Annotated in this window: 225 protein-coding genes, 6 tRNA genes and 1 pseudogene (2 of these 232 running past the window's edge); 90 read left to right on the forward strand and 142 right to left on the reverse strand. The window is 66.6% G+C overall.

The window, feature by feature from the left end:
* Both tolB and pal read left to right on the forward strand, forming a co-directional pair.
* A protein-coding gene (gene tolB / locus OMW55_RS00565; protein ID WP_264880061.1) for a Tol-Pal system beta propeller repeat protein TolB crosses the window boundary here: on the forward strand, positions 1-641 show its 3' portion. It extends 667 nt beyond the left edge of the window; only the last 641 of its 1,308 coding nucleotides appear in the window; its start codon lies off the left edge, out of view; its stop codon occupies positions 639-641.
* Between the two features lie 11 nt (positions 642-652).
* Positions 653-1,171 carry a peptidoglycan-associated lipoprotein Pal gene (pal, locus tag OMW55_RS00570; RefSeq protein WP_264880062.1) on the forward strand — a complete coding sequence of 173 codons (519 nt, stop codon included), beginning with the start codon at positions 653-655 and terminating at the stop codon, positions 1,169-1,171.
* A gap of 101 nt (positions 1,172-1,272) precedes the next feature.
* On the opposite strand, the gene OMW55_RS00575 is transcribed toward pal, so the two are convergent.
* Together OMW55_RS00575 and panC are read right to left on the reverse strand one after the other, a co-directional pair.
* Entirely contained in the window at positions 1,273-1,584 is a 312-nt protein-coding gene (locus tag OMW55_RS00575) for a hypothetical protein (RefSeq protein ID WP_264880063.1), read from the reverse strand.
* Between the two features lie 68 nt (positions 1,585-1,652).
* Positions 1,653-2,504, reverse strand: coding sequence for a pantoate--beta-alanine ligase (gene panC, locus OMW55_RS00580; RefSeq protein ID WP_264880064.1), 852 nt, complete (start codon positions 2,502-2,504; stop codon positions 1,653-1,655).
* 72 nt (positions 2,505-2,576) lie between these two features.
* Here panC and OMW55_RS00585 point away from each other — a divergent pair, with 72 nt between their 5' ends.
* Both OMW55_RS00585 and pgmG read left to right on the forward strand, forming a co-directional pair.
* Positions 2,577-3,359: a division plane positioning ATPase MipZ gene (locus tag OMW55_RS00585; RefSeq protein WP_264880065.1), complete on the forward strand. Its 783-nt coding sequence runs from the start codon at positions 2,577-2,579 to the stop codon at positions 3,357-3,359.
* A gap of 57 nt (positions 3,360-3,416) precedes the next feature.
* A complete protein-coding gene (pgmG, locus tag OMW55_RS00590) occupies positions 3,417-4,796 on the forward strand; it encodes a phosphoglucomutase/phosphomannomutase PgmG (RefSeq protein WP_264880066.1) in 1,380 nt (459 codons plus the stop codon).
* 58 nt (positions 4,797-4,854) lie between these two features.
* On the opposite strand, the gene OMW55_RS00595 is transcribed toward pgmG, so the two are convergent.
* Entirely contained in the window at positions 4,855-5,115 is a 261-nt protein-coding gene (locus tag OMW55_RS00595) for a hypothetical protein (RefSeq protein ID WP_264880067.1), read from the reverse strand.
* Between the two features lie 76 nt (positions 5,116-5,191).
* Positions 5,192-5,659 carry a hypothetical protein gene (locus tag OMW55_RS00600; protein WP_264880068.1) on the reverse strand — a complete coding sequence of 156 codons (468 nt, stop codon included), beginning with the start codon at positions 5,657-5,659 and terminating at the stop codon, positions 5,192-5,194.
* A gap of 70 nt (positions 5,660-5,729) precedes the next feature.
* On the opposite strand from OMW55_RS00600, the gene msrA reads away from it, so the two are divergent.
* Positions 5,730-6,332 carry a peptide-methionine (S)-S-oxide reductase MsrA gene (gene msrA / locus OMW55_RS00605; protein WP_264880069.1) on the forward strand — a complete coding sequence of 201 codons (603 nt, stop codon included), beginning with the start codon at positions 5,730-5,732 and terminating at the stop codon, positions 6,330-6,332.
* Between the two features lie 133 nt (positions 6,333-6,465).
* On the opposite strand, the gene OMW55_RS00610 is transcribed toward msrA, so the two are convergent.
* A complete protein-coding gene (locus OMW55_RS00610; protein WP_264880070.1) occupies positions 6,466-7,059 on the reverse strand; it encodes a hypothetical protein in 594 nt (197 codons plus the stop codon).
* A gap of 192 nt (positions 7,060-7,251) precedes the next feature.
* Here OMW55_RS00610 and OMW55_RS00615 point away from each other — a divergent pair, with 192 nt between their 5' ends.
* The gene (locus OMW55_RS00615) at positions 7,252-7,509 is read left to right on the forward strand and encodes a DUF6894 family protein (protein ID WP_264880071.1); all 258 of its coding nucleotides are present in this window, start codon (positions 7,252-7,254) and stop codon (positions 7,507-7,509) included.
* A gap of 78 nt (positions 7,510-7,587) precedes the next feature.
* On the opposite strand, the gene OMW55_RS00620 is transcribed toward OMW55_RS00615, so the two are convergent.
* Together OMW55_RS00620 and OMW55_RS00625 are read right to left on the reverse strand one after the other, a co-directional pair.
* The gene (locus tag OMW55_RS00620; RefSeq protein ID WP_264880072.1) at positions 7,588-7,782 is read right to left on the reverse strand and encodes a hypothetical protein; all 195 of its coding nucleotides are present in this window, start codon (positions 7,780-7,782) and stop codon (positions 7,588-7,590) included.
* 311 nt (positions 7,783-8,093) lie between these two features.
* The gene (locus tag OMW55_RS00625; protein WP_264880073.1) at positions 8,094-9,002 is read right to left on the reverse strand and encodes an IS1595 family transposase; all 909 of its coding nucleotides are present in this window, start codon (positions 9,000-9,002) and stop codon (positions 8,094-8,096) included.
* Between the two features lie 105 nt (positions 9,003-9,107).
* Between OMW55_RS00625 and OMW55_RS00630 the strand changes: the two genes are divergently transcribed.
* A complete protein-coding gene (locus tag OMW55_RS00630) occupies positions 9,108-9,671 on the forward strand; it encodes a glycoside hydrolase family 108 protein (protein ID WP_264880074.1) in 564 nt (187 codons plus the stop codon).
* Positions 9,672-9,737: 66 nt separating this feature from the next.
* A complete protein-coding gene (locus OMW55_RS00635; protein WP_264880075.1) occupies positions 9,738-10,148 on the forward strand; it encodes a holin family protein in 411 nt (136 codons plus the stop codon).
* 4 nt (positions 10,149-10,152) lie between these two features.
* Here OMW55_RS00635 and OMW55_RS00640 read toward each other — a convergent pair whose 3' ends face one another.
* Complete coding sequence (locus OMW55_RS00640) at positions 10,153-11,241, reverse strand: SPL family radical SAM protein (RefSeq protein WP_264880076.1); 1,089 nt, start codon at positions 11,239-11,241, stop codon at positions 10,153-10,155.
* An 80-nt stretch (positions 11,242-11,321) separates the two neighbouring features.
* Here OMW55_RS00640 and OMW55_RS00645 point away from each other — a divergent pair.
* The 3 genes from OMW55_RS00645 (at position 11,322) to OMW55_RS00655 (ending at position 13,166) form a co-directional block, all read left to right on the forward strand.
* Positions 11,322-11,397 (forward strand) — tRNA-Thr (locus OMW55_RS00645).
* Between the two features lie 24 nt (positions 11,398-11,421).
* Positions 11,422-12,414 carry a GTP 3',8-cyclase MoaA gene (gene moaA, locus OMW55_RS00650; protein ID WP_264880077.1) on the forward strand — a complete coding sequence of 331 codons (993 nt, stop codon included), beginning with the start codon at positions 11,422-11,424 and terminating at the stop codon, positions 12,412-12,414.
* A 47-nt stretch (positions 12,415-12,461) separates the two neighbouring features.
* The gene (locus OMW55_RS00655) at positions 12,462-13,166 is read left to right on the forward strand and encodes a sulfite exporter TauE/SafE family protein (protein ID WP_264880078.1); all 705 of its coding nucleotides are present in this window, start codon (positions 12,462-12,464) and stop codon (positions 13,164-13,166) included.
* A gap of 20 nt (positions 13,167-13,186) precedes the next feature.
* Here the strand turns inward: OMW55_RS00655 and OMW55_RS00660 are convergent, their stop codons facing one another.
* The 13 genes from OMW55_RS00660 to OMW55_RS00720 all read right to left on the reverse strand — a co-directional run bounded on the left by OMW55_RS00660 (position 13,187) and on the right by OMW55_RS00720 (position 26,819).
* Positions 13,187-14,374, reverse strand: a complete 1,188-nt coding sequence (locus OMW55_RS00660) for a molybdopterin molybdotransferase MoeA (RefSeq protein ID WP_264880079.1) — start codon at positions 14,372-14,374, stop codon at positions 13,187-13,189.
* Positions 14,371-14,844: a cyclic pyranopterin monophosphate synthase MoaC gene (moaC, locus tag OMW55_RS00665; RefSeq protein ID WP_264880080.1), complete on the reverse strand. Its 474-nt coding sequence runs from the start codon at positions 14,842-14,844 to the stop codon at positions 14,371-14,373. Before moaC ends, OMW55_RS00660 begins: the two co-directional genes overlap by 4 nt.
* On the reverse strand, positions 14,841-15,380 hold the full coding sequence (gene moaB, locus OMW55_RS00670) for a molybdenum cofactor biosynthesis protein B (protein ID WP_264880081.1): 540 nt from the start codon (positions 15,378-15,380) through the stop codon (positions 14,841-14,843). The genes moaC and moaB overlap by 4 nt, the downstream gene beginning before the upstream one ends.
* 3 nt (positions 15,381-15,383) lie before the next feature.
* Entirely contained in the window at positions 15,384-15,842 is a 459-nt protein-coding gene (locus tag OMW55_RS00675; RefSeq protein WP_264880082.1) for a molybdenum cofactor biosynthesis protein MoaE, read from the reverse strand.
* A gap of 3 nt (positions 15,843-15,845) precedes the next feature.
* The gene (locus OMW55_RS00680; protein ID WP_264880083.1) at positions 15,846-16,127 is read right to left on the reverse strand and encodes a MoaD/ThiS family protein; all 282 of its coding nucleotides are present in this window, start codon (positions 16,125-16,127) and stop codon (positions 15,846-15,848) included.
* 71 nt (positions 16,128-16,198) lie between these two features.
* Positions 16,199-18,235, reverse strand: a complete 2,037-nt coding sequence (locus OMW55_RS00685; RefSeq protein WP_264880084.1) for a hybrid sensor histidine kinase/response regulator — start codon at positions 18,233-18,235, stop codon at positions 16,199-16,201.
* Positions 18,236-18,247: 12 nt separating this feature from the next.
* Positions 18,248-18,892, reverse strand: coding sequence for a chemotaxis protein CheX (locus OMW55_RS00690; protein WP_264880085.1), 645 nt, complete (start codon positions 18,890-18,892; stop codon positions 18,248-18,250).
* Positions 18,889-19,269, reverse strand: a complete 381-nt coding sequence (locus OMW55_RS00695; protein ID WP_264880086.1) for a response regulator transcription factor — start codon at positions 19,267-19,269, stop codon at positions 18,889-18,891. Before OMW55_RS00695 ends, OMW55_RS00690 begins: the two co-directional genes overlap by 4 nt.
* A gap of 341 nt (positions 19,270-19,610) precedes the next feature.
* Positions 19,611-21,551: a chemotaxis protein CheA gene (locus tag OMW55_RS00700; RefSeq protein ID WP_264880087.1), complete on the reverse strand. Its 1,941-nt coding sequence runs from the start codon at positions 21,549-21,551 to the stop codon at positions 19,611-19,613.
* Positions 21,551-22,384 carry a CheR family methyltransferase gene (locus tag OMW55_RS00705; protein WP_264880088.1) on the reverse strand — a complete coding sequence of 278 codons (834 nt, stop codon included), beginning with the start codon at positions 22,382-22,384 and terminating at the stop codon, positions 21,551-21,553. Before OMW55_RS00705 ends, OMW55_RS00700 begins: the two co-directional genes overlap by 1 nt.
* Complete coding sequence (gene cheB / locus OMW55_RS00710; protein WP_264880089.1) at positions 22,381-23,469, reverse strand: chemotaxis-specific protein-glutamate methyltransferase CheB; 1,089 nt, start codon at positions 23,467-23,469, stop codon at positions 22,381-22,383. The genes OMW55_RS00705 and cheB overlap by 4 nt, the downstream gene beginning before the upstream one ends.
* Positions 23,466-24,878 (reverse strand): chemotaxis protein CheW, encoded by a 1,413-nt coding sequence (locus OMW55_RS00715; RefSeq protein WP_264880090.1) that lies wholly within the window; start codon positions 24,876-24,878, stop codon positions 23,466-23,468. The genes cheB and OMW55_RS00715 overlap by 4 nt, the downstream gene beginning before the upstream one ends.
* A gap of 3 nt (positions 24,879-24,881) precedes the next feature.
* Positions 24,882-26,819 (reverse strand): methyl-accepting chemotaxis protein, encoded by a 1,938-nt coding sequence (locus OMW55_RS00720; protein ID WP_264880091.1) that lies wholly within the window; start codon positions 26,817-26,819, stop codon positions 24,882-24,884.
* 180 nt (positions 26,820-26,999) lie between these two features.
* Between OMW55_RS00720 and OMW55_RS00725 the strand changes: the two genes are divergently transcribed.
* Complete coding sequence (locus OMW55_RS00725; RefSeq protein ID WP_264880092.1) at positions 27,000-28,163, forward strand: alpha-hydroxy-acid oxidizing protein; 1,164 nt, start codon at positions 27,000-27,002, stop codon at positions 28,161-28,163.
* On the opposite strand, the gene OMW55_RS00730 is transcribed toward OMW55_RS00725, so the two are convergent.
* Positions 28,160-29,491, reverse strand: a complete 1,332-nt coding sequence (locus OMW55_RS00730; RefSeq protein ID WP_264880093.1) for an MFS transporter — start codon at positions 29,489-29,491, stop codon at positions 28,160-28,162. The genes OMW55_RS00725 and OMW55_RS00730 overlap by 4 nt on opposite strands.
* 105 nt (positions 29,492-29,596) lie before the next feature.
* On the opposite strand from OMW55_RS00730, the gene cyoA reads away from it, so the two are divergent.
* From cyoA to hslU, 12 genes are all read left to right on the forward strand, one after another.
* Positions 29,597-30,820: a ubiquinol oxidase subunit II gene (gene cyoA, locus OMW55_RS00735; RefSeq protein ID WP_264880094.1), complete on the forward strand. Its 1,224-nt coding sequence runs from the start codon at positions 29,597-29,599 to the stop codon at positions 30,818-30,820.
* 14 nt (positions 30,821-30,834) lie between these two features.
* A complete protein-coding gene (gene cyoB / locus OMW55_RS00740) occupies positions 30,835-32,871 on the forward strand; it encodes a cytochrome o ubiquinol oxidase subunit I (RefSeq protein ID WP_407822041.1) in 2,037 nt (678 codons plus the stop codon).
* Positions 32,871-33,515 carry a cytochrome o ubiquinol oxidase subunit III gene (gene cyoC / locus OMW55_RS00745; protein WP_264880095.1) on the forward strand — a complete coding sequence of 215 codons (645 nt, stop codon included), beginning with the start codon at positions 32,871-32,873 and terminating at the stop codon, positions 33,513-33,515. The genes cyoB and cyoC overlap by 1 nt, the downstream gene beginning before the upstream one ends.
* Positions 33,512-33,898, forward strand: a complete 387-nt coding sequence (cyoD, locus tag OMW55_RS00750; protein WP_264880096.1) for a cytochrome o ubiquinol oxidase subunit IV — start codon at positions 33,512-33,514, stop codon at positions 33,896-33,898. The genes cyoC and cyoD overlap by 4 nt, the downstream gene beginning before the upstream one ends.
* Positions 33,895-34,611: an SURF1 family protein gene (locus tag OMW55_RS00755; protein ID WP_264880097.1), complete on the forward strand. Its 717-nt coding sequence runs from the start codon at positions 33,895-33,897 to the stop codon at positions 34,609-34,611. The genes cyoD and OMW55_RS00755 overlap by 4 nt, the downstream gene beginning before the upstream one ends.
* Positions 34,611-35,927 (forward strand): ATP-binding protein, encoded by a 1,317-nt coding sequence (locus tag OMW55_RS00760; protein ID WP_264880098.1) that lies wholly within the window; start codon positions 34,611-34,613, stop codon positions 35,925-35,927. Before OMW55_RS00755 ends, OMW55_RS00760 begins: the two co-directional genes overlap by 1 nt.
* The gene (locus OMW55_RS00765) at positions 35,917-36,453 is read left to right on the forward strand and encodes a response regulator transcription factor (protein WP_264880099.1); all 537 of its coding nucleotides are present in this window, start codon (positions 35,917-35,919) and stop codon (positions 36,451-36,453) included. The genes OMW55_RS00760 and OMW55_RS00765 overlap by 11 nt, the downstream gene beginning before the upstream one ends.
* An 84-nt stretch (positions 36,454-36,537) precedes the next feature.
* Positions 36,538-36,861 carry a hypothetical protein gene (locus tag OMW55_RS00770; RefSeq protein ID WP_264880100.1) on the forward strand — a complete coding sequence of 108 codons (324 nt, stop codon included), beginning with the start codon at positions 36,538-36,540 and terminating at the stop codon, positions 36,859-36,861.
* Between the two features lie 102 nt (positions 36,862-36,963).
* Positions 36,964-38,406, forward strand: a complete 1,443-nt coding sequence (locus OMW55_RS00775) for a phospholipase D-like domain-containing protein (protein WP_264880101.1) — start codon at positions 36,964-36,966, stop codon at positions 38,404-38,406.
* Complete coding sequence (locus OMW55_RS00780; protein ID WP_264880102.1) at positions 38,406-39,329, forward strand: alpha/beta hydrolase; 924 nt, start codon at positions 38,406-38,408, stop codon at positions 39,327-39,329. The genes OMW55_RS00775 and OMW55_RS00780 overlap by 1 nt, the downstream gene beginning before the upstream one ends.
* Positions 39,330-39,347: 18 nt before the next feature.
* Complete coding sequence (hslV, locus tag OMW55_RS00785; protein WP_264880103.1) at positions 39,348-39,881, forward strand: ATP-dependent protease subunit HslV; 534 nt, start codon at positions 39,348-39,350, stop codon at positions 39,879-39,881.
* A 7-nt stretch (positions 39,882-39,888) separates the two neighbouring features.
* Positions 39,889-41,187, forward strand: coding sequence for an ATP-dependent protease ATPase subunit HslU (gene hslU / locus OMW55_RS00790; RefSeq protein WP_264880104.1), 1,299 nt, complete (start codon positions 39,889-39,891; stop codon positions 41,185-41,187).
* Here the strand turns inward: hslU and OMW55_RS00795 are convergent.
* Together OMW55_RS00795 and OMW55_RS00800 are read right to left on the reverse strand one after the other, a co-directional pair.
* Positions 41,184-41,876 carry a TIGR02117 family protein gene (locus OMW55_RS00795; RefSeq protein WP_264880105.1) on the reverse strand — a complete coding sequence of 231 codons (693 nt, stop codon included), beginning with the start codon at positions 41,874-41,876 and terminating at the stop codon, positions 41,184-41,186. The two genes, hslU and OMW55_RS00795, sit on opposite strands and share 4 nt — an antisense overlap.
* A gap of 46 nt (positions 41,877-41,922) precedes the next feature.
* Positions 41,923-42,735, reverse strand: a complete 813-nt coding sequence (locus OMW55_RS00800) for an alpha/beta fold hydrolase (protein WP_264880106.1) — start codon at positions 42,733-42,735, stop codon at positions 41,923-41,925.
* A 43-nt stretch (positions 42,736-42,778) separates the two neighbouring features.
* On the opposite strand from OMW55_RS00800, the gene OMW55_RS00805 reads away from it, so the two are divergent.
* The 6 genes from OMW55_RS00805 to recN all read left to right on the forward strand — a co-directional run bounded on the left by OMW55_RS00805 (position 42,779) and on the right by recN (position 48,415).
* Positions 42,779-42,855, forward strand: a tRNA-Pro gene (locus OMW55_RS00805).
* A gap of 83 nt (positions 42,856-42,938) precedes the next feature.
* On the forward strand, positions 42,939-43,298 hold the full coding sequence (gene yajC, locus OMW55_RS00810; protein ID WP_264880107.1) for a preprotein translocase subunit YajC: 360 nt from the start codon (positions 42,939-42,941) through the stop codon (positions 43,296-43,298).
* Position 43,299: 1 nt separating this feature from the next.
* The gene (secD, locus tag OMW55_RS00815) at positions 43,300-44,892 is read left to right on the forward strand and encodes a protein translocase subunit SecD (RefSeq protein ID WP_264880108.1); all 1,593 of its coding nucleotides are present in this window, start codon (positions 43,300-43,302) and stop codon (positions 44,890-44,892) included.
* Positions 44,893-44,903: 11 nt separating this feature from the next.
* Complete coding sequence (secF, locus tag OMW55_RS00820) at positions 44,904-45,866, forward strand: protein translocase subunit SecF (protein ID WP_264880109.1); 963 nt, start codon at positions 44,904-44,906, stop codon at positions 45,864-45,866.
* A gap of 80 nt (positions 45,867-45,946) precedes the next feature.
* Complete coding sequence (locus OMW55_RS00825) at positions 45,947-46,741, forward strand: outer membrane protein assembly factor BamD (protein ID WP_264880110.1); 795 nt, start codon at positions 45,947-45,949, stop codon at positions 46,739-46,741.
* Positions 46,742-46,762: 21 nt separating this feature from the next.
* Positions 46,763-48,415 carry a DNA repair protein RecN gene (recN, locus tag OMW55_RS00830; RefSeq protein WP_264880111.1) on the forward strand — a complete coding sequence of 551 codons (1,653 nt, stop codon included), beginning with the start codon at positions 46,763-46,765 and terminating at the stop codon, positions 48,413-48,415.
* On the opposite strand, the gene OMW55_RS00835 is transcribed toward recN, so the two are convergent.
* Genes OMW55_RS00835 through sdhC form a run of 4 tightly spaced genes read right to left on the reverse strand, consistent with a single transcriptional unit; the run spans position 48,412 to position 51,293 of the window.
* On the reverse strand, positions 48,412-48,669 hold the full coding sequence (locus OMW55_RS00835; RefSeq protein WP_264880112.1) for a hypothetical protein: 258 nt from the start codon (positions 48,667-48,669) through the stop codon (positions 48,412-48,414). The two genes, recN and OMW55_RS00835, sit on opposite strands and share 4 nt — an antisense overlap.
* Positions 48,669-50,468: a succinate dehydrogenase flavoprotein subunit gene (gene sdhA / locus OMW55_RS00840; RefSeq protein ID WP_264880113.1), complete on the reverse strand. Its 1,800-nt coding sequence runs from the start codon at positions 50,466-50,468 to the stop codon at positions 48,669-48,671. The genes OMW55_RS00835 and sdhA overlap by 1 nt, the downstream gene beginning before the upstream one ends.
* A 1-nt stretch (position 50,469) precedes the next feature.
* A complete protein-coding gene (gene sdhD, locus OMW55_RS00845) occupies positions 50,470-50,901 on the reverse strand; it encodes a succinate dehydrogenase, hydrophobic membrane anchor protein (protein WP_264880114.1) in 432 nt (143 codons plus the stop codon).
* Positions 50,898-51,293, reverse strand: coding sequence for a succinate dehydrogenase, cytochrome b556 subunit (gene sdhC, locus OMW55_RS00850; protein WP_264880115.1), 396 nt, complete (start codon positions 51,291-51,293; stop codon positions 50,898-50,900). Before sdhC ends, sdhD begins: the two co-directional genes overlap by 4 nt.
* Before the next feature lie 160 nt (positions 51,294-51,453).
* Here sdhC and OMW55_RS00855 point away from each other — a divergent pair, with 160 nt between their 5' ends.
* The 4 genes from OMW55_RS00855 to OMW55_RS00870 all read left to right on the forward strand — a co-directional run bounded on the left by OMW55_RS00855 (position 51,454) and on the right by OMW55_RS00870 (position 55,413).
* Positions 51,454-52,794: a methyl-accepting chemotaxis protein gene (locus tag OMW55_RS00855; RefSeq protein WP_264880116.1), complete on the forward strand. Its 1,341-nt coding sequence runs from the start codon at positions 51,454-51,456 to the stop codon at positions 52,792-52,794.
* Positions 52,795-52,926: 132 nt separating this feature from the next.
* On the forward strand, positions 52,927-53,628 hold the full coding sequence (locus OMW55_RS00860) for an SDR family NAD(P)-dependent oxidoreductase (protein ID WP_264880117.1): 702 nt from the start codon (positions 52,927-52,929) through the stop codon (positions 53,626-53,628).
* Positions 53,618-54,529, forward strand: a complete 912-nt coding sequence (bla, locus tag OMW55_RS00865) for a subclass B3 metallo-beta-lactamase (RefSeq protein ID WP_264880118.1) — start codon at positions 53,618-53,620, stop codon at positions 54,527-54,529. Before OMW55_RS00860 ends, bla begins: the two co-directional genes overlap by 11 nt.
* Positions 54,526-55,413 (forward strand): 50S ribosomal protein L11 methyltransferase, encoded by an 888-nt coding sequence (locus OMW55_RS00870; protein WP_264880119.1) that lies wholly within the window; start codon positions 54,526-54,528, stop codon positions 55,411-55,413. Before bla ends, OMW55_RS00870 begins: the two co-directional genes overlap by 4 nt.
* Here the strand turns inward: OMW55_RS00870 and OMW55_RS00875 are convergent.
* The 3 genes from OMW55_RS00875 to OMW55_RS00885 are packed head-to-tail and all read right to left on the reverse strand — an operon-like array spanning position 55,401 to position 58,460.
* A complete protein-coding gene (locus tag OMW55_RS00875) occupies positions 55,401-55,679 on the reverse strand; it encodes a hypothetical protein (RefSeq protein ID WP_264880120.1) in 279 nt (92 codons plus the stop codon). The two genes, OMW55_RS00870 and OMW55_RS00875, sit on opposite strands and share 13 nt — an antisense overlap.
* A gap of 25 nt (positions 55,680-55,704) precedes the next feature.
* Positions 55,705-57,750: an NAD-dependent DNA ligase LigA gene (ligA, locus tag OMW55_RS00880; RefSeq protein ID WP_264880121.1), complete on the reverse strand. Its 2,046-nt coding sequence runs from the start codon at positions 57,748-57,750 to the stop codon at positions 55,705-55,707.
* Positions 57,750-58,460 (reverse strand): dienelactone hydrolase family protein, encoded by a 711-nt coding sequence (locus OMW55_RS00885; protein ID WP_264880122.1) that lies wholly within the window; start codon positions 58,458-58,460, stop codon positions 57,750-57,752. The genes ligA and OMW55_RS00885 overlap by 1 nt, the downstream gene beginning before the upstream one ends.
* 279 nt (positions 58,461-58,739) lie before the next feature.
* Between OMW55_RS00885 and creD the strand changes: the two genes are divergently transcribed.
* Together creD and OMW55_RS00895 are read left to right on the forward strand one after the other, a co-directional pair.
* Positions 58,740-60,095, forward strand: a complete 1,356-nt coding sequence (creD, locus tag OMW55_RS00890) for a cell envelope integrity protein CreD (RefSeq protein WP_264880123.1) — start codon at positions 58,740-58,742, stop codon at positions 60,093-60,095.
* A 34-nt stretch (positions 60,096-60,129) separates the two neighbouring features.
* Complete coding sequence (locus tag OMW55_RS00895) at positions 60,130-61,011, forward strand: LOG family protein (protein ID WP_264880124.1); 882 nt, start codon at positions 60,130-60,132, stop codon at positions 61,009-61,011.
* A gap of 438 nt (positions 61,012-61,449) precedes the next feature.
* Here OMW55_RS00895 and OMW55_RS00900 read toward each other — a convergent pair whose 3' ends face one another.
* From OMW55_RS00900 to OMW55_RS00910, 3 genes are read right to left on the reverse strand one after another with little or no spacing between them, the layout of a single operon-like run.
* Complete coding sequence (locus OMW55_RS00900) at positions 61,450-62,187, reverse strand: c-type cytochrome (RefSeq protein ID WP_264880125.1); 738 nt, start codon at positions 62,185-62,187, stop codon at positions 61,450-61,452.
* Between the two features lie 39 nt (positions 62,188-62,226).
* Positions 62,227-63,105 carry an NAD(+) diphosphatase gene (gene nudC / locus OMW55_RS00905; RefSeq protein ID WP_264880126.1) on the reverse strand — a complete coding sequence of 293 codons (879 nt, stop codon included), beginning with the start codon at positions 63,103-63,105 and terminating at the stop codon, positions 62,227-62,229.
* Positions 63,074-64,069 carry an A/G-specific adenine glycosylase gene (locus tag OMW55_RS00910; RefSeq protein ID WP_264880127.1) on the reverse strand — a complete coding sequence of 332 codons (996 nt, stop codon included), beginning with the start codon at positions 64,067-64,069 and terminating at the stop codon, positions 63,074-63,076. Before OMW55_RS00910 ends, nudC begins: the two co-directional genes overlap by 32 nt.
* 27 nt (positions 64,070-64,096) lie before the next feature.
* On the opposite strand from OMW55_RS00910, the gene OMW55_RS00915 reads away from it, so the two are divergent.
* The 5 genes from OMW55_RS00915 to OMW55_RS00935 all read left to right on the forward strand — a co-directional run bounded on the left by OMW55_RS00915 (position 64,097) and on the right by OMW55_RS00935 (position 72,445).
* Positions 64,097-64,651: a DUF721 domain-containing protein gene (locus OMW55_RS00915; RefSeq protein ID WP_264880128.1), complete on the forward strand. Its 555-nt coding sequence runs from the start codon at positions 64,097-64,099 to the stop codon at positions 64,649-64,651.
* Positions 64,652-64,656: 5 nt separating this feature from the next.
* Positions 64,657-65,409 carry a DsbA family protein gene (locus OMW55_RS00920; protein ID WP_264880129.1) on the forward strand — a complete coding sequence of 251 codons (753 nt, stop codon included), beginning with the start codon at positions 64,657-64,659 and terminating at the stop codon, positions 65,407-65,409.
* Between the two features lie 24 nt (positions 65,410-65,433).
* Positions 65,434-68,844 (forward strand): chromosome segregation protein SMC, encoded by a 3,411-nt coding sequence (gene smc, locus OMW55_RS00925; RefSeq protein ID WP_264880130.1) that lies wholly within the window; start codon positions 65,434-65,436, stop codon positions 68,842-68,844.
* Positions 68,841-70,199, forward strand: coding sequence for a cytochrome P450 (locus OMW55_RS00930; RefSeq protein WP_264880131.1), 1,359 nt, complete (start codon positions 68,841-68,843; stop codon positions 70,197-70,199). Before smc ends, OMW55_RS00930 begins: the two co-directional genes overlap by 4 nt.
* A gap of 119 nt (positions 70,200-70,318) precedes the next feature.
* Positions 70,319-72,445, forward strand: coding sequence for a TonB-dependent receptor (locus OMW55_RS00935; RefSeq protein WP_264880132.1), 2,127 nt, complete (start codon positions 70,319-70,321; stop codon positions 72,443-72,445).
* Here the strand turns inward: OMW55_RS00935 and OMW55_RS00940 are convergent.
* Positions 72,442-73,935: a UdgX family uracil-DNA binding protein gene (locus OMW55_RS00940; protein WP_264880133.1), complete on the reverse strand. Its 1,494-nt coding sequence runs from the start codon at positions 73,933-73,935 to the stop codon at positions 72,442-72,444. The genes OMW55_RS00935 and OMW55_RS00940 overlap by 4 nt on opposite strands.
* Before the next feature lie 68 nt (positions 73,936-74,003).
* On the opposite strand from OMW55_RS00940, the gene OMW55_RS00945 reads away from it, so the two are divergent.
* The gene (locus tag OMW55_RS00945) at positions 74,004-75,461 is read left to right on the forward strand and encodes a glycoside hydrolase 5 family protein (protein ID WP_264880134.1); all 1,458 of its coding nucleotides are present in this window, start codon (positions 74,004-74,006) and stop codon (positions 75,459-75,461) included.
* Positions 75,462-75,473: 12 nt separating this feature from the next.
* Here the strand turns inward: OMW55_RS00945 and OMW55_RS00950 are convergent, their stop codons facing one another.
* The 4 genes from OMW55_RS00950 to OMW55_RS00965 all read right to left on the reverse strand — a co-directional run bounded on the left by OMW55_RS00950 (position 75,474) and on the right by OMW55_RS00965 (position 79,174).
* Positions 75,474-76,127: an OmpW/AlkL family protein gene (locus OMW55_RS00950; RefSeq protein ID WP_264880135.1), complete on the reverse strand. Its 654-nt coding sequence runs from the start codon at positions 76,125-76,127 to the stop codon at positions 75,474-75,476.
* Positions 76,128-76,204: 77 nt separating this feature from the next.
* On the reverse strand, positions 76,205-77,449 hold the full coding sequence (locus OMW55_RS00955) for a putative DNA modification/repair radical SAM protein (RefSeq protein WP_264880136.1): 1,245 nt from the start codon (positions 77,447-77,449) through the stop codon (positions 76,205-76,207).
* A gap of 64 nt (positions 77,450-77,513) precedes the next feature.
* A complete protein-coding gene (locus OMW55_RS00960; RefSeq protein ID WP_264880137.1) occupies positions 77,514-78,317 on the reverse strand; it encodes a DUF1206 domain-containing protein in 804 nt (267 codons plus the stop codon).
* Between the two features lie 41 nt (positions 78,318-78,358).
* The gene (locus tag OMW55_RS00965; protein WP_264880138.1) at positions 78,359-79,174 is read right to left on the reverse strand and encodes a COG4705 family protein; all 816 of its coding nucleotides are present in this window, start codon (positions 79,172-79,174) and stop codon (positions 78,359-78,361) included.
* A 73-nt stretch (positions 79,175-79,247) separates the two neighbouring features.
* On the opposite strand from OMW55_RS00965, the gene OMW55_RS00970 reads away from it, so the two are divergent.
* The gene (locus OMW55_RS00970) at positions 79,248-80,147 is read left to right on the forward strand and encodes an MBL fold metallo-hydrolase (protein ID WP_264880139.1); all 900 of its coding nucleotides are present in this window, start codon (positions 79,248-79,250) and stop codon (positions 80,145-80,147) included.
* A 6-nt stretch (positions 80,148-80,153) separates the two neighbouring features.
* On the opposite strand, the gene OMW55_RS00975 is transcribed toward OMW55_RS00970, so the two are convergent.
* The 8 genes from OMW55_RS00975 to OMW55_RS01010 are packed head-to-tail and all read right to left on the reverse strand — an operon-like array spanning position 80,154 to position 85,650.
* Positions 80,154-80,552, reverse strand: a complete 399-nt coding sequence (locus OMW55_RS00975) for a hypothetical protein (RefSeq protein ID WP_264880140.1) — start codon at positions 80,550-80,552, stop codon at positions 80,154-80,156.
* 53 nt (positions 80,553-80,605) lie between these two features.
* Positions 80,606-81,178 carry a demethoxyubiquinone hydroxylase family protein gene (locus OMW55_RS00980; RefSeq protein ID WP_264880141.1) on the reverse strand — a complete coding sequence of 191 codons (573 nt, stop codon included), beginning with the start codon at positions 81,176-81,178 and terminating at the stop codon, positions 80,606-80,608.
* Positions 81,154-81,645, reverse strand: coding sequence for a disulfide bond formation protein B (locus OMW55_RS00985; protein WP_264880142.1), 492 nt, complete (start codon positions 81,643-81,645; stop codon positions 81,154-81,156). Before OMW55_RS00985 ends, OMW55_RS00980 begins: the two co-directional genes overlap by 25 nt.
* 13 nt (positions 81,646-81,658) lie before the next feature.
* Positions 81,659-83,005, reverse strand: coding sequence for a S41 family peptidase (locus OMW55_RS00990; RefSeq protein WP_264880143.1), 1,347 nt, complete (start codon positions 83,003-83,005; stop codon positions 81,659-81,661).
* Positions 83,006-83,035: 30 nt separating this feature from the next.
* Positions 83,036-84,193 carry a murein hydrolase activator EnvC family protein gene (locus OMW55_RS00995; RefSeq protein ID WP_264880144.1) on the reverse strand — a complete coding sequence of 386 codons (1,158 nt, stop codon included), beginning with the start codon at positions 84,191-84,193 and terminating at the stop codon, positions 83,036-83,038.
* A gap of 4 nt (positions 84,194-84,197) precedes the next feature.
* Positions 84,198-84,620: a 23S rRNA (pseudouridine(1915)-N(3))-methyltransferase RlmH gene (locus OMW55_RS01000; RefSeq protein ID WP_264880145.1), complete on the reverse strand. Its 423-nt coding sequence runs from the start codon at positions 84,618-84,620 to the stop codon at positions 84,198-84,200.
* Positions 84,621-84,626: 6 nt separating this feature from the next.
* Positions 84,627-85,010: a ribosome silencing factor gene (gene rsfS / locus OMW55_RS01005; protein ID WP_264880146.1), complete on the reverse strand. Its 384-nt coding sequence runs from the start codon at positions 85,008-85,010 to the stop codon at positions 84,627-84,629.
* Complete coding sequence (locus tag OMW55_RS01010) at positions 84,997-85,650, reverse strand: nicotinate-nucleotide adenylyltransferase (RefSeq protein WP_264880147.1); 654 nt, start codon at positions 85,648-85,650, stop codon at positions 84,997-84,999. Before OMW55_RS01010 ends, rsfS begins: the two co-directional genes overlap by 14 nt.
* A 61-nt stretch (positions 85,651-85,711) precedes the next feature.
* Here OMW55_RS01010 and OMW55_RS01015 point away from each other — a divergent pair, with 61 nt between their 5' ends.
* On the forward strand, positions 85,712-86,680 hold the full coding sequence (locus OMW55_RS01015) for a DUF3667 domain-containing protein (protein WP_264880148.1): 969 nt from the start codon (positions 85,712-85,714) through the stop codon (positions 86,678-86,680).
* 1 nt (position 86,681) lies between these two features.
* On the opposite strand, the gene OMW55_RS01020 is transcribed toward OMW55_RS01015, so the two are convergent.
* From OMW55_RS01020 to ftsH, 3 genes are all read right to left on the reverse strand, one after another.
* On the reverse strand, positions 86,682-87,059 hold the full coding sequence (locus OMW55_RS01020; RefSeq protein WP_264880149.1) for a hypothetical protein: 378 nt from the start codon (positions 87,057-87,059) through the stop codon (positions 86,682-86,684).
* 16 nt (positions 87,060-87,075) lie between these two features.
* A complete protein-coding gene (locus tag OMW55_RS01025; RefSeq protein WP_264880150.1) occupies positions 87,076-87,456 on the reverse strand; it encodes a hypothetical protein in 381 nt (126 codons plus the stop codon).
* 73 nt (positions 87,457-87,529) lie between these two features.
* The gene (gene ftsH, locus OMW55_RS01030) at positions 87,530-89,485 is read right to left on the reverse strand and encodes an ATP-dependent zinc metalloprotease FtsH (RefSeq protein ID WP_264880151.1); all 1,956 of its coding nucleotides are present in this window, start codon (positions 89,483-89,485) and stop codon (positions 87,530-87,532) included.
* Positions 89,486-89,676: 191 nt separating this feature from the next.
* Here ftsH and OMW55_RS01035 point away from each other — a divergent pair, with 191 nt between their 5' ends.
* Positions 89,677-90,543 (forward strand): serine hydrolase, encoded by an 867-nt coding sequence (locus OMW55_RS01035; protein ID WP_264880152.1) that lies wholly within the window; start codon positions 89,677-89,679, stop codon positions 90,541-90,543.
* Positions 90,544-90,591: 48 nt separating this feature from the next.
* Entirely contained in the window at positions 90,592-91,260 is a 669-nt protein-coding gene (locus OMW55_RS01040; protein ID WP_264880153.1) for a protein-L-isoaspartate(D-aspartate) O-methyltransferase, read from the forward strand.
* On the opposite strand, the gene OMW55_RS01045 is transcribed toward OMW55_RS01040, so the two are convergent.
* Positions 91,257-91,871 carry a hypothetical protein gene (locus tag OMW55_RS01045; RefSeq protein WP_264880154.1) on the reverse strand — a complete coding sequence of 205 codons (615 nt, stop codon included), beginning with the start codon at positions 91,869-91,871 and terminating at the stop codon, positions 91,257-91,259. The two genes, OMW55_RS01040 and OMW55_RS01045, sit on opposite strands and share 4 nt — an antisense overlap.
* A gap of 201 nt (positions 91,872-92,072) precedes the next feature.
* On the opposite strand from OMW55_RS01045, the gene OMW55_RS01050 reads away from it, so the two are divergent.
* Entirely contained in the window at positions 92,073-93,650 is a 1,578-nt protein-coding gene (locus tag OMW55_RS01050; protein ID WP_264880155.1) for a globin-coupled sensor protein, read from the forward strand.
* Here the strand turns inward: OMW55_RS01050 and tilS are convergent.
* The 8 genes from tilS to OMW55_RS01090 all read right to left on the reverse strand — a co-directional run bounded on the left by tilS (position 93,592) and on the right by OMW55_RS01090 (position 102,180).
* A complete protein-coding gene (gene tilS / locus OMW55_RS01055) occupies positions 93,592-94,578 on the reverse strand; it encodes a tRNA lysidine(34) synthetase TilS (RefSeq protein ID WP_264880156.1) in 987 nt (328 codons plus the stop codon). The two genes, OMW55_RS01050 and tilS, sit on opposite strands and share 59 nt — an antisense overlap.
* The gene (locus OMW55_RS01060) at positions 94,569-95,447 is read right to left on the reverse strand and encodes a tetratricopeptide repeat protein (protein ID WP_264880157.1); all 879 of its coding nucleotides are present in this window, start codon (positions 95,445-95,447) and stop codon (positions 94,569-94,571) included. Before OMW55_RS01060 ends, tilS begins: the two co-directional genes overlap by 10 nt.
* 59 nt (positions 95,448-95,506) lie before the next feature.
* On the reverse strand, positions 95,507-96,304 hold the full coding sequence (locus tag OMW55_RS01065; protein ID WP_264880158.1) for a helix-turn-helix domain-containing protein: 798 nt from the start codon (positions 96,302-96,304) through the stop codon (positions 95,507-95,509).
* Between the two features lie 66 nt (positions 96,305-96,370).
* The gene (gene ptsP / locus OMW55_RS01070; RefSeq protein ID WP_264880159.1) at positions 96,371-98,635 is read right to left on the reverse strand and encodes a phosphoenolpyruvate--protein phosphotransferase; all 2,265 of its coding nucleotides are present in this window, start codon (positions 98,633-98,635) and stop codon (positions 96,371-96,373) included.
* Between the two features lie 44 nt (positions 98,636-98,679).
* A complete protein-coding gene (locus tag OMW55_RS01075) occupies positions 98,680-99,507 on the reverse strand; it encodes a J domain-containing protein (protein ID WP_264880160.1) in 828 nt (275 codons plus the stop codon).
* Positions 99,508-99,516: 9 nt separating this feature from the next.
* Positions 99,517-99,912 carry a VOC family protein gene (locus OMW55_RS01080; RefSeq protein ID WP_264880161.1) on the reverse strand — a complete coding sequence of 132 codons (396 nt, stop codon included), beginning with the start codon at positions 99,910-99,912 and terminating at the stop codon, positions 99,517-99,519.
* A gap of 16 nt (positions 99,913-99,928) precedes the next feature.
* Positions 99,929-100,939 (reverse strand): NAD(P)H-dependent flavin oxidoreductase, encoded by a 1,011-nt coding sequence (locus OMW55_RS01085; protein ID WP_264880162.1) that lies wholly within the window; start codon positions 100,937-100,939, stop codon positions 99,929-99,931.
* Positions 100,936-102,180, reverse strand: a complete 1,245-nt coding sequence (locus OMW55_RS01090; RefSeq protein ID WP_264880163.1) for an aspartate kinase — start codon at positions 102,178-102,180, stop codon at positions 100,936-100,938. The genes OMW55_RS01085 and OMW55_RS01090 overlap by 4 nt, the downstream gene beginning before the upstream one ends.
* 57 nt (positions 102,181-102,237) lie before the next feature.
* Here OMW55_RS01090 and ubiG point away from each other — a divergent pair, with 57 nt between their 5' ends.
* Complete coding sequence (gene ubiG, locus OMW55_RS01095) at positions 102,238-102,960, forward strand: bifunctional 2-polyprenyl-6-hydroxyphenol methylase/3-demethylubiquinol 3-O-methyltransferase UbiG (RefSeq protein WP_264880164.1); 723 nt, start codon at positions 102,238-102,240, stop codon at positions 102,958-102,960.
* Here the strand turns inward: ubiG and OMW55_RS01100 are convergent.
* The 5 genes from OMW55_RS01100 to OMW55_RS01120 form a co-directional block, all read right to left on the reverse strand.
* A complete protein-coding gene (locus OMW55_RS01100) occupies positions 102,908-103,705 on the reverse strand; it encodes a phosphatase PAP2 family protein (protein ID WP_264880165.1) in 798 nt (265 codons plus the stop codon). The two genes, ubiG and OMW55_RS01100, sit on opposite strands and share 53 nt — an antisense overlap.
* 140 nt (positions 103,706-103,845) lie before the next feature.
* Positions 103,846-104,517 carry a glutathione S-transferase family protein gene (locus OMW55_RS01105; RefSeq protein ID WP_264880166.1) on the reverse strand — a complete coding sequence of 224 codons (672 nt, stop codon included), beginning with the start codon at positions 104,515-104,517 and terminating at the stop codon, positions 103,846-103,848.
* A gap of 61 nt (positions 104,518-104,578) precedes the next feature.
* The gene (locus OMW55_RS01110; protein WP_264880167.1) at positions 104,579-104,995 is read right to left on the reverse strand and encodes a hypothetical protein; all 417 of its coding nucleotides are present in this window, start codon (positions 104,993-104,995) and stop codon (positions 104,579-104,581) included.
* Between the two features lie 70 nt (positions 104,996-105,065).
* The gene (locus OMW55_RS01115; protein ID WP_264880168.1) at positions 105,066-105,866 is read right to left on the reverse strand and encodes an undecaprenyl-diphosphate phosphatase; all 801 of its coding nucleotides are present in this window, start codon (positions 105,864-105,866) and stop codon (positions 105,066-105,068) included.
* 6 nt (positions 105,867-105,872) lie between these two features.
* A complete protein-coding gene (locus OMW55_RS01120; RefSeq protein ID WP_264880169.1) occupies positions 105,873-106,844 on the reverse strand; it encodes a complex I NDUFA9 subunit family protein in 972 nt (323 codons plus the stop codon).
* Positions 106,845-106,981: 137 nt separating this feature from the next.
* Between OMW55_RS01120 and OMW55_RS01125 the strand changes: the two genes are divergently transcribed.
* Positions 106,982-107,068 (forward strand) — tRNA-Leu (locus OMW55_RS01125).
* Between the two features lie 277 nt (positions 107,069-107,345).
* Here the strand turns inward: OMW55_RS01125 and ccoS are convergent.
* The 16 genes from ccoS to OMW55_RS01205 all read right to left on the reverse strand — a co-directional run bounded on the left by ccoS (position 107,346) and on the right by OMW55_RS01205 (position 122,044).
* On the reverse strand, positions 107,346-107,492 hold the full coding sequence (ccoS, locus tag OMW55_RS01130) for a cbb3-type cytochrome oxidase assembly protein CcoS (protein WP_264880170.1): 147 nt from the start codon (positions 107,490-107,492) through the stop codon (positions 107,346-107,348).
* The gene (locus OMW55_RS01135) at positions 107,489-109,612 is read right to left on the reverse strand and encodes a heavy metal translocating P-type ATPase (RefSeq protein ID WP_264880172.1); all 2,124 of its coding nucleotides are present in this window, start codon (positions 109,610-109,612) and stop codon (positions 107,489-107,491) included. The genes ccoS and OMW55_RS01135 overlap by 4 nt, the downstream gene beginning before the upstream one ends.
* The gene (locus OMW55_RS01140) at positions 109,609-110,019 is read right to left on the reverse strand and encodes a FixH family protein (RefSeq protein ID WP_264880173.1); all 411 of its coding nucleotides are present in this window, start codon (positions 110,017-110,019) and stop codon (positions 109,609-109,611) included. Before OMW55_RS01140 ends, OMW55_RS01135 begins: the two co-directional genes overlap by 4 nt.
* A gap of 26 nt (positions 110,020-110,045) precedes the next feature.
* Complete coding sequence (gene ccoG, locus OMW55_RS01145; protein ID WP_264880174.1) at positions 110,046-111,503, reverse strand: cytochrome c oxidase accessory protein CcoG; 1,458 nt, start codon at positions 111,501-111,503, stop codon at positions 110,046-110,048.
* A 70-nt stretch (positions 111,504-111,573) separates the two neighbouring features.
* Positions 111,574-112,476, reverse strand: coding sequence for a cytochrome-c oxidase, cbb3-type subunit III (gene ccoP / locus OMW55_RS01150; RefSeq protein WP_264880176.1), 903 nt, complete (start codon positions 112,474-112,476; stop codon positions 111,574-111,576).
* The gene (locus tag OMW55_RS01155; protein ID WP_264880177.1) at positions 112,469-112,627 is read right to left on the reverse strand and encodes a cbb3-type cytochrome c oxidase subunit 3; all 159 of its coding nucleotides are present in this window, start codon (positions 112,625-112,627) and stop codon (positions 112,469-112,471) included. The genes ccoP and OMW55_RS01155 overlap by 8 nt, the downstream gene beginning before the upstream one ends.
* A complete protein-coding gene (ccoO, locus tag OMW55_RS01160; RefSeq protein ID WP_264880178.1) occupies positions 112,624-113,358 on the reverse strand; it encodes a cytochrome-c oxidase, cbb3-type subunit II in 735 nt (244 codons plus the stop codon). The genes OMW55_RS01155 and ccoO overlap by 4 nt, the downstream gene beginning before the upstream one ends.
* A 9-nt stretch (positions 113,359-113,367) precedes the next feature.
* Positions 113,368-115,086 (reverse strand): cytochrome-c oxidase, cbb3-type subunit I, encoded by a 1,719-nt coding sequence (gene ccoN / locus OMW55_RS01165; RefSeq protein ID WP_264880179.1) that lies wholly within the window; start codon positions 115,084-115,086, stop codon positions 113,368-113,370.
* A 179-nt stretch (positions 115,087-115,265) separates the two neighbouring features.
* Positions 115,266-115,898: a bifunctional phosphoribosyl-AMP cyclohydrolase/phosphoribosyl-ATP diphosphatase HisIE gene (hisIE, locus tag OMW55_RS01170; protein WP_264880181.1), complete on the reverse strand. Its 633-nt coding sequence runs from the start codon at positions 115,896-115,898 to the stop codon at positions 115,266-115,268.
* Positions 115,874-116,641, reverse strand: coding sequence for an imidazole glycerol phosphate synthase subunit HisF (gene hisF / locus OMW55_RS01175; protein WP_264880183.1), 768 nt, complete (start codon positions 116,639-116,641; stop codon positions 115,874-115,876). The genes hisIE and hisF overlap by 25 nt, the downstream gene beginning before the upstream one ends.
* Positions 116,642-117,349: a 1-(5-phosphoribosyl)-5-[(5-phosphoribosylamino)methylideneamino]imidazole-4-carboxamide isomerase gene (locus OMW55_RS01180; protein WP_264880185.1), complete on the reverse strand. Its 708-nt coding sequence runs from the start codon at positions 117,347-117,349 to the stop codon at positions 116,642-116,644. It lies immediately after the preceding gene.
* Positions 117,346-117,927, reverse strand: a complete 582-nt coding sequence (hisH, locus tag OMW55_RS01185) for an imidazole glycerol phosphate synthase subunit HisH (RefSeq protein WP_264880186.1) — start codon at positions 117,925-117,927, stop codon at positions 117,346-117,348. Before hisH ends, OMW55_RS01180 begins: the two co-directional genes overlap by 4 nt.
* Positions 117,924-119,576: a histidinol-phosphate transaminase gene (gene hisC, locus OMW55_RS01190; RefSeq protein WP_264880187.1), complete on the reverse strand. Its 1,653-nt coding sequence runs from the start codon at positions 119,574-119,576 to the stop codon at positions 117,924-117,926. Before hisC ends, hisH begins: the two co-directional genes overlap by 4 nt.
* Positions 119,573-120,859, reverse strand: a complete 1,287-nt coding sequence (hisD, locus tag OMW55_RS01195) for a histidinol dehydrogenase (protein ID WP_264880189.1) — start codon at positions 120,857-120,859, stop codon at positions 119,573-119,575. The genes hisC and hisD overlap by 4 nt, the downstream gene beginning before the upstream one ends.
* Positions 120,856-121,746: an ATP phosphoribosyltransferase gene (gene hisG / locus OMW55_RS01200; RefSeq protein WP_264880191.1), complete on the reverse strand. Its 891-nt coding sequence runs from the start codon at positions 121,744-121,746 to the stop codon at positions 120,856-120,858. The genes hisD and hisG overlap by 4 nt, the downstream gene beginning before the upstream one ends.
* Complete coding sequence (locus OMW55_RS01205) at positions 121,736-122,044, reverse strand: YerC/YecD family TrpR-related protein (RefSeq protein ID WP_264880193.1); 309 nt, start codon at positions 122,042-122,044, stop codon at positions 121,736-121,738. Before OMW55_RS01205 ends, hisG begins: the two co-directional genes overlap by 11 nt.
* Positions 122,045-122,162: 118 nt before the next feature.
* Between OMW55_RS01205 and OMW55_RS01210 the strand changes: the two genes are divergently transcribed.
* The 3 genes from OMW55_RS01210 to OMW55_RS01220 all read left to right on the forward strand — a co-directional run bounded on the left by OMW55_RS01210 (position 122,163) and on the right by OMW55_RS01220 (position 124,819).
* Entirely contained in the window at positions 122,163-122,687 is a 525-nt protein-coding gene (locus OMW55_RS01210; RefSeq protein WP_264880194.1) for a gamma carbonic anhydrase family protein, read from the forward strand.
* 51 nt (positions 122,688-122,738) lie between these two features.
* Positions 122,739-123,431 carry a pirin family protein gene (locus OMW55_RS01215; RefSeq protein WP_264880197.1) on the forward strand — a complete coding sequence of 231 codons (693 nt, stop codon included), beginning with the start codon at positions 122,739-122,741 and terminating at the stop codon, positions 123,429-123,431.
* A gap of 119 nt (positions 123,432-123,550) precedes the next feature.
* A complete protein-coding gene (locus OMW55_RS01220; protein ID WP_264880199.1) occupies positions 123,551-124,819 on the forward strand; it encodes a hypothetical protein in 1,269 nt (422 codons plus the stop codon).
* Here OMW55_RS01220 and OMW55_RS01225 read toward each other — a convergent pair.
* From OMW55_RS01225 to hflK, 17 genes are all read right to left on the reverse strand, one after another.
* On the reverse strand, positions 124,816-125,433 hold the full coding sequence (locus OMW55_RS01225; RefSeq protein WP_264880201.1) for a DNA-3-methyladenine glycosylase family protein: 618 nt from the start codon (positions 125,431-125,433) through the stop codon (positions 124,816-124,818). The two genes, OMW55_RS01220 and OMW55_RS01225, sit on opposite strands and share 4 nt — an antisense overlap.
* Positions 125,433-126,176: a 23S rRNA (guanosine(2251)-2'-O)-methyltransferase RlmB gene (gene rlmB, locus OMW55_RS01230; protein ID WP_264880203.1), complete on the reverse strand. Its 744-nt coding sequence runs from the start codon at positions 126,174-126,176 to the stop codon at positions 125,433-125,435. The genes OMW55_RS01225 and rlmB overlap by 1 nt, the downstream gene beginning before the upstream one ends.
* A 12-nt stretch (positions 126,177-126,188) precedes the next feature.
* The gene (gene phoB / locus OMW55_RS01235; RefSeq protein WP_264880204.1) at positions 126,189-126,878 is read right to left on the reverse strand and encodes a phosphate regulon transcriptional regulator PhoB; all 690 of its coding nucleotides are present in this window, start codon (positions 126,876-126,878) and stop codon (positions 126,189-126,191) included.
* Positions 126,875-127,576: a phosphate signaling complex protein PhoU gene (gene phoU, locus OMW55_RS01240; protein WP_264881960.1), complete on the reverse strand. Its 702-nt coding sequence runs from the start codon at positions 127,574-127,576 to the stop codon at positions 126,875-126,877. Before phoU ends, phoB begins: the two co-directional genes overlap by 4 nt.
* A gap of 16 nt (positions 127,577-127,592) precedes the next feature.
* On the reverse strand, positions 127,593-128,339 hold the full coding sequence (gene pstB, locus OMW55_RS01245) for a phosphate ABC transporter ATP-binding protein PstB (RefSeq protein ID WP_264881961.1): 747 nt from the start codon (positions 128,337-128,339) through the stop codon (positions 127,593-127,595).
* Between the two features lie 218 nt (positions 128,340-128,557).
* Positions 128,558-129,469, reverse strand: a complete 912-nt coding sequence (pstA, locus tag OMW55_RS01250; protein WP_319950645.1) for a phosphate ABC transporter permease PstA — start codon at positions 129,467-129,469, stop codon at positions 128,558-128,560.
* Positions 129,462-130,847 carry a phosphate ABC transporter permease subunit PstC gene (gene pstC, locus OMW55_RS01255; RefSeq protein ID WP_264880206.1) on the reverse strand — a complete coding sequence of 462 codons (1,386 nt, stop codon included), beginning with the start codon at positions 130,845-130,847 and terminating at the stop codon, positions 129,462-129,464. The genes pstA and pstC overlap by 8 nt, the downstream gene beginning before the upstream one ends.
* 17 nt (positions 130,848-130,864) lie before the next feature.
* A complete protein-coding gene (locus OMW55_RS01260; protein WP_264880208.1) occupies positions 130,865-131,905 on the reverse strand; it encodes a substrate-binding domain-containing protein in 1,041 nt (346 codons plus the stop codon).
* 104 nt (positions 131,906-132,009) lie between these two features.
* The gene (locus tag OMW55_RS01265) at positions 132,010-133,011 is read right to left on the reverse strand and encodes a sensor histidine kinase (RefSeq protein WP_264880210.1); all 1,002 of its coding nucleotides are present in this window, start codon (positions 133,009-133,011) and stop codon (positions 132,010-132,012) included.
* A 31-nt stretch (positions 133,012-133,042) separates the two neighbouring features.
* Positions 133,043-133,462 (reverse strand): hypothetical protein, encoded by a 420-nt coding sequence (locus OMW55_RS01270; protein WP_264880211.1) that lies wholly within the window; start codon positions 133,460-133,462, stop codon positions 133,043-133,045.
* A gap of 73 nt (positions 133,463-133,535) precedes the next feature.
* Positions 133,536-133,877, reverse strand: a complete 342-nt coding sequence (locus OMW55_RS01275; RefSeq protein ID WP_264880212.1) for a hypothetical protein — start codon at positions 133,875-133,877, stop codon at positions 133,536-133,538.
* Between the two features lie 68 nt (positions 133,878-133,945).
* Positions 133,946-134,518 (reverse strand): helix-turn-helix domain-containing protein, encoded by a 573-nt coding sequence (locus tag OMW55_RS01280; protein WP_264880214.1) that lies wholly within the window; start codon positions 134,516-134,518, stop codon positions 133,946-133,948.
* Between the two features lie 150 nt (positions 134,519-134,668).
* A tRNA-Tyr gene (locus OMW55_RS01285) sits at positions 134,669-134,755 on the reverse strand.
* 57 nt (positions 134,756-134,812) lie between these two features.
* Positions 134,813-136,429, reverse strand: coding sequence for a DUF853 domain-containing protein (locus OMW55_RS01290; protein ID WP_264880216.1), 1,617 nt, complete (start codon positions 136,427-136,429; stop codon positions 134,813-134,815).
* Positions 136,430-136,480: 51 nt separating this feature from the next.
* Complete coding sequence (locus tag OMW55_RS01295) at positions 136,481-138,055, reverse strand: Do family serine endopeptidase (protein WP_264880218.1); 1,575 nt, start codon at positions 138,053-138,055, stop codon at positions 136,481-136,483.
* Positions 138,056-138,130: 75 nt separating this feature from the next.
* Complete coding sequence (gene hflC, locus OMW55_RS01300; RefSeq protein WP_407822044.1) at positions 138,131-138,970, reverse strand: protease modulator HflC; 840 nt, start codon at positions 138,968-138,970, stop codon at positions 138,131-138,133.
* Complete coding sequence (gene hflK / locus OMW55_RS01305; RefSeq protein WP_407822045.1) at positions 138,967-140,091, reverse strand: FtsH protease activity modulator HflK; 1,125 nt, start codon at positions 140,089-140,091, stop codon at positions 138,967-138,969. The genes hflC and hflK overlap by 4 nt, the downstream gene beginning before the upstream one ends.
* Before the next feature lie 97 nt (positions 140,092-140,188).
* Here hflK and OMW55_RS01310 point away from each other — a divergent pair, with 97 nt between their 5' ends.
* Positions 140,189-141,148: an Mrp/NBP35 family ATP-binding protein gene (locus OMW55_RS01310; protein WP_264880221.1), complete on the forward strand. Its 960-nt coding sequence runs from the start codon at positions 140,189-140,191 to the stop codon at positions 141,146-141,148.
* A gap of 14 nt (positions 141,149-141,162) precedes the next feature.
* Entirely contained in the window at positions 141,163-141,606 is a 444-nt protein-coding gene (locus OMW55_RS01315) for a CoA-binding protein (RefSeq protein ID WP_264880222.1), read from the forward strand.
* Here OMW55_RS01315 and OMW55_RS01320 read toward each other — a convergent pair.
* Complete coding sequence (locus OMW55_RS01320) at positions 141,575-142,921, reverse strand: TldD/PmbA family protein (RefSeq protein WP_264880224.1); 1,347 nt, start codon at positions 142,919-142,921, stop codon at positions 141,575-141,577. The two genes, OMW55_RS01315 and OMW55_RS01320, sit on opposite strands and share 32 nt — an antisense overlap.
* 16 nt (positions 142,922-142,937) lie before the next feature.
* Entirely contained in the window at positions 142,938-143,864 is a 927-nt protein-coding gene (ubiA, locus tag OMW55_RS01325; RefSeq protein WP_264880225.1) for a 4-hydroxybenzoate octaprenyltransferase, read from the reverse strand.
* A gap of 253 nt (positions 143,865-144,117) precedes the next feature.
* On the opposite strand from ubiA, the gene OMW55_RS01330 reads away from it, so the two are divergent.
* The 3 genes from OMW55_RS01330 (at position 144,118) to OMW55_RS01340 (ending at position 146,740) form a co-directional block, all read left to right on the forward strand.
* Entirely contained in the window at positions 144,118-144,435 is a 318-nt protein-coding gene (locus OMW55_RS01330) for a DUF6481 family protein (protein ID WP_264880226.1), read from the forward strand.
* A gap of 187 nt (positions 144,436-144,622) precedes the next feature.
* On the forward strand, positions 144,623-145,357 hold the full coding sequence (locus OMW55_RS01335) for a 16S rRNA (uracil(1498)-N(3))-methyltransferase (RefSeq protein WP_264881965.1): 735 nt from the start codon (positions 144,623-144,625) through the stop codon (positions 145,355-145,357).
* A gap of 12 nt (positions 145,358-145,369) precedes the next feature.
* Positions 145,370-146,740, forward strand: a complete 1,371-nt coding sequence (locus OMW55_RS01340) for a glutamate--cysteine ligase (protein ID WP_264880228.1) — start codon at positions 145,370-145,372, stop codon at positions 146,738-146,740.
* Positions 146,741-146,832: 92 nt separating this feature from the next.
* Here the strand turns inward: OMW55_RS01340 and OMW55_RS01345 are convergent, their stop codons facing one another.
* From OMW55_RS01345 to rpsM, 3 genes are all read right to left on the reverse strand, one after another.
* Positions 146,833-147,918: a DNA-directed RNA polymerase subunit alpha gene (locus OMW55_RS01345; RefSeq protein ID WP_264880230.1), complete on the reverse strand. Its 1,086-nt coding sequence runs from the start codon at positions 147,916-147,918 to the stop codon at positions 146,833-146,835.
* A gap of 94 nt (positions 147,919-148,012) precedes the next feature.
* Entirely contained in the window at positions 148,013-148,402 is a 390-nt protein-coding gene (gene rpsK, locus OMW55_RS01350) for a 30S ribosomal protein S11 (RefSeq protein WP_264880233.1), read from the reverse strand.
* Between the two features lie 124 nt (positions 148,403-148,526).
* Entirely contained in the window at positions 148,527-148,895 is a 369-nt protein-coding gene (rpsM, locus tag OMW55_RS01355; protein WP_264880235.1) for a 30S ribosomal protein S13, read from the reverse strand.
* A 217-nt stretch (positions 148,896-149,112) separates the two neighbouring features.
* Here rpsM and OMW55_RS01360 point away from each other — a divergent pair, with 217 nt between their 5' ends.
* From OMW55_RS01360 to OMW55_RS01385, 6 genes are all read left to right on the forward strand, one after another.
* Positions 149,113-150,036, forward strand: a complete 924-nt coding sequence (locus OMW55_RS01360; protein WP_264880236.1) for a bifunctional riboflavin kinase/FAD synthetase — start codon at positions 149,113-149,115, stop codon at positions 150,034-150,036.
* 40 nt (positions 150,037-150,076) lie between these two features.
* Positions 150,077-152,902 (forward strand): isoleucine--tRNA ligase, encoded by a 2,826-nt coding sequence (gene ileS / locus OMW55_RS01365; protein WP_264880238.1) that lies wholly within the window; start codon positions 150,077-150,079, stop codon positions 152,900-152,902.
* The gene (gene lspA / locus OMW55_RS01370; protein ID WP_264880239.1) at positions 152,895-153,398 is read left to right on the forward strand and encodes a signal peptidase II; all 504 of its coding nucleotides are present in this window, start codon (positions 152,895-152,897) and stop codon (positions 153,396-153,398) included. Before ileS ends, lspA begins: the two co-directional genes overlap by 8 nt.
* Positions 153,391-153,801 carry a DUF3035 domain-containing protein gene (locus tag OMW55_RS01375; RefSeq protein WP_264880240.1) on the forward strand — a complete coding sequence of 137 codons (411 nt, stop codon included), beginning with the start codon at positions 153,391-153,393 and terminating at the stop codon, positions 153,799-153,801. Before lspA ends, OMW55_RS01375 begins: the two co-directional genes overlap by 8 nt.
* A 31-nt stretch (positions 153,802-153,832) precedes the next feature.
* Positions 153,833-154,387 carry a winged helix-turn-helix domain-containing protein gene (locus tag OMW55_RS01380; protein WP_264880241.1) on the forward strand — a complete coding sequence of 185 codons (555 nt, stop codon included), beginning with the start codon at positions 153,833-153,835 and terminating at the stop codon, positions 154,385-154,387.
* 67 nt (positions 154,388-154,454) lie between these two features.
* Positions 154,455-154,799, forward strand: a complete 345-nt coding sequence (locus OMW55_RS01385) for a hypothetical protein (RefSeq protein WP_264880242.1) — start codon at positions 154,455-154,457, stop codon at positions 154,797-154,799.
* Here the strand turns inward: OMW55_RS01385 and sseA are convergent.
* From sseA to OMW55_RS01420, 7 genes are read right to left on the reverse strand one after another with little or no spacing between them, the layout of a single operon-like run.
* On the reverse strand, positions 154,796-155,632 hold the full coding sequence (gene sseA / locus OMW55_RS01390) for a 3-mercaptopyruvate sulfurtransferase (protein WP_264880244.1): 837 nt from the start codon (positions 155,630-155,632) through the stop codon (positions 154,796-154,798). The genes OMW55_RS01385 and sseA overlap by 4 nt on opposite strands.
* Positions 155,632-156,078 carry a preQ(1) synthase gene (queF, locus tag OMW55_RS01395; RefSeq protein WP_264880246.1) on the reverse strand — a complete coding sequence of 149 codons (447 nt, stop codon included), beginning with the start codon at positions 156,076-156,078 and terminating at the stop codon, positions 155,632-155,634. Before queF ends, sseA begins: the two co-directional genes overlap by 1 nt.
* Complete coding sequence (locus OMW55_RS01400; RefSeq protein ID WP_264880247.1) at positions 156,075-158,114, reverse strand: OPT family oligopeptide transporter; 2,040 nt, start codon at positions 158,112-158,114, stop codon at positions 156,075-156,077. The genes queF and OMW55_RS01400 overlap by 4 nt, the downstream gene beginning before the upstream one ends.
* A gap of 8 nt (positions 158,115-158,122) precedes the next feature.
* On the reverse strand, positions 158,123-159,328 hold the full coding sequence (locus OMW55_RS01405) for a M20 metallopeptidase family protein (RefSeq protein ID WP_264880248.1): 1,206 nt from the start codon (positions 159,326-159,328) through the stop codon (positions 158,123-158,125).
* Positions 159,325-159,954, reverse strand: coding sequence for a hypothetical protein (locus tag OMW55_RS01410; RefSeq protein ID WP_264880249.1), 630 nt, complete (start codon positions 159,952-159,954; stop codon positions 159,325-159,327). The genes OMW55_RS01405 and OMW55_RS01410 overlap by 4 nt, the downstream gene beginning before the upstream one ends.
* Positions 159,955-159,997: 43 nt before the next feature.
* Positions 159,998-161,236, reverse strand: a complete 1,239-nt coding sequence (gene spt, locus OMW55_RS01415) for a serine palmitoyltransferase (protein ID WP_264881966.1) — start codon at positions 161,234-161,236, stop codon at positions 159,998-160,000.
* A 17-nt stretch (positions 161,237-161,253) separates the two neighbouring features.
* Positions 161,254-161,508, reverse strand: a complete 255-nt coding sequence (locus OMW55_RS01420) for an acyl carrier protein (protein ID WP_264880251.1) — start codon at positions 161,506-161,508, stop codon at positions 161,254-161,256.
* 208 nt (positions 161,509-161,716) lie between these two features.
* Between OMW55_RS01420 and OMW55_RS01425 the strand changes: the two genes are divergently transcribed.
* Entirely contained in the window at positions 161,717-162,646 is a 930-nt protein-coding gene (locus OMW55_RS01425; protein WP_264880253.1) for a hypothetical protein, read from the forward strand.
* Between the two features lie 62 nt (positions 162,647-162,708).
* Entirely contained in the window at positions 162,709-163,095 is a 387-nt protein-coding gene (locus OMW55_RS01430) for a PaaI family thioesterase (RefSeq protein WP_264880255.1), read from the forward strand.
* Here OMW55_RS01430 and OMW55_RS01435 read toward each other — a convergent pair.
* Both OMW55_RS01435 and OMW55_RS01440 read right to left on the reverse strand, forming a co-directional pair.
* Complete coding sequence (locus OMW55_RS01435) at positions 163,089-164,219, reverse strand: acyl-CoA dehydrogenase family protein (RefSeq protein WP_264880256.1); 1,131 nt, start codon at positions 164,217-164,219, stop codon at positions 163,089-163,091. The two genes, OMW55_RS01430 and OMW55_RS01435, sit on opposite strands and share 7 nt — an antisense overlap.
* A gap of 4 nt (positions 164,220-164,223) precedes the next feature.
* Positions 164,224-165,378: an acyl-CoA dehydrogenase family protein gene (locus OMW55_RS01440; protein WP_264880257.1), complete on the reverse strand. Its 1,155-nt coding sequence runs from the start codon at positions 165,376-165,378 to the stop codon at positions 164,224-164,226.
* A gap of 64 nt (positions 165,379-165,442) precedes the next feature.
* Here OMW55_RS01440 and OMW55_RS01445 point away from each other — a divergent pair, with 64 nt between their 5' ends.
* From OMW55_RS01445 to OMW55_RS01460, 4 genes are all read left to right on the forward strand, one after another.
* Entirely contained in the window at positions 165,443-166,699 is a 1,257-nt protein-coding gene (locus tag OMW55_RS01445; RefSeq protein ID WP_264880258.1) for an acyl-CoA dehydrogenase family protein, read from the forward strand.
* Between the two features lie 114 nt (positions 166,700-166,813).
* Positions 166,814-167,590, forward strand: coding sequence for an SDR family NAD(P)-dependent oxidoreductase (locus OMW55_RS01450; RefSeq protein WP_264880259.1), 777 nt, complete (start codon positions 166,814-166,816; stop codon positions 167,588-167,590).
* Positions 167,591-167,592: 2 nt separating this feature from the next.
* Positions 167,593-168,372 carry an SDR family NAD(P)-dependent oxidoreductase gene (locus OMW55_RS01455; RefSeq protein ID WP_264880261.1) on the forward strand — a complete coding sequence of 260 codons (780 nt, stop codon included), beginning with the start codon at positions 167,593-167,595 and terminating at the stop codon, positions 168,370-168,372.
* 15 nt (positions 168,373-168,387) lie between these two features.
* On the forward strand, positions 168,388-170,445 hold the full coding sequence (locus OMW55_RS01460; protein ID WP_264880263.1) for a 3-hydroxyacyl-CoA dehydrogenase NAD-binding domain-containing protein: 2,058 nt from the start codon (positions 168,388-168,390) through the stop codon (positions 170,443-170,445).
* Here OMW55_RS01460 and OMW55_RS01465 read toward each other — a convergent pair.
* The 4 genes from OMW55_RS01465 to typA all read right to left on the reverse strand — a co-directional run bounded on the left by OMW55_RS01465 (position 170,432) and on the right by typA (position 175,171).
* A complete protein-coding gene (locus tag OMW55_RS01465) occupies positions 170,432-171,610 on the reverse strand; it encodes an MFS transporter (protein ID WP_264880265.1) in 1,179 nt (392 codons plus the stop codon). The genes OMW55_RS01460 and OMW55_RS01465 overlap by 14 nt on opposite strands.
* Before the next feature lie 39 nt (positions 171,611-171,649).
* A complete protein-coding gene (locus OMW55_RS01470; protein ID WP_264880266.1) occupies positions 171,650-172,162 on the reverse strand; it encodes a response regulator in 513 nt (170 codons plus the stop codon).
* 183 nt (positions 172,163-172,345) lie between these two features.
* Complete coding sequence (locus OMW55_RS01475; RefSeq protein WP_264880267.1) at positions 172,346-173,053, reverse strand: cell wall hydrolase; 708 nt, start codon at positions 173,051-173,053, stop codon at positions 172,346-172,348.
* A 300-nt stretch (positions 173,054-173,353) separates the two neighbouring features.
* A complete protein-coding gene (typA, locus tag OMW55_RS01480; protein ID WP_264880269.1) occupies positions 173,354-175,171 on the reverse strand; it encodes a translational GTPase TypA in 1,818 nt (605 codons plus the stop codon).
* A gap of 142 nt (positions 175,172-175,313) precedes the next feature.
* On the opposite strand from typA, the gene OMW55_RS01485 reads away from it, so the two are divergent.
* Together OMW55_RS01485 and OMW55_RS01490 are read left to right on the forward strand one after the other, a co-directional pair.
* Positions 175,314-176,585, forward strand: coding sequence for a L,D-transpeptidase family protein (locus OMW55_RS01485; protein ID WP_264880270.1), 1,272 nt, complete (start codon positions 175,314-175,316; stop codon positions 176,583-176,585).
* A 75-nt stretch (positions 176,586-176,660) separates the two neighbouring features.
* Positions 176,661-178,589 (forward strand): CocE/NonD family hydrolase, encoded by a 1,929-nt coding sequence (locus tag OMW55_RS01490; RefSeq protein ID WP_264880272.1) that lies wholly within the window; start codon positions 176,661-176,663, stop codon positions 178,587-178,589.
* Here OMW55_RS01490 and OMW55_RS01495 read toward each other — a convergent pair.
* The 10 genes from OMW55_RS01495 to OMW55_RS01540 all read right to left on the reverse strand — a co-directional run bounded on the left by OMW55_RS01495 (position 178,586) and on the right by OMW55_RS01540 (position 188,046).
* Positions 178,586-180,451, reverse strand: a complete 1,866-nt coding sequence (locus OMW55_RS01495; RefSeq protein WP_264880273.1) for an ABC-F family ATP-binding cassette domain-containing protein — start codon at positions 180,449-180,451, stop codon at positions 178,586-178,588. The two genes, OMW55_RS01490 and OMW55_RS01495, sit on opposite strands and share 4 nt — an antisense overlap.
* A gap of 49 nt (positions 180,452-180,500) precedes the next feature.
* Positions 180,501-180,610 (reverse strand) — tRNA-Gln (locus OMW55_RS01500).
* Complete coding sequence (locus tag OMW55_RS01505) at positions 180,609-181,718, reverse strand: tyrosine-type recombinase/integrase (RefSeq protein ID WP_264880274.1); 1,110 nt, start codon at positions 181,716-181,718, stop codon at positions 180,609-180,611. Before OMW55_RS01505 ends, OMW55_RS01500 begins: the two co-directional genes overlap by 2 nt.
* A gap of 2 nt (positions 181,719-181,720) precedes the next feature.
* Positions 181,721-182,356 (reverse strand): hypothetical protein, encoded by a 636-nt coding sequence (locus OMW55_RS01510; protein WP_264880276.1) that lies wholly within the window; start codon positions 182,354-182,356, stop codon positions 181,721-181,723.
* A gap of 1,740 nt (positions 182,357-184,096) precedes the next feature.
* On the reverse strand, positions 184,097-184,465 hold the full coding sequence (locus tag OMW55_RS01515) for a VOC family protein (protein WP_264880278.1): 369 nt from the start codon (positions 184,463-184,465) through the stop codon (positions 184,097-184,099).
* Positions 184,466-184,488: 23 nt separating this feature from the next.
* Positions 184,489-185,064: an NADPH-dependent F420 reductase gene (locus OMW55_RS01520; RefSeq protein ID WP_264880280.1), complete on the reverse strand. Its 576-nt coding sequence runs from the start codon at positions 185,062-185,064 to the stop codon at positions 184,489-184,491.
* Between the two features lie 29 nt (positions 185,065-185,093).
* Entirely contained in the window at positions 185,094-185,492 is a 399-nt protein-coding gene (locus tag OMW55_RS01525; protein WP_264880282.1) for a DoxX family protein, read from the reverse strand.
* A gap of 30 nt (positions 185,493-185,522) precedes the next feature.
* A complete protein-coding gene (locus tag OMW55_RS01530) occupies positions 185,523-186,347 on the reverse strand; it encodes a DODA-type extradiol aromatic ring-opening family dioxygenase (RefSeq protein WP_264880283.1) in 825 nt (274 codons plus the stop codon).
* Positions 186,344-186,688, reverse strand: coding sequence for a DUF2218 domain-containing protein (locus OMW55_RS01535; RefSeq protein WP_319950646.1), 345 nt, complete (start codon positions 186,686-186,688; stop codon positions 186,344-186,346). Before OMW55_RS01535 ends, OMW55_RS01530 begins: the two co-directional genes overlap by 4 nt.
* A 284-nt stretch (positions 186,689-186,972) precedes the next feature.
* Complete coding sequence (locus OMW55_RS01540; RefSeq protein WP_264880285.1) at positions 186,973-188,046, reverse strand: AI-2E family transporter; 1,074 nt, start codon at positions 188,044-188,046, stop codon at positions 186,973-186,975.
* Positions 188,047-188,311: 265 nt separating this feature from the next.
* Between OMW55_RS01540 and OMW55_RS01545 the strand changes: the two genes are divergently transcribed.
* From OMW55_RS01545 to OMW55_RS01560, 4 genes are read left to right on the forward strand one after another with little or no spacing between them, the layout of a single operon-like run.
* Complete coding sequence (locus OMW55_RS01545; protein ID WP_264880287.1) at positions 188,312-189,427, forward strand: HlyD family secretion protein; 1,116 nt, start codon at positions 188,312-188,314, stop codon at positions 189,425-189,427.
* On the forward strand, positions 189,427-190,986 hold the full coding sequence (locus tag OMW55_RS01550) for a DHA2 family efflux MFS transporter permease subunit (RefSeq protein WP_264880288.1): 1,560 nt from the start codon (positions 189,427-189,429) through the stop codon (positions 190,984-190,986). The genes OMW55_RS01545 and OMW55_RS01550 overlap by 1 nt, the downstream gene beginning before the upstream one ends.
* On the forward strand, positions 190,986-192,380 hold the full coding sequence (locus tag OMW55_RS01555) for an efflux transporter outer membrane subunit (protein ID WP_264881970.1): 1,395 nt from the start codon (positions 190,986-190,988) through the stop codon (positions 192,378-192,380). Before OMW55_RS01550 ends, OMW55_RS01555 begins: the two co-directional genes overlap by 1 nt.
* A complete protein-coding gene (locus OMW55_RS01560; protein ID WP_264880290.1) occupies positions 192,380-193,021 on the forward strand; it encodes a TetR/AcrR family transcriptional regulator in 642 nt (213 codons plus the stop codon). Before OMW55_RS01555 ends, OMW55_RS01560 begins: the two co-directional genes overlap by 1 nt.
* Before the next feature lie 114 nt (positions 193,022-193,135).
* On the opposite strand, the gene OMW55_RS01565 is transcribed toward OMW55_RS01560, so the two are convergent.
* Positions 193,136-193,840 (reverse strand): alpha/beta hydrolase, encoded by a 705-nt coding sequence (locus OMW55_RS01565; RefSeq protein WP_264880291.1) that lies wholly within the window; start codon positions 193,838-193,840, stop codon positions 193,136-193,138.
* Between the two features lie 317 nt (positions 193,841-194,157).
* Between OMW55_RS01565 and OMW55_RS01570 the strand changes: the two genes are divergently transcribed.
* The 7 genes from OMW55_RS01570 (at position 194,158) to OMW55_RS01600 (ending at position 200,395) form a co-directional block, all read left to right on the forward strand.
* Positions 194,158-195,057 (forward strand): LysR family transcriptional regulator, encoded by a 900-nt coding sequence (locus tag OMW55_RS01570; RefSeq protein WP_264880292.1) that lies wholly within the window; start codon positions 194,158-194,160, stop codon positions 195,055-195,057.
* Positions 195,058-195,286: 229 nt separating this feature from the next.
* The gene (locus OMW55_RS01575; protein ID WP_264880293.1) at positions 195,287-195,505 is read left to right on the forward strand and encodes a hypothetical protein; all 219 of its coding nucleotides are present in this window, start codon (positions 195,287-195,289) and stop codon (positions 195,503-195,505) included.
* A gap of 36 nt (positions 195,506-195,541) precedes the next feature.
* Entirely contained in the window at positions 195,542-196,048 is a 507-nt protein-coding gene (locus tag OMW55_RS01580; protein ID WP_264880294.1) for a serine hydrolase domain-containing protein, read from the forward strand.
* Positions 196,005-196,478 carry a hypothetical protein gene (locus OMW55_RS01585; RefSeq protein WP_264880296.1) on the forward strand — a complete coding sequence of 158 codons (474 nt, stop codon included), beginning with the start codon at positions 196,005-196,007 and terminating at the stop codon, positions 196,476-196,478. The genes OMW55_RS01580 and OMW55_RS01585 overlap by 44 nt, the downstream gene beginning before the upstream one ends.
* 564 nt (positions 196,479-197,042) lie before the next feature.
* Positions 197,043-197,840 (forward strand): phenylalanine 4-monooxygenase, encoded by a 798-nt coding sequence (locus OMW55_RS01590; RefSeq protein ID WP_264880297.1) that lies wholly within the window; start codon positions 197,043-197,045, stop codon positions 197,838-197,840.
* A gap of 120 nt (positions 197,841-197,960) precedes the next feature.
* Positions 197,961-198,563 carry an SOS response-associated peptidase gene (locus OMW55_RS01595; protein WP_264880298.1) on the forward strand — a complete coding sequence of 201 codons (603 nt, stop codon included), beginning with the start codon at positions 197,961-197,963 and terminating at the stop codon, positions 198,561-198,563.
* A gap of 68 nt (positions 198,564-198,631) precedes the next feature.
* Positions 198,632-200,395 (forward strand): recombinase family protein, encoded by a 1,764-nt coding sequence (locus OMW55_RS01600; RefSeq protein WP_264880299.1) that lies wholly within the window; start codon positions 198,632-198,634, stop codon positions 200,393-200,395.
* Between the two features lie 29 nt (positions 200,396-200,424).
* On the opposite strand, the gene OMW55_RS13865 is transcribed toward OMW55_RS01600, so the two are convergent.
* Positions 200,425-200,715: a YadA-like family protein gene (locus OMW55_RS13865; RefSeq protein WP_407822111.1), complete on the reverse strand. Its 291-nt coding sequence runs from the start codon at positions 200,713-200,715 to the stop codon at positions 200,425-200,427.
* A gap of 711 nt (positions 200,716-201,426) precedes the next feature.
* Here OMW55_RS13865 and OMW55_RS01605 point away from each other — a divergent pair.
* Positions 201,427-202,479, forward strand: a complete 1,053-nt coding sequence (locus tag OMW55_RS01605) for a GGDEF domain-containing protein (RefSeq protein ID WP_264880301.1) — start codon at positions 201,427-201,429, stop codon at positions 202,477-202,479.
* 269 nt (positions 202,480-202,748) lie between these two features.
* Positions 202,749-203,195, forward strand: a complete 447-nt coding sequence (locus OMW55_RS13870; RefSeq protein ID WP_407822112.1) for a PilZ domain-containing protein — start codon at positions 202,749-202,751, stop codon at positions 203,193-203,195.
* Between the two features lie 600 nt (positions 203,196-203,795).
* On the opposite strand, the gene OMW55_RS01610 is transcribed toward OMW55_RS13870, so the two are convergent.
* Positions 203,796-204,002: a hypothetical protein gene (locus tag OMW55_RS01610; protein WP_264880303.1), complete on the reverse strand. Its 207-nt coding sequence runs from the start codon at positions 204,000-204,002 to the stop codon at positions 203,796-203,798.
* A gap of 499 nt (positions 204,003-204,501) precedes the next feature.
* On the opposite strand from OMW55_RS01610, the gene OMW55_RS13875 reads away from it, so the two are divergent.
* Positions 204,502-204,741: a winged helix DNA-binding protein gene (locus OMW55_RS13875; RefSeq protein ID WP_407822113.1), complete on the forward strand. Its 240-nt coding sequence runs from the start codon at positions 204,502-204,504 to the stop codon at positions 204,739-204,741.
* A gap of 1,159 nt (positions 204,742-205,900) precedes the next feature.
* Here OMW55_RS13875 and OMW55_RS01615 read toward each other — a convergent pair.
* The 5 genes from OMW55_RS01615 to OMW55_RS01635 form a co-directional block, all read right to left on the reverse strand.
* Entirely contained in the window at positions 205,901-206,365 is a 465-nt protein-coding gene (locus tag OMW55_RS01615) for a JAB domain-containing protein (RefSeq protein WP_264880305.1), read from the reverse strand.
* Positions 206,296-206,796 carry a hypothetical protein gene (locus tag OMW55_RS01620; protein ID WP_264882047.1) on the reverse strand — a complete coding sequence of 167 codons (501 nt, stop codon included), beginning with the start codon at positions 206,794-206,796 and terminating at the stop codon, positions 206,296-206,298. Before OMW55_RS01620 ends, OMW55_RS01615 begins: the two co-directional genes overlap by 70 nt.
* A 39-nt stretch (positions 206,797-206,835) precedes the next feature.
* A complete protein-coding gene (locus OMW55_RS01625) occupies positions 206,836-207,174 on the reverse strand; it encodes a hypothetical protein (protein WP_264880306.1) in 339 nt (112 codons plus the stop codon).
* Between the two features lie 41 nt (positions 207,175-207,215).
* Positions 207,216-207,761, reverse strand: coding sequence for a helix-turn-helix transcriptional regulator (locus OMW55_RS01630; RefSeq protein WP_264880307.1), 546 nt, complete (start codon positions 207,759-207,761; stop codon positions 207,216-207,218).
* Positions 207,762-208,665: 904 nt separating this feature from the next.
* Positions 208,666-208,971 (reverse strand): hypothetical protein, encoded by a 306-nt coding sequence (locus tag OMW55_RS01635; RefSeq protein WP_264880308.1) that lies wholly within the window; start codon positions 208,969-208,971, stop codon positions 208,666-208,668.
* 920 nt (positions 208,972-209,891) lie between these two features.
* Here OMW55_RS01635 and OMW55_RS01640 point away from each other — a divergent pair.
* The gene (locus OMW55_RS01640) at positions 209,892-212,708 is read left to right on the forward strand and encodes a hybrid sensor histidine kinase/response regulator (RefSeq protein ID WP_264880309.1); all 2,817 of its coding nucleotides are present in this window, start codon (positions 209,892-209,894) and stop codon (positions 212,706-212,708) included.
* A 690-nt stretch (positions 212,709-213,398) separates the two neighbouring features.
* Here OMW55_RS01640 and OMW55_RS01645 read toward each other — a convergent pair.
* From OMW55_RS01645 to OMW55_RS01675, 8 genes and pseudogenes are all read right to left on the reverse strand, one after another.
* Positions 213,399-214,661 carry a metallophosphoesterase gene (locus OMW55_RS01645; protein WP_264880310.1) on the reverse strand — a complete coding sequence of 421 codons (1,263 nt, stop codon included), beginning with the start codon at positions 214,659-214,661 and terminating at the stop codon, positions 213,399-213,401.
* Entirely contained in the window at positions 214,658-216,004 is a 1,347-nt protein-coding gene (locus tag OMW55_RS01650; protein WP_264880312.1) for a protein kinase domain-containing protein, read from the reverse strand. The genes OMW55_RS01645 and OMW55_RS01650 overlap by 4 nt, the downstream gene beginning before the upstream one ends.
* A 29-nt stretch (positions 216,005-216,033) precedes the next feature.
* Complete coding sequence (locus OMW55_RS01655) at positions 216,034-216,966, reverse strand: vWA domain-containing protein (RefSeq protein WP_264880314.1); 933 nt, start codon at positions 216,964-216,966, stop codon at positions 216,034-216,036.
* Between the two features lie 417 nt (positions 216,967-217,383).
* Entirely contained in the window at positions 217,384-218,517 is a 1,134-nt protein-coding gene (locus tag OMW55_RS01660) for an ATP-binding protein (protein ID WP_264880316.1), read from the reverse strand.
* 231 nt (positions 218,518-218,748) lie between these two features.
* Positions 218,749-219,126, reverse strand: a pseudogene (locus OMW55_RS13880) (CHASE sensor domain-containing protein); the annotation flags it as partial.
* Positions 219,126-219,668 carry a YfiR family protein gene (locus OMW55_RS13885; RefSeq protein ID WP_407822049.1) on the reverse strand — a complete coding sequence of 181 codons (543 nt, stop codon included), beginning with the start codon at positions 219,666-219,668 and terminating at the stop codon, positions 219,126-219,128. The pseudogene OMW55_RS13880 and the gene OMW55_RS13885, both read right to left, overlap by 1 nt.
* Entirely contained in the window at positions 219,668-221,533 is a 1,866-nt protein-coding gene (locus OMW55_RS01670; RefSeq protein WP_264880319.1) for a TonB-dependent receptor plug domain-containing protein, read from the reverse strand. The genes OMW55_RS13885 and OMW55_RS01670 overlap by 1 nt, the downstream gene beginning before the upstream one ends.
* A gap of 370 nt (positions 221,534-221,903) precedes the next feature.
* Positions 221,904-222,182 carry a hypothetical protein gene (locus tag OMW55_RS01675; RefSeq protein WP_264880320.1) on the reverse strand — a complete coding sequence of 93 codons (279 nt, stop codon included), beginning with the start codon at positions 222,180-222,182 and terminating at the stop codon, positions 221,904-221,906.
* A gap of 634 nt (positions 222,183-222,816) precedes the next feature.
* On the opposite strand from OMW55_RS01675, the gene OMW55_RS01680 reads away from it, so the two are divergent.
* The gene (locus OMW55_RS01680; RefSeq protein ID WP_264880321.1) at positions 222,817-223,191 is read left to right on the forward strand and encodes a hypothetical protein; all 375 of its coding nucleotides are present in this window, start codon (positions 222,817-222,819) and stop codon (positions 223,189-223,191) included.
* A gap of 198 nt (positions 223,192-223,389) precedes the next feature.
* Positions 223,390-223,734, forward strand: coding sequence for a hypothetical protein (locus OMW55_RS01685; RefSeq protein WP_264880322.1), 345 nt, complete (start codon positions 223,390-223,392; stop codon positions 223,732-223,734).
* A 355-nt stretch (positions 223,735-224,089) separates the two neighbouring features.
* Here the strand turns inward: OMW55_RS01685 and OMW55_RS01690 are convergent.
* Positions 224,090-224,163: transfer RNA gene (locus OMW55_RS01690), tRNA-Gln, on the reverse strand.
* Between the two features lie 138 nt (positions 224,164-224,301).
* Between OMW55_RS01690 and OMW55_RS01695 the strand changes: the two genes are divergently transcribed.
* Both OMW55_RS01695 and OMW55_RS01700 read left to right on the forward strand, forming a co-directional pair.
* Positions 224,302-225,351, forward strand: a complete 1,050-nt coding sequence (locus OMW55_RS01695; protein ID WP_264880323.1) for a Ppx/GppA phosphatase family protein — start codon at positions 224,302-224,304, stop codon at positions 225,349-225,351.
* Positions 225,348-225,378 carry the start of an RlmE family RNA methyltransferase gene (locus OMW55_RS01700; RefSeq protein ID WP_264880324.1) on the forward strand. It continues 617 nt past the right edge of the window, so only the first 31 of its 648 coding nucleotides appear in the window; the start codon lies at positions 225,348-225,350; its stop codon lies off the right edge, out of view. Before OMW55_RS01695 ends, OMW55_RS01700 begins: the two co-directional genes overlap by 4 nt.

A 225,378-nucleotide genomic window follows, 5' to 3' on the forward strand; every position in this document is an offset into this window, starting at 1 on the left:
TGTCCTACGCCGGGAGGCGCGGGCGGGTGTGGGTCATGGACATCGGCACCGGCAACAAGCGCCTGCTGGTGCCCGGCCTGGTCCAGACCTCCGCACCGCGCTTCTCCCCAGACGGCCGCCGCATCGCCTTTGCCATGAGCCAAGGGGGCAACACCGACATCTACGTCACCGCCGCAGATGGTAGCGGGGCGCCTGTCCGCCTGACCACCGCGCCCGGGATCGACACCAGCCCGGACTTTTCGCCGGACGGCAGCCGCATCGTGTTCGAGAGCGACCGCTCGGGATCTCAGCAACTGTACGTCATGAACGTTGACGGCTCGGGCCAGCGGCGGATCAGCTTTGGCGGCCCGTCGGCCTCGCCGGCGTGGAGCCCGCGCGGCAATCGCATCGCCTTTGTCCGCACCGGCGCTTTCCGCATCGGGGTGATCAACCCCGACGGCTCGGGTGAGCGCATCCTGACCGATGGCTGGCAGGACGAAAGTCCCAGCTGGGCACCCAACGGCCAGTTCGTCATGTTCAACCGCTTCACCCCGTCCGGCCAGTCGACCCTGTTTGCGGTCCCGGTCGGTGGCGGCCAGGCCCGTCGCCTGCCCACCCCGCAGGACGGCTCCGACCCAAGCTGGTCGCCACTTCAGCGCTAAGGAGAACAGATATGCGCACCACCCTCATCATCGCCGCCTCGGTCCTGGCGCTCGGCGTCGCCGGCTGCGGCAAGAAGCCAGCGCCCGCCACGGTGGCACCCGCCGCGACGGACGGGCAGGGCACGGTCGCCAGCACGAACAACGACGACGTCGGCCTGGTCGAGCTGCCCGGCAGCCAGGCCGCGCTGGTCGCGGCGGCCGGCACCGACACCATCCTGTTCAACACCGACCAGTCCGACCTCGACGATCAGGACCGCGCAGTACTGACGGCGCAGGCCCGGTGGCTGGTTGCCAACCCGAATGTGCGCGCGAGCATCGAAGGCCATGCCGACGAACGCGGCACGCGCGAGTACAACCAGGCGCTCGGCGAGCGCCGGGCCAACGCAGCCAAGAATTTCCTGCTGACGCAAGGCGTGCCCGACAGCCGTCTCCTGGTGATCAGCTGGGGCAAGGAGCGCCCGGCCGCGACCGGCACCGGCGAGGCCGCCTGGGCCCAGAACCGCCGCGCCGTGACGGTGATCGTGCGTTAGTTTTCGGTCGTCCTGAGCGGAGCGCAGCGCAGTCGAAGGGCGTCAGGACAGCGCCCTTCGACTACAGCCCTGTGGGCTTCCGCTCAGGACGAACGGGTGTCTCAAGCCGCGTAACGCTGCCCCACGGCGGACCCGCTCACCGCCAGCCACGCCCGCGCCGCCCGCTGAGCCTCAGCGATCTCGCGCGCCGTCATCTCGACGCTGATCTCGGCCCGGCAGTGCTGGCCGCGCGTGCAACCGTTCAGCGCGGCCAGGTTGAACCACTTGTGCGCTTCGATGAGGTCGACGGCGACGCCCCCACGCCCCGTCGAATAGCTGACACCAAGTTCGAACAGCGCGTCGACATTGCCGCGCTCCGCATCGCTGAGCCGGCTGCGCAGCAGAAACTCGGCGCCCTTGTGACTGATTGCCATGATCCAAATCCTCTCCCTGTTGAGAGGCAAGCTCCACTCGTTACGCTACCGAATGGTTAACGACGCAATCACCGTGGCTCCTGTGGCATCGATGACACAGCCATGTTGTCGATCAGCCGTGTCGACCCGATGGTCGCCGCCGCGATCAGCCGCATGGCTCCGCCAGGCTGCTCCAGCGGTTCCAGCCTGTCCGCATCCACCAGCGCCAGATAGTCGACGCTCTCGAACCCGCTCGCGATCACCGCGGCCTTGGCCTCCGCCAGCACGCCATCTACCGGCTCTCCCGCCGCGATCCGACGCTCCGCCTCACCCAGCGCCCGGGGCAGGGCCAGCGCCCGCGTCCGCTCGTCCGCGCTAAGGTATGCATTGCGCGACGACAGCGCCAGGCCGTCCGCGTCCCGCACCGTCGGCACCCCGATGATCTGCACCGGCAGGCCCAGGTCCGTCGCCATTCGCCGGATCACCGCCAGCTGCTGGAAGTCCTTCTCACCGAACAAGGCCACGTCCGGCGCCGCCGCGAGCAGCAGCTTTGCCACCACCGTTGCCACCCCCGCGAAGTGCCCGGGCCGAGCCGCGCCCTCCCAGCGCTCGCTGACCCCGCTCACCGTCACCGTGGTCGCGAACCCGGCCGGGTACAGTTGCTCAGGCGTCGGCAGCCAGACGAGGTCGCAGCCTTCCCGCTCCAGCAAGGCCAGATCCTGCTCCTCCTGCCGCGGATAGCGCCCCAAGTCCTCGCCCGCACCGAATTGGAGCGGATTGACGAAGATCGTCGCCGCCACCTGGTCCGCTCGGGCGCGGCCTTCGCGAACCAGCGTCAGGTGCCCTTCGTGCAGCGCGCCCATCGTCGGCACCAGGCTCAGCGTGCCCGCCAGGCCACGGCGCGCCTTGCGCAGCTCCGCGATGGAACGGATGATTTGCACCGTTGATTCCCCTGCCTTAAACCGCTTGGCCAGAGGGCGCCCTCGCCAGCGCCGGGGAAAAGATCAAGAGCGATGACCAATCCGCATTTCGTCGTGTTCGCCAATGAAAAGGGTGGCACCGGCAAATCGACCACCGCCGTCCACACCGCTGTGGCGCTGGCCGCCTCCGGCCACCGTGTCGGCGTGCTCGACCTCGACCATCGCCAGCGCACCACCACCCGCTATCTTGAGAACCGAGCCGCCACCATGCGCCGCCTGGACACCGCGCTGCCGCAGCCCGCGTTCGAGGTGATCGACGACCTCTCCGAAGAAGCGCTTGCCCGCTCGCTGGAGCGACTTTCGCCGCAGGCCGACGTCATCGTCGTCGATACGCCCGGCCGCGACGATCCCGTCGCCCGCGCCGCCATCCTCAAGGCCGACACCCTGGTCACGCCGATGAACGACAGCTTCGTCGACCTCGACCTCATCGGCCAGGTCCATCCCGACAACTTCAAGATCACCAAGCCCAGCTTCTACGCCGAGCTGATCTGGAACAGCCGGACCCAGCGCGCCAAGGCGACGGGCAAGAGCGTGGACTGGGTCGTCCTCCGGAACCGCTTGCAGCATATACAGAGCCATAACCTGCAGCGCGTCGGCGCCGCGCTCGACGAACTCGCCCGCCGGGTGGGCTTCCGCGTCATTCCGGGTCTTGGTGAGCGCGTGATCTACCGCGAACTGTTTCCCAAGGGTCTCACCCTTCTCGACCTCCAGCAGATTGGCGAAGTCGGCCTCGGCCACATCGCCGCCCGCCAGGAACTGCGCGAGATGATCGCCGCGCTCGGCATCCCCGGCGCCGAGGCACGCGAAGCCGCCTGATCCCGCGCTTTTCGCGGATGGATGAACAAAGCAGCGCTTGCTACGTTCGGCCGCGTAATGACTCACACATTCGATAGCACCATCCTCCGCGAGTACGACATTCGCGGCATCGTCGGTTCCACGCTCCACGAAGCGGACGCCTACGCCCTCGGCCGTAGCTTCGCCGCCCACGCCCGCGACGAGGGCGTCACCCGCCTGGCCGTCGGACGCGATGGCCGCACCCATTCGCCAATGATGGAAGCGGCGCTGATCCGCGGCCTCACCGAAGGCGGCGTTGACGTGCTGCGCACCGGCCTCGGCCCCTCGCCGATGCTCTACTGGGCAGTGGCCGAACTGGACGTCGGCGGCGGCATCCAGATCACCGGCAGCCACAATCCGGCCGAGTATAACGGCTTCAAGATGCTGCTCTCCGGCCGGTCTGTGTTCGGCGCCGAGATCCAGGCACTTGGGGTTCGCTCCGCCGAAGGCCGCTGGAGCGAAGGCGAGGGCACGGTGTCGGACGTGGATATCCACGACGACTATGTCGACCGACTGGTCGAGGACTTCCAGGGCGGCGAGTTCCGCATCGGCTGGGACGCCGGCAACGGCGCCGCCGGTCCGACGGTCGAGAAATTGATCAAGCGCTTGGGCGGCGAACACCACACGCTGTTCACCGACGTCGACGGCAGTTTCCCCAACCACCATCCCGACCCGACGGTCGAGAAGAACCTGGAGCACCTCAAGGCGCTCGTCGCGGAGAAGAAGCTCGACTTCGGCATCGCATATGACGGGGACGGCGACCGCATCGGTGCGATCGACAGCCAGGGCCGGGTGATCTGGGGCGACCAGCTTGTCTCCATCCTCGCCGTGCCGGTGCTACAGGCGAACCCCGGCGCCCCGATCATTGCCGACGTCAAGGCCAGCCAGATGCTGTTCGATCGCATCGCGGAGCTCGGCGGGCAGCCGGTGATGTGGAAGACCGGCCACAGCCTGATCAAGTCTAAGATGAAGGAAACGGGCGCGCCGCTGGCAGGCGAGATGAGCGGCCACATCTTCTTCAAGCACCGCTGGTATGGCTTCGACGACGCGCTCTACGCCTCCGTCCGGCTGATCGAGGCGATCGACCAGTCGGGCAAGAGCCTGACCGAACTCAAGGACGCCATGCCAGAGACGCTGGTCACGCCCGAGCTGCGCTTCCCGGTCGACGAGGTGCGCAAGTTCGCGGTGATCGACGAGATCCTCGCCCGCCTGTCGCAGAACGGCGCCAGCGTTAACAAGACAGATGGCGCCCGCGTCATGAACGACGACGGCTGGTGGTTGCTGCGCGCATCAAACACTCAGGACGTGCTCGTTGCCCGTGCCGAAGCCCAGGACGGCGCCGGCCTGGAGCGGCTGATGGCCCAGATCGATGACCAGCTTGCCCAGAGCGGAGTCGAGCGGGTCGAGGCCGACCACTAGGCTTACCTTGCCTCTGCGTTCTTGCGCGGCGAGGGCGCAGTGGCGGCATGGGGACCGCTCAGTCGTGGCGCTTGGTTGCGTCGGTCACGTGTTGATCGTGCCCGCTCTTGTCGCTGAAGAAGGCGGCTGCGAACAGCCCGCAGCCGAGCAGCACCGACAGGAACACGCCCGCAACGACGGCGATCACCATTGACGGGTACAGCTCGCCCGACGAGCCGAGGTAGAGCAGCGCCAGCACCGTCGCGGCGATGCCGATCATGACGATCCACTTCATCACCCGCCGGAACTCGGCGGCGGCCTTGGTTTGGTCTGTTGCCATGGGCCGCTCCTAGATCATGCACTCACCAAGTGAATTGGACATTATGCCCACGCCCACCAATTGCGGGCCTGCGCCGCTAGGGTCGCCGCTCCGTACCCGCGCGCGCACTCGCGCCCACCGAAACGCTGACCTTCGGCCGCGCCTTCGCCTGGGCCGCGCGATACTGCTCATACTCATCCGGCTTGGTTCGGAACGGCTGCCGCCAGTCCTCGCCCCTGGCCGCCAGCACCATCGCTTCGACCGACTTGATGGCGGCGGGCAGGATCGGGATCACGCTGCCCCCTTGGCATTTAGACGGCTCGTCGTGGCAGCTGCCCGCAACCGCTTCGGCCTGCGCCGTGCGGGTGTCGGTCGGCAGTGCCTCACGCGCCCGGACGCCAGCCAGCACTCCCGGATCGATCCGGTAGTCGGGGATCCGCCGCGCGCAAACGGTGACGTCCGCCTCGGCGCTCCGCTCGGGGCAGGGCGGGGGCAGGAGGTTGATGACCACCGGCGCAGGCGGCTCCGCCACTGCCAAAGCATTTGCTGCAAGTATCGCCAGCATGGGTCGTCTCCCGTTCAGGTCGCCCGCCGAAGGTGTTAAGGTAGCACACCACATCACGCGAGGTTCTGCCATGCCCCATCGCTTCGCCATTGCCGTCCTCCCCCTGCTGGCGACAGCGGCCCCGGCCGCTGCCGCGCCCGCGCGGGAGACGGCGGTGCTTGCCGGGGGCTGCTTCTGGGGCATGGAAGCGGTGTTCGAGCATGTCCGCGGCGTCACAGACGTCGTCTCCGGTTACGCGGGCGGGTCGGCGCGGGACGCCACCTATGCCGCCGTCAGCACCGAGCGGACCGGCCATGCCGAGGCGGTGCGCATCACCTATGATCCGCGCCAAGTCAGCTACGGCCAACTGCTCGCCATCTTCGCCCGCGTCGCGCACGACCCAACGCAGCTAAACCGCCAGGGTCCTGACACCGGCCCCAGCTACCGCTCCGCGATCTTCCCGCAGAACCCCGCCCAGGCCGCTGCGGCTCGCGCCTTTCTCGCCAGTCTGCGGGCGTCCGGCCGCTTTCGCCAGCCGGTGGTGACCCGCATCGAGAACGGCAGCTTCACGCCCGCCGAAGCGGCGCACCAGGACTTCGCCCGTCGCTATCCGTCTCACCCGTACATCGTTGTCAACGACCGGCCCAAGGTCGCCGCCCTGAAGCGGCGCTATCCCGCTTTCTTCCGCGGATAGGAACAAACCGCTGTCCTACACGTAGGCAATTATATACTTGAGAAAGCAGACTCAGGTTTGTCTATTTGTGATCAGGACGGCGAGCTAACCGATTCGGTGATCACTCCAGAGATGGAGGACGCTGGCGCGATGACTATCCTCGACGCCGATATGGACTCAGTAAGCTTCCAACAGCTGGCGAGAGAGGTGTTCCTGGCAATGCTGTCGGCTTCGGCCAAGGCGGCAGATCAGAGAGAGCACGTTCTGTCTCTGCAGCCCGGTCCGCCATCGAACCAATCTCACGGCTGAACTCTAGGAAGCTTTCGTAATCGGCAAGCTTGCTGGCGCGTGCCTCGCTCGGGATTGCTGGGGTGACGCGGTGCTTCCAGCCGAACAGCCGCGCGTCATCCCGCCTCAGCCAAAGCCAGTGAACAATCTCGTTACGCCTGGCCTTGTTAGCCGCCACCCATTTTACGATTTCGCGAACCTCATCGAATTGCGCTTTATGGGCGTCGGTAAGATCGGGATGCACTTGCTCCCAAGTCCGCGTAAGTCGCCTTAGGGCCTTCAACCGGTTATCGGGCGAGAGATCTTCGGTCAGTGCTTGGGCCAGCATCTCGTCACTGTGCACGAGCTTCGCTAGGATGCCTTCCAGCGAAAGGTCCAACCAGCTCCACGTTGCCGCTACGGAGCCGATCGCAGCCAACTGGTTGATTGTTGGCCACGCGGTGCTGGGGATGCCCTTCATAGGCGACGGGTGAGAAGGGTCGAAAGGCATGTCAGAGACCGATCAGAAGCGAGAGGACGAGGTTTTAAAGCGGATGCTGGCGACCAAGCCGAAGCCGCACAAGCCTTCACAACAGGAACAACGGACCGGGACGCCTGAGAAACGGTAGGAACGCGATTTGACCGCACGCGCTTGCGAATGCAGGAGAGCGCCGTGCCACTCTATCATATCCAGCTTCGCACCGAGTCCCATGTCCAGACAGCGTTAGACGTTGAGCGAGACGATCTCACCGCCTTGCGGAAGGAATTGGCCCAGTTCGTCGGACGGCTACTGATGGATCATGCAGATCAAATCTGGGTCGATGAGGATTGGCGCGTCGATGTGACCGACGACACCGGGCTCATCCTCTTCGTCATGGAAATTCAGGCCACCGACTCGGCTGCAACGATGAGCTACCGCCCAAACCGATAAACCCGTGCTTTCGTCGGGCCTACTGGTCGCAATAAGTCAAAGGCCGCCGTAGCCCGAGAGCCACGGCGGCCAGAACCGTTAAAGAAGACTGAGCTGGTTGGAGTCACCACGCTTGCCGGTGTTGATCTCAGAGACCCGTCCCTGATTCCATCCTAGCTCAGCAGCGATGTCGTGCTGGTTCTCGCCGATGGCAAGCCTAGCACGAACCCAGCGGTAGTTCTCTTCGTTAAGTGGCGCACGGATGCGCTTCTTCTTCGGCTCGTCGAACAACATGGGAGTGTTCCTCCATGAAGGCAGCCGACGCTTGACGTGGAGTCCGTTCTGCGGGAAAGGTCCCGCGTCGGGAGTGTTCCAGACTGTGCGCGCCGACCAGGAATGCACAGTTTGCCCCGACACAGGGCTCGGTGGTTGCACACCGGGCCCTAGCCATTTTGGGACAATCGACTCCTCTTATTCGTAAGAGTCGCATCTGAGTCGAGTCCGAATGTTCTCCGTCCCCGCTATCCACGAACAAAGGCCGCTCAAATCAAGAACGCGTCCAGCGCTTGCGAGGGCTTCCTATACGGACAGGTTCCTCAAACAGCTTAGGCTGCGAGCGAACTAGTCCGCCGATAGGTGAGACGCTTGCCGGCGATCCCCTTGAGGGCGATGTCCGCACGCTCACGGTCGCTGATGTCCTTGGTGGAATAGCGGAAGTCGAACTCGGCAAGGTAGCGGTGCAGGTGAGCAGCGCTCCAGTGGTGGTAGGTGCCGATCACGCCACGCTTTAGGATGGAGAAGAAGTTTTCAGCGGTGTTGGCGTGGATGCCGCCCTTCTTGGCGAACTGGAGGCCAGCGTGCAGCACGCGGCCATGACCGGCGAACTCCTTGCCGATCGACCAGTAGAAACGAGCTTCGTCCGTCATGAGGGTGGAAGCGCGGTCAACGTTAGTGACCAGCGCCGCACGGACGTTGCCGTGGTGAATGTTGGCAACGTGGAAGGAGCGGGCGCGACCGTCGCGCTCAACAAGGGTGACAACCTTCTTCTTGGGAGCAACGTCACCCGAGAGGCGCTTGCGCTTCGCACCGCCGATGTAGGCTTCGTCTGACTCGACAACCTTGCCGGGTCCGCCGAGCGGGCCGGGGTTGTGGTCAGTCATGGCCTCACGGATGCGGTGCATCATGAACCATGCGGTCTTGTAGGTAACGCCGAGCATACGCTGAATTTGAGCAGCGCTCATGCCCTTCTTGCTGGCGCACAGCAGGTGGTTGGCGAGCAGCCACTTGTTCAACGGGATCTTGGAGCGCTCGAACACAGTACCAACCGTAACGGTGAACTGCTCACGGCACTTGTTGCACTGGAGCAGACCGTCGCGGTGCTTCTTGCCTTCAAGCCGCGTCACATCGGCCGAGCCACAATGCACGCACTCCGGCGTATCACCCCAGCGGAGAGCTTCTAGGTGCTTGCGAGCCGCAACCGGGTCGATGAAGCGAGGGGCAAGAATGTCGTCCATGAGAAGCATATGCTCGCTCATAGGCTGCTTTGTCAAGTATATAAGTGCCTACACGTAACCAAAAAGGTTAGCACTGCTGCGAATCGGAACCGCAGGAGTGTTTTCATGAACGACCTCGACGCCACCATCTGTGAGCTACTAGACACGCTGATCGAGCGCGAGGGCGGTTACGTGAACCATCCCGCCGATCGTGGGGGTCCCACCTGCTTCGGCATCACCGAAGCGGTGGCCCGCGCCCACGGCTATCGCGGCGCAATGGCCGCTCTGCCGCGCAGCGAGGCGGAGGACATCTACCTGCGGCTCTACTGGAACCGGCCGCGCTTCGACGAGGTCGCCAAGCGCAGCGTTCGCATCGCCGCCGAGTTGTTCGACACCGGCGCCAACATGGGCCCGGCCGTCGCCGCCACCTTTCTCCAGCGCGCGCTCACGGCGCTGAACCGCAACGGCAAGGACTTCTGCGATCTGGTGCCCGACGGCCGGATCGGTCCGCGCACGCTGGCGGCGCTCGACGGATATCTGCGAACCCGCGGGCAGGGGCGCGGCGAGACCGTGCTGCTGCGCGCATTGGAAGCGCTCCAGGGCGAGCGTTACCTGCGCCTCGCGGAGAAGCGCCCCGCCAACGAAGCGTTCCTGTACGGCTGGCTCGCGAACCGCATCGGTGAACACTGAGCACCCAGACTAACCCGTCTAGGTGTCGCCTTTGTCCCCTTCCAGCACTGACCCAAGGACCCGACCATGCTGATCGACGCCATCATCGCCCCCGTCTCCAAGCTTCTGGACAAGCTCATCCCCGATCCGCAGGCGCGCGACCGGGCCAAGCTCGAGCTGCTCAAGCTGGAAGGCGATCAGGAAGCCGCCGCCATTGCGCAGCAGATGCAGGCGATCGTCGCCGAGGCCAGTTCGGCCGATCCCTGGACCAGCCGCGCGCGGCCAAGCTTCCTCTACGTCATGTATGTGCTGGTGCTATGGGCCATTCCCATGGGCCTGATCAGCGCCGCGGACCCGGCCAAGGCTACCGCCATCGCCAACGGCATGACCGCCTACCTGCGCGGCCTGCCCAACGAACTCTATACTCTCTTCGGCACCGGCTACCTCGGCTACACCGCGGCCCGCACCTGGGGGAAGGTCAAGGGCGCCGAGAAGTAGGCGCTCACGTCCAGTAAAGGATGCGGGCGGCGGGCAGGCGCCGCTCCACCTCCGTGAAAAACCAGCCCTTGAGTTCGGCCATGACTTCGGGCGGATAGACGAACTTGGTGGACCCGAACTTGGTTCGCTTCTCCGCCCGCAGCTCGGGCTCCATCTCCAGGTCGGAGCCCGGATACCAGCTGCGCAGGACCTCGCGGCTGCCGGGTGTGAAGCGGTGGGTGATGAGTTCGGCGGTGAGGTCGAGGTTCGCCACTCCGCCCAGCGCCGCTGCGGCCTGGTCAAGTAGGTCGCCATAAGCCTCCTGCCAGCCGGCCGCCGCAATGATCGGCGCAACCGTCAGCCCCACCGGGTAGCCGGCATCGGCCATCCGCCGCAGCGCCGCCAAGCGTTCGGCGACCCGGTCGGTCCCGCCCTCGAAGCGGGCATAGGCCGGCGGGTTGACCGACGCCCGCATCCGGGTCCGCCCGCCATGCTCAAGGCCCAGCATAGGCTCGACCGCAGCGAATTTGCTGGTAAAGCGCAGCTGCACCGGTGCGTCCCACTGGCCGAAGTGCTCGATCAACGCAGACAGCGACCCGGTCAGATGCTCCAGCGCGAGCGGGTCGGTGTAGCAGCTCGCCTCGAACGTGGTGCCCTCATGGCTGCGCGCTTTGGACCGCGACGTGATCCGCCCCTGGCCAAGATAGCCGGGCAGCACGGCCAGGATCTCGGGCAGGTTGGCATAAGCGCGCGTGATCGGCGGCCCGCCGAGTGAGCCCGCCAGGTAGCAATAGCTGCAGTGCGCCGGGCAGCCCTCAGCCAAGTCCACCCGCCAGTCGGCGCTCGGCGCGATCGGCTGCAGCTTCAGCTTGGACGAGGGTGCGGTGACGATCGCCAGCGTCCGCTTGGCCTCCGCATAAGCCTTCCGCTCGTCTTCCTGCTTAGGCAGCCGCACCTGGTTGCCGGACAGCTCGGTCACCTCGATCCCCAGCCCCGCGCAGCGCTCAGCCATTGCCCGCCCATGCGCCCACTCCCGCGCCGCCGCGGTGATCAGCACCCGCTTGGGCCGCCACAAGCGGGCCGTGCGGGCCGGGGAGGGTGCGAGGCTAGCCACGAAGTCAGTGAGCGAACCCCACGGCCCCTTGTTCCGTCCGCCCACCCTTGGTAGGGCCTCGCCGCAGCCGATCGGCCCAAGCCGCTTTAGCTCAGTTGGTAGAGCACCTCATTCGTAATGAGGGGGTCACAGGTTCGAGTCCTGTAAGCGGCACCATTCTCCGTCTTGCGAAGGGGCGGCATGAGCGAGCCCGGCATGATCGACAGCTTCGGACGGCGGATCAGCTACGTCCGCCTGTCCGTCACCGATCGCTGCGACCTCCGGTGCCGCTATTGCATGGCCGAACGCATGACGTTCCTGCCGCGCCGGGACATCCTGCGCCTGGAGGAGATCGTCGACTTGGTCAGCATCTTCATCGCACGCGGGGTCAAGCGGGTGCGGCTCACCGGTGGCGAGCCGCTGGTCCGGCGCGGCATCATGGACCTGGTTCGCACCCTTGGCAGCCGCATCGGCCATGGTCTCGACGAGCTCACCCTCACCACCAACGGCACTCAGCTGGAGAAGGTCGCCGAGGGTCTGCGTGAGGCCGGCATCAAGCGGATCAATGTCAGCCTGGACAGCCGCAATCCGCAGCGCTTCGCCCACATCACCCGCCGCGGCGCGCTCGCGCCTGTGCTGCGCGGAATCGCCACGGCCCAAGCCGCGGGCCTTCACGTCAAGATCAACATGGTGGCGCTCAAAGGCCTCAATGACGATGAAATCGCCGACATGCTGTTGTGGTGCGGCGCGCAGGGCCACGACCTGACGCTGATCGAAACCATGCCGCTGGGTGCCGTTGAGGACGACCGCACCGAGCATTACCTGCCGCTCGACGAAGTGAAACGGCAGTTGGAGCGCAGCTTCAGCCTGCGACCGAGCTTCCAGCGCACGGGTGGCCCGGCCCGCTACTGGGACGTCGAGGGCGTGGACGCCAAGCTCGGCCTGATCACGCCCCTCAGCCAGAATTTCTGCGCCGGCTGCAATCGCATCAGGGTTGCCGCCACCGGCACCGTCTATGGCTGCCTCGGCCATGACCAGAAGGTGGAATTGCGCGAATTGCTGCGGGAAGGGGGTAGGGAGCGGGTCAACGCCGCGCTGGACGAGCTGCTGGCCGGCAAGCCCGCAGGTCATAATTTCCACATCTCCGCCGCCGCACCTGCTGTCGGCCGCCACATGAGCGTCACGGGCGGTTGAGCACAGCGACGGCGGCCTTCGACGGCCAATGGGCGCTGGCTCTTTGCATGTTGATCTGCGCGGCGCTGTACAGCAGCGTCGGCCACGGCGGCGCCTCGGCCTACCTCGCCCTGCTGGCCCTGTTCGGCCTGCCGCCCGCAATCATGAAGCCGACCGCGCTGGTCCTGAACCTGATCGCCGCCGGCCTTGGCTCCGTCCGGTATGTCCATGCCGGCCAGTTCCGGTGGCGAACCCTGTGGCCGTTCCTCATCGGCGCCATTCCTTTCGCCTTTCTCGGTGGCTGGCTGAAGCTTCCGGGCGACACCTACAAGCTGCTGGTGGGCCTAATGTTGCTGCTGTCAGCGCTGCGCCTGCTGTGGCCGCGCGAGATCCGTGCGCTGCGGGAAACCAGGGACCCGCCGGTGTGGCTCGGCATCCTGCTCGGCTGCGGTATCGGCCTGCTGAGCGGTCTCACCGGCACGGGCGGCGGCATCTTTCTCTCGCCACTGCTCCTGTTCTTCGCCTGGTCCGCGCCCAAGCCGACCAGCGGCGTCGCCGCCGTGTTCATCCTGTGCAATTCGGCCGCGGGCCTGCTCGGCAATCTCGCTTCGGTGGGGGCGCTGCCGCCAAACCTTGAACTTTATGCCGGCGCGGTGCTCGCGGGCGCGCTGATCGGCACGACCCTCGGCATTCGCCTGCGCGCCCCGGTCATCCTGAAGTCTCTAGGGCTGGTGCTGGTCGTCGCCGGAACCAAGCTGCTCGGGCTCTACTAGGCGCAGAGCGGCCTTCCGCTTCAGAAGTCCAACACGTCCACGCTCGCGCCCGCTGGTACGGGCGCAGTGCTAATCGGTCGCCGGACCAGCAGCCCGGCCTTCGCCAGCACCTTCTGCGCGCTTGAGTCCTGGTGCGCGAACAGGCGCACGGCCCTCGCTTCGACATAGCCACGAGAGAAGGTCTCGCGCTCGCCCGTTGGCTCCAGCCCTTCGCCCAGCGGCATGGCCCGCCACGCCGCCGCCTCGGCCGGATCGCGGCCGGTAAGGCCACACAGCAAGCCCGCCAGGAACAGCCGCGCGGTGACCAGCGCGGAGGTCGGGTTTCCCGGCAGGCCGATCACCAGCTTGCCCAGGGCGCGCCCCAGCCACACGGGCTTGCCGGGCTTCATCGCGACCTTTGAGAAAATGAGCTCCAGACCAGCGAACGCGAACATCGCTTTGGCGTAGTCCTTCTCGCCGACCGACGCACCCCCGGTGACCACCACCAGGTCGGCCGCGTTCAGCGCTTCCGCCGCCGCCCGCTCCATCGTCCGCCGCTCGTCGGGCAGCCGCACTGCCGTCTCCAGCTGCCCACCCCATTCCTCTGCGAGCGCCGCCACAGCAACGCTGACGCTCTCGGGAATCCGGTTGGTGCTCCGCCGTGCCTGGCCCGGCTCGACCAGCTCGTCACCCGTGCTCAGCACGCGCAACAATGGCCGCCGCGCCACTCGCACGCACTCGATGTCCGCCGCCGCCGCTGCGACCAGTGCACGCGGGGTAAGCACCGTTCCGGCAGCAAGCAGTTCGTCACCCAGCGCGAAGTCCGACCCGGCCGGCCGGATGTGGCGAGCGCCGAACGGCGGTTCCGCGAACCGTGCGACTTCGCCCTCGCGCTCCACCACCTCCTGCACGATCACCCGCTCAGTCCCCGCCGGCACCGCCGCCCCGGTGAAGACGCGCACGCAGCTGGCCGGCGGCACGGCGCCCGCGAACGGCCGCCCGGCAAAACTGTCGCCCGCTATCCGCAGCGCCGCCGGCAGCGCCGCCACGTCGGCGTCGCGCACCGCATAGCCGTCCATCGTCGATACGGCCGCGCGCGGAGACTGCACCTGCGCCACCACCGGCTCCGCCAGCACCCGCCGATGCGCGGCGCGCAGCAGGATCTCTTCCGTCCCGAGCAGCTTGCCGGCCGCGCCCGCCAGCGCGAATGCCTCGTCGAACCCGATCATCGCTGCCAGTTGTCCGACTTGCCGCCCGACTTGCCGGTGACCTCGATCCCGCCGATCACCATGGTCCGATCAACCGCCTTGAGCATGTCGAATAGTGTCAGGCAGGCGACCGACACGGCTGTCAGCGCCTCCAACTCCACGCCCGTCACACCGACCGTTTTGACCTCGGCGCTGATCCAGAATCCCGGTAGGGACTCGTCGGCCGTGATCTGCACCGCCGCCTTGCTCAGCGGGAGGGGGTGGCACAGCGGGACGAGGTCGGCAGTGCGCTTGGCGGCCATGATCCCGGCCAGTTCGGCGGTCTGCACCACCGCGCCTTTGGGCGTCGTACCGGCCAGCACGGCCGCGAGCGTCTCTGGCTGGCAGGTCAGCTGTCCGACGGCCGTTGCCACCCGCTCCGTCGGCGTCTTTCCCGACACATCAATCATCCGCGCACGGCCGGCCGCATCCAGGTGCGTCAGCCTGCTCATGCGCAGATGTCCCGCAGGCGGGGGATCTGCCCCGCCAGCGAGCAGGGCCGGTAACGGCTGTCGAGTTCCAAACCTAGCACCAGGTCCCAGGCGTCGCGGCAGGCGCCGGTGGAGCCCGGCAGGCAGAAGATGAACGTGTCCTCGATCTGACCGGCGAAAGCCCTCGACTGGAGGGTGGAGACACCCACCGTGCCAAGGCTCGCTTGATGGAAGACGATCTTAAAACCCTCCATCTCCCGCCGGAGCAGCGGCTTCACCGCCTCTGGCGTGACGTCGCGCGGGGCAAAGCCGGTTCCGCCGGTGGAGAGGATCAGGTCCACGCCCGCGTCCGCGACCCACGCCTTCACCTGTGCGCGAATGGCGTCCACGTCGTCGGCGACGATCGCCTTGCCGGCCAATTCGTGGCCGGCGGCGGTCAGCCGCTCAATCAGCGTCGCGCCCGACGTGTCCTGCGCCTCCGTGCGGGTGTCAGACACGGTCAGTACGGCGATCCGCAAGGGGTGGAGAGGCAGGCTTCCGTCGATTCGTCCGGGCAAAGCTCAACTCCAACGTGCGCGCTCGCGATGGTCGTCGTCGGTCGGCTCGACCCAAGTCGAGCCGTCCGCCCCATCTTCACGCTTCCAGAACAGGGCCTCGGTCTTAAGGCGATCCATCAGGTAATCGGCCGCTTCAAACGCAGCGCGGCGATGCGCGGCGGCTGCCGCCACCCACACGATTGCCTCGCCGGGAGCAATCGCGCCGGCCCGATGAATGAGGTCAATCCCTGCGACGTTGAACCGTTCGGCGCCGGCGGCGGCGATCTCATCCAGCGAGCGCTGGGTCAGCCGCGCGTGGTGCTGCAGGAACAACGTCTCCACCGCCAGTCCATTCCGGTTTGCGCCTCGGGCCAAGCCGGTGAACGTCACGACCGCTCCGGTGCCCGCGTCGATCTGCTTGGCGAAGGCGGCGAGCGCCGCAGCCGGGTCGAACGGCTCCAGGCAGAGGCGCGCCCGCCACATGGCTCAGCCGCCGGACACCGGCGGGAAGAACTCGACCGTCCCGCCCGCGCCCACCAGATGGTCTTCGCCGGCGATGACGTCGTGCACGCACGCGCGCACCCGCTGGCTCAGGATCTCCGCTCGCGCAAGTGGGTGGCGGTCGGCAATTGCGGCGCGCAGCTGACCGATCGAGCAGTCGGCCATGTCCAGCTTCATCTGCTCGCCCAGCAGATCAGCCAGTCTGCCATAGAAACGCACGTTCATCTGCAAGCCCTCGTATTCAAAGGCGCTGGTCACCCGTTCCACCGGCCGGTCAACAAGGGACTTAGCCGCACTGGGCTGCGAAGAGGTATGGTCCTGAAGCGTTCGCCCTGACTTCATCCGCCGTCACGCGCCAGCATCTCCTCGACCCGTGCGGCAAGGGCTTGCAAGGTGAAAGGCTTGGACAGCAGTGCGACGCCGTCCTCGATCCGGCCGCCGCTGGTGATGACCTCGCCAGGGTAGCCAGACATGTGGAGCACCTTGACTTCGGGATTGAGGCGGATCGCCTGCTGGACCAGTTCGCGGCCGGTCATGCCCGGCATGACCACGTCCGTCAGCAGCAAGTCGACCTGCCCGCCGCGCTCGCCGAGCACGGTCAGCGCCTCCGCGCCGCCGCTGGCCTGGAGCACTTCATAGCCAAGATCGCGCAGGCCTTCGGATGCGAACAGGCGAACGTCGTCATCGTCCTCGACCACGAGGATGGTGCCGGACCGGCGGCTCGCTGCAACGTCGCGGGCCAGCATGTTTGCCGCGCTCTGCACCGCGTGAAGCGAGCGCGGCAGCAGCAGCTCCATGCTGGTTCCCGCGCCCGGCAAGGAACTGATCCGCACGTCACCGCCCGACTGCCGAACGAAGCCGAACACCATGGACAGGCCGAGCCCGGTGCCCTTGCCGACCTCCTTGGTCGTGAAGAAGGGGTCGAACGCCCGCTCGATCACCTCCGCCGGCATCCCGCAGCCGGTATCGGACACGACCAGGCGAACATAATCACCGGATGCCAGCGACCCCGTCTCCTCGGCTTCCTGGAGGCTGACGTTCTCGGCCTGAATGAGCAACGTTCCCCGGTGATCCATCGCGTCGCGGGCGTTGACCGCCATGTTGAGGATGGCGCTTTCGAGCTGGTTCGCGTCCGCTTCGATGGTCCAGAGGTCCGCCTGGAAATCGGTCCTGAGTTCGATCTGCTCGCCGATGGAGCGGTTCAGCAGATCGAACATGCCTTGCACCAGGCGCGCCACGTCCAAGGCTGTCGGCTCCAGTGGCTGCCGCCGGGAAAAGGCCAGCAGGCGTTGCGTCAGCGAGGCGGCTCGCTCCGAGCTCTTGAGGGCATTGGCAAGCGCCCGCTCGACCCGCTCGTCGCTGGCGGCACCCAACCTGCGCCGAGCCATGTCGACGTTCCCAATGATCACGGTCAGGAGATTGTTGAAGTCGTGCGCGATGCCACCGGTCAGCTGGCCGATCGCTTCCATCTTCTGTGCCTGGCGGAGCCGTTCCTCGACGCGCTGGCGGCTCTGGATCTCTTCCTGCACCCGGCTTTCGAGGTTGCGGTTGAGTTCGTTCAGCTGCTGCTGCGTCTGCTTCAGGTCCGAGATGTCGAAGATCACGCCGATCTGCCGCGCAGCGCCTTCTGCTTCGGGCAGGAGCTCGCCCCGCCGCGCGATCCAGCGCAGTTCCCCCGTGTCCGCACGGCGGATGGCGTACTCGTGGCTTCCGAGGGTGCGCACCGGCCTGCTTTCGAGCAATGGCCGGCTGCCGTCGACCACCAAGGCATTGATCGTGGCGATCGGGACCACCGGCGAAGGATCCAGCCCCAGCAGCTGGCAGAACTGCTCGGACACGGTCGCGGTCGGAAAGCCCTGGACATATTCGAACGTTCCCACCCCACCCGCGGTCTGGGCGATGCGCAGCCGTTCCTCGACCCGCTGCCGGGCCGTGATGTCGACGAGAATGCCGGAAAATCGCTCGGGCTGTTCATGCTCCCCGAATGAACAGCGGCCATGCGCCTCGACCCAGCGCAGGCTGCCGTCCGGGGCAATCATCCGATAGCTTTTGAAGAAAACCTCGGCGCCATGCAGCATGCCCGACACCGCAACCCGGATGCGCGGTGCGTCATCGGGGTGGATTGCCGAGAAGAAGTCCTTCGCTGGCAGCCCCTTGGCCGCGTCCAGCGCTGTAATGCCCTGAAAGTTGGCCAGCCGCGCATCGAAGTAGACCCGGCGGTTGAGGATGTCCCAGTCCCAGCTGCCGACCGCTCCAGCCGCGGCCAGCGAGATACTGAGCCGCTCCTCCAGCTCCTTCAGCCGTTCGGCATTGGGCTCTCCCGGCGGAAGCGTTGATTGCAGGTTCATCGCGCCGCCCCGTTCGGCGAAGAACAAGCGCGGCTCACCTCAGAACTCTCCGTCCATGGTCTCGGCGATGAACCCGCCAAGCAACTCCTTAAGGGCAAGCAGCGACGACATGTTCATCATCATCGCGATATAGCCCCTGAGGTCGCGTTCGCGGACCGAAAAGGTGATGTACAGGAACAGGACGAGCCCGGCATCAGCGTCGTCGTCCTGCTGCTGGTTGAGCAGGTCCGTCCCGTCACCCCTGACTACCTGCGGGATCGACATGGTGAGCGGCCGCTTGAGCATGTTCGCCATGGTCGCGAGGCAGTTATTCAGGATGACATTGCCGGTCTCGGCCAATGCCTCATGTTCCATCTCCGCGACTTCCGAATCGGGCATTTCCGGCCCGATCACCGCCCGTACCAGTTCCAGGCTGCGGGCCTGGGGAAAGATCAGCAACGCGCCCCCTGAAAACGCTCCGGTGAAGTTCTGCTTCACGGCCACCAGCTTGTCGCCACTCTGCTGCACCAGCAGGGCGGCGGCCCGCTTGCGGCTGAGCACCTCGACGCTGGGCACGGACAGCAGCACATGTTCGCCAACCATCTTGCGTAAGGACAGGGCAGCCCTGCTCACGCCGATGTTGACGACCTCCGTCAGCGCGTCCTGCTCGAGTTCGGATAGCTCGATCTCATCCACACTGCTCATTCCGCCGCCCGCAATCGCAGCGCGGCCCCCGACAGAAAGCCTTGAAGACCTTCGGCCGTCAGTGGCTTGGCGACGAAGGAAGCGTTGATCGCGCGCGCCTGGGCGATGATCTCGTCCTGGATGTTGGCGGTGATAATCGCGATCGGCATGGCTGGGTGAGTGCCGCGAAGCTCGGTCGCAAGGGAGAGGCCGTCCCGCTCCGTCATGTTGAAGTCGATCAGCGCCACGTCGATCCGCTCGCGGCCCACGATCTCCATCGCTTCCGCGGCGCTGCCGGCTTCGACCTTGGTCCAGTCCGGCTGAAGCGCGCGCAGCGCCTTGCCCGCGTTGATCCGCGCAAGCTTGCTGTCATCCACCACAAGGACGTTTACGCTCACGATACCCCCACGAACAACAGGACTAACCCCAGCCGGGTAAGCACCCATACACCAGCATCAATGCGGCAACGCAACATTTCGCCTTTAAATGGCGGTTCTTGCAGGCGGACCTTCGCTTCTGTCGAGAAGCTGACACAACCAGTCCGGAAGCATCGGAGCACCGCCCGGCGCCAGGCTGGCACCCGAGCCCCATATGATCTGCACCAACGCCGTATGCAAATGCTCGCAGCGGGTGAGGTCAAGCGGCCGTGCTTGCTGAAGGAGGAGCTGCAACAGCGCCTCGGCGTCCTCCGCCCCGCACTGGCCAACGAGCCGAATGACGTCCGGTTCTGCGCGGATCGTCATCCGATCACCTCCGACAGGTTGAGGATGAACAGCACGCTGCCGTCGTTCATCAGGGTGGTGCCGGACACCAGCGGGACCGACGAGAGCAGTCCGGTCATCGGCCGGAGGATCACCTCAGACCGGCTGGAGAAGTCGTCCACGACGAGGCCGACGAGGCCGACCGGGCTGCCGACGACCAGCACCCGTCGGTCGCCTTCGCACCTGTCCGCCTGCAGCCCGAGCAAGTCGGCCAAGGCAAGCAACGGGATGGTGGTATCGCGCAGCACGAACGCCTGGCCGGTGCCGACCGGCCGGATCGCCGCGGCCGGAATGCGGGCAGTCTGGACCACCGCTTCGACCGGCACCGCGAAGCGTTCGCCGGCGACCGTGATGGTGAGGACCGAGGTGAGCGCCGCAGTCGCGGGCAGATGAATAGTCACGGTGGTGCCCTCACCCGGCCGGCTGGCGAGAACCGTGCGCCCACCGAGCCGCTCGACCGCTGCCTTGACCGCGTCCATTCCGACACCGCGCCCGGACAGGTCCGTCACTTCGGCGGCCGACGAGAAGCCGGGCGCGAACACCAATTGCACGGCCTCTTCATCGCTCAGCTCCGCGGCCCTTTCGGCGCCATGCAGCCCCCGCTGGACGGCAAGCCGGCGCATAACCGCCGGGTCGATGCCCTTGCCGTCGTCCGCCAGCTCGACGACCAGCTCGCTGCCGACCGACCCGGCCGACAGCCGGATCGTGCCGCGTGGCGACTTGCCTTGCGCCGCGCGGGTTTCCGGCGGCTCGATGCCATGATCCAGCGCATTTCGCGCTAGGTGCAGCAGCGGGTCGAACAGGGCATCGGCGATGGCCTTGTCGACCGTGGTGTCCAGGCCTTGCTGCTCCAGCTCGACCTCCCGGCCAAGCCTGGACGCGGTGTCGCGCACCAACCGCGCGACACGGCGGAACACCCGGTCGACCGGGACCAGCCGCATGGCCATCACGGTCCGGTGCATGTTTCGCAGCACCCGGTCCATGGCCGCACCGGACGTCCGCAACTCGCCGTCGAGCCCGCCGTCAAGCGACGCCCCAGCCACGGCGCCGAACTGGTTGCGCGCGACCAGCAGCTCGCCGATGAGGTCGAGCAGCCGATCGACCTGCCCGGCGTCGACCCGGATGGTCGGGTCGGCCGCGACCGCAGTGGGAGCGGCTTGCCCGCGTGAAGCGGCTGCGGGCTGCACCGCGGCCAACTCAACCTGGTCCGGGATGAGTCGAAACACCGGCGAGACGTCGCCCAGCTCAGCCGAGCTCAGCGCCTGGATCGACAACAGGCAGCGATAGGGGTCCAGCTGCTCGAGGGCGGGCCATGGCTCCCGCGCTTCGACCCGCACCGCCACCAGCTGCGGAATGGCGGCGACCAGCGCGAGCGGGTCGTCGCCTGCGAAGAAACAATCCTCGCGCGGCAGGTAGCGGATGGCGGTTAGGCGCCGGCCGGCCGCACCAGCCGTCGCGATTGCCGCGCGTTCCTCCTCGACCAACTCCGTCGCCCACCGGGAGTCGACAGGCGATGGGGCAGGCTCCTTCGCGGCATCGGATCTCGCACCCCGCAGCCGAGCGCCGATCTCCGCGCCGACCGCTGCGGCATCGCCGGGCAGCTCGCCGGCCGCGGCGACCTCGTCCATCCAGCGATCGCACTGATCGATGCACGCCACCAGCGCTCGCGCTCGCTCCGGATCGACCGCAGCGCCGGCTGATCTGGCCGTGCCCAGCAGGTCCTCAGCGGCATGAAGCATCGCTTCCATCGGCCGCAGCCCGACAATGGCGGCCGAACCCTTGAGCGTGTGAACCGCGCGGAACGCACTGTCGATCACCGGCCCGGTGCTGCCGTTCCTGACCAGGGCCGCGCAGTCGTCGCCGGCCTGTGCCACCAGGTCGCGCCCTTCAATCAAGAATTGCTCGAGCAGCTCATCCATCAGCAGCGCCGGTAGGTGATGGCGTCAGGGAAGCGGCACAGTTGGAACTGATCGGAAATCCGGCTCATGCTCTCCGTATGGCCGAGGCAGAGGTAGCCGCCGGGCGCAAGCGCCCCGTGCAGATGGTTGGCGGCCACCTTGCGGGATTCCTCGTCGAAATAGATCAGCAGGTTGCGGCAGAAGATGACGTCGAACTGGCCCAGGGCCGCCATCGACGCCCCATCCGCCAGGTTGCAGGGCACGAAGCGCACCGATTCCTTGAGGTCGGTAATGATCTCGCGCGTGCCGTCCCGCTCGGGCTCAAAATATCCGTCCAGCACCTCCGCGGGAAGCTTGGACAGCGCGCGCGGACCATACCGCCCGGCCTGGGCCGCGGCGATCGCGTCGGTGTCGATGTCGGAGCCCACGATCTCGACATGGTAGACGTCGACCATGGCCCAATTCTCCAGCAGCCACAGCGCGATCGAATAGGGTTCCTCCCCGGTCGAACAGGGCATGGACCAGATGCGCACCAGGTCACCTGGCCGACGGCCGCGCACCACATCGGGCAACAGCGAACGGCTGAGACACCGAAGCTGGTGCTCCTCGCGATAGAAGTAGGTTTCATTGACGGTGAAGCTGTTGATCAGGCGCTGCGCCTCCGCCGCGTCCAGCCGGAGCAAGCTTTGGTATTCGGCGAAGTCGCGGACGCCGGTCGCCGCCATCCGCTCCGCCACCCGTCGCTCGGCATAGTAGCGCTTCTTCTTTTCGAACCGCATACCCGTCCGGCGATAAACGAACTCGGTCAGCCGGCTGAGCTCGTCCTTGCTGAGGAGGTGCTCCTCCGAGATCATGCGAGCGCCTCGACCAGCAGGCCGGCGATCTGGTCGACCGGCGCCACCGTGCTGGCTCCACCAAGCTTCACCAGCTCGCCTGGCATGCCCCAGACGACGGCGCTTTTCTCGGACTCGGCGATGGTGCGGCCGCCGCCAGCCTTGATTTCAGCCATCGCCGCGGCACCGTCATTGCCCATGCCCGTCATCAGCACACCAACCAACTGCTCTGGCGGCACCACGCCCAGCGCACTGCGCACCAGCCGGTCGGCGCTCGGGTGCCACGGGTAATTCGGGTCGGCCGGCGCGGCGCTGGCGACCAGGGTTCCGCCCCGGCGGCGCAGCACCATGTCGGCCTCACCCCGCGCGATGTAGACGGTTCCGGCCTCCACCACCGTTGGCGCGGACAGCTCCGCGATGTGCAGCGCGCACAGCTTGTCGAGCCGCGTCGCCAAGGCCGAGGTGAAGAAGGCCGGCATGTGCTGGGCCACAAGAATGGGCCACGGAAACGAGGCGGGCAGGCCGGTCAGCAGCACCTCCAGGGCGCGGGGTCCACCGGTCGAGGTGCCGACGAGGACCAGCCCCGGCGCGTCGCTCGCCGCCACGGGCGCAAGCTTCGCCCCCGCGACGGACTCAGCACGCCGCCGGGTCGTCCGCCCGACGCCCCGGCTCCGCGCCCGGACCCGCTCGGCCAGCCGGCTGCTCGCCTTGACCCGCGCCTGGGCCGCGGTCCGCACCTTGTCGATCAGCAGCGGTCTCAGCGCGTCGATCTCGAGCGACACTGCGCCGTCCGGCTTGGGCATGAAGTCCACCGCGCCCAGTTCCAGCGCTGTCATCGTCTCCGCCGCGCCCTCGGCCGTGCGCCCAGACACCATGACCACCGGGCAGGGCCGCTCGATCATGATCCGGTTGAGGCACGCGATCCCGTCGAGCGCCGGCATGTGCACATCGAGCGTGATCACGTCCGGGTGAAAGCTGTGCAGCTTGGCCAGCGCCTCCACCCCGTCTCGCGCGACCTCCACCTCGAAGTCCGCTTCAGCGGTGAAGATGCCGCTCAGCAGGCGGCGCATGAGCGGGGAATCGTCAACGATCAGGAGGCGGGTCATGCCGGTGCCGACCGGTCCTCGCGCATCGCCGTCACCATGTCCCGCTCCGCCTTGTCGAGCAGCTCGTGCGGGTCGATCAGGAAGATCATGCCGCCTCCTTCCACCATGCCGATGCGGTGGATGGCGGCGCTGTCCTGCGCCACGAGTCCGGGGCTGTCCTGAAGGTCGCTGTCGGCCAGCCGGACGATGCCCGAGACCGCGTCGACTACAAAACCAGCGCTATCTTCGCCAATGCGGACCACGACGACCCGCCGCCGCGAAGACGGTGATTCCGCCAGGTCGAAACGCCTGGCTTGGTCGATCACCGGGATCACTCGCCCGCGCAGGTCCATGACGCCGTCGATGAACGGCGGCGCCTTGGGCAGGCGCGAAAGGCGCTCAGGGACGCGCGCGACTTCCTCCACGCTGGCTAGCGGCAGGCCGTAGCTGTTCTCGCCCAGCGTGAACACCAGCAGCTGTTCCGTCCCGGCCACCTCAGCCTCCTCTTCCTGGGTACCCTGCGCCATCGCTGCCTCGCGCAGCCGCTCGGCAAGGCCGTCGCGCAGCAGGTGGTCGGTCGACAGCACGGAGATCAGCCGCTGGCCGCCCTCCAGCCGGCAGACCGATTGAACCTGCGCTTCCTGGTTGCCGCGGGTGAGAACGAGGGGCACCGGATCGATCGCGGCCGCCGGTACGCGCACGATCCCGCGGACATGCTCGACCACCAGGCCGACCTCCGTCCCGCCGAGCTCAGCGACGATCGCCCGCTGCTCGCCCGCCGCATGGCTCTCCAGCCCGAGCAGCACGGCAAGGTTGACCAGCGGCAACAGCCGCCCGCGCAGCGCCATTACGCCGCGCATGGCACCGTCCGTCCGCGGAAGCTCGGCCACGTCCGGCGGCAGCGTCACCACCTCCGCCACACTGGTGAGCGGAAGGCCGAACTCCTGGCCGCCCACGTCAAAGGTGAGCAGCTTCTCCTCCGCCTCCAGGATCGCCGGAAGGGCTGGCGCGGCCTTGTGCACGGTCGCTTCCGCTCTGCCGACCGACGACAACTGCCCGAACCCGGACTCGAGCAGCGCTGGCAAGTCCACCATCCTACCCGGCTGCTCGGGACTTCCGATGCGCCCCTGCGGCACCATGGCCGACACCCGATCGACCAGCAGGCCGACCGGACCGTCATGCTCGACCACGATCACCCGCTGTTCGGAACTTCGGGCAGTTCCGTCCTGCGCCAGCAGCTGCGACAAGGCGACTACGGGGATCACCCGCCCGCGAAGGCCCACCACTCCGGCCAATGCCGACGGCGCGAGGGGAGGGCGCACCAGTCGGGGCTGGCGTAGCACTTCCGTGACCCGGTCAGCCGCGATCGCCAGCCGTTCCGTCCCGACGTCAAACGTCAGGGCCGAGCCAGAGCGCTCGTCACCCTCCACGGGTCAGGCCCCGGCCTTCTGCAGCTCGGCCGCGATGGTCGCGATTTCCTCGATCGCGGCGGCAAGGTCCTCGGCGCCCCGTGCCTGCTGGCCGGCAGCCGCCGCCGCCTGGGCTGCGGCACTCGAGGCCTGCTCGGCGACCGTAGCAATCTGCTCGGCGCCCTGCGCGACCTGGGCCGAGGCCGACAGGATGAGCTCGGTCCCGCTCACCACCCGGGCGCTGCCGCTGGCCAGTGCAGCAACCCGCCCACCGAGGCCCGCCAATTGCTCCACGATGCGGATGTTGCGTGCGCTCTCGACCTCGCTGACCCCGGCGATCTGGTCCAGGTCGCGGCGCAGGTCGGCGATCTGCTCGCGCATGCCGTCGATCACGTCACGGATCTCCTCGGTCCCGCCCGCTGACTCCCGCGCGAGCTTGCGGATGTCGTCGGAGACGAGTGCGAAACCGCGTCCCGCATCACCGGCCCGAGCCGCTTCTACCGATCCGCTGACCGCCAGCATGTTGGTCTGCACCGCGATCAGCGATACCCCGTCGACCAGCTTGCTCAGCCTGCGGCAGGCGCCTTCCAGCTCCTTGACGAGGGTTGCGACCGCGCGGGTCTCGTGCAGTGCGTCGTTCGTGCCGTCGACCAGCCCGCGCACCGTCATTTCGCTGTCGCCAAGGAGCGCGGCGATCGCCTCTGTCTGGGCCAGGGCGGCGGCCGCCCGCTCGCGGGTCTGTTCGGCGGAGCGGGAGATCTCGGTCAGTGCGCTCGTCGACTCCTGCGTGGCGGACGCCTGGATCTCCGTGCCGCGCCCGATCTGTTCGATGGCGGCCATGATCTGCGTCGCCGCGCCGGACAGTTCCTGCACGGTCGCCGACAGCTCCTCGGCCGAGGATGCAACCTCCTCGACGACGGCGCCGGCCGTGCCGCCGCCACTGTGGATTTGAGCGGCCAGTTCCGCCAGGACATGCGCTGCCTGCTGGCTCTGCTCCAGCGAAGAGGATTGCTGGTCGATGGCCTGCAGCGCCTGGCCGGCGCCCGCCGCCTGTTCCTCTGCCGCGCCCGCAATCTGCTCGGCCGCGCGCTGTGCTTCGCGGGAGGCAGCCTCGGCCTCGACCGCCGACAACAGGATGTCCCGAGCACCGTCAGCGATGTCGCCCATGTCCTCGCGCAGTTGCAGCAGCCGTTCGGTGATCGCGCCCGCCGTCGCAACCTGCTGCGTGGCCGTCTGCGCCGCCTGACGGATCCGGGCGGCGATGCCTTGCACGCTGTTCCGGATCGCTTCCGCTGACGAATCGATCTCTCCGGCGCTCCGTTCCGAGTTTTCGGCCAGTGCGCGCACCTCGTCCGCCACGACGGAGAAGCCGCGGCCGTCGTCACCCGCCCGTGCCGCCTCGATCGCCGCGTTCAAGGCGAGGAGGTTGGTTTCCTCCGACATGTCGCCGACCGTTCGGGCAATCTGGCGGATCGCGCCGACTTGCTGCTCCAGCCGCTCGGCGTAACTCACCGACACCAGCTGGCGGGCGGAATTGGCCTCGATGGCGGCGACCGAGGCTGCGATGGCGGCCGAGCTCTCCACCACGGCCGTCTGCAGCAATATGGCGTCCTTCTGTGCCGCCTCGGCTTCGGTGCGGGCGTCGCCAAATGCGTGGCCAAGCTGCTGGATGGCCGCCAGCGACTCCTGGGCTGCTCCAGCGGCTTCCTCGCTCCCGGCGGCGATCTGCTCCATCGCCTGCCGCAACTGGTTGGCCGACGCCGACGCCTCCGTCAGGCCGCTGGCAAGCTCCTCGGTTGCGGCGCCGATCTGCTCGACCGCGCGCTCCTCTCGGTTGGCGTCCGGCGCCAGCGGCTGGCGGGCGCGCAGAGAAGGGGAGGCGGTTGGTGCTGCGGGCACCTGCGCCACCGCCGGGGTGCGGCGCCCCTTGCGTCCAACATCCGAAGTCTTGACCAACGGCACACGTCTCTCCCCCGCAACTGTTGCGCCACCGTAGCTGTCGCAGTTGAACAATCCAATGGCAGGGACGAGCAGGGCGCCCGGGCACGGCTGCCGATCGGGCTCGAGCGGGCCACCGATCAACTGCCCTTGCCAGCTAACAGCGCAGCGGGAACAAGTCGTTGCCCCTCGAGGAGACGCTTCATGCACTTCGGCGACTACCAGAACAGCATCTACATGGGGGGCCTCGCCGGCGTCATGCCCAGGTGGCCCGTCGACTTCGCCAACCTGAAGGCGCGGGCGGAAGAAGCCATGTCTCCGTCCGTGCTGAGCTACGTCCAGGGTGGCTGCGGCGACGAGTGGACCCAGGACGTGAACGCTTCCGCCTTCCGCAACTGGGGCATGATCCCGCGCATGATGGTGGACTGCAGCGTCCGCGACCTGTCAATCGACCTGTTCGGGCTCAAGCTGCCGACGCCCGTCTTCATGGCGCCGATCGGCGTCAACGGCATCTGCACGGAGGACGGCCATGGCGATCTCGCCGCGGCGCAGGCTTCGGCCCGGACGGGCGTGCCGTTCTGTGCCTCCACCTTGTCCAACGATCCGATCGAGGAGGTCGCGGCGGCGCAGGGCGACACGCCTGGCTTTTTCCAGCTCTACACGCCCAACGACGAGGCGCTCGCCGCCAGCCTCGTCGGTCGCGCCGAGCGGGCCGGCTACAAGGCGCTGGTGGTCACGCTCGACACCTGGGTGACCGGCTGGCGGCCGCGCGACCTCAACACGGCCAACTTCCCGCAGCTACGCGGCGCCGTGCTCCAGAACTACTTCAGCGATCCGGTCTTCCGCGCCCGCCTGGCCGTGCCGCCGGAGGAGAACCCGCAGGCCGCCATCCTCGAGTGGGTAGGCGTGTTCGGCAAGGTGCTGAGCTGGGATGACCTGCCCTGGCTGCGCAGCCTGACAGCCATGCCGCTGGTCCTGAAGGGCATCTGTCACCCCGACGACGCCCGCCGCGCCGTCGATCTCGGCGTGGACGCCATCTACTGCTCCAACCATGGCGGGCGGCAGGCGAACGGCGGCATTGCTGCGATCGACCTCCTGGCGGAGGTGGTGGCGGCTGCGGGCAGCACACCGGTGCTGTTCGATTCCGGCGTCCGCTCGGGCAGCGACGTGATCAAGGCACTCGCGCTGGGCGCGGCGGCGGTCGGAATCGGCCGGCCCTATGCCTACGGCCTGGCGCTGGGTGGTGCGGACGGCGCCGAGCACGTCCTTCGCTCCATCCTAGCTGAGGCCGACCTGCTGATGGCCGTCAACGGTTATCCGAGCGTCAGTACCGTGCGCGAAGCCGGCGCCCTCCGACAGTCACTTTAGGCTGCGCGACCAGCCCATTCCCGGTTGATGCCCAGCGCTGCAAGGGTGCAGACCACGCCCGACAGCAGGTAAAGCCCGACCGCCCATAGCCCGACCTTGCTCGCCAGGAACAGCGCGACCAGCGGGGCGAAGCCGGCACCGATGAACCAGGCGGAATTCGAGACGATCGCCGCGCCCGTATAGCGATAGTGGGTCGGAAAATTGCTGTTCACCGCCCCGGACGATTGGCCGAAGGACAGGCCGAGCAGGATGAACCCGCTCACCATGTACACCGCTTCGCCGAGCTGCCCGGCGCCCAGCAACTGCGGGGCGAACCCGCTGTAGGCGCCGATCAGGACCGCCGACACGCCCAGCACTGCGCGCCGCCCGACCCGGTCGGCGATGAAGCCGGATGCCAGGATCGCGAGAACGCAGATGCCGGCGCCGAACGCCTCCAGGATCAGGAAGCGGACCGGGTCGGCTTCGGCATAGAGCTGGACCCAGGACAGGGGAAAGACTGCCACGAGGTGAAACAGGGCGAAGCTGGCCAGCGGAGCAAAGGCGCCGAGCAGGATCGTCCGCCACTGGCTGAACAGGGTCTCGAACGGCGGCGATGGCTGCAGGTCGCGGGTCTCGAACAGGCGCTCGAACTCGGGGGTGGCAACCAGCCGTAGCCGCGCAAACAAGGCCACCACGTTGATCGCCAGCGCCACAAAGAAGGGATAGCGCCAGCCCCAGCTGAGGAAGTCGGCCGGCGTCAGCAAGGCCGAGAAGTAAGCGAACAGGCCGCTGGCCACCATCAAGCCCAGCGGCGCGCCGAGCTGCGGGATCATGCCGTACCAGCCGCGATATTCCTTGGGCGCATTAAGCGCGAGCAGGGAGGGCAGGCCGTCCCACGATCCGCCGAGCGCGATACCCTGGCACAGGCGGAAGAAACCAAGCAGCCAGATGCTGATCGCGCCGACCTGCGCGTAGCTCGGCAACAGGGCGATCGCCATGGTCGATCCGCCCAGCAGGAAAAGGGCGATGGTCAGCTTCACGCCGCGCCCATGGTGCTGGTCGATCCAAGTGAACAGCAGCGTCCCGAGCGGCCGGCCGATGAACGCCAGGCTGAACAGCGCGAAGGAATATAGCGTGCCGGTCAGCGGGTCGGCGAAGGGGAAGATATAACTTGGGAACACCAGCACTGACGCGATGGCGTAGACGAAGAAGTCGAAGAACTCGCCGGTGCGGCCGATGATCACGCCGATGGCGATCTCACCCGGACGGATCTCACCATCCTTGGCGTGCACCACTCGGGCGTCGCGTTCGAGCGGCGTGGAACTGGAGGCGGGGGCAGAGGAGTTCATGGCTTCAACAGATCCTGCCTGGGGCTGGGATGCTCGCGAGTCCTGACGGACGCAAGGGAATGGGCGCCACATCGCATGTCCCGCTCAACGAGGGGATTGGACAAAATGTCCAATGTTGCACCGCACGCAAGCGCCTACATGGGCCGCATGCTGCAGCCACTGACCAAGGCGGCCACCCGGATGCGGGCGGGCCTGCTCTGCTCCCTTCCGCTGATCCTGTCGGCCTGCGACCGCGCGGTGCTGAACCCGGCCGGTCAGGTGGCGCGGCAGCAGCGCGACATCATCGCCATCTCCACCGGCCTTATGCTACTGATCATCGTTCCGGTCATGATCCTGACCGTGATCTTCGCGTGGCGCTACCGCAAGGGGAAGGGCGGCACCTACGATCCCAATTTTGACCACTCCACCGCTTTGGAGCTGGTGATCTGGTCGGCCCCGCTGCTGATCATCATCATCCTGGGTGCGCTGACCTGGTCAAGCACCCACCTGCTCGACCCGTTTCGCCCGCTCGACCGGCCGGCCGTGGCGCAGGACGCCGACGCCCCGCGTGAGAACATGCTGCGGGTGCAGGTCGTGTCGATGGACTGGAAGTGGCTGTTCATCTACCCCGACCAGGGTATCGCCACGGTCAATGAGCTGGTGCTTCCAGTCGGCCGCCAGGTGCGCTTCGACATCACCTCCACCAACATGATGAGCACCTTCTACGCGCCGACGATGGCCGGCATGATCTACGCCATGCCAGGCATGCAGAGCACACTGCACGCGGTGCTCGACAAGCCGGTGACCGCCGAGGGGCTGTCCGGCATGTACACCGGCGCCGGTTTCGCCGACCAGCGCTTCAAGCTCTACGGCGTGCCGACCGCCCGCTTCGACCAGTGGGTAGCCGAGGCCAAGGGCTCCGGTCGGGCACTCGACCTGCCGACCTACATGGCGCTGGTGAAGCCCAGCGAGAAGGTGCCGGTAATGCACTTTGCCGCCGTTCAGCCCGACCTCTTCCGCCGCGTCATGGAGCGCTGCGTCGAGCCGGGTAAGCCTTGCATGAGCGACGTCATGCGCCACGACATGGGCCGGGGCGGTGGAAACCCGCACGACGTCCGCCCAGGTGCCGGCATGACGCCGGGCCGTGGCTCGGCTCCGCTGCACGGCGACAAGCCGGAGGGTGCGATCTTCAAGTCGCCGGAAGAGAAGGGCTCGGGCGAGCACTTCACCAAGCCGACCCACCCCAACCAGGCGCGCGGCGTGACCAAGCCGGGCGACGCCACCAACCGCAACATGACTGAGCTCAGCCCCTGGCGCTCGCCGCTCGACGCGGCCGCGGCCCGGGCCTGATCGGAGCCGTTCCCGTGACCATCGAACACATTGCCAAGATCATCTTCGGCCGGCTCACCTTGGAGTCGTTCCCGATTCACGAGCCGATCCTGCTCGGCACCTTCGCTGTGGTGGCCCTGGGCGGCCTCGGCGTCGTGGGCGCCATTACCAAGTTCAAGCTATGGGGCTGGCTGTGGCGCGAGTGGTTCACCACCGTGGACCACAAGAAAATCGGCATCATGTACATCATCCTCGGCACGATCATGTTGCTGAGGGGCTTTGCCGACGCGTTGATGATGCGGGCGCAGCAGGCGATTGCGTTCGGCAACGAGGGCTATCTGCCCGCGCACCACTTCGACCAGGTGTTCACCGCCCACGGCACCATCATGATCTTCTTCGTGGCGATCCCGTTGGTGTCCGGCATCATCAACTTCGTCATGCCGCTGCAGATCGGCGCGCGCGACGTCGCCTTTCCTTATCTTAATTCGCTGAGCTTCTGGCTGACCGCGGCCGGCGCGGCGCTGGTGATGGCGTCCCTGTTCATCGGTGAGTTCTCGACCGCCGGCTGGCTCAACTACGTGCCGGTCTCCAACCTCCAGAACTCGCCCGGCGTCGGGCCCGACTATTACCTGTGGGCGCTGCAGATAGCGGGCGTCGGGACAAGTCTGTCCGCCATCAACATGGTGACCACCATCATCAAGATGCGGGCGCCCGGCATGACCATGATGAAGATGCCGGTGTTCTGCTGGACCGCGCTGTGCAGCCAGGTGCTGGCGGTCGCGATTTTCCCGATCCTCACCGCCGCCTTCGCCATGCTGATGCTGGACCGCTATCTCGGCTTCAACTTCTTCACCAATGACCTTGGTGGCAACCCGATGATGTACTGGAACCTGGTCTGGATCTGGGGTCACCCGGAGGTCTACGTCCTGATCCTGCCGGTGTTCGGCATCTATTCGGAGGTGACGTCGACCTTCACCGGCAAGCGGCTCTTCGGCTATTCGTCGATGGTCTACGCGACCGTGGTCATCACCATCCTCAGCTACCTCGTCTGGCTGCACCACTTCTTCACCATGGGGTCGGGCGCATCCGTCAACAGCTTCTTCGGCATCGCCACCATGGTGATCTCGATCCCGACCGGTGCGAAGATCTTCAACTGGCTGTTCACCATGTACCGGGGCTCCATCCGGTTCGACCTGCCGATGATGTGGGTGGTGGCTTTCATGCTGACCTTCGTGGTTGGCGGCATGACGGGCGTGCTCCTGGCCGTTCCGCCGGCCGACTTCGTGCTCCACAACTCGCTGTTCCTGGTCGCGCACTTCCATAACGTGATCATCGGCGGCGTCGTGTTCGGCCTGTTCGCCGGCATCGAATACTGGTTCCCCAAGGCCTTCGGCTTCAAGCTCAACGAGTTCTGGGGCAAGGTCCACTTCTGGGGCTGGGTGATCGGCTACTGGGTCGCCTGGACGCCGATCTACATCGTCGGCCTGATGGGCACCACGCGGCGCATGCGCTACCTGGAGGACCCCACGCTGCAGCCCTACTTCGTCATCGCGGCGATCGGTGCGGTCATCATCCTGATCGGTATCATTGGCTTCCTGATCGGCTTCGTGGTCAGCATTCGTGACCGTGAGAAGCTGAAGGTCGGCAACGATCCGTGGGACGGCCGCACGCTGGAATGGTCGACCACCTCGCCGCCCCCGGCCTACAACTTCGCGTTCACGCCCGTGGTCCATGACCTCGACGCCTGGTACGACATGAAGTGCCGCGGCTACGAGCGGCCTTCGGGCGGCTTCAAGCCGATCCACATGCCGCGCAACACCGGGGCAGGCGTGATCCTGTCCGGCCTGGCCGCGGTGCTCGGCTTTGCCATGATCTGGTACATGTGGTGGCTCGCCGCGCTGGCCTTCCTCGGCCTGCTGGTGGTCGCGATCGGCCACACCTTCAACTACGACCGCGATTACTACATCCCGGCCGAGGAGGTGGAGCGGATCGAAGCCGGGCACCGGCCGCCACCGCCGCCCGAGCCACGACCCGACCACGGCCCGGCCCTCGAGCCGGCAGGAGCGAAGTAATGGCCGACAAGCTCGACCAGCAATCGCGGAACGAGGCCGCGGCCAGCCCGACCTTCCACCTGATGGAGGACGAGCACGGCCACGGGCACGGCAGCCCGACCATGCTCGGCTTCTGGATTTACCTGATGAGCGACGCGCTCATCTTCGCCGGGCTGTTCGCGACCTTTGGCGTGCTGAGCACAAGCTACGCCGGTGGCCCGACCCCGCGGGAGATTTTCGAGCTGCCGCTGGTGGCGCTAAACACCGCCATCCTGCTGGTGTCGTCCATTACGTTCGGCTTCGCGATGCTGGCGATGGAAGGCGGCAAGGTCCGCACCGTGCAGCTGTGGATGCTGGTCACCGGCCTGCTCGGCGCCGCCTTCGTCGGCGTGGAGCTCTACGAGTTCGCCAACCTCATCGCGGAAGGCGCCACGCCGCAGCGCAGCGGCTTCCTGTCCGCCTTCTTCACCCTGGTGAGCACCCACGGGCTGCACGTCACGCTCGGCATCGTCTGGATCCTGGTCATGCTCGTCCAGCTCCAGCAACGCGGCCTCCACGTCGAGAACAAGCGCCGGCTGATGTGCCTGAGCATGTTCTGGCATTTTCTGGACGTGATCTGGATCGGCGTGTTCACCTTCGTCTACCTGCTGGGAACCATCCGATGAGCGCTTCCGACCACCCGGTCGACCACGACGTCCACAGCCATGGCGACACCCATGGCCACGGCACCATGCGCAGCTATGTGGTCGGCTTCCTGCTGTCGGCGGTCCTGACCGCCATCCCGTTCTGGCTGGTGATGACCGGCGCGCTGCAGCCCGGCGCCACGGCCGCGCTGGTAATCGGCCTCGCCATTGCGCAGATCCTGGTCCACACCGTCTGCTTCCTCCACGTCAACACGTCGTCGGAAGGCGGCTGGACGCTAGTTGCCTACGTGTTCACCGGCGTGATCGTGTTCATCACCATCGCCGGCTCCGTGTGGATCATGTACCACCTCAATACCAACATGATGCCCGGCATGCCGACCGGCCAGGTCAGCGGTACCCCGTGAGCGACGCGGGCACGGGGCGGGGCAAGCGCTGGCTGCTCCTTGCCCTGTGCCTGCTCGGGCTGGTGCTCTTCACCGGCCTTGGCACCTGGCAGGTTGAGCGGCGGGCGTGGAAGCTCGACCTGATCGCCCGGGTCAACCAGCGGGTGCATGCGCCGCCCGTGCCACTTGGACCGGCACCGACCTGGTCCGGCTGGAGCAATCCGCGGGAGGCGGAATACCGCCACGTCAGCGTCACCGGCACCTTCGCGCACGACCGAACGACGCTGGTCGACGCGCTGACGGAGCTCGGCGCGGGCTACTGGGTACTGACGCCGATGCGGACGGCAGACTCCACCGTCCTCATCAATCGCGGCTTCCTGCCGCGCGACCAGAAGGGGAGGGCGGATCGCCCGACCGGCCCGGTCACCGTGACCGGCCTCCTGCGCCTGTCCGAACCGAACGGCCGCTTCCTTCGTCCGAACAAGCCGGCGCAGGATCTGTGGTACTCCCGCGACGTTGCCGCGATCGCTCGCAGGCGTGGACTTGGACCGGTCCTCCCCTTCTTTGTCGACGCGGATGCTACGCGTAATCCGGGCGGCTGGCCGCGCGGCGGCCTCACCGTCATCCAGTTCCGCAACACGCATCTCCTCTACGCCCTGACCTGGTTCGGGCTGGCGGCACTGTCCTTGGTCGGGCTGGTCCTGCTGCTCCGTCCGGCGCACAAGCGAGGCTGATGGAGCGCCCTTTACTCGCCCTTACCCGCGGTCCGGCCGACGCGCCCGCGCCGGCCCGCGATGCCGCGGCCGAGAACATGCGCCAGCTGATCCAGTTGCGCTGGCTCGCGGTCGGCGGGCAGCTTGTCGCCATCCTGCTCGCCCACTTCGGCCTCGGCGTCGACCTGCCGCTCGCCCCCATGCTGGTGGTCGTCGCGGTGTTGGCGGCCGCCAACCTGCTGTTCACCGCCACCCTTCGCCGCGACTGGGTCGCACCCATTGAACTGCTGCTGGCGCTGCTGCTCGACATGGCCGCGCTGACCGTCCAGCTCTACTTGAGCGGCGGAGCCACCAACCCGTTTATCTCCCTCTACCTGTTGCAGGTGGTGCTCGGCGCCATCCTGCTGGCGCGAAGCTCGGCCTGGCTGCTCGCGGCCGCCGCTGCGGCCTGCTTCGTCTTCCTCAGCATTCGCCACCTGCCGCTGCGCTACCCGCCGCGGCTGTGGGACTTCGAGGCCAACCTCCAGCTGATCGGACAGGCGATCAGCTTCGCGCTGGTCGCCGTGCTGCTGATGCTGTTCATCACCCGCATCAGCCGCAACCTGCGCTCACGCGACCACTATGTCGCGCAGCTGCGCCAGCGCGCGGTCGAAGAGGACAGCATCGTGCGCATGGGCCTGTTCGCCAGCGGCGCGGCGCACGAGCTCGGCACGCCATTGTCCACCCTGTCCGTCCTCATTTCCGACTGGCAGCGCACTCCCGCGCTGGCCGGCGACCCCGACCTGCGCGAGGAACTGGCCGATGCGCAGGCGGAGGTGGCTCGCTGCAAGGAGATCGTGTCGAACATCCTCCACTCCGCCGGCACGGCACGGGGCGAGGCAATGGGCTCCGAGGCGGTGCATCACCTTCTCGACGGCATCGTCGAGGAATGGCGGGTGGTTCACCCGGATATTCCGCTTGGCTACTCGGCCAACGTCGGCGGCACCGCCCGGATCGCGGCTGAGCCGGCGCTCCGCCAGGCGGTGTGGAACCTGCTCGAAAACGCCGGCGAAGCCTCGCCGGGCGGCGTCGACCTCACCGCCGACGTCGAGGACAGTTCACTCGTGATCGCCGTCGGCGACCGTGGCCCCGGCTTTGCGCCCGGCCAGCTCGCCCGCATCGGCCAGCTCTACCAGTCGAGCAAGGGCGCCGGCCACGGCCTTGGCCTGTTCCTCGTCGCCAATGTCGCCCGGCGGCTCGGTGGAACCCTGGAAGCGGAGAACCGCTCCACCGGTGGCGCGGCGGTGCGCCTGCTGCTGCCGCTGACCTCGACCGCGGAGAACAAGCATGGAGCCTGAGCCAAGGCGGCTCGTGATCGTGGAGGATGACGAGGCGTTCGCCCGCACGCTCAGCCGCTCGTTTGAACGGCGCGGCTACACCGTACGCGTGGCCCGCTCCGCGGCTGAGCTCGACGGCCTGCTCGCTGAGGGCGCTCCCGACTATGCCGTAGTTGATCTCAAGCTGGACGGCGATTCCGGCCTGCCTTGCGTCGCCACCCTGCACGAGCGTGATCCGGCGATGCGGATCGTAGTCCTGACCGGCTATGCCAGCATCGCCACAGCCGTTGAGGCGATCAAGCTGGGCGCCTCCCACTACCTGCCCAAGCCGTCCAATACCGATGATATCGAGGCGGCCTTCGGCAAGGCGGCGGGCGACGCCGAGGTCCCGATCGGCGACCGCCAGAGCTCGATCAAGACCTGGGAATGGGAGCGGATTAATCAGACGCTCGCCGACACCGGCTTCAACATCTCCGAAACCGCGCGGCGGCTCGGCATGCACCGCCGCACCCTGGCACGGAAGCTCGACAAGCGTCCGCTGCGATGAACTACGGTCTTTGAGACAGGCCGTGCGTCCAACCGTCATTCCGGGCGTTGAGCGGGGTGGGAGGCGACCCCACATGGGCCAGGCATGAAGAAGGGTGACGAGCTGATGCCGCCGCGGCCCGGCCGGAGGAGCTGGACTCGGGCGGAGGATTATATCCCCCAGCGCCGCTCGCGCCGCGCGCCGGGACGACAACTCACCGCACGTCCGTCGCAACTCGATTCGGAAGATCATGGCCAGGGCCGGCCACTGCTCGGCATCGTGCCCTTCGCCCTGCTGATGCTCGGCCTCGCCGTTCTCGCCGTTGCCATCGCCATTACCGCCTGGCCAGGCCGCAACCCGGTTCAGGCCGCCCGCGCCACCGCAGCGGAGCCCGGCACCGCCGCACCGGGCTGGCTCGACCGCCGCTAGGTTTCACCCACGGAACGAACCGGACTTCCCGGCCTTTTTCCACGAAGGACGACAGGGGACTGGTGAATGGCGTTGTTTGAGCCTGGACGGAATTGCTGGGGAATGGCGCACGCGGACAATGCCGCGGTGATTATCGACGCGTGCGATTACTACCGCGTGATCCGCCAGGCCATGCTTCAGGCCAAGCACCGCATACTCATTATCGGCTGGGACTTCGACCCGCGCATCAAGCTCGACCGGACCGAGCACGCCAACGCCGACGAAAGCCTCGGCGACTTCCTGCTGCACCTCGCCGACACCAAGCCCGACGTGCCCATCCTGATCCTCAAGTGGGACGTGGGCGCGATGAAGATGCTGTTTCGCGGCCGGGCGCTGGGCTGGCTGGCGCGGTTGGCGGCGCAGAAGGCGATCCGGTTCCGGCTCGACCACGCCCATCCGACCGGCTGCAGCCACCACCAGAAGATCGTGGTGATCGACGATTGCTTCGCGATATGCGGCGGGATCGATATGACCGGCGACCGTTGGGACCGCCCGGCGCACGCCGACGACGACCCCAACCGGACCCGCCCGAATGGCAGCCGCTACGGTCCCTGGCATGACGCGACGATGGCGGTCGACGGCGACGCTGCCGTCGCGATCAGCGCCATTGCCCGCGACCGCTGGCGCCGTGCCACCGGCAAGCAGCTTGCGGCGATCGAGGACGCCGACTGCATCTGGCCGGAAGGGCTCAAGCCCACCTTCCAGCATGTCGACGTGGCGGTCGCCCGCAATGCCGCCGCCTACGCCGACTGGCCGGCCGTCAAGGAGGTGGAGGCGCTGTTCGTCGACATGATCGAGCGTTCCGAGCGCTTCATCTACGCCGAAAACCAGTATTTCACCTCGCCCGTCATCGCCGCCGCGATCATCCGCCGGCTGGAGGCGCCGAACCCACCCGAGATCGCGCTGGTCGGTCCCTTGAAGGCTGACGGCTGGCTGGAGCAGATGGCGATGGATGCGACGCGCGTGCGGCTCGCCCAGCTGATCGGCCGACGCGATCCCGGCAACCGCTTTCGTATCTTCACGCCCAAGACGCGCGGCGGACAGGACATCTACGTCCATGCCAAGCTGATGATCGTCGATGACCGCATCCTGCGCGTCGGGTCGTCCAACATGAACAACCGCAGCCTCGGCCTCGACAGCGAGTGCGACCTGGCGGTGCAGGCCGACCGCCCCGAGCAGGTCGCCGCCATCGCCGCTCTGCGCACGCGCCTGCTCGCCGAGCATCTCGGGGCCACGCAGGCGGAGGTCGCGGCCGAGTTCGAGCGCACCGGCTCCCTGCTCGCCACCATTGAGGCGCTGCGGCGGCCAGGCCGCACCCTGGCGCTGCTGCCGGTCGCCCGGCCCTCCGACGCCGCCGCCTTCATCGCCGATCGCGAACTGCTTGACCCCAAGAGCCCGCAGGCCATGTTCGAGGGCATGACCCGCCGCAGCCTGTTCGAGCCGATCCGCCGCCGCTGGCGCGACCGGCGCGGTCGCCGCGCCCTGCGCGGGGCCGTGCCCGCCTGATGGGCAAGCGTCCGGGCAAGTCCAAGCCCAAGAGCCTGCCGACCCGCCTGGCGGAGGTGCTGGAGACCCGCGGCTGGAGCCCGGTGACCATGCTCAACCGGGCCGACCGACTGCTCGGCGCCCGGGGCGGTGCGCGGCTTGTCGGCGGCGGCGTGCGCTACGGCTCGCACGACCGCCACCTGCTCGACATTTGGGCGCCGCCGTCCAAGCTGGCCGAGCCCGAAGGCGGTTGGCCGGTTGTCGTGTTCTTCTACGGTGGCGGCTGGCACTCCGGCCACCGCGCCGACTACGGCTTCGCCGCCGCCGCCTTTGCCGAGGCTGGGTTCCTGTCGATCGTTCCCGACTACCGGCTTGCGCCCGCCGTCCGCTATCCCGGCTTCCTGTGGGACGCCGCGCTAGCGCTGCGCTGGGTGGTAAAGAACATCGCGGGACATGGCGGCAACCCGGACCGGATCGCGCTGTCCGGCCACAGTGCCGGCGCCTACATCGGCGCCATGCTGGCGCTCGATACCCGGTGGCTCGACGGCGTCCACCTGCCGGCCGACACGATCAAGGGCGCTGCGCTGATCAGCGGCCCCTACGACTTCGCCCCGTTCCGCGAGTATCGCGGCCGTGCCGCCTTCGCCCATTGGCCCGACCCGGTCGAGACTCAGCCGATTACCCACGTCCGCGCCGACGCCCCGCCCATTCTGCTGCTGCACGGGCAGTCCGACCGGCTGGTCTATGCCAAGAACAGCCGCGTGCTCGCCGCCAGGCTGGAGGCGCTAGGCGCCCCAGTCGTGCTCAACATCTACCCGCAGGCCAACCACGTCGATCCGCTCATTGCCCTGTCACGCCCCTTCCGCTCGCGGCTGCCGGTGCTGGAGGATGCGGTGACTTTCTTGCGCTCGGCCACCGCGCTTCCCACCTCCGCCTCAGAATAAAGCGGAAGGGACACCCAATTGGAGCAGTGGCACGGGACGACGATCCTGGGCGTGAAGAAGGACGGCCGCACGGTGATCGCCGGCGACGGCCAGGTCAGCATGGGCAACACGGTGATGAAACCGAACGCCCGCAAGGTCCGCCGCATCGGCAAGGACGGCAAGGTCATCGGCGGGTTCGCCGGGGCCACTGCCGATGCGTTCACCCTGTTCGAGCGGCTGGAGAAGAAGCTCGAGACGCACCACGGCCAGCTGATGCGCGCGGCGGTGGAGCTCGCCAAAGACTGGCGCACCGACAAGTACCTCCGCAATCTGGAAGCGCTGATGATCGTCGCCGACGCTGAGGTCATGCTGATCCTCACCGGCAACGGGGACGTGCTGGAGCCCGAGGCGGGCATCGCCGCCATCGGCTCGGGCGGCAACTACGCGCTCGCCGCGGCCAAGGCGCTCGCCGACTACGAGCCCGATCCCGAGAAGCTCGCCCGCCGGGCCATGGCTATCGCCGCCGAGGTCTGCGTGTTCACCAATGACCGGCTGACGGTCGAGACCATCTAGGACTTTCATGAACGACAATCTGACCCCCAAGGCCATCGTCGCGGCCCTGGACGAGCACATCATCGGCCAGGCCGACGCCAAGCGCGCGGTCGCTGTCGCCCTGCGCAACCGCTGGCGCCGGCAGCAGCTCAGCCCCGAGCTGCGCGACGAGGTCACGCCCAAGAACATCCTGATGATCGGGCCGACCGGCTGCGGCAAGACGGAGATCAGCCGCCGGCTGGCCAAGCTCGCCGACGCGCCGTTCGTGAAGGTCGAGGCGACCAAGTTCACCGAGGTCGGCTACGTCGGCCGCGACGTCGAGCAGATCGCCCGCGACCTGGTCGAGGAAGCCGTGCGCCTGGAAAAGGAGCGCCGCCGCGAGCGAGTCCGCACCGCCGCGGAGGAGGCGGCGATGGACCGGCTGCTCGACGCCCTGACCGGCAAGGGCTCGTCGGAAGCCACCCGCGCCAGCTTTCGCCAGCGTTTCGCCGACGGCTCGCTGGATAGCGCCGAGGTCGAGATCGAAGTCGCCGAAGCGCCGAACATGCCGTTCGAGCTGCCCGGCGCCGGCGGCATGGGCATGATCAATCTCAGCGAAATGATGAGCAAGGCGATGGGCGGTGCGCCCAAGAAGCGCCGCAAGCTCAAGGTCCCGGCCGCGTTCGAGAAGTTGGTCGAAGAAGAGGCCGACAAGCGCCTCGACCAGGATGACGTGAACCGGGTGGCGTTGGCGGACGCGGAGGCGAACGGCATCGTCTTCCTAGACGAGATCGACAAGATCGCCGCCAGCGACGTGCGCGGCGGCTCCGTCAGTCGCGAGGGCGTCCAGCGCGACCTCCTGCCGCTGATCGAAGGCACCACGGTCGCCACTAAGTACGGCCCGCTCAAGACCGACCACATCCTGTTCATCGCGTCCGGCGCGTTTCACGTCGCCAAGCCGGCCGACCTGCTGCCCGAGTTGCAGGGCCGCCTGCCGATCCGCGTCGAGTTGAAGGCGCTGACCGAGGAGGATTTCGTCCGCATCCTGACGGACACCCGCGCCAGCCTGACCGAGCAATATCGCGCCCTACTCAAGACCGAGGAGGTGCAGGTCGACTTCGCCGATGACGGCATCCGTGCCCTCGCCCGGGTGGCCGCGGAAGTGAACGAGGCCGTCGAGAACATCGGCGCCCGCCGCCTGCAGACGGTAATGGAAAAGCTGCTGGAGACGGTCAGCTTCGAGGCCGAGGATCGCCGCGGCGAGTCCCTCAGCGTCGACGCCGCCTTTGTCGACCAACAGCTCAGCAGCATCGCCCGCGACACCGACCTGTCGCGCTACGTGCTCTAGCGCTCCACCTTCCGATACCGCCAGGTCAGCCCCTGCGCGAACGGCGACCAGGCGCTCACCTCCACCCCGGCCAGCCGCAGCTTGTCGGCCACCCAGTTGTTGCAGGTGTTGAGCGCGCTCGCCCGGCCTCGACTCAAGTAGAAGGCATCATCCGGACCATAGCCTGGATGATCAATCCGCAGTGGCCGGCCCTCCGGCGACAGCGCCAGCTGCGCCCGCACTGCCGCCCACAGCCGCCGGTACTCCTCCGGCCGCAGGCGGATGGCGAACAGGTCGGCACCCGGCTCCGCCGTTCGGTCGACGTGTATGATGCGCTCGCCTCCGGCCACTGCGCCCCAGGCCGCGCGTGGCGTCAGGTCGGCCCAACTCGCCGTCTCCAGGAACACCCGCCGCTCGCCCGCGCCAAAGCCGAACCACTTGGGGTTCGCCGGAGCATCGGCGAAGTCCCGGCGCGGGAAGTAGGATCGCCAGTCCAGCCCCTGCGCCACCGCCGGCATGACGATGTCGACATGCACCCCGTTGCTGCGCAGGTAGACGGTGGTACCCCGCGCCGGCTCCGTCCAAGCGCCATTCAGCGGGACCAGCGACCCGACCAGCGCAGCCAGCAGGTACAACGCCGGCACGGCTAGCATCGCCAGCAACAGCCGGCGCGGCCAGGTGACACGAGAACGACGGCGGCGACGAGCCATGGGGCAAGGCTAGCAGAGGTGGCGCGCCCGGCAACGGCGGCGAGCGTCAGTCCTCGCCCAGGATCACCCGCACGACCTTGTCCGGCTCGTCCCAGATCGGGAAGTGACCGCTATGCTCGAACCACACCATTCGCGCCGATGGGAACGCCGCCTGCGCCCGCGCCGCCTGGCCGGGCAGGCACAGGCGGTCGTGCCGGCCCCAGCCGATCACCACCTCGCCGGACTGTGCGGCCGCCGGCCCGGTCTGCATCGGCCCGGTCGACAGGTCCCGCACCAGCGCGTCGAACGTCGCGGTGCTCGCGTAGCTGGTCAGTTCCTCCGCCACCGTCCCGCCGTCGAGCGCCCACGGCCGCGCCGACAATTGCGCCAGCAGGGCGGTGCGACTGACCGCATTGCCGGCCAGTGCGGGAATCTGCGCCTTCAGCAGCCGCAAGAGCTGCACGGAGGCCGAGATTGTGGTGGCGAAGAAGGTCCGCTCCCAGCCTTCCCAGAACCCGCCCGGATCCAGCGCAACACAGCGGCCGCCATGCCCCTGCCGGGCCAGTTCAAGCACCAGCCGGCCGCCCAGCGACTCGCCGGCGACATCGACCTCGCCAAGGCCCTGCTCGTCGACGAACCGCCGCACGCTCCGCGCCAGCCCGGCGAAGGTGCCGCTGTCCTCCTCGGCCGGCGAGCGCCCGTGGCCCGGAAGATCGAACAGGATAAGCGTCCGCCTCTCCCGCAGCCGCTTCAGCACCGGCGTCCAGCTGCTGATCCTGCCGCCCAGCCCGTGGATCAGCAGCAGCGGCGGCCCGTCGCCGGTTCGTTCGTGATGGATGGCCATGCCCGCCTCAACGATCAGGCGCGGATTACGGCCCATAGCTTGCCTAAGCTCGCCGGCCCGCCTAGATGCCCCGCCGGGTCGGAGCGTAGCGCAGCCTGGTAGCGCATCACACTGGGGGTGTGGGGGTCGCAGGTTCGAATCCTGTCGCTCCGACCATCATCTCGGCTTCGAGCAAGCGTCCGGGGGACGCTTGTCGCCGTGATGATCCTACGTCGACCCAAGGACATCAGCTCATTTCTATGTCGAGCCTTCTCCTCACCACCGCCGCCGCGACGGGCGCCGACGCGGGCGCCAACAGCCCGGCCGCCTTCGCGATCGGCCTGCTGCCGTGGCTGCTCGTTTTCGTCATCTTCTACGTGCTGATGATCCGTCCTCAGCAAAAGAAGGTGAAGGAACACCAGGCCGCGGTTTCCGCCATCAAGAAGGGCGACGAGGTGATCACCGGCGGCGGCATTCGTGGTCGCGTCACCCGCGTCATCGACGAGCGCGAGGCCGAGGTGGAGATCGCGCAAGGGGTCAAGGTGCGGGTGGTCAAGGCGACCATCACCCAGGTGCTGACGGAGGCTGCCAAGCCCGCCAACGACCAGGGCCGCGCCTGACATGCTCGACTTCGCGCGCTGGAAGGTGTGGGCGATTTCGCTGACGATCCTCGTCGGCATCCTGTTCGCCGTGCCCAGCTTGCTGCCGCAAAAGGCGCTGGACCGTTATCCGGCCTTCCTGCCGCACAGCCGCATCAGCCTCGGGCTCGACCTGGCCGGCGGCAGCCAGCTGCTGCTGGAGGCCGATGTGGCCGACGCCGCCAAGCAGCGCGTCACCGCCATGGAGGACAATGTCCGCACCGAGCTGCGCCGCGACCCGCGGGTGGACATCGGCGACATCTCGACCAGCGGTGGCCGGATCAGCTTCATGGTCCGTGATCCCGCCCAGCTCGATACCGCCGTGGAGCGCATGCGCACCCTGGCTCAGCCGGTCGGTCTGACCGGCACCCGCGCCTGGGACGTTCAGGCGTTCGACGGCAACCGGGTTGTGATGACGCCGACCGCGCAGGGTTCGGCCGCCGCATTGAAGGACGCGCTCACCGTCGCTCGCGACGTGGTCCGCCGCCGCATCGACCCGTCGGGCACCAAGGAAGTGACGGTCATCAACCAGGGCGCCCAGCGTATCCTGGTGCAGGTCCCCGGCGTCCAGGACCCCGAGGCGCTCAAGAGCCTCATCGGCCAGACCGCCCGGCTGGAGTTCAAGCTGGTGGACCAGAGCGCCGACCAGGCCGCGTTGGCGCAGGGCCGCGCGCCGGCGGGAAGCCAGGTGCTGCCATATGCCGATGGTACCGGCTTCATCGCCGTGCAGCGCCGGGTGATGGTCTCGGGCGAACAGCTGGCCGAAGCGCACCAGGGCTTCGACCCGCAGAGCGGCGCTCCCAACGTGTCGATCAAGTTCAATTCGGCCGGCGCCCGCCGCTTCGCCCGGGTGACGCAGGAGAATACCGGCAAGCCGTTCGCCATCATCCTCGACGAGAAGGTCCTGTCCGCGCCACGGATTGACGAGCCGATCCTTGGTGGTCAGGCGTCGATTAGCGGCAGCTTCACCACCGAAAGCGCCAACGCGCTGGCGATCAGCCTCGCGTCGGGCAAGCTGCCGGTTAAGCTCAACGTGGTGGAGGAGCGTACCGTCGGTCCGGACCTCGGCCGTGACTCCATTCAGAAGGGCATTGTCGCCTCCATCCTGGCGGTTGTGGCGGTGGTGCTGTTCATGCTGATCACGTACGGCCGCTTTGGCGTATACGCGACCGCCGCGCTGATCGTGAACGCGCTGATGATCCTCGGCATCATGGCGATCTTCAACGCTTCGCTGACCTTGCCCGGGATCGCCGGTTTCGTGCTGACCATCGGTGCCGCGGTCGACGCCAACGTGCTGATCAACGAGCGCATCCGCGAGGAAATGCGGCGCGGCCGCAAGATCCTCGACGCGCTCGACACGGGCTACAAGGAGGCGTCCACCGCCATCTTCGACGCCAACATCACCAACACCATCGCCGCGGCGCTGATGTGGTACTTCGGCTCCGGCCCGATCCGCGGCTTCGCGGTGGTGCTCTTCATCGGTATCGTCACCTCCGTCTTCACCGCGGTCAACTTCACTCGCATGCTGGTGGCCCTGTGGGTCAAGCGCCGGCGGCCGCGCGAACTGCACATCTGAGGATTGGCCCCATGCGGCTGCTGAAGCTCGTTCCCGATAACACCAACATCGACTTCATGCGGTGGCGCAACCTCGCCCTCATTCTGTCGATCATCGCCACCGTGGCCAGTCTGGCGCTGGTCGGCGTGCGCGGCCTCAACCTCGGCGTGGATTTCGTCGGCGGCCAGATGGTCCGCGCCACCTTCCCGCAATCCGTTGAGGTCGACCAGCTGCGTGACCGCGTCGGCTCGCTCGGCCTGGGCGAAGCGAGCATCCAGGAATCGGGCGGCCCGACCAGCTACCAGATCCGCCTTCCCCGGCCCGAAGGCGGGGAGGCGGCCGCCAACGCGGCTGCCAGCAAGGTCCGGCAGATGCTGGCCCAGCAGTATCCCGGCAGCCGCGTCGATTCGGTCGAGACCGTGTCCGGCAAGGTGTCGGAGGAGCTCGCCACCGATGGCGCCCTGGCGATCGGCCTCGCCATGCTCGGCATCGCCCTGTTCATCTGGTTCCGCTTCGAATGGCAGTTCGGCATCGGCGCTCTGGTGACGCTGTTCCACGACGTCTCCATGACACTGGGCTTCTTCTCGTTGTTCCAGCTGCAGGTCGACCTCAACGTGGTGGCAGCCATCCTCACCATTGTCGGCTATTCGCTCAACGACACGGTGGTGATCTACGATCGCATCCGCGAGAACCTGCGCAAATACCGCAAGATGCAGACAGTGCCGCTGCTCAACCTGTCGTTGAACGAGACGCTCAGCCGGACCATCGTCACCTCCCTGTCCATCCTGCTGGCCCTGGGCGCGCTGATGATCTTCGGTCCCGAAGTGATCTTCGGCCTGACGGTCGCCATCTTCCTCGGCATCTTCGTCGGCACCTACTCGTCGATCTACATCTCCTCACCGATCTTGGTCTGGCTCGGCGTCCGTCCGGACAGCTTCCTCAAGGGCGAGGAAGGCGAACGGATCGAGCGGCGGGGCGACGGCGCGGCTGTCTGAACGCAAGACAGGACGGGTTCATCTGCCGTGCCGCTTAACGGCGCTTTCCCTTGCCTTTGGCCAGCGTTAGAAGGCTCTCCATGCTGAAGCTCTCCCGGGTCGCCACCGCGCTCGTCGCCTGCGCGATCATTCTCCCCGCCGCCGGCTGCTCGCGCAACCGCGCCAAGAGCGACGTCAACTATGTCGCCAGCGACGTGAACACGCTTTATGGCCTCGCCAAGGAACGGCTCGACACCAGCCAGTACGAGGAAGCAGCCAAGCTGTTCGACGAGGTCGAGCGGCAGCATCCCTATTCCGTATGGGCCCGCCGGGCGCAGCTGATGAGCTCATTCAGCTACTACATGGCGCGCAAGTATCCCGAAGCGGTCAGCTCGTCGCAGCGCTTCCTGACCATCCACCCGGGCAACAAGGATGCGCCCTACGCGAGCTATCTGATCGCGATGAGCTATTACAACCAGATCGCCGACGTCAGCCGCGACCAGAAGGTGACGCAACAGGCGCTCGACAGCTTCAACGAGCTGATCCGCCGCTATCCGGAAAGCCGCTATGCGTCCGACGCGCGACTGAAGCTCGACCTCATCAACGACCATCTCGCCGGCAAGGAGATGGAGGTTGGCCGCTTCTACCAGCGCTCGGGTCAATGGCTCGCGTCCGTGACTCGCTTCCGCGTGGTTGTCGACAAGTACCAGACCACCAGCCACACGCCCGAGGCGCTGATGCGCCTGACCGAGAGCTACCTCGCGCTCGGTGTGCCCGAAGAGGCGCAAAAGGCGGCCGCCACGCTCGGCCGCAACTACCCGGGCACGCAATGGTACCAGCACGCCTACGAGCTGATGCAGCGCAAGGCGCCGCAGCGCACCGCCTTCGCGAGCTAGGCAAAGGAGCGGGGGCGGGGAGTGCTGCGGCAACTCGTCATCCGCGACGTGGTGCTGATCGATCGGCTGGAGCTCGACTTCGGCGACGGTCTCGGCGTCCTCACCGGCGAGACCGGCGCGGGCAAGTCGATCCTGCTGGATGCGCTAGGACTTGCGCTGGGTGCCCGCGCCGATAGCGGGCTGGTGCGCTCCGGCCAGGATGCCGCGGCGGTCACCGCTGCCTTCGACCTACCCGCCGGCCATCCGGGCCTCGCCGTGCTCGACGACGGCGGCGTCGAGGCGGAGCCCGGCGAACCCCTCCTTCTCAGGCGCCAGGTCAAGGCCGACGGCGGCAGCCGCGCCTTTGCGGCCGGTGCCCCGGTGCCCGCCGCGCTGCTGCGCGAGGTTGGCGGAACCCTGGTCGAGATCCATGGCCAGCACGACGATCGTGGCCTGCTGAACCCGCGCGGCCACCGCGACTTGCTCGACGCCTTCGGCAAGCTCGACCCGCGCCCGGTTAGCGCAGCCTGGAGCGCCGTGCAGCGGATCGAAGCCGACCTCGCCGCCGCCCGCCAGACCGCTGACGAGGCCGAGCGCGACCGCGACTACCTGACCCACGCCGCCGAAGAGATTGCCCGGCTGGCGCCCGAGCCCGGCGAGGAGACCGCTCTCGCCGAGCAGCGCGCGGGCATGCAGTCCAGTGCCAAGGCCGGTGAAGCGCTGCAGGGGCTCGACGACCTGCTCGGCGGCTCCGACGGCGCACTGGCTTTGCTGCGCGCCGCCGCCCGCCGGATCGAGCGCGGCGCGGCCGACCATCCGCTGCTCGCCGAGGCGCTGGCCGGCATCGACCGCGCCGTGATCGAGACCGCCGAAGCCGAGGACCGCATCGGGCGCGCGGCCGAGGAACTCGCCTTCGATCCGCAGCGGCTGGAGCTGGTCGAGACCCGCCTGTTCGACATTCGCGCACTCGCCCGCAAGCACCGGGTCGAGCCCGACGCCTTGGCCGCGCTCGGTGCCAACATGGCGGCCAGGCTGGCGCTGATCGAGGCCGGCGGCGAACGGCTGGCGGAGCTTGGGCGCGACCTCGAGCAGGCCCGCGCCCGCTACGAGCAGCTGGCGGCCGAGTTGACGGAGCAGCGGCGCGCCGCCGCGACCCGACTCGATGCGGCCGTCAATGCCGAGCTTGCCCCGCTGAAGCTGGAAGCCGCGTCCTTCCGCACCGCCTTGTCGGACGGCGTTCCGGGACCGGGCGGCAGCGACCGGGTCGAGTTCACCGTCTCCACCAACCCCGGCGCGCCGTTCGGCGCGCTCACGCGCATCGCATCGGGCGGCGAGCTGTCGCGCTTCATCCTCGCGCTGAAGGTCGCGCTGGCCGAAGCGGGCGGCGCTTCCACCATGATCTTCGACGAGATCGACCGCGGGGTCGGCGGCGCCGTCGCCAGCGCCATCGGCGAGCGCCTGTCCCGCCTTGCCCAGCGCAGCCAGCTGCTGGTCGTCACCCACTCGCCCCAGGTGGCCGCCCGGGCCCGTCACCACTATCGCATCGAGAAGAGCCACGGTGCCGACGGCACCCGCACCACCGTGCGCAAGCTCGCTCCCGATGAACGGCGGGAGGAGATCGCCCGCATGCTGTCCGGTGCCGCCGTCACCGAAGAAGCGCGTGCCCAGGCCGCACGGCTGCTCGAAGCCGCCTAGCGCTCCCGCACCGCGGCGGCGAGCGCGGCGCCGCCGACCGCGGTGATCACCGACAGGAAGAACAAGTCGTCAAGGCCACCTTCGCGCCACTGCGCCATCGGCACGCCGTCGAGCGCCAGGCGAGCCGCCCATGTGCCGGTGGCAACCAGGGCGCCGACGATGGAAGCCAGCGAGAACCACAGCTTGCGGCGGCGGACCAGCAGAAATGCGACCCATGCGCTGAGACCCACTGGCAACCAGTAGGTCTCGGCCATCAATAAACGCGCGCCTTGGGCTTGATGTAGCTGATGTCCTCGGTGAGCGTGTACTCGTGCACCGGGCGGTAATCGATTGCCACGCCGCGCCCGAAGTCACCGGCCCAGCCGTCCATCCACGCGATCGTGTGCTTCATCCAGTTCGCGTCGTCGCGGTTGGGGAAGTCCTCGTGCATGTGCGCACCGCGGCTTTCCTTGCGGTTCGCGGCGCAATGCATGGTGACCACGGCCTGCGAGAGCATGTTGTCGAGCTCAAGCGTCTCCACGAGGTCGGTGTTCCAGATCAGGCTGCGGTCGGTGACCTTCACGTCGCCCATGCCGCGGAACACCGCGTCGATCTTCTCCTTGCCTTCGTCCAGCGTGCGCTCGGTCCGGAACACGGCGCAGTCCGCCTGCATGGTCCGCTGCATCTCGTTGCGCAGCTTCGCGGTCGGCGTGCCACCGTCGGCGTAGCGGAACTTGTCCAGACGGCCGAGCGACAGGTCGGCGCTGTCCTTGGGCAACAGCGCCTGCGCTGCCCCGCCCTTGAGCACCTCGCCCAATCGCAGGCCCGTCGCACGCCCGAACACCACCAGGTCGATCAGGCTGTTGGAGCCGAGGCGATTGGCACCGTGGACCGACACGCAGGCCGCTTCGCCGACCGCGAACAGGCCAGGCACGACCGCGTCCGGATTGCCGTCCTTCAGCGTGACGACCTCGCCATGATAGTTCGTCGGGATGCCGCCCATGTTGTAGTGGACGGTCGGCACCACCGGGATCGGTTCGCGTGTCAGGTCGACGCCGGCGAAGATCTTGGCGGTTTCCGTGATCCCCGGCAGGCGCTCGCCCAGGATCTTCGGGTCAATGTGGTCGAGGTGAAGGAAGATGTGGTCCTTCTCCTTGCCGACACCGCGCCCTTCGCGGATCTCCATCGCCATCGAGCGCGACACAACGTCGCGGCTGGCCAGGTCCTTGGCCGACGGAGCATAGCGCTCCATGAACCGCTCGCCTTCGGAGTTGGTGAGGTAGCCGCCTTCGCCGCGCGCGCCTTCGGTGATCAGCACGCCCGCGCCGTAGATGCCGGTCGGGTGAAACTGCACGAACTCCATGTCCTGCAACGGCAGGCCGGCGCGCAGCACCATGGCGTTGCCGTCGCCGGTGCAGGTATGGGCCGACGTGGCCGAGAAGTAGCAGCGGCCGTAGCCGCCTGTCGCCAGCACCACCGCCTGCGACCGGAAGCGGTGGATGCTGCCGTCCTCCATGCACAGCGCCACCAGGCCGCGGCACTCGCCATCGACCATGATCAGGTCGAGCGCGAAATATTCCACGAAGAAGTCGGCGTCATACTTCAGGCTCTGCTGGTAGAGCGTGTGGAGCATCGCATGGCCGGTGCGATCAGCGGCGGCGCAGGTGCGCTGCGCGGCCGGACCCTCGCCCATGTTCTGGGTCATCCCGCCGAAGGCGCGCTGGTAGATGCGGCCGTCGTCCGTGCGGCTGAACGGCAGGCCGGCATGCTCCAGCTCGTACACCGCCGCCGGCGCCTCGCGGCAGAGGTACTCGATCGCGTCCTGGTCACCGAGCCAGTCGGAGCCCTTCACCGTGTCGTACATGTGCCAGGTCCAGTGGTCCGGACCCATGTTGCCGAGGCTGGCCGCGATCCCGCCCTGCGCGGCCACCGTGTGGCTGCGGGTCGGGAACACCTTGGTGATGCAGGCGGTCTTCAGGCCCTTTTCGGCCGAGCCCATGGTGGCACGCAGGCCCGCGCCGCCGGCGCCCACAACCACGACATCGTAGACGTGATCGATGATCTGATATGACATGTTAAGCGGTAGCTCCGAAGGCGATCTTGGCCAGCGCGAACAGCGCCAGTGCCCCCACGCCTACATGTAGGAAGAGGCTGACGAGATGCCACATCATGCGGCCGCCTTCGTCCCCCTGATAATCGTCGACGATGACCTTGAGGCCCTCGAGGCTGTGCTCGAAGTTGAGGTAGACGAACAGCGCCATCGGCACGAAGCCCAAGGGGCTGCGCAGCCACTCGCGGATGGTGGCCTGGCTGTAGTCGGGCAGCAGCACCATGGACGCGATGAACCACAGGCCGAGCAGAACTAGCGCAACGGAGGTTACCCGCTCGCGAATCCACAGGTTCCCGCCATGGTGGGCGCTGCCGAGCCCGCGAACGCGGCCCAGCGCCGTCTTGCCTTCGGGAACCGCATTGCGGTCGTGACGTCCGATGTCCTTGGGTCCAGTCATGCGCGCACCAGGAGAATGTAGGCCCACAGGGCAATGGTGAGGACGGCCGAACCGATCCAGGTGGCGACCGCCATCGACTTGTTGCGCTTCAGCTCGAAGCCCGACCCGATGTCCATGACCAGGTGGCGCACGCCCGACAGAGTGTGCTGGAAGAAGCTCCAGCTCAGGCCCACCAGCACCAGGATGCCGAGCGGATGGCCGGCCGCCCTGCTGAACGTGGTGTAGCCGTTGCCGGCGCCGGCCAGTGCCAGCAGCCACCAGGTCAGCACCGCCAGTCCGCCGACCGACAGGGCTATCCCGGTCGCGCGGTGGAGAATGGAGGTCGCCATGTGCGGACCCCATTTCCAGATGGTCAGGTGGGGGGACAGGGGCCGGGCCGTATTGCGCGCCATGAAGCTCACTTCGCTGCAGCTTGAGTAGAAGTAGCCGCCGCTTAGAAGCCGAGCGCCTCAGAGGCAAGGCAGCCGAAGGTCCGTCCGCTCTAACCGGCTCTTAACCAATGGCCTGCCACAAGGCCGCCGATCAGGCAGCACCAGATGGGTGGACGAGTAGATGAGCGGACGGCGCACCAACGAACATGATTACGACCTCGCGCGCGGGCTGCGCTTCTATGACAGCACCGGCGACCTGCCGGCGCGCGCCGCCGAGCTCTGGGCCCGGATCAGCCACGCCGAGATGGACCTCGCGCGTGAGTTCTGGCGTCGCTACCGCAAGTCCGAAGAGCTCCGCCAGAGCATCCCGGACGATCAGCTGGAGCACCTTGCGACCCGCATCGTGCCGTACCTCCAGGCCAAGTTCGCGAACCTGGCGGAAGGCAGCTGGATCGGGACCGCCCGTGGCTATGTCGAAAAGGCGCTCGCCTCCGACCTCAGCCTGTCGACTCTGCTGGCCGGCCTGAACGCGGAAACGGAAGCCGCCTACGCCGCGATCCGCTCCAGCATCACCGATGAAGCGGAGCTTGTGGCCGCCTGCCGCACGTTGTCCGAAGTGGAAGCGCTCGAGATCGACGTCTTCGTCTACCACACCGTGTCGATCACCCGCGCGGGCCATCGCGCTCGCCGGGTCGAGGAAGCCGAGGAGTTCAAGCGCAAGGTTGTCAGCGTCGTGACGCGCTGCGTCGGTGAGAATGAGCAGCTGCGGGGTCAGGCGACCCTGACCGCCGGTGCCGCGCGCGGCATGCTCGGCAAGACCAGCGAAGTGGCCGCCGCTGCCGAGCAGTCGGCCGTCGCCATGCGCGAAGCGGCGCAGACCGCCGCCGGCCTGATCCGCGCCATCGAGGACGCTCGGACAGAGGTAGAGACCGCCGCTGGCATCGCTACCCGCGCCAGCGATCAGGCCAGCCAGGCGGTGGAAGTCAGCCGCATGCTGTCGAGTCACGTGGAGGCGATCGAATCGATCCTCGGCCTGATCCGCGACATTGCCGGCCAGACCAACCTGCTCGCCCTCAACGCCACCATCGAGGCGGCGCGCGCGGGCGACGCCGGCCGCGGCTTCGCGGTGGTCGCGCAGGAGGTGAAGAGCCTCGCCAGCCAGACCGCGCGGGCGACCGACGACATCACCGCCAAGATTACCGCCATCCAGCAGGCGACCCGCCAGACGGTGGACGCAAACGGCAACATCCAGAGCACGGTGGAGGAGGTGCAGACCAGCGCCGACCGCATCCGTCAGGCGATGGAGCTGCAGGCGCAGACGGTCACCATGATCACTGCCGCGGTCGACGAGACCGCGCTCGCCGCCGACTCGATGAGCTCGACCATCGCCGCCATCCGCTCCGACACGGAAAGCGTCGCCCGCGACATCGACCAGGTGGAGCAGGGCTTCGGACGCTTCGCCGACCAAGTCGTCGACGTCCGCAATGTCACCAGCGAATTCACCGCGAGATTCGCGGCTTGAGCATGAGCAACCACTCGTCCTGAGCGGAGCACGAAGTGCGTAGTGGAAGGGCGCCCCCCGACTGCGCTACGCTTCGCTCAGGACGAGTCACGAGGCTTTGCGCAGCCGCTCCACGGCGCTAACGCGCCCTTCATGAACATCCTTCTCACCGGCGCCAGCCGCGGCATCGGCAAGGCCGCCTTTGACGCCCTCACCGCCGGCGGCCATCGCGTCGCCGGCCATTCCACTCGCGGCGGCGACGGCCTGCTCGCCGGCGACCTCGCCGATCCGGCTGCGCCCCGCGCCCTGTGGCAGTCCGCGCTCGACGCGCTCGGCGGGCGCATCGACGTGCTGGTCAACAACGCCGGCGTCTACGAAGCGATTGCGGACGATGCGTCCGACGCCGACTGGCACGCGGCCTGGGACCGCACCATGCGGATCAACCTCCAGGCCTCGTCCGACCTCACCCGCCTGGCCATCACCCACTTTCGGCACAATGGTGGAGGCAGGATCGTAAACGTCGCCAGCCGTGCCGGTTATCGCGGGGACTCACCCCAGCACTGGCATTACGCCGCCTCCAAGGCGGCGATGATCGGCGTCACGAAGACCGTGGCGCGCGGCTATGCGGCGGACGGCATTCTCGCCTTCGCCGTCTGCCCGGGCTTCACCGTGACCGAGATGACCGAGGAATATCTGGCCAGCCGCGGCGGCGAGAAGATCCTGGCCGAAATTCCCCTGGGCCGCGTGGCGAGCGCGGCGGAAATCGGGGAGATCATCCGCTGGCTCGCGACGGACGCCCCGCCCAGCGCAACCGGCAGCGTGATCGATGCCAACGGCGCCAGCTATGTCCGCTAGCCTGGCGCTGCTGTTCGCCGCCCAGGCGATCACCATCCCGCTGGGCAAGCCGCCCGCCCGCATCGAACCGCCCAGGGCGCCGGTCGAGCGCTCCGGGCCAGCATGGTTGCGGGCATGCGGCGACTCCACTGATTGGAACCAGCCAGCGCCACCCGTCCGCATCCACGCCAACACTTATCTCGTCGGCACCTGTGGGATCTCGTCGATCCTGATCACCGGAACCCAGGGCCACATCCTGATCGATGGCGGAACGGAGCAGGGCGCCGACCTCATCGCCGACAACATCCGCCGGCTCGGCTTCAAGCTCACCGACATCCGCTTCCTGCTGAGCAGCCACGAGCATCTCGACCATGTCGGCGGCCTCGCCCGGCTGCAGCAGCTGACCGGCGCCACCGTGGTCAGCTCCGCCCTCGCAAAACCCGTGCTCGCCAGCGGCGTTGTTAGCTCCGACGATCCGCAGTCTGGCATGCACAAGCCGTTCGCCGGCGTGATCGTCGGCCGTACGATCGTAGACGGGCAGGCGCTGCCGCTCGGCAACCTCTTCCTCACCGCGCGTACCACTCCGGGCCACACGCCCGGCGCGCTGACCTGGACTTGGGAAACCTGCGAGGGCGCGGTCTGCCGCTCGATGGTCTATGCCGACAGCCTGTCGCCGGTCAGCAGCGACGCCTACCGCTTTTCCGACCATCCGGCGTACCTCGCCGCCTACCGCGCCTCGCTCGCAAAGGTCGCGGCCCTGCGCTGCGAAATCCTGCTCACCCCGCACCCCTCTGCCAGCAACATGCGTGATCGGATGGCTGGCCTGAAGCCTCTCTTCGATCCGGACGGCTGCAAGAACTACTCGGCGCGCCTGACCGAAGCCCTCGACCAGCGCCTGGCCAAGGAAGCGGCCGAAAAGTGAGCTGGCGCGTCACGCTCCCCTGCACCCGTGCGCAAGGTGAGGCGATCGGCTCGGCCGACGACCTCTTCCCCGATCACGACAACCCGCCCGTGGTGGTCGCCGACGAGCCCGACGAGCATCGCCCCGACGACTGGCTGATCCACGCCTACTTCGAGGACGAGCCGACCGCAGCCGACCTCGCCACCCTTCGCCAGCTCGCGAGCGGCGAGCCGCAGGTCGAACAGCTTGCGGACGAAAATTGGGTGGCCCGCAGCCAGCAGGGCCTCGAACCCATCCGCGCCGGCCGCTTCTTCGTCCACACGCCGGCCCACGCGCCGGACCCGAGTGCGACGAACTTCCTGATCGACGCCGGCCTCGCCTTCGGCACCGGCCAGCACGCCACCACCAAGGGCTGCATTGAAGCGCTCGACCGCCTTGAGCGTGCGGGCAAGCGCTTCGCCAACCTGGCCGACATCGGCACCGGCACCGGACTGCTCGCCTTCGCCGCCCTGGGGCTGTGGCCCGGCGCCCGGGCGGTCGCCACCGACATCGACCCCATCAGCATCGACGTCACGCGGGACAATGCCGCGGTCAACCGCGTGCCGCTGGGACAGGGCGGGGGCGAACTGCTGCTGGCCGTCGCGGACGGCATGAACTCGCCCGAACTAGCCGCTCGCGCGCCCTTGGACCTGCTCATCGCCAACATCCTTGCCGGCCCCCTGATCGAGCTCGCCCCCGCGTTCGTCGCCGCGCTCCAGCCGCATGCGACCGTCGTCCTCGCGGGCCTGCTCGACACCCAGGCCGAGGCAGTCACCGCTGCCTACACGGCGCTTGGCTGCCGACTCCTCGAAGGCGGCACCGGCGAGTGGCGGGTGCTGGTGCTCGAAGGCCCTCAGCTCGCCTGACGCCGCCGCCACAGCGCCACCGCGATCACGGCCACGCTCGGCGCCAGCCAGTCGAGCCACGGATCGGCCTTCGCCCACACCGCCAGGTCCAGCCCGCCCCACCAAGGCATGTTGGCGCGCAGGCCGCCGCCGAACCGTTCGATCCAGCGATATTCGGCCTGCGTCACCTCGCGGGCGATGGCCCACGCGATCGCCGCGCATGCGCCGGCCCACCGGCTCCGCGACAGCCGGTCGACCACCGCCTGCATGCCAAGCGCCAGCAGCACATGACCGATCAGCCCGAGCAGCAGGTCAGGCCTCCGCCACGATCCGCTGCCATTCCTCCTCGCCGATCACGCGCACGCCCAGCTCCTCGGCCTTCTTGAGCTTGGACCCGGCGCCCGGCCCCGCCACCACCAGGTCGGTCTTGGCGCTGACGGTACCGGCCGCCCGCGCGCCCAGCTTCTCCGCCTGTGCCTTGGCTTCGTCCCGGCTCATGGTCTGGAGCGATCCGGTGAACACCACCGTCTTGCCGCTCCACTCCGTCTCGCGGGCTTGGCTGACGTAGGCGGCCGGCCGGGCCAGCGCGAGCAGATCCGCCACCTCGCGCCGGTTATGCTCCTCGTGAAAGAAGTCGTGCACTGCCTCGGCCACGACCGGCCCGACACCCTCTACGCTCGACAATTCGGCGATGCCGTTCTCGCCCGCCGCCGCCGCCTGCAACGCGTCGATCGTCCCGAAGCACTTCAGCAGGTCCTTGGCGGTGACGATGCCGACGTGCCGGATGCCCAGCCCGAACAGCAGCCGCGCCGGGTCGAATCCGCGCCGCGCGTCGATCGCTCCCAGCAGCGCATCGACGCTCTTCTCCTTCCAGCCTTCGCGGCCCAGCAGCTCGCCCCGATGCTCGCCCAGCCGGAACACGTCGGCCGGCCCGTGCAGCCAGCCGAGCGCCGCAAACTCCTCGATGCTCTTCTCGCCCAGCCCGTCGATGTCCATCGCCCCGCGGCTGACGAAATGCTTCAACCGCTCGATCCGCTGCGCCGGGCAGATCAGCCCGCCGGTGCAGCGCACGTCCACCTCGCCCTCCTCGGCCACCGCCTCCGAACTGCACTGCGGGCAATGGTCGGGGAAGCGGAACGGCTCGCGCGGCTCATCCCGGGTCAGGTTCTCGACCACCTGCGGGATCACGTCGCCAGCCCGCTGGATGCGCACCCGGTCGCCTTCGCGCAGGCCCAGCCGCGCGATCTCGTCGCGGTTGTGCAGCGTCACGTTGGCGACGATCACCCCGCCGACCCCGACCGGGGTCAGCCGCCCGACCGGCGTCAGCTTGCCGGTCCGCCCGACCTGAATCTCGATCCGCTCCAGCGTGGTCTCAGCCTTTTCGGCCGGGAACTTATGCGCCAGCGCCCAGCGCGGCGCCCGCGCGACCGTGCCCAGCCGCTCCTGCCAGTCGATCCGGTCGACCTTGTAGACAACGCCGTCGATGTCGAACGGCAGGTCCGCCCGCGCATGCTCGATCGCGGCATAGTGGCCCAGCGCCTCGTCGACCGTCTCGCACCGCCGGAACAGCTCGGCGACCGGAAAGCCCAATCCGCGCAGCCGTTCCACGCACTCCGCCTGCGTGCTCCCGAGCGGCTCGGTCAGCTCGCCCCAGCCATGCACCAGGAACCGGAGCGGCCGGGCCGCGGTGATCGCCGGATCCTTCTGCCGCAGCGATCCGGCGGCGGCGTTGCGCGGGTTGGCGAAGATCTTGCCCCCGCTTGCTTCCTGCCGGACGTTGAGCCCGGCAAAGTCCTCCTTGGACATGTACACCTCGCCGCGCACCTCCAGCACGGCCGGCGCGCCGCCGAGTTGCTGCGGAATGTCCCCGATGGTGCGGGCGTTCGGCGTCACGTCCTCGCCGACCGTCCCATCTCCGCGCGTCGCCGCGAGCATCAGCTTGCCGCCTTCGTACCGCAGCGAACACGACAAGCCGTCGATCTTCGGCTCCGCGGTCAGCGCCACCGGCTCGTCCTCGGCCAGGCTTAGGAACCGCCGCACCCGGCGGACGAACTCGTGCACCTCGTCGGGCGAAAAGGCATTCTCCAGGCTGAGCATCGGTCGCGCGTGGGTGACCTTGGCCAGCGCCGAGGTCGGCGCGGCGCCGACCACCGCCGAGGGCGAGTCCTGCCGGACGAGGTGGGGAAAGCGCGCCTCCAGCGCCGCATTCTCGCGCACCAGCGCGTCATAGTCGGCGTCGCTGATCTCCGGCGCGTCCCGGTCATGGTACAGCTGGTTGTGCCGCGCGATCTCGCGCGCCAGCCGCATCAGCCGGTTGGCGGCCTCGGCCTCGGTCAGGTTGGCACCCGTCGCCGCCATCAGCCGAACAGCTCGTCCAGGAAGTCGTACAGCGCCGTCCAGCTGCGCCGCGCCGCCTTTCGGTCATACTCGACCCCCGGAATGCCCAATTCACTGGTGGCGTTCGGATTGGTGAAGCCGTGTCCGACATGGCCATAGGCATGGATCTGCCAATCCGCGCCAGCGTCCGTCAGCTCCTTCGCCAGCGCCACCACCGCGTCCGGCGGCACCATCGGATCGTCCCAACCGTGGTAGGCGACCACCTTCGCCTTGATCGGCTGCGGCGGCAGTCCCGGCGGGTCGAACAGGCCGTGGAAGCTCGCCACCCCGGCGATGTCCGCGCCCGTCCGCGCCAGGTCCAGCACGCACTGCCCGCCGAAGCAGAAGCCGATGGCGGCGATCCGGGCGGACTGAACGCCAGGCTGCTGCTTCGCAACCTCCAGGATGGCGAGCAGCCGGTCCTTCAGCGCCGCGCGGTCACTCCGCAGCCGCGTCAGCTCGCCGAACATCACGTCCCGTGCCGCGCCGCGGAACTCCTTGCCGAACGTGTCGGCGATGAAAGCATTGCAGCCATGCTCGTTCAGCTGGGCCGCGAACCCGCGCTCCAGGTCGGTCACGCCCATCACCGTCGGCACGATGATCACCGTCGCGCGCGCCTCGCCCGACGCGGGTAGCCAGGCATGCTCCAGCGCCTCGCCCGCAAACTCCTGCGCTACTGCCTGTTCCGCCATCCTTGTCGCTCTCCGCTGCCTGGTTGCTTCAGCGCCGGTTAGCAGCCCCGCGTTCCCTGCCCAAGCACCTCCGGCACGGCGGAATGCTGTCCTACGGGCACCCTCGCGTGCCATACCGATCGGCATGAACAACTTCGCGAAAACGCTCGGCCCGATGCGGCAGCCCGCAGGCTGCCAGGCGAAGTGGACAAAGTGGACACCCCTGTTTCTTGTCTCTCCTTGACGACGAACCGTGCATATCTGTAGACGAGCCGAATAGAAGCAGCGCGAGTGCAGCGAATGGATCAGCCGAGCCCGACCGCCAAACTGCTGCGTGCGCTCGGCGTGGCGGCGCTCCTGTCCATTGGAATCTTCATCACCTGGCTGCTCATTTCCGACCGCCACTCGCAGTCGCTCGAGGCGCGCGGCAGCATCGCGGAAGGGTGGGGCGGGCCGCAGGTGGTCGCCGGGCCGGAGCTCAGCATTCCGTTCAAGGTCACCACACCGGGCGCCACCGACGGCAACGGGCGGACCATCACTGGCCCGGTTGTGACCGAAAAGCGGCTGGTGCTCGCGCCGACCGGCGTCGACCTGACGACCCGCATCGCCCCCGAACGCCGCGCCCGCTCCATCTACGAAGTCGTAGTCTACCGCGCCGACACCCAGGGCCGCGCGACCTTCGCCCTTCCGGCCGACCTCTCCCGCCTGGGCGTCCCGGCCGGCGCGCTGGAGCTCAATCGGGCCGAACTGCGCTTCGGCGTCGCCGACCCGCGCGGCCTCAGCGCCAACCCGCAAGTTCGCGTGAATGGCCGCACGCTGCCGCTCGGACCCGGCGGCGGGACCAGCCTCGTCGCCACCGGCTTCTATGCGCCAATCGACCTCACCCAGGTCGATCCTGCTCGCTTCTCGGTCGATCTCCGCTTCGCCCTGCGCGGCAACGAGAGCTTCGCGCTCGCGCCCCGCGCCGGCGACACCGCATGGAAGCTGACCTCGCCCTGGGCTAACCCCAGCTTCACCGGCGGCTTCCTGCCCGAACAGCGCAGCGTCACGAAGGATGGCTTCACCGCCAGCTATCGCATCGGCAACCTCGCGCTCGGCCGCTCGCTGCTCTTCGTCGACGGCGCCGAGCCGAGCCGGCCGGAGCCGACACCTGGCGGCGCCAACGCCACCGCCGGGGTCAGCCTGATGCAGCCGGTCGACCTCTACAGCCAGGTCGATCGCGCGACCAAATACGGCTTCCTGTTCATCGGCTTCACCTTTCTCGCCTTTCTGCTGTTCGACATCATCGGCGGGGTTCGGGTCGCCGCCATCGAATATCTGCTGACCGGCGCGGCACTGGTCCTGTTCTTCGTCCTGCTGCTGGCCTTTGCCGAGGTGATCGGTTTCACCGCTGCCTACGTCGTTGCAGCCGGCGCCATCGCCGTGCTCAATACCGCTTACTCGGCGGCCGTGCTCAGGAGCTGGCGGCGCGGCCTGGTGATCGGCGGCATCCTCCTCGGCCTTTACGCCATGCTCTACATCCTCCTGAGCCTGGAAGCCTACTCGCTGCTGATCGGTTCGCTGCTCCTCTTCGTCGCGCTGGCCGGGACCATGTACGTGACCCGCCGGCTCGACTGGACCGGCGCGCGCCGCGAGGAAGCGGCGGCGACGCTTTGACCTCGGCGCCAAACGGGAATAGGCCGCGCCGCTTATGACTGATCCCGTACCCCCCAAGCGTATCTTTCCCGACGCCAAGGTCGACGCCGAAGCCGCGCAGCACATTCCGTCCTCGCCCCAAACCGAGGATCCCGCCTACCGGCTTGCGTTCCAGGACAATGAATTCCTGCTCCGTCCCGACCTACGTCCCGTTCGCTTCCAGCTTGAGCTGCTGAAGCCCGAACTGCTGCTCGACGAGCAGAAGATTGGGTCGACCTTCGTCTTCTACGGCTCGGCCCGTGTGCCGGAGCCGGCCAAGGCCGACGCCCTGCTCGCCGCCGCCCGCACCGACCAGCAGCGGGTTATCGCCGAGCGCCTGAAGGCCAAATCCCACTATTACGAGGTCGCCCGCCAACTCGCGCGCCTGTCCAGCCGCACCGATCCCGACGAGGACGGCAACCGCCACTTCGTCGTTTGCTCCGGCGGCGGTCCGAGCTTCATGGAAGCCGCTAATCGCGGCGCGGCCGACGAAGGCGCGGAATCGATCGGCCTCAACATCGTGCTCCCGCACGAGCAGCTGCCCAACCCTTACGTCACCCCGTCACTGAGCTTCCAGTTCCACTATTTCGCCCTGCGCAAGATGCACTTCCTCCTGCGCGCGCGCGCCGTGGCGGTGTTCCCGGGCGGCTTTGGCACCTTCGACGAGATGTTCGAACTGCTGACCCTGATCCAAACCGGCAAGGTCCGCCCACTGCCCATCCTGCTCTACGGCCGCGACTTCTGGAACCGCGTCGTCGATTTTGACGCACTGGTGGAGGAAGGCGTGATCTCCGAACGCGACCTCGACCTTATCACCTGGTGCGAGACGGCCGAGGAAGGCTGGGGCGCAGTGTGCGACCACTATGCCGCCGAGGAGCAGAAGGCCGCCGCCGAGTAATCAGCGCCGCGCCTGCATCGCCTCATGTTCGGCCCCGTAAGGCGGGACCGGCACCGCCGCGATCGCTTCCGCACCGCTTTGTCGTATAGGTCGGCGACGGTGCGGAAGCGGACGCTATTATTGCCCATGTCGAGTTCGAAGCCGGCGGCGGCGTAGGCTTCGCGAGAGCGGGCCGGCCGCTCCGGGTTCATCTACCGGCCGACTTGGTAGAGCGCTTGGTAGTTATTCTGCGCTGCCAAGCGGCCAGCCGCCACGGCTGCCCGTCGTAGGTCTGAAGTCTAGCGGGTCAGCGGATGGTCCAGGCGATTATCTTGCCCGGCCACAACGGCATGGCGCGCGCGACGCCCCGTTGACCAGTTCCAGGCATGGCCCAGTGCTCGGCTCGCAGCCTCGCGATAGAGGCGTCGGATGTCGGAGCGGGTGCGACCCCGCCCGCGCTTACCGCTCGCCGGCGCGCTGCGGCTGGTTGGCCTCGGGGCCGGTGACCTTGCTGGCACCTTCGCCGCGGACGTTCTTCATGCCGCCCTGCGCCGCAGTCTGCTCGTTCAGGATGGGCTCGTTCTCCGCCTTCTGCGCACCGGCGTCATCAGCCTCGGCCGCGGCCTTGTCCGCCGCCGCACCCGGCGTCGAGGCCGTTGCGGTATCTCCGGCGGCCGGAGCGGCCGGCATCGGCAGCGGCGCCGGGCTCTTGCTGTTGAGATAGGCGATCACGTTCGCCCGGTCCTGCGGATTGCTGAGCCCGGCGAAGGTCATCTTGGTGCCCGGTGCGAACTTCTTGGGACTGGTCAGCCACGCGCTGAGCGTCTCCCAATCCCAATTGCCACCCTTGCCGCTGAGCGCCGGCGACCAGGCGAAGCCGCGGCCCTGGCCGACCGGCTCACCCAGCACATGGTAGAGGTTGGGCCCGAGGCCGTTGGGCTGACCCGACTCCACCGTGTGGCAAGCCTGGCACTTCTTGAACACCTCGGCGCCCTTGCCCGCGTCGGCGCTGGCCAGGTAGAATGCGATCGGCTTTTCTGCTTCGGCGCCTGCCTCGGCAGCGACGCCCTCGATCGGATAGCCCATTTTCTCCGGCCGCTCGCCGCCGAAATACTCGCCCGCCACCAGTGAGCCGCCCAGGGCGACGATACCGGCGAACAGGACCCAGCCGGCGATGGTGTTGTTGCGGTCATTCATGACGGGTGCGTATCCGATAAAGAGTAGCGTGCCCGCCCTTTAGTCAGCGGAACCAGCCTCTTCAAGCCAGTGCGCCAGCAAGGTGTGGGCGATGGCGAAGGGCGGCGGAGGAAGGAAGGCCGCGCCTGGCGCGCCGGCGAGAGCAGCGGCAACCTCGTCCCGGGTGAACCAGCGGGCGTCGTCCAGTTCGGTCAAGTCCACGACCAGCTCGTCCGACAGCGCGGTGGCGGTGCAGCCGATCATCAGCGAGGACGGGAATGGCCACGGCTGGCTGGCGACATAGCGCACTTGCCTGACGGCGATGCCCGCCTCCTCGCCCAGCTCGCGGGTGACGGCCGCCTCGATCGTCTCGCCGACCTCGACAAAGCCGGCGAGCGCCGAATAGCGGCCCGGTGGATATTGCGGCTGGCGGCCGAGCAGCAGCCGGCCCTCGTACTCGGCCAGCATGATGACCACCGGATCGACCCGGGGGAAGTGCTCGGCGGCGCAGGCCGGGCAGCGCCGCGACCAGCCGCCGCGCACCAGCTCGCTTTCCTGCCCGCAGTTGGCGCAGAACCGATGGCGCCGGTGCCAGTTCGACAGCGACAGGGCGGCGGCGAACAGCGGCGCGTCGGTAGCGTCAAGGTAAGCGAGCGCGCCGAACCGTGCCCTGAGGTCGCCGTCCTCTTCGCTGAGCGCCGAGAAGCACGGCACCTCGCCCTCCACCCCCAGGAACAGGGCGGCGCTGCCCGGCTGCCAGGAAAGCTTGCCCGCCGGATCAAGCTCCGGCAGCCCGCCAGCCCAGGCGAGTTGCCGGGCACGTGTGTCTTCGGCCAAGCGGGCCAGCTCCTCCGGCCGCCCCCGCAACAGGTCGGAGCGGTCGATCCCCGGACCGGAGAAGAAAGCGTCAGGCGGCAAGTCGCCGCTCCCGTTCGGCATGAAGGGCGGCCTCGATCGCCCGGCGATAAAGGGTCGGCAGGCCGGCATCGGCCAGGTCCGCCAGCGGCTGCCACCAGCCGTCGCCAATCGGCTCGGCCACCCGCACGACCAGGAGGTCGAGGGTGAAGTGGGTGAAGCCGTGCCGGTGCACCGCGAGCGGATTGGCGGCGGGCCGCTCGTCGCTCCACTCCGGGCCCGGCAGCGCCGCCATGCCGCCGAGCAGTCCGGTCGCTGGGCGCCGCGTCAGCCAGACCTCGTCGTCGCGCCGTGCCCACCAGGCCAGCCCGAACCGGTGCGGCCGCACCTTCCTGGCCTTGGGCGCCGGGAACAGCTCGGGCGTACCCAGCGCCGCTGCCCGGCAATCCGCTCGCAACGGGCAGTAGGGGCAGGCCGGTGCCTTGGGCCGGCAGACCGTCGCGCCGAGGTCCATGCAGGCCTGCGCGAAGTCGCCGGCGTCGCCCACAGGCCACCAGGCGCCGGCCGCCGCGCGCACCTCCGTCCGGTCGGCCAGCCCGAACACCCGCGCGACCACGCGCTCCACATTCGTGTCGACCGGCACCGCATCCTCGCCGAACGCGATCGCGGCGATGGCCGCCGCCGTGTAGGCACCCAGCCCGGGCAACTTCCGCAGCTCCGCTTCGCTGCTCGGAAAGCCACCGCGCGCGACGATTGCACGAGCGCAGGCGATGAGGTTGCGGGCGCGAGCATAATAGCCGAGCCCCGCCCACTCGGCGAGAATCTGCTCGTCAGGCGCGGCGGCGAGCGTCTCGATCGTCGGCCAGCGCTCGATGAACCGGAGGAAGCGCGGGGTGACGGTCGCGACCGTCGTCTGCTGCAGCATCACTTCGCTCAGCCATACCCGGTACGGTTCCTGCCGCCCGCTACCTGGCGGTGCGCGCCACGGCAGCGCACGCGCGTGCTCTCGATAATGGTGGAGAAGTCGGCTCGCCGCCTTTGCGTGCATCCCGGCCCTATGGCATGACCCGCCGCAATGTCGAAGCGAAAGCCCAAGCCGAACGAGGAGGTCCGCCGCCAGAACCGCGCCCGCGCGGCCGGCGAGCTGGTCGGCGCCATCGGCGGGGTCGCGTTCAAGCGCTTCGGCTTCGTCCAGGGCGCCGTCGTCAGCCGCTGGCCCGAGATCGTTGGCGAGCGCTACGCCAAGGCGTCCGCGCCCGAATCCATCCGCTTCCCGGCCGGCAAGAAGGAAGGCGGTGCGCTGACCCTGGTGGTCGAGGGCGCCCATGCGCCGCTGATGCAGCACCTTGCGCCGACCATCATCGAGCGGGTCAACCGTTTCTTCGGCTATCAGGCGGTCGCCCGCATCCAGTTCCGTCAGGGCCGCCTGCCGCGCCCCGAGCCGCGTTCCAAACCGCAGGCCGCCCCGGCGCCCCGCGAACTCGGCCCTGGCCTGCGCGAGATCGCCGATCCGGAACTCAAGGCCGTACTGGAGTCGCTGGCCGGGCGGATCGCCGCCGCCGACGGCCCGCCGACCGTGGAACGGCCCACTCCCATTCCATCTCTCGTCAACCTTCCAAAGGTACGCTGACCACCATGAAGAGAATCGCACTCCTTGCTGCCGTGTCCCTGCTCGCCGCCTGCAACAACGGCGGCGGCAACAACAGCACCGCGGCGGACACCACGCCGATCACCCCGGTGGCGGCGCCGAACGGCGGCGACTGGACGCAGATGATCCGCCAGACGGCCGAGGGCGGCATGCTGATGGGCAATCCCGACGCCCCGGTGAAGGTGGTGGAGTTCAGCTCCATGACCTGCCCGCACTGCGCCCATTTCTCCGAGAACGGCGCGCCCAAGCTGGTCAACGACTATGTGAAGACGGGCAAGGTGTCGTTCGAGCTGCGCAACTTCGTCCGCGATCCGTTCGACATCACCATGGCGCTGATCGCCCGCTGCGCCGGCGCGACGCCGCAATATTTCACGATGACCGACGCGCTGTTCAAGAACCAGGGGGCGGCGTTCGAGAAGGTCCAGGCGATCCCAGCTGCGGAGCAGCAGCAGCTCGCCAACCTGCCGCCGGCGCAGCAGTTCGCGCGCTATGCGCAAGCCGCGGGATTGCAGGAGTTCGCGGCGCAGCGGGGGCTGCCGTCGGCGAAGACCAGCCAGTGCCTCGCCAACCAGCAGGAAACGGAGAAGCTGGTCCAGATGAACAGCGACGCCTCGTCCACCTACCAGCTGCAGGGCACGCCGACCTTCCTCATCAACAACAAGGTGGTCGACATGCCGGGCATCACCGAGGACCAGGTCTGGCCGACGCTGGAACAGAGGATCCGCGACGCGCTGTCCTGAGGAGGACGGCATGGGGGGTGAAGGGTGCGCTTTCGCCGGCTGAAACTCAGCGGCTTTAAGAGCTTCGTCGAACCGGCCGAGCTGCGCATCGAGCCGGGGCTGACCGGCATCGTCGGCCCCAACGGCTGCGGCAAGTCCAACCTCCTGGAAGCCATGCGCTGGGTGATGGGCGAGGGCAGTCCCAAGTCCCTGCGCGGCGGCGGCATGGAGGACGTGATCTTCGCCGGGACCGCCAGCCGGCCGGCGCGTGACTTCGCCGAAGTTTCGCTGCTGATCGAAGGTGACGGCGCCGAGGCTCGCGAGCGGGAGGTGACCCGCCGGATCGAGCGCGGGGCCGGCTCCGCCTACCGGCTGGACGGCCGCGACGTCCGCCAGAAGGACGTGGCGCTGCTGTTTGCCGACGCCGCCACCGGGGCGCACTCGCCGGCGCTGGTCAGCCAAGGGCGGATCGGCGCGATCATTGCCGCCAAGCCGGCCGAGCGCCGCCAGATGCTGGAGGAAGCGGCCGGCATCGCGGGCCTGCACGCACGGCGCAAGGATGCCGAGCAGAAGCTGCGCGCGACTGAGGCCAACCTGCAGCGGCTCGACGAATTGCTGAGCGACCAGGAAGCGCGGGTCGCCGCCTTGAAGCGCCAGGCGCGGGTAGCCGAGCGCTACCGCCAGCTGACCGATCGCATCCGGCTGGCCGAGGGGCGGCTGGTGTACCAGCGCTGGGCCGAGGCCGACCAGGCCGCCAAGGTGGCAGGCGAGGAGGCGCGAGCGGCGGGTGCCGACGTCGCGACGCTGCAGGCCAAGCTCACGGAGGCGCAGGAAGCGCAGGTCGCCGGCGCTGCCGAGGTCGCCCGGCGGCGCGGCGAGGCGGCCGACGCGCGCGAGCGGGCGCAGGGCTTGGCGCACCAGCTGGCAACCGCACGCGCACGGCTCGACACGGTCCGGCGCCGGCTGGCGGAGCTCGAGCGCTTGGGGATCCAGCTGGGCGCCGAGCAGGCCCGGGAGCAGGCGCTGCGCGAGGACGCAGCCAACGCCGAACGCTCACTCGGCGCCGAGCAGGACGCGATCGCCGCGCGGCTGGCGAACGGAGAGGCGGAGGCGGTGCGAGTCGCCGCGGCCCTGACCGAGGCGCAAGCGAAGGCGCGCGAGTCGGAGGCGGCGCTGGCCGGGCTGCTTGCGCGCGAGGCGGCGATGAAAGCGGAGCGGAACGTTGCGGAGGCCGCGCTGAACGCCGCCCGTTCGCATGCCGCGCGGATCGAGGCGGAAGCGCAGCGGCTGTCCGCCCAGCTCAGCGCACTTGGCGACGGTGCGGCCGAACGGCGCGCTCGCGATGCCGCGGGCGCGCAGCGCGCTGCCGCCGCAGCGGCGCAGCGGACAGCCGAGCAGGCGCTGGCCGATGCCGAGGCGCGCCGCAGCGAGGCGGCCGACCAGCGCGACGAGGCTGAGGCAGCCGTTGCCTCCGCGAGGGCGGCGCTCGCCGCAGCGCAGGCGGAGCAGGCGGCGCTGGCCCGCGCGCTGGCGAGCGGCGCCGGGCGCGGCGTGCTGGCGCAGGTGCGGGCGGCTCAGGGCTATGAGCGGGCGCTCGCCGCGGCCCTGGGCGACGACCTCGATGCGCCGGTGGCGCAGGAGGGCGGACGCTACTGGTCCGGGGCGCAGGTTGTCACGAGTGATCCGCCGTTGCCAAAGGGCGCCGAGTGCCTGGCCGACCATGTCGAGGCGCCGCCGGCGCTTGAGCGACGGTTGCGGCAGATCGCCGTTGTGGACGAGGACGGTGGTCAGTTGCTCGCCGTTGGGCAGCGGCTGGTCACCCGTGCCGGGCGGCTCCGGCGCTGGGACGGCTTTGTCGCCACCGGCAACGGCGCCGCCGCGGCGGAGCGGCTGGTCCGGCAGAATCGGCTGGCGGAGCTCGCGGGCCAGGTGGGTCCGCTGGGCGAACAGCTGACCAGCGCCGAGACCCGGCGGCAGGCGCTGGTGACCGCCATCGCCGACGCGCGCGCCGGGGCCGACAGGGCCCGAGAGGCAATCGCTGCGGCCGAGCGGCAGGCGCGGGAGGCGAGCCGGGCGGAAGACATGGCTGTCGCAGCCTTGGAGCGGCTGGCTGGCCAGCGCGCATTGCTGGAGGAGCGGATCGCCGAGACGGAGCCGGTGCGCGAGGCCGCCGGCGCCGCGGTGGCTCAGGCGGAGACGGCGCTCGCTGCCCTTCCTGACGCCAGCATGCTGGCCGGAAATATCGTCGGAGCGCGAGAGCAGGCCTCCGCCGACGGCGCCAGTGTGGCCGAACGCCGCGCGGAGCAGGCGACCCTGGCCCGGGCCGCCGCCGCCGATCGCGAGCGCCAGGCAGCGGCAGCGAAGGAGCAGCGCGCCTGGGCGGAACGGGCACTCGCCGCCGATGGGCGGATCGCCGACGCCGAGGACCGCGCGCGCGCCCTGGAGGAGGAACGCGCCGCACTCGCGAACCAGCCCGAGCTGCTGGAGGAGCAGCTGGGTACGCTCGAACAGGCCGGCCGCGACACGGAGGCCCTGGTCTCCGCTACCCTGGCCGCCGAGCGGGAAGCGGACGGCGCAATGGCCGCGCTGGGCCAGGCGTTCGCCCAGGCCAACGAAGCCATGGCCGCCGCGCGCGAGCGCCGGGCCGGAGCAGATGCACGGGCGGAGGCGCAGGTGGCGCGGCGGATCGAGTACGGCCGGGTCTGCGGCGAAAAGTTCGAATGCCCGCCGCCGCTGCTGCCCGGGCGGCTCGGCTTCGATCCGAGCCACCTCACGGACGCGGCCGAGGAGTCCGCCACGTTGGAGCGCCTGACCGCCGAACGCGAGCGGCTCGGCCCGGTCAATCTCGTAGCCGAGCAGGAACTGGCCGAGCTCGACGCCGCCCGCCTGCAGGGCGCAGCCGAGCGCGACGAATTGCGGGAGGCCATCAACCGCCTGCGCGGCTCGATCGGCAGCCTCAACCGCGAAGGTCGGGTCCGCCTGCTCGACGCCTACGAGCAGGTCGACCGCCATTTCCGCAGCCTGTTCACCACCCTGTTCGACGGCGGCCAGGCGCACCTGCAGCTCATTGACAGCGACGACCCGCTTGAGGCCGGCCTCGAGATCATGGCCCAGCCGCCGGGCAAACGCCTGACCGCCCTGACCCTGCTCAGCGGCGGCGAGCAGGCGCTCACCGCCGCCGCCCTGATCTTCGCGCTGTTCCTGACCAACCCGGCCCCGATCTGCGTGCTCGACGAAGTCGACGCGCCGCTCGACGACGCCAACGTGGAGCGCTTCTGCGACCTCCTCGTGCGGATGACGCAGGAAACCGACACCCGCTACTTGATCGTCACCCACAATGCGGTGACCATGAGCCGCATGCACCGCCTGTACGGCGTCACCATGGTCGAAAAAGGCGTCAGCCGGCTGGTCTCCGTCGACCTTGGCGGCGCCGAGACGTTGTTGGCGGCGGAATGACGAAACCGTTTGTCCCGACCCATCCACCGCGCGGCACCGGCCCGGTCGCCACCTGGCGCGGCTTCTTCGGCGAGCGTGCGCGGACCAGCGTCCACGGCTGGTCGGAGCGGATGTTCGAGCTGCCCTACTACCAGCGCGAGGTGCTCCGCTTCCGCATCCACGTGCTGCTCGACCCGCCGCTGATCGAGCATGTCGTCCTGACCAACCAGGCCAATTACCTCAAGCCGGGGTTGGCCAAGACCTTGTTGGGCCCGGTCATCGGCACCGGCCTGCTGACGGCGGACGGCACCCTGTGGCGCGAGCAGCGCAAGATCGTCGCGGCCAGTTTCTCGCCTGCTGCGGTGGAGAAGGTGCGACCCGTGTTCGGCGCGGCCTCGCGCACGGCAGTGGCCGAGTGGCGCAGTGGCGAGGTCCGCGACGTGGCGGTGGATGCGACCCGCGCCACCATGCTGATCATCGCCGAGACCTTGTTCAGCGCCGATCCCCGCCTGACCAGCGACGAAGCCCTGTGCCACATCGCGGCCGCGCTGGACGGCATTTCCGAACCGCGCCTGCAGGCGCTGCTTGGCCTCCCGATGGTGCCGCTGACTCCCAGGGCCCGGCGCGGCGCGGTTGGGCAGCGTTACCTGCGCGCCACGCTCAACCAGCTGGTCGACGAGCGGCTTGCTGCGGGCGCGGGCGGTGACGATTTCCTCGACACGCTGATCACTGCGTTGAGAGCCAAGTTCGCGCCCGAGGAGGCGCGCCGCCTGGCGATCGACAACGCCGCCACCTTCTACCTCGCCGGTCACGAGACCACGTCCAATGCGCTGGCCTGGACGCTCTACCTCCTGTCCGAGCAGCCGCACTGGCAGGACCGGCTGGCGGCGGAGGCGCAGGGCGCGCTCGGGTCGGCGGAGTGGGGCAGGGCGCCGGTGACCACCTTGCTGCCGCAGCTTCACACCGTGCTGCAGGAATCGCTTCGCCTGTATCCGCCCGCGCCCCGGTTCGACCGGCAGGCCGCCGGCGAAGACCTACTGCCCAACGGGGAGGCGGTCAGGCCGGGCGACATCGTCTCCATTTGGCCCTGGCTGCTGCATCGCAGCCGTCGCTTGTGGGACCAGCCGGACGTCTTCGACCCCGACCGGTTCGCCCCCGATCGCCCGAAGCCGGGCCGCTACCAATATCTTCCCTTCGGCGCCGGTCCACGCATCTGCGTCGGCGCCCAGTTCGCAACGGTGGAGGCCCTGACCATCCTCGCCCACTGGCTGGCCGAGTGGCGCTTTGTCGCGACCGGCCGCCGAGTCGAGGTCACCGGATTGGTGACCATGCGTCCCAAAGATGGGCTGCGCTTGCGGGTTGAACGACGCAGCTGATCATTCTCACTAGATTGATAATGATTCTCGATTACAGCAGCGCGACTGTTGCGAACGATTTGCATTAGCGGTAGCAAGTCCGCACAAGAAACGAGCAAATCGTTCAAGGGGAACTTGACTTGCGTACCTGCCTCCACGCGCTGCTTGGCGCCACGTCTCTCTGCACCCTGGCCGGTCCGGCCATGGCCGAGGAACTTGCCAATACGACGGCGGCGGCGGCGGCCGACACCGAGCAGCCGACGGTGACCGTCACCGGCCAGCGCGAAGAATATGGGGTTAAGTCGACCTCTACCGCGACCCGCACCAACACGCTGCTGCGAAACATCCCGCAGGCGATCTCCGTAGTGTCCGAGGCGCAGATCGAGGACCAGTCGCTGCGCTCGGTCGCCGACCTGCTGCTGTTCGTGCCGGGCGCCACGCCGGGCACGGGTGAGGCCAACCGCGATCAGCTGACCCTGCGCGGCAACAACACCACTGCCGACTTCTTCGTCGACGGCCTGCGCGACGACGCGCAATACTTCCGTGACTTTTACAACCTCGACCGGGTCGAGGTGCTCAAGGGCCCCAACGCCATGATCTTCGGCCGCGGCGGCGGTGGCGGCGTCATCAACCGGGTCACCAAGCGCCCCAGCTTCGGCAACCACCAGCAACTGATCATCAGCCGCGACAGCGAGGGCGGCACCCGCGGCACCGCCGACATCGACTTGCCCGTGGCGGGCGCGCTCGGCGTTCGGGTCAACAGCGTGTGGGAAAAGGCCGACAGCTTCCGCCAGCACAGCCAGATTAAGCGCTACGGCATCAACCCGACGGTCGGCTTCATGGCCGGTCCGGACACCCGGCTGGATCTGTCCTACGAGTACTTCCACGATCGCCGCACGGCCGATCGCGGCATCCCGTCCCGCTCGGACGGCAGCGCGCTGACCGTGGACAGCCCGCTGCGCGGCTACGACAGCACCTTCTTCGGCGACCCCGACCAGAGCTGGTCGGACGCCGACGTGCAGATCGCCAGCCTGGCCGCGGAGCACCGGTTCAGCGACGCGCTGACCATCCGGAACCGGACGCTGCTGGCCGACTATGACAAGTTCTACCAGAACGTGTTCCCAAGCACCGCGGTCACGCCGGCCGGCACCTTCACGCTGGGCGCGTACAATTCACGCAACGACCGCCGCAACCTGATCAGCCAGACCGACCTTGTCTGGACCGGCTCGATCGCCGGCATCGACCAAACATTGCTGGTGGGGTTCGAGGCCGCGCGCCAGAGCAGCCGCAACCAGCGGCTCACCGGCAGCATCGCGGGCGGCAACGTCGTGTCCGTCACCGATCCAACGGTGGAGCGGGTCGTCACCTACACCCGCTCTGCCAGCGACGCCGATAACCGGACCCGGGCCACGGTTGCGGCCGGCTATGTCCAGGCGCAGCTGCGGCCGTCCGACTTCATCGAGATCGTCGCCGGCCTCCGCTACGACCGGTTCAAGCTGACGGTCGACGACCAGCGCCCGACTGTCGCCACCCGCAGCCGGTCGGACAGCCTCCTGTCGCCGCGCCTCGGCCTGGTGTTAAAGCCGCGCGACAACCTGTCCTTCTACGGCAGCTATTCGCGCTCCTACCTGCCGCAATCGGGCGACCAGTTCAGCGGCCTGACCCAGGCCACCGAGGCGCTCAAGCCCGAGCGCTTCGACAACCTCGAAGTCGGCGGCAAGTGGGAGCCGGGCCGCGGCCTTCTCGCCACGGTGGCGCTGTACCGGCTCGATCGCAGCAACACGCAGGCGGCCAATCCCAATCCGCTGCTGCCGCCGCTCCTCACTGGTGGCACCCGCACCCGCGGCCTGGAGATCGGCCTGGAACGCAGCATTGGCGCGCGCTGGCAGGTCTCGGCCGGCTACGCTCTGCAGCATTCCGAGATCCGCCGCACCACCACCGCCGCGCCGGCCGGCCGCAAGGTCGCGCTGGTTCCGAGGCATGCGCTGTCGCTGTGGAGCAAGTACCAGGTCAGCAAGCCTTTCGCGGCCGGCTTGGGGCTGCTGGCCCGCTCCAAGAGCTATGCGTCGATCAGCAACACGGTTGAACTGCCGGGCTACACCCGCCTGGACGGTGCGCTCTACTACAAGCTGGCGCCCGGCATCGAAGCCCAGCTCAATGTCGAGAACCTGACCGGCAGGGACTATTTTCCGACGGCGCACAGCGACAACAACATCGCTCCGGGCGCACCGCGTACGGCGCGGCTGACGCTTCGGGCCGACTTCTAGCCGCCAAGTTCTTCCGAGCGGGCGCGGATGCGGCGGAGGTCCTCGACGAACCGCGCCCGCTCCTCGGCCCGGCGGTCCTCCTCGGGGATACGCAGCAGGAAGCTCGGGTGCACCGTTATCCAGCACTCGCTCCCGTCGGCCAACGTAAGCGGCGCCTCGCGCGCCCGGCTGATGGTCACCGTCTTGCCGGTCAGCGAGCGGGCGGCGGTGGCGCCCAGCGCCACGGTCAGCGGCGGGCGGATAAGCGCGCGTTCCTGCTCCTGCCACCAGCGGCAGGCCTCGATCTCGCCGGCGTCCGGTTTTGAGTGGATGCGCTTTTTGCCGCGCGCCACGAACTTGAAGTGCTTAACGGCATTCGTCACGTAGGTCTGGGTGCGGTCGATCCCGGCCTTCTCCAGCGCCGCGTCGAAGAGCTGGCCCGCCGGGCCGATGAACGGCCGTCCCGCCAGATCCTCCTGGTCGCCCGGCTGCTCGCCGACAAAAAAGATTCGCGGGTTCAGCGGGCCTTCGCCGAACACCGTCTGCGTGCCGCACTTGTACAGGTCGCAGCGGGTGCACTGCCGCGCCTCGGCCAGCAGCCCTTCCCAACTCGCGCGCAGGTTGCCACCCGGCTCCAGCTGCCGCTCGGCCGCGACCGCCGCCTCTCGCCCCTGGCTTGCCGCCGACCGTTCGATCATTTCCAGCTCCCGTGCCCGCGCGCCCGCGATCAGCGGCGCAACCAGCGCCGTTTCCGGCATGTTGCGCCAGTACTTCTTGGGCATCTCCTTGAGCATCGCCCCGATCTTGAGCCGCGCGGGGTTGAAGATGCTCGCGTAATAGGTCCGCCAGGTCTCCTCCAACGGGTCGCCGTCGGGCGCATCGGCGCGGGTGGCGCCCGGCCCCTCCGTCAGCGTCTCGCCGTCCCAGTGGATCGACAGCTCCGGGGTCAGGATCGACCAGCGCATGTTGGCGAAGCGCCGCACGAAGAAGCCGGCTTCGCGCCGCACGATATGATGCTCGGGTTCGAAGAAGGCGACGAAGCGCGTCAATTCGCCTTCTGGCACTTCGCGAAAGCGGACGAACGCATGCATCTTGTGAGCGTCGCGCCGCACCTCCTTGGCCAGCCGCTCCAGCCGGTCGACCAGCGAGTCGGCGCGATCCTCCAGCGCGTGGCGATCGCCCTTCAGTTTCCACAGCATCGCATAGAGCAGCGCGAACCGCTGCGGCTCCCTGTGGCAGACCACCGCCTTGGCGACATCGATGAACGGCTTGGGTACCGAGAACAGCGGCGAGCCGGGCGCACCGGCGGGCGGCGGCGTGCCGTGCGCCCCGAACAGCTCGCCGTCGTCGCCAGCGACCTGCCACACCACGCTCGTCGGCGAGACGCCGGCACCGATCAGGTCTCGCGCCGCATCACGCCACCCGTCAAGATCGTCCGGTTGATCAAGCACGATCTTGAGCGAATCCGGCAATACGGCGGCTCCGCCGTGACGCCCATTTGCATCGCTCATGCAAATAATTCGCGTTTGGTTTGAAGGGACTGGCACCGTTCATCTGCCACCCTTAAGTGCGCGCCGCCATGTACCTTCCTTCCGGCGCGTTCTCGCCTTTTCCGCTCTCCGCTGACACCCTGCCGCTGCCTTGGATCAAGGTCGCGCCGGGTGCCCCCTACTTCGTCGACGAGCATGGCGAGGCATGGACCCCGATCGGCCAGAATGACGCGATCAGCTGGCCGGAACTGGAAGGCCTGTTCCGCCGCCGCGACCTCGCAGGCGTCGAGCGCCACCTGCGCTGGCTCAAGGCGCATGGCGTCAACTGCCTCCGCCTGATGCTGGAATATGCGCAGGTCCGTCATCGCTACTTCGAACGGCCGGCGGGTCGTTTCGTGCCCGCCATGGTGCAGCTGTGGGATGACCTGTTCGCGATGTGCGAGCGGCTCGACATGCGCATCCTGCTGACCCCCGTCGACACCTTCTGGATGTGGCGGCACTGGAAGCACCTGCCTTGGAACCAGGCCAACGGCGGACCGCTTCGCCACATGAGCGAGGTGCTGACCTGCCCGGCGACCCGCCAGGCGATCAAGGACCGCTTCGAGTTCGTCATTCGCCGCTGGGGCGGCTCGGGCGTGCTGTTCGCCTGGGACCTGTGGAACGAGATCCACCCGGCGCAGGGTGGCGAGCAGGTCGATTGCTGGGAAGAGTTCGTCCATGACATCTCGACCCACGTTCGGGGTCTCGAGACCCAGCTCTACGGCCGCTCGCACCCGCAGACGATCTCGATCTTCGGGCCCGAATTGCTGCTGCAACCGCACCATGCGCCGGCCATGAAGGAAACGCTGTTCCGCCACCCGGACCTGGATTTCGCGTCCATCCACATCTACGCCACCGGCCCGATCGACAATCCCAAGGACACGGTGCTGCCGGCGCTCAAGATGGGCGAGATCGTCGCCGAGAGCCTGGCGGAGATCCGCGATCGCCGGCCGTTCCTCGATAGCGAGCACGGGCCGATCTACAACTTCATCAACAAGAAGAAGACCCTGCCGGAGCCGTTCGACGACGAGTATTTCCGGCACATGTCCTGGGCCCACCTGGCGTCCGGCGGCGCCGGCGGCGGCATGCGCTGGCCCAATCGCCACCCGCACACGCTGACCTCCGGCATGCGCCGAGCGCAGCGCGCGATGGCCGACTTCCTGCACGCGATCGACTGGACCAGCTTCGGGCGGCGCAACCTGTCAGGCCAGGTCAAGGCGCGCCACGTCCATGCCCTTGCCTGCGGCGATGAGCGCCAGGCGCTGGTCTGGCTGGTCCGGCGGGACTCCATCGGCAGCGACGGCCGCCTGCGCCGCGACGCCGTGCCGGTCGAGACCAGCTTCACCGTCCCCGGCCTGGCCGAAGGCCGCTACCGCGTGCGCGGCTGGGACACGGAGCGGGGCGAGGCGGTCGAGGACTTCACCGCGACGACGGACGGCAGCGGCAACTTGTTTGTCGCCACCGCCGCCTTCGTCACCGATCGGGCTTTCGCCATCACCCCAGCTTAACTGCGACCCGCGTCAGAAGCGGGTGCCGATCCCGACTCCCAGCACCAGCGGGTCGAGGTGCACCCGCACCCGCTGCACGCCGGCGGCCGTGGTCGACAGCCGGGCGGTCGTGTCCATGTCGATCCACTTGGCGTCGACGTTGAGGAACAGGTTGCGGCCGAGATCGAAATCCGCGCCGGCCTGCACCGACGGACCAAAGCTGTTCTTCAGGCGAACCCTTGTCTTGCCCACGGCGGCCTCGAGTCCGCCGCTCGCATCCTCGTTGTAAAAGATGGTGTAGTTGACGCCCACGCCGACATACGGCCGCACCTTGGCCGACGGCGCAAAATGATACTGCGCGGTGAGCGTCGGCGGCAGGACCCAGCTGGACGCCAGCTTGCCGATGCTGCCCGTGGTGCCGCTCTTGCCCGACACCTTGTGCTTGGTGGTCGCGGCGATCAGCTCCAAGCCGATGTTGTTCGTGACCATGTAGGTCGCGTCCACCTCCGGCGCCCAGTAATTGCTGACCTTCACTTCCTCGTTCGGGAAGGCGGGCGTGATGCCGCTGGACTTTTCCTGCGGCGCGACGACGATCGCGCGGGCCCGCAGGATCACGTCGCCCGCTTCGGCATGGGCAGGCTGGGCTGCCAGCGCCGCCACCGACAACAACAGATATTTGTTCATCATTTCCCCCGATCCGTTTGGTCGTGATCGGGGGCCGGATATTGGCACGGCTGCGCAACGGCTTTGATCCAGCGCAAAGCTCAGCCGGTGAACAATTCCAGTTGCTTCTGCTTGGGCGCCAGCATGGTCCGCAGATCCGCGCGGTCGGTCAGCATGGTCGGGCGCCAATCCGCGGTTACGATGAACGGCCGCACCTTGGCGATGCTCACCGTCAGCCGCGCCACGTCGTCGAGCGTAAAGCGGCGGAACCGGCGCGACCGGATGATCCGATCGACGGCCTTGGTGCCGAGACCAGGAATGCGCAGCAATTGCTCCTTGCCCGCGCGGTTGACGTCGACCGGAAAGTGCTCGCGAAACTTCAGCGCCCAGGCGAGCTTCGGGTCGATGTCGAGCGGCAGCATGCCGGTCGGATCGGCGGCCTGCTGCACCTCCGCCGGCTTGAATCCATAGAAGCGCATCAGCCAGTCCGACTGGTACAAACGGTGCTCGCGCATCAAAGGGGGGCGCTGCAGCGGCAGGACGGCGCTGGCGTCGGGAATGGGCGAGAAAGCCGAGTAATAGACGCGGCGCAGGCCGAAGCGGTCGTACAGGGTCGAAGCCTTGCCGACGATGTCGCTGTCCGTCGCCGCATCCGCTCCCACGATCATCTGCGTCGACTGACCGGCCGGAGCGAAGCTGGGCGCGGACTTGTACTTCCGCTTGGCATCACGCCCGTCCTCGATCGCGCCCTTCATGTCGCGCATCGCGCCCTCGATCTGCGGCGCGCTCTTTTCCGGCGCGAGCTGCTTCAGCCCTGGCTCGGTCGGCAGTTCCACATTGATCGACACGCGGTCGGCATGGAGGCCCGCCTGGCGCACCAGCTCCGGGTCGGCGTCGGGGATGGTCTTGAGGTGGATGTAGCCGCGAAAATCATGGTCCTCGCGCAGGCTCCGCGCCACCTCGACCAGCTGCTCCATCGTATAATTGGACGAGCGAATGATGCCCGAGGAGAGGAACAGTCCCTCGATGTAGTTACGCTTGTAGAAAGCGAGGGTGAGCTTCACCACCTCCTCGGCCGTGAACCGGGCCCGGCGCACGTTGGAGCTCTTGCGGTTGATGCAGTAGTGGCAATCGAAGATGCAGCTGTTGGTCAGCAGGATCTTCAGCAGCGAAATGCAGCGTCCATCCGGAGCATAGGCGTGGCAGATGCCCATGCCCTCGCTGGAGCCCATCCCCTTGCCGTCGCGGCTGTCGCGCTTGGTCGTGCCCGACGATGCGCAGCTCGCATCATATTTTGCCGCGTCCGCGAGGATCGCCAGCTTTTCGCGGGTGTCGAGCTGCGCCATTCGTTCGATATATGTTCACGTGGCGCTGCGGGCAAGCTTTTACCGGTGATTTCCGGCGCTTAGGTCACACCGGCAGCTTGGCTCGGGCCTGCCGCGCCATGCCTTCGACCGGTACGTCATGGATCACGCGATACCGGGCCTCGACCAGGCTGAAGATACCGAACAGGGCCAGGCCCAGCGCCACGATCGTGTCCCACGGCGACGTCAGCCAGGCCAGCGCCTCCTGCATGCCGCCAGCCCGCGATGCCTGTTCGGCAAAGCCTGCGCGAAGCAGGAAATAGCCCGTGATCAGGAACACCAGCCCGCGCGCCGCATAGCCGCCGCGACCGGTCCACTTCACCCACTCCTTGCGCGCGACCCGCCCGTCCAGCGACTGGCAGAACTTCAGGGTGTAGGTCTGCACGAGTTGCGCAATGCCGACTCCCAGCAGCACCAGTCCGCCGACAATCAGCAGCAGCTGGCCGCCCGGCAGGTGCAGCGCCGTTTCCGCGCCCTGCTCGGCTCCATTGCCGTTGCTCTGGGCGGCGCCGCGGAGCAGGCGGACGGCCTGCCACGCCAGGAACAGGTGGACGATCCCGCTCGCGCCCGCGCCGATGCGCTCGCCCAGTCCCTTCCGGCCCGCCTCGTGCCGCTCGATGTTGAACGCCGCGTCGCTCAGCCGCCAGACGCCGTAGGCGACGAAGCCGGCCGTGATCAGCACCAGCAGCCACCAGCCGGCGCCGCTCGCGAGATAGCCAAGCGCACCCGCGGGATCTTCCGTCCGGCCAGCGGTGAGCACCAGATAAGCGATGACCAGGTACAGCAACCCACGCGCGGCAAAGCCCAGGCGCGCCAGGGTCGTCAGTGTCGCGCTGGGATCGGTGGCCATCGAGTAATTCCTCCTGCTCGCTCGATAACCACGGCCAGCTTCTATTCGTTCCGACCGCGTTCCGGCCTGGCCGGATGCCCGCCCGGCCGCTGCGGCAGCAGCCACAGCAGCAGGACGATCAGCACCAGCAGGATGACGGACGCCAGCGGCCGGCTGACCTCCAGGCCACCGCTGGCGACCGGCTTGTCGAGGAAGTCGCCGATTGTGGCGCCGAGCGGGCGGGTGAGGATGAAGGCCGCCCAGAACAGGCCGGCGCGCGACAGCCGCGTCGTAAACCACAGCGCCGCCACCGCCACGATCGCCATGCCGAAGATCAGCGCGCCGCCGCCATAACCCGGACCACTGTCGGCCACCCAATCGCCCAGCGCCGTGCCGAGCGTCTGCGAGAGGGTGATCGTCACCCAGTAGAACAGTTCCTGACGCGGGCTCTCGATGTCGTCGCTTGCGATGCGACCGAGCGCCAACCGCCACGCGCCCAGGCTGGCCAGCACCAAACCGAGCAGCAGCAGCGAGCCGCCGGGATAGCCGATGCCGAGCGAGCGGGTGGCGAAATCGGCCAGCGTCGTCCCGAAGGTGGTCGAGGCGATGATCGCCGCCCAATAGAGCGCCGGGTGAAACCCCCGGGCACGGACCTGCGCCGCGACCAGCAGCAGCAGCGGCAAGCCGAAGATCAGCGTGCCGACCAAGTAACCGCTGACCGCTGCCTCGCTCGCTTCGGGCGTTGTTTCGCCCAGCCAAGTCATGGTCACCGTGTCGCCGGCCGTCTCGCCCAGCGTCGTCGCCAAAATCTTCACCAGCCAGAAGCCGAAGGTCAGCGCCGGAACCTTCGACAGGCGCTCCGGTGATTGGTGATCCATGAGCTGCCCCCCGCAACTTTGTGCCCGCGCAAACGCTTGCTTGCGCACCACCATGGCTGACGGGAGCGGATGCGTGAAGGTCCATCACCTCAATTGCGGAACCTGCTGCCCGTGGGGCGGCCGGCTGTTCGACGGCGAGAGCCACGGCCTGCTGCATGGCCACATCGTCTGCCACTGCCTGCTGCTCGAAACCGACCGCGGGCTGGTGCTGGTCGACACCGGCTACGGACACCGGCAGCTGGAGCGCCGGCGCCTGTCCAAGTTCTTCACCTTCCTCAACCAGCCGCAGTTGCTCGAGGGCGAAACCGCCGTCGCCCAGGTGCGTCGGCTAGGCTTCGACCCGGCCGACGTGCGCCACATCGTCATTACCCATCTCGACTTCGACCATGCCGGCGGCATCGAGGACTTCCCCAACGCCACCGTCCACCTCACCGCGCGCGAGAAGGAGGTGGCGGAGGCGGGCGCGGGCGGCGCGTTCGTCGGCACCCGGCGCTACCGGCCGCAGCAATGGGACGAGGTCGACAAGTGGGCGCTCTACCCGCTCGGCCGGGGTGAGCCGTGGCTCGGCTTCGACTGCGTCCGCGACCTCGAAGGCCTGCCGCCCGAGATCCTGCTGGTGCCGCTGGTCGGCCACACCTGGGGCCATTCGGGGGTGGCGATCGATACCGGCAACGGCTGGCTGTTCTACGCCGGCGACGCCTACTTCCACCATGGCGAGATCGGTCGGCGCGACCGCCGCTGCCCGCCCGGCATGCGCTTCTACCAGGACATGATGGAGGTCGATCGCGCGGCGCGCGTGACCAACCAGAAGAAGCTTCGGCAATTGTCGCTGGAGCGCGCCGGCGAGGTCGAGATCTTCTGCGCCCACGACCGGGCCGAGTTCGACCAGTTCGCCACCGCCGCGCCCGACGCCGACCGCCCGCTCATGCGCTGGCGCGAACGCCGCGCGCCGGAGCGGACGTTCGCCGGCTAGGCCCGCCTAGCGCGGAACGGTGTTCTCCGTCTCGCTTTCGCGGGTCTCGGCATAGGCCTGGTCGATGATTCGCTGCAGGCAGCCGCTCTGGCCCGACGGCCCAACCGCGTCACAGGTGTTGACGCCGCGACGGGTCGCGATCTCGAAGCTGCGGGCGCGGTTGGCCCAGGCCTGCCGGCTCTGCAGCGCGCCGCCGGTGCGCAGGCGCTCGGGGATGCGGAACCGCTCGCTGTCGGGCTTGCGAGCGCAGACCACCACTTCGCTGTCGGTCGAGCGCGGGCAGGGGTCGTTCCCGAACACCTCGATATAGGCCTGGCCTTCGCGGCTCTGCGCCTGTGCGGGCGACAGGCTGGCGACGGTCGCGGCTCCGGCCAGCGCGGCGGCGGCGAGGATCGGCTTCAACATGATACTTCCTTTCACTGCGCCACAACGGCCGAGCCGCCGCGGCGTATCCCGATTCAGATGCGCTTGGAGACCTGGATCGCCGCCCGGCAGATGCCGCGGATGGCGAAGGTCAGCAGCGGGTAGGCGGGCGCATTCATCGCCCCGGCCTCGCGCGCCGTGTCGCGATGCTCGAGCTCCTCGGCCTGGAACTGCCGGATGTCGGCCGCGAGTTCCGGATCATCCTCGCCCAGCGCCACCAGCTGTTCCTCGTAATGGCGGTCGATCTCGGTCTCCACCGCATCGGTGCAGGCCATCGCCGCTTCCTCGGAGATGAGCGCGGTCACCGCGCCCAGCGCGAACCCGCCGACATGCCACAGCGGTTGCAGCAGGGTCGGCCGAACGCGCCGCTCGGCCATCAGATGATTGAAGCGCGCAAGGTGTCGATCTTCCTGGCCCGCCATGTGAGTGACAAGGTGGGCGGCGGGCGACGACCCGCGCAGCACCGCCAGCTGACCCGCATAGATGCGCGTCGCGCCATATTCGCCGGCCTGGTCGACCCGCAGCATGGACTCGGTGTCCACCCGCCGGTCGCCCGGCCGCCAGCGCTTCACGGGCGCGTTGCTCAGCGGTGCTTCAGCGTCAGCCATGCGATCGCTCCTGCCGCTGAAGGGGAGATGATGGCGTTCCATGCGGCCATGGACAGGCCGAGGAAGCTCCACTGCACCTGGTCGCAGCGGATCAGCGGCGTGTTGAGGATGTCCTGCAGCGTCCGCGCGCCCGTTGCCGTGCAGGTGGTGAAGCCTTCCCACCAACCCGCCTCGACGCCCGCATGGAACAGCCCGATCGCGCCCGACGCTCCGATGCCGAGCGCGGCCAGCAGCACCATAGGCCGTCGCGCGCCAGTCAGGACCAGCGCCAGCGTGGCGAAGCTCAGCCCCGCCCAATGGGCATAGCGCTGCCAGTAGCACATCTCGCACGGATGCAGCCCACCAAGGTACTGCGAGCCGAGCGCTCCGGCCAGCAACGCGCCCGGCACCAGCAGCGCCAGCCACAGCGCACGGGTCAGCCGGCGATCCTGCCCGACCGTTCCAACACTGCCAGTCCTGGCGTCCACCTCGCGTTCGTCCCTAGCGCGAGCGGACCGGACCGCCGCCCGCGGCCACCTTGGCCGGCGCGGCGCCGGGCGCCAGTCGCTTCAGCGTCTGCAGCGCATAATAAAGCTGGAAGTCCTTGATCCCGCGCTTGTCGAGCTCGGCCGCCGTCTGGGTGAAGCGCGGATCGGGCGTGGTGTCCCGCTCCAGCAGCTTGTCGTCAACCGTGCTCTGCGCAATCAGGTGGCGGCGCAGGTCCGCCTCGCGGATCACGCGGCGGTCCTTGTAATCCGGGTCAGTCAGCTGCGGCACCGCCACGTCCGGGGTGATTCCGCCGGCCTGCACCGACCGGCCCGATGGCGTGTAGTAGCGCGCGGTGGTCAGCCGGAGCGCGCTGTCCTGCCCAAGCTGGATGACGCTCTGGACCGAGCCCTTGCCGAAGCTCTGCTCGCCCATCACCAGCGCCCGGCGCTGGTCCTGCAGTGCGCCCGCCACGATCTCCGCCGCGCTGGCCGAGCCGGCGTCCACCAGCACGATCACCGGCCGGCCGCCCGTCAGGTCGCCCGGCTTGGCGTAGAAGCGTTCGATGTCGTCCTTGGCGCGGCCGCGCTCGGACACGATCTCGCCCCGTTCCAGGAAGGCATCGGAGACCTGGATCGCCTGGTCGAGCAGCCCGCCCGGATTGGAGCGCAGGTCGACGATATAGCCCAGCGGCTTGCCGGCAGTCGCCTTGTTGATCGCGGTCAGCGCCGCCTCGGTCTCCTGGCCGACGTTGCCCGAGAAGGTGTTGATGTTGACGACGCCAATGCCGTCGCGGACCTCCCACTTGACCGGGCGCAGCACGATCCGCTCCCGGGTCAGGGTTACGTCGAACGGCTTGTCGCGGCCCGATCGTATGATGGTCAGCTTGACCTGGCTGCCCGGCGCGCCCCGCATCTTCTCGACCGCCTGGTCAAGGTCGAGGCCCATGATCAGCTCGCCGCCGATATGGCTGATGTAATCGCCCGCTTTGAGGCCCGCGCGGGCGGCCGGCGTGTCCTCGGTCGGGGTGATGATCTTGATCACCCCGTCTTCCATGGTGACCGACAGGCCGAGCCCGCCGTAGTTGCCGTCGGTGGTGGACTTCAGTTGCTGGAAGTCGCTGCCTTCCATGTAGCTGCTGTGCGGATCGAGCGCCGCCAGCATGCCGTCAATGGCGCCCTTGATCAGCGTATGGTCATCGACCTTGTCGACATAGTTCGCGCGCACCCGCTCGAACACGCCCATGAACGTCTCGAGCTCCTTGTAGGTGTCGACGTCGGCCGCCGCCACGGTCGAGGTGGTGACCGGGACCAGCGCAAGCGCGCCAACCAGGGCGAGAGGCGGGAGGAGCTTGCGGAACATGCGCGAATCCTTGTGAGCCATGGACGGCTTCTAACTGGGTTGCCGGTCATTTGACAGCAAGGCAGATGAACCCGCGATGAGGGCCGCGGGTTGCGGCCGCCCGTCGCGGCTCAGTTCCACGGCGACGGCAGTTCCGGTCGCCTGGCCCAGCGCCTCGCCCCGGCCGAGTTCGCTGCCGACCGCCAGGTCCGTGCGCACCCCGGTGAGCAGAGTCATCCAGCCGTGGCCATGGTCGAGGATGATGACGGACGCATGGCTGCGGAACGGGCCGGCAAAGGCGATCCGCCCGGCCGCTGGCACCGTTACCGGCGCTCCATAGCGGCTGCCAATCGTCAGGCCGCGGGAACGCACGCCGCTGGCGCTGATCTCGGCCAGTCCGGTGAGCACCGGCCCGCGAAGGGGCACCTGCCAGGCGAGCGGCGGTGGGGCAGCCGCGCCGGCGGGCGCGGCCGGCCTGGGCGGCGCCGGCTCCAACCGGGCCAGCTGCGCGGCCGTGCGCGCCGCCGTCCGGCGTTCGGCCGCCAGGCTCTCCGCCCGCTCCGCCTCGCTCTGCCGGGCGAGCACCACGTCGCCCGCGCCGAGCGCCGCGCTGCCCAGTTCGACCAGTCGCCGATTGGACTGTGCCTCCACCGCCGCGAAGCGCCGCTGCCGCTCGGCAAGCTGGGTCCGCGCAGCGACCTTCGCCGAACGGGCTTCGGCCGCGGCGCTCGCGAGTGCCTCGCCCCGGCGCAGCTCCGTACGCAACGCCGCCGTGCGGGCGGTGACCGCGGGCAGGGTGGCGTCCAGGACTGCCCGTAAGTGGACCAGGTCCTCGACCGAGCGTGCGTCGGCGAGCTGCAACAGCGGCGGACGCCGCCCGATCTGCGCCAGCCCCGCCAGCAGCAGCGCCGCGGGCCGCTGCTCGCGGGTCAGCCGCTCGCGCTGCCCGTCCAGCTGCCGCTGCAACTCTGCTGCGCGCACGTCCGCCTCGGCGACGGCGGCCTCCGCGGCTATGATCGCCTGGGCGGCGGCCGCCTGCTCGGCGCGCAGCTTTCCGGCGGCATCCTCCGCCCGCCGGACTAGCGCCTCAAGCCGGGCCTGCTCCCGCGCCGCGGCCGCCGCTTCGGCCCGCGCCGCGGTCAGCGGATCGGCCGCCGACAGCAGCGCCGGCGCAAGCAGCATCAGGGCAAGGGGAGCGAGCGCGCGCATCGCGCTAGCCTTCGCGGTGGTAGGGGTGGTTGACAAGGATCGACGTTGCCCGGAACAGCTGCTCGGCCAGCATGGCGCGTACCAGCAGGTGCGGCCAGGTTGCCGGCCCGAAGCTCAGCAGCAGGTCGGCACCGGCCCGCTCCGCGTCCCCGTGGCCGTCCGCCGCCCCGATCACGAATCGGGCTTCGCGCTTGCCCCCATCGCGCCACCGCTCCAGCTGCCGCGCGAACGCCATCGACGACAAGGCTTCGCCCCGCTCGTCCAGCAGCACGGTCGCTGAGTTGGCCGGAGCCGGCGGAACGGTGCCGCCGCGGTCCGGCAGCTCGGTCAGCTTTACCGGCCACGCGATGCGTTTCAGATAGCGCTCCACCAGCTCGGCTTCGGGCGATCGCCCGATCTTGCCGCGCGCGATGATGTGCAGCAGCAAGCGCCGTTACGCGCCCGCGGCGGCCTGCTTGGGCTGCTCGTCACCGAACGCCCACATGCGCTCCAGGTTGTAGAAGGTGCGGACCTCGGGCCGGAACAGGTGAACGATCACGTCGTCGGCATCGATCAGCACCCAGTCGGCTGCGGGCAACCCCTCGATCCGCGCCAGCTTGCCATATTGCTGCTTCAGCTTGTCGGCGAGCTTGGTCGCCATGGACGCGACCTGGCGGGTCGACCGCCCGGACGCGATCACCATGTGGTCGGCAATGCTCGACTTGCCGGCAAGGGGAATGGACACGACGTCAACCGCCTGATCGTCGTCCAGGGACTGGAGCACGCTGCGGTGGAGCTCTTCAACGGTCGGAACCGTCTTCACGCTATCGTCGGCCAAGGTTTCTCCTGATGCTGGTAGGGGGTTGAACGCACGAACGCCGGTTTATGTTGCCGGCGAAACGAAGGTGCCAGTCGGGGTTGCGCGCGCGGAGGGCGGTGGCGGAGGTCCTGTCGGGCGGAAGCCTCAGGAAGATGATCGCCGGTGCACCCCAACGCGTCCAGTGCTGTGCCAGGCTGCGGGGCCGGACGAAGCGCCGCAGCCAACCCATCGCGCGGTTCGCGCGGGCAGTGTCGTCATACCCCGGCCGGGACAGCACGGCAATCGGCAGGGTGGCACTAAGCCTGCGCCAATCCTTCCACTGGTGAAACTGGGCCACAGTATCCTCGCCCATCAACCACACGAACCGGTCCCGCGGGTAGCGCCGCAACAGCTTGGTCACCGTGTCCACCGTATAGCGCGTGCCGGTCTTTGCCTCGAAGTCGCTGACCCGGATCGCCGTGCCCCGCGCCGCCCGCCGCGCCGACGCGAGCCGCGCCTCGAACGGTGCCATGCCCGCCTTGGGCTTGAGCGGATTGCCCGGCGACACCAGCCACCACACCTCGTCCAGCCCCAGCGCCGCCGCCGCGGCCAGGCTCATCCGCCGGTGGCCGCGATGGGCCGGGTTGAAGCTGCCGCCGAGAAGGCCGATGCGCCGCATGCGTCCAGGGGGCTAGCAGGGGCGGGGCCGGTCTGCCAATCTGGCGGCAGGGGAAGCGCTGATGAACAGGGAAGGGTCGGTCACCACCGCGGCCTCGACGACGACGTGCCTCAACTGCGGCGCGGCGCTCGGCGGCTCCTATTGCGCCAGCTGCGGCCAGAAGGCGCTGATCCCGCGCTCGCTCGCCGGTTTCGCGGGTGACCTTGTCGCCGGGCTGTTCAACTTCGAGGGCAAATTCTGGGCGACCCTGCCGATGCTGGCGTGGCGCCCGGGCGAGCTCACCCGTCGCTACGTCGAGGGCCAGCGCAGCCGTTTCATCTCGCCGGTCGCGCTCTACCTGTTCAGCGTGTTCCTGATGTTCGCCGCCCTGAGCTTCTCGGGCACCCTGTCGAACGTCAAGATCACGGGTGACCTCGACTCGGCGGCCCGCGAAGAACTGGTAGCGCTCCAGCGACTCGAGCAGGACCGCGCCTCAACCGTGAGCCAGGGCAAGCCAACTGCCGAACTCGACCGGAAGATCGCCAGCCAGCGCGAAGAGCTGAAGCAGCTGCAGCAGCTCAAGGAGGGGCGGCTTCCGACGGGCCTCAGCGAAGACGGCAACAATCCGCCCTGGCTCCGCAACGCCCTGCGCAAGGTCGCCACCGAACCCAATGCGGTCATGGCCAACGTGCAGGAAGCCACGTCCAAGTACAGCTGGGCGCTGATCCCGCTGTCCGTGCCGTTCATGTGGCTGCTGTTCCCGTTCCGGCGCAACGTCCACCTGTTCGATCACGCCGTGTTCGTGACCTACTCGCTGTCCTTCATGATGCTGCTGATCCTCGCCGGCAGCCTGCTGGTGATGGCCGGTGCGGGCAGCTTCGCGGCCTTGTTGCTGCTGGTCCCGCCGGTGCACCTCTACCGCCAGCTGAAGGGCGCCTACCGCCTTCGCTGGTGGAGTGCGCTGATCCGCACCTTCGTGCTGCTCATCGTCGCCAGCGTGGTTCTGGCGCTGTTCGGGACGGCGATGCTGGCCCTTGGCGTGTTCAGCTAGGTCAGGCGGGGCAGGGGTATTTGGACGCGAGCACCCGCACCGTCGCTTCGGTCATGTCCATCCGCGCCCGCTCGGCCACGGGGATGGCCGCCATGCGCTGCATGAACTCGGTCGCGCCGATGCCGCCGCTGTTGCCGGGCGGGCAGTAGCGCGGCTTGCCGCCAGCCTTGATCGTCGCCAGCCGCTGCTCCCGCGCCTTCTGCGCCGACGCTTTCACCTCCCCCATCAGCGTGTTGATCTCGGTTCGCGAGAAGATCGCCAGCGGCCCCTTGGCCTGCAGCGCCGAGGCCCGCTTGTGAAAGGCTTCGGCATTCATGGACTGGGCCGCAACAGGCGCGGCGACAAGCAGGGCGGCTACGGCCGCAAGACGCATCGGCAAGGGTGATCTCTCCTGGTCAGTGGTGGGAGCATGGGTATTTCTTCTGCAGCACCATGAGCATGGCCTGCTTCAGGCTCATGCGCTGGCGCTGCGGCGCGGGAATGGCGCGCAGCCCGCGGATGAATTCCATGTTGCCGAGCTCGGCACGCGGCTTGGGCGAGCAGTAGAGGATCGGCCGATGCGTCCGCTCGGCCGTTTCGCGATCGCGGCGGATACTGTCACCGGCGGCGGTGCCTTCCCGCTGCAGCCGCTTGTAGTCGGGGTCGAACAAGGCGAACGGCCCCTTGCCCAGCAGGCGCTCGGCCCGCTCAAGGAAATCCTGCGCCGTTCCGGGCATTGCCGCCGTCGCCGGCACGGCGAAGGCGAGCAGCAGTCCGGCCATCAACGGCACGCGCATGTGAAGAACCCCTCCTCCGCGAAGATGAGCGGAGAAGGGGTCCAATGGTTGAACAGGAAATGAACGCTGCCCGTCAGGCGCCGGCGGGAGCGGGTCCGCCAAAGCCGGTGGCCGGCTTGCGGCTCTTGGGAACGGAACTGCCGACTGTCGGCACGACCGGCTTCTTGGCCCCGGCGCCGCGATCGATCGTCCCGCCGTCGAGGACCGACTTGATCTCCTCGCCGCTCAGCGTCTCATATTCGAGCAGCGCCTTGGCGAGCGAGTGCAATTGGTCCTCGTGGGTGGTCAGCAGTTCGCGCGCCCGATCGTAGCCGCTGTCGACGAGCGAGCGAATTTCCTTGTCGATCGCGCGTGCGGTCTCGTCGGACATCTGCCGCTGGCGGTTCATGGAGTAACCCAGGAACACTTCCTCGTCGGCCTCGGCATATTGCAGCGGACCAAGCGTGTCCGACATGCCCCAGCGGGTCACCATGTCGCGGGCGAGCCCGGTGACATACTGGATGTCCGACGACGCGCCCGAGCTGACCTTGTCGTAACCGAAGATGATCTCCTCGGCGACGCGCCCGCCCATGGCCACGGCCAGGTTGGCATGCATCTTGTCACGGTGATAGCTGTAGCTGTCCCGCTCCGGCAAGCGCATCACCATGCCCAGCGCGCGACCGCGCGGGATGATGGTCGCCTTGTGGATCGGGTCGGACGCCGGCTCGTGGAGGGCGACGATCGCGTGGCCCGCCTCATGATAGGCGGTCATGCGCTTCTCGTCGTCGGTCATGACCATGGACCGGCGCTCGGTCCCCATCATCACCTTGTCCTTGGCTTCCTCGAACTCCTGCATGGCGACCAGCCGCTTGCCCTTGCGGGCGGCGAGCAGGGCGGCCTCGTTGACGAGGTTGGCAAGGTCCGCGCCGGAGAAGCCGGGCGTGCCACGGGCAATCACGCGCGCGTCCACGTCGGGCGCCAACGGCACCTTCTTCATGTGCACGCCCAGGATCTGCTCGCGGCCGTCGATGTCGGGCCGCGGGACCACCACCTGGCGGTCGAACCGGCCGGGACGCAGCAACGCGGGGTCGAGCACGTCGGGCCGGTTGGTGGCGGCGACGATGATGATCCCGTCATTGGCCTCGAACCCGTCCATCTCGACCAGCAGCTGGTTCAGCGTCTGCTCGCGCTCGTCGTTGCCGTTGCCCAGGCCCGCACCGCGGTGCCGGCCGACGGCGTCGATCTCGTCGATGAAGACGATGCACGGCGCCGACTTCTTGGCCTGCTCGAACATGTCGCGGACGCGGCTGGCGCCGACGCCGACGAACATCTCGACGAAGTCGGAGCCGGAGATGGTGAAGAACGGCACGCCTGCCTCACCCGCGATGGCTCGGGCCAGCAGGGTCTTGCCGGTACCGGGCGAGCCGACCAGCAGCGCGCCCTTGGGGATCTTGCCGCCCAGCCGCGCAAACTTGCCCGGGTCCTTCAGATACTCGACGATCTCCTGCAGTTCCTCGCGCGCCTCGTCGATGCCGGCCACGTCGGCGAAGGTCACGCGCCCTTCCTTCTGGGTCAGCATGCGCGCCCGGCTCTTGCCGAAGCCCATGGCCCCGCCGCCGGCATTCTTCTGCATCTGGCGCATAATAAAGAAGCTGACGCCCAGGATCAGCAGGAACGGCAGCGATTGGTAAAGCAGGATCAGCCAGAAGCTCGACTGCTCAGCCTCCTTGGCCTGCACCGTCACGCCCTTGGTAATCAAACGGTCGGTGACCTGCGCGTCCGCCGGCGCCGTGGTGCGGAACGCCCGTCCGTCGCCCAACTTGCCGCTGATCACCTGCTGGCCGGTCGCGGCCGAGGCGGTCGTGACGGAACGGACGTTGCCCTCCTCGACCTGGCGGACGAAGTCGGAATAGGCCATCGGCTCGCCCTGCCCGCTGCGGCTGCCGCCGTCAATCATCTGGGCGAACAGCACCAGCCCGAACAGTACCGCGACCCAGATCAGCAGGCTCTTGGTCCAGGGGTTGCCGGGCTTCTTGTCCTTGTCGTTCATGCGAACGGTATCTTCCCTTGAGGTTCGCTCTGCAATGTAAGGTTGCGGCCCTTAATGGCAATGGAACGGGGGTCCCTCGCCCTGTCGCTCCCTAAACACGTCTTGTCCCACGTTTGGCCAAGGTGGGGGAGTCAAGGAACCATTCACCTTCTATCCGCATGATAGAAGATCGTTTCGGGGCTGGAGATAAGATGCGCGTACTGGCTGTGCTGATGTGCTGGCTTTCGGCGCTCGCCGCGGTGCCTGCCGCGGCGGCGACCTCGCCGTCGCCCGAGATGCGCGGACTGGAATCGCAGCTGGCCGCGCTGCTCGCCAACCGGCCGGGCGACATCGGCGTCGCCGCGCTTGACCTCGACAGCGGCAAGATGGTCAGCGTTCGCGGCGACAAGCCTTATCCGATGGCCAGCACGGTGAAGGTCGCCGTCGCCGCCGCCTACCTGTCGCAGGTCGATGCCGGTCGCCGCTCCCTGAACGACCGCATCGGCTCGCTCACCGCCCGGCAGCTGCTGGAAGCCATGCTGATCCACAGCAACAACGGCGCCACCGACATCCTGATCCGCAACCTCGGCGGCCCCGCCACCGTGCAGGGCTGGATCGACTTTCATCACCTGTCCGGCATTCGGGTGAACCGCACGATCGCCCAGTTGCTAGCCTCGCCTCGCGACCTGTTCGACATCCGCGATTCCGCCACGCCCGAGGCGATGGTCACCTTGCTGCGCCAGATCGACCGCGGCAACGTCATCTCGCCCGCTAGCCGCGTCTACCTCCTTAGCGTGATGCGTCGCTGCGCCACCGGCTCCAACCGCATCCGCGGCCTGCTGGGGCCCTCGGTCCCGGTGGAGCATAAGACCGGCACGCTCAACAACTACACCAGCGACGTCGGCTTTATCACCATGCCCGACGGCCGCCGCATCGCGCTTGCGCTGTTCGCCCGTGGCGGCACCGACCGCCCCAATTCCATCGCGCAGGCCGCCCGCGCCATCTACGACGGCTTCCTGCGCCTGCTGCCCGATCCGCTCGCCCCCATGCCGGTGTCGGCGTTTGGCGGCGGTCGCTAAGGGAACGCCCGCTTCCCGCACCCGTTCGGATGGCGGGAGGCCATCCGCATGAAGCCGCTGACCGAGCAGCACCTCGCCCTGTTCCGCCGGCACATGGTCGAGATCATCGACCTTCACTTCGACCTCGCCAGCGACGAGCTCGGCCGGGGCGAACTGTCGCCCGGGCTGCGCCGCGCGCTGCTGGACGTCCCGCGCCACCTGTTCGTGCCCGAACAGCTCGCCGCCGTCGCCTACCAGGACACGCCGCTTCCGATCGGCTTTGACAAGACCTTGTCCCAGCCCTTCATCGCCGCCGCCATGATCGAGCTGCTCGAACTCCAGCCCGGCCAGAAGGTGCTCGAGGTCGGCACCGGGCTTGGCTACCAGGCGACCGTCATGGCCGAGATGGGCGCCGACGTCTTCTCGGTCGATGTCGTGGAGGAATTCGTGGAGGCCGCCACGCTCCGCTTCGCCGCCCTCGGCTCACCGGTTCAGGCGCGGGTGGGAGACGGCTCCAGGGGCTGGCCGGAACACGCGCCATTCGCTGCCATTCTCGTCACCGCCGCGGCGAGCGAACCGCCCGCAGCCCTGCTCGACCAGCTTGCCCCGGGTGGCCGCATGGTCATCCCGCTGGGCGGCAGCGACGCGCAGCAGCTGACGGTGGTAACAGGGGCGAAATCGGACGCCGCTCAGCGCGCGGTCATGCCCGTCCGCTTCACACAGCTGGAGACCGGCTAGCGCATCATTGCTGCCTGGGCCGAAGCGCGGAGATCGGCCAGTCGCGCGCCGTCGATGGCGAGGCCCTCGTCGGCCCTGGCCAGCGCTTCCAGCAATTGCTGAACCACATCCAGGCTCTGCAGCTCACGGCCGTGGCTCGCTACCAGTGCCATGTCCGCCACAAGCGTGTCGCCAAGCTGCTCGAGCAGCTTGGCCGCGAGCCGCAGATCCATCGCAGCCGCCACCGACAGCTCCGCCAGCGAACGTGGGTGGTGGCTCGGCAGGTCGCCGCTGCGGATGGCGCGGACCAGCCCATCCACGCGCTGCTGCGCCGCACTGCCAGTCGCTCCCATCCACTCCCGCACGGAAACAATCTCGGCCAGCCTCAGCCCGGCCTTGTTGCCGCTGTTCCAGGCGACAGCGCCGCCGGCGCAAAGCTCGCCGCGGACCAGCTCGACCGCCGTGCTGGCCAACGGCAGCACCGCCGCCTCGATGAGGGCACCACGCGCGCTCAGGTTGCGAATGCGGACGGCCGTGGCGCCCCCCGGCCACCGCAGATTGGCCGCGAGGTACAGGTTCGTGCGGCCGTCGGCCCGCAATTCCTGCTCTTCGCTCGCTGCTACTACCGTCACCGTCCACTCCTCCGAAGCGCAGCGCCGCGCCCGTCGCCCTTCAGCTTAGACAACGAGCGCAAGACCGACCGGAACTCGTCAGCAACAAGCGAATGTGGCCGGTCGCCCCTGAAGACTGCCTTCCCACCTAAGATAGACGTCGGGCGGGGCAGGGTGCGCCTGCCGCGGCAAAAAAGACGGTTCAGCACACGGGGGGACTGGATGAGCAGGGAACTTGATAGCCGGCTTGATTTCATGCGGTTCGATGGCCAGCACCGCCAACTGCTCAAGGGTGTTCAGCCAGACGTGGAGCGCTGGATCGGACCGGCGCTCGATAGCTTCTACGCGCAGGTCCGCGGCACTGCGGAGGTCTCCTCTTTCTTCCGCGACGACAGCCACATGGCGTCAGCAAGAACGGCTCAGGCGCGGCACTGGAGCCGTATCTCGCAGGCGCGGTTCGACAACGACTTTCACGCCAGCGTGCGCGCGATCGGCAGCGTCCACGCGCGCATCGGGCTGCAGCCACGCTGGTACATGGGCGCCTACGGGCTGGTCCTCGACTACATGCTCCGGGCGATCGACAATGAATATAGCTGGTGGCGGCGGGCCCTGACGTTCTTCCGCAAGCCCAAGGGCATCGATGTCGCGGTAACGCTGGTGAAGGCGGCCTTGCTCGACATGGAGCTGTCGACCTCCATCTGGTACGAGGAATGCCAGACGTCGCGCGAAGCGGCGATCCAGGCGCTGGGCGCAACGCTGGCCAAGCTATCAGGCGGTGACCTGACGGAAAACCTGTCCGGCCTCCCCGCCAGCTTCGCGATGATCGAGACGCACTACAACAATTCGGTCGCCAAGCTGCGCGACTTGATCGGCTCCGTCGCAGTCAGCGCCGAGCAAATCCGCACCGGCTCGGCGGAGATCGCCCAAGCGAGCGAGGACCTCGCCCGCCGTACGGAAAGCAACGCCGCCTCGCTTGAGCAGACCGCTGCCGCAGTGTCGCAGATGGACGGTCGCCTCAAGGCCACGGCCAGCGCCGCGCAGGACACGGTGCAGCGCGCCGACCAGACCAAGGTCACGGTGGCCAGCGGCCGCTCGGTCGCGGACGAAGCGGTGCAGGCGATGGGCCGGGTCAGCGAAAGCGCCAAGGGCATCGACAGCGTGATCGAGGGCCTCGACAAGATTGCGTTCCAGACCCGCGTGCTGGCCATGAATGCCGCCGTCGAGGCTGGCCGTGCCGGTGAGGCGGGCCGCGGCTTCGCGGTGGTCGCCGACCTCGTCAGCGCGCTTGCCATGCGCGCCGAGGAAGAGGCCAAGCGGGCCCGCGACCAGCTGACCGTTACCCAGTCCGACGTGGTCACGGCGGTGCAGGCGGTGGAAAAGGTCGACGGCGCGCTGCAGAACATCTCGGGCGATGTCGAGCAGGTCCATGCGCTGCTGGCGACCATCGCCAGCGACAACCAGGCCCAGGCCAGCGCCGTGACCGAGATCAACTCGGCCATCGCCAGCATGGACCAGGCCACCCAGCAGAACGCCGCCATGGTCGAGGAAACCTCCGCCGCGTCGCGCAACCTGCTGAGCGAAGTAAGCACGCTGTCGGATCAGATCAGCCGGTTCGTGGTCAGGATGCGGCGGGCCAGCCAGGCCGGGAGTTCACGGGCGCAAGAGTCAAGCCGCTGCCCAGCACTGCGGCGGCGAAGCTGGTCCGCATGCCGGCGCCCGCGGGCGGGGACTGGCAGCAGTTCTAGGGTCGCCGCCGGGGTTCCCGTTCGAACCGCCATTCGCCTGCGCCCGGCCGGATGACCACGCCGCCGAGAGTGGCGACCTCATCCGCGACCAGTCGGAGGAGGGCGCGGGCGACCTCGTCCCCGCGCTGTGGCGTGCTGGCAGGCGCCAGGTCGGCAAGTATCCGCAGCAGCAGTCGTCGCCGCAGCTCCCGCGGCACGCCGCGCACGTCCAGCGTGCACCCGCCATCCGCGGCCTTCGCCCGGGTACGAAGCAACTCGCCCACCATCCACTCCAGCGCATCCCGGGCGTCTCTCAGATGGCACGCGGTGGCGGCAAGCCGGCGCCGGTCGGGCCAATCGGGGGATGCGTCGAGGAAGGCGCGCGCCCGGGTGCGGTCGTGCGCCGGATCAGCATTGCTCGGGTCGTTCACCGGGGTCAAAGAAGCTCGCTCGACCACCGCCTTGAGATCGCACTTGCGCCAACCAAGAAGCGGCCGGACGAGCGACACTTCTGCGTTGCTGGACATCGGCCGCGCCGCCTGGATCCCGGCCAACCCGTCTACCCCTGTCCCGCGATGAAGGCGCATCAGCACGGTCTCTGCCTGATCGTCGAGGTGATGGCCGGTCGCCAACCAGCGCACCGACCGCTCCTCGGCCCACTGTTCCAGCCGAGCGTAGCGCGCCTCCCGGGCGCTCGCCTGGCGGTTGGCGGACGGCACTTCCCATTCCAAGGCTAATATGTCGTGCGGCACTCCGAGGGTGGCGCACACATCCGCGACGAACCCTGCTTCCGCCGCGCTCTCAGGTCGTAGGCGGTGATCCACCGTCGCCGCCAGCACGCGTCGGGGCAGGGCGGCAGCGGCAAGCAGCAGAAGGGCCAGGCTATCCGGTCCGCCCGAAACCGCCACTCCGAGCGAAGCGCTTTCCAGCATTTCGTCACCGACCAGGCAGGCCAGCGCGGCGCGGAAGCGCCGGACGTCGTCCTTGTCGGTCGCTAGCGGCACCCCGCCCTGCTCTTGGCGCCCGGCAGCAGAGTCTTGAGGTCGGGTCGCATGCGGTCGCCATAGACCTCCTCGAGCTCGGCATAGGCCTTGCAGGCCTGGCTCGACTGCTTGAGCCCGACCAGCGCCTGGCCAAGATAATAGAGGCTATCGGGCGCCCGCTCGCCGCGCGGGTTGCCGCGGTAATTGGCGAGCAGCGCCTCGGCGGCCGGGCGATAATCGCCCTTGTCCAGCAGCGAGCGGCCGATGAGGTTGTTGGCCCAGCTGACGCGACGGTGATTGGGGAAGGACGATGTCATGGCGCGCAGGGCGGCAATGGCCTGGTCGTACTTCTTCTGCTGCCACAGCTGGTAGCCGACATCGTAGGCCGCCTCGGCATCGGCATTGGGATCGCCGGTCTTGACCGGCGCCGTGCTGGCCTGGGTGGCCGGGGCAGGGCGAGGGCGATCAGTGGCGGCCGGGGCAGTATCGCGACTACCCCCAGTGTCTGCTCCAGCGGCGGGCGCAGCCGGCGCGGCGGTCTCAAGCGTTCGCAGCCGCTGGTCACTGTCGGCGCGCAGCCGCGCCAGCTCTGCTTCCATCGTGGAGATGCGGTTGGCATTCTCCTCGTTGACCCGGGTGATCTGCGTCAGCGAGCGCTCGATGTTGTCGAGCCGGTTGCTGAGCGCGGTTACGACCACCTGACTGGCAGCGGGATCATCGGCCAGGCCCGCGGTGCTGGCCGGCTGTCCGTTCGGGAACACGCGTCCCTGGATTTGGCGGACCTGGCGCTCGAGCCGCTCGACGCGCTGTTCGGGGGTGGGCTGGCGCTGAGCGACGGCAGGGCCGGCGAGGAGCAGGGTGAAGGCGGCGGAAGCAAGCAGGGTGCGCATGTCGTTCTCGGTCGAAGGAAGGTGATGTGGTGGCTAGCGGAGCCTTGCGCTCCGATGAATCAACGGGTTGCGGGTGCGCTTGCCGGGGCGGGCGTGGCCGCGCCGCCACGCATCAGGTCGGCCGGCAGCAGCGACACGTCACGCGCGGTCGTCCCCGGCTGGCCGACCGACGGCGCATCGGCGGTCCCGACCGACACGCGTAGCGCCTCCGGTTTGCCGGTCTTCAGCAGGGGGGCAGTAGCGCTGGCCGGCACCTCGTAGCTCTGGCCTGCGGCGAGCTGGCCCTGATACAGGGTCTTGCCGCCTTTTTCGTAGACCTGCAGCCAGGCCGGCTCGTTGGCGGTGATTACCACCGGGCCATTCGACGCTGGAGCCGCGGCCGATGAAGCGGCGGCCGCCGGCCCCTGCGGCGCCTCGGCGGCGACTGGCGCGGCACCCTCGTCAGGGCCACTGATTTCCCGGTTTCGCATGACCAACAGGGCGGCGACGACCGCAATTACGCCGAGCACGGCCAGCAGCACGAGCCACTTGGGCATGACCCGGGCCGGGTCGGCCGGTTCGAACACCTCGGTCGTATGGGCCGGGCGCTGGCTGTAACCGCTCATCTCGGCCCGCAGCTGCTCGCCGATGGCGGTCCGGTCTAGCCCGACCGCGCTGGCGTAGGACTTGGCGAAGCCGATCGAATAAGTGGTGGCCGGGAGCTTGCTCCAGTCGCTCGCCTCCAGGCTTTCGAGGTGGCGCGTCGGAATGCGGGTCCGCGCGGCCAGCTCTTCCAGGCTGACGTCCTGCGCCGTGCGCGCAGCGCGCAGCTGCTCACCGACCGTCTTTCCTCCGCCCATGTCCGTTTCGTCGACCATGCCGCTCCCCGCCCCGGTCCGCTTTCGCCGCTGTTCTTGAAGGTGAACGTCGGCAAGTCAACGCCTTTAGCCCAGCACGACTCCTTGTCGCTTCGCCCAATCGGTCAACGCCTTGCGCATGTCGCGCGGCGGGCGCGCGAGCAGCTGTTCCATTCGGGTCCGGACCGCTCCGGCATCGAGCGAGCGGATCATCGCCTTGACCGGCCCGACTGCGGCCGGCGTGATGGAAAAGTTATCGATGCCGACGCCGATTAGGGCCATCGCCTCCAAGGGGCGGCCACCCATTTCTCCACACACTCGGACGGGCACACCGGCCGCCGTAGCCTCGCGCGCGACCCGCCGCAGGAAGCGCAGGATGGCCGGGCTCAGCCAGTCGTAGCGTTGAGCCAGCCGGGGATCGGCGCGATCGGCGGCGAACAGGAACTGGGTTAGATCGTTGGTCCCAATCGACAGGAAGTCGACCCGCGGCAGCAGCACGTCCAGCATCTCGGCCAAACCCGGCACCTCCAGCATGGCGCCGAACTCCACCCGGCTCGGCTGGATGCGCCGATTGTCCCGAGCCCAGGCCAGCTGTTCCTCGAATAGCGCGCGCGCCTCCTCATATTCCCACGGTTCGGAGATCATCGGGAACATGACTCGCAGCACGCGCCGGTCCGTCGCTTCGATCAACGCCCGCGCCTGCGCCTTCATCAAGGTCGAGCGGGACAGGGATAGGCGCAGGGCGCGCCAGCCCATCGCTGGGTTCTCCGCTTCGTCCTTTTCATCCGCAAGATAAGGGAGCGCCTTGTCGCCGCCGATGTCGACGGTTCGGAAGATCACCGGCTTGTCGCCCGCGGCATCGAGCACCTGGCGGTAGAGCCGCAGCTGGCTGTCGCGGCCGGGCAGGGTGGCGGACACCAGGAACTGGAACTCGGTGCGGAACAGGCCGATGCCGTCAGCGCCGACCGCTTCCAGCTGCGCAGAGTCCTCTGCCAGTCCGGCGTTCACCATCAGCGTGCAGCGGCGGCCGTCCTTGGTAGTGGCCGGCGCGCCCCTGATGGTGGCGAACTCGGCGCGGCGGCGCTGGCTCATCGCCATGCGCCCTTCGAAGCTGGCCGTGACCTGGCTCGTGGGGCGGACGACGAGGCTACCCTGGTCGCCGTCGACCAGGATGGTGTCGCCCTCGTTAGCCGTATGGCGAATGTCGGTGATGCGGCCGAGCACGGGTACCCCGATGGCCCGGGCGACGATCACCATGTGGCTGGTCAGCGAGCCTTCCTCCAGCACCACCGCCTTCAAACGCCGCCGGTCATACTCGAGCAGCTCCGCCGGACCCATGTTGCGCGCGATCAGCACTGCGTCGCGCTGCAGCCCGGTCTGCGCGGCGGTGCCCATCCGCCCCGACACGATCCGCAGTAGTCGGTTCGCGAGGTCCTCCAGGTCGTGCATCCGCTCCTTCAGCAGGGGATCGTCGATCTCCTGCATCCGGGCGCGGGTGCGCTGCTGGACCCGCTCGATCGCCGCCTCCGCGGTAAGGCCGCTGTCGATCGCCGCATTGATGCGCCGCGACCAGCCCTCGTCGTAAGCAAACATCTTGTAGGTCTCGAGGATCTCCTGATGCTCTCCGACCGTCCCGAACTCCGCCTCGCGGGTCATGTGCTCGATCTGCTCGCGCATTTTACGGAATGCCGCGTAGACGCGGGCCCGCTCAAGCTCGGTATCTTCGGCCACGGTATGCTCGACCACCACCCGCGGCTGGTGAAAGACGGCGGTGCCGCGGGCCATACCGGACACCAGCTTGAGCCCCGCGAGCCGCACCATTCCGTCGCGGGCACGACGGCGGTCGGAGCCGTCGACCAGCCGGGCGCCCGCGATCAGCTCGGCCAGCACCATGGCGACCGTCTGCAGAGCCTCGATCTCGACATCCTGGTAGCCGCGCGCGTCGGCGTGCTGCACGGCAAGCACACCGATCACGTTCTCGCGCCGGATGATCGGCACGCCGGCAAAGCTGTGGAAGCTCTCCTCACCCGTCTCGGGCCGGTAGGCAAAGGCCGGGTGGGAGGAGGCTTCCGCCAGATTAAGGACGCGGCCTTCTGCGGCGATGGTGCCGACCAGGCCCTGGCTCAGCTGCAGCCGGGTGACGTGCACCGCTTCCTTGCGCAGGCCGTGGGTGGCGAACAGTTCCAGCGCATTGTCGCGCAGCAGGTAGATGGAGCAGACCTCGCTTTTCATCGCCTCGGCGATGAGGTCGACGACATGGTCGAGCTTGCCCTGCGCCGAGCCGCGCCGCGCCATGACGTCGTGCAGGCCCGTCAGGATCTCGCGGGCGGCGTTGGCGGCGTTCAGCGGCATGGCGACCGGGCTAACAGACGGGGGCCGTGCTTCCAAGCGCACCGCTAGCCGCGCATGATGTCGGCGATCTCCCGATTGCGCGCGAGAAAGGCGTCGCGCTTGCAGCTAGCGGAGCTGCAGTGAGTCATGCGGACCTGAAACGTTGCCTGCGTTCTCACCAGGAGGGTTCGGGTCTCAGGATCGGCGTTCTGCAGTGACTGACCGGTCAGCAAGGCAAGGTGACGCTCCAGCGCCGCCAGGTCGATCGCCGGGCAACTCGCATCGACCTCGCACGGATCGATGCTCGGGTTTGTGGGCTGGGGAACAGGTAGCGGCTGCGTCCTGGGCGCGGGTATGACCGCAACTTTGCTAACCGGCGGCAACGCTCGCGGCAGCGGTAGGGCGACCACTTGCGGCGCGGGAGTGGTTGGCGGCTCGACGGGCTCTGGCGGCGCCGGAGTCGGCTCCACCTGGTGTTCAATCGATGCGAGCAAGGCCGGCGGCGGTGTGGTCGGCTCGGCACTGGTCGCAGGAGGCTGGGGTCGGCGCAAGGATGCGGCCGGCGGCTTCATCACGGCAAAGGCGACCAGGCCGGCGCTCAGCAGCACCAGCAGCATGCCGCCCGCGCGCCCGCGCGCCCGCGGCCGCCGCCGGGGCGGGAGCGCCGGAGACGAACGCGGCGCGACATGCAGGCGCTGCCGATCGAACTCGGCACGCCGGTCGGGATCGCTGAGCACGGCGTACGCTGTCGCCAGGTCCCGCGCGCGGCATTGAGCCTCCGCCGACCGGTTCTGGTCAGGATGGTAGCGCTTCATCAGCGCGCGATAGGCGTCCCGGATCGCGACGCCGTCGGCCGACGGCGGCACCCCGAGCACGCGATAGGGGTCAGGCACCGCCGCTGCTCAGCGCACCGTCTCCGTCAGCATCAGGACGTTGCCGTCGGGATCGGAAAACCAGGCCAGGCGGCTCTTGCCGTCGGGCGAGGTGCAGATGCCATGCTCGTCCTGGCCCATGCCGTCGTAGATGGTGAAGCGGACGCCCTTGTCGCCGAGCGCTCGCCCGACCGCCGCCATGTCCGGCACGTCCCAGCCGACGACGGGGTGCTCGGACGGGGTGAAGGAAGGCAGCGCGGTAACTCGGACCATCGCGCCCGGTGCACCAGACACCACCAGCTCCGCCCCATATTCGTCGCGGCTGCGCGCCTCCAGGGCCAGCACGTCGCCATACCATCGAATGCAGCGCTCGACGTCGGTGGTGTACAGGAACGCGATTACGGTGGAGCCACTCAGAACCGGCATGGCATTTCTCCCTGTTTCAGCGTCGCCGTTCTAACGCGGCCGCCGCCTCCTCCACCAGTTCGCCGATGATCTCGGCGGTCGGCTGCTCCTTCGTCACCATGCCCACCGACTGGCCAGCCATCACGCTACCCGTTTCCACGTCGCCGTCGATCACCGCCCGGCGCAGCGCACCGGCCCAATAGTGCTCGATCTGCAGCTGCGCTTCGGCCATCTCCAGTCGTTGGCCGTCGAGGTGCTCGGCAATCTCGCGTTGCTTGGCGGCGAAGCGCTCGGTTTCCTTGTTCTTGAGCGCGCGCACCGGGATTACCGGCAGGCGCGGGTCGATCTGCACGCTCGGCACCGCGTCGCGCGCCGAGGCGCGGATGAAGGCCTTCTTGAAGTTCGCGTGCGCGATGCTCTCGGTCGCGCAGACGAAGCGGGTCCCGAGCTGCACACCCGCCGCGCCCATCTCCAGGTAGGCGGCAATCGCCTCGCCGCGGCCGATCCCGCCGGCAACGAACACCGGGATCTGCTCGCAGATGTGCGGGAGGATTTCTTGCGCCAGGACAGAGGTGGAGACCGGCCCGATGTGCCCGCCCGCCTCCATTCCTTCAATCACGATCGCGTCCGCGCCCGAGCGCATCAGCTTCTTGGCCAAGCTGAGCGCCGGCGCGAAGGCGATCAGCTTGGCGCCTGTGCTCTTGATCTTGTCGAGCGCGCCGCTCGGCGGCAGGCCACCCGCCAGCACGATGTGGCCGACTCCATGCCGTCCACAGACCTCGATCAGCTCGGACAGCTGCGGGTGCATGGTGATGAGGTTGACCCCAAACGGCCGGTCAGTCCGCGCCTTGGTTTCCCTGATCTCCGTGTCGAGCAGCTCGGGGTTCATCGCCCCGCAGGCGATCACGCCGAAGCCGCCGGCGTTGCTGATCGCGGAAACCAGGTTGCGCTCCGACACCCAGCTCATCGCGCCGCCGAGGATCGCATGCTCGCAGCCGAGGAACTCCGTGCCCCGCGACCACAGTTCGGCTAGCCGCTGCGCGGTCACGCCGCCTGCTCCGGCCTGGCGTCGAGCCCGAAGGCGGTGTGCAGCACGCGCACGGCCAGCTCCGTATAGTCTTCGGGGATAAGCACGCTGACCTTGATCTCCGACGTGGTGATGGCGAGGATGTTGATGCCGCGCTCCGCCAGCGTGTCGAACATCTTGGCGGCGATGCCGGCATTGGAGCGCATACCGACGCCCACCGCGCTGACCTTGACCACGTCCGTGTCGGTCAGCAGGTCCGTGAAGCCGACAGCGCCACGTACCCTTTCCAGTTCCGCCACCGTGTGCGGCAGGCTGGCGGTCGGCACGGTGAAGGTCAGGTCGCTGGGCTCGCCCGCACGCGCGACCGACTGAACGATCATGTCGACGTTGATGTTGGCGGCGGCGAGCGGCGCGAACACGGCGGCGACAGCGCCCGGCCGGTCGGGCAGGCCGGCGAGCGTGACCCTCGCTTCGTTGAGGTCGTGGGCGATGCCAGTGACAACGTTGCGTTCCATCTGTTTCCCTTCGAGCGCGTCTTCGCTCACGATCATGGTGCCTGGCCGGTCCTCGAACGAGGACAGAACCTGCAGCGGCAGGTTGAAGCGCATGGCGAGGCCAACCGAACGGGTCTGCAGCACCTTGGCGCCGACGGACGCGAGTTCCAGCATCTCCTCGTAGGTGACGAGGTCCAGCTTGCGCGCCTTGGGCACGATCCGCGGGTCGGTGGTGTAGACGCCGTCCACGTCCGTGTAGATGTCGCAGCGGTCGGCCTTCATCGCCACGGCAAGAGCGACGGCCGACGTGTCCGACCCACCGCGGCCAAGCGTCGCCAGTGCGCCCTCGCCGGTCACGCCCTGGAAGCCGGGAATCACGGCGATGCCGTCCTCGGCGAACACCCGCTCCAGCACGTCCACGTCGATCTCCTCGATCAGCGCGCTGACATGGCCCGACGCGCGGATCGGCAGCTGCCAACCCATATAGGAACGGGCCTTAATGCCCATGCCCTGCAGCGTGATCGCCAACAGGCCGCTCGTGACCTGCTCGCCGCTCGCGACCACCACGTCATACTCGCGCGGGTCGTAAAGAGCGGCCGCCTCGCGGCACAGTTGCACCAGCCGGTCGGTCTCCCCGGCCATGGCGCTGACCACCACTGCCACTTGGTTGCCGGCCTCGGCTTCGCGCCGCACGCGGTCGGCGACATGCCGGATGCGCTCGATCCCCGCCATGGAGGTGCCGCCGAATTTCATGACGATGCGGGCCATGCTGGGTCGGCCAAGGTCCTGATGGTGGAAAGGGCGGCGCCCTGTTAGGGGGCGGGCATGGTGGAGACAAGCATCCGGCCCGAGGAAGCCGCCCACTTTGGCGCCATGGCCGGCGACTGGTGGGATCCCAAGGGCGCGTCGGCCATGCTGCACCGGCTGAACCCGGTGCGGCTCGGATACATCCGCGACCGCGTAGACCAGCACTGGCAGACGGACGAGCGCTCGTTGAAGCCCCTCGCGGGAAAGTCAGCCTTGGACGTCGGCTGCGGCGCTGGCCTGCTTTGCGAACCACTAGCCCGGTTGGGTGCGACCGTGACCGGTGTCGACGCCGCCCCCGAGCTCATCACCGCCGCCCGCGGCCATTGCAAAGGCCGTGGGCTGGCCATCGACTACCGAGCGTGCGGCGTGGAGGAGGTGCAAGGCCGGTACGACCTGATCACCGCTATGGAGGTGATCGAGCATGTCGCCGCGCCCGCCGACTTCCTGCGCAACCTCACCGAGCGGCTGGCGCCCGGCGGCTTGTTGATCTTGTCGACCCCCAATCGCACGGCCTGGGCGCGCCTGCTCACCATCACGCTAGCGGAAGGCTTCGGCCAGATCCCTCGCGGGACCCACGACTACGACCAATTCATCGCGCCCGAGCAGATGGCGGCGCTGCTTGACCAAGTGGGGCTCCAGCTGCGCGACACGGCCGGCATTGCTTTCAGCCCGTCCCGCGGGCTGCACCTCAGCGATGATCTTCGTCTGAACTATCTGCTGACGGCGACTGCTCGTTCTTGACCACGGCGGCGATCGGTGCCGCCGGCCGTTCCTTCAGAACACCGATATGCCGCAGCAGGCCGCCCGCCCCGTGTCGGACATCGTCGAACATCGTGCCCAATTGGAACAGCATGCCAACCAGGAACAGGCAGGTGAGCGTGGGGGCCGTGGCCAGCGCCCGCTCGGCGAGGCGGGCCTCGCGGCTTGTCACAAAAGAGCTTGAGATAACTATCGCTACCAACGCGCCGATCGCCGCACCGGCCAGCAGGTCGCTGGGGTAGTGAAAGGCGCTGATCAGCCGCGCCATGCTGACCAGCAATGCCCAGATCAACGCGAATAGGCCAAGCGGCCGAGACCGCCGCAGGGTCACCAGTGCCAAGGCCGTCGCTAACGCCGCCGTGTCACTGGGAAAGCTGCTCCAGTCTGATGGGATCATCCAGACAAAGGGCAGCGGCCCGTCGAAACCGGGCAGGAACGCCGGCCGGAACCGCGCCGGACCGAGGTTCTGAACCAAACGGGCGACCACCAGGGCCAGCAGGCCGGCAGCAATGCCATCGAACAGCACCCTTACCGCTTGGGGCCGGTCGCGTTGCTGGCTGGCAACGGCGCACAGCAGGGCGACGAGCGGGAAAATCTTAAACGTATCGAACTGCGCCAGATATCGGATCAGTGCGTCGAACACAGCACTATGACCGAGCAGTCGCGCCGCGGACTCGGTCGCGGCCAGGTCTAAGCGCTGCAACTGACTGGCGAACGCGCTACGCAACTTATCTCCCCGGCAAGCGAGCTGTCAGCCGCGTCTCACGCCAGGTCGGTGGACGCGGCTTGGAAGGCCGCTTGAGTGAGAACGTTACGCCTGTGATCGTGAAAAAGCTAGCGTTACCGCCATTAACACAGGCGAGCCGCTTAGAAGTCGACCTTGTCGTAGTGGGTTGGCGGGACGATCACGTCCATGCGCTCGCCCAAGAGCGGACGAAAGCTTGGCCGCGACTTCATCACCGCATACCAATCCTTGGTCTGGCGGTGCCCACGCCAGTCGAGCGCGCCGAGGTAATCGATGACGCTGAGGTGAGCGGCGGCTGTGAAGTCGGCCAGGCTGATGGCCGGCCCCGCTACCCAGCGCCGGTGATCGAGCAGATAATCGAGATAGTCGAGGTGGTTGTTGCCGATCCGCATGGCTTCGCGGAGCACCCGGGTGTCGGGGCTTTCCTTGTTGACCAGGCGTTTGCGCATTCGCTCCACCATCAGCGGCTCGACCACTTCGCGGAACAGCTTCTCGTCGAACCATTCGACCAGCCGGCGGATCTCCGCTCGCATGGCGGCATCCCCGATGATCAGCGGCGATCGCTCCACTGCCTCATCGAAATATTCGGCGATCGGCTGCGATCCGATCAGGGTCAGGCCGTGGTCCGGCTCGATCAGCACCGGTGTCTCGCCGGCCGGATTGACGTCGACGAACTCGTCCCGCCGTTCCCACGGATATTCGCGGATCAGCTCAACCGGCACCCCCTTCTCGGCCATGACCAGCCGCACCTTGCGGGAAAAGGGACATAGCGGAAATTGCAGGAGCTGCCACATGACCGGCAGGCTTTAGCGAGCGGTGCGCCCGCGTCTAGGCTTTGGCCGAGGCCGATGGGCCCTATCGGCGCGGGTAGGTGGGCGAGGGCAGGTTGTTGAGGGTACGTGCAATCTCGTCGGACGCCTGGTTCAGCGCCCGGCTGATAGCCGGCAGGCTGCGGGCAATTGCCTGGGTTCCGGCCTTCATGGTGTCGCTCCCTTCGGCGATCTCCCGGTCGAGCTGCCGCTCGTCCACCCCGGCAAGGTCGCGGACCCGGCGATTGCGTTCCTCGGGGCGCACCGCGCGGTTCTCGACTGCCACCTGGATCTCACCGACGGGCAGGTCGAGGAAGGCGTGAGCGACGGCGCGCAGCACAGGCTGCAGCTGATCCACGACCTGGCCGCTGGCAATCTCCGGCGGCAGTTGCGACGGCGGCAAGGGTTGTGCGACGGCGGGAGTAGCGGCACTCAGGGCGATAAGGAGCAAGGGGAGGCGCATGGCAAACAGTTCCGAATCGAGGACCTGCGCCACTGTAACCTCAATCGCTTAGCTGGGCCTGAACGGACGTTCAGCGCGCCGCCAGCCAGGCCAGCGCGGCTCCGCCGGCGATGATCCGGTACCAGGCGAATGGCGTGAAGCCGAACCGGCTGATGGTGGCCACGAAGACCTTCACCACCACCAGCGCGACGATGAAGCTGACGAACGCGCCCAACGCGATGTTGCCGTACATGCCCGGTGCGATGCGGTCGTGGTGCTTGAGTAGGAAATAGGCGGTCGCCCCGCTCAGCGTCGGCATTGCGAGGAAGAAGCTGAACTCGGCCGCCGTCTTGCGATCGACGCCGATCGACATGGCTCCGAGGATGGTCGCGCCCGACCGGCTGACACCCGGGATCATCGCCAAGCACTGGATCGCGCCAACGGTCAGCGATTGGCGCAGGGTGAGGTTCTGCACGCCGCCGCACTCGCGCGGGCGCACCAGCCGCTCCACGATGAAGATCGCGAGGCCGCCGACAACCAGCGCCCAGGCGACCACCAGCGCATTGCTCAGCAGGCTCTCGATATAGTCGCCGATGAGCAGCGCCAGGATGATGGCCGGCAGGCAGGCAACGATCAGGTTACGGACGAACCGCCAAGCGCCCGCGTCACGCCGGAACAGACCAATGAACACGTCCCGAAAGGTCCGCCAGTATAGGACCACGATCGCCAGGATGGCGCCGGGCTGAATCGCGACATTGAACGCCTCCCAATCGCTCGCCTTAAAGCCAAGCAGCTCGGTCGCCAGGATCAGGTGCCCGGTCGAGCTGACGGGCAGATATTCGGTAAGGCCCTCGACGACGCCGAGGAGGACCACGAGCAGCCAGATGGGCACTGATGATCAGCCGGCGCTGGCTTGGCTGCGGCGGTGATTGCGCTGGAAGCGGCCGCCGGGCTGGAACCGGTCCAGCCAGTCGGGCGCGACCACATCCAGCGGCGTCGGGGTGATCCCGAACGCTTCCAGTCCGGGCATGCCGTCGTGCACGACATTGTCATTGGCCAGCATCAGCCACTGGTCGCGGGTCAGCGGCGCGCCCGGAAGGAAGCCGAGCTTGCTCATTGCCGCGCCAACGAAATCCGGCAGGTCGACGATACCGGGCGAATGGCCGGCTGCCTCGGCGATCCGGGCGTTCAGCTCGTGCATGGTCATGACCTCTGGCCCGCCGATCTCGTAGGTCTCGCCGCCATGCTCCTCCGGGTCCTGCGCCGCTTCGGCGATCGCCTCCGCCAGGTCGCGGACGTAGACAGGCTGGAACCGCCGTGTGGGCGCCAGCACGGGCAGGATCGGCAACCGAGCCATGTTGGCGAAGCGGTTGGTCAGCTGGTCCTCCGGCCCGAACACCAGGCTCGGGCGGACGATGGTGGCATTTGGGAAGGCCGCGCGCACGGCCTGCTCACCGCGCCCCTTGGTCGACCCGTAGACGCTAGGCGAGTCCGGATCGGCATTGATCGCGGATACGTGGACGAAGCTTTCGGCACCCGTGCGCGCAGCCAGTTCGGCGGCGCGACCGGCGCTGTCGGCATGGACCTGCTGCAGGTTGCCGCTGAACGCGCCGACCAGATTGACCACGCCCCAGGCGCCGTCGATCGCCCGTTCCAGGCTGCCCGGCTTGTTCATGTCGATCGGCACGAGGTCGAGCTGCCCGACGGCGGCCAGCGGCTGCAGGAACCACGCCTTGCGCGGGTTGCGCTGCGCCACCCGCAGGCGGACGCCGGAATGGAACAGCTGCTCGCACACATAGCGGCCGATGAACCCGCCTCCGCCGAGGACGGTAATGATGCGGTTGCGCCAGTCGGAAGCCGGGTCGGTCATGCCGAGCGCCCTAGCGCCGCGCCTCAGGGCCGACAAGGCGGACAAACGTCGATCTGCGGCCCTGTTGCACTCGGCCGTTGACAGCCGCCGCCAGCCTCCCCTAAGCGCCGCCGCCTACCAGCTGACGAAGCTCCTGTGCCCAGGTGGCGGAATTGGTAGACGCACCAGCTTCAGGTGCTGGCGCTCGCAAGGGCGTGGAGGTTCGAGTCCTCTCCTGGGCACCACCCTTCCGGGCGACGTAGCGTCCGCTATGGGACAAGCGGCTCGCAGCTTACGCAGTCGACTTGCTGGTCCGCTACTTTCCCATCTTCAACCGCCGGTTGCCTGTGCAACCAAGCGCTGCGTGGCAGCCGCTGGGGTGATCGGGTGCGCTCGGCTGGCGGCCGGGCTGTCCGGCGCTCCCATGGCAAATGCCGCCGCTGCGAGCCGATTTGATGGGGCAACACATCGCCACCGACAGCGAGGCGCAGGCCAGGATCGCCAGGGGAGCGGCAAGCCAACTCACCCGTCATCCTCGTCGAGGAGGATGCGCATGCCGGCACCGTCGAGATCGTCGAATTGGCCGCTGCGCATCGACCAGAAAAACGCGGCCAGGCCGCAAAGGCCCAGCAGCAGGGCAAGCGGGATGAGCAGCGCAAGCCCGCTCACCGTGCCGCGCCCCTGAGCCGCAGCGCGTTGGCGACCACGATTATCGACGAGCAAGACATTGCAAGCGCCGCGACAAGCGGCGTGACCACCCCGGCAAAAGCCAGCGGCACCGCGATCACGTTGTAGCCGATTGCGATGGCGAAGTTCTGGCGCACGATCCGCAGGGTGCGGCGGGCGGCGGCGATTGCCTTCACCACGGGCAGCAGGCTGTCGCCAAGGAACACCATGTCCGCGGCATTCTGCCCGACGTCGCTGGCCGAGGCCGGCGCCATCGACACGTGCCCGGCAGCGAGTGCCGGACCGTCGTTCAGCCCGTCGCCGACCATTAGTACCCGGTGCCCGGCGGCCTGCAGGCGCGCGATCAGGTCCAGCTTGTCCTGAGGGCGCATGCTGGTCTGGGCGGTGAGGTTGAGTCCGTTCAGCGTGGCGGCCACGGCGCCTGCGCGATCACCGGTGGCGACGGACGGCTCGATCCCAATGTCGCGCAGCCGGCGGATGGTCTCGGCCGCGTCGGGCCGCAGCCGGTCCTCGAACCGCAGCAGGGTCGTGATGCCGTCCGCGTCGGTAAAGGCAGCGGCCATCCCATCGGATGACCCGGCGCTCCGGCCGAGGCTAACGGGCTTGCCACCGGCATAAGCGCGGACACCATAGCCGGGCTCTTCCGCCAATCCGTCCAGCGCGGCCGCGACCACGCCGTCGGCCGAGAGAACCCGCCGGACGGCCTGGGACAGCGGATGGCGGCTGGCCTGCGCCAGCGCAAGCAGCACCGGCTTGACATCAGGGGCGAGGTCGGCGGCGTTGACCAGCTCCGGCCGGCCCAGCGTCAGCGTGCCGGTCTTGTCGAACACGGCCCGGTCAGCCTCAGCCAGCCGCTCCAGCGCTGAGCCGTCTTTAACCAGCACGCCCGCCCGCATCAGCGAGCCGGCGGCGACGATCTGCGCGGCAGGGACGGCGAGGCCAAGCGCGCACGGGCAGGTGATGATCAGCACCGCCGCCGCAATCAGCAGCGACTGGTGCACGCCCGAGCCCATCAGCAGCCACAGCAGGAAGGAACAGGCCGCCAGCGTATGGACCGCCGGCGCATAAAGCCGGGCTGCCCGGTCCGCGATGCGGACGTAGCGCGACCGACCCTGGCCCGCTTCCTCCATCAGGCGCGAGATCTCGGCCAGGGTCGTGCCCTGCCCAGTGGCGGTGACCCGCACGGTGAGCGGCGCGAGCAAGTTCAGCGTGCCGGCGTGCACCGCCGTGCCGGGACCAGCCGCGACCGGCGTGGATTCGCCCGTCAGGAGCGAACAGTCGAGTCTGCTGGAGCCCACCTCGATCTCGCCGTCGGCAGCCAGCCGCTCGCCGGTGGCGACGAGCATGCGCATGCCAGGCTGGAGCTCGGCAGCGCGGATCCATTGGCTCGGACCTTCGGATTGCAGCACGAGTGCCCCAAGCGCGGTCTGCTTCAGCAACGCCGTCACGCCGTCGCGCGCGCGGTCGCGCATGACGCTGTCCAGCACTCGCCCGACCAGCAGGAAGAACAACAGCATCACCGCGCCATCGAAATAGGCGTTGGGGCCGCCCGTCAGCGCCTCGAACAGGCTGAGCGATGTCACCAGCAGGACGCCGATCGAGATCGGCACATCCATGTTGGTGCGCCCGTGGCGCAGCGCCGACCAGGCCGACCGGAAAAACGGCATGCCCGAGTAAGCGACCGTGGGAATGGCGATCAGGCCGGAGATGAGGTGGAACAGGTCGCGCGTCGCGCCCGCCGCACCAGACCAGACCGACACCGACAGCAGCATCACATTCATCGACGCGAAGCCGGCCACGGCGGTCGCTCGCAGCAGCTGGCGGGTCTCGCCCCCCGCAGCCTGCGCTGTGCCTAGGGTCAGCGGCTGCGACTGGAAGCCGACCCGCTCCACCGCGGCGACCAGGTCGGGCACCTGCAAGGATGCCGCATGCTCCACCGTCAGCTGCCTGGCGGTGACGTTAACGCGCGCGGAGACGAGGCCGGGGACGCCCGCCAGGCCCTTTTCGATCTTGGAGATGCAGCCCGCGCAATGGACACCGGGCACCGCCAGTACCGTGCGCTCGACCGGCTCGGCAGCGCGGACGGCGGCTTGCGCGGTCACGACAGCGTCTCGACGAGACGCGCCTCGTCGGCGCCCTTGCGAACGACCAGGTGCACGGCCCAGCGGCCCGCCGGTAACGGCCGGTCGGAGACGAAACCGCCGTCCTGCCGGGAAAAGCGCAGGGGCACGTCCGCCCGCCGGCCCAGCGGATGTTCGGCATAGCCGCTGACCTCGGCACCGCTGACGGACACGGTTATGGTGACGCGCCGCGCAGCGTCAACGCCGGGCTTGATCCGCCAGCCGAGCGCCTGCTGGCGCTTCGCTGCTGCCAACCACCGATTATATTCCTGGCTCGCGACATAGCTGTTCTCGACGACCACGCCGCCGAACGTGCGTACGGCCAGCGTGGCCATCAGCATATTCACCGAGATCACCACGCCGAAAAAAGCGACTAGAATGGCCGTCATGTGCCGCCCGTTAATTGATCGGGTCCTCATTGCGCCGGCCTGTCGAATTTGGCGTCGGTCATGTCGCGCTCATCCTGTCCGATCGCCCTGACCGTGAAGGTGAAGGGCTCGTCCGCTTCTCCGCCAGCAGGCGCGGTCACGAAAATAGGTAGTTTTGCGAGGGAATCGGCTGGCACGTTGGTGCGGAAGGCGGCACCCGCACGATCCCGGCTGCCGTCGGCGGTCCACATGGCGCCGCCGTCGAGCCCGTCCATCCGAACCTCGAACAGGCGCGGGCGAAGTTCCATGTTGCGCAACTTGAGCGTGAAGTTGTTGCGCACATGTCCGTCGGACAGCTGCACATAGGCCGGGTTGCGCCCGTGCAGCGCGCTGATGCTCAGCCGCTGGCGGTCGCCCAGTGCGAACAGCATGGCGACGCCAACGCCGCTCCATAGGCTGAAGTAGGCGAGGGTGCGGGGGCGCAGCACTGTCTTCCACAGGGGCTTGGGCGGTGCGCCGGCAGACTCTGCCGCGCAATCCTCCAGCGTGGCATAGTCGATCAAACCGCGCGGCTTGCCGATCTTGCCCATGACGCTGTCGCAGGCGTCGATGCATAAGGCGCAGGTGATGCAACCGATCTGCGGCCCTTCGCGGATGTCGATACCGGTCGGGCACACGGCCACGCACTGGTTGCAGTCGATGCAATCGCCGAGCCGTTCCGGCTGCCCGCCCAGGTCCGCCAGGGTCGCTGTCCGCCGTCCGCGCCCCCGCGGTTCCCCGCGCCAGTCTTTGTAGGTCACGATGAGGGTTTTCTCGTCCATCATCGCGGTCTGGATGCGGGGCCAGGGGCACATATAGATGCACACCTGCTCCCGCATGAAGCCGCCAAACACGAAGGTGGTGGCGGTCAGCAGGGCCACGGTTGCGTAGGCGACAGGTGCGGCCTGACCGTTGACGAACTCGTGCGCCAAGGTTGGCGCGTCGGCGAAGTAGAAGATCCACGCGCCGCCGGTCGCCACCGACACCAGCAGAAACAGCGCGTACTTGGTGCCACGGCGGGCGATCTTGCCCAGCGTCCAGGGCGCCTTCGCGAGCCTCGCCTGCGCATTGCGGTCGCCGTCGATGAAGCGTTCGAGGTGCTGGAACAGGTCCGTCCAGACCGTTTGCGGGCAGGCGTAGCCGCACCAGGCGCGGCCGACGGCGGAGGTGACCAGGAACAGGCCGACGCCGGCCATGATCAGCAGGCCCGCGACGTAGTAAAACTCGTGTGGCCAGATCTCGAGCGGACCGAAGTAGAAGCGGCGGTGGGCAAGGTCGACCAGCACTGCCTGGTCCGGCGCATACTGACCGCGGTGCCAGCGCAGCCAAGGCGTGACGTAGTAGATCAGCAGCGCCGCTGCCATGATCGACCATTTCAGGCGTCGGTAGAAGCCGTCGACCGCCTTGGGGTAGACCGCCTTGCGCTTCTCGTAGAGGCTGGCTGGATTATTCGACAGGTCGTTCATGGCGCTACCGAGTTTGCCGCAGGTCTCCCGCGCCGGTCTGGGTGCCGGCGCGGAAGAGCTGGTGAGCTGATTACCGGCTCGCCGTCTGCACCTTCTTCGCTTCGCCGCCACCAAGGGAGTATACGTAGGCGGCGAGCATCTTAACGGTAACGGGGTCGAGCTTCTCGCCCCAGCGCGGCATAACGCCAGCGCGGCTGTTGGTGATGGTCTCGGTGAGCGTCGCTTCATCGCCGCCGTACAGCCAGATGCCGTCCGTCAGGTTGGGCGCTCCGAACTGGCGGTTCCCTTTCCCGTCGGGGCCGTGGCAGGCGGCGCAGTTTGCGGCGAACAGGTCGCGGCCTTGAAGCGCCATGGCATCGGGTTTGCGCTGGTGACTGATAGTGCGGACATACGCGACCAGCGACTGGATCTGGTCGGGTTGCAGGATGCCGTCACGACCGAACGCAGGCATCAGCGACATGCGGGTGGCCTCGTGGTCCGGGTTACGGACGCCGTCGACCAGCGTGTGGTGGATGGCGCCCATGTCGCCGCCCCAAAGCCAATCATCGTCATTCAGGTTGGGATAGCCCTTGCTGCCGGTCGCGCCCGAGCCGTGGCATTGGACGCAATTGACGCGGAACGCCGCACGCCCGCCTTCCACCGCTGCCTGGAACAGCTGCGGATTGCCCGTCAGGTGCTCGGCGGGAGTTGCGGCGATGGCGCGGAGGACCGGCGCGCGCTGCGCCTCGGCCGCCTTCAGCTCTCCCTCCAACTGGCCCTGGCTCGACCAGCCGAGCGTCCCGGCCGTGGCCGAGCGGATCATCGGCCAGGCGGGATAGAAGATCGTGTAGGCCAGGCCCCAGGCGATGGTGATGTAGAAGGTCCACAGCCACCAGCGCGGCAGGGGCGTGTTGAGCTCCTCGATCCCGTCCCATTCATGGCCGACGGTTTCCGTCCCGGTCGGGTGATCGATGCGCTTCTTGTCGTCAGCCATGGTCGGCGTCCTTGAAGATCATGGTGGCAGCGTCGCGATTGCGGCTGCGGTTGCGAGGCAGAAAGGCCCAACCGACGAAGATCAGGTAGGTGAGGGCCATCACCACCAGGCCCCAGCTATCGGCAAAATGGCGGAAGGTCTCGTAGCTCACTTCATCTGCTCCTGCGCGGCGGCAGCTTTGAAGTCGACCTGGGTGCCGAGCATCTGGATATAGGCGACCAGCGCATCCATTTCGGTCACCTGGCTGGGATCGCCGTCGAAGTCGCGGATCTGCGCCTTGGGATAGCGCTTGGCGAGGTCGCCGGCATCGCGGCTCGGATCGGCCTGCGCCAGGAGGTCGTCATTGGCCTTAGCGATCGACGCTTCGCTATATGGCACGCCCGTGCGGCTGAGCGCCCGCAGGTCGCGGCTGACGTCGCCGACCTCCAGTTCGCGACTGGCCAGGAAGGAATAGCCCGGCATGATCGATTCCGGCACCACCGAGCGCGGGTTCTTGAGGTGCTGCACGTGCCATTCGTCAGAATAGCGTCCGCCGACCCGGGCCAAATCCGGCCCGGTCCGCTTGGAGCCCCATTGGAACGGGTGGTCGTACATACTCTCGGCCGCCAGGCTGTAGTGACCGTAGCGCTCTGTCTCATCCCGGAAGGGCCGGATCATCTGGCTGTGACAGCTGTAGCAGCCCTCACGGATGTAGATGTTGCGGCCTTCCAGCTCGAGCGGGGTGTAGGGGCGCACCCCGTCGACCTTCTCGATGGTGGAGTCGATCCAGAACAAGGGCGCGATCTCGACGATGCCGCCGATGGTGACCACCAGGAGGGAGAGCACCGCCAGGATGGTGACGTTGCGCTCGATGTGGCCGTGGGTGAAGGGCTTGCTGGCCATGGACAGGTCCTATTCGGCGGCGATCGGCTGGGCGACAGGCTCGTTGGCGGGCACCGGCAGGGGTGCCGGCTGCTCCGCCGCCTGAGCCGGCAGCGGCCGGTCGGCGTCGGGGTTGAAGGGGGCGTCGCTCAGCGGCTTTTCCTGCCGCAGGTTGCCGCGGATCGTCTGGGCGATGTTCCAGATCATGATCAGGAAGCCGGCCAGGTAGAGCAGGCCGCCCGCCGCGCGGATCAGGTACATCGGGTGCATCGCCTGGACGACTTCCGCGAAGGAGTAGACGAGGTAGCCGTCCGCTCCATATTCGCGCCACATCAGGCCCTGCATGATGCCGGCCGTCCACATGGCGGCGGCGTAGAGGACGATCCCCAGGGTCGCGAGCCAGAAGTGCCAGTTGACCATCCGCAGCGAGTAGAGCCGCTGGCGATTCCACAGGCGCGGGGCGAGATAATAGATGGCGGCGAAGGTGATCATGCCGTTCCAGCCAAGCGCGCCGGCATGGACGTGGCCGATGGTCCAGTCGGTGTAGTGCGACAGCGAGTTCACCGCCTTCACCGACAGCATCGGGCCTTCGAAGGTGGCCATGCCGTAGAAGGCCAGCGCCATCACCATCATGCGGATGATCGGGTCGGTGCGGACCTTGTCCCACGCCCCGTTGAGGGTCATCAGGCCGTTAATCATGCCGCCCCAGCTCGGCATCCACAGCATCACGGAGAACACCATGCCCAGCGTCTGCGCCCAGTCGGGCAGCGCCGTATAATGCAGGTGGTGCGGACCCGCCCAAATGTAGAGGAAGATCAGCGACCAAAAGTGGATGATCGACAGCCGGTAGCTGTAGACTGGGCGCTCGGCCTGCTTGGGCACGAAGTAGTACATCATGGCCAAGAAGCCGGCCGTCAGGAAGAAGCCGACCGCATTGTGGCCGTACCACCATTGGGTCAGCGCATCCTGCACGCCTGCGAATGCCGAGTAGCTTTTGGAGCCGAGCAGGCTGACCGGCATGCTGAGGTTGTTCACCAGGTGCAGCATGGCAATGGTCAGGATGAAGCTTAGGTAGAACCAGTTGGCAACGTAGATGTGCGGTTCGCGGCGCTTCACGATGGTGCCGACGAACACCGCTGCATAGGCGACCCACACGACGGTCAGCCACAGGTCGACGTACCACTCGGGCTCGGCATACTCGCGCCCTTCCGTGATCCCGAGCAGGTAGCCGGTGGCGGCGAGCACGATGAACAACTGGTAGCCCCAGAAGACGAAGCGGGCGAGGGTGGGAAAGGCGAGCCGCGCGCGGCAGGTGCGCTGCACCACGTAGAAGCTGGTGGCGATCAGGGCATTGCCGCCGAAGGCAAAGATCACCGCCGACGTGTGCAGCGGGCGGAGACGGCCGAAGCTGGTGTATTCGAGGCCTAGGTTCAGCGCCGGATAGGCCAGCTGAAGCGCGATATAGAGGCCCGCGAGGAAGCCCGCCGCACCCCAGAAGAGAGTGGCAATGACGCCCCACCGGACGGGGTCGTCATCGTAGCGCGAGTGGTCGGCCTTGCGCGGCGCTGCGGCGGTGGCGAACGCGAAGTAATTGGCCTTTTGCAGGCCAGCGGTCATCGCCAGCAGCGCCGCGATCGCGACGATGGCCATGTGGACCGAGAAGCCGAAGTCGGCAGAGGCGGCCACCGCGATCACGGCGATCACCGCGACCAGCAGCCACCCGCCGCTCTTGAGTACCAGCTGTTCCATGAGTTTCGCCCGTCAATTGCCCTTGCGCCAAGACTAGCGAAGAGCAGGCGGGCCGCGCCGTAAGCAAAGTTACTTAGCTTCAGGGCGCCCGCGCGGACCCCGCGCCGAGCCTCCCTGCCGCCTAGGGCCTCAAGGTGAATTGCGCTGGATCAAAACGGGCGCACGAGGCGCCCGGAGCGTCAGCTGCGGTGGCGGCGGCGCAGCACCTCGACCACCTCGTTCCACCCGAAGCCGCGCGCCTCCATCAGCACGGTGAGATGATAGAGCAGGTCGGCGATCTCCTCCGCGGTTCCGGCTGGGTCACGGGTGACGGCGGCGAGCGCGACCTCGACGCCCTCCTCGCCGATCTTTTGCGCGATCCGGGTCGGGCCTTCCTTCAAGAGCCAGCGGGTGTAGCTGGTGTCCGGACCGGAGCGCGCCCGTTCGGCCACTACCTGCGACAGCTCGGCCAGCCAGGCGGGGCCGTCGAGTTCGCCGCCGAAGCAGCTCGGCGTGCCTTCGTGGCAGGTCGGGCCTTCGGGGTCGGCCAGCACGACTAGCGCATCGGCGTCGCAATCCTCGTGGACGGCGCGCACCCGGAGGCGGTTGCCGCTCGTCTCGCCCTTCTGCCACAGCCGGTTCTTGGAGCGGCTGAAGAAGGTTGCGTAACCGGTCTCCAGCGTGGCGCCGAGCGCCGCCTCGTCCATGTAGCCGAGCATCAGCAGCCGGCCGCCGTGCGCATCCTGCACCGCCGCAGGCAGAAGCCCGCCCATCTTGTCCCAGGCAAGGGCGGGCAGGTCGGCGGGTGTCAGGGGCGAACGTCGATCCCGCATCGGGCGAGAAACTCCTTGAGCTCGGGAATGGCGATCAGTCGGTCGTGGAAGACGGTGGCGGCGAGCGCCCCGCTGGCGCCGGCCAGGAAGGCATCCCGGAAGTGTGCGGGCGCGCCGGCGCCCCCGCTGGCGATCACGGGCACGGTGACGGCGTCGGCGACGTCACGGGTATGGTCGAGGTCGTAGCCGGACCGCACACCGTCCCGGCTCATGCAGTTGAGCACGATCTCGCCGGCCCCGCGCTCGGCCGCTTCGCGAACCCAATCGAGCGTGCGCCGGCCGGCCGCGCGGCTGCGGGTCGGGTCGCCGGTATATTGTTTAACGTGATAGTTGCCGTCTTCATCGCGCAGGCTGTCCACCCCAACGACGACGCACTGGCTTCCAAAGTCGCGCGCGAGATCCTCGATCAGCGCCGGCCGTTCCAGTGCGGGCGAGTTGACCGACACCTTGTCGGCGCCCGCTTCCAGGCAGGCCGCCGCCTGGTCGCGCGTGCGGATGCCGCCGGCGACGGCGAATGGGATGTCGATCAGGCGCGCCACGCGGCGGATCCAGTCCAGGTCGAGCGTCCGTCCCGCCGGACTAGCCGAGATGTCGTAGAAGACAAGTTCGTCGGCGCTTTGCGCCACGTAGTAAGCGGTATGCTCCTCGATGCCGCCCACGTCGCGGTGGCCTTCGAAGCGGACGCCCTTGACCACGCGCCCATCGCGCACGTCGAGGCAGGGGATGATCCGGCGTGCCGGCACCTAGGTAAACAGTTCGGACAGGGGGATATGGCCTTCCCACAAGGCCTTGCCGACAATCGCGCCATCGGTCGGCAGGTGCGCGATGTCGGCGAGCGACGAAATACCGCCGCTGGCCTGTATGGCGAGGTGCGGGAGGCGCTCGGCGGCCTCCCCGTAAAGGGCGGCGTTGGGCCCCTCCAGCATGCCGTCCCGGCCGATATCGGTGAGCAGCAGGTGGCGCGCTTGCGGGAAGCGACCGGCAAGCTCCCACAAGCTGAGCCCGCTTGCCGCCTGCCAGCCGTGCATGGCGACCCTAGGCGTGCCCTGTTCCACGCGGACGTCCATTGCAAGGGTGATGCGGTCCGGACCGAAGCTGTCGAGCATCGACCCGACCAGGTCGGGCCGGGTTACGCACAGGCTGCCGACCACCGCGCGATCGACGCCCTGTTCGAATAGGCGGGCGACGTGGCCGGCGGTGCGAATGCCCCCGGCGACCTGCAGCTTTAGGCCGGACGAGCGGGCGAGAGTGCTAAGCAGGTCGTGCTGCACCGGTTCGCCCACGCGGGTGCCGTCGAGGTCGACGATGTGCGCCCAGGTCGCGCCCGCAGCGGCGAAGCGGGCGAGGGCGGCCGCCGGCGCTTCGTTGTAGAAGGTGCTGTCCTCGAACCGACCCTGGCGGAGGCGCACTGGCCGCCCACCGATCAGATCCATGGCGGGATAGACGATCATGCGGCCAGCCATGCTCCGAGGAAGCGGGCACCGGCCGCGCCGGAGCGCTCGGGGTGAAATTGTGCACCGGTCAGGCGGCCGGAGCGGACCACCGCTGGCACGGTACGGCCGTAGTCGGTGCTGGCGGCAGTCGCCGGGCCGTCGTCACAGGCATAGCTATGGGCGAAGTAGACGTAGTCGCCGCTGGCGAGGCCGAGCGATGGGTCGCGCACGTCCAGCTTGCTCCACCCCATATGCGGTACGGGGCGCTCCGGCGCGGGCTGCAGCTTGCGGACGCGGCCGGGCAGCAGGCCGAGGCCGCGCGTGTCCTCTTCTTCCGTATGCTCGAACAGCAACTGCATGCCGAGGCAGATGCCGAGCAGCGGCTGGGGGAGTTCGGCGACGAGCCGGTCCAGCCCGCGCGCACGGGCTTGCCGCATTGCATAGCCGGCGTGACCAACGCCGGGCAGGACCAGCTTGTCGGCGGCGCGAAGCACCTCCGGCTCACCGCTGATCTCCGGCACGACGCCCAGGCGCTCGAACGCGATCGCGACGGAGCCCAAGTTACCGTAGCCGAGGTCGATGCAGACTAGCCTCACAGCACGCCCTTGGTGCTGGGCAGGGCGTCGGCCGCGCCCTCCCGCGCCACGGCCTGGCGCAGCGCCCGGCCGAATGCCTTGAAGCAGGCCTCAACCTTGTGGTGGTCGTTCTGGCCGTCGACCCGAACGTGGATGGCGGCGCGCATGCTGTCGGCCAGGCTGCGGAAGACGTGCGGCGTCATCTCGGTCGGATAGGCGCCGATGTGGGTCGCGTCGAACGCTCCTTCGAAGCGGCAGAACGGGCGGCCGGACAGATCGATCAGCACCTGCGCCTCGGTTTCATCCATCGGCAGGGCGAAGCCAAACCGGCCAATTCCGCGCTTGTCGTCGAGCGCTCGTCCGAGCGCCTCGCCGAGCGCGATGGCGCAATCCTCGACGCTGTGATGGGCGTCGATGTCGAGGTCGCCATCGCAGCTCAGCAGCAGGCTGAAGTTGCCGTGGGCTGCGACCTGGTCGAGCATGTGGTCGAAGAAGGGCACGCCCGTGTCGATCCGGCGCGGCTCGGCCATGTCGAGGTCCACCGAGACCGCGATCCTGGTCTCCTTTGTGTCGCGGACCAGCTCGGCCCGGCGCTGCTTCGGCGCGGCGGTGGCGGGCACCTCGAAGGCGCGCAGTGCGGCGTCGTTCTCTTCTGGCGTGCCGATCGTGAGCCGCACCCCGCCCGGCGCCGCGTTGGGCCGGAAGCGAATGCGGATGCCCAGTGTGTCCAGGCGCCGGCTCAGCGCTTCCGCATCGTTCACTTCCAGGAACAGGAAGTTGCCCGCGCTTCCGTGCACGCAATGGACGATCGGCGAGGTGGCGAGCAGCGGGGCGAGCCTCTCGCGTTCCGCCTTGATCCGCTCGATCCGCTCCAGGTGAACGGCGCGCCGGGCGGGTGACAGCGCCTTCAGCGCCTCGTCGATGCACAGAGTGGGGAGCGGGTAGGGCGGCGCGGCGCGGGCAACCATGGCGATCGTCTCGGGCGCGGCGACGAGCCCGCCCACCCGCGCACCGGCGAGCCCGAATGCCTTCGACAAGGTCTTGAGCACGATCAGATTCGGCCGACGGGTCGCTTCATCGGCCAGGCTCGGCGTGTCGGAGAACTCCAGATAGGCCTCGTCCGACAACACCATGGTGTTGGGCAGCGCATCCGCTACCGCCAGCACGTCGGCGGACTCGACCGGCGTTCCGGTGGGGTTGTTGGGCGAGCATATGAAGACGAGCTTCAGGTTTGCCTCACCCGCGACGGCGTCCAGCAGCCGCTTCGGCTCGAAGGCGAAATCCGCGCCCAGCCGCGCCTCGATGACGCGGGCGCCCTGCAGGTTTGCGAAATGGGCGTAGGCGGAGAAGGTCGGCAGGCACACCGCCACCGCGTCCTCCTGCGGTCGGCAGAAGGTGCGCACGAGCAGGTCGATGGCATCGTCCCCGCCGCGGGTCACCAAAAAGCTGTCCGGGGCCACGCCATACAATGCGGCCATCGCCACGCGCAGCCGGATCGGCTGCGGTTCGGGGTAACGGTTCACCCCGGCGCTTCCGAGCGGCGGGAATGGGTTCTCGTTCGCGTCAAGTTTGATGGTCTCAGACCCGAATGGGTTCCCATCCCGCTTGCCTAGGTCGAAGGCGGGCAGGCGCAGGATCTCGGGCCGGGCGAGGTACTCGGCGAGGCTCATGCATTCACCCGGGCATCGGCTGCGCGGGCGTGCGCCTCCAGCCCTTCCAACCGGGCGAGCGCCGCGGCAACGGGCGCGATCGCCTGCGCGGCACCGTCGGCCAATTGCTGCACGGTCATCGCTTTCATGAACGTCAGGACCGACACACCGCTCCACGCCCGCGCCGCGCCGTCGGTCGGCAGGACGTGGCTCGAACCGGCGCAATAATCGCCGAAGGTCTCGGCCGATTGCCGACCGGCGAACACCGCGCCCGCATTGCAAATGCTCGGCAGCAGCGCCTCCGGGTCGGCGAGGTTTAGCGACAGGTGCTCGGGCGCATAGGCGTTCGCCACCTCCGCCGCCGTGTCGAGGTCCGGGCACAGCACTAGCCGCGCCTGCTCCAGCGAGGCCTCTGCGGTCGCCCGACGCGGCAGGTCGGCCACTTGCCGCTGCACTTCGCCCCGCACGGCTTCGAGCAAGCTCGCCGAGTCCGTGGCCAGCATGACCTGCGCCTGTGAGTCGTGCTCGGCCTGGCTCAGCAGGTCGGCAGCAACGACCGCAGGGTCGGCCTCGCCGTCGGCGATGACCAGCAACTCGGACGGGCCGGCCGGCATGTCGATCGCCGGTCCGCCGGGGAGGGATGCGACGAGCGTCTTGGCCTCGGCCACCCAGGCGTTGCCCGGACCGCAGATCTTGTCGCAGCGTGGGATCGCTCCGGCCCCGAACGCCAGCGCGGCGATCGCCTGCGCCCCGCCAATAGTCCATACCGCGTCGATACCGCACAGCTCCGCCGAGAGCGCGACCAGCGGATCGAGGCTGGCGTCGCACGGCGGCGTGACCACTACCAGCTCGCCCACGCCGGCCGCTTCCGCGGGCAGTGCGAGCATCAGCAGCGTAGAAAACAGAGGGGTCGCTCCGCCCGGCACATACAGGCCGACCCGGTCGATCGGCCGCCATAGCTTGCGCACCATGAGGCCGGGCTGGATCTCGACCGCCACGTCGGCTGGCCGACTTGCTTGATGGAACGTACGGATGTTGGCGACGGCCAGCTCGATCGCGGCCCGCTGCTCGCTGCTCAGCATTCGCCGAGCTTCCCTCGCGCCATCCGCGACCGGCACCAGCTCCGGCGCAGCGCGGTCGATTTGCTCGGCGTGGCGCACCACGGCTTCCCAGCCATCGGCCCGCACGTCCTCGACGATGGTCGCGACCGTCTGCTTCAGCGCTGGGTCCGCCCTACCACTTGGGCGCGACAGCACGGCCGCCTGCTCGACGGCGCCAAGCTCGTTCCAAACTACGCTCTTCACAGCATCATCTTCTCGATCGGCAAGACCAGGATCGCCGACGCGCCGGCCGCCTTGAGGTCGTGCAGCGTTTCCCAGAACACCGATTCCTGGCAAACGGCGTGCACGGCGAAGTGCCCCGGCCGCCCGTGCAGCGGAAGGATGGTCGGTGCCTCCGCGCCCGGAAGCAGCCGGGTGATCGCCGGCAGCGCGGTGCTCGGCGCATTGAGCATGATGTATTTGGCGTCGCGGGTGCCGATCACGCCCTGCAGCCGCTTCCACAGCCGCTCCGCCTGCTCCTGCTTGGGGCCAGTCACGGGCTTGCGGGTGCGGATCAGCACTGCCTCGCTGTCCAGGACGGTGTCCACCGCCCTAAGGCCGTTCGCTTCCAGCGTGGCGCCGGTCGACACTAGGTCGCAGATGAAGGGCGCTATGCCCAGACGCGGCGCCAGTTCCACCGCTCCGTTCATCTTGACTGCCTCAGCGTCGATGCCGCGCTCTGCCAGCCACGCGTCGACGATGTTGGGGTAGGAAGTGGCGATGCGCTGGCCGGCCAGGCTCTCTGCACCATGCCACTGCGCTCCCTCGGGCGCCGCTAGCTTCAGCGTGCAGTGACCGAAGCCCAGCGCCGCCACGACCTCGCAGCGCTCCTCGCCCTCGTCGAGCGCGAATTCGTACAACACGTTCTGCCCCACGATGCCGAACTCGCACGCCCCATCGGCGACGAAAGTCGGGATGTCGTCATCCCGCACAAACATCAGGTCGGCTGGGAAATTCTCGATTCGAGCCGCCAGCGCGTTCTTGCCGTTCGCGATGCGCAGGCCGGCATCGGTCAGCAGCCCGCGGCTAAGGTCGGAGAGCCGCCCCGACTTCTGAACTGCGATGTGCAGCCGCTCCGCGTCAACCAGCATTAGCCGCCTCCAGCGCGTCGATCGTCTGCCGGTATCCCATGTGCGGCTCCTGCCGCAGGAACCGGGCGACCCGCACGATGGTGGTAGTGCTGACCCCCGTCGCTTCGTGGATGTCGCGATAGCTCATGTCCGTCCGGTCCAGCAGGCGCGCGACATGCCAGCGCTCGGCCAGCGTCCTGACCTCCGCCGGCGTGCACAGATCGGTGAGCAGCCGCCGCATCTGCGCCGGATCGTCGGGCACGAGCAGAGCCGCGCACAATTGATCGGTGAGGGTATCGAGGTTCTTGGTCGGGCTCATCTTGTTACAACGTGGTAGAACGTTGCAACGCAGTTAGGAGCGGCTGACGGCGAACGCAACCCTGTCGGTCGGTCAAACGGGTGATGACGGGTCGAGGCTTCGCCACTAGACGGGGGTCATGCCGCTCTACGCCTTCGACAACCAGAGCCCGCAAGTCGCTCCGGGCGCCTGGGCAGCGCCGTCCGCTGATTTGATTGGCGACGTTCGCTTGGCACCTCGCGCCAGCGTCTGGTTCGGCGCGGTGATCCGGGCCGACAACACACCGATCATCGTCGGCGAGGAGAGCAATATCCAGGATGGGGCCGTGTGCCATTCCGATCCCGGCGCGCCGCTCCTTATCGGCGCGCGGGTCACGATCGGGCACCAGGCCATCCTGCACGGCTGCACGATCGGTGCAGGATCGCTGATCGGCATGGGCGCGCGGGTCCTCAACCACGCGGTGATCGCCGAGCGCTGCCTTGTCGGCGCCGGCGCGCTCGTAACTGAGGGCAAGGCGTTCGAGCCTGGCTATCTGATCGTCGGCTCGCCGGCGCGAGCGGTGCGGGCGCTGAGCGAGGCCGAACTTGCCGCACTTGAACTGTCCGCCGCCCATTATGCCGAGAAGGCAGCGCGATATGCGGCGGACCTAAAGGTGGTCGGGTAGGTCACAATCCTGACACTTGGCGCGGGATGGTCGGCCGCCCACCTTGCGTTCATGATCGACATCCGCCCGTTCGCTTCGCTGGGCCATGCCAACCACGGCTGGCTCGACGCCCACCACCATTTCTCGTTCGCAAACTATTACGATCCGGCGCGCATGGGTTGGGGCCGGATCCGCGTGTGGAACGACGACTGGATTGCCGGCAAGAGCGGGTTCCCGCCCCACCCGCATCGCGACATGGAGATCGTCACCTACGTGCGCACGGGCGCCATCACGCACCAGGACTCGCTGGGCAACAAGGGCCGCACCGGCGCCGGCGACGTTCAGGTGATGAGCGCCGGCACGGGCGTCACCCACGCCGAGTATAATCTGGAAGACGAGGCGACGACCCTGTTTCAGATCTGGATTGAAACTGACCGCCCGTCGGCTCCGCCGAGCTGGGGCGCGATGCCGTTCCCAAAGGAAGCACGGAGCGGCAGCTTCCAGCTGCTCGCCAGCGGAGATGAACATGACGGCGCGCTGACCATCAACGCCGATGCGCGCGTGCTGGGCGCGACCCTGCCCGCGGGGCAGTCGATCGCGCTGGACGCCGATCCGAACCGTCACCTCTACCTCGTACCATCCGCACCGGTGCGGGTGAACGGCACCCCGGCGCCCGCCCGCGCCGGCGTCGCGATTACGGGTGAGGAGCGGGTGGTGATCGAAGCGGAGGAAGAGGCCGAACTGGTGCTGGTCGACGCCCGCTGACGGCCGCGGCGCTTGTGTCCCGTGGCAATCGGGGGTTATAGGCGCCGCTGATCCGCCGGCCGGACGCGGGGGCGTCCTGGGGGTGCCGGCAAGCCGTTGAAGGTGTTGGTAAACTGCTCGTGTCCGGCCTGCGCCGACTGATCCTTTCCCTGTTGCTGGGGGCAGCCGCCAGCGCTGCCGCCGCGCAGAGCGTAGTGGCGCCGCCGCCGCCGTCTCGACCCGACACGGTCGGCCCCGAGCAGCTGCGCGACTTTTCGCTCGGCGGCAACCGCCAGCAACAGGCAGAGCAGCCGGCGGCAACTGCGCCGACGAGGCCTGCGCCTGCAACAACTGCCACCCTGCCGCCAGCCACGCGCGAGCAGGCCACAGCCCGCGGCTCCGTGCCGGTGGCGCGGCCAACGACGCAGCGGCCGCAGCCCCGTCCCGCGCCGGCGGAGACCCGCCCCGCCGATTCGGTGACTGTCGGCCTACCGCGGTCCACGCCGGACGACTCCGCCGGTGGGCCAACGCGGCGGGCGACGTCGGGGCTGCCTACCTTCGGCTTCCCGTCCGCCGCTCCGACGCCAGCGCCGGTGAGCACCTTGCCGGCTCCCCTGCCGAGCGCGTCGACGGTGACTCCGGTCGAAGCTGAGGAAAGCGGAGGCTTAATCGGCTCGCTGCTGCCGCTGCTAGCGCTGCTTGTGGCGCTAGGCGGTGGACTGCTGTGGTGGTTGCGCCGCAACCGCGACGGGGCTGACGAGGAGAGCTTCGGCCAGCTGGCCTTTGCCGGAGCCCCGTCGCCCGTGCCTGCACCCGGATCGAGACCCGCCCCGGCGCCGCCGGTCAGCGCACCGCAGCCGACAGGCCAGCCTGCTGCCAAGCCCGCCAGCGTGGGCGTGGTCTCGTCCCGGCTGCGCGCCTGGCTGGACATCGACATCGGCGTACGGGTGGCGGCAATGACCGAGGCCGAACTGCAGCTGGAGATCGACATCCTGCTCACCAACAGCGGCAGCGCTCCAGCACGCGAGATTGCGGTCGAGGCGCTGCTGCTCAACGCAGGGCCGGAGCAGGATGCCGACATCGCCCGCTTCTTCGCCCGGCCCGATCCGCCGGAGCAGTCGCCCGACGTGGTTCCGCCGTTGGGCCAGCTGGCGCTTAGCGCCACGCTCCGGATGCCGCGCACCTCGTTCGTCGAATATGCTGCGGGAAACGGCAAAGTGATGGTGCCAGTGGTCGCGCTCAGCGCCGGCTATCGCGCCGGGTCCTCGCGCGGCCGCACGTCTGCCGCCTTCCTGATCGGGCGTGGCGAGGCAGATGCCGAGCGCCTCGGCCCACTGCCGACCGACCAGGGCGCCAAGGGCTACACCAGGCTGGCCGCCCGGCGCCTGCCCGGCGGGGATCGCCGCTAGAGCACTTCCGTGTTGTAGTGGTGCCAGGCGAGGACCGCCGCCGCCCCACGGTACGGGCGCCATGGCTCCGCCAGTTCGCGTAGCCGCTTCTCCGACGGTCGCTCCTCATGGCCGAGCAGGCGACCGAGCCCGACCTGCACTGCCAGGTCGCCGGCCGGAAAGGCGTCTGCGCGCCCTTCGGCGAACAACAGATAGATTTCCGCCGACCAGCGGCCGATGCCCCTGATCTTGGTCAGCAGCGCGATCGCTTCCTCGTCGTCACGGGGCAGGGCGGCAAGGTCTAGCTCGCCCGACAGCACCAGTTCGGCCAGGCTGCGCGCGTAGCCGGCCTTTTGCCGGGAAAGACCGGCTAGGCGCAGTTCTTCGTCGCTCGCGCGGGCGATGGTGGTGAGATCGGGCGGGCTGCCGTGGAGTCCTTCGAGCTTGTTCCACATCGAGCGGGCGGCGGGTACGCTGACCTGCTGCCCGACGATAGTCCGCAGCAAGGTAGTCGCTCCCGGCTCCGAGTTGCGCGGTTCGGGCGGACCAAGACGGGTGATCAGCGCCGCGAAGGCGGGTTCGGCGGCGGACAGATGGTCGAGCGCGGCCGACAGGCTTTCGCGCGTGCGGACCACTAGGCAACGCTCGCGGCATAGAGCGCTACGGCGGCGGCATTGGATACGTTCAGACTCTCGATCGCTGCGCTGATCGGCAGCCGGGCGAGGGCGTCGCAATGCTCGCGCGTGTTGCTGCGCATGCCGGGTCCCTCAGCGCCCAGTACCAGGGCCACGCGCGGCGGCCCGAGCGCGTCCTTTAAGTCGGTGGTTGCCTCGCCCGCGAGACCGATGCGCCAGAAGCCGGCCTCGGCGATCTCCTCCAGCGCTCGCGCAAGATTGACGACGCGCGCCCACGGCACCCGCTCCAGCGCGCCGCTGGCTGCCTTGGCCAGCGCGCCGCTCTCGGGCGGAGAGTGGCGGTCCTGGGTGACGATCCCGACCGCGCCGAACGCCGCCGCGGAGCGGAGGATGGCGCCGACGTTATGCGGATCGGTCACCTGGTCGAGCACCAGCAGCACGGCCCGTTCGTCCGCAGTGGTCAGGATGTCGCCTAACCACATATCCTCCAGCGGCTCGACCTCGATCACCACGCCCTGGTGCGGCGCGTCCGATGGCACCAGTCGGCCGAGGTCCGGCGCCTCGGCCAAGGTAACCGCCACGTCGGACGGGAACTGCATGAACCCGGCCGCCTCGCGCGTCGCCCAGGCCTTGGTGACCCGCCGTTCGGGATTGTCGAGTGCGGCGGCGACGGCGTGCTTGCCCCAGAAGCGGGGCCGGTTGGCGGTGCCGTGGCTTTGGTGCGATTTCTTGCGGCGGGTCATACCGCCTCTTGCTTAGGCGAGACCTTCCGCGTCAAGCGCGTAACCGGCGCTGCGCACCGTTCGGATCAGATCCGGCTCGCCCAGCGCCAGCCGAAGGCGGCGGATGTGGACGTCGACGGTACGCAGCTCGATCTCCTCGCTGTGCGGCCACACGGTCTCCAGCAGTTGCTGGCGGGAGAACACCCGGCCGGGGTTCTCCAGGAAGTGGCGCAGCAGCCGGTATTCGGTCGGCCCGACCTGCACGCCCTTCCCGTCGCGGCGGACGCGGTGGGCGGTCAGGTCCATCTCCAATCCCGCATAGTCGAGCTGCTCGGCCGCCAGCGCCGGCCGCACCCGCCGCAGCACGGCTGACGCCCGGGCGACCAGCTCCTTGGGGCTGAACGGCTTGGTCAGGTAATCGTCCGCGCCGGTTTCCAGGCCGCGCACCCGGTCATCTTCCTCGCCGCGCGCGGTGAGCATGATGATCGGCAGATGGGCAGTGTTCTGCCGGCGGCGCAGGCGACGGCAAACCTCGATCCCGCTGATCCCCTCGATCATCCAGTCGAGAATGACGAGGTCGGGCTTGACCTCCTCGGCCAGGATCAGCGCTTCTTCGCCGTCGCCCGTACGGGTGATCGCAAAGCCGGTTCGCTCGAAATGGAAGCCGATCAGCTCGGCCAGGTTGCGGTCGTCCTCGACCAGCAGCAACCGCTTCGTGCTCATGCCTCCAGCGCCAGCCCTTCACCGCCTTTGGGCCGTTGCTCCATGTGCTGGCCCGTCGCGGCGTAGTAGACCATCTCGGCGATGTTGGTGGCGTGATCGCCCACCCGCTCCAGGTTCTTGGCGACGAACAGCAGGTGCGCCGCCTGGCCGATGGTGTGCGGATTCTCCATCATGTGGGTCAGCAAGGTGCGGAAAATGCTGTCGTAGAAATCGTCCACCGCCTTGTCGCGCTGGCACACCTTGAGCGCGGCCTCGGCATCACGGTTGACGAAGGCGTTCAGCACGTCGTGCACCATCTGAGTTGCGATCCGCGCCATCTCGGGCAGCAGCGACAGCGGCTCGATCTTGCCGGCATCCTCCAGCAGCGGCACGCGCTTGGCGACGTTCTTGGCATAGTCGCCGATCCGCTCGACGACGCCCGAAATCTTGAGCGCGGCGACCACATCACGCAAGTCGCCGGCCATCGGCGCGCGCAAGGCGATGAGGCGGATGACCCGCTTCTCGGTCTCGATCTCCAGCGCGTCGATCTTCTTGTCGTCCTCGATCACCCGGTGAGCACCATCCAGGTCGCGCGTCGCCAGGCAGCGCATCGCCTCGATGATCGCATGCTCGGCCAGCCCGCCCATCTCGCTAATGAGCGCGCGCAGCCGGTCGAGATCCTCGTCGAATGCTTTGAGCGTATGTCCCTGGGTCGCCATCATGTGCCCCTCCCACTCAGCCGTAGCGGCCGGTGATGTAATCCTGCGTGCGCTGCTCGCGCGGGTTGGTGAAGATGTCGGCCGTCTTGCCGTATTCGACCAACTCGCCGAGGTGGAAGAAGGCGGTGCGCTGCGACACGCGCGCGGCCTGCTGCATGTTGTGGGTGACGATCGCGATCGCGTAGCGCCCGCGCAGCTCGTGGATCAGCTCCTCGATCTTGGCGGTCGCGATCGGGTCGAGCGCCGAGCAGGGCTCGTCCATCAGGATGACTTCCGGATCGACGGCGATCGCCCGTGCGATGCACAGTCGCTGCTGCTGGCCGCCGGACAGGGCCGTGCCGCTCTCCGTCAACCGGTCTTTGACCTCGTCCCACAGGCCGGCTCGGCGGAGGCTCTTTTCGACGATGGTGTCGAGGTCGGCCTTGCTCGGCGCCAATCCATGGATGCGTGGGCCGTAAGCGACATTCTCGAAGATCGATTTCGGGAAGGGGTTGGGCTTCTGGAAGACCATACCGACGCGGGCGCGCAGCTGCACCACGTCCATGTCGGGCGAGTTGATGTCCTGCCCATCCAGTTCGATCCGGCCGGTGACTCGGGCGCCGGGGATGGTGTCGTTCATCCGGTTGAGGCAGCGCAGGAAGGTCGACTTGCCGCAGCCGGACGGCCCGATGAAGGCGGTGACCTTGTCCTCATGGACGTCGATCGACACGCCGCGGATGGCCTGCTTCTCGCCGTAGAACACCTTGATGTCCTGCGCCCGCATCTTGGGCGCGCCCTGGCCAAGCGGCTCCCCAGCGGTCGGATTGCTGTCCACCGCTTCGTCCAGGTGAGGCGTCGGCTCCGGCCTCTGTGTCCAGGCGGTGTCCTCTTTCGCGATGCCGGCATCGTCCTGCGCCGCGTCCGCCGCAATGGCGGTAGAGGGGAAGGGGACCGGCGTGGTCGGCGTCACGGGCTGCATTTCCTTGGTCATCTGCATGACACCTACCAGCGTCGTTCGAACTTGTTGCGGAGATAAATGGCAAGGCCGTTCATCATGAGCATGAAGACCAGCAGCACGATAATCGCTGCGCTGGTCTTCTCGACAAAGGCGCGGTCGACCTCGTCCGACCAGAGGAAGATCTGCACGGGCAGCACCGTCGCCGGCGAGGTCACGCCTGCCGGCGGGGCCGCGATGAAGGCGCGCATGCCGATCATCAGCAGCGGTGCGGTCTCGCCGAGCGCGCGGGCCATGCCGATGATGGTGCCGGTCAGGATGCCCGGCAGCGCCAGCGGCAGCACGTGGTGAAACACGACTTGCATCTTGCTTGCGCCCACGCCCAGCGCAGCGTCTCGGATGGACGGCGGCACCGCCTTGATAGCGTTGCGGCCGGCGATGACGATCACCGGCATGGTCATCAGCGCCAGCGTGAGGCCCCCGACCAGCGGCGCCGAGCGCGGCAGGTTCATGACCTTAAGGAAGACGGCCAGGCCGAGCAGGCCGAAGATGATCGACGGCACGGCGGCGAGGTTGTTGATGCTCACCTCGACCAGGTCGTTCCAGCGGTTCCGCCGCGCGAACTCCTCCAGGTAGACGGCGGCGAGCACGCCGATGGGGAAGGCCAGCGCCATGGTGACGAGGATAGTCAGCATGCTGCCCTTGAGCGCACCCCATACGCCGGCCATGGCGGGATCCGTCGCGTCGGACGCGGTCAGGAACGTGCTGCTGAACCCGCCCGCACCGCGGACGATCATGGTGACCAGCAGGAAGGCGAGAAACGCCAGGCTGAGCAGCACTGCGGCGAGGCCCAGCGCACGGAACCGGCGCTCGGCGGCGTAGCGGCGGGCGACCCGGCGCTTCATCTCGTCGCCCGACCAGCGGGTGGCGGGGCCGGCCTGGATGAGCGGCTTACTCATAAGCTTCCCGGTAGCGCCGCACTACGTGGAGCGCGATGAGGTTGAGGAGCAGGGTGACGACGAACAGCACCAGGCCGAGCGCGAATGCAGCCAGCGTCTTGGGGCTGTCGAACTCCTGGTCGCCGGTCAGCAACTGGACGATCTGCGTCGTGACGGTCGTCACGCTGTTGAACGGATTGGCGGTGAGGTTGGCGGACAGGCCCGCGGCCATCACCACGATCATGGTCTCACCAATGGCCCGGCTGACCGCCAGCAGCACGCCGCCGACCACGCCGGGCAGCGCGGCGGGCAGGATGACCTTGCGGATGGTCTCCGACCGGGTCGCGCCCATCGCCAGGCTGCCGTCCCGCATCGCCTGCGGCACGGCCGCGATGCTGTCGTCGGCCATGGAGCTGACGAACGGGATGATCATGATGCCCATGACCAGGCCGGCGGCCAGCGCGCTTTCGCTGCTGGCCGAGCTGATGCCGATTCCCAGGCCAAGATCGCGGACCAGCGGGGCGACGGTCAGCGCGGCGAAGTAGCCGTAGACCACCGTCGGCACGCCCGCGAGGATCTCCAGCATCGGCTTCAGCACCGAGCGGAGCCGGGCCGGCGCATATTGGGTGAGGAAGATGGCGCTCATCAGCCCGAGCGGGATGGCGACGATCATCGCGATGATCGCGCCGATGAACACGGTGCCCCAGAAGAGCGGGATGGAGCCGAACGCGCCTGACGATCCGGCCTGGTCCGCGCGCAGCGCCGTTTGCGGCGACCATTGGGTACCGAACAGGAAGTCGGTCGCCGGCACCATTGAGAAGAAGCGCAGCGATTCGAACAGCAAGGACAGAACGATGCCCAGCGTGGTCAGGATGGCGATCAGCGAGGCCGCGACCAGCAGGCCCATCAGCCACTTCTCGACGCCGGAGCGCGCCCGGAAGGTAGCCCGCACGCGGGTCAGCGCCCAGGCGGCCCCGGCGATCGCAAGCAGCAGGGCAAAGCCGCCACCGATCAGGCCATAGCGGCCGAGCGCCTCGCGGTAGACCGGCGCGATCCTGGCCGCGTCCGGGCTGATGGCGGCGGCGATCTGCCCGGTCGCGAGCTGGTAGGCCTCACCCAGGATATTGGCGCGGGCGAGGTCGAAGTCGGGTAGCTGCCGGCCGGCCGCGCTGGCCAGCACCGCTCCGTTGACAAGCTGCTCCTGGATTGGCGCCCACGCCGCAAGGAACAGAAGGGCGGGCACCGCCGCCCACAGGAAGGCGAAGGCGGCGTGGTAACCGGGCAAGCTGTTGAGGCGTCCGCCGCCGCTCGCCCGCAACCCCGCCGCACGGCTGCGTGCGAGGTATGCGGCGGCGGCGGCGACCAGCACCACCAGCACCAAGGCCAGGAACAGGGTCACGCCGCCGCCACTGTCGCTTACTTGAGGGTCGCCGGGTCGACCGGCTTCAGCGCGGTCGCCTGAGCGGCCGCGGCCTGCGCCTCGCCGCCGCCGAACGGCACGAGCCCGCGCTTCTCCAGCAGCCCGCCGGTCGACCAGTTCTTCGCATATTCGGCGATGAACTGCTTGATGCCCGGCTTGGCCGCCGCATGCTCGCCCTTGACGTAGACGTAGAGCTTGCGGGCGCCCGGATAGCTCAGGTTCTGGATGGTCTGCTCGGTCGGCAGGACTCCGCCCAGCTCTACCGGCCGCACCTTGTCGGCATTCTGCTCGAGAAAGCTGTAGCCGAGCACACCGACGGTACCCGGGTCGGCCGCAACCTTCTGCACCAGCAGATTGTCGTTCTCGCCTGCCTCGACGTACGCGCCGTCCTCGCGAATCTTCGTGCAGACGTCCTTGTGCTTTGCCTCATCGCTCTTCTTGAGCGCCACCATAGCCGGGTTGCTCTCGCAGCCCTTGGTGAGGATCAGGTCGGCCAGGCTGTCGCGGGTGCCGGAGGTCGGAGGCGGGCCGAGCACGCGGATCTTCACGGCGGGCAGCGCGGGGTTCACGTCCTTCCAGGTCTGGGCCTTGTTCGGACCCTGGCCGAACGGATTGGCGGCCAAGGCCTTGTAGATGTCCGCCACGGTCAGCTTGAGCGGGGCCGCGGCGTTGGCCTCGATCATGGTCAGCCCGTCGATGCCGATCGGCACCTCGATGACCTGGCGGGCGCCGGCCTTGGCACAGGAGTCATATTCGCTGCGTTTCATGGCGCGGGACGCGTTGACCATGTCGGGGAAGTTCTGGCCCACGCCGTCGCAGAAGAGCTTGATGCCGGCGCCCGTGCCGGTCGATTCAACGATCGCGCTGCTGCCCGGATTTGCCTTCTGGAACGCTTCGGCGATGGCGGTCGTGAACGGGTAGACCGTCGACGACCCGACGATCTTCAGCTGCGAGGCCGCGCCGGCATTGCCGCCGCCACCACCGCAGGCTGAGAGGAGTGCCGCCATCGGCAGCACAGCGAACGAAAACTTCTTCATTGTCCCGATACCCTCCCGAGGAGCGGCCGCACCGCTGGTTCGCCCTCTAGCGGCTGGTTCGGGATTCCTGTGCGACGGTTCGGTGACTCTTTCGTGACACCAAATCAGGCGAGCGGCAGTGCGACCACCACCTCCGTGCCGCGGCCCGGAGTGCTGCGGATGTCCAGCCGGCCGCGGTGGCGCTCCACGATATGCTTGACGATGGCGAGGCCTAAACCAGTGCCGCCGCTGTCACGGCTGCGCGCGGCATCAACCCGATAGAAGCGCTCGGTGAGGCGCGGCAGGTGCCGGGGGGCGATGCCGTCGCCCCGGTCACGAACGCTCAGCACGGCCTCGCCGCCGCCCGCGGAGACCGTCACCGTCACGAGCTGCGAACGCTCCGAGCAGCCATAGCGGAGCGCATTGCCAACTAGGTTGTCGGCTAATTGTACCAGCTGAGCGGCATCGCCGGTCACGACCGCCGGTTCCGCTGCTTCCAGCTCGACTGTGCAGCCGCGACTCCCGGCAAGCGGCGCCGCGTTATCGGCCGCCACCTGCGCTACCTCGGCCAGATCGACCCGCTGCGAGGGTGCCACGAAGCGCTCGGCTTCGATCCGGCTCAAGCTCATCAGGTCCGAGACGATCCGCAGCATCCGTAGCGCTTCCGAATGGATCGACTCGCCGAAGCGGCGCCGCAGTGGCTCTGGCAATTCGCCATCCTCGGCCAGCGTCTCGGCATAGCCAATGACGGTCGCCAGCGGAGTGCGCAGTTCGTGACTGGCGTTGGCGACAAAATCTACCCGCATCTTCTCGGCCGCGCGAGCCTCCGAGCGGTCTAACAACCGCACCAGCAGCAAGTCTTCGGTGGCCGGACGGACCTGCAGCGCCCAGCTTCGCTCCAATCCACCCAACCCCGCAACCTCCAGGTCGGCCGGAAGATTCGCGAGGATGGCGGCCAGCGCTTGGGGCTGGCGAATGGCAAGGCGCACGTCGCGGCCGACGATGTCGCGGCCGAGCAGTGCCAGTGCGGCGCCATTTGCGGCCGACGTGCGTCCGCGCTCGACCAGCAGGGCGGGCTCTTCGAGTGCGTCGAGCAGGGCGCGGGCGAGCGGCGGGAGCGGGGCCATGCGCCGTCCTAACCGGACCGCACCGGCGCCGCTAGGCGGCGGGTTCCGGAGCCCGCGAGCCGTAACGCTTGCTGCGCCAGGCGGCGGCGATGACGATGAGGAGGATGGGATAGCTCCAAAAGCGCATGGCCGCGGCGTAGGCGATATCCATCAGGCTGGGTTCCAACAGGCGCAACACGTGACCCAGCACGGTGGTCAGTTGGAGCCCCGCCACCCACAGAGGCCAGAAGCGCTCCGTCTTCAGCGACAGTGCAACGAAGCAAGCGAGCACCGCGACATCGACCACGGCGACATCCTGAGCGACCGGGTTCTTCAAGGTCAGCAGCGCAGACGAGACCAGCGACGCCAGGAGGCAGATGCAGGCGCCCCAGCGCGTCTCGCGGTCGCCGTAGCGGAAGGCGGCCGCAACGCCGGTCAGAACCAGCAGGTAGTAGATAGCGATCCGGATCATGCCGGTGCGTTACCGTTTGACGGCGCGTCTGGCCAAAGCAACTCGCCGGACGCGCCGCCAGTGGGCAAACGGCTCAGCCAACCGCGCGCAGCTGGGCGGTGGCGGTCTTTGGGCATTCGGCGCCATCGCCGAACGAAACGGTGCGCAGACCGGGCACCTGCTCCTTGGCGGTGACAAGGGCGGCGTGGGCCTGGCCCATGCGGCCGCGGGCGGCGACCAGCCCGGTCAAGGCCGCGGCAACTTCCTCCAGCGCCTGATGGCCGGTGGCGATACCGACGCCGGCCGTGTTGCGGGCGCGGATCATGCGGGACTGCAGCTCGGCCAGCTCCATCAGCGCGGCTTCGATGCTGTCCTCGACGGCGCGGACCTGGGTCGCGACTGCGTGGGCGGACTGTTCAACCATCTGTTTACGCATGACCTCTCCTTCGGGCGCAGGCGCTGCGTCCGGCTGAATGGGGTCCGCGGTGGGCGAGAAGAAGCGGCCTAGTGTCCGGCCATCCGGGCCAGGCTCTCGAGCCCCGCCAGGTACATGCCGGCCGAGAAGCTGGCTCCAACCGAGATCCCGATGATCCACAGGAGCCGCTGGCCGATGCTCATCTCGTTCCGCGGAGTGCTCCTGGTGGACCACGGCAAAACCAGGGGGGATCGGGGCGAAGGCGCCCTCTGCTCGGTATCGAGGTCTCCATCGACCCCGACCCCCTCTGCACGATCAGCGTGCCGAATCTGAAAACTGATCGCCCCGTCCTGTTCGGGCCGGATCGGTTCCGGGTCGAGGTACGGCGCTTGATGTATCAAGCGTTGATATGGCTGCGCCTGCGCCACCAGACGCGCGGCGTCCTGCCGCCGGGCGACCCCAAGGATACGGATGGCGGTGCGGATGCGCTGGTCGACGGTGTGCGGCGAGATGCCGAGCCGGGCGGCGATCTCCTTGCTGCTGAGGTGCTGGTCGACCAGGCGCAGCACTTCCAGCTGCCCGGCCGAGAGCTTGTCGATCAACGCCGTCGCGACCTCTTGGTTGTGGGCCGGACCGAGCTCGTCCGGGTTGAACTCAGGCACGAACGCACCCCTGAAAGACTGATACACGCTAACCCCTTCCCCAGCGCGGCGTAACTAACAGAAAACCGCTGCCATCGCGAATCGGGTGGAGAGAGTTAAGTGGGGATCGCGCTCTGACCAGCCCGGGGGAACTACTCACCCTCGGGGCGATGGTGGAGAGGGCTGGATTCGAACCAGCGTACGACAACGTCGGGCAGATTTACAGTCTGCTGCCTTTAACCACTCGGCCACCTCTCCACGAGGCGCGGGGCGCACATGGCGGGGGCGTGCGGGCGTGTCAACGGCGGGAACGCTTCATCGGCCGCGAAACAGCCCGCCCATGATGCCGCGCAGCAGCTGGTTGCCGAGCTGCCGACCAATTGAGCTTGCCGCGGAGCGGGTCGCGCTTTGGAGCGCCTTGTCGAATGTGCTGGGCTTGGCGGCCTCTCGGGCGCGGCGCGCTTCCTCCCGCTCGGCCTCGCGGGTCCGGCGATCCTCCTCGCGCCGCGCGGCGGCGGCGGTGCGGGCCTGTTCGCGCGCGGCCTGTGCCTCGGCGCGCGCCTGCTGCGCCGCCTGTCTCTCCTCGTCGGTCCGCGCCTTTTGCGCGGCGGCAGCGGCGGCGGCCTCCTGCGTCTTGGCCGCCAGCAGCTCCTCGGCCGAGGAGCGGTCCACCGTCGTGTCATACTTGGCGCCGATCGCGTCCGTGCTCACCAGTAGCTGCCGCTCCGCCTGGGTCAGCGGTCCCACCCGGCTGGCCGGCGCCTTAATCAGCACTCGCTCGACCGGCGCCGGCGCGCCGTCCGGCTGGAGCAGGGACACCAGGGCCTCGCCAACCTTCAGCTCGGTGATCGCGCTCGCCACGTCCACTCCCGGGTTGGGCCGAAAGGTCTCGGCCGCACTCTTCACTGCCGCCTGGTCGCGGGGAGTAAACGCCCTCAGCGCGTGCTGCACCCGATTGCCGAGCTGGCCGGCGATCTTGTCCGGGATGTCGATCGGGTTCTGCGTGATAAAGTAGACGCCGACGCCCTTGGACCGAATCAGCCGCACGACCTGCTCAACCTTCTCCGTCAGTGCGGGCGGCGCGTCTTCGAAGAGCAGGTGCGCCTCGTCGAAGAAGAAGCACAGCTTGGGCACCGCCACGTCGCCGACCTCCGGCAACGTCTCGAACAGCTCGCTGAGCAGCCACAGCAGGAAGGTCGAATAAAGGCGGGGCGAGGCCATCAGCTTGTCGGCGGCCAGGATGTTGACCACCCCGCGCCCGTTCTCGTCCGTCACCAACAGGTCGGCAAGCTCGAGCGCCGGCTCTCCGAAGAACCTGTCGCCACCCTGAGCGCGCAGCTGCAGCAGTGAGCGCTGAATGGCGCCGACGGACGGTTTGGACACGTTGCCGTAGCGGAGCGTGATCTCGTCTGCCCGCTCGCCAATGCTCACCAGCATGGCCTGAAGGTCATCAAGATCGAGCAGCAGCAGCCCGTCCTCGTCCGCCACATGGAAAGCGATGACCAGCACACCTTCCTGTACCTCGTTCAGGTTCATCAGCCGGCCGAGCAGCAGAGGCCCCATTTCGCTGACAGTGGTTCGCACCGGGTGGCCGGAAGAGCCGAACAGGTCCCAGAACTGCACGGGGCAGGCGTCGTAGCGCCAATCCGCCTGGCCGATCTCGGCCGCGCGGGCGGCGAAGATGTCGTGGGTACGGCTGCCGGGCGAGCCCGGCATCGCCAGCCCGGCCAGGTCCCCTTTCACGTCGGCGACGAAGCACGGCACACCCGCCGCGGAGAAACCCTCGACCAGCCCTTGCAGGGTTACGGTCTTGCCGGTGCCGGTCGCGCCGGCAATCAAACCGTGGCGGTTGGCCCGCGACAGTTCGAGCCGCTGCGGGCTCGACCCACCCGCGGCCGAGCCGATGGAAATGCTGCCCTGCGTCTCGGCCACGTTACAATTCTCCCTACCGGCGAGAACCGTAACGTGGCCGTGAAGCGGGCGCTAGCGGGCGATGTTGAGGCCGAGGAAGAACTCGGGCGCCTGACCGCGCTTGACCAGGAGCAGCACCGAAGGCCGGCCGGCCCGGCGGGCCGCTTCCACCGCCGCCACAACCTGCGCCGGGCTGGTCACCGGCTGCTGGTTGACGGAGATGATCAGGTCGCCGCGCTGGAAACCCTTCTCCGCCGCGTCGCTGTTGGGATCAACCCGGCCCACGATCACGCCGCGTGCCGTCGCCGGCAGGTTTACCGCGCGCGCGATGTCGGGAGTGAGCGGCTGCAGCGACAGGCCAAGCGCCTGATTGGCCGGTGCCGGAATGGCAGTTCCGCCGTTTTCATTCTCGGGGAAGGCGTTGCCGCCGGCGCCCTGCTGGCGCGCAAGTTCCTCCTCGCTCGGCCGCTGGGCAACGGTGACCTGCACCGTCTGGCGCCGCCCGCCGCGTACGATCTCAACGGGCACGCGGGCGCCAACCTGCGTATTGGCGATCAGGTAGCTGACCGTCTCGTCAGACGTCACCGCGCGGCCGTTGACCGAGAGGACCACGTCGCCCTGCTGCAGGCCGGCCCGCGCCGCCGCACCGCCCGGCACGACCGAGCGAACGATCTCGCCCCGGTCCTTGGGCAGCCCAAGGCTCTGGGCGATGCTCTCGTCAAGCGCCTGCAGCCCAACGCCCAAGTAACCGCGCTGGGGCGCCTGGCCGCGGCGGAGGCTCTCGACCACCGGGCGGGCCAGCTCGGCCGGGATGGCCAGGCCGATGCCGACGTTGGTGCCGGTCGGGCTGATCAGCGCCGAATTGATGCCGATGACATTGCCGGCCATGTCGAACATCGGGCCGCCGGAATTGCCCATGTTGATGCTGGCATCAGTCTGAATGTAGCGGTCGTAGGCGCCTTGGCCCGTGATCCCGCGGTGCAGGGCGGAAACGATGCCGGCGGTGACGGTCCCGCCAAGCCCGTACGGATTGCCGATCGCGATCACCCAGTCGCCGACCCGTGCCCGGGTGCTGTCGCCCCAGTTGACGTAAGGCAGGTTGTTCCCCTCGATCTTGAGCAGCGCGAGGTCGGACGGCTGGTCGCGGCCGATGATCCGGGCCGGGAACTCGCGCCGGTCGGGCAAGGTGACCGTCACTTGGTCAACCGTACCGGAACCGTTGGCGCCCTGGATCAGGTGGTTGTTGGTGACGATATAGCCGTCGGGCGAGATGATGAAGCCGGAACCGAGCGACCCGGTCTCACGCGTCCTCGCCTGCCCACCGCCAGTGCCGCCCTGGCCCTGGCCCCCATCCGGGGTCGGCGCGCCAAAGCGGCGGAACAGCTCCTCGAGCGGATCGGCGGTCTGCGCCTGCACCGGCACCCGCTGCTTGGTCGAGATGTTCACCACGGCCGGCTGCAACCGGGCGGTCAGGTCGGCGAACGAGCCCGGGGCACCCGCGCGGGGCGCCATCTGGGCGGGCGCATTCTGCGCCACCTGCGCCCCGACTGGACCGGTGGCGATCGAAAAGGCCGATCCACCGATCAACAGGGCTGCCGCGACACCATAGGCATAGCGCACTGGGGAAAACTCCTTCGGCGACGTCATTACCCACACCTCATGTAATCTGGCCTCAGGCTTCGCTCAAAGGTCAAGCGCCTGAACCGCGATTGAACCGTTATGTCAGCGCCCCGCGCCGCCACGAAACTCCCGCAGGAACTCGTTGTCGGGCGACAGGATGATGTTCGTTCCGGCCGGCTTGTTGTCGCCATCTCCGACGAAGGTCGTCTGGTAGCTCTGCATGGCTCGATAGAAGTCGTAGAACTGCGGGTCCTTGCCGAACGCGGCGGCATAAGTCTGCGCGGCTTCCGCGTCGGCCTGCGCCCGGATGATCTGTGCCCGCTTGGCGCCTTCCGCCCGGATCGAACGCGCTTCCTGCTCGCGCGCCGTGCGCATGCGCTGGAAGGCGGACTCGAGCGGCGTTCCGTCGGGCAGGTCAGTGCGCTTGATCCTGACGTCGACGATCTGCACGCCATATTGCGCCGCGATCCGGTTGAGGCCGCGCTGGACGTTCTCCATTGCGCCCTCGCGCTCGGGGCTGAGCAGCGAGGCGAACGGCCGCTTGCCGAGCTCGTTACGCAGCTCGGACCCGAGAATGGGGCGCAGCGCCAGACCGACCCGGTCCTCCGACCGCGCACGAATGTACATGCGTAGCGGATCGACGACGCGGTAGCGGGCGAAGGCGTCGACCTGCAGTCGCAGCTGGTCGGTCGACAGCACCTGCTGCTGCTCCATGTCGATGTCGCGCACCCGCTTGTCGATCCACACCGTGTTCTCGACGAACGGGATGCGCCAGTTGATGCCGGCGTAGCGACCGCCCAGAATTCGCTCGGGCTTGCCGAAGCGTACGATCAGCGCCTGCTTGGTCTCCGGCACCACGATGACGCTGAGGCGGACGATCAGCAGGGCGGCGAGAATGATTGCAGCCCACAGGATCGGGCGGCGGGTGATGGCGTTGATCATCGGCCCGCTCCCGCGCTGGGCTGCTGTGCTTGCTGCTGCCCCTGCTGCACCGCCGGCGAGGTCGTCCCACCACGGTTGACCTGTTGCAGCGGCAGATAAGGGGTGACCCCCGGTGCCTCGACGATGGTCTTGTCAACGTTGGACAGCACACGTTCCATGGTCTCGTAATACATGCGGCGGCGAGTCACTTCAGGGGCCAGCCGATATTGTTCGTAGATGCGGTTGAACGCACCGGCTTCACCCTGCGCCTTCTGGCGCAGCTGCAGCGAGTAGGCGTTGGCCGAGTTCTGATAGCTTTCGGCTTCCTGCTGTGCGGCAGTCACGTCCTTGAACGCCTCGTTGACCGCGGCCGGCGGATCGGCCTGCTTGATCGCAATGCCCTGCACGGCGACGCCGGCCTGGTAGCTGTCGAGGACGTTCTGCATGACCTCCTGGACGCGCGCCTCGATCTCGCCGCGGCGCTGGCCAATGGCGTCGTTCAGGGTCACGGTGCCGACCACCGCGCGCATCGCGCTTTCCGCCACCTGCTGGATGGTGTCATCCGGGTTCTGTAGCTTAAACAGGTATTGCTCGGGATCGCGGATGTTCCAGCGCACCGAATAAGCGATGTCGATGATGTTCTGGTCGCCGGTCAGCATCAGGGTCTCGGCACCGGCCGAGCCCAGGTCGACGTTGCGGATGTTCTCCACGTCAACCTTCTGCACCCGCTCGAGCGGGGAAGGGAGGGTCAGCCCGATGCCCGGCCCCAGCGTGCGGCTGTAGCGGCCCAGCGTGGTCACCACGCCACGCTCTTCCGGCGCGATGCGGTGCATGCTGGTGAACACCAGCCACAGCAGCACCAGGGCGATGGCCCCCCACAGGAAGACGGAACGGTTGGGACCGCTGAAGCCGCCTCCGCCACCCCCGCCGAACCGCGCCCGGCTGCGCCGAAGCAGCTCGTCCAGGCTGGTGACGTTGCCCAGGCTCGCCTGGCCGGGAGTCCGGCCGGGCGTGTCGGCCCATGGTCCGGTCGATGGCCGCCGCGGCGGCTCACCCTGACCGCTGTCCGGCGCCTGACCCCAGGGTCCCTTGCTGTCGGCAAACAGGCCGCGAGCCCGCGCCCACCCCACGAAACTTATCATAGAGCGCAGATATAGATGGGCCGGGCGCGAATAACAGTAGGGCGCCGTAACAATCCGCCGGATTGCGCTATGGGAGCCGCGCACCTAGCTGCAGCATATGCCATTGGAAGAACAGCTTGGGGCCGGGCCCGACGGCGCGCGGGTCCGATCCGTGCGCGTCAAGGACGGTATTGTCACCGTGCTCGCCGACGGGTCGGGCCTCGGCACAGCCGAGCGCAACACGCTCGAGCAAAGGCTACGCTCCGCCGCGCTGGCTGAGCCCGGGGTCAGGGACGTTCGGGTCGCTCTAACGGCCGTTAAGCAAACCGGTCCAACGCTGATCGCAGTCGGCAGCGGCAAGGGGGGTGTCGGCAAGTCCACCGTAGCGGCAAATCTTGCGGTCGCTCTGGCCCGCCTTGGCAAGCGGGTCGGCATGATCGACGCCGACATCTATGGGCCTTCCCAGCCCACCCTGCTTGGCGTCCATGCCAGGCCGGAGGCGGAGGGCAAGCAGTTGATCCCAACGCCCAGCCCGCATGGCGTCGACCTGCTGTCCGTCGGCCAGCTGGTCAGTGCCGGCCATGCGCTCGCCTGGCGCGGACCGATGGCCTCGGGCGCGCTGAGCCAACTGGTCGAAGGCGACTGGAAAGGCCGCGATATCCTGGTCATCGACCTGCCGCCCGGCACTGGCGACGTGCAGCTGAGCCTGGTGCAGAAGTCGAAGCCCGCCGGCGCGGTGATCGTTTCCACCCCGCAGGACCTCAGCCTGATCGACGCCACCCGCGCCATCGACCTGTTCCGCAAGACGAACGTGCCGGTGCTAGGGCTGATCGAGAACATGGCCGGCTACGACTGCCCGCACTGCGGCCAGCCGTCCGACCCGTTCGGCCAGGGCGGCGCCGAGGCCGCGGCCAGGGTGCTCGGCGTGCCCTTCCTCGGCCGCCTGCCGCTCTCGGCCTCGCTGCGCGAAGCGTCGGACGCCGGCTCTCCGCCCGCCGCCGGCGACGGTCCCGCCGCCGACGCCTTCCGCGACCTCGCGCAGCGGATCCTCGCCCAGCTGGATACCGTGGCGGCCTGACGGGTTACACCCCCATGCCGCTGACCTCAGACGAAGACATCGCCGCCCTGCTGTCGAGCAGCCGGACCATCGCCGTGATCGGCGCGTCCGACAATCCGGCGCGCCCCAGCTACGGCGTCTCCGGCTATATGGCCGACCGTGGCTGGCGCGTGATCCCGGTCAACCCGCGCATCACGGGCGAGCACGTCCACAACGAATATGTCTGGCATGACCTCGGCCAGGTCGGCGTGACGATCGACATCGTCGACGTCTTCCGCCGCCCGGAAGAGGCAATGGACGCCGTTGAGCAGGCGATTGCGGTCGGCGCGAAGGCCGTCTGGTTCCAGCTCGGGGTCGTGAACCGCGAAGCCATCACCCGCGCCGAACAGGCGGGCCTCGCCACCGTCGTCGATCGGTGCATCAAGATCGACGCCGCACGACTGAACGTCAGCCCGCCGCCACCGTCATCTCCGGAATGAGCAGCGTTGGCGCATCCACCCCCCTCCTATACTCCAGGTCACTCCCCGGCTCGAGGGTGGCGAACATGTCCTTGAGGTTCGACGCCACCGTGATCTCCGCCACCGGCCCGACGATCTCGCCGCCTTCGATCAGGAACCCGGCCGCACCCCGGCTGTAGTCGCCGGTGACGCCGTTCACCCCCTGGCCGATCAGCTCCGTCACCAGGATGGCGCGCGGGAAAGCCGCCAGCAACTCCTCGCGGCTGCGCGTTCCCGGCAGCAGCGAAAGGTTGGACGGCGCTGCCCCCGGCGCGCCGCTGACCCCACGACTGGCGTGCCCTGTGGGCGCGATCCCCAGCTGTCGCGCCGCCGCGCTATCCGCAACCCAGCTGGTCAGCACCCCGTCCGCCACCAGGTCCAATGCCCGCGTCGGCAGGCCCTCGCCGTCGAACGGCCGCGAGCGCAGCCCGCGCGGCCGGTGCGGATCATCGCGGATCGTCACCCCAGGTGCGAACACCCGTTCGCCCAGCCGTTCCAATAGGAAGCTCGTCTTGCGGGCCACGGCGCTGCCACTGGTTGCCGCGCTGAAATGCCCGAGCAGCGACGCCGCCACCCGCGGGTCGAACAGCACCGGATAGCGGCCCGGGGCCGGCTTGACCGGCCCGACCCGCGCCGCCGCCCGCTCGCCCGCGCGGCGGCCGATCTCCTCCGCTGCCTCCAGGTCCTCGAGGAACCGCGCCACATGGCTGGCGTAGTCGCGCTGCATCGCCGAACCCTCGCCCGCGACCACGCTGGCCGAGCAGCTAAATCCGCTCGCCCGGTACGCCCCCGCGAACCCGCCCGAGGTCGCCAGCGCCACCGTGCTGGCCGAACTTCCTGCGGACCCGCCGTTCGAATTGGTCACCCCCGGCATCGCCCGCGCCGCCACTTCCGCCGCCAGCGCCCGCGCTCGCAATGCCGCCGGATCCGGATCGCTTGCGTCGTACGCCTCCAGGTCCGGCGCCGCGCCCGTCAGCAGCAGCTCGGCCGCGGCGAGCCCGGCAAAAGGATCCTCCGGCGCTTCCGCCGCCATCGCCACCGCCCGCGCAACCAGCTCGTCCAGGCTGTCGTCGCTGAAGTTGGCGCTCGCCACACTGGCCGAGCGCTGCCCGGCGAACACGCGCAATCCGATCTCCCGGTCGTCCGACCGTGACACGTCCTCCAGCTCGCCCAGTCGCACCGACACGGAGGTCGAGCTGCCGGCGACCAGCATGGCGTCGGCCGCAGTTGCGCCCGCCTTGACCGCGCGCTCAACCAGGCGGGCGGCGATATCCGTGGCTTGTTCGGGAGAAAGCATGAGGGCGATGTAGCGGTTAGGCCGCGCTGCTCAACCCCACCACCAGCAGGCCAAGGAACACCAGCAGCCCCGTCCAGCGATTGGACCGGAACAGGCGGAGCGCCAGCTCGCCATTGTCCGGGTCGGCCCGCGCCACCTGCCGCCCGAGGTGCACCGCCGCCGGTACCAGCGCGACCAGGGCGAGCCACTCTGGCCGCACCGCCCAAACCGCCGCCGCCCAGCCCGCCACCGCCAGCGCGTAGAACAGCCCGATGCCAACCCGTACCCGGCCGCCCAGCCGCCGAGCCGACGACTTCACCCCGACCAGCACATCGTCCTCCTTGTCCTGGATGGCGTAGAGCGTGTCGTAGCCCACCACCCAGGCCACGCTGCCCAGCCACAGCAGCAGCGGCGGCCAGGCGAGCGCGCCGGTCACCGCCGGCCACCCGACCAGCGCGCCCCAGCTGAACACCAGCCCAAGCCACGCCTGCGGCCACCAGGTGATCCGCTTCATGAAGGGGTAGGCGGCGACGAGCAGGAGACTGCCCAGCGCCACCAGCTGCGCGGTCCGCTCCAGCTGCAGCAGCACGAACAGCCCGATTAGGCTCAGTCCGACCAGCAGCGTCCACGCCGCCTTGGCCGACACCCGCCCACTCGCCAACGGCCGCAGCCGCGTCCGCTCAACCTGCCGGTCGAGCTCGCGGTCGATCAGGTCATTGTACACGCAACCCGCCGAGCGCATCGCGAATGCCCCCAGCGCCAGCCACAGCAGCAGGCTCCACCGGCTCTCGACGCCCGCCAGCGCCACGCTCCACGCGCAGGGCCAATAGAGCAGCCACGTCCCGATCGGCCGATCCACCCGCATCAAGCTGGCGTAAGGCCTGAACGTCGGTGGCAGCGCACCGATGAGCCCGGACCGCTCACTGTCAGGAACAAGGTCGGAAGTGGCCGGACGCGTCGTCATCCCGGCCGATTAGCGCCTGCTGGCCCGGATGTCTGCCGTGTCCGCTATCGGCTCATTGCGTACTTTGACGAGAACTTCCGCGTTGCAGCAATGGGGAGGTTCCAAGAAGTCCGCTTTCCACCCAAAGTGGACACTCGTCAGCCATATGCGCCCTGCGTTTGCCCTCCCGCCTTACGGCTGTCCCTGCTAAGCGCTACTGGCGACCGAAGCCTTCCCGCTCAGGGTTCGGCACCGGCAGGAGACACGAACACCCATGGCTTTCAAGAACCCGACCTTCCAGGACCGCGCCGCGCAGGCGGCAGACGCTCGCGCCAAGGCGCTGGAGAAGCTGCGCAACAAGCCGCCTGTTGATCCGGCCGTGGCGGCCGAGCGCCTAGCCGCGGCCGAGCGCAAGCAGGCCGTCCAGGCTGAGAAGGCGGCCGCGAAGAAGGCCGAGGCGCAGGCCAAGGCGGAAGCCGCCGCCGAGGCCAAGGCGGCCGCTGCCGCCAAGGCCGCCAAGCCGGTCCTGACCGAGGCCGAAAAAAAGGCCGCCCGCGATGCCCGCTACGCCGCGCGCAAGGCGCGCCGCTGACGGTCGGCGGGTCGCCTCACGTGGCACTGACAACTAGGAAGTCATTTGCTTGGCTTGTCGCCATGCCGGTCAGACCATCCACGCCACCCTGTCGCAAAAGGGCGTGCAGCCAACCGCAGGTGGTGCGCGGGCCGGTCGGCGACCCGATCGCTTTCATGTACTTCGTCCCTTTCCGGACCGGGCACCGGTGATCGCCACCCCGGCCTGGCCGCCGCGCAGCCTGCCTCGCCTGTTCGTCCGCGCGGCGTTGGCTGACGACGCGACGGTCGCGCTCGACCCGGCCCAGGCCAATTACCTCGGCAACGTCCTTCGGTTGGGGGCGGGCGGGGAAGTGCTGCTGTTCGATGGCGCGTCGGGCGAGTGGCTGGCCCGCATCACGGAAGCGGCGAAGAAGCGCATGACGGTCACCGTCCAGCGCCGGACCCGCTCGCCTGAAACGCTCCCCGAGCTCACCCTTGCCTTCGCGCCGATCAAGCGCGCCCAAACCGACTGGCTGGTCGAAAAGGCGACCGAGCTTGGCGTCGCCCGCCTCCAGCCCGTCATGACCGGCCGCACCGTCGCCGAGCGGGTCAAGCTGGAACGACTTGAGAGCATCGCGATCGAGGCCGCCGAGCAATGCGGCCGCACTCTGCTGCCCGCCGTTGCCGAGCCGAAGCCGCTGGCCGCCTTCCTGGGCCAGCTCGACCGGCCGCTTTACTTCGCGGACGAGACCGGCGGGGCGCACGCGTCCGAAGCACTCCGGCCCGGTCCCGCGACCATCCTGATTGGCCCCGAGGGCGGTTTCACGCCCGACGAACGCGAGGCGGTCCGCGCCCACCGCCTCGCCACCGCCATCTCCCTCGGCCCGCGCATCCTCCGCGCCGAAACCGCCGCGCTCGCCGCCGTCACCGCCTATATGGCGCTGGCGGGAGACTGGCGCTAAGCGCCGCGCACCATGACCACGCGCACCGACCTTGGCGAGAGCCCCCTCATCGAAGGTCGGGATGACCTGCTCGCCGTGTTTGCGGGTGGCGAGAAGTCGCCGGATCGCTGGCGCATCGGCACCGAGCATGAGAAGTTCGTTTACCATCGGGCCGACCACCGCGCGCCGTCCTGGGATGAGCCCGGCGGTATCCGCGACCTCCTCCTGGGCCTGACCGAGTTCGGCTGGCGGCCGGTGGAGGAGAACGGCAAGATCATTGCGCTGGCGGGACCGGATGGCACCGTCAGCCTGGAGCCTGCAGGCCAGTTCGAGTTGTCGGGTGCGCCGCTCGAGAACCTGCACCAGACCTGCGCCGAGGCGAACCGCCATCTCGAACAATGCAAGGCAGTCGGCGACCGGCTCGGGCTCGGCTTCCTTGGCCTCGGCATGTGGCCCGACAAGACTCGCGCCGAGCTGCCGATCATGCCCAAAGGCCGCTACAAGATCATGCTGAACCACATGCCGCGGGTCGGCACGCTGGGTCTCGACATGATGCTGCGCACCTGCACCATTCAGGTGAACCTCGATTACTCGTCCGAGGCCGACATGGCCAAGAAGTTTCGGGTAGGCCTGGCGCTGCAGCCGGTCGCCACTGCCTTGTTCGCGAACTCGCCGCTGACCGAAGGCAAGCCCAACGGCTTCAAGAGCTTCCGCAGCCATATCTGGACCGACACCGACCCACACCGCACCGGCATGCTGCCCTTCGTGTTCGAGGATGGCTTCGGCTATGAGCGCTACTGCGACTATGCGCTCGACGTGCCGATGTACTTCGTGTTCCGCGATGGCCGATACATCGACTGCGCCGGCGAAAGCTTCCGCGCCTTTCTCGACGGCAAGCTGCCGCAGCTGCCCGACGAACGCCCGCGTGTCAGCGACTGGGTCGACCACTTGTCAACCGCCTTTCCGGAAGTGCGTCTCAAAAGCTTCCTTGAGATGCGCGGCGCGGACGGCGGCCGCTGGGGCCGCATCTGTGCGCTGCCGGCCCTGTGGGTCGGATTGCTCTACGACCAAAGTGCGCTCGATGCCGCCTGGGATCTGGTCAAGCACTGGACCATCGACCAGCGTGAGCAGCTCCGCGCCGACGTGCCCCGGCTGGCGCTGGAGGCGAGTGTGCCCGGCGGCGGCACGGTCCGCGAGCTTGCTGGTCGGGTGCTCGATATTGCCGCCGCCGGCCTGACGGCCCGCGGCCGTCTCAACGGCGCCGGCGACAACGAGGGCGGCTTTCTCGACCCCCTGCGCGAGGTCGTAGCGACGGGCGTCACCCCCGCCGACCGCCTGCTTGCCTGGTACAATGGCGAGTGGGGCGGCGACGTGTCGCGAGTGTATAATGAGATGAGCTTCTAACAAAGAAGGGCCGCCCCAACTGGGGCGACCCTCTTTCATCCTGGCAGTTGCCGTCACCGGAACTGATCCCGTGACGTCGGTGCTGGTGCGGCTTAGCCCAGCATCTCCTGCTCGAGCTTCTTGGCCATTTCCTCGATGTTCTCGGGCGGCCAGCCCGGAATGTCCATGCCGAGGCGCAGGCCCATCGACGCGAGCACTTCCTTGATCTCGTTCAAGGACTTGCGGCCGAAGTTCGGGGTGCGGAGCATTTCCGCCTCCGTCTTCTGCACCAAGTCGCCGATGTAGATGATGTTGTCGTTCTTGAGGCAATTGGCGCTGCGAACCGACAGCTCCAGCTCGTCCACCTTCTTGAGGAGGTAGCGGTTGAGCTGGTTGGTGTCGGTCGTCGTCTCCGGCATGGCACTGCCGGTCGCCGGCGCGGCAGTCGTCGCCTGACCGATCATCGGCGACGCGCTGCGGTAGCTCGAATCGTCGAAGCTGACGAACAGGGTGAGCTGGTCCTGCAGGATCCGGGCAGCATAGCCGAGCGCATCTTCCGGAGACACGGTGCCGTCGGTCTCGACCGTCAGCGTCAGCTTGTCGTAATCCAGCTCCTGCCCGACGCGGGTGTTCTCGACCTTGTAGGCGACCTGGCGGACCGGGCTGTACAGTGCATCGACCGGGATCAGGCCGATCGGCGCGTCGGCCGGACGGTTGGCCGAGGCGGGGACGTAGCCCTTACCGATGTCAGCGGTCAGCTCCATATTGAGCGTCGCACCTTGGTCGAGGTGGCAGATCACCAGTTCCGGGTTGCTGATCTCGATGTCGCCCGTGGTCTGGATCTGCGCGGCGGTGACTTCGCCGGGGCCGGTCGCGGTCAGGTGGAGCCGCTTGGGGCCTTCGCCCTCCATGCGGATCGCCAGCTTCTTGATGTTGAGAATAATGTCGGTGACATCCTCGCGGACGCCGGCGAGGCTGCTGAACTCATGCAGCACGCCTTCGATCTTGATCGAGGTGACGGCAGCGCCTTGGAGTGAGCTCAACAGTACCCGGCGCAGCGAGTTGCCCAGCGTCATGCCGAAGCCACGCTCCAGTGGCTCGGCCACGAACACTGCCTTGCGGCGGGAGTCGCCACCAACCTTGCGCTCCAGGCTGTTGGGCTTCTTCAGTTCCTGCCAGTTCTTTGCGTTGACGGCCATGTTGCTTCCTTGGCAGCGGAACGGCGACGTCTCGCCGGACCTTGTTATCTTCTGTTCGAGAGCCTCGGCCAAAGTACCACTTTGGCCGGAACTCTTAGACGCGGCGGCGCTTGCTCGGGCGGACGCCGTTGTGCGGGATCGCCGTCACATCGCGGATGGAGGTGATGGTGAAGCCCACCGCCTGCAGTGCGCGCAGGGCGCTCTCGCGGCCCGAACCCGGCCCCTTGACCTCGACCTCGAGCGTGCGAACGCCGTGGTCGGCGGCCTTGCGGCCCGCGTCCTCGGCGGCGACCTGGGCGGCATAGGGCGTCGACTTGCGGCTGCCCTTGAAGCCCATCATGCCGGCCGAGCTCCAGGCAATCGCATTGCCCTGCGCGTCCGTGATGGTGATCATGGTGTTATTGAAGCTGGCGTTCACGTGGGCGACGCCGGCGGTGATGTTCTTGCGCTCGCGGCGCCGAAGGCGCTGTGGTTCGCGTGCCATATCTGGTTATTCCTACAATCCGAGGCCTTGCTGATGGGCAGGGCAGAGTTGCGTTGCACTGGTTGAAGCCGCCTTCCGGCGGAGCAAGCGTGTCGGAACAGTCCCTTGGGCTGTTCCTGCTCGCTTACTTCTTCTTGCCAGCGATCGGCTTGGCCTTGCCCTTGCGGGTACGGGCGTTGGTGTGGGTGCGCTGACCGCGGACCGGCAGGCCCTTGCGGTGACGCAGGCCACGGTAGCAGGCCAGGTCCATCAGCCGCTTAATGTTCATCGCGGTTTCACGGCGAAGGTCGCCCTCAACCGTGTGCTCGGCGTCGATGGTCTCGCGGATCTGGAGGACCTCCTGGTCCGTCAGGTCCTGAACCCGGCGCTCGGCGGCGATGTTCAGCTTGGCGGTGATTTCCTTAGCCTTGGTCTGACCAATGCCGTGGATGTAGGTGAGCGCGATTTCTACGCGCTTGTTGGTGGGGATGTTGACCCCGGCAATACGAGCCATGCGGTGTGTTTCTTCCCTTAAGCTCCACGAGGCGACACCGGCCGCCCCATCTCGTCGCTGTTGTCCCGCATCCTGGCCCAATCGCTAACGCGAAAACGGCGCACGCACGGATGCGCCGCCGGACACCAGGGGAACGGGATGGCGCGCAGATATGGGCGAGCCGCCGCTGAGTCAACCGCTTTGCGGACGCCGCGGCCTTTGGCTACAGGGCCAGGCAATGGAGCGGCTTTCCCTCGGCAGCGGCATCCCCGAGGCATTCCGCGGGGGCATCGTTGCGCTCGGCAACTTCGATGGTTTCCACCTCGGCCACCAGGCGGTGGTCGGGCGCGCCGTTGCCCGCGCCGCGCACGAGGGCCGGCCGGCGATCGTCGCCACCTTCGATCCGCACCCGGTTCGCCATTTCCGCCCCGACGCGCCGCCCTTCCGGCTGACCAGCCTCAACCAGCGTATGGCGCTGTTCGCCGGCGCCGGCGCGGACGCCACCCTGGTGCTCCGCTTCGACCAGCAACTCGCCGTTACCAGTGCCGAGGCGTTCGTCGACCTGCTCGCCCGAGACCTCGGCGCGACCGGCGTGGTGACCGGCGAGGACTTCACCTTCGGCGCCCGCCGAGGCGGCAACGTCGCCGTCCTGCGTGAACTGGGCGCCGCTCGCGGGATGACGGCGGAAACGGTCGCGCCCGTAGCCGTGGAGGGTACGCCCGTCTCCTCCAGCCGCATCCGCCAGGCCCTGACTGCGGCGGACCCCGGCACCGCCACCCGCCTGCTGACCCGCCCCTTCGCCATCCAGGGTGTCGTCCAGCATGGCGACAAGCGCGGCCGCCAACTTGGCTACCCCACCGCCAATCTGGTGCTCGACGATTACCAGCGGCCCAGCTACGGCATCTATGCCGTTCGCGTGCGATTGCCCGACGGCGCCGAGCATGCCGGCGTCGCTAGCCTGGGCGTCCGCCCGACCTTCGACCCGCCGGTCGAGCTGCTTGAGGCCTATCTGTTCGACTTCGCCGGCGACCTCTACGGCCAGACGGTTGAGGTCGCGTTGCACCACTATCTGCGCGGCGAGGAGAAGTTCGACAGCATGGACGCGCTGACCGAGCAGATGCGCGCTGACGAGGCCGAGGCGCGGCGGCTCCTGCTGCCCTGATGGTTTGCATCGCGCCCGCTGCCCGCTAGAGCGCGCGCCAATGGCCGACGAACCCACCACCGACGTTGCTGCGACGCGCGACTGGCGCGACACCGTCTTTCTGCCGAAGACCGCTTTCCCGATGAAGGCCGGCCTGCCGCAGAAGGAGCCGCAGATCCTTGCCCGCTGGCAGGCGGAGGACCTCTACGCCCGCGTCCGCGAGAGCCGCGCCGGCCGGAGCAAGTTCATCCTCCACGACGGCCCGCCCTACGCCAATGGCGACATGCACATCGGCCATGCGCTGAACCATATCCTCAAGGACATGGTGGTCCGCACCCAGACCCTGCTGGGCAAGGACGCGCCCTATGTGCCCGGCTGGGACTGCCACGGCCTGCCCATCGAGTGGAAGGTCGAGGAACAGTATCGCAAGAAGAAGCGCAACAAGGACGAGGTGCCCGCGGCCGAGTTCCGCGCCGAATGCCGCGCCTACGCGCAGCATTGGGTCGACGTGCAGCGCGAGCAGCTCAAGCGGCTCGGCATCGGCGGCAACTGGGACAAGCCCTATCTCACCATGGACCCGGAGGCTGAGGCGACCATCGTCTCCGAGCTGATGAAGTTCGCCGCCTCCGGCCAGCTCTACCGTGGCGCCAAGCCGGTGATGTGGAGCCCGGTCGAGAAGACCGCGCTGGCCGAGGCCGAGATCGAATATGAGGACGTCACCTCGACCCAGATCGACGTGGCGTTCGAGATCGTCGAGAGCCCCATTCCCGAGCTGGTCGGCGCCCATGCGGTGATCTGGACCACCACTCCGTGGACGATCCCGGTCAACCAGGCGATCGCGTACGGGGAGGACGTCGATTATGTCTTGCTTGAAGGCGACGGCGGCAAGCGCTTCTTGGTTGCCGATGCTCTAGATACAGCTTTCGGGACACGTGTGGCCGATCAAATTGGCGAGACGTCAGTCTTCAAGCAGGTTTGGGAAGGCAAAGGCTCCGAACTCGCCGGCACCATCGTCCGCCACCCGATGCACCAACTCGGCGGCTTCTTCGCCACGCCGCGTCCGCTGATCCCCGGCCACCACGTCACCACCGATGCCGGCACGGGCCTCGTCCACATGGCGCCCGACCATGGCGAGGAGGATTTCGAGGTCTGCAAGGCGCACGGCATCAACCCCGTCTTCGCGGTGGAGGGCGACGGCAAGTATCGCGCCGACTGGCCGTGGCTGGGCGGGCAGGGCAGCGTCATCAACCCCAAGTTCAACGCGCCCGAAGGTCCGATCTGCTCCGACCTCCGCGACGCCGGAGCGCTGCTATCCGCCGGCGACTTCCGCCACAGCTACCCGCACTCGTGGCGCTCCAAGGCCCGCGTCATCTACCGCTGCACCCCGCAGTGGTTCGTGCCGATGGATCAGGCTGGTGAAGGCGGCACCCTGCGCGACAAGGCACTGGCCGAACTCGACCGCGTGCGCTTCACCCCTGAGAAAGGCCGCAACCGCATCGGCTCGATGGTGCAGGACCGTCCCGATTGGGTCCTCTCGCGCCAGCGCGCCTGGGGCGTTCCGATCACCCTGTTCGTCGATCGCAAGTCCGGCCAGTATCTAGTCGACGCGGAGGTGAACGCCCGCATCGTCGCCGCCATTCGTGAAGGCGGCGTTGACGCCTGGACCGCCGACGGCGCCGCCGCCCGCTTCTTGGGCGAGGGCCGCAATCCAGACGACTACGAGCAGGTCACGGACATTCTCGACGTCTGGTTCGACAGCGGCTGCACCCACGTCTTCACGCTCGAAAGCGGCCGCTGGCCGGAACTGCGCTGGCCGGCCGACCTCTACCTCGAAGGCTCCGACCAGCATCGCGGCTGGTTCCAGTCGTCCTTGCTTGAAAGCTGCGGTACCCGCGATCGCGCGCCCTACGACGCGGTGCTGACCCACGGCTTCACCATGGACCCCAAGGGCATGAAGATGTCCAAGAGCCTGGGGAACACGGTCGATCCCATCAAGGTGATGGAGGTGAACGGCGCCGACATCATCCGCCTGTGGGCGCTGTCGGTCGACTATACCGAGGACCATCGGATCGGCGACGAGATCCTCAAAGGCGTCGCCGACGGTTACCGCAAGCTGCGCAACACCTTCCGCTACCTGCTCGGCGCGCTGGACGGCTTCTCGGACGAGGAGCGGGTCGACATGGCTGAGATGCCGGAGCTGGAGCGCTACATGCTCTCGGCGCTCGCCATGCTCGACACTGAGCTACGCCGCGCCGCCACAGAGTACGATTTCAACGCCTACACCCGTGCGCTGACCGATTTTTGCAACAACGACCTATCGGCCTTCTTCTTCGATATCCGCAAGGACAGCCTCTATTGCGACGCGGCGGATGATCTGAAGCGGCGCAGTTACCGGACGGTGCTGGACATCCTGTTCCAGGCGCTGGTCCGCTACGCCGCTCCGGTTCTGGTGTTCACCGCCGAGGAAGTCTGGGGTACGCGCTACCCTGATGCCGGCAGCGTCCATCTGCTCGAATGGCCGGAAGTCGGCGAGTGGCAGGACCGCCGCCTGGCTGAGATCTGGACCGGCTACCGGACCTTGCGCGAGCAGGTCACCGCCGAGATCGAGCCGATGCGCCGTGAAAAGGCTGTGGGCTCCAGCCTCGAGGTCCGCATCGCCCTCGGCTTCCCTGACGAGGCGGACCGGCCCATGCTGTCCGCGGACGAACTGGCGGAGTTGTTCATCGTCTCGGAGGTCGTGCTCGACACCGGCCACGTTGTTGCTGGGCCGGCGGTCGTCGCGCAGCGGGTGGCGTACGACAAGTGCAATCGCTGCTGGCGCCTGCTTCCAGAGGTCGAGGCGAACGCGGGCCTGTGCGCCCGCTGCGAGGAGGTGGTCGGTGAGTAGGGCGCGTTTCGGACTGCTGACGGCGGCGCTGGTGTTCATCGCCGACCAGCTGACTAAGTGGCTGGTCGCGGGTCCGTTCGGCCTCCGCGCGGAAGGGGACCGGCTCGACCTGCTGCCGATCTTCGACCTGATGCGGGTCCACAATCACGGCATCTCGCTCGGACTGCTGACTGCCTCGACCGACACCTATCGCTGGTTGCTGGTGGCCTTCACCGCCGCAATCGCGATGGTTGTCGCATACTGGCTGTTTCGGGAGCCGAAGAAGGGTGACCAGCTCGCGCTCGGGATGGTGCTGGGCGGTGCGCTGGGCAACATCGTCGACCGGGTGCGGTTCGGCTATGTGCTCGATTTCGCCGACCTGCACTTCGGGTCATGGCGGCCGTTTTTGGTCTTCAATGTCGCCGATGCCGCTATTAGCATCGGCGTCGTGATCCTGATATTGCGGGCGCTATTCGTGAAGGACTCAGCGTCCAGGGAGAAGGTTCAGAATGCGTAAGGTTTCCATGGTCTTGGGCCTCGCCGGCACGGCGCTCCTGGTCGCGGGCTGCAGCACGGGCGGTGCACGTGGCAGCCGCCTCGACGAGTTCGCCGTTGCGCGCAATGCGCCGCTGGTCATTCCGCCCGACTATTCGCTCACGCCGCCGGCGCCCGGCACTGCCACCATCAGCGCCTCGGACGCGCAACAGCAAGCGATTCAGGCTCTGTTCGGCGGCCCAGCGCCGCGCTCGGCCAGCGAGACCAGCCTGCTCGACAAGGCGGGCGGCGATCGCGTTGCCCTTGGCATTCGCAGCCTTGCAGGTGATAATACCACACAGGTAGTGGACAAAGGCGAAACGACCCGTAGCATCATCAACGCACCGGAGGCTGACAGTCAGGTGGCGGTCGCCTCGGTACCGTAAGGCACCCGGGGGCAAGGGAAGCGGGGAAAGCATGGCCGACGATAACATTTCCGCCCGGCTGGTCGAGATCGAGGCGATGCTCGACCGCTCGCGCCGCCGCTTCGACGAGGGCGCCAAGCTGGTCGAGGAAGCGCACAAGGGGATTGCGGAGCTGCACCAGCAGCTGCTCGGCGCGCCGCCCAGCGGTGCCCAGGACGACGGCGACGAGGTCGCCTCGCGCCTCCTGTCCACCCTGCGCGCCAGCGGCGGCGAGATGCCGGCCACCCTGTGCGGCGGCCGGCTGGCGGTGGACCAGGTGCAGCGCCTGATCCGCATCGATGGCCACCCGATCGCCATCACCGAGATGGAATACCGCGTGCTGGAGCTGCTCGCCTTCGCCCGCAACAACGTCGTCACCCGCACCATGCTGCTGAAGCACCTCTACCGCCGGGCCGACGACCAGCCGCAGCCCAAGATCATCGACGTGTTCATCTCCAAGCTGCGCAAAAAGCTGCGCCTGGCGTCCAATGGCGCGGAGTTCATCGAGACCATTCCCCAGCGCGGCTGGATCCTGCGCGACATCACCCCGGCGAACGCCGCGGCCTGAGCGGGACCGCTCCATCGCGGAGCGGTCCTTCACTTTTCGTTAGCCATTCACGCCCAGACCGGACGGCATGGCGCATCCTCTTCCCCGCACCGAGTCGCCGGCGCTCCCGCTCGAGGGCGCACACGCTGCCGCCCACCTCGCCAGCATCCGCCAGGCGCTGCGTGCCGCCGACCTGATGGCGGGCAAGACCAGCGCGGAACTCACAGAGTCGCTCGACGTCACGCAGGTCTGGCCGGAACTGCCGCCGCTCCACCGCGACGTGTTCGCCCGCCGCTCGCAGCGCGTGGCGGACCGGGCGATCGGCGGGCTCGAGCTGCTGATGACCACGCCGAACCCGGCCGCTGCCGAGCGCCTGTCCGACGACCTACGCGCCGGTCTGGCCGAGGTCGAAGCGCTGTTCCGGAGGCGCTAGGCCGCCGGACCAAGCTCCTTGGGCATGCCGGCGTCGGCACCCCACTCGCTCCAGCTCCCATCGTACAACCGGGTCCGGTCGTTGCCGAGCAAATGCGCGGCGAAGATCAGGCTGTTCGCGGTCACGCCCGACCCGCAGCTGGCGACGAACGGCCGCGTCGGGTCCACCCCAGCACCCGCGAACGCCGCCTGGAGCTCCTCGGGTGAGCGAAACGTACCGTCGTCCCGGTACATCGCCGCATAGGGCAGGTTGCGTGCGCCGGGCATGTGTCCCGGGGCCACGCCGGGTCGCGGGTCCGCTTCCTCGCCCGTGAAGCGTTTGGCACCCCGGGCGTCGACGATCGGCAGGCCGGTGCCGCGCCGCACCTCGTCCTTGTGGACCACCTCGCCCGGCCGCTCCGCCACGTCAAACCGAGCGACCCGCTCCGCCGGACAGCCGCGCTCGGTCGGCCTCCCTTCCGCCACCCACTTGGCCAGCCCACCATCCAGGATCGCGACCTGAAGGGCACCGAAGTGCCGCAGCATGAACCATGCCCGTGCCGAGGTCCGCAGTGCGCTGTCGTCGTAGATTACGATCCGGTCGCCACTGCCGACGCCCAGGTCGCCCATGGCGCAACCGAACAGCTCCGCGGACGGCAACATGTGCGGGCAGTCGGAGTCGTGATCCGACAGCGCATCGATGTCGAAGAAGCGTGCCCCTGAGATGTGGCGCGCCTCGTACTCGGCCCGGGCATGCCGGTTGGCGGACGGCATATGCCAGCTTGCATCCAGCACGACGAGGTCCGGAGCACCCAGTTCGCTCGCCAGCCACTCCGTCGACACCAGATCCTGCATCAGCCTCTCCCGCGGTAGCTCGCCACTCCTTGGTCCGGCACCCACAAGCCCTCGGGCGGTGCGCCCGACTGCCAGAAGACGTCGATCGGAATGCCGCCGCGAGGGTACCAGTAGCCGCCGATCCGAATCCAGCGCGGTTTCATCTCCTCCTGAAGACGCTGGCCGATCCCGACCGTCACATCTTCGTGGAACCCGCAATGGTTCCGGAAGGAGCCCAGGAACAGCTTCAGGCTCTTCGACTCCACGATGGTCTCGCCCGGCGCATAGTCGATCACCAGGTGCGCAAAATCGGGCTGGCCGGTGACCGGGCACAGCGACGTGAACTCGGGCGCGGCGAAGCGCACCAGGTACAGGCTGCCCGCCCGCGGATTGGGAACGTAGTCGAGCTCCGCCTGCTCCGGCGAGCCAGGCAGGGGCGTCGACTGGCCAAGGTGCTTGGGCGTCATCGGATCGCCGCCTCGCGCGGCTCGAGCGGCTCGTCCGCGGCTGGAGCCGAGCGCGCCGCCCGGCTGGTCCAGGCATAAAGGCCGGCGACCAGCGCGGTGAACAGGACGATGCCGAGCGGGATGGCCAGCGGGAAGTCCTCCACCACTGCCAGCACCTCGCCGGCGTTTTCGCTGCCGGCCTGCTCGGCCGCCGCGACGATGCCGGCGTAGAGCACGCCCATCAGGCTCTCGCCGACAATCAGGCCGGTCGCCATCAGAGTCCCGATCCGCTCGGCGAAGCCCGGGTTGGACTGCCGCTCGGCCCAGCGATTGTACAGCCAGCCGGCCAAGGCGCCGATCGGGATCAGCAGCGTCAGGTCCATTGGCAGGTAGATGCCCATGCCGACCGCCAGCGCGGGCAGGCTGTACTTGCCCGTGCCCCGGCGCAGGCCCTCGTCGATAATGATCACGACCACCCCGATAATCGCACCCGTGCCGATCAGTCCCCAGTCGAGGCTGCCGCCCAGCACGCCCTGCGCGATGGCCGAGATCAGCGCCGCTTGCGGGGCCGCCAGCGCGTTCGGGCCGGCGCCCGGCGCCCCCTGAAAGCCGAAGGCGCTGTTCAGGAGGTCCAGGATCGGCGGGATCACCAGTGCGCCGAAGATCACGCCCAACACCAACGCCACCTGCTGCCGCCACGGAGTCGCGCCGACCAACTGCCCGGTCTTCAGGTCCTGGAGGTTGTCGTTGGAGATGGTCGCCACGCCGAAGATGATGGCGGTGACGAACAGGGCGAAGGCGACCAGGCTCTTGGTCGCGGTCGCATCGGCCGCGCCTTGGCCGAAGAGCGCCGCGAGGATCAGCGAGATACCCAGCACGCTGAGGATGCCGACGCCCGAGATCGGGCTGTTGGACGCGCCGATCAGCCCCGCCATGTAGCCGCACACCGACGCAATCACGATGCCCGCGCCCAGGATGTAGAGGATCGACAGCGTCAGCGTCGTGCCCTCGGCACTCGCGATCGGACCCGATTGCGCGAACGCAGCAAGCAGCAGCGCGATCGGGATCATCGCCAGCAGGATGGTGCCGCCGACAATGGTGATCGGCAGGTCGCGTTCGGTCAGCGCCAACGTCTCGCCGCCCTGCCGCGCACGGTTCGCAGCCAGCGCGTCCTTGATGCCCTTCACGATAGGCCCGATGATCTTGAGCAGGGTCCAAATGGCGGCAACGCCAATGGTGCCCGCGCCGATAAAGCGGACCTGGCTGCGGAAAGTGGTGGCGACCACCTCGTCCACCGCGCCGCCGGCAGCCAGCGGACCTGCCGTCAGCCATGGCAGCAGGCCCAGGCGGGCGATCAGCAGGCCGACGATCATCGCGATGCCCACCGCCATTCCGACCAGGTGACCGACGCCGATCAGCGCCATGGACAGGCTGGCCGACGCGCTGGTCGCGCCGCTGCCCAGGCGAAAGCTCTTCTCCGCGGCTTCGGCGACCACCCGCGTCTTGGCGAACATGAAGTAGAAGGCGGACACGACCGAGGAGATGACGATGGCGGTCAGGCCCCGTCGGTTCTCCTCAGCGCCCCCGACGCCAGCGCCGACCTTCAGCACCTCGGCCGCGGCCACGCCTTCGGGGTACGGGAGGTCGCTGCCGGTCACCAGCGCGCGGCGCAGCGGCACGGAGTACATCACCCCCAGGATGCCGCCGACCCCGATCACCGCCACCGACAACCAGTAGGGGAAGCCCGTCCACCAACCGACCATGATCAGGCCAGGCAGCACGAAGATGATCGCGCTCAGCGTGCCGGCCGAGGACGCGATCGTCTGGACGATGTTGTTCTCCTGGATGGTCGGATCCCGGAACGCCCGCAGCACCGCCATGGAGATCACCGCCGCCGGAATGGAGGTGGCGAAGGTGATCCCGATCTTCAGCCCCAGGTAGACGTTGGCGGCCGTGAACAGCACCGTGAGGAAGGCGCCAAGTATGATCCCGCGTAAGGTGAGTTCCTTCAGCGGAACGGCAGCGCCGCGCGGCGCGTCGGCGGTAACGGTAGCCATATCGGTGCTTACTCCCAGCCGCTCGCCAGGAAGCGGGTTGCAAAGGCGCAGTGCAGGGCGACACCCCGTTGCAGCCAGTCTTCATGGATCGTCATCTTGCCATTGTGCAGCGGCGCGCGCGGGCCCGGCTCCTCGCCCGGAGGCGCGACGCCGAGGAACGCCATCGCGCCGGGCACGCGCTGCAGCACATAGGCGAAGTCCTCGCCGCCCATGATCGGGGTCGGCATCTCGGCATATTGGTCGGCCCCGAACAGGTCGGCCGCGATCTCGCTCACCAGTCGGGCCGCCCGCGGATCGTTGACGCAGGCGGGGTAGCCCGTGTCGATCCGCACTTCGGCCGTGCATTCGTGCGCGGCGGCAACCTGGGTCACGATGCGCTCGAACGCCGCCTTGCCGGCCTCCCGCCGCTCGTCCGACAGCGTGCGGAGCGTGCCTTTGATCTCCACCGTGTCGGGCACGATGTTGTAGGCCGTTCCGGCGTGGATCTGGGTCACCGACAGGATCGCCGGGTCGAAGAAGGGCGTGCGCCGGGCGATGAACGACTGCGCCGCGCTGACCGCCTCGCAGGCGACCGGGATCGGATCGATCGCATCGTACGGCATCGCCGCATGCCCGCCGCGTCCCTTGATCGTGGCGTTCAGTGCATCGGTCGACGCCAGCAGCGCGCCGGCCCGCGTGGTCACTACGCCGCCCGCAATATTGGGAAAGATGTGCAGCGCGAACGCACCGTCCGGCCGCGGATCGTCCAGCAGCCCGTCCTCGATCATGAAGCGGGCGCCGTGGTGCCCTTCCTCGCCCGGCTGGAACATGAAGATGATTGTGCCCGCCAGGCTCGCCTGCTGCGCGCACAGGATCCTCGCCGCGGATGCCAACATCGCCGAATGCGTGTCGTGTCCGCAGGCGTGCATGTTGCCTTCAACCGTGCTGGCGAAGGGCAGGCCCGTCTCCTCGCGGATCGGCAGCGCGTCCATGTCGCCGCGCAGCAGCACCGTCCGACCCGGTTGTCCGCCCCGGAGGATCGCGACGAAGCCGCTCGTGGACTTGCTGTCCCGGATCTCCAGCGGCAGGCCGTCCAACGCGCCCTTCAGCTTGGCCGTGGTCCGGTCGCAGTGCAACCCAAGCTCCGGATCGGCATGGATCGCCCGGCGAAGCTGGATCATCTGGTCGAACTCCGCGGCGGCGGAGGCACGGAAGTCGGTGTTGAGCAGCGTCATGGGTCCACCTTGCGGAAGCGGATCGCGGTGTCAAAGCGAACCAGCAGGAGCCGGTCTCCGTCTAGTATCAGCGGCTCCCCCTTGAACGCAGCCTTGCCGAGGTCGTTCGGCTTGAACCTGAACACCAAGCGGTGCCCGAACCGAGCATCCAGCCGCACCGCGCCTTGGGGCTCCACCGGATAGAAGGGTACGGCCGGAACCACCCGGTCCGGGTATGGCCGCTCACCAAGGGATACCAGCCCGTCGCTCATCGCCTTGGCAACTTCGGGCGCTGCCTTCCCAGTGCTGTAGAGCAGGACGTCATAGCTGCCCTGATAGCCGAAGCCGGGCGGCTCCAGCTCTACCCGCAGCTCGCCCTTGGGTAGCCGCTGGTCGCTGACCAGCTCGAAGGCGGGCGCCACTGGCATTGGATCGCTGGTCAGGATCACCCGGTCGCTGCGCAGCTCCCACTTGCCCGCGCCGGTCTCGTCCGCTGCGCCGTAGCTCAACGCGTAGCGGAAGTGGCCGTTCGCCCGCAGCTCCAGCCCGCCGGCCATTTCCATCTGGTCGGTACGCCATTCGCCAACGAGCGCGGCAGCGGCCGGCGGCGGCGCGCTTACCAGCAGAAAGGCGAGCAGAATGGGCATGGAGCAGTGGTGCGCCCCCGAAAGGGCGCTGGCAAGGCTCCCCCTAGATCACTCCGACCTTGCGGCCCGCGGCCTCGAACATGCCCAGGATCTCGCCTACCTGCGCTCCCGAATGCTCCGCACACAACGAGCAGCGGAGCAGCGTCATGCCCTGCGGAGTTGCTGGCGGGCGGGCCAGGTTAACGTACAGGCCCTCGTGCAGCAGCGCTTCCCACATGGCCGCGCCGCGCTCGAGGTCGGGCATGATCACGGCGATGATCGCACTCTGCGGCTCGTCCGTGCCCAGCGTAAAGCCGAGCTCCTTCAGGCCCCCGTGCAGCCGCTTGCTGTTCTCCAGCAAGTGGGTGCGCTTGGCCCCGCCGCTCATTAGTTTGCGGATGGAGGTGGCGGCGGTCGCCACGACGCTTGGCGGCAGGCTGGCGGTGAACACGTAGGGGCGGCACACCAGCCGCAGGATTTCGAACTTGGAATGGTTAGACACGCAGAAGCCGCCAACGGTGCCGACCGACTTCGAGAAGGTGCCGATGATAAAGTCGACGTCATCGATGACGCCCTGCGCCTCGGCCACGCCGCGCCCATGTTCGCCGATGAAGCCCATCGAATGGGCCTCGTCGACCAGCACCATCGCGCCCGCCTCCTTGGAGACCGCAACCATCTCTTTAAGTGGCGCGATGTCCCCCAGCATTGAATAGACGCCCTCCAGCACCACCAGCTTGCCGGCGTCCGCGGGCAGGCGCTTCAGGCGCTTTTCCAGCGCCTCCACGTCATTGTGCCGGAAGGGCACGATCTGCGCGTTACCAAGCCCGCACCCGTCGTAGATCGACGCATGGCTGTCGGTGTCCAGGATGACGTAATCGTCCTTGCCGGCCATGGTCGAGATGATGCCCAGGTTCGCCTGGTAGCCGGTCGAGAAGACCATCGCATGGTCCATCGCGTAGAACTCCCGCAGCGCGTCCTCGCACTCGCGGTGGCCCTGATAGGTGCCGTTCAGCACTCGGCTGCCGGTGGTCCCCGACCCGAACTCGTCCAGCGCCTGCTTGCCGGCGGCGATGACGTCGGGGTCGAACGTCATGCCCATGTAATTGTAGGTGCCGAGCAGGATGGTGCGGCGGCCGTTGCAGATCGCGACGGTGGGGCTTTCCACCCGCTCCATCACCAGGTTGAACGGGTCGGTGAGGCCGCCCGCCAGCAGCGCCGCCCGCTGGTCGATCAGCGGCTGGAACTTGTCGAAGAGGTCCGGCGCGGTGCCGCGCACGCTTGGGCGGCCCGCCTGCGCCGTCATCTCGAGACCGGGATCGGTCACGCGGACGCCGAGCCTTGCAGTTCGCCCACGGCGTCAACCAGTTGGCCGACCGTCTCGATTTCGGCCGCGCGGTTCATGGTGATGATGATGTCATATTCGTCCTCGACGGCGGCGACGAAGTCCATCACCGTCAGGCTGTCCCACTCCAGGTCTTGGGCAAAACGGGTGGCCTCGGTCACCTCCACGCCCTTCTTGTTGAACTCCTCGATCAGGCGGAGGATCGTTTGCAGCCGTTCGTCGCGGTCGGTCATGGTCGTGGGTCCTAGTTGGCGTGGCCGCCACTGGCAACGCCATGCGGCGGTAATGGGGCAGGCTGTGTTCTCCCAGATGGGCTAACCCATCGCCTGTGTTGCGACCGGTCCTGCACGAGTTCACTTATGATTAACCGACTCGATTTGTGCAGGAAGCTGTCGAGCCGGCCGTAGGCGTTCCCGCTGGTGACCAAATAGGGGGTCCACGATGAGGAACTTGAGCTCGAAGGCGCTCGCGCCAATCACGTTTTCCGTGTTCCTGCTGACCGGAACCGCAGGGCTGGCGCTGCCGGCCTTTGGTGACTGGAGCGCCCCCGCAAGCCTTGAAAGCTTGCCTGGCTCCTCGTCCGCGCTGAACACGCCGGCGGTCGACGGCTGCGCGACTCAGGCGCCGGACGGCCTCAGCATCGCATTCAACTCCAACCGTGCCGGCTCTCAGGACATCTACATCGCCCGCCGCCGCAGCACGAGCGAAGGCTACGGAGCGCCGCAGCGGCTGCCCGCGCCAATCAACCTCACCACGTCGAACGAATTCTGCCCCACGCTCCGCCGCGGCGGCCGCCTGTACTTCTCCAGTACGCGGACCGGCGACACCGGCGAGCTCTACGTCACTAGGGAAGGGCCCAAGGGCTGGAGCACGCCGGAACCCGTGCCGAACGTCAACACTGCGCTCGAGGAGGAAAGCACCGCCTTCTACGAGGACGAGGCCGGGCGATCGGTCATGTTGTTCTCCCGCCGAAACGACGACGGCAGCGGCGGGCAGATCTACCAGAGCGTGGAGGGCGGCACCCCGACGCTGGTCGAGGGAAGCGTGAACGCGGCTGGGTCAAACAACCGGCCCAGCATCACGCACGACGGCCGCACCATCTTCTTCGACTCTACCAGGGCCGGCACCTTGGGCGGACCCGACCTTTATTACGCGACACGGGAGCGCGCCGCGGGTCCGTTCGGGCCAGCCATCCACCTGAGCTCGCTCAGCTCGCCCCAGTTCGATGCGCGGGCGAACATCAGCTGGAACGGCACCACGCTGACCTTCTCGTCGGCTCGTGCGGGCAGCGAATCACCCGCGCCCGACATGTGGTTCGCCAGCCGCGAGCGGGACAACCGGATGGAGTTCCGAGAAGCGCCCGGCCGCTGACCTGTCGCCCGGCGGGCTTCCCGGCCGGGATTGCGCTTGAGCGGCCGTTCTCGCTAGGTCGCATGATGACCTCGCTTCCGCCCTATGCCGAGCTGCTCCGCCTCCGCACGGAGGAGCTCGGGGACGACGCCATCCAGTTCGTCATGCCGTGGCACGACGACGTGATGGGCCGGCCGCAGTTCCTGCACGGCGGCGCCATCGCCGGACTGCTGGAATTCGCGGCCTTTGGCACGCTGCGGCGGGCGACCGGGGACGAGGTGGTGGTGACCAAGCCGGTCACGGTCACCGTCAATTACATGCTCGGCGGCCGCGACCGCGACACCTATGCAGCGGCGGTGGTCGAGCGGCTCGGGCGCACCATTGCCAATGTCGAGGCGTTCGCCTGGCAGGACAGCCGCGACACCCCGATCGCCAGCGCGCGCATCAATTTCCTGCTGGAGCGTCAGTAACCCGCGATCCGGGCGACCTCGCCAGCGTGGTAGCGCCAGTCGCCGAACAGCCGGTCGAGCACCGCCTGCCGCTTCATGTACAAGCCAATGTCATGCTCGTCGGTCATGCCGATGCCACCGTGCATCTGCACGCCCTCCTGCACGGCGAGTGCCGCCGAGCGGCCAGCCTTGGCCTTGGCGACATGGGTCATCAGCTCGGCGCGCTCGTCGCCGCGGTCGATCAGCTCGGCCGCCTTGTAGGCCGCGGCGCGGGCGATCTCGATCTCGCTGAACAGGTGCGCGGAGCGGTGCTGAAGTACCTGGAACTCGCCGATCAGCTTTCCGAACTGCTTGCGCGCCTTCAGATATTCGGTGGTCATGTCGGCCGCGCCCGAGGCGAGGCCGACAAGTTCCGCGGCCGAGCCCGCGCGGCCGGCGGCCAGCGCCCGCGACAAGGGCGCCCAGCCGTTGTCCACTTCGCCGACCACCGCGTCGGCATCCACCTCAACCTTTTCGAGCGTCAGCCGCGCCGCCTTGCTGGCATCGGCCAGCGTGACGTTCTCGACCTCCATGCCCTTCGCGTCGCGTTCGACCGCGAACAAAGTCAGCCCCTCGCGCTCGCCGGTCGATCCGCCGGTCCGTGCCGCGACCAGGATCACGTCGGCCGAGGCGCCATGCACCACGAACTGCTTGGACCCGCTCAGGGTGAAACCGTTGCCTGACCGCGTCGCGGCAGTCGCAACTGTCTCGGGCCGATGGTGCTTGCCCTCGTCCACCGCCAGCGCCGCGACCGTCTCGCCCGCGACGATGCCGGGGAACCAGCGATCGCCCTGCGCCGTGCCCCCCAGCGCCCGCGCCGTCGCCACCGCGGTGGTCAGGAACGGGGAGGGCGTCAGGTTGCGCCCGACCTCCTCTAGCACCAGCGCCGCTTCCGTCGCGCCGAGGCCGAGCCCTCCCTTGTCCTCGGGAATGGCGATACCGGTCAGGCCCAGTTCGGCGAACTGCTTCCACAGCCCGTGGCCGAACCCGTCTTTGCACCCGGTATCGCGCCAGTGGCGCAGCTGCTGCTTGATCGTCCCTTCCTCGGCCAGGAAGGACTTGGCCATGTCATGCAGCTGGCGTTGATCGTCGGTCAGAAGGGTCAAGTTCTTACGCTCCCGGCAGGCGGAGGATGTGCTTGGCGATGATGCCCAGCTGGATTTCGCTGGTGCCGCCCTCGATAGAATTGGCCTTGGTCCGCAGCCACTCGCGCGCCGGCTTGCCCTTGCGCGTGCGCTCGCTGTCCCACTCCAGCGTGTCCGATCCGCCGGCCGCCATCACCAACTCGTGCCGTCGCTTGTTCAACTCGGTCCCCGAATATTTCATCATGCTCGGCATCGCCGGGTGCGCCTCCCCGGCCTTCAGTTGATCAATAAACCGCTCGCTCATCGCCGCGAATGCCAGCGCGTCGACGTCGAATGCCGCAATTTCGGCCCTGAGCGCTGGATCGTCGATATCGCCGACCGACTTGCCCAGCAGCGCCGCGCCGCCGCCCAGCCCCATGCCGCTGATCATCTCGCGCTCGTGCCCGAGCAAATACTTGGCGACGTCCCAGCCCTTGTTGACCTCGCCCACCACCTGGTCCTTCGGCACCTTCACGTCGTCCATGAAGGTCTCGCAGAACGGCGAATAGCCGCTGATCAGCAGAATTGGCTTGGTCGACACGCCGGGCGATTCCATGTCGAACAGCAGGAAGCTGATGCCACCATGCTTCGACTCGGTCGAGGTCCGCACGAGGCAGAAGATCCAGTCGGCCTGGTCGGCGTAGCTGGTCCACACTTTTTGACCATTCACGAGATAGTGGTCGCCCATGTCCTCGGCCCGGGTTTGCAGGCCAGCGAGGTCGCTGCCGGCGCCCGGCTCCGAATAGCCCTGGCACCAGCGGATCTCGCCGCGCACGATTGGCGGCAGGAAGCGCTGCTTCTGCTCCTCAGTTCCATACTTCAGCAGCGCCGGCCCGAGCATCGAGATGCCGAAACTGTTCAGCGGATTGCGCGCGCCGATCCGCCGCATTTCCTCCTTGAGGATCTTGGCCTCGGCCGGCAACAGCCCGCCGCCACCGACCTCGCGCGGCCAGTCCGGAGTCGTCCACCCGCGCTCAGCCATCACTTGGAGCCAGCGCTTCTGCGCTTCCGACTGGAACTCGAAGTTGCGCCCGCCCCAGCAGACGTCGTCCTCCGATTTGACCGGTTGCCGCATCTCCGGCGGGCAGTTGGCCTCCAGCCAGGCGCGGGTTTCGGTGCGGAATTGATCGAGGTCAGCCATGACACTTGTTTCCTTCTGCAACGCATCCTAGCGCATCGAAGCGACAAGTTAATAGGAGGGCCAAGTGGATTTCGACCTGACCGAAAGACAGGCCCACTTTCGCGACCGAGTACGCGACTTCATCGAAACGCACGTCCGCCCCGCTGTCCCCGGCCTCGCGGCCGAGCTCAACAGCGGCGACCGCTGGCACCACCTCGAAGGCCTCGAACCGCTCAAGCAGCAGGCCAAGGCCGCCGGCCTGTGGAACCTGTTCATGCCGCCCGGCGGCGCGCTCAGCCACGTCGACGAAAGCTTCCAGTTTGAAGGCGAGCAGCTCACCAACCTCGAATATGCGCTGTGCGCCGAGGAGATGGGCCGCGTCGGCTTCGCGTCCGAAGTGTTCAACTGCTCCGCGCCCGACACCGGCAACATGGAAGTGCTGCACCGCTACGGCACCCGTGCGCAAAAGGACCAGTGGCTCACGCCCCTGATGCGCGGCGAGATTCGCTCCGCCTTCCTGATGACCGAGCCGGGCGTCGCCAGTTCCGACGCCACCAACATCCGCTGCGAGATCGCGCGGGACGGCGGCGACTACGTCATCAACGGCAAGAAGTGGTGGTCGTCCGGCGCCGGTGATCCGCGCTGCAAGGTCGCCATCCTGATGGGCAAGACCGACACCGAAGCCCGCAAGCACCAGCAGCAGTCGATGATCCTGGTGCCGATGGACGCGGCCGGAATCACCGTCGAACGCTACCTCAGCGTCTATGGCTTCGACGACGCCCCTCACGGCCACATGGAGATTCGGCTGGAGAACGTCCGCGTCCCCGCCGACAACCTCCTCCTCGGCGAAGGCCGCGGCTTCGAGATCGCGCAAGGCCGCCTCGGGCCGGGCCGCATCCATCACTGCATGCGCACCATCGGCGCGGCCGAGGAAGCGCTGAAGCTCATGGTCCAGCGCCTCAACAGCCGCGTCGCATTCGGCAAGCGCATCGGCGAACACAGCATCTGGGAACAGCGCGTCGCCGAGGCCCGGATCGAGATCGATTGCTCGCGCCTCCTCTGCCTCAAGGCGGCCGACCTGATGGACAAGGCCGGCAACAAGGCCGCCAAGGCCGAGATCGCCATGATCAAGGTCAAGGCGCCCCGCATGGCGCTCCAGATCATCGACGACGCGGTTCAGGCCTACGGCGGCGCCGGCGTCAGCCAGGATACGCCGCTTGCCCACATGTGGGCCGGCATCCGCACCCTGCGCTTGGCCGACGGCCCCGACGAGGTCCACAACCGCTCGATCGCGCAGATCGAATACGGCAAGCACGCCTCCATCGACCCGCAGGTGCCGTGATCTTCTCAGCGGACCTGTCGCTCGTCCTGAGCGGAGGTCCGGAGGACCGTAGTCGAAGGGCGCCCTTCGACTTCGCTTCGCTCCGCTCAAGACGAGCGAGATAGGAGACCCAAGTTGAACTCTCTTTTCGATCTCACGGCCAAGACCGCCATCGTCACCGGCTCCTCCCGCGGCATCGGCCGGGCCATCGCCGAGGAACTCGCCGCCCACGGGGCCAACGTCGTCATCTCCAGTCGCAAGCAGGACGCCTGCGAGGAAGTCGCGAACGAGATCAACGCTCGCGGCGCTGGCAAGGCGATTGCGGTCGCCGCATCCATCTCCGACAAGCACGCGCTCCAGCACCTGGTCGACGAGACCCGCCGTCAGCTCGGCCGCATCGACGTCCTCGTCTGCAACGCCGCCTCCAACCCATACTTCGGGCCGATGGCCGGCATCACCGACGACCAGTTCCGCAAGATCATGGACAACAACGTGCTGTCCAACCACTGGCTGACCAGCATGGTCGCGCCGGAGATGGTGGAGCGCGGCGAGGGCTCGATCGTGGTCGTGTCGTCGGTCGGCGGCCTGACCAGCTCGACCGTCATCGGCGCCTACAACATCTCCAAGGCCGCCGACCTGCAGCTGGTCCGCAACCTCGCCGCCGAGTTCGGGCCCAGCGGCGTGCGGGTCAACGCCATCGCTCCTGGCCTGGTCCGCACCGACTTCGCGCGCGCCTTGTGGGAGAATCCCGACATCCTCAAGCGCGTGACCTCCATTGCCGCCCTGAAGCGCATCGGCGAACCGCGCGAGATCGCCGGCGCCGCCGTATTCCTCGCAAGCTCGGCGGGCAGCTTCGTGACCGGCCAGACTCTGGTCGTGGACGGCGGCTCGACCTTCGGCGCCGGGTTCTAACCGTGAGCGTGGAGCCCGAGAACCGCCACCACCCGCGCCTCGAGGGCAAGGTCATCATCGTCACCGGCGCCGGTTCCGGCATCGGCAAGGCGACGACCGAGCTGTTCCAGCAGCATGGCGCCACGGTCATCGCGGCGGACCTGACGGGCGCCGACCACCGGGCCGATGCGGGCAACGAAGAGGATATCGTCCGCCTCGTCTCCATGGCCCGGGAACAGCATGGCGCCCTGCATGGCTTCTTTGCTAATGCCGGCATTTCGGGCGGCCTTGCCTCGATCTTCGAGCAGACCGTCGAGGACTGGCAGGAGATCCTCCGCGTCAACCTGATCGGCCCTTTCCTAGCCATCAAGCACGCTGCGCCGGTCATCAAGGAACAGGGCGCGGGCTCCATCATCTGCACCGCGAGCGTCGCGGGACTGCGCTCCGGCGCCGGCGGCCCCGCCTATTCGGCGTCAAAGGCCGGGGTCATCAGCCTCGTTAAGACGGCCGCGCAGCAGCTCGCCGGCTCCAACGTCCGCGTCAACGCCATCTGCCCCGGCCTCATCGAGACCGGCATGACCGAGTTCGTCTACGAACGCGCCCGCGCCAAGGGGCAGGAGGACCGCCTCGGCCACCTCAACCCCCTGCGCCGCGGCGGCGTGCCCCGCGAGATCGCGCAAGCGGCGCTGTTCCTCGCCTCGGACGAGAGCAGCTACGTCAACGGCCATGCGCTGGTGGTGGACGGCGGCCTGTCCTCGTCCCACCCGTTCAATCGCCAGGACTACGGCCGCACGGCCATCTAACGCACGGAGACACTAGTGACCTCGCCCATCAGCACGCAGAAGCACGGCCACGTCCTCATCGTCACCTCGAACAACCCGCCGGTGAACGCGCTCGGTGCTGCCGTGCGCCAGGGGCTCGTCGCCGCGATCGAGGAAGCGGAGGCTGCCAATGACGTCGCGGCGGTGGTCATCCGCTGCGAAGGCCAGACCTTCTTCGCCGGCGCCGACATCACCGAATTCGGCAAGCCGCCGGTCATGCCGTGGCTGCCCGAGGTCGTCGACCGGATCGAGAACTGCTCCAAGCCGGTGGTCGCCGCAATTCATGGTACTGCGCTCGGCGGTGGGCTCGAGGTAGCGCTGGGCTGTCATTACCGTGTGGCGGTGCCGACGGCCAAGCTCGGCGTCCCCGAAGTGAAGCTCGGCCTGCTGCCGGGCGCGGGTGGCACCCAGCGCCTGCCACGTGTCGCCGGCGTCGAGAAAGCGCTGCAGATGACCACAAGCGGCACTCCGATCGGCGCCCAGGAAGCCTGCGATGCCGGCGTGGTCGATCGGATCATCGAAGGCGACTTGCTGCAGCACGCGGTTGCCTACGCCACTGAGGTTGCGCAGGTCCGTCCCCTGCCCAAGACAAGCGAGCGGCAGGACAAGGTGGAGAACGTCGACCCATCCGTGTTCGATCAGTTCATCCAGGCCAACGCCCGCACCTTCAAGGGCTTCGAAGCGCCCATGAAGAACCTCGAAGCGGTTCGCGTCGCCACCCAGAAGCCCTACTCGGAAGGCGTGCTCGAAGAGCGCAAGCTGTTCATGGAACTGATGAGCGGCACCCAGGCCAAGGCCCAGCAGTATTTTTTCTTCGCCGAGCGCAAGGCAGCCAAGATCGAGGGCGTCGCCGACGACGTGAAGCCCCGCGAAATCCGTAAGGTCGGCGTGATCGGCGCCGGCACCATGGGGGGCGGCATTTCGATGAACTTCCTGTCGGCCGGCATCCCCGTCACCATCGTCGAAATGGCGCAGGACGCGCTCGACCGCGGCACCGGCGTGATGCTCAAGAACTACCAGGCGAGCGCAAAGAAGGGCCGCTTTACCGAAGCTCAGGTCGGCGAGTTCATGGGCCGGCTCAACCCGACCCTCAACTTCGACGACCTCGCCGACTGCGACCTCATCATCGAGGCGGTGTTCGAGCAGATGGAGATCAAGCAGGAGATCTTCGGCCGCTTGGACAAGATCGCCAAGCCGGGCGCCATCCTCGCCAGCAACACCAGCTACCTCAACATCGACGAGATCGCCGCCGCGACCTCGCGGCCGCAGGACGTGGTCGGACTGCACTTCTTCTCGCCCGCCAACGTGATGAAGCTGCTGGAAGTGGTGCGCGGCGCGAAGACTGCGGACGACGTGCTGGTCACCGCCATGGCGCTGGCCAAGAAGATCAAGAAAGTCGCGGTGGTGGCGGGCGTCTGCTACGGCTTCATCGGCAATCGCATGCTCATCCCGCGCCAGATGGAAGCGACCAAGCTCCTGCTCGAAGGCGCCACCCCGGCGCAGATCGACAAGGTCCATACCGACTTCGGCATGCCGATGGGGCCGTTCCAGATGGCCGATCTCGCCGGCGTCGACATCGGCTGGCACCGCGATCCGACCCGCATCGAGAACATCCGCGACGCCCTCTGCGCGCAGGACCGCTGGGGTCAGAAGAAGGGCGCGGGCTTCTACGACTACGACGAGAAGCGCCGTCCGTCGCCGTCGCCCAAGGTGCAGGAGATCATCGAGGACTTCCGCGGGAAAGCCGGCGTGCAGGCGCGCGAGATCAGCGACCAGGAGATCGTCGAGCGGACGCTCTACACGATGGTCAATGAGGGCGCGAAGATCCTGGAGGAGGGCATGGCTCAGCGCGCGTCCGACGTGGATGTGGTCTGGATCTACGGCTACGGCTGGCCGGTCTATCGTGGCGGTCCGATGCACTGGGCTGACAGTGAAGGTCTGCCGAAGATCGTCGAAGGCCTACGCCGCCAGGAAGAGCGGATGGGCAAGGACTTCAGCTTCTCCCAGCTCCTGCTCGACAAGGCAGAGCGCGGCGAGAAGTTCACCGGGCGCTAGGCGTTCGGGCGCGCAGTGTCGGCAACAGCAGCGCCGACACTGCCGCGACGCCGGCGCTGGCGATGAAGGTCGCGGCGGGACCCTGCACCTCCCACAGCCACCCCGCCGCCAGGCTCGCCAGCAGCGCGGCAACGCCCGTGGCGAAGTGGAACAGTCCAAAGGTGGTCGCCCGCAGCCGCTCCGGCGCCGCATCGGCGATCAGCCGGGCGAACAGCCCCTGCGTCAGCGCCATGTGCCCACCCCACAGCGCCACGCCGACCGCGGCCGTTATCAGCCCGCCGCCGAACGCCAGCACCAGGTCGCCGGCTACCAGCATGGCGATCCCGCCAGCCAGGATCAGCCGCGGATCACGTCGGTCGCTCAGCGCTCCCGCTGGGTAGCTCAGCAGCAGGTAGGCCAGGTTGAACAGCACCAGCGTCAGCGGAGCCAGTGTCGGCGACAGTCCCGCATCGGCGCCCTTGAGGATCAGGAAGCTCTCCGAGCAGCGCGCCAGCGTGAAGACGAACGCAACCGCGATGATCAGCCGGCACGACCGATCGACCTGCCGGAACCCGTGCAGCAGCGCCTGCGGCTTGCCCGTGGCCGCGTGCCGCGCAGGCTCCCGCAACGCCAGCCAGGCCAGGGTCACGCTCGCAATGCCGGGGATCACCGCCATCCAGAACACCGCCCGGATATTCTGCGCCAGCGCCCACATCAGCGCTACGGCGGCGAGCGGCGCCAGAAAGGCGCCCATGGTGTCGAGGCTCTGCCGCAGCCCATAGGCAGCACCCCGGATCTCCGGCGCCGTCTCGTCCGCCAGCATCGCATCCCGCGGCGCGCCGCGGATGCCCTTGGCGGTGCGATCGACCAGGCGCGCGCCGAGCACGGTCAGCGGGCTGCCGGCCAGCGCGAACAGCGGCTTGGTCGCCGCTGCCAGCCCGTACCCCAGCAGGATCCACGGCTTACGCCGCTGATTGCGGTCGCTGAGCCGCCCCGACGCCAGCTTGGCGAAGCTCGCCGTCGCCTCCGCCACCCCGTCGATGGCGCCGAGCACCGCCACCGACGCGCCCAGTGTGACAGTGATGAACAAGGGCAGCAGCGCGTGGATGATCTCGCTCGACAGGTCCATCAGCAGGCTGACGAAACCGAGCACCCACACGGTGCGGGGAAGGGCGGCGCGCGACACGGCCCGTCTTAACCGCCGCATTACAGCGGCGCTACGACTTCAGTGCGCCTCGCCGGTGATCCATTGCCCCAGACGCTGGGTGAGCGACCGGCGCGGCGCGGGCACGAACACGGTCTGCTCAGGGGCGGCGACCGGCTCCGCGGCCGTCTGGTAGAAGGTGAGGTTCTGCGGCATGCGCGGACGCAGGGTTTCACGACCACGCATCAGGTCCTCGGCCATCCCCAGCGCCCGGTGAACGTCATTGCCGGTGAACGGCTTCAACAGGCAGCCAAGCGCCAAGTCCGGCATCGGAAAGCTGGGCGCCTTGCCGCTGACGAACAGGCAGGGGACGCCATCATCGTTCAGCCGCGCCGCGACGGAAAAGCCGGTGCTGCCACGCGCGAGGTGCAGGTCGACCAGCGCCAGATCCGGCCGCTCACGGGCGGCGATGTCCAGCGCACCTGCGGCATCGTCGGCCAGCCCGACCACCCGGTAGCGCGGATTGTCTTCGACCAGATATTGCAGGGTCGCCGCCAGTTGGCTGTCATCTTCCACGATCAGAATCTTCAGCATCTCACCCCCCGGTGGCGCATGTCTGTGGATAAGGTTGCGGATAAAGACGGGGATGAACATGGCCCCGACGCACGTTATCGCCGAGCAGAGTCAGTGCAGCGCCGGAACGAGCTCCGCCGGCGCGAACAAGAAAGGGGCCCACCCGCCTGGCGGATGAGCCCTTTCGAAATCAAACCCGCGAACTCAGGCGCGGTAGAAGATGTGCGCGCCGATCTTCTCGACCTTGCTCAGCCGCCGGCCCCAACCGGGCGCGACATAGTCGGCATGGTACCATAGGACGTCGTCCGGCAGCGCGTCGGCAAGGCGCTGTTTGGCGATGCGCGCGATCGCCTGGGCATAGCTCCAGGACGCGCTCTGCGTATTGATGCGCGGGAACTGGCCGCCGCGAACGAAGCTGAACTGCCAGGGCTGCTTGACCACGCCGCAATAGCTCGTCGGATATTTTCCCGACGCCGCTCGGTTCATCACCACTTCCGCGACTGCCAGCTGACCGTCGAACGGCTCACCACGAGCCTCGAAGTAGACGGCGGTGGCGACGCAGTTGGCTTCCTCGTCGAGCGCGGCGCCCGTCATGTTGGCCCAGACCAGCGGCCATAGCCCGGCATGGGTTACCGCCGGACGGACCGCAACCGCTCCTGCCGGAGCAGTGGTGGCGCCGGAGACCGGGCGAGGAGTGGTCGACAGGATGGCCGCGCGGGCGGACGGCAGCGTCACGCTGACGCTGGTTGCCGGTGTCGCGATCGTGGTCGCCTGGGTAGCCGGGAGTGATGAGATGGTCGGTGTGGCCGCCATGGTGGCGACCTGGGCGGCGGCGGGCGAAGCGCTGCCGATGGCAAGGATGCACGCAGCCGCAATGACCGACGCACCGCCGGCCCCAAAGAAACGGGTCATTCTATCTCGTAACCTGGCGGCCGGGTCGGGTCCGTACGGCAGCGCTCGTATGGCGCTGAAAGGGACCACTCACCGTCCGACTTGCCCTGGAGCGCCGGAAACGCCGGCCGGCTCCTCGCTCTCGAAATCAGTAGCGTCTAGATACTGATGGTTGACGCCCGCTCAACCATTTCGCGTTGAACCGAGCCAGCGTGCCGATGAGCGGCAGGAACATTTCCCATTGCGGGACAGGTATTTGGACGAGGCGAAAGGCTGGAGCGATGAGCCGTGAAACAAGCTCGAACGCTCCAGCGAATCGGTTCAGGCCGCTTCGGCCTTGCGCGACGCGCGCTTGCGCTCGTGCGGATCGAGATAGCGCTTGCGGATGCGGATCACCTTGGGCGTGACCTCCACCAGCTCGTCGTCCTGAATATAGGCGATGGCCTGTTCCAGCGTCATGCGGCGCGGCGGCGTCAGGCGGATGCCCTCGTCCTTGCCCGATGCACGGAAGTTGGTCAGCTGCTTGGACTTGAGCGGGTTCACCTCAAGGTCCTGCGGCTTCGCATTTTCGCCGATCACCATGCCTTCGTAGAGCATGTCGCCGGGCGAGATGAACAAGACGCCGCGCTCTTCCAGCATGTTGAGCGAGTAGGCCACGGCTGCGCCGGTCTCCATCGAGATCAGGACGCCGTTCTGCCGCCCGGTGATCGGGCCCTTGTACGGCCCGTACTTCTCGAACAGCCGGTTCATGATACCGGTACCGCGCGTATCCGACAGGAACTCACCATGATAGCCGATCAGGCCGCGCGACGGAGCCGAGAAGGTCACCCGGGTCTTGCCACCGCCCGACGGACGCATGTCGGTCATCTCCGCCTTGCGCATGGCCATTTTCTCGACAACCGTGCCGGCGAACTCGTCGTCGACGTCGATCACCACCGTCTCGTACGGCTCCTCGCGGCCGTTCGGGCCCTCGCGGAACAGCACGCGCGGGCGGCTGATGCCCAGCTCGAAGCCTTCACGGCGCAGGGTCTCGATCACCACGCCCAGCTGGAGCTCGCCGCGGCCGGCCACTTCGAAGGCCTCGCCGCCTGGGGTTTCGGTTACGCGGATCGCGACGTTGCCCTCGGCCTCGCGCTCGAGTCGCTCGCGAATTACGCGGCTCTGCACCTTGTCGCCATCCTTGCCGGCGAAGGGGCTGTCATTGACCGCGAACGTCATGCTCAGCGTCGGCGGATCGATCTCGCGCGCATGAAGCGGCTCGGTGATCTGAGGCGTGCCGATGGTGTTCGACACGGTCGCCTTCATCAGGCCCGCGATTGCGACGATGTCACCCGCACCGGCAGTTTCGACCGGCACCCGCTCCAGCCCTTGGAAGGCGAAAAGCTTGGTGACGCGGCCGTCCTCGACCGTCTTGCCGTTGACGTCCACTGCGCGGATGGGATCGTTGATGTTGAGCGTGCCGCTCTCGATCCGACCAGTCAGGATGCGGCCGAGGAAGTTGTCGCGATCCAGCAGCGTCGCCAGCATCTTGAACTCACCGCCACGATCCAGCGCCGGGGCCGGAACATGGTCCACGATTTTCTGGAAGAGCGGGGTCAGGTCGCCCTCGCGCACCGTGTCCTCGGCCCCCGCATAACCGGCCCGGCCCGAGGCGTAGAGCACCGGGAAGTCCAGCTGCTCGTCGTTCGCCTCAAGGTTGAGGAAGAGCTCGAACACCTCGTCCAGCACCTCGGCCGGGCGCGCGTCGGGACGGTCGATCTTGTTGACGACCACGATCGGCTTCAGGCCGAGGCTCAGCGCCTTGCCGGTGACGAACTTGGTCTGCGGCATCGGTCCTTCAGCGGAGTCCACCAGCAGGATCACGCCGTCGACCATCGACAGAATGCGCTCCACCTCTGCGCCGAAGTCGGCGTGGCCCGGCGTGTCGACGATGTTGATGTGCGTGCCGTTCCATTCGACCGAGGTGCACTTGGCCAGAATGGTGATCCCGCGCTCCTTTTCGAGATCGTTGGAGTCCATCGCCCGCTCTTCGACGCGCTGATTGTCGCGGAAGGTGCCGGACTGGCGGAACAGCTGGTCGACGAGGGTCGTCTTGCCGTGATCGACGTGGGCGATGATCGCCACGTTGCGGAGGGTCATGCAGATTTCCTTGGGAAAAGTTGCGCGGCCCATAGCCGAACTGCTGCAGCGCAGCAACACGCCCGGGGAGGCCGTTTCGGACCCGAACGGGCAATAACGCGTTTATCGCCCAAGCTCCTGCAGCAAACCGAGAACAAGAACCGTGCAACGTCTGACCGCTGGCGCCGCGTTCGCGGCGGCGCTGATCTCGCTCGTTCCCGCCGTCGCCAGCGCGGCGACGTCTGCCGAGCTGGCTCCGGCGGCCAGTGTCGAGCGCTTCATGGGCGCGCGCCGACAGCAGCCGCTGTGGCTGGCCGACCCAGCCGCAACCGAGCTGCTGGTCGACCGGCTGCGCACGGCTCGGCTCGACGGGTTCGCCCGCGGCCCCGAATTGGCCGAGGCAGCCCGTGCGGCCTTGGCAAAGGCGCGAACCGGCGACCGCCGCGCCGCGCGCGAGGCGGAGCGGCTGCTGACCTCTTCCTGGATCCTCTACGTCCAGGCGCTGCGCTGGCCGGCGAAGGGCGTCGAGTTCGCCGACCCCCGGCTCGCGCCAGCCATCCCGGTGGCGGCCGATGTGCTGCGCCAGCTCGCTGCCGCGCCTTCCCTAGCCAGCCACGTCCGCGCGGTATCTACCGTGAACCCGACCTATGCCGCGCTCCGCGAAGCTGCGATTGCGGCCGGTGACGATCAGGCGGTGCTCGCCCGTTTGCGGCCGAACCTCGACCGCGCGCGCATGCTTCCGGCAGACGGCCGGTTCATCCTGGTCGACCTCGCCAGCCAGCATCTCACCATGATGGAGGACGGCCAGGCGGTCGACACCATGAAGGTGGTGGTCGGCAAGACGGAGATGCCCACGCCGCTACTGGCCGGGACCGTCGCCCGCGCGACCTTCAATCCCTACTGGAACATCCCGGTCGACCTAGTCGCGCACACCGTGGCGCCCGGCGTGCTCAAGAACGGCCTGCGCTGGTTCGCGGGCAAGCATTACGAGGCCCTCTCGGGCTGGGGCCCCGATGCCCAGGTGCTCGATCCCGCGCAGATCGACTGGCAAGCGGTCGCCGACGGCCGGACCGAGCTGCGCGTCCGCCAGCGGCCTGGCCGCGGCAACATGATGGGGGCGATGAAGTTCGAGTTCCCCAACACGCACGGCATCTACCTGCACGATACGCCGGAGCGCGCGCTGTTCGCGAAATCGGTGCGGACCTTCTCGTCAGGCTGCGTGCGGCTGGAGGATGCGGCGCGGCTCGGGCGCTGGCTGCTCGGGCGGGAGCCGGTGGCCGACAGCTCGCAGCCGGAACTGACGGTCGCGCTGCCCCGGCCGGTGCCGGTGTACATCACCTACCTGACCGCCAAGGTGGAGAACGGGCGACTGGCCTTCAGCGATGACATCTACGGCCTCGACGCCAAAGCGGAGCAGCGCCTCGCGAGCCAATAGCGCGCGGCCCCATTGCTCTTGCGCGCGGGAGCGCTTCTAAGTCGCCGGGCAGTTTTCGACCCGGAGTTGTCCCGCATGAAGCTCAAGTCCCTGTTCCTGTGTTCGCTTGCCCTCGCCGCCGCCGGCGCCGCCCCGGCACAGCTGCTCCCGCCGCCGGGCGGCGACATTCCGGCCAAGTTCACCCCGCCGACCGAGAACCGCGACTATGTGAAGCGCGAGGTGATGGTTCCGATGCGCGACGGCACCAAGCTGTTTACGGTGATCGTCATCCCCAAGGGCGCCACCAACGCGCCCATCGTGCTGACCCGCACGCCGTACAATGCGGCGGGCCGGGCCAAGCGGATGGACAGCCCGCGCATGCTCTCCACTCTGCCGCTGGCCGACGAGATCTTCGTGAAGGACGGCTACATCCGGGTCTACCAGGACATCCGCGGCAAATATGGCTCGGAAGGCGAGTATGTCATCACGCGCCCGGTGATCGGGTCCCTGAACCCGACCAAGGTCGACCATGTCACCGACGCCTACGACACGATCGACTGGCTGGTGAACAAGCAGAACGTGCCGGAATCGAACGGCCGGGTCGGTATGATCGGCTCGTCCTACGAGGGCTTCACGGTAGTCATGGCGCTCTTGAACCCGCACCCGGCGCTAAAGGTCGCCGCCCCGGAAAGCCCGATGATCGACGGCTGGATGGGCGATGATTGGTTCCACCATGGCGCCTTCCGCCTGGCCAACATCGGCTGGATCGGCAGCCAGACCGGCTACAAGGGCGCGGGCGACGCACCGCCGAGCGGCGGCTACGACGATTACGACAACTTCCGGACGGTCGGTTCGGCGAACGACTGGGCCAAGAAGTCCGGTTACGACCAGCTGCCTGTGTGGCAGCGGATCGTGGCGCATCCCGCCTATGACGAGTTCTGGCAGCCGCAGGCGCTGGACAAGCTGCTCGCGGCCAACCCGTCGAACGTGCCAACCCTGTGGGAGCAGGGGTTGTGGGACCAGGAAGACATGTACGGCGCCATCACGGCCTGGGAGGCGCTCAAGGCCAAGGGCAAGATGGGCAACAACTATCTGGTGATGGGCCCGTGGCGGCACAGCCAGGTCAATCGCGAAGGCCGCAGCCTCGGCCCGCTGCAATGGAATGGCGACACCGCCGCGCAATTCCGCGAGCAGATGGTCCTGCCCTTCTTCAACCAGTATCTGAAGGACGGCCCGGCCGTGCCCCTGCCGGCGGCGACCATCTACAACACCGGCGAGAACCATTGGGACCGGTTCAGCAGCTGGCCGCTCGCCTGCGAACAGGGCTGCGCCGCGCCGCTGACACCGCTCTACCTCGCGGCCAGTGGCTCGCTCGGCTTCGCCAAGGGTGCGAGCGGCGGGGACAGTTACGTTTCCGATCCGGACAAGCCCGTGCCGCACCTGCCGCGTCCGGTGAACTTCGATGACGGACGCTGGGGCGACTGGCTGGTCAGCGACCAGCGCCATGCGGACGGCCGACCCGACGTGATGACCTACACGACGCCCGTGCTGACCGCGCCGGTGCGGGTGTCGGGCGCCCCAATCGCCGACCTGTTCGCCAGGACCACCGGCACCGACGGCGACTTCGTGGTCAAGGTGATCGACGTCTACCCGGAAGAGGTTGCAACCGACCAGAAGATGGGCGGCTACCAGCTGCCGATCAGCCTCGACATCTTCCGCGGCCGGTATCGCAATAGCTTCGCCAAGCCGACTGCCATTCCGGCCGACAAGGTCCAGCGCTACCGCTTCCGCCTGCCGACGGTGAACCACGTGTTCCAGCCCGGACACCGGATCATGGTGCAGGTGCAGTCGAGCCTGTTTCCGCTCTACGACCGCAATCCGCAGACCTTCGTCCCCAACATCTTCCTGGCGAAGAAGGGCGACTACCGGAAGGCGACGGTCACGCTGGAGCGCGGCGGCAACCAGGCCAGCGCGGTGTGGCTGCCGGTCGTGCCGGTCAACCAGCAGACCGCCATGGTGCGCTAGGCGGCCAGGCTCTCGGCCTGCTCGCTGGCTTCGAGCCAGCGAGCCTCGGCCCGCTCGAGCTCGGCCGCCAGCTTGGCCCGGCGCCGCGACAGTTCGCTCATCGGCAGCGCCGCGAGCTTCGGGTCGGCGCCTGCGGGATCGAACATCGCGCGGTCGAGGGCGGAGCATTCGGCGGCCAGCCGCTGGCTCTCGCGCTCGGCCTCCGACGCCGCCTTCTTCAGCGCCTTGGCCGCTTCGCGCGCCTTGGCCGCAGCCTTGCCGTCGACCTTGACCGCCTTGGGCTTGGCCGGCGAGCTCGGCTGGTTCCGGCCGAGCACGAAGTCGATATAGTCATCCATGCTGCCCGGGTAATCGGTCGCGGCGCCGCCTTCGACCAGCACCAGCCGGTCGGCCGTCAGTTCCACCATGTGGCGATCGTGGCTGATCAGGATGACGGCGCCGTCATAGTCGTTCAACGCCTGGACCAGCGCCTCGCGTGCATCGACGTCCAGGTGGTTGGTCGGCTCGTCGAGAATCAGCAGGTGCGGCGCGTTGCGGGTGATCAGCGCCAGCGCCAGCCGCGCCCGCTCTCCGCCCGACAGCTTGTTCGCCGCCGTGGTCGCCTTGTCGCCGGAGAAGCCGAAGCGGCCGAGCTGCGCACGGACAGCGGCCGGGGTCTGCCCCTCCATGGCGCGGCTCATGTGCTGCAGCGGCGTGTCATCGCCGTGCAGCTCCTCCACCTGGTACTGAGTAAAATAGCCGACCTTCATCTTGCCCGATGCGACGACCTCGCCCTCCATCGGGGCCAGTTGCGCCGCCAGCAGCCGCGCGAGGGTGGTCTTGCCGTTGCCGTTGCGGCCAAGCAGCGCGATGCGGTCGTCGGGATCAATCCTCAAGCCCAGCGAGCGCAGCACGGGCGTTTCGGCATAGCCCACCGCCGCCATTTCCAGTGTGATAAGCGGCGGTTTCAGCTCGGACGGGTTGGGAAAGGCAAAGCTGAGGCTGGGGTCGTCGGCCATCGCCGCGATTGGCTGCATCTTGGCCAGCATCTTGGCGCGTGACTGGGCCTGCTTGGCGGTCGACGCCCGCGCGCTGTTGCGAGCGATATAATCCTGCAGGCGCGCGCGCTGCGCATCCTGTGACGCCTTCGCCGCGGCAAGCTGCGCGGCGCGCTCGGCCCGCTGCCGCTCGAAATCATCGTAGCCACCGGCGTAGAGCGTGATCTTGCCGCGCTCCAGGTGCAGGATGGTGTCGACCACGTTGTTCAGCAGGTCGCGCTCGTGGCTGATCACCACCAGCGTGCCCGGATAGCTCTTGAGGAAGTTCTCCAGCCACAGGGTCGCCTCGAGGTCGAGGTGGTTGGAGGGCTCGTCGAGCAGCAGTACGTCGGGTTCGGAGAACAGTAGCGCGGCCAACGCCACGCGCATCTTCCACCCGCCCGAGTAGCTGTCGAGCGGCCGCGCCTGCATTTCCTCGTCGAAGCCGAGGCCCAGCAGGATGCGCGAAGCCCGCGCCGGCGCGCCATAGGCGTCAATCGCCAGCAGCCGCTCGTGCACATCGCCCAGCCGGTCCATGTCGGTGCAGGTCTCGGACTCGACCATCAGCTCGGCCCGCTCCACGTCGGCGGCCAGAACCGTCTCGAACGGTGTGGCGGTGCCGCTCGGCGCTTCCTGCGCGATATAGCCAAGCCTGGTCCGCCGCGGCATGTCGACCTGGCCCTCGTCAGGATCCAGCTGCCCGATCATCACCTTCATCAGGGTGGACTTGCCCGCGCCGTTGCGCCCGATCAGCCCGACCCGGCTTCTAGGGCGGATGGCAGCGGTCGCGCGGTCGAGGATCGTACGCCCGCCGAGGCGCACCGTGATTCCGTTGATGGTCAGCATGGCGGCCGCTTACCAGCGAAACGTGGCAAGCCAAAGGCCAGAGGTGAAATGGATGCCCGACGTGGATTCGAACCACGATTGACGGAGTCAGAGTCCGTCCCGGTGCGTTGTTTTCATTGCTAAATCCGGTGCCGTGTTGCACCTGTGTTGCATCGGACTAGCCAATCAGCGCCTTCTCAATGGCGGCCGCAACGCTGCTGTCTCGCTCCACTGCCTCGAACAGATGCCCATAGGTATCGAAGGTCACTTGGATCGAATGATGCCCTAGCCAGGTCTGCACCCGCTTGGCGTCTACTCTTTGCTCGATCCACAGCGAAGCGGCGGCGTGGCGCAGGTCGTGCAGCCCTAGCGGAGCGACCTTAGCGGCTCCCAGGAGCGGCTGGAGCACGTTGAGGCTCATGTAGCGGTGGGACATGACCTTGCCCCCTACGGACGGGAAAACCAGGTCCAGTTCTGTCGCCCGGCAAGCCAGCTTCCAAGTCTTCAGCGCGGTCAGCGCGGAAGGGGGCAGGGGCACCGTGCGACGGCTGGAGGCAGACTTGGGTGCTCCGATCTTGCCTTTGGCGTCGGCTCGCTGGCTGATCGTGACGCTTGCGCCTTTCAGGTCCAGCCCGCTCCAGGCCAGTCCGCGCAGCTCAGAGGCTCGCAGGCCACCGAACAGCGCCAACATGACCAATGCCTGACCTTGTGCGTCTCCGGCGCCCTCAGCAGCCCTGAGAAGCGCCCTTAGAGAGGCCTTGGACGGGATCACGGCTTTGGCCCTCTGCCGCGCCGCGCGCTTCACCTTCACGTTCCTGGCGACATTCTGAGCCACCTGGCCACGGCGCTGTGCCTCCGAGATGATGGAGGACAATGAGCGGAGCACACGGATGGCCATTGGACGGGAGAGCTTGTCCACCAGCTGGTCGCGATATCCTTCCACCATGGGGGTGGTCAGCTGAGAAAGCCTCTTGGATCCGCAGAGTGGAACGAGGTGCAGCCGGGCGTGCTGGTCGTAGGCTGCGATCGTGGTGGGCTCCAAGCCGTCCCGCCGGCCTCGCTCGATCCATTGCTCAGCAGCTTTGGCAACCGTGATGCTTTGGCTGTCTGCGGTGTGGGTGCCCTGTGAGACGTGCCAGGCCGCTTGAGTTAGCCAGGCTTCCGCATCCTTCTTGCGGGCGAACTGCTTGCCGCGCCGCTTGCCGGCGTTGTCGCGGTAATCGACCAGCCAGGCCGTGTGCTGCTCGCTGCTCGTGTCAGTCCATGTGCGCTTACGGATTGCTGTCACTCTCAATCCTCCTGAGCGTGGATGATGGGATCAGCCCAAGCGGCAACGGCTGCGTAGAAATCGGACATGCGCTCCTCAGTTGTGGACGGCAGCCAGATGGCGAGTCTCGCTAGAAGCGTGCTGACACTGAAGAACGACATGCGCGGCACCCCATGAGTGAACCACTCCCTGAAGCTCTCGAGAATTTGGCCCAGCCCCGCGTAGAAGAAGGTTTGACTCGCCCAGTCGACTTGGTCCGGCGGATCTGTGAGGTCGTTGAGGTTGTGGGGATCGCAGTAAAGGAAGATCGGGTTCTCGATCCTCGTTGACTCGCCCTGTGCGGTCTCCGTGAGAGCTGGTGGCACACCTTTCGAAGCAGCCATATGCGCCGCCATGGCGACAGCGTGCATGTCGTCTTGAACCACACCAATCGCCCTTTCAGGAGTGAGCCCCAGCTGGTTGAGCTCTAGGACCACCCCTAGAAGAAACAGGTCACTGGCGCTGTAGGTGGCTGCACGTCCACGACCTGTGTTGATGCCCGGCAGAAAGTTGAGACGCTGGACGTGCTTCAGGCGGTGCCTAAATGCGGATCTACGGTCAGCACTAATGCTGTGCGCTCCAGCCAACGCACCTTCAACCTGAGCAAAGCTGAGCTGCACGAAACCTCCGGAAACAACTGATAGCGTAGCGATGCTCTTTGAACTTGACGGCACCGAATTGCAATGGCATGAAAGAGCAACGATGCACTTTCGCGGAGGTTGACCTTATGCTTTCAGATGACCTGCTGAGCGGCGGTGCCGCTATCGCCAGCTACATCGGAGTGTCCGAGCGGGCAGCTTGGCACATGATCTACCAGGGTCAGATACCAATCGTTAGACGCGGGCGGAAAGTGTTCGCACGTAAGACGGAGTTGGACCGCGCCTTCAGTTCGCAGGCCGCCTGAGAGGCGATGGCGCTTGGGGCGGGGTAAACCGAAGTCCGATCACCGGGCGGAGACGCGAGGGGGCAGGTGGGGTGGCCTGCCGCTCTGCGTCTCCGAAACCTTCCCGAAGAAGAAGCTCAGCGTATGGGCACGGGCAGTCCTGATCGAGCTGGTGGCCGAGATGAACGGCTACAACAACGGCAAGATCGTGCTGAGCGTGCGGCAGCTGGCCGAGCGGCTCTGCACCACCAATCAGGCTCGCATCACCGAAGCGCTCAGTGAGCTGATCCATCACGGCTACATCGACGTAACTGTCGAGGGAAGGTGGAAGGAGCGAATGGCGAGGCAGTACCGCCTAACCTTCGTCAATACTGGCACGCCAGGACACTACGTTCCCGCGACGCATGAGTACCTGCACACCCCCAACGAGAGATATTCGAGGGGGAAAGATGCCTCAGCAAAGAAACCCCGCTTTGCTGAACGTGCCTCAGCAGGAACGCTCGGCCTTGCTATTGATGCCTCAGCAGTAAACCCCTCGCTCGCACTACGTAGTAGGGGAAACGTCCCTGCTGAACATGCCTCAGCGCTTATAAGTGAGCCATACCTAGGCGCCGCTAGCGACCGTGCGACCAACCTGATTGCGGGACCTTGGCGGGTGTTGGCCTGTGAGCGGTGCGGTGATGCTTTCCCACCCGCTGGACGAGGCCAGCCCAAGCGCTTCTGCTCCGAGACCTGTCGGAGACGGGCTGAGACACAGCGACGCCGTGATCGGCAGGCCTCAGCCTGATGCGCCCGAACAAAAAACCTCCAGTTAGCGATAACAGCAAGGTCCACCACCGCTGTCCCGACCAGGGGGCTCCAGGATCTCCATACCCCCCTCTCACGGACAGCGGCTGCGAACGAAAGTTTGCACGTCCACGGTTCAGATTTCGACGCCCCACATTGCGAACGCTGCGAGCTCCCGCTCGATGATCGCCGCAAGCACGTTGCCCTGTACTCAAGCATGCCAGGCAAGCGCTACTGCTCGGAGCTGTGTCGCAAGGCCGCTGAGGTGGCGCGGTATCGCGAGCGCATGGCTTCGGCCGGATCAGCAGGCAGGCAGGCAGTTACCCTCCTTCGACAAGGATGGGAGGGGGTGAGCCAATCTCTTCGATCGGCAAAGCGGACAGCGGCGCTGAACCGTGACGATATCGCTATTACAGTTTTTCGCCCGCGTACGCGCGGGCGCACGCGCGCGAGGGTTGCAAAGCTGCACCGGCGATCGGCCAATCATAGGGATGGTAACTAAGCACACCCCTGCCGTCTCCATTCGAGTGCAGGCGTCAGCATGGATTGAAATCACAAGGTTACAGACGCGGATCGACCGTCCGATAAGCGCCCCTCTCGGACATCCAGGAGGTTCTCGCGATCACCCGCAAGCGGACGTTCTCTTGAAAGATTTGAGAACGCCCGCGTAACCGGTCTCGACTGGTGGAGCTCACTTCTGCTCATTTAGGCCGAAGATGCGACCATCCGGAGCCCGGAAGTGACGATAGGCATAGCCCATCTCCGGAACGCGGGTGATCTCACCAAGTAGCTCGCCGCCGGCAGCCTCAACTTCGGCCGAGGCCGCCGCGACGTCATCTACTCGGAAGCCGAAAGCGAGGGTGCCATTGTAGCCATAGGGCGGCACGGTTGCGGGAGTGTAGAGTTCGAGCAGCGTTCCGTTCGCCATCTGGAACACGGCGATACCATCCGTTTCCATCATCGGGGTCAGCCCAAAACTGGTCATATAGAACTTCTTGGTGGCCCTAAATGCGCTCTGTTCAAGAGTGATCGCGTGCCAGGTAATACCTTCGACCCTCATCGTGGTATTCCTTTCAGAGCCGCTCAGTGGACCAGGCGGAAGCCGCTGACTGGACCGTAACCCTGGACGAACCCGAGCTTGATGTTGAGCACCGCGAGCGGCTCGAGCAGGCGGGCAGCGGACAGGGGGCCGGCATCGATCGGATCAAAGCCGATAGCCTCGACCATGCTCAGCACCTGCGCTTTGGCATCAGCATCGTCGCCAGCGACGAGACCCGCGAGCTTCTCGCCACTAATTTCACCAGTCGCCATGGCGCTTGCGAAGGCGGTATTGAAGGCTTTGACGACCTTCGCTGCGGGCAAAGCCTTCTGGAGCTCCTCTGCCCCGCTGGTGGTGCGCGTGTCCACGGCGAGTTCCATGCTGGGCGTCAGTGCATTGGTGGCGTCGATGACGACCTTGCCGTTAACGGCAGAGCCGAGCTGCCCAGCCACGTTCTGGACTTCGCCGAAGGGAACGGCGAAGACAACGACCTCGGCAGTAGTGACTGCTTCAGTGACGTCCTCGGCCCGGCCCAACGCGCGAACCTGATGACCGATGCGAGACAAGCCGGATTGCAGTGCGGAGCCCACGTTCCCTCTGCCGATAATGACGATGTCCATTCTTTTCCTCCTTCAACTCGGGCCTGCGCTCAGGCGGCGGTGCGGTTCCGGCGAAGGCTGTCCAGGCTCCATGCGCCCGGACCGGTGAAAATCAGGACGAAGAACGCGAAGCAGAACATGATCGCCGGCTCGCCCTGGTTGAGCGCGGGCCAGAAGCCCTGAGTTGCATGGCCAAGGAAGTAAGCGGCGGCCATGGTTCCGGAAGCCAGGAACGCTGCCGGGCGAGTGAACAGGCCGAGCAGGATTAGCGTACCGGTGACGATCTCAATCACCCCCGCCGCGACGATGATCGGAGGCAGCGGGCCCGGCATCGGCATGGCAGCAGGAAAGGCGAAGAACTTCATCGTGGCGTGTTCGATCATAAGCAGCGATGTGATGATGCGAAGGGCAGCGATCGCCTGCGGCGCATAGCGGTCGAGTTTGGACATGGGTATCTCCTGAAGTGGCTTGAACTCGGGTTATTGGACGCTCGGCACATTGCCAAAGCGGAAGCTCGACGCGGTGATCCGGCCGAACAGGTCCTTCTGGTGGTAGACGAGGGCGCCGCTTTCCTCCTCTGCCGCACCCACCACCGCCACCAGCGGGATCAGGTGATCCTCTTTGGGGTGCGCGGCGCGGGCAAGCGGGGCTTGCTCCCAATGCAGCAGGTGCTCCGTCCGCTCGTTCGCAGGTCCAGCAACCAACGTTTGCTGGAGCCAGGCGTCGAACTGGCGTGACGGCTCAACGCCCTCGACGCCCCGCGCCTCGCGCAGATTGTGGTAGCTGAGCCCACTGCCGATGATGAGCACGCCCTCGTCCCGCAGCGGGGCAAGCAGGCGCCCGAGCTGCAGGTGAAGTGCCGGATCGTAGCTGCGGTCGATCGAGAGCTGGACCAGCGGAATGTCTTCGCCCGGGTAGAGCGGCTTCATGATGCTGAAAGTGCCATGATCGAAGCCGCGATCCGGGTCGAGCCGTGCTCCAATGCCGCCGGCACCAAGCAACTCCTGCACCCGCTTCGCCAACGCGGGGGAGCCCGGCGCCTTATAACGAATGTGGTAGGTGTGCTCGGGGAAACCCGAATAGTCGTAGACCATGCCCGGCTGCTCGCCGGACGAGATGGCAAAGCCATTCTCCTCCCAGTGTCCGGAGATGACGAGCACCGCACGCGGCGCGTCGTTCAGCTCCTTGCGGATGTCGAGCAGCGACTGCTCGAGCTGGTCGAAGGTGCGGCGGAACGGGCCGTCGAGGTAGGGCCAGGGACCTCCACCGTGGCTGATGAAATAGGTGGGAAGACGAGTGCTCATCGGTATTCTCCTGAAATGGAGGACCAGCGCCAATCGAAGGACAGGGGCGCCTCGCGGAAGGCAAAGCGATCAAGGTGGCTAGCGACCGCTTTTTTGACGCCCTCCAGCTGCTCTTCGGTGGAGGCGATCACGACGGATTCCAGCGCCGTGTCTCCGGCTCGGAGGGTCACTGACGCATCCTCTGGATAGCTCTTTCCAAAAGCCATTCTTGGGAAGACTATCTTACCCTCGCCGGGCGTGAAAACGACTTCCAGATTGTGCGACCAATGCTTGCAAAGCTGTTGCAAGTATCGGCTGGCATTCGCCGTTGGCACCATCGCGGTTGAGGAATAAGCGGTCACTTCGTCTCTCCACTACGCTGTTCGTGAGCGGAGATACGCCCGGCAGGGTGCCACCAACAGAGATAAAAGATCGATCGGATCTATCTGTAACAACGATAGGTCGTGATGGCCACAATCAACCGCGGCCAACGCGTCTGCTCACCGCCCATGCCTCACCCTGCCGAGCGTTATTCCAGGACGATGCTTTAAATGAGCGAACTCGACCACGGGAGGCGCTGCACGAAGGTTGCTTCCCGACGGCGAAGCTCAGCCCGGCTGATCTGGCATAGACAGGTCCGGACCTGCTAGGTCGGCAACCCGGCAGAAACTTGCCGCTGCTCCTTAAGTGCACTCCAGGCCGCAATAAAGATTGCGCCTGCAAGTGGACCTGCAACAACTCCGCTAAGACCCATAAGGCTGATGCCGCCAAGGGTGGTAACGAGCACCATCCAATCCGGCATTCCGACATCGCGTCCGACTAGGATGGGCCGGAGCAGGTTGTCGATAAGGCCAATCACGAACACGCCCGACAGAACCACGACAACAGCCTGCCACAACTCGCCCGTGGCGAAGAGGAAAATGGCGATCGGCGCCCAGATGATCGCCGGGCCGACTGCCGGCAACAAAGCCGCGACCGCCATCACCACACCCCAGAGCAGAGGCGCTTGTAGACCGACGAGCCAGAACGTGGCTGCGCCCAATGCGCCTTGCACCAGCGCAACGACACCCGACCCCTTGATGGTTGCTCTCACCACGATCACGCACTTGCTCGCGATATGGTCGGCCAATTGGGGACGTAGCGGCATGGCGGTGACGATGGCTCGCCCGAGTGGGTCACCGTCCCTGATCATGAAGAACGTGAGATAGAGCCCGACCCCAAGGGATAGGAGAAAAGCAGCCGCATTTGCCCCAAGCGTGAAGGCTTGTCGGGCCATAGCGCTCGCGCTCGTCGTAAGCGCTTGTTCGATGCGTCCTTGGATAAGCTGAAGTGTGCCAAGGCCCGAGCTATTCAGCATGCGTTGCAGCCTGGCAGGGAGAGCGTCGTGCAGCTGCTGAAAGTAGGCGCCCACATCAATGCGGCCGCTACTCAGTTGGTCTTGGAGTGCGGCAGCCTGCTGAGCAACCAGGCTCGCTAAGATAATCGCCGGAATCACCAGAGCAACTATCACCACCATGAAGGTTGCCGCTGCCGCCCTCGATGGGCGCTCAGGCCAGCGAGCCAACATGCGCTTGAACAACGGCTGGAAGAGTATCCCGGCCAGAACTGCCCACAACATGGCCGCCCTGAAGCGCCATACCACCAAGCTCAGGATGACTGTTGCAGAAGCAACCAGCAGGTAAAGTCCTGCTCGCTCCAGGCGCTCTCGATCTGTCGTCATGATGGACGTGGCATTGGATGTATTTGCCGGCCTGGCAACTGCATTCCCTCCTCTTCGAACACGCAAGTCGCCGCTGTCTGGCTGTGAGCAGGCGCCGACAGTGTTCGAAGCTCAGACCTCCAAGTTCGGCTTCCGTCCAAGCCGAATGGGTCGTCATCCGATTGCGCCGGATCGGTTTGGATAGGGCTTGCAAGATCGCAAACCCCAACTTAGATGCGCGCCTTCAAGAACTGAACGATACCGTATAGTTCCGAAAGGCTGCGCTGTGTTAGAGACGAAGATCGAAGGTGGCGAAGAGGTCCGTTCCTCGCGCAAGTGGGTGAAACCGGCCGTGCTTGGCGGGGCCCTTTTAATAATTGCAGGCGGTGGCTACGGTTACTCGGACTACCGAGCGAACGGTCAGTTCATCCAGTCCACCAACGATGCGTTCGTTCAGGCCGACCAGACCGTGGTTGCCGCCAAGCTCGGCGGTTACGTCAAGGCTGTGCCGGTTCGCGAGAACCAGCAGCTTGCCGCCGGAACATTGCTGATCGAGATCGATCCAACCGACTACCAGACGCGGATCAGCCAGGCCGAAGCGCAGATCGAAACGGCTCTTGCTTCCTCGCGCACCACCCGCGCGTCCCTTGCAGAAGCGCGGGCGGGCGTCGATCAGGCCGCGGCCGCCCTTCGGACCGCTGAGGCAGACCTTGCCTTCGCAAATCGTGAGGTTGCTCGGTACCGACCGCTCGTTGCCAGCGGCGCGGAGCCGGCGAGTGCGCTGAGCAATCTCATAGCGCAGCGTGACAAGGCGTCGGGTCAAGTCGGGGGCTCACGAGCCTCCCTGGTTGCGGCACGGCGCAAGCTGGTCACGATCGGTGCGCAAGGAGGGCAATCCGAAGCGGAAGCGGGCGTAGCGCGCACGCAGCGAGCGGCAGCGTTGAACGACCTTGCGAACACTCGTCTGCGCGCTCCGCTGGCAGGCCGGGTAGCGAACGTCAGCGCTCGGCCGGGGCAGCTCGTCCAGCCCGGCCAGCGTTTGATGACCATCGTTCCTAGTGACGACATCTACATTCAGGCAAATTTCAAGGAGACGCAGATCGGGCTGATGCGTCCCGGTCAGCCCGTCACCATCAAGGTCGATGCCCTTTCCGGCATTGAATTGAAGGGCGACGTTGAAAGCATCACGCCTGGGACCGGCGCCAATTTCTCGGTCATTCCGCCGCAGAATGCGACCGGCAACTTCACTAAGATCGTGCAGCGAGTGCCTGTACGCATCCGCGTGCACATGGGGCCGGCGATCCGTCGCCTCCTCGTGCCCGGCCTGTCCGCCGAAGTGGAGGTGGACACGCGAGGCGCCAAGGGTGAGCTGAAGCGGATCCGGGCGGAAGCGAGGCGCTGATGCCCGCCGCCGTCCTCCCCGTACCAACCAGCGTCGCCGAGCGTCGGGCGAGCACCCGTGACTGGCTTGCCGTAGCGGCGGGCGCGATCGGCAGTTTCATGGCGACGCTCGACATCTCGATCGTCAACTCGGCGCTTCCGACCATTCAGGGTGAGATCGGGGCCTCGGCGAGCGAAGGTACCTGGATCGCGACATCGTACCTGGTCGCGGAGATCGTCGTGATACCGCTGACTGGATGGCTGGAACGGGTTTTCGGCTTGCGGCGCTTCCTGCTGATCGCGGCCGTGCTCTTCACCGGCTTCTCCGTTCTTTGCGGCTTCGCCGGCGACCTCACGACCATGATCATCGGCCGCACGGGGCAGGGCTTTACCGGGGGAGCGATGATACCCACGGCCATGACCATCATTGCGACGCGACTGCCACCGTCGCAGCAGCCGATCGGCACGGCCCTCTTCGGCTCCACCGTCATCCTTGGACCTGTCTTTGGTCCGCTCATCGGTGGTTGGCTGACCGAGGCAATGAGCTGGCACTACGCCTTCTTCCTCAACGTGCCGATCTGCCTTGGGCTGATGATTTTCCTCCTGATCGGTTTGCCCTCGGACCGCCCCAACTGGAGCGCACTGCGGGAGGCCGACTGGCTGGGCATCGCCGGCATGGCAATCGGCCTAGGTAGTTTCACCGTCGTGCTCGAGGAGGGGCACCGCGAGCAGTGGTTCGATAGTGCTCTGATAACCCAGCTTTCAGCGCTTGCGATCGTTGGGTTCGTCCTGATCGGCATCGGGCAGCTCACAGCGAAGCGTCCGGTCATTCGCCTTGCACTTATGCGGCAGCGTCAATTCGCCTCCGTGATTGTGATGGCGCTTGCCACGGGCGTAGTCCTCTACGGAGCCTCGTACGTCATCCCTCAATTCCTTGCCGGGATTGCCGGGTACAATGCGATGCAAGCGGGACAGGTGGTCTTCCTATCCGGCCTTCCCGCCATGCTGGCGATGCCGCTCCTACCAATTGCCATGAAGTATCTCGATGTGCGGGTGGCGGTTGCGGGCGGCTTCCTGCTGATGGCCTTTGCCACCTGGATCAACAACGGACTGACCGCTGCGTCGGCGGGAAGTGAGTTCACGATCTCGCAGCTGATTCTCGGATTCGGCCAGGTCCTGGCCATGATCTTTCTCAACCAGGCAGCCATCAGTGCTGTCGATCCGGCTGACGCAGGTGACGCCTCGGGTCTGTTCAACGCAGCCCGGAACCTCGGCGGATCCGTGGGGCTGGCTGTGCTCGCGACGCTGCGGGACGAGAGGACCGAGTTCCACCGCTGGAACCTGCATTCCGGCGTGCAGTGGAACGATATCCAGGTGCAGGACTATTTTAGCGGGCTCGTCAGCCAGTTCGGCAGCCTTGATGCGGCGTACCAAGCGCTCGATGGCACGATCACGCGTGAAGCAGTGGTCATGGCTTTCAATGACTCGTTCACCTTCATCACGTGGGTGATCGTCACTGCAGTATCCCTAACCCTTTTCCTCAAGCCGCTGCCGAAGGGCGGCGCCATGGTGATGCACTGATGACTCGTCTTCTTCTCGTCTCCTCCGCTGCTGCCCTTGCACTGGCAGGCTGCGCAGCCGGCCCCGACTACGGCCTTCCGAGAACTCCGGCCCCGATCGCCGCAGAACGAGGTACCTTCGCGCGGGCCAACCAAGGGGAGGTGGCATCCGAACCCGCCGCTCGCTGGTGGGAGGCTTTGAACGACGCAAGCCTGAACGCGCTCGTCGCAGAAGGCCTTTCGAAAGCGCCTTCTCTGAAAGCGGCGGCGGCACGAGTCCGCCAGGCCCGAGCAGCTCTGGGAGAGGCCCGCACCATCGGGCTGCCAACCGCCGGCGCTTCCGCCACGGCTATCGGCGCGCATCTGCCGGACGGAGGTCCGATCCAGAACGGCGTACTCTACAGCCTTGGGGCAGATGCCTCATGGGAGGTCGACCTGTGGGGCGCTCGGCGGCGTGGCACCGAACAGGAAACGGCGCAGGTTGGAACCGCGCAGGCTCGCCTCGCCGATGCGCAGGTCACGTTGTCCTCTGACATCGCGCGCACCTACGTGGCGCTTCGGGCCAATCAGACGTCGCAAGCCTTGCTGGAACAGCAAGCGGCGATTGACGCAGAGCTCGTGCAGCTTGCCGCCCAGCGCTACCGCGCTGGAACGACGCCGGCGCAGACCGTGGGAGGTGCCCGCGCTACGGCAGCGAGGACCGCCGGCCAGCTTGCCCAATCCAACGCTGAACGGCAGGTCTTGCTCGACAAGCTCGCGCTACTGACCGGTTCCGAGCCAGGCTCGCTTGACGCACGGCTTGGTCCCGCTTCAGTCCCGCTGCCGCCGGCGTCCGTCGCGGTCGGAGATCCCACGGGCCTACTCCGCCGACGTCCAGACATTCGCATCGCTGAGCGGCAACTCGCATCGGCAACTGCGCAGGTCGGCATCGATGTTGCCAAGCAGTTTCCGAAGGTCAGCTTCATGGGCCTGATCGGCTTGGGAGGATCTGGTCCAACAGACGCCTTTGACCCGAGTAACCTGACTGCCCTCGCTCTCCCCCGTATCAACTGGTCCTTTCTCGATTTTGGCCGCAACAAGGCTCGAGTGCGCGGTTCGGAAGCCGCACGAGATGCCGCCGAGGCAGAGTACCGACAACAGGTGCTAGCCGCACTGCAGGATGCCGAAGCCTCTCTCACTCGCTTCGGTTCCAGGCGGATCGAACTCGCGCAGGCCTCAACCTCATCTGGGCACGTGGGCTCGGTCGCGAGGTTGCAAGCCCAGCGCGCTAGAGCCGGGACCATTGCACAGGCCGATGCGCTCGAAGCCAGGCGGCGCCAGTTCGACGCCGAGCTCGCCGAGGTGGAAGCCCGAAGCGCGCTTACGATCTCCTATATCGACCTTTCCAAGGCGCTTGGGCTAGGCTGGCGGACCTGATGAACGCGAAGGCTGTTTTGGAAAGCGCTCCCAAGTCTCGCGGCGGTCGCCCACCCGCAGAGGCGGCCGCCCTTATCGCCGAACGAATCCTTGGCGCAGCCTGGACCATTGTTCTTGAGCACGGACCCGACGGCCTAAGCTTCGATCGGCTTGCCGTGGTTGCCGGAGCAGGGAAGGCAACGATCTACGCGCGGTTTCCGAGCAAGGTCGAGCTTGCGCGTGCGATCCTCGAACATCGCCTCAGGTCATTTGAGCAGCAGTTCGAGAGCGACATCCCGATGGGTGAGACCCTCGAAGAGGAACTTGCGTTGCTTGCGGAGCGCGTCGCGTCATTGATGACTGCTTCGGAAGGCCGTGCGCTCGAACGGATGATCGATTGGTTGGACTTAGCCGATCCCATTGTTGGTGAAGAGGCTCGAGACTGGCTTTACGGCCGCTCGACGGAAATGATTGCTCACCATCTTACGCAAATTGCATCGAAGTGGTGCGTGCCCGTAAAGCAACCCGAGTTCATCGCCCAGCTCTGGCTGGAAAGTGTATTTGGCCACGCGCGAATGCGGCGGAAAACGGATGATGCATTCGACTGGGCCCGTCGCCATGCAAGGGTCTTCAAGCGGGCACTGGCGCTAGCTCAAGATTGAACATCTGGAGCTTCCATCCCCTGCTCGGCACAGCCTTCCCCAGGAAGATCTCCCGGCAGCAGCAAGGGGCTTTCGCGTGCGGGCCCCTCCTTCTGCTGCTTTGCAACTTCGGCCTCACAGATGGCTGCGCAGGTGACGCGTGACTAGCACCTTGAACTCATCCCACACAGCCGCTGGCGTCTTTTCATTCAAGTTGAAGTCGTGATCCACGCCCGGGAAGCACTCAAAGGTCACCGCTACACCGTGCAGGAGTGCTTTATCGATGAAGCGATCCTGCTGCTTCCGAAGGCTGTCGTGCTCGGCGGTCATGATCAGTAGCGGTGGAAGAGCGTCGATCTCTTCATTCCCGAGCAAAGGAGACGCAAGCGGGTCACTCCGTTGCGCCTCGTCCGGGAAATAGGCGGCCTGCATGGTGCGTACCAACGAAGGGCCGACAAACGGATTTGGTATGTCCGAGACATACGCTGACGGAGGGGCCGAGACGTCCACTGCCGGCACCACCAGGACGGCGGCGCAAACCGCAGGGCCACCCGCCCTGCGCGCGAGTTCAAGTGCTCCCAACGCAAGGTTTCCCCCTGCGCTGCCGCCACTGATCGTAATCCGCTCGCCGTCCCACCCCTGCTCGGCTGCTGCAGCGGCAGCCCAGCGGAGAACGTCAAAGCATTCCTCATGCGCATGCGGGAAGCGAACCTTAGGCGCGCGGCTATAATCAACGTTGATCACCACCGATCCGACCTCGGCCGCGATCAGGCGCACGACGTGCTCATCTTGTTGGGGCGCGCCGATCAGGAAAGCGCCGCCGTGGAAGTTGATATGCACGGGCGGCAGGTCAGCGACCCTTGGCCCACCTTCAGGTGGGCGCGTGACAAAGCAACGGACGGGTCCATGTCTAGTCGGGACGCGAATGACCTGAGGATCCGACACAACCCGCTTAGTAAGCGTTATCGCTGGCGGCCTGATGAGGCGGGTCACGACGGCAGAGAGGAACCAAGCCCGCAAGCGATCTGAGATACTCACGGGCATGTGTCGACTTCTTTCGCGCATCTATTGAGGAACGTGCTTGGAAGTTAAGCGCGACAGCATCTCCACGGGAGAGATAAACGATGTATGGCATCTATCTCAGCAGGAGATAGCGTGTGCTTGGGACACTCACCCTCGACCAGCTTCGGGTATTGGTGACCATAGCAGAAACGGGCAGCTTTTCCGCTGCTGGTCGCAAGCTCCAGCGCGCTCAGTCTGCTATCAGCCACGCTGTTCAGACGCTTGAACAAGTCCAGCGCGTGCAGCTTTTCGACCGGTCCGGTCGGGCGCCCGTGCTAACGGAAGCGGGGCGAGCCCTCGTTGCCCAAGCTCGCCAGGTTCTCCGCCAAGCCGACCTGTTCGAGCGGTCGGCGAAAGCTATTGCGGAGGGGCTTGAGCCCGAACTGACTTTCGCTGTTGATGGAATGGTCCCAACTAAGCCGGTGATTGACGGCTTAGCCGCCCTTCGGGAACGGTTTCCGGACCTTGCCGTGACCTTGTTCACAGAGGCGCTGGGTGGGGCCGAACGCCGCATCAGGGCGGGCGCAGCAACCCTCGGTCTGTGCATAATGCTACCCAATCAGGCGCAGGATCTGCAGGCTTATCCCGTCGCGTCGATCGAGCTGGTTCCAGTCGCTGCGCCGTCGCACCCGTTGTCGATGGAGCAGCGCAAACTCGAGCGGGAGGTGCTGGCCGAGCATGTGCAACTGGTGTTAACTGATCCCGAGAGCGCTGAAGGACCGAGCTACAGCGTTGTCAGCCCCCGTGTTTGGCGCTTTGTCGACTTAGGTCGCCGACTTGATTTCCTGCTCGCGGGCTTCGGCTGGGCGACCATGCCTCTGCACCTTATTGAGGGGCATCTAGCTGCCGGCAAGCTCAAGCGCTTGCCAATTGATGACCCCGCAGTGTTGCCCGGCGCCATTCCCATCTACGCCGTCCACCGCCGCAACCACCCACTCGGAATTGCCGCCAGGTTCCTGCTCGATGAGCTCCAGTCGCGCAGCAATCGACCATGAAAGGCCATATCGTCAAAGACGAAGCCGGCTGCTGATGTCCGCTTGTAAGAAGCTTCATTGAGAAGCTGACCAGCCGCTTCCGGCCATTTGCGGCCGTGCCGCTCAGCGCCCATCTCAGACGCCGAGGGCGTCGCCCGGTTACCCGTATGCAGACGTTCGTTCAGCCAAGTAGCTTGTTTCTGCTTACGACCTATTGCTGACGTTGTAGGTACGGAATTACAGCCACGATGTGGCCGCGCTTCGTCATCTGAAGCAGCAAGTCGCGACGCTGGCTAAGATCGCGTCGCGCCTACGCCAGATTGGTCTCGGCAAGATCATGTTCGGGTCGGACGCCACCGCCTCGTATCCAAGCAGCATTGCCGACGCTTGGGCCAACTTTCGCCGGGTGCCCATGACGGAGGATGAGTTCTCGCAAATTGCCCGCAACGAAGCTCCCTATCTTCAATGACCGCAACTGATGCGCTCGTACCACCAAGAGGTTCTTATGAATGGTCTAGGTAACATCGCTGGCACCAGCTTCCTGCAAAGGATGCTGCGGTTCAGCTCCTTCGCATTGGTGCTCGGCGGGCTTCTCGTCCCTCCTGCGGCGGCAGCCTCGAGAACCGACGTGAGGGGCGATATTCCGGTTAAACAGATCCCGGCTGTCATGGCGCAGGCGCTCGTGCCGGGCCTGCAAATGGCGGTGCTGCACGATGGAACGGTCGCACTTTACCACTTTGGTATCGCGGACGTGCAGTCCGGCCGAGCGGTGACAGACGACACCGTTTTCGAAGCAGCCTCGCTGAGTAAACCCGTGTTCGCTTACGGCGTCCTGCTGTTGGCGTCGCGCGGCAAGATTGATCTCGATGCGCCGGTCGGCCGCTATTTAGACGGCGTTTCCCCCGAAGTTGCGCGGCTGACTGCCCGAAGGCTGCTGAGCCACAGCGCGGGCATTGCACTGTCGCGCGATGGCAAACCAGCTGAACCTCGCAAGGGCTCCAGCCACCCCTGAGGATTATGCGATCCTGTCGGATGCACTACGCCGCTCAGGCCGGCCGATCGAAGCCACGGAAGCGGCGGCGAGGGGTCTCAAGCTTGATCCTGCCGATCCCAAGGCGAAGGAGGCGCTCGATAACGCCAAGAAGTCTTTGCTCAGCATACCGGCGCGCCGCCTCGCTTTGTTCGCCGGGACCTACTCCACTCCGTTCGGTGATCTCGAAGTGCGCAGCGATGGCCGGAGACTAACGGCACAGCTCGTCGACCAGCCGGTCAGCCAGATGCTGCCGCTTGGCGACGACTCGTTTTTGATCGAAGCGATGGGAGTCCCGATCCGCTTTGCTGAAGAACGAGGGCAGGTGACGCACGCAACTGTCACTGCCGGCGGTGAAGTCACGCTACCGAAAGTGGCACCGCCAAAGCCCCGCCGAAGTAACAAGAGCTGATTGCGAAGGTACCGACGCACTGCTTCGGCTGCTCACGACAAGGTACGCTGAGGAGTTCGATGACCGAAACTTCGCAACGGAATGTCCGGTTCGGGTCGGAAGCTGCCGTAAGCAGACCAGCCGCTATCGGCCACTTGCCGACACTCAGACTGACCCCACCTCAGCGTTGTTTGTGGTGGAAAGCAGAACGGCAGCTTGCGAACTGACCATGACGGGTGGCAAACGGTCATTCATGTCACTGGAGACTGTGTCAGCCCCGCGGCCCTCCGGATCTTCAGAGCGGCTTCGTACATGGCCGCAAGCGCCCTCATGCCGCTATCGAGACCTCACCTCACCGGCATCGAAGGCTTAGGACTGGCGGATCGCAACAACAGCCATCATAACCGGCGATCATCTGGCATTCAGATCTACATGACGATAAGCCCATCCCATGAGCCGTTCGATTGCAGCCGCGAGCTACTACTATCCCTACCAGGTGGGGATCGGCTGACGCGCGTCTGACAGACAAGCAAACACCTGCCCCGCCCGACACCGTCAGGCGGGGTTTTTTGTGCCTGGAGATCCATGATGTTCGTTGAACCGGAGAGCATGACCGCCTCGACCAGAGGAGGAAAGCCCTGGCAGGCTCACCTGATTGATCAAGGCTGGTGCAACTTCACGCCGGAGGATCATGCCGTCTGGGACATTCTGTTCAAGCGGCAGGTGCAGCTATTGAGGGGCCGGGTCGTCAGCAGTTTCCTGGATGGGCTCGACCTCTTAGAGCTAAATGCCCCCGGCGTGCCGGAGCTTACGCGTTTGAACCAGCGGTTGCTTGCACGCACCGGTTGGCGCTGCGTTTCGGTGGCCGGACTTGTGCCGGACGAGGCATTCTTTGCAATGCTTGCTGACCGCCTCTTTCCGATCGGAAATTTTATCCGAACCCGTGTGCATTTGGACTATCTGGAAGAGCCTGACTGTTTCCACGACATTTTCGGCCACGTGCCCATGCTTGCGCACACCGGGATGGCGAACGCCATGCAATCGATTGGGGATCTCGGACTAAGGGCGATTGCGGCCGGCTTGGGACACCATGTAGCCCGGCTCTATTGGCACACCATCGAGTTTGGCTTGTGCAGGGAAGCGGATCATGTCCGCATCCTGGGCGCAGGGCTGGCGTCCAGCTTCGGTGAAGCTCGCGCTAGCCTTGAAGATGAGAGTATCGAGCGACGACGCTTCACCGTGGAAGAAGCGATTGCAGCATCTTACCGCCACGATGCTATGCAGCCGTTGTATTTCGTATCTGATAGCCTGGAGGCCGTGGTCAGTGCTCTTGAAGGCGCCACTCTGTCTCACCTGACCGTTCCTGAGCCGACGTCCGCTTGAGTGCCAGTGGATCCGACAAGCGGCATTTCTGATGGAGGCCATAAGGTGTCGTAAGGGACACCTGCTGGTGTCTGGAAAACAGCCATGGCCGATATCCGTGGGGCCAGATAAGCTTCTGCCATGTGCAATCTTTACACCATGAACGCGTCCGTCGATGAACTGCGGCGTGCCTTCGGGCCATTCCGTGGTGACACTGCCAATCTGCCGAGCTTCGGTGACATCTACCCGAACCGCGCAGCGCCGGTACTCCGCGCGGAGGACGACGAGCTGGTGCTTGACGTCATGCAGTGGGGCTTTCCTGGGCCAACAGCTGCCGGCAGGCGGCCGGTGACTAATGTTCGCAACCTGGCAAGCCCATTCTGGCGATCGGCCCTAAAAAGCCCAGAGCGGCGGTGCATTGTCCCGGTGACCAGATTCTGTGAGTGGACGGCTGAGCCGGATCCGGAGACCAAGCGTAAGCGCAAGGTGTGGTTCGGCCTGCACGAGGCCGAGCACCCGGTGTTCGCATTCGCGGGGATCTGGCGGCGGGTAGAGGAGGGTCGAGCCATGGCGTTCCTGACCTGCGAACCCAACGAGCTGGTTGGTGCGATCCACCCCAAAGCTATGCCGGTGATCCTAAACCCTGCCGACGTGCGCCGCTGGCTGTCAGACGAAATGGCGAGCGCTTGTGCCTTGGCAGTGCCGTTTGCAACTGAGCGTATGCGGCAATTCGCTAATCCTTGAGTGGCTTCTCTCGTTTGCTCACCACCTGTATGTAGGGGTGCCGGGGCCGGGACAGCAGGAGCTGAGCCGTGGCCGAATCCATTCGATGCGCCATCTACACCCGCAAGAGCGCCGACATCGTTGCTGAGCAGGAGGTCAACTCTTTGCACGCGCAACGAGAAGTCTGCTCAGCATATATCAAGTGCAATGCCCATCTCGGATGGGAGGAAATCGACAAGGGCTATGACGACGGCGGACGCTCGGGGGCTAATCTTGACCGGCCCGCTCTGCACGAGCTGATTTTAGACGTCGAGCGCGGCCTGGTAGACGTCATTGTCTTCTACAAGATCGACCGCCTCACCAGATCGCTGTCTGATTTCGTTCGACTTATGGACAGCCTAGCCCGCCATAATGTCGCGTTCGTCAGCGTGACACAATCGTTCGATACGTCGACCAGCATGGGTCGCATGATACTGAACGTATTGCTGACCTTCGCACAATTCGAGCGGGAGATGTTAGCGGACCGCATTCGTGACAAACTTACTTCATTGCGCCAGCGCGGTCTTCACGTTCAAGGCAGGGTTCCACTCGGCTACGATAAAGTCGCTGGTAGACTTATAGTTAACAGTGAGGAAGCTGCAATAGTTCGAAGCATATTCGAGCGTTTTGAGCGATTTCCAACTATCTTCGCCCTTATGCGACAGTTGCAAGGCGAAGGCGTTACAATCAAGAAGGTGGTGACAAGGGCAGGTCGCATAACTGGCGGCGTTCCTATGCACCGTGGGGCACTATACGCGCTCATAAAAAACCCGATCTACATCGGGTACATCAGTTGCAAAGGAACTTGGTACGAAGGCGTGCACGAGCCAATCATCGACCGTTCATTGTGGGATCGTGTCCAAGAGGTTCAGCTTGCGCGTAGCCGGCCGAAGCCGCCTCGCGACCCAGGAAGGAACCTTCTCAGCGGCCTGATATACGATGGCTACGATCGAAAGCTCTTCGTGCAGGATGGCGGGAGTTTGAAGGACCGCTACCGCTTCTATCAAACGGCACCCAAATGCCGTGTTCGGAAGCACTACCTCGACCTAATCCGTGTCCGGGCAGACCATGTTGAGGATCTGACTTACCAGGCCATCGCGACTTTGCTTGCCGACCCTGATCGCGTGCGACGCATGCTACTCAGCACCGGCACAATCGACATAGACATGAACCAGCTCGGCCAGCGGTGCAGCGCAGCCGCTGCAGCTTTCATGCACATGGATCGCCTCGAGTTGCGCGAGTTCTATCAAGCATGTCTAATACGGATTGAAGTGGCGAAATCTGAGCTTCGGTTGCTACTGTCGATACGCAATTTGATCCGGTTTGCGAGTGGTGAGCCGGTCCCTGCTTTAGAGCCGATAGCTGGCAACTCACACACGGGCAGGGCGTACCTGCTAACCATCAATGCGCATGTAGTCTCGGCACATCGCGATTTTTGCCTGCCCATTCAGACAGCGGACCCGAGCCGGGAGCACCGGATCAACCGCAAGCTCGTGAACCTATTGCGCCGAGCGTCAGAGGCTCAGGAGGCAGTTCTTAGTCGCCGCGGCGAAACCATCCGAGACATCAGTGCAGACTTCAAACTCGGACCCAGCAAGTTCTCCCGGCTGCTCCGCCTGAACTATCTCGCGCCAGATATAAAAACTGCGATCTGCGACGGAGCTCAGCCGCAAAGCCTCAGCCCTCACGATCTGATCTATAGCGCCCTGCCACTTGATTGGGATCAGCAGCGCCGTTTGCTGGGCTTTATTGAACCCAGTTCACATACGGGCGAACACGACATTGTCGCGGACCTTTCTACCACCCTCGGCTGACTGATCTTGCTGGCGCTCCGGCTCCGGTGTCAGCCAACCGGAGCGCCAGGGCAAGAGTTAGAACTGGAAGCCAACGCCCGCGTTGGTCCAACCCGCTCGTTGGAGTCGTACGTCACACCTACGCGGAAGATGCTACGGCCGTCGTCCGAAGCATGGCTTGCGTCAATCGCCACTGCGGAACGACCACCGTAAGTCCCCACTCTGGCAGTGATCATCGTCCGGCCACCCTCCATTGGCCAGCGCGGCTGCTGCCTGGGCCGCTGCCGCAGCCACCTGCGCGTTGGCAATGGCCTCATTGGTCGGTGCGAGCTGACCACCATCACGGCATCGGTCGAGCCTGCCGCGACTGCGTCGTCAGCGACGTTCTGCGTGGCAAAGGCTCCCGCAACTCATCCAACCAGCGTGACATCATTGCTCTCGGAATTCCGCCGTTCGGCGTCGTCGGCTAGGCTGGGTCACTATACTTCTTTCGGTAAGAGTTCTCACTTACATCGGGCTTAGCCCGCTCGGGGGTCAGGGTCCTGGGTCGAGCAAGCTTGTGCCAAGCGCTCCCCAGGCATCCGTTTCCAATTGGCTGAGGCGAGCCGTCGACCTGCCCAGATGACCCGTCCGAGCACATCGATGCTATCCCGCTTACAGTCAGGCTAGGTCGGGTAGGCTGGGCCACCACTTGAATTGGTCACACTACGCCCCGCTCGGGTGCGCGGGTATACGCTTGACAACGAGCGTGTCATCCCGCCGCAGTACGAAGATCCTGTCGCTCAACGATCGACCGGGGTCTGAGCCGTCCGTAGTCTGCTTTCCACCTATTGCAGACGAGTGAGTGCGAAGATCCAACGAGCACCATACCGCTGTCCGACTGGCAACAGGCAGAGCGCGGGCCTCGGCAGAGCTTTCGGAAGGAAATGGTCCACTCTGGACCCTTAGGTAAGCTGCCAGCGACATCATTGCTCTAGCGCTCTGATATGCCCAGCCGCTCTGTAGATGTTGAAGACGTGTCGAGGTCTACGCGCGTCGAGTTGGTTCGAAGCTTGTTCGACAATTCCGTGCCTATGCTCATCATGAGTGTATTATTCATTCTTGCAGCCGTGCTCTGTTCAAGCAATCACCCAAATTTAATCATGCGATACCTAGGCGCGCTCGGCGTCGTGCTATCACTTGCGCGTCCAACGACATTCTATCTACTTCGCCGAAGGCTCAATAGAGCAACGCTCGTTTATAGTAGTGCGAAGCGCATCGAGATCAGATTCGGGTATCTGTATCTTGCCTTTGCTTCAGTTCTTGGCCTGTTCGCAGCCGCCGGTATGTGGGAATGCCAACCTGCAGAGCAACCGCTCTTTGTAACGCTGATTGTTGGTTATGCGGCGGGGGCGGCCGCTAGCGTCTCACTGCGGCCCTGGATCGCTTACCCCTCTCAACTGGCTGCCGTTTGCCCTTCAGTGCTAGTGGCGCTAGCAATCGGGGATGCTCCTCGCCTGCTGCTGGCCGGTATGCTCTTGGCGCTACTCCTCGGCAGTTTCACTAGCGTTCTGTCGCGCTACAGAGGGGCAGTTGACGCAATCGAAATCAGATACACGCTTTCAGCGATGGCGAGAACTGACCCATTGACGGGCTTGGCCAACCGCGTTGCGCTCCAGGACGCTTATCAGAGAGAAATCGAACTCGGGCGTGAACGGAACGTGGCAATCCACTGCCTCGATCTGGACGGCTTCAAGCCTATCAATGATGCCTACGGCCACCTCGTTGGCGACATGCTTCTCGCCCAAGTTGCAGCACGACTTAGGGGCATGGCTCAGCAACGAGAGATTGCGGTCCGGTTAGGCGGAGACGAGTTCGTCTTTTTCCAACCGGATGTTGAGCATCGGGACGAAGTTGATCTCATGGCGAGGAGATTGAAGAAGGTAGTGTCCGAACCTTACGACCTGGGCAGCCAGCGAGTAGTCGTTGGTGTAAGTGCTGGATTCTCTACGACTGAGGGCGACGGTCTAGGACTTTATCGGCTGCTCGAGATAGCAGACGAAGCGCTTTACATCGACAAGGCCCTTCATAGCTCTTCTACAGCAACGATGAGAGTGTCTGCCTAACAGCGATGCAGCTGTGCTCGTACTAGCCAAATACCCCATTCTGGATTGAAAGGTAAATTCTCCTAAACGTAGCCCACGTATGAGAAGCCACAGGAAGGAGGCTTCTCATGCAAGTTAATCAAGCTGCTGAGCCCTTAAAAGATGTAATACGTGATCGCAGGGGAGTTAAACGTCACTCGCTAGTTCTTCAGTTAGGGCTGATAGAGTCTGCGAGGAGCGCTCAACTGGGGCTCATTGTGAATCTCGGCGCAGGTGGCCTTAACGTCCGTATGTTCGGCGAAGCACCGGCATCAAGAGAACTTACGATCAAGTTGCGTGGCGGTCATACTTATAGCGGTAGGGTAGCGTGGCAGAAGGGCCACGAAACCGGCATCCAGTTTTATTCTCCCCTCTCTCAAAGCGAACTCGAGGCAGTTCTTTGCGCACCGGTGAACGGTGCCAGGGCACCTCGTCTGAGCACCAGCACCAAGGTTCTTGTGAGGAGCGGAGCCTCTGTTTCAGCTGGTACCATGGTCAACGTCTCGCCGCGGGGAGCCGGACTGACGTTGGCGGACCCGGAGTTTCTCCAACCATCGATAAAGCTCGGAATACCTGGCCTAGGCACGTTGGGTGCCCAAATCCGCTGGCAGAAGGGCAATCAGGCAGGAGTGTCGTTCAACGAAGTTGTTCTTCTGAAGGACTTGGCGAGGTGCATCCAAGCTAGCGCCATTGGCTGATGGCTCGCCGCGGGTTCGAGTGGGGACTTTGACATGCCGCAAAATCTATATGCGACAGCCGTCGCGGGAGCAGTGATGGCGATCTGTCCATCGCAAGCGCCTGCACAACTGGCTGGCAACGGCAAATCGCAAGCTGCAATCTCGATACGAATAAGTGTCGCGCCGCGTATATGGATCCGCGAAACAGGTGAGATTTGCGCGACTCTGCCGAAGGGGAGGTTCCGAGTGCAGGAAGGCAAGCGCTGGTTGAAACCGGCTTCAGGCGTCAGTTGCCGAAATTCGGGGACGATCTTCCGCTACGTTCCCGAAGGCAGTTCTATGATTTTGATCGTGCCAGATTGATCACGCTAGCGGTCAAGCGTGGACTGCATATCTATTGCAGCAGAGTGCGAGTTGCTCCGCGTATTGAGGCGGCCGCACGAGCAATCTCGTTCAGAATAAGGCTAGGCTCGCAACCCGGTTGCCCCGCGCAAAGGCGGCCTCGCGTCAGTTGGCCGAATAGCTGTATGGAGAGCGCCACGTCCGGGGAAAATGACGCCCTCCTGTTCGACACGCCGAACAAGTGAGAAGTGGCAAAGGTAACCTCTAAACTCAAGCGCTTTAATCATTGCGCGTATGACCTGAGCTCAACGAGCTGGAAAACGGTCGCGAAGCTTCCATCGACTGCTGAAGACGCTCAACGCAATCGCTGAGTTTCGCCCCGAGAACGCCATCGGCGAGATAATCGTCAACAATGCAGAGCGCCTGCTGCAGCAATTGCAGGGCGAGATGTGCCTTGTCGTCGCTCGCCTCGGACGTGTCCGTCATCACCTCTGCAGGGCCGTTCATAGCCAACCCGGAGGGCAATCTGGCGAACCTGAAATAATTTCGTGAAATGTCTTCATCTGTGACCTGTTAGGGTTAGTCGCTTCGGCTTCAATTGCCTCCACTATGGATGAAATACCTTCATTAAGGCGTTCCAGGGAGCAATGTTGTAGACTAGCAAAGGCGGGCTCGGTGCTTGTAATTGAACGGGTCGTTGATGAGTATGCACCAACCTCTTGATCTCGCTCGTCTTCTGTCATCCGGTGCAAGTGCCGCTGAGGGCACCCCACAAGACTGCAAGTGCTGCTTCTGCCGCGCTGTAACTCGAAACGCGGCTGACTCTGACCCCAGAAGTTTCGACCGTGCCGGTCTGGGACGCGATGGTTTTATACCCGATGCTAGCGTTGATCTACTTCGGAAAGCTAAGAGCGTAATGAGGCTTCGTAGACTGCGGATAGAAGCGCTGGGAGAGGATCTCTTTTTCGATCCAGCTTGGGATATGATGCTAGACATTTTCGTCTGCGATCTCGTCCAGCAGCGGAACCCGACTTCTGTTGTTGGTCGCAGCGCAGGCATCCCGCATTCCACGGCCCTTCGCTGGTTAGCGGCCCTCGAACGCCGAAGGCTTATCAAGCGAGAACCGGATCGGACAGACGCTCGTCGAGTGTACGTCACGCTCACAAATGAGGGTTTCACGAAAATGCGTTTGTGGATGGAGTCTGAGCTGCTGCAAGGCTTGTGAAACCTCGTGGCAGCGTTCAACAGATTCACAGTAAGCCCATCATGGATCATCTAGCAGGCTCTGAGACGTAGCAACGTCTATGCAGCAGCTGTGGCTAGCGCTCACGAAGAGCGAAAGGCGATCGGCTGCATCGCTCCATCTCGCTTTTGAGAACTGAGCACCCATCGCAACTGCAAGCAATTGGTGCCCTCCAGAGATCGCTCCTTTGCGCCGCACACGAGCGCATCGAACATATACAAGGTAATCCACGCAAGAAGCAGAGTGGTCCGAAGCAGATCAGTGCTGGCTTATTCGGTTCACATCGACGCGGCCGGTAGCACTCAAAAAAGTGGTCCCAGACAGACGCCCTCAATTGAAGAGGAGCTAACATATGTGAAGAAATCTCGCCTGCTTTGAGCTGCCGCTTTGTCCTTGGTGGCCACCGTTCCCGTCACGCCAGCACATGCAAGCTTCTGGGACGGCAAAGGACCGGAAAGACGCATGCTTGAGCGCACCCTCGGCCACGATAATCCATTCCGCAACTTCATGCCGTGCTTCATACCGGTTTTTGGCTGAGATCAGCGGATTGTATAGCGATCCGCAGGGTGGTCTTCCGCCAACCTGTTAGGATCTGCAGACTTCATCAGCAGGATACGTCAGTGACGCTCACTAGACTAACAGATCGCCTAAAACACGGAGGTTCTGCTAATCCCTTAGGATGGCCTGCAGGGCGTGTTCAACGTATCCCCGGCCTGCAAACGTTAACTTGAAGAAACTCGCTCGACGGTCTGTCCTGGTCGGGTGGACAGCCCGTTCGAGCAAGCCTTCACGTTCCAGCACCGATATCCAGCGGAAAGCTGTTGCATCTGCTAAGTTGGATGATGCGCGAAGTTCTTTGGTTTGGATTACCTCGTTTGGGGAGGTGTACGCTACCAACAAGATATCCCAAACAGCCTCGTCGATAAGCCGTGGAGGCATTGCACTTTCTCGTCGGCGGCGCATGCGAAGGATTTCGGCAGCTGCTAACTGCAGATCTTCCTTAGACCCCATCTGTCGTGGCGGCACTGATCGACCGCATCCCCCTGAATATCCTTGTTGAAGTGGAGCCACAATAAGCGCTCGGACTTGGCCGAGCTTTTGTCCATCAGCTGGTTGCGTGGTCGCTCCGCTTGGGAGGCGGTTAATCATTCTGGAATCGATCCGCGTCTCGAACGGCGAAGAGGCCCTTCTCGCCTGATCCGTCGATAACGATGTAATCAAGGAGGAATACATTTACGCTTTCTGAAAGAGCGCGCAATGATTTCGCCATGTCGATCTCGCGCATCGGCAGGCGCGCGGTTGGGCTTTTAAGACCTCTCACTAAGATGAATGCCGAAGCACCAATAAGATAAGCGTCTTCAAGTACCTTGCGGCCGTCAATTGCAAGCACCCCGTGATCGCTGCTTGCCAGCAAAGCGCTATCAATGAGGCCACAATCGCCATCTACGAACAGAACCCGTAAGTAACTTCCCGTCACTGGAAAGTTGCGAACGAAGTCGGCGACCTTCTTTCTAGAATTTAGGACAGCCCGATAGTTCAGGACCTCCGCAGGGGAACGTGCGGTGCTTCGGTCTGACCGGCGAACATGATGATCCTCGGCTTCCATTCTGGCTGCGACACGCCACGAAGTACTCGGCTCCGATGGTTCAGCGTTCCTGCCATCGTGCACACCAGCATCGGCCAGCCCCAGAACTGCAGGAAGAGGGCGTAAGCAAGTGGCGGAAGTTGCGGGTACAGAGCCTTCGCTACGTGAGCGAAAATCGCGGCTAGCTGAAGGCCAGCCAGCACCATGGTCCAAATTCTGTTCGCCCGCAGAGCAAGTGCGATCAGCATGAAGATGAGCAGGGTGTCCGCCACGAGCCAGCCCCAAACCAAGAAAGAAAAAGTTACGGAGCCGCGTAAGAGTTCGGTCGATAATGTGATGATCAGAGCAAAACCCTGAGCCGTGATCGCGGCACGCTCCGGCTGCCCGCCCACTTTGTATGCGTAAGTCGCGCATAGGAAAAAGGCAGCCAGGAAGAGGCCGAGGCGAATCATTGTGGGTGACCCGACCGGCACTCTTGCCTGACTAATCCTTCAAGCCGCTTCGACGATTTTGAGTTCGCCCTTAGCGGGCGGACATTCGCCCATGTCTCCGTACGAGAAGGCATCAAGTCCAATCTCGGATTGAGTTTGACGGAAAGCCACATGTGCCTCCGCGAGCAAGCCACGGGCATGAACCAGGCTGGCCGCTGCTTGCGTGACAAGCTCAAGTCCTTCCTGACCAGTGGTAAGCGGCACTTTAAGGGTCCTGCGACCTTCAACCACGGCGATCGCCAAGCGCGAGCTGCGCAGGATGGCTTCGTCAACATCCCTCTCTGCGGGGAGCAGTTCATTGGCAACTGTCTGAGCGAGTTTGTGGCGAGCGTTGAGCACTGGGTAGTCTCCTGTGGTGCGCACGCACCCCTTGACGGAGGCTAGAAACCCATGGCGCTCCCAAGCTGAACGATCCCCTGGCCGGCTGTAATCAACAGGGCCACAGCGCCGATCGAAACGATGGCAACTGCCAGGACTATCGCCAGGGTCGCCACGGCACCGAACCGATTGATCGGGGCCTGCTCGCTAGCCACCCCCCAGAACGTGTGCGCTGTTGGGGTGGGGCCCAGCTGAAGCGGATCGTCGTGAGCCGGTATCCCCGTTGGGTCGTAATACGGTCTGACCGTTACCTGTTCGTGGTCGCCGAACACCATGCGGGCAGCATCAATAGAAGTCGCGGTACCGAGGCGTTGCCGGCACCTTTTGAGGTGAATCTCTACGGTCTCGTGTGAAATGCCGAGCTCGAGCGCGATCTCCTTGGCGTTCTTACGCTGCCAGAAGCGCTCAAGGCATTCCATCTGCCTGGAAGTCAGCGGCCAGCCTTCACGGGCAATCTCAGGTTCTGCCACCTTCAGTCCTTTTTTTGGCTTGTCTCTATGACGCTCCGGGTTCGAGCGAAACAGGACGTTGGTGAGGAACGCACGCATAACCGTCACCTGGTGGTGCGAGGCCTGCCTTTCAGCCGAAGCTGGTACGCAGCCAAGCACCTAATCTCTTCGCTGCTGATAGCATGACTGTTTCACCTTTTCAGTTCTGCGTAAGCGTTCGACCGCTCAGCAACCCTGTCGCCGGTTGCTGGCAGGGACATCGAAGGCTCCCGACTGCGCACATCCGCCGGGGATATCGCTGGTGTTCTTGCTTTGTTCGAATGCATATGGCGACCCATGGTAGGGCATCCGAAGTATCTGTCCGATCTCAAGAAGATTGAAGCTGATGTGCGCTTCACGTGCCGCCGGTGCGGGTTCGAGGACGACTGGGCTCCAGACGACCTAGCAAAGTATCTTCTGGAGATTGGCGGCAGTCAGGTGTGGTCCGAGATTACGCGCTACTTGCACTGCCGGCGCGTGGGCTGTGGCTCACCGGACTTGCGCATCCTCCCTGTTCCTTATGCTCGCCGCCCGGCTAATCTGCCGAGGCGCGTGGGTAAGCTCGACAGTCAGCTTCTCGGAACTGCCCTCCAGATACTGGAGGCTGCTGTCGCCCGTTCTCCGGGCCGATCAGTCGCCGGGGTGGAGGTGAGGCTCGCGCTGCTAGTGGTGCATCGGTACGCCCGTGATCGTCAGCTGGTGCGAGCTTATTGGGAGTGCGCAGGCGATGCCGCTCGGAACGTCAGCGAAGGGCTGTCTGAACCGTACAGCAGGCTGCGGAAGCGACTTGAGCAGCTCGGGTGGGTGGCGCCTCTGGTAAACTTGGAGCGGGTCCCGACTTGGCCCTGGAGCTCGCCTGCACCCCCTGGCTGGCTCGCTCCGCCCGGTTATCAGCGACGAGAAGCCGAATGAACTGAACTGCTCCGATGTCCGCTTTCGACCCATAGCGGACATTAAGCATGGTTCACTTCGTCGGAGACCGGTCGATGAGCTTGAACCCCGTTGACGCATCCGACACGCTAACCCGATTGAGCGCGCGTCCGCTGAAACCGAGGTGCATTTGCGAAGCTGATGGTGTGTATCTCAGTAGGATCAACTCGAAGCCGGTGTTGGTGCAGACCGCGAAATCAGCTTGGAAAGGTCCGCTCGCGGCGATCTCTTCGGTGACGCTCTGCGCATCAGCATGGGAAAGGTTCTTGTCGTTGACGAGAACCTCGAATTTCCGTTTCGTGGAAGCGGAGTAGTTCCAGCTTTCCTTGAACGTCAGCACGTCCGAGTGGCATGTGTAGGAGCTTACCTTCGACCCCTTTTGAGCAGGAGGGTAAGGCGGGACTGCCAAGGCCGAACTGCTGAACCCGACCAAAACGACAGCAAGAGCAACAAGACGCTTCAAATCTCGACAGGCGTTCATCTGTTGTTGCTCCGATTCAGCAGTCAGGCGGAGGTTTCGCTGAGCCAAGGCTAAACTCGGCCACGTCCGCTTTCCACCCATTGCGGACATAGCGGGCTAGGTCGATAACCCCGTCAGATGACTAACCCGGATTGGATGCCTGCAGCCCTGCGGGCGGCCCGTATGCTCCGGGCAAGCACGGCCAATAGCCCCGGCGCCAGGCATTCAGTGTACGTGATCTTGCTACACGATCCCCGACGTCATCAGCGGTGGGGTTTGTACGTGGGGCAGACCTCGCGCGATCCCGACTGGCGCTTCGATCAGCATAAGGCCGGGTACAAATCGAGCGGTCCTGTAAGGCGCTTCGGCATGCGCTTGCTGCCCGAGTTTGTTGAGCATCTAAACCCGCTCCAGCAATGGGAATCGCTCGACCTCGAGGAAGGTCTCGCAAGGGTCCTGCGAAGCGCAGGCGTGCCATGGGTCGAAGGCGGGCATTGAAGATTACGGAGACGACAGATTGTATGTCCGCCGGTGGTGGTAAGTGGAACGGCTGCTTTCGGGTCAGCTGAGGGAGATAGTTGACGCTCGAATATCACAGATGAGCGGCTTAGCCTTTATCAGAGCACCAGGGCTCCGCAGCCCGCAGCCGCTGTTTGGCCCGTTCATCGACTAAATGCCCAGCGTCCCGAGCCTTAAGACTTGCAAGTCCACCTTGCTTTCGCACCGCCGCCTTCTATCGCCGGAAATGGCGCGCTTGTCGGATGTCGCGACGCCGACGGGAGCTGGTTGAGTTTGGTCCCATGCAGTCTGACAAAGCGCCAATAGCCACCAGCAGCCTAGCTGGTGCAGAGGAACTTACGCGGCTCAACAGATCCGCTCTGCCCGCCGATGCCTATCGCACCCTGCTGGACAACATGTCCGAAGGTGTGAGCTTGTCTGACGAGGGGGGCATCATTGTCTACACCAACCCGGCCGAGAACCGCATGTTCGGCTATCGGCCGGGAGAGCTGCTCGGCCAGCACGTCTCGGTTCAGAATGCCTATCCGCCTGACGAGAATGAACGGATTGTCGCCACGGTCATTGCCGAGCTGAAGGCGTCAGGTTTTTGGCGCGGCGAATGGCGCAACCGCCGTAAAGATGGAGAGGTCTTCACTACCACTTCACGCATCAGCGCAGTTGATATTGAGGGACGTCTCCACTGGCTGTGCGTCCAGGAGGACATCACCGAGCAGACCCGCGCCGCGGACGAACTGCGGACCAGCGAAGCGCGTCTGGCGCTTGCGACGCACGCAGCCTCGCTCGGTATTTGGGATTGGGAAATCGCAACCGGCCGGATGGCCTATTCTCCTCTGGCAAAGGAGATCTGCGGCTTCGCCCCCGAACAGGAGGTCACCTACGAAAACGCTAAGGCCGTTACCCATCCCGACGATTATCCGCGCACCTCGGCGATGGCACGTCGGGCGCTCGATCCGGAGCTGCGCGAGGTACAGCCCTACGAATATCGGATTGTGCGTCCGGACGGATCCATACGCTGGGTGATCGCCCATGGCGAAGCGGTGTTCGACGACGTTGGCGGGCAACCGAGAGCTGTCCGTTACGTCGGCACCCTGCAGGACATTACCGATCGCAAGCAGACCGAGCAGGAACTTCGGGAGCAATTCGCGATCTTGGCGCAGCTGGCGGAAGGAGTGATCGTCGCCGATGCGAACGGACGGCTGACTTTCGTCAACGACTCGGCTGCTCGCCTGCATGGTGTGGGGGCGCTCGGGGTGGAGCCCGGACACTACAGCGACACCTACCACCTCTTTACGGAAGACGGCAGACCGTATCCGCCGCTCGAGCTGCCCCTGTCGCGTGCCTTGCGAGGTGAGACCGTCGAGGACGCCCGTTGGTTAGTGCAGAGGCCCGACGGCACCTCAATTCTTGCAATTGGCGGCGCGCGCCCAATCCGCGATCAGGCAGGAGATCAGATTGGCGCGGTGCTGACCCTCCGCGACGACACGGCGCGAGACGCCGCCCAGCGTGCGCTGCGCGAGAACGAGGCCCGCCTCCGCGCGATCACCGATAATCTTCCGGGAGGCATGGTCTACCAGGTCCGGGTCGATGCAGATGGCGAGGGCCGAAGCTTCCAGTTCCTGTCGCAAAGTTTTGAGAAGCTCACCGGCTACAGTCTCGATCAGGTCGCGGCCGAACCGCTGTTGCCCTATAGGACCATTCTGCCGGAGGATGCCGGCTCCCTCGCTCTTGCCGAGGAAGAAGCAATCCGATCGCTCAGCCCCTTTGATCATGAGGTCCGCTTCAGGCGCGCCGATGGTGAGGTCAGGTGGGCTAGGATCATCTCCGCTCCGCGGCAGCAGACTGATGGGTCGACCATCTGGGACGGCATTAAGATCGACGTCACCGACCAGAAGCGACTGGAGACAGAACTCAACGCCCTGAACGAGAGCCTTGAACGGCGTGTCCGAGACCGAACGGTTGAACTGGAGCGCGTTCACGAGCAGCTGCGCCAGTCACAGAAGTTGGAGGCCATGGGGCAACTCACCGGCGGCGTGGCCCACGACTTCAACAATCTTTTGACCCCGATTCTCGGTAGCCTCGATCTGGTCGTGCAGAAGCCAGGCCTGGGCGAACGTGAGCAGCGTCTCCTTCGGGCAGCGCTGGAAAGTGCCGAACGGGCCAAGACGCTGGTTCAACGCCTCCTCGCCTTTGCGCGACGTCAGCCCCTCCAGCTTGGACCCGTCGATGTTTCCGCGACTATCGGCGGGATGATTGACTTGGTTGCAAGCACCTCAGGTCCGCGTGTGCGAGTTTCGACCGACGTCCAAGACGGTCTGCCGGCAGCACTAGCGGAGCGCAACCAGCTCGAGATGGCGCTGCTGAACCTCTGTGTGAACGCCCGTGATGCCATGCCTGAGGGCGGGGAGCTGTCGATCGCGGCGAGGAGAGTTGCGTTCACGACGGGCCCATCGGGCGAGTTGGAGCCGGGCAAATATGTTTCTATTGCTGTTTCCGACACCGGTCTTGGGATGACACCGGAGGTTGCAGCGAAGGCAATCGAACCGTTCTTCTCAACCAAGGGGATTGGCAGAGGCACTGGCCTCGGCCTGTCGATGGTGCACGGACTAGCTTCTCAACTTGGCGGCAGAATGGTCATCAAGTCGAAATTGGGCTTGGGCACAACGATCGAGCTTATACTCCCGGTCGCCGAAGGAGTTCAGACGCTGCCAGAAACCGTTCTCGATGCGACAATTCGACCCGAGAAGGCCAAGGGCACAGTCCTGCTGGTGGACGACGAGGAGTCGGTCCGTATTTCGACAGCCGAGATGCTTCTGGAGATGGGCTATACGGTACGCCAAGCTGCGAGCGGCGCAGAGGCCCTGCGCGTCCTCGAGTCGTGGCGGGCCCAGTTCCTCCTCACCGATCACCTTATGCCTGGGATGACCGGAACAGAACTGGCCGAGCAAGTGAAGCGGTCGCATCCGACTACACGCGTCCTCGTGATTTCTGGCTATGCTGACATCGATGGCCTGCCCACCAAATTTCCGCGTTTAACTAAGCCATTCCGCAAGCACGAATTAGCTTCAGCGCTGGACGGCCTGATCGCGAAGGGCCGCTGATGCTGGTAAGCGGACCGACTGCTTTCGGGCGGCAATCGGCAAAACCGGACATCCCCTAAGACAAAAATCGAGACACGCGATTTCGCCGCATGCGGCCGTTCATAGTGCACCACTAAGCACTCGTAAGCGGCCTCCAACGTTGGCTGGCACCCTCGCCTGATCAGTTGAACCCGAAGAATACCCCGAAGAACATCGGCGCCAGCAACGCCAGTGCAAACAGCAGGAGCGCAAGGACGAGCAGCCTTCCGAGGCAACATCCTCCGCGCGGTCGCCCCCCTACTGGATCTTCATGGTCGAGACGATCCGCCCGTGCCGACCTTGCGCGAGCTGCGGACATCATGGCACCCAGAAGGATGCGGAAAGGGTCCGGACCAGTCCGGCCAAGGCGACCCGGATCCATTCGGGTCGGCACTTCAGTTTCCCAGAGTTCCGGTTCATCCGCTTCTGTCGACCGGCTGATCGGTGGAACTCCGACCTCGAGCGGAGCAGCTCTTGGCAGTGCGGGCGGCGGCCGACTCGGCACGAGATCGCCGAAGCGGGCGCCGCACTGAGGACAGGCACTCCCCTCCAGCCACAATCCGGGCATGTGGTTGGTGCAGAAGAAGCGGACCGCCGCCTCGTGACAGGCGTCGCACTCGCCCTCGACCGGCTGAACGGTACCGCAGTTGGGGCAGCGCAGGACAATGCCGCTCAAGCGTCGCACTCCGCGACTGGAGCGGTTGCGCTGCCTTCAGGCGGCGGAAAGATCGAAGCGACCAGTTCTGGGGGCACATGGAGCCGGTGGACCTGCGGCAGCACGCCGGGAACGTAGCGGGCGAGCGTCGGCACCCGCTCGAACGGGCCGAAGGCCTCGCGCGGCAGGCGGCGCGACAGGGCCACTGTCGTTAGTATCGGATGCGCCTTGTAAGCCGGGTAGGTGATGAAGCGCTCCTCACCATGATCGTGGCCGCGAACCATGTGCGTCACCGGACGGCCCATCCGGGTGCTGAGTTCGCAGAAGGCGTCGAAATCCTCCCGCCCGAACTGGCTTCCACGACTGAAGCGATTGGGCATCTTCCGCCGCGCGCTCGGATGCGCTCGGGTCCAGGTGAAGTCGGACAGGCAGGCCGGATCGTTCCAGTCGCCCGTTTCCTCAAGCTTGGCGTGGAGGTCGCTGAGCGGAAAGCCGGCGTGAGCAATGAGCAGCCCGTCCGGCAGGAAGAGGGCGTGCGGCGCCTGGGCGAAGAAGCGCACGGCGAGCTTGCCTGCGCGCTCGATCCATTCGTGCGCGAGGTTGGCGTTGAGGAAGTCGGCAAAGTCGCCCGGCGACACGCTCGAAGCGAAGTGGACGCCATTGTAGGACATAGCTTCGTCATGATTGCCGACCAAGACGCAGATCCGTTGCGATGCCGCGATCACCAGCTCAAACACGCGCAGGAGCAGTTCGAGGCCGAAGCCCTCGTCATCGAACAGGTCGCCGAGCAAGACGATGCGGGGCGGGGGTGATTGGGTGTCGGCAGCGTCCTTGTCGATTAGGGCAAGGGCGGCTTCGAGCGCCAGCAAGTCGCCGTGCAGGTCGCCGATGATCCACAAGGGTGCGGCGGCGTCGAACTCTCCCACTTTGATGGCTTGGTCTCCCGGCATGGCGCGATCCCCATCGAACATCAGGCTCGGGCCGCCGGCGCGGTCGAGCAGGGCTTCGAAGGCTTCCACCGTTTGGCGAATCCGGGACCGCTCCCTGGCCCGGGCGACGGCGTCGTGGACGGCCGGCCAGTCAAGGTCGTGAACGTCGATGATCGCCGGCAGGGCGTCGGGCGCGGGCTTAGCGGGAGGGGCTTCGGCCGGTGCGGTCGGGGAGGCGGCGGCTTCTTCCGCGCCCGGGTTCGTTGCTGCCAGCTCAGGCTGTTGGGAGCCGGAGACCGGCGCCGTTTCCCCGGCGCGCGTCACCGAAGCTTCGGGTTCACCCTTGCTCATGCCGGAAGGACAGTCAGCGGGAGCTTGGCAATGTTCTTTACTTCATTGCCGACCGCGATCTGGTCGCCAGCCCGCAAGGGCCGGGGAGTGGTCAGAGCGCGGCCGTTGAGAAGCGTCTGATTGGTCGCCGCTGCACCCGGCCGCACGAACCATTGCCCGCCCGCACCCCGCTCCAGCACGCATTGTCCTTCGTCCCAAAAGTCTCCGTCCGCACCGAACTGCCGCACCAGCCGCTTGCCGAGTTCGGTTCGGATCCGAAGCTGCAGCGTCGCCCCATCCGCACCGCGCAGCTGCACCGCTTCGGAAGTGATCGGCGGGCGGGCGGTAGGGACGGCAGCTGCAGGAGCAGCCGCCGGTGCCGCCGGCCGGGGCAGCGGAGCCGAAGGCTTCGGCGCCGGAGCAGTCGGAGCCGCCGCTGCCGGCTTGCGGTTACGGCCGCTCAGGATGGCACGCAGCTCGGCGGCGGTCGGCCGCTTGGCCGGATCCGGATTGAGGCAACGGTGAAGCGCCGCGCTGACGTCGCCGTTGCTGGCTGGCCATGGCATCTCGCCAAGGAGGGCGGGCGGCTCGGCCGTGTAGCCATGTACCAGCCGCGCATAGTCCGACTGGTCTTCCGACCAGTAAGGGTGGCGGCCGGCGAGCAGTTCGTACAGGATCAGGCCGCAGGTGAAGATGTCGGAAGCAAGGCCAGGCACCCCACCCTTGGTCAGATGCTCCGGCGAGCGGTAATTGTCGGTTCCGACATACCCCTGATGGCCGTGCCACGGCGGGCGGCGATCGGCGAGGAGCGAGAAGTCCATGTCGATCAGCTTGAGCTGGAACTCCGCGGCGATGGTCGGATCTTCGATCAGATAGGCATTCGCGGGCTTGAGGTCCGCGTGGACGATCTTGACGTCGTGCAGCGCGCCGACACCGGCCACCAGCACCTTCGCCCAGGTCGCATGGCGGGCCCAGATGACCGGATTGCTGGTCGGGGCCTTGCCGATGGCGCGGTGGCTTTCCCGCTCCTTGTCGAGGACCTGCTGGAGGTCGGCGCCGTTCTCGACGAACTGGAAGGCCTGGAAGTAGCAGCGGCCACCCCAGACTTCCTCGAACGAATCCACGTGGCCGACCGCGAAATTGTCGGCCTTGCCCCGGACGACCCGGGCGGCGAGCTCCTTTTGGTAGGCGACGAAGTCGCGGTACCAGACCACCGTGGGTGCCGGTGACTTGTACTGCTTGAAGAACACCTTGCGGCCGTCGGGCGCCTGCGCGGCATAGGAGATGGCCATCATCCCCGGCCCGAATACCTTAAGTATCCGGTAGCCGCGGATGGTGTCGCCGACCTTGAGCTTCTTCGCCATGGGCCGCTCCTACGGCCGACGCCACTGTGTCAAAGCGCGACCGTTTCGGCCGACCTCGATACGCTCGCCGCGAGCTGCTTCAGCGTATTGCGAAAGTTGACGGGATCGGACGTGAACTTCTGCAGGGCTTCCTGCGCATTGAGGCCCTCGAACTCGACGACCTCCCACTCCGACTTGTCGATCTGGCTGAGCCGGTCGTAACCCTCGAAGTTGGGCGCAAACACGCTCAGGATGATCCGATTGGCCATAACCACATTTGCCACGTCCTGGAGCGAACCGCCCTTGGCTTCCGGGATGCTCATCGTCTCCTTGAAGGAAGCGTCCGTAAAAACAACGACCACGCGCGCCGCGTCGCTGCGATAACGCCACTTGCCGGCCTCGACCGTCTGCGCACCCTTGGCCGTCGCTTCCATGGTTGCGACCTTGTACAGGGTGTCGAGCAGCGATTCCGGCTCGTCGCCGCCTCCGTTCGCGTGCAGGGCTGCAAGCTGCGCCTTCAGCTCCGCAGGGTCGCGCACGAACTGGTTGTCCACGAGCCAAGGCAAGCCGTCGCTCTCGGCCGCTTCGATGTCGCGATAGCCGACGACCTTCGCCCGCCAGTCCTTCACCGGGGCGGCATTGTTGGCATCCCCGCTGCTGAGGCTGCCGACGAAGGTCTCGATGTTCTGGCGCAGCGCATCGATGCACGGGGCCATGCTGCCGCTGATGTCGACCACGAAGACGATGTCGGCCACGCCCTTGGTCTTTTCACGGCTCTGCGGAGCCTGCGGACTGGCGGCGACTTCGGCGACGCCGGGCGTTGCGGGAGGCGGATCGGACGGAAGCGGCTCCAGCAGCGAACCGGACGCGCTCGCATCGGGCGAGGTGGCGGCTGTCGCGGCCGCGTCCGGGGCGAGCAGATCGGTTGAGAGGCCAGTCGCGGCGTCCTCGGAGGCGGGCGCGGTCGGATCGGTGCTGCTCATGTGAAATCTCCGTGAATCGTGGTCGCGTAGAAGCGACGCAATCAAGGAGCGAACGAGGCGTCGAAATGAACGTTCCGACCAAGGCCGTTGCGGCGCCTGCTGCTGATTCTGCAACAGCCACGTCGCGCCTGACTGATTGGGCTTGTAGAACTGTGCAGCAATGGTCGAAAACGCGGCCGCTCGGTAGTGAAGGGCTGCACCTTATTGGTAACCGAGCGCCGCAACAAGTTTCGCTGAGGTAACTCTTGCGTCTGGACTGCCGTCGCCGAGCACATGATGAGCTGCTGCTTACCCACTCTTAGGTCAGGCCCACGAACTCAAGCCGGGTGAGAAGCGCGTGCCTTCTAAGTTCCGCTGCGATTAAGCACCAACGCGCGAGCTAATGATCGCTTCGCAGCCTTGGGCGACGGTGCCGTTTCACCGCAGCGCATTGCCTATAGCATCTTGCAGGGTCGCCAGCCGGTAGGGTTTCAAGATGATTGGGCGGCCCTTGGGGCCGCTTTCCACAACTTCCTGGCTGTAGCCGGTCGCCAGCACGACTGGCAGTTCGGGACGTTGCTCTTCAAGGATCTCGGCAAGCCGAAGACCGCCCATGCCGGGCATCACGACATCGCTGAAGACTAAGTCAAACGGCTCCGACACGATCAACTGCAACGCCTGCTCGGCTGACGTGGCGAGCACCACCTGGTGTCCCTGCTCGCTCAGCATTGTCTCGACATAGGAACCGACTTCCACGTTGTCTTCGACGACAAGGATGCGCCCGAGCACCATGCCATCAGGCTCTTCCGCCGACTTCCCCGGGGCGGCAGCCGCATGCGCTGGGCAAATGGGCAGTAGGATGGTGACCGTTGTTCCCTTACCAACCTCGCTCTGCACGCTCACGTTTCCGCCTGACTGAGTAGCAAAACCATAGACTTGGCTAAGCCCCAAGCCGGTGCCCTTGCCCGTGGCCTTGGTTGTGAAGAACGGTTCGAAGATCTGGTCGAGCACTTCAGGAGGAATGCCGGGGCCGGTATCGCTGATGTCGAGGCTCATCATCAAGCGACCATCGTCCTCCGGAACGCTCCGGGTCCGAATGCATAGCCGTCCGTCACCCGCCATCGCATCACGAGCATTAGAAGCGATGTTGAGGATCGCGGATTGCAACTGGGCGCGATCCACTTCGACGGCCAGCTCATGTTCTACAAGCTCGGTGCGCACGACGATCCGCTCGCCCAAGGTGCGGTCAAGAAGGTCACGCATGGACCCAATCAGGTCGTTCACGTCGATGTGCTCGGGCTTTAGCGGCTGACGCCTGGCAAACGCCAGCAATTGCGAGGTAAGCGCCGCCGCATTGGCGGAGGCCTGCACGATCGCCTGGGCGAACCGCACGCGCTTGGCATCGGGCAGGGTCTCACGAGCAAGCATATCGGCGGAGCCTTGGATCACCGTCAGCAGATTGTTGAAGTCGTGAGCAATACCGCCGGTAAGCTGTCCGAGTGCCTGCATCTTCTGCGATTGGCGTAGCTGCTCCTCGGCACGCGCCCGAACTTCCATCTGCTCGGCCAGCAAGACGTTCGCTGCCGCCAGCGCCTCCGCTCGATCCTCGAGTTGGCGATTGGCACGGCGGAGCCGCGCCTGTGCAAGGCCGAGCACGGCCGTGACCAGCCCAGCCAGGATGATCAGCGCGGCAAGAGTGAAGTAACGGCTGAGTTTGCGGGTGAGGCTTTCCCGATCCAACTCCAGGCCGACTTGGCCGACCTGCTGCCCCGAGGACTCCACCGGAACGATCACGCGGATACCGGAGCCCCCATCCGGGAGGTCGGCGATGCCAGCCGGCAACCTGATGCCGGTCCGACTATATCCGGCGGCCAATCTTCCGTCGCGGTCGAAGGCACCGACCCAGCGCACCTGCTTGTTGACCCGGAAAGCCGAAACCGTCTCGTTCATGGCTTGCGTGTCGCCGAAGTCCAGGGCGGCGGTCAGCGAGGCTCCAAGGACTTCTGCCTGACTCCTCGTTTCGGCTTCGCGCAACGCATCGTAGCTCCGATTATTGTAGATGAGGGTGCCAATGCCCGCAAGAACGATGAAGACTGCAAGAGCCAGGATCAGAATTGGTCCGGAACGCCAGCTTGCTTGATCCATCTGAACCTTTGAGACGGAGGGAGAACTATGCAACATCAGCGTGTCCTCACGGCTACTGCCAGTCCGAGAAGCCGCGAGCTGATCGTCAAGCGTCGCTCGGCGGCGGCCGCCTCATCGATAAAGAAGCGCACTCGGCCACTCACTATCGCGAAGTGGACGATGCCCCGTTGAGAGGCGTTCGTGGAATCCGTTACGGTCAGGATCGGGAGTCGACCAATGGCGGCAAGTAACTGTCCCGCCGGCTGATCCGGGCTACCGCCAACGAAGGCAACATGACACCCTCGGACGCCCGTTGCGGATGAGAGCCGGCGAACGATAATCCTGCGACCATCAACTTCTTGCCCGGAGGCGGATTGTTCAAGGAGTCCGCCGAACGGATCTCGACCTACGGTGCAGAGCACAAGGGCTGCTGACGAGCTCGCCTGCACGCCCGAAGGCCAGGTGACGTAGCGTGCAAAGCGCGGCAGGAAAGCGGCTTTAACGGCCATCTCGCTTGAGGCAGCGAGCGCCTGCGACGCCATTCCGGCAAGAACCGCCGGGCAGACCAGTCGCAAAACAAAGCGCCTGACGCGCGTCATCAGAAGCGCAAGCGGCTTCCCGCAACGATACTTCGCTGCGGGCGCTGGCCTTGATTGAGATCATTGCTCTCCAGGTGCGTCGCATGAAGCAGGTTGCGGCCCTGTACGAATAGTTCAACCGCATCGGTGACCGTCCATCCAATCCGACCTGACGCCTCGACGTAAGAGGGGATGCGCGGGGCTGTTTCAATGGCGCCGCTCCAGCGGCCATCTACCGAAAGCTGTACCTTCCTGCCCAGGTCAAGGTCCGTGCCGGCCTTAAGCTGCCACTTTGGATCGTCGCCAATCGCCGCGAGGTTGGCGAGGTCGGTGCGGCCTTTCCTTACCGAGAAGTCTTTCCACAGGCGGGTGCCGCCAACAGTGAGCCGCCAATTGCTTGCGAGCTGAACAGTGCTCCATCCCTCGATGCCCCAGCTGCGCCCCTTGATCCCGTTGCTGAGCTGGATGGGGAGGACACCGCCTAGCGATGATTCTGTCGTTCGAATGTCTTCGTACCAGTTATGAAAGGCCGTGACCGACAAAGTAGCGAACGCCGTTGGCTGCCCGCGATATCCGGCTTCCAGCGCCACGAGCTTTTCGGTCTTGAAGTTGGTTGCAGGCGTCAGAAGGGGCGGCGCCGACAAGCCCCTGTCGATACGTGACGGAGTTCGGATGGCGCGGGAGATCGCGCTCCACCAGAGGTCGCGGTTGCTGGCTTGCCACGCCAACCGAACGCTCGGCAGAGCTTGCCAGCCCGTAAAGGTGGACCGTTCCACCTTGATGCCGGGGATGACCGAGATGCCGCGGCCAAGGTCGATGCGGTCCTGCACGAACGCGTTCCCGATCCATAGGCGCTTGGAAGTAGGGTCCAGCTGGAAAATGTTGAGGTTGTTGATGAATTTGTCACGGGTTGTGCGGAGCCCTGCACCAGCCACGAGATTGTGAATGCCCTTGGTGACATTCATCTGTGCTTCCACGTCGATCGTTTCGAGTGAATCTCGCACCAGGATGAAGTCACGGCGGAACTTATCATAGTAGGCCTGCAGCTCGACCGAGGTGTCTGTGGACAGGGTGTGCTGCCACCGGCCAAGCAAGTTGAAGCCCCTGTTGCCATCGCCGGTCACGGATTCCGCCTTATTGCGAAACCAATCCCCTTGCAGGGTCAGGTGATCGGACTCGGACACCACGTCGCCGCGGAAGCCAACCTGCCAGCCACGAAAGGCGTCGTCCCCAGCAAACCCCGTCCCGGTCGGCAGCGCTTCGCGGTCGTGATAATCACCATAGACCCTGATTGCGCCAAGACTACCAAGCGCCGTTCCATAGCGCGCCCCGGCAGTCCGCTCGTAAGCTCCTCCAGTACCACGCACCAGCGTTCCGAGCGTATCATGCGCGTCGCGGCTCGTAATGTTCACTACCCCGTTCACCGCATTCGGTCCGTAGAGCGTACCGCCTGGCCCGCTGATCACCTCGATCTGCTGGAGATCTTGAACGAGCGGGGAATGGAGGTTCCAGAACACCTGGCTCTGGAGCGGCGTGTAGATGCTGCGCCCATCCATAAGGACCAGAAGCTTGTTGGCAGTCTCGGTGCCGTTGAAGCCTCTCGCAGTGATAGCGTATTGGCTCGCATCAACTTGCTGGACGTCCAGGTTAGGCGCGAGCCGCAGCAACTCCGGTAGCGACGTAGCACCTGAATTGAGCACATCTTCGCCAGTGATCACATAAAGCGATGTCGGCGCGGTACTGAGCGGCTCGTCCCTCTTGGAAGCCGAGCGCACCGGAACTTGCGCCAATTCTTCAATAGAGAGGGCTTGAAGATTTGGGGTTTCCGTTGCTCCGGCTACCATGGGCATAGCAGCGGCAATCAGCGGCACGTGCGCGACGGCCACCAGGAGGTTCCTCAATCTATGCACTTGCGCCCCTCACCCGTCCCCCAGTTCCTGTGGGTAGGATGGTTCCTTCGTCAAGTGTCACTACCGAACTGTCGTTAAGATAGGGCTACTCTGCCGATCTCCGCCGGGCAGAAAATGACGGCGGGCCTGAGCTCATCAACTACTTACTCGTTAGCGCCGGCCTCCGAACTCTAGCGTAGTCTGAACTTCTAAGTCCCTTCGGACCAGCAACTTTGCTGATCCGGCCGCGCAGACCGGAGTTTCTCCTGACGGCTAAGGCGGACACTTCGCCTGCCCCCCACCGGGGCTGTCTTGTCGTATCAGCGGCTTGGACCTTCGTAGTCAAAGAGCGGAGCATGCGATTAGTTCATTTCTGCCGTGCTCGTTGAACAAGGCCCTCATAACGCTGAGCCATAAGCAGGTGCGCTAAGCGAGCGCGTGGATGTTGGGCCTTCACGGCTGCGGATACCTCCTGTGCCGCACGTGCCGCATAGTAGGCGGGATCATCCTCATACCGGACTGTCTCGGCAAGCCGATCGAACTCTCCGGCGATGCGGTGGAGGAACGCCTTGTCAGCTGCGCACTCCACCTCATCTGCAAACCTGCGGCAATCGTCGGCTTCGTCGGAAAAGGTACGCTGCACCATCGTGCGTTTCCAAGCATGTTGCTGAATATGCTCGGATTATCTCAGGACTTCTAAACTCTGGACTTCTCAACGTAGTTGTCGGGGCCTTAACCAAGCTTGCCGAACTGCTAGGCTCGTTCCCCGTCGTCGTAACTCGCCAGCCACTGGCTAAGCTTCTCCGCGACCTTCTCGGCAGGCCCAAGTTTTTGGCACCAGTTATCGCGCCGTCCACCTGGCGAGCAGGCCCACACACAGCCGTCCTCGTCGGGGCCTTCGATGTCGAACCGGGCTCCCTGCTCAGGTTCGTGGTTCTCGTTGGTCATGGTCGCTTTATGAGGGCTGGCGCTTACGCTTCAACATAGATAGCTGTATTCTTGCTCGGCTTCTCGAACATTCGAGACCATTATTCGCAAGTACCGGCTGATCTGCGTTAATCCGCAGACGGGTCTAACCGACCCAGTCGAGCACGTGGAAGCATAATTGGGCATTGCTCCTGGCAGAACCATTGGTTCGTGGCAGGCAAGCAGAGCTGTGGACCGGCTGCTGTCGCGTTGTGAAGCGCTGGTCGCCGTAGCCCCGCCTTCTAATTACCTCTGAGCCAGCAATTTTAGATTAGCACATTAGGCTTATGGAAGCCTCCGGGAGGTCCTGTGCTATGACTTTCGGTAAGAAGATCGGTGGCGGGCGTCGGGCCGGATCAAGAGCAACAATCCTGCTTGCGGCTTCCGTGATGGGTAAAGGCATCGGTCATCGCGTTGCAGTGATGGACCTCTCAGCGACCGGAGCGAAGCTGCGCGACGCCGATGCTCCTCAAGCGGGCACCGAGTTGTGGATCCGGATCGCCAATGTGGAACGGTTATCAACCGTTCAGTGGGCGCGAGGCGGCTTCATGGGTGTTCTGTTCGACAAGCCGCTTATTCCACGTGAGCTTTACGAATTGCATCGGCAGAACTCTATCTCGATTGCTACCAAATTGAAGCCGGAAGAGCGTCTTGCGGTTGATGACTGGAACATCGGCTTGGCACGCTAGTCGCGCAACGCAGCTGCGCGTCCAAACTTTCCAAACCTTGCGGACAAATGCCGCGCTGGACTGCAGTAACAACGAAGTATCAACTCACTGCCTCTAAAAGATGCGGCTACAATGCATTCGAGGTGCCTGATGCTCCGTTCCAGCCTGCTCCTTATCATTCCGATTGCCTTACTTAGCGGCTGCAGCAGTGGCGTTCCCGTGACCGCGACCGTGACGACCATTGATCGGGTCTGCACTATTATCGAAACCCGCCCGAGTGATGATCCCGAGATCAGCAAACTTACCAAGGGCCGTCCGGTCCAGACTAGCCGCCAGGGCGACTGCAACGAGGTCGACGAGTGGGCAGAGGTCAAGCGTAAGCGGAGCAAGTCGGTTGAAGGTAAGGCCGATATCCACTTCCTTTACCAGGGGCCGGATGGTCGTGAGCACAGCGGCACTCTGAGCTACACCGGCCGGGATGATGAATTCTACGAGGTCAAAGCAGGCGATAATCTGCTGATCCGAGTGGCTGAAGACGATCCCAACAGGGTGTTGCGAGGCTAACGCCTGGCGAGTAGGTGGAGTGCCCGGCCGAGCTAACCCGGCCGAGCCCACGCAACGCTTACTGATACTCTGGGAAGGTGACATCCATAGCCAGTCTCCCACGTCGCTCTCGCCCGGAGGTGGACGAGACCACGGCAACGCTCATGCAGGCAGTAGGCTTCGCACCCTGAACCGCCTGTCTCAAAGCGGATCAACTTGACCCGGCATGTTGCATCTGTGTTGCATGGACTCGCCGGAACTTCAGCGGAAACGGCGGAAATCTGGGGAAAGCCGCGCAACCATGTTGCCAGCTATCACAGGCTCTCAGGCGCGGTCCTGAGCGCTGCTAAAGTATTAATACGGCTGAGAAAAGCGGTGGATGCCCGACGTGGATTCGAACCACGATTGACGGAGTCAGAGTCCGTAGTCTTACCATTAGACGATCGGGCAACGATCGCGTGACGGCGGCCCAACTAGGTCCGGTGCCCGAACCTGTCAACTTGCGGCCTCCATCAACTTCGGCTTAAAACGGCGGCAAGTCAGCCGGTTGGCGATCCGTCGCCGGCGAAGAGAAGAATTGGGCAAATCATGGCGACGACTCCGTCCGCCAGCGCTCCGCACCCGGGTCGTCCGGGCGGAGCCGACGCGAAGTCCCCACCTCCGGGTGCGAGCCGGCACACCTACGCGGCGATTGACCTCGGCACCAACAACTGCCGCCTGCTGATCGCGCGTCCGACCGACGGCGGCTTCACAGTGGTGGACGCGTTTTCCCGCATCGTGCGACTGGGCGAGGGGCTCGCTACCAGCGGCCGCCTCAGCGATGCGGCCATGGACCGGGCAGTGGACGCGCTCGGGGTCTGCGCCGACAAATTGAAGCGCCGGCGGGTCAGCCTCGCCCGCTCGGTCGCGACCGAGGCCTGCCGCCGCGCCGCCAATGGCCGCAAGTTCATCGACCGGGTCAAGGACGAGACCGGAATCGCACTGGAGATCATTCCCCCGCAGGAAGAAGCGCGCCTGGCCGTGCTCGGCTGCCACAAGTTGCTGGAGCCCGGTGATGGGCCTGCGCTGATCTTCGACATCGGCGGGGGATCGACCGAGCTGGTGCTGGTCGATCCTGGCGATGAAGGCGACGTGCCGCGGATCAAGGCCTGGTGGAGCGCGCCGTGGGGCGTTGTCAGCCTCACGGAGAGCGAGGGTAAGGCGTCGATCGAAGGACCCGATCGCGTGGCCGCCTACGGCCGCATGCGCGAACGGGTGCGGCATAGTTTCGCTCGCTTCAACGAGCTGCTGCCGGCCGACAAGGACAACATCCGCCTGCTCGGCACCAGCGGCACGGTGACAACGCTCGCCTCCGTCCATCTTGCCCTGCCCAGCTACGACCGCCGCGCCGTCGATGGCCTGCACGTGCCCATCGAGGCAATGCGGGAAATCAGCGACATGATCGCCCAGATGGACGGCACGGAGCGAGCAGCGCTGCCCTGCATCGGGGCGGAGCGGGCGGACTTGGTCGTTGCCGGCTGCGCTATTCTGGAAGCCATTCTCGACATCTGGCCCGCGGCCCAGCTCGGCGTCGCCGACCGCGGCATACGCGAGGGCATCCTGCGCGCGCTCATGGCCCGTGATGGACACGTGCTGTGACGACCCGCCTCCGCACCGCCAAGGGCC

This window comes from Sphingomonas arvum (assembly GCF_026013565.1).
GTDB lineage: Bacteria > Pseudomonadota > Alphaproteobacteria > Sphingomonadales > Sphingomonadaceae > Sphingomicrobium > Sphingomicrobium arvum.

Bases quoted from the DNA above. Each gene is read 5' to 3' on its own strand.
- pal (WP_264880062.1), top strand. From the start codon at position 653: ATGCGCACCACCCTCATCATCGCCGCCTCGGTCCTGGCGCTCGGCGTC.
- OMW55_RS00575 (WP_264880063.1), bottom strand. From the start codon at position 1,584: ATGGCAATCAGTCACAAGGGCGCCGAGTTTCTGCTGCGCAGCCGGCTC.
- OMW55_RS00585 (WP_264880065.1), top strand. From the start codon at position 2,577: ATGACCAATCCGCATTTCGTCGTGTTCGCCAATGAAAAGGGTGGCACC.
- pgmG (WP_264880066.1), top strand. From the start codon at position 3,417: ATGACTCACACATTCGATAGCACCATCCTCCGCGAGTACGACATTCGC.
- OMW55_RS00595 (WP_264880067.1), bottom strand. From the start codon at position 5,115: ATGGCAACAGACCAAACCAAGGCCGCCGCCGAGTTCCGGCGGGTGATG.
- OMW55_RS00600 (WP_264880068.1), bottom strand. From the start codon at position 5,659: ATGCTGGCGATACTTGCAGCAAATGCTTTGGCAGTGGCGGAGCCGCCT.
- msrA (WP_264880069.1), top strand. From the start codon at position 5,730: ATGCCCCATCGCTTCGCCATTGCCGTCCTCCCCCTGCTGGCGACAGCG.
- OMW55_RS00610 (WP_264880070.1), bottom strand. From the start codon at position 7,059: ATGAAGGGCATCCCCAGCACCGCGTGGCCAACAATCAACCAGTTGGCT.
- OMW55_RS00620 (WP_264880072.1), bottom strand. From the start codon at position 7,782: ATGTTGTTCGACGAGCCGAAGAAGAAGCGCATCCGTGCGCCACTTAAC.
- OMW55_RS00625 (WP_264880073.1), bottom strand. From the start codon at position 9,002: ATGGACGACATTCTTGCCCCTCGCTTCATCGACCCGGTTGCGGCTCGC.
- OMW55_RS00630 (WP_264880074.1), top strand. From the start codon at position 9,108: ATGAACGACCTCGACGCCACCATCTGTGAGCTACTAGACACGCTGATC.
- OMW55_RS00635 (WP_264880075.1), top strand. From the start codon at position 9,738: ATGCTGATCGACGCCATCATCGCCCCCGTCTCCAAGCTTCTGGACAAG.
- moaA (WP_264880077.1), top strand. From the start codon at position 11,422: ATGAGCGAGCCCGGCATGATCGACAGCTTCGGACGGCGGATCAGCTAC.
- OMW55_RS00655 (WP_264880078.1), top strand. From the start codon at position 12,462: ATGTTGATCTGCGCGGCGCTGTACAGCAGCGTCGGCCACGGCGGCGCC.
- OMW55_RS00660 (WP_264880079.1), bottom strand. From the start codon at position 14,374: ATGATCGGGTTCGACGAGGCATTCGCGCTGGCGGGCGCGGCCGGCAAG.
- moaC (WP_264880080.1), bottom strand. From the start codon at position 14,844: ATGAGCAGGCTGACGCACCTGGATGCGGCCGGCCGTGCGCGGATGATT.
- OMW55_RS00675 (WP_264880082.1), bottom strand. From the start codon at position 15,842: ATGTGGCGGGCGCGCCTCTGCCTGGAGCCGTTCGACCCGGCTGCGGCG.
- OMW55_RS00690 (WP_264880085.1), bottom strand. From the start codon at position 18,892: ATGAGCAGTGTGGATGAGATCGAGCTATCCGAACTCGAGCAGGACGCG.
- OMW55_RS00700 (WP_264880087.1), bottom strand. From the start codon at position 21,551: ATGGATGAGCTGCTCGAGCAATTCTTGATTGAAGGGCGCGACCTGGTG.
- OMW55_RS00705 (WP_264880088.1), bottom strand. From the start codon at position 22,384: ATGATCTCGGAGGAGCACCTCCTCAGCAAGGACGAGCTCAGCCGGCTG.
- cheB (WP_264880089.1), bottom strand. From the start codon at position 23,469: ATGACCCGCCTCCTGATCGTTGACGATTCCCCGCTCATGCGCCGCCTG.
- OMW55_RS00725 (WP_264880092.1), top strand. From the start codon at position 27,000: ATGCACTTCGGCGACTACCAGAACAGCATCTACATGGGGGGCCTCGCC.
- OMW55_RS00730 (WP_264880093.1), bottom strand. From the start codon at position 29,491: ATGAACTCCTCTGCCCCCGCCTCCAGTTCCACGCCGCTCGAACGCGAC.
- cyoA (WP_264880094.1), top strand. From the start codon at position 29,597: ATGTCCAATGTTGCACCGCACGCAAGCGCCTACATGGGCCGCATGCTG.
- cyoC (WP_264880095.1), top strand. From the start codon at position 32,871: ATGGCCGACAAGCTCGACCAGCAATCGCGGAACGAGGCCGCGGCCAGC.
- cyoD (WP_264880096.1), top strand. From the start codon at position 33,512: ATGAGCGCTTCCGACCACCCGGTCGACCACGACGTCCACAGCCATGGC.
- OMW55_RS00760 (WP_264880098.1), top strand. From the start codon at position 34,611: ATGGAGCGCCCTTTACTCGCCCTTACCCGCGGTCCGGCCGACGCGCCC.
- OMW55_RS00765 (WP_264880099.1), top strand. From the start codon at position 35,917: ATGGAGCCTGAGCCAAGGCGGCTCGTGATCGTGGAGGATGACGAGGCG.
- OMW55_RS00770 (WP_264880100.1), top strand. From the start codon at position 36,538: ATGAAGAAGGGTGACGAGCTGATGCCGCCGCGGCCCGGCCGGAGGAGC.
- OMW55_RS00775 (WP_264880101.1), top strand. From the start codon at position 36,964: ATGGCGCACGCGGACAATGCCGCGGTGATTATCGACGCGTGCGATTAC.
- OMW55_RS00780 (WP_264880102.1), top strand. From the start codon at position 38,406: ATGGGCAAGCGTCCGGGCAAGTCCAAGCCCAAGAGCCTGCCGACCCGC.
- hslU (WP_264880104.1), top strand. From the start codon at position 39,889: ATGAACGACAATCTGACCCCCAAGGCCATCGTCGCGGCCCTGGACGAG.
- OMW55_RS00795 (WP_264880105.1), bottom strand. From the start codon at position 41,876: ATGGCTCGTCGCCGCCGTCGTTCTCGTGTCACCTGGCCGCGCCGGCTG.
- OMW55_RS00800 (WP_264880106.1), bottom strand. From the start codon at position 42,735: ATGGGCCGTAATCCGCGCCTGATCGTTGAGGCGGGCATGGCCATCCAT.
- yajC (WP_264880107.1), top strand. From the start codon at position 42,939: ATGTCGAGCCTTCTCCTCACCACCGCCGCCGCGACGGGCGCCGACGCG.
- secD (WP_264880108.1), top strand. From the start codon at position 43,300: ATGCTCGACTTCGCGCGCTGGAAGGTGTGGGCGATTTCGCTGACGATC.
- secF (WP_264880109.1), top strand. From the start codon at position 44,904: ATGCGGCTGCTGAAGCTCGTTCCCGATAACACCAACATCGACTTCATG.
- OMW55_RS00825 (WP_264880110.1), top strand. From the start codon at position 45,947: ATGCTGAAGCTCTCCCGGGTCGCCACCGCGCTCGTCGCCTGCGCGATC.
- OMW55_RS00835 (WP_264880112.1), bottom strand. From the start codon at position 48,669: ATGGCCGAGACCTACTGGTTGCCAGTGGGTCTCAGCGCATGGGTCGCA.
- sdhA (WP_264880113.1), bottom strand. From the start codon at position 50,468: ATGTCATATCAGATCATCGATCACGTCTACGATGTCGTGGTTGTGGGC.
- sdhD (WP_264880114.1), bottom strand. From the start codon at position 50,901: ATGACTGGACCCAAGGACATCGGACGTCACGACCGCAATGCGGTTCCC.
- sdhC (WP_264880115.1), bottom strand. From the start codon at position 51,293: ATGGCGCGCAATACGGCCCGGCCCCTGTCCCCCCACCTGACCATCTGG.
- OMW55_RS00855 (WP_264880116.1), top strand. From the start codon at position 51,454: ATGAGCGGACGGCGCACCAACGAACATGATTACGACCTCGCGCGCGGG.
- OMW55_RS00860 (WP_264880117.1), top strand. From the start codon at position 52,927: ATGAACATCCTTCTCACCGGCGCCAGCCGCGGCATCGGCAAGGCCGCC.
- bla (WP_264880118.1), top strand. From the start codon at position 53,618: ATGTCCGCTAGCCTGGCGCTGCTGTTCGCCGCCCAGGCGATCACCATC.
- ligA (WP_264880121.1), bottom strand. From the start codon at position 57,750: ATGGCGGCGACGGGTGCCAACCTGACCGAGGCCGAGGCCGCCAACCGG.
- OMW55_RS00885 (WP_264880122.1), bottom strand. From the start codon at position 58,460: ATGGCGGAACAGGCAGTAGCGCAGGAGTTTGCGGGCGAGGCGCTGGAG.
- creD (WP_264880123.1), top strand. From the start codon at position 58,740: ATGGATCAGCCGAGCCCGACCGCCAAACTGCTGCGTGCGCTCGGCGTG.
- OMW55_RS00895 (WP_264880124.1), top strand. From the start codon at position 60,130: ATGACTGATCCCGTACCCCCCAAGCGTATCTTTCCCGACGCCAAGGTC.
- OMW55_RS00900 (WP_264880125.1), bottom strand. From the start codon at position 62,187: ATGAATGACCGCAACAACACCATCGCCGGCTGGGTCCTGTTCGCCGGT.
- nudC (WP_264880126.1), bottom strand. From the start codon at position 63,105: ATGCCGAACGGGAGCGGCGACTTGCCGCCTGACGCTTTCTTCTCCGGT.
- OMW55_RS00910 (WP_264880127.1), bottom strand. From the start codon at position 64,069: ATGCACGCAAAGGCGGCGAGCCGACTTCTCCACCATTATCGAGAGCAC.
- OMW55_RS00915 (WP_264880128.1), top strand. From the start codon at position 64,097: ATGTCGAAGCGAAAGCCCAAGCCGAACGAGGAGGTCCGCCGCCAGAAC.
- OMW55_RS00920 (WP_264880129.1), top strand. From the start codon at position 64,657: ATGAAGAGAATCGCACTCCTTGCTGCCGTGTCCCTGCTCGCCGCCTGC.
- OMW55_RS00930 (WP_264880131.1), top strand. From the start codon at position 68,841: ATGACGAAACCGTTTGTCCCGACCCATCCACCGCGCGGCACCGGCCCG.
- OMW55_RS00940 (WP_264880133.1), bottom strand. From the start codon at position 73,935: ATGAGCGATGCAAATGGGCGTCACGGCGGAGCCGCCGTATTGCCGGAT.
- OMW55_RS00945 (WP_264880134.1), top strand. From the start codon at position 74,004: ATGTACCTTCCTTCCGGCGCGTTCTCGCCTTTTCCGCTCTCCGCTGAC.
- OMW55_RS00950 (WP_264880135.1), bottom strand. From the start codon at position 76,127: ATGATGAACAAATATCTGTTGTTGTCGGTGGCGGCGCTGGCAGCCCAG.
- OMW55_RS00955 (WP_264880136.1), bottom strand. From the start codon at position 77,449: ATGGCGCAGCTCGACACCCGCGAAAAGCTGGCGATCCTCGCGGACGCG.
- OMW55_RS00960 (WP_264880137.1), bottom strand. From the start codon at position 78,317: ATGGCCACCGATCCCAGCGCGACACTGACGACCCTGGCGCGCCTGGGC.
- OMW55_RS00965 (WP_264880138.1), bottom strand. From the start codon at position 79,174: ATGGATCACCAATCACCGGAGCGCCTGTCGAAGGTTCCGGCGCTGACC.
- OMW55_RS00975 (WP_264880140.1), bottom strand. From the start codon at position 80,552: ATGTTGAAGCCGATCCTCGCCGCCGCCGCGCTGGCCGGAGCCGCGACC.
- OMW55_RS00980 (WP_264880141.1), bottom strand. From the start codon at position 81,178: ATGGCTGACGCTGAAGCACCGCTGAGCAACGCGCCCGTGAAGCGCTGG.
- OMW55_RS00990 (WP_264880143.1), bottom strand. From the start codon at position 83,005: ATGTTCCGCAAGCTCCTCCCGCCTCTCGCCCTGGTTGGCGCGCTTGCG.
- OMW55_RS00995 (WP_264880144.1), bottom strand. From the start codon at position 84,193: ATGCGCGCGCTCGCTCCCCTTGCCCTGATGCTGCTTGCGCCGGCGCTG.
- OMW55_RS01010 (WP_264880147.1), bottom strand. From the start codon at position 85,650: ATGCGGCGCATCGGCCTTCTCGGCGGCAGCTTCAACCCGGCCCATCGC.
- OMW55_RS01015 (WP_264880148.1), top strand. From the start codon at position 85,712: ATGAACAGGGAAGGGTCGGTCACCACCGCGGCCTCGACGACGACGTGC.
- OMW55_RS01025 (WP_264880150.1), bottom strand. From the start codon at position 87,456: ATGCGCGTGCCGTTGATGGCCGGACTGCTGCTCGCCTTCGCCGTGCCG.
- ftsH (WP_264880151.1), bottom strand. From the start codon at position 89,485: ATGAACGACAAGGACAAGAAGCCCGGCAACCCCTGGACCAAGAGCCTG.
- OMW55_RS01035 (WP_264880152.1), top strand. From the start codon at position 89,677: ATGCGCGTACTGGCTGTGCTGATGTGCTGGCTTTCGGCGCTCGCCGCG.
- OMW55_RS01040 (WP_264880153.1), top strand. From the start codon at position 90,592: ATGAAGCCGCTGACCGAGCAGCACCTCGCCCTGTTCCGCCGGCACATG.
- OMW55_RS01050 (WP_264880155.1), top strand. From the start codon at position 92,073: ATGAGCAGGGAACTTGATAGCCGGCTTGATTTCATGCGGTTCGATGGC.
- OMW55_RS01060 (WP_264880157.1), bottom strand. From the start codon at position 95,447: ATGCGCACCCTGCTTGCTTCCGCCGCCTTCACCCTGCTCCTCGCCGGC.
- OMW55_RS01065 (WP_264880158.1), bottom strand. From the start codon at position 96,304: ATGGTCGACGAAACGGACATGGGCGGAGGAAAGACGGTCGGTGAGCAG.
- ptsP (WP_264880159.1), bottom strand. From the start codon at position 98,635: ATGCCGCTGAACGCCGCCAACGCCGCCCGCGAGATCCTGACGGGCCTG.
- OMW55_RS01080 (WP_264880161.1), bottom strand. From the start codon at position 99,912: ATGCCGGTTCTGAGTGGCTCCACCGTAATCGCGTTCCTGTACACCACC.
- OMW55_RS01090 (WP_264880163.1), bottom strand. From the start codon at position 102,180: ATGGCCCGCATCGTCATGAAATTCGGCGGCACCTCCATGGCGGGGATC.
- ubiG (WP_264880164.1), top strand. From the start codon at position 102,238: ATGGTGGAGACAAGCATCCGGCCCGAGGAAGCCGCCCACTTTGGCGCC.
- OMW55_RS01105 (WP_264880166.1), bottom strand. From the start codon at position 104,517: ATGTGGCAGCTCCTGCAATTTCCGCTATGTCCCTTTTCCCGCAAGGTG.
- OMW55_RS01110 (WP_264880167.1), bottom strand. From the start codon at position 104,995: ATGCGCCTCCCCTTGCTCCTTATCGCCCTGAGTGCCGCTACTCCCGCC.
- OMW55_RS01120 (WP_264880169.1), bottom strand. From the start codon at position 106,844: ATGACCGACCCGGCTTCCGACTGGCGCAACCGCATCATTACCGTCCTC.
- OMW55_RS01140 (WP_264880173.1), bottom strand. From the start codon at position 110,019: ATGACGGCCATTCTAGTCGCTTTTTTCGGCGTGGTGATCTCGGTGAAT.
- ccoG (WP_264880174.1), bottom strand. From the start codon at position 111,503: ATGAACGACCTGTCGAATAATCCAGCCAGCCTCTACGAGAAGCGCAAG.
- ccoP (WP_264880176.1), bottom strand. From the start codon at position 112,476: ATGGCTGACGACAAGAAGCGCATCGATCACCCGACCGGGACGGAAACC.
- ccoO (WP_264880178.1), bottom strand. From the start codon at position 113,358: ATGGCCAGCAAGCCCTTCACCCACGGCCACATCGAGCGCAACGTCACC.
- ccoN (WP_264880179.1), bottom strand. From the start codon at position 115,086: ATGGAACAGCTGGTACTCAAGAGCGGCGGGTGGCTGCTGGTCGCGGTG.
- hisIE (WP_264880181.1), bottom strand. From the start codon at position 115,898: ATGCGGGATCGACGTTCGCCCCTGACACCCGCCGACCTGCCCGCCCTT.
- OMW55_RS01180 (WP_264880185.1), bottom strand. From the start codon at position 117,349: ATGATCGTCTATCCCGCCATGGATCTGATCGGTGGGCGGCCAGTGCGC.
- hisC (WP_264880187.1), bottom strand. From the start codon at position 119,576: ATGAGCCTCGCCGAGTACCTCGCCCGGCCCGAGATCCTGCGCCTGCCC.
- hisG (WP_264880191.1), bottom strand. From the start codon at position 121,746: ATGCTGGTTGACGCGGAGCGGCTGCACATCGCAGTTCAGAAGTCGGGG.
- OMW55_RS01205 (WP_264880193.1), bottom strand. From the start codon at position 122,044: ATGAGCCCGACCAAGAACCTCGATACCCTCACCGATCAATTGTGCGCG.
- OMW55_RS01210 (WP_264880194.1), top strand. From the start codon at position 122,163: ATGCCGCTCTACGCCTTCGACAACCAGAGCCCGCAAGTCGCTCCGGGC.
- OMW55_RS01215 (WP_264880197.1), top strand. From the start codon at position 122,739: ATGATCGACATCCGCCCGTTCGCTTCGCTGGGCCATGCCAACCACGGC.
- rlmB (WP_264880203.1), bottom strand. From the start codon at position 126,176: ATGACCCGCCGCAAGAAATCGCACCAAAGCCACGGCACCGCCAACCGG.
- phoB (WP_264880204.1), bottom strand. From the start codon at position 126,878: ATGAGCACGAAGCGGTTGCTGCTGGTCGAGGACGACCGCAACCTGGCC.
- phoU (WP_264881960.1), bottom strand. From the start codon at position 127,576: ATGGCGACCCAGGGACATACGCTCAAAGCATTCGACGAGGATCTCGAC.
- pstB (WP_264881961.1), bottom strand. From the start codon at position 128,339: ATGCGGGCGCAGGACATCAAGGTGTTCTACGGCGAGAAGCAGGCCATC.
- pstA (WP_319950645.1), bottom strand. From the start codon at position 129,469: ATGAGTAAGCCGCTCATCCAGGCCGGCCCCGCCACCCGCTGGTCGGGC.
- OMW55_RS01260 (WP_264880208.1), bottom strand. From the start codon at position 131,905: ATGAAGAAGTTTTCGTTCGCTGTGCTGCCGATGGCGGCACTCCTCTCA.
- OMW55_RS01265 (WP_264880210.1), bottom strand. From the start codon at position 133,011: ATGGCCCCGCTCCCGCCGCTCGCCCGCGCCCTGCTCGACGCACTCGAA.
- OMW55_RS01270 (WP_264880211.1), bottom strand. From the start codon at position 133,462: ATGATCCGGATCGCTATCTACTACCTGCTGGTTCTGACCGGCGTTGCG.
- OMW55_RS01275 (WP_264880212.1), bottom strand. From the start codon at position 133,877: ATGCGTAAACAGATGGTTGAACAGTCCGCCCACGCAGTCGCGACCCAG.
- OMW55_RS01295 (WP_264880218.1), bottom strand. From the start codon at position 138,055: ATGACGTCGCCGAAGGAGTTTTCCCCAGTGCGCTATGCCTATGGTGTC.
- hflC (WP_407822044.1), bottom strand. From the start codon at position 138,970: ATGATCAACGCCATCACCCGCCGCCCGATCCTGTGGGCTGCAATCATT.
- hflK (WP_407822045.1), bottom strand. From the start codon at position 140,091: ATGATAAGTTTCGTGGGGTGGGCGCGGGCTCGCGGCCTGTTTGCCGAC.
- OMW55_RS01310 (WP_264880221.1), top strand. From the start codon at position 140,189: ATGCCATTGGAAGAACAGCTTGGGGCCGGGCCCGACGGCGCGCGGGTC.
- OMW55_RS01315 (WP_264880222.1), top strand. From the start codon at position 141,163: ATGCCGCTGACCTCAGACGAAGACATCGCCGCCCTGCTGTCGAGCAGC.
- OMW55_RS01320 (WP_264880224.1), bottom strand. From the start codon at position 142,921: ATGCTTTCTCCCGAACAAGCCACGGATATCGCCGCCCGCCTGGTTGAG.
- ubiA (WP_264880225.1), bottom strand. From the start codon at position 143,864: ATGACGACGCGTCCGGCCACTTCCGACCTTGTTCCTGACAGTGAGCGG.
- OMW55_RS01330 (WP_264880226.1), top strand. From the start codon at position 144,118: ATGGCTTTCAAGAACCCGACCTTCCAGGACCGCGCCGCGCAGGCGGCA.
- OMW55_RS01340 (WP_264880228.1), top strand. From the start codon at position 145,370: ATGACCACGCGCACCGACCTTGGCGAGAGCCCCCTCATCGAAGGTCGG.
- OMW55_RS01345 (WP_264880230.1), bottom strand. From the start codon at position 147,918: ATGGCCGTCAACGCAAAGAACTGGCAGGAACTGAAGAAGCCCAACAGC.
- rpsK (WP_264880233.1), bottom strand. From the start codon at position 148,402: ATGGCACGCGAACCACAGCGCCTTCGGCGCCGCGAGCGCAAGAACATC.
- rpsM (WP_264880235.1), bottom strand. From the start codon at position 148,895: ATGGCTCGTATTGCCGGGGTCAACATCCCCACCAACAAGCGCGTAGAA.
- OMW55_RS01360 (WP_264880236.1), top strand. From the start codon at position 149,113: ATGGAGCGGCTTTCCCTCGGCAGCGGCATCCCCGAGGCATTCCGCGGG.
- ileS (WP_264880238.1), top strand. From the start codon at position 150,077: ATGGCCGACGAACCCACCACCGACGTTGCTGCGACGCGCGACTGGCGC.
- OMW55_RS01375 (WP_264880240.1), top strand. From the start codon at position 153,391: ATGCGTAAGGTTTCCATGGTCTTGGGCCTCGCCGGCACGGCGCTCCTG.
- OMW55_RS01380 (WP_264880241.1), top strand. From the start codon at position 153,833: ATGGCCGACGATAACATTTCCGCCCGGCTGGTCGAGATCGAGGCGATG.
- OMW55_RS01385 (WP_264880242.1), top strand. From the start codon at position 154,455: ATGGCGCATCCTCTTCCCCGCACCGAGTCGCCGGCGCTCCCGCTCGAG.
- sseA (WP_264880244.1), bottom strand. From the start codon at position 155,632: ATGCAGGATCTGGTGTCGACGGAGTGGCTGGCGAGCGAACTGGGTGCT.
- queF (WP_264880246.1), bottom strand. From the start codon at position 156,078: ATGACGCCCAAGCACCTTGGCCAGTCGACGCCCCTGCCTGGCTCGCCG.
- OMW55_RS01400 (WP_264880247.1), bottom strand. From the start codon at position 158,114: ATGGCTACCGTTACCGCCGACGCGCCGCGCGGCGCTGCCGTTCCGCTG.
- OMW55_RS01405 (WP_264880248.1), bottom strand. From the start codon at position 159,328: ATGACGCTGCTCAACACCGACTTCCGTGCCTCCGCCGCCGCGGAGTTC.
- OMW55_RS01410 (WP_264880249.1), bottom strand. From the start codon at position 159,954: ATGCCCATTCTGCTCGCCTTTCTGCTGGTAAGCGCGCCGCCGCCGGCC.
- spt (WP_264881966.1), bottom strand. From the start codon at position 161,236: ATGACGGCGCAGGCGGGCCGCCCAAGCGTGCGCGGCACCGCGCCGGAC.
- OMW55_RS01420 (WP_264880251.1), bottom strand. From the start codon at position 161,508: ATGACCGACCGCGACGAACGGCTGCAAACGATCCTCCGCCTGATCGAG.
- OMW55_RS01425 (WP_264880253.1), top strand. From the start codon at position 161,717: ATGAGGAACTTGAGCTCGAAGGCGCTCGCGCCAATCACGTTTTCCGTG.
- OMW55_RS01430 (WP_264880255.1), top strand. From the start codon at position 162,709: ATGATGACCTCGCTTCCGCCCTATGCCGAGCTGCTCCGCCTCCGCACG.
- OMW55_RS01440 (WP_264880257.1), bottom strand. From the start codon at position 165,378: ATGGCTGACCTCGATCAATTCCGCACCGAAACCCGCGCCTGGCTGGAG.
- OMW55_RS01470 (WP_264880266.1), bottom strand. From the start codon at position 172,162: ATGCTGAAGATTCTGATCGTGGAAGATGACAGCCAACTGGCGGCGACC.
- OMW55_RS01475 (WP_264880267.1), bottom strand. From the start codon at position 173,053: ATGACCCGTTTCTTTGGGGCCGGCGGTGCGTCGGTCATTGCGGCTGCG.
- typA (WP_264880269.1), bottom strand. From the start codon at position 175,171: ATGACCCTCCGCAACGTGGCGATCATCGCCCACGTCGATCACGGCAAG.
- OMW55_RS01490 (WP_264880272.1), top strand. From the start codon at position 176,661: ATGAAGCTCAAGTCCCTGTTCCTGTGTTCGCTTGCCCTCGCCGCCGCC.
- OMW55_RS01495 (WP_264880273.1), bottom strand. From the start codon at position 180,451: ATGCTGACCATCAACGGAATCACGGTGCGCCTCGGCGGGCGTACGATC.
- OMW55_RS01515 (WP_264880278.1), bottom strand. From the start codon at position 184,465: ATGAGGGTCGAAGGTATTACCTGGCACGCGATCACTCTTGAACAGAGC.
- OMW55_RS01520 (WP_264880280.1), bottom strand. From the start codon at position 185,064: ATGGACATCGTCATTATCGGCAGAGGGAACGTGGGCTCCGCACTGCAA.
- OMW55_RS01525 (WP_264880282.1), bottom strand. From the start codon at position 185,492: ATGTCCAAACTCGACCGCTATGCGCCGCAGGCGATCGCTGCCCTTCGC.
- OMW55_RS01530 (WP_264880283.1), bottom strand. From the start codon at position 186,347: ATGAGCACTCGTCTTCCCACCTATTTCATCAGCCACGGTGGAGGTCCC.
- OMW55_RS01540 (WP_264880285.1), bottom strand. From the start codon at position 188,046: ATGACGACAGATCGAGAGCGCCTGGAGCGAGCAGGACTTTACCTGCTG.
- OMW55_RS01550 (WP_264880288.1), top strand. From the start codon at position 189,427: ATGCCCGCCGCCGTCCTCCCCGTACCAACCAGCGTCGCCGAGCGTCGG.
- OMW55_RS01555 (WP_264881970.1), top strand. From the start codon at position 190,986: ATGACTCGTCTTCTTCTCGTCTCCTCCGCTGCTGCCCTTGCACTGGCA.
- OMW55_RS01560 (WP_264880290.1), top strand. From the start codon at position 192,380: ATGAACGCGAAGGCTGTTTTGGAAAGCGCTCCCAAGTCTCGCGGCGGT.
- OMW55_RS01580 (WP_264880294.1), top strand. From the start codon at position 195,542: ATGAATGGTCTAGGTAACATCGCTGGCACCAGCTTCCTGCAAAGGATG.
- OMW55_RS01585 (WP_264880296.1), top strand. From the start codon at position 196,005: ATGGCAAACCAGCTGAACCTCGCAAGGGCTCCAGCCACCCCTGAGGAT.
- OMW55_RS01590 (WP_264880297.1), top strand. From the start codon at position 197,043: ATGATGTTCGTTGAACCGGAGAGCATGACCGCCTCGACCAGAGGAGGA.
- OMW55_RS01595 (WP_264880298.1), top strand. From the start codon at position 197,961: ATGTGCAATCTTTACACCATGAACGCGTCCGTCGATGAACTGCGGCGT.
- OMW55_RS13865 (WP_407822111.1), bottom strand. From the start codon at position 200,715: ATGGTGGTCAGCTCGCACCGACCAATGAGGCCATTGCCAACGCGCAGG.
- OMW55_RS13870 (WP_407822112.1), top strand. From the start codon at position 202,749: ATGTTCGGCGAAGCACCGGCATCAAGAGAACTTACGATCAAGTTGCGT.
- OMW55_RS01610 (WP_264880303.1), bottom strand. From the start codon at position 204,002: ATGACGGACACGTCCGAGGCGAGCGACGACAAGGCACATCTCGCCCTG.
- OMW55_RS13875 (WP_407822113.1), top strand. From the start codon at position 204,502: ATGCTAGACATTTTCGTCTGCGATCTCGTCCAGCAGCGGAACCCGACT.
- OMW55_RS01615 (WP_264880305.1), bottom strand. From the start codon at position 206,365: ATGGAAGCCGAGGATCATCATGTTCGCCGGTCAGACCGAAGCACCGCA.
- OMW55_RS01620 (WP_264882047.1), bottom strand. From the start codon at position 206,796: ATGATTCGCCTCGGCCTCTTCCTGGCTGCCTTTTTCCTATGCGCGACT.
- OMW55_RS01630 (WP_264880307.1), bottom strand. From the start codon at position 207,761: ATGCGTGCGTTCCTCACCAACGTCCTGTTTCGCTCGAACCCGGAGCGT.
- OMW55_RS01640 (WP_264880309.1), top strand. From the start codon at position 209,892: ATGCAGTCTGACAAAGCGCCAATAGCCACCAGCAGCCTAGCTGGTGCA.
- OMW55_RS01645 (WP_264880310.1), bottom strand. From the start codon at position 214,661: ATGAGCAAGGGTGAACCCGAAGCTTCGGTGACGCGCGCCGGGGAAACG.
- OMW55_RS01650 (WP_264880312.1), bottom strand. From the start codon at position 216,004: ATGGCGAAGAAGCTCAAGGTCGGCGACACCATCCGCGGCTACCGGATA.
- OMW55_RS01655 (WP_264880314.1), bottom strand. From the start codon at position 216,966: ATGAGCAGCACCGATCCGACCGCGCCCGCCTCCGAGGACGCCGCGACT.
- OMW55_RS13885 (WP_407822049.1), bottom strand. From the start codon at position 219,668: ATGACGCGCGTCAGGCGCTTTGTTTTGCGACTGGTCTGCCCGGCGGTT.
- OMW55_RS01675 (WP_264880320.1), bottom strand. From the start codon at position 222,182: ATGGTGCAGCGTACCTTTTCCGACGAAGCCGACGATTGCCGCAGGTTT.
- OMW55_RS01680 (WP_264880321.1), top strand. From the start codon at position 222,817: ATGACTTTCGGTAAGAAGATCGGTGGCGGGCGTCGGGCCGGATCAAGA.
- OMW55_RS01695 (WP_264880323.1), top strand. From the start codon at position 224,302: ATGGCGACGACTCCGTCCGCCAGCGCTCCGCACCCGGGTCGTCCGGGC.